Annotated in this window: 217 protein-coding genes, 6 pseudogenes and 1 riboswitch (1 of these 224 only partly in view); of the genes and pseudogenes, 138 read left to right on the plus strand and 85 right to left on the minus strand. The window is 70.8% G+C overall.

Annotated features, from left to right (window positions below; all coding sequences use genetic code 11):
- Positions 1-2,195, plus strand: a 2,195-nt coding sequence (locus PKF00_RS11540; protein WP_271217440.1) for a M28 family peptidase, incomplete at its 5' end; no start/stop codon positions are given.
- 251 nt (positions 2,196-2,446) lie between these two features.
- Here the strand turns inward: PKF00_RS11540 and PKF00_RS11545 are convergent.
- Together PKF00_RS11545 and PKF00_RS11550 are read right to left on the minus strand one after the other, a co-directional pair.
- Positions 2,447-4,294, minus strand: a complete 1,848-nt coding sequence (locus PKF00_RS11545; RefSeq protein WP_271217441.1) for an ABC transporter ATP-binding protein — start codon at positions 4,292-4,294, stop codon at positions 2,447-2,449.
- A complete protein-coding gene (locus PKF00_RS11550) occupies positions 4,291-6,000 on the minus strand; it encodes an ABC transporter ATP-binding protein (protein WP_271217442.1) in 1,710 nt (569 codons plus the stop codon). Before PKF00_RS11550 ends, PKF00_RS11545 begins: the two co-directional genes overlap by 4 nt.
- 633 nt (positions 6,001-6,633) lie before the next feature.
- Between PKF00_RS11550 and PKF00_RS11555 the strand changes: the two genes are divergently transcribed.
- The 6 genes from PKF00_RS11555 to PKF00_RS11580 are packed head-to-tail and all read left to right on the plus strand — an operon-like array spanning position 6,634 to position 14,703.
- Complete coding sequence (locus PKF00_RS11555) at positions 6,634-6,723, plus strand: potassium-transporting ATPase subunit F (RefSeq protein WP_271217443.1); 90 nt, start codon at positions 6,634-6,636, stop codon at positions 6,721-6,723.
- Positions 6,723-8,384: a potassium-transporting ATPase subunit KdpA gene (kdpA, locus tag PKF00_RS11560; RefSeq protein WP_271217444.1), complete on the plus strand. Its 1,662-nt coding sequence runs from the start codon at positions 6,723-6,725 to the stop codon at positions 8,382-8,384. The genes PKF00_RS11555 and kdpA overlap by 1 nt, the downstream gene beginning before the upstream one ends.
- A 2-nt stretch (positions 8,385-8,386) precedes the next feature.
- Complete coding sequence (kdpB, locus tag PKF00_RS11565; protein WP_271217445.1) at positions 8,387-10,585, plus strand: potassium-transporting ATPase subunit KdpB; 2,199 nt, start codon at positions 8,387-8,389, stop codon at positions 10,583-10,585.
- Positions 10,586-11,458, plus strand: a complete 873-nt coding sequence (locus tag PKF00_RS11570) for a potassium-transporting ATPase subunit C (protein ID WP_271217446.1) — start codon at positions 10,586-10,588, stop codon at positions 11,456-11,458.
- Between the two features lie 39 nt (positions 11,459-11,497).
- On the plus strand, positions 11,498-14,038 hold the full coding sequence (locus PKF00_RS11575) for a DUF4118 domain-containing protein (protein WP_271217447.1): 2,541 nt from the start codon (positions 11,498-11,500) through the stop codon (positions 14,036-14,038).
- Positions 14,035-14,703 carry a response regulator gene (locus PKF00_RS11580; protein ID WP_271217448.1) on the plus strand — a complete coding sequence of 223 codons (669 nt, stop codon included), beginning with the start codon at positions 14,035-14,037 and terminating at the stop codon, positions 14,701-14,703. The genes PKF00_RS11575 and PKF00_RS11580 overlap by 4 nt, the downstream gene beginning before the upstream one ends.
- 83 nt (positions 14,704-14,786) lie before the next feature.
- Here PKF00_RS11580 and PKF00_RS11585 read toward each other — a convergent pair whose 3' ends face one another.
- Both PKF00_RS11585 and PKF00_RS11590 read right to left on the minus strand, forming a co-directional pair.
- Positions 14,787-15,734, minus strand: coding sequence for a PaaX family transcriptional regulator C-terminal domain-containing protein (locus tag PKF00_RS11585; protein WP_271217449.1), 948 nt, complete (start codon positions 15,732-15,734; stop codon positions 14,787-14,789).
- Positions 15,731-16,345, minus strand: coding sequence for a GNAT family N-acetyltransferase (locus PKF00_RS11590; RefSeq protein ID WP_271217450.1), 615 nt, complete (start codon positions 16,343-16,345; stop codon positions 15,731-15,733). Before PKF00_RS11590 ends, PKF00_RS11585 begins: the two co-directional genes overlap by 4 nt.
- Positions 16,346-16,458: 113 nt before the next feature.
- On the opposite strand from PKF00_RS11590, the gene PKF00_RS11595 reads away from it, so the two are divergent.
- The gene (locus tag PKF00_RS11595; protein ID WP_271217451.1) at positions 16,459-17,487 is read left to right on the plus strand and encodes an alpha/beta hydrolase family protein; all 1,029 of its coding nucleotides are present in this window, start codon (positions 16,459-16,461) and stop codon (positions 17,485-17,487) included.
- Between the two features lie 101 nt (positions 17,488-17,588).
- On the opposite strand, the gene PKF00_RS11600 is transcribed toward PKF00_RS11595, so the two are convergent.
- The 3 genes from PKF00_RS11600 to PKF00_RS11610 all read right to left on the minus strand — a co-directional run bounded on the left by PKF00_RS11600 (position 17,589) and on the right by PKF00_RS11610 (position 20,816).
- A complete protein-coding gene (locus PKF00_RS11600; RefSeq protein ID WP_271217452.1) occupies positions 17,589-18,245 on the minus strand; it encodes a 4'-phosphopantetheinyl transferase family protein in 657 nt (218 codons plus the stop codon).
- A complete protein-coding gene (locus tag PKF00_RS11605) occupies positions 18,242-19,081 on the minus strand; it encodes a metallophosphoesterase family protein (RefSeq protein ID WP_271217453.1) in 840 nt (279 codons plus the stop codon). The genes PKF00_RS11600 and PKF00_RS11605 overlap by 4 nt, the downstream gene beginning before the upstream one ends.
- A 163-nt stretch (positions 19,082-19,244) precedes the next feature.
- Positions 19,245-20,816, minus strand: coding sequence for a hypothetical protein (locus PKF00_RS11610; protein WP_271217454.1), 1,572 nt, complete (start codon positions 20,814-20,816; stop codon positions 19,245-19,247).
- A gap of 231 nt (positions 20,817-21,047) precedes the next feature.
- On the opposite strand from PKF00_RS11610, the gene PKF00_RS11615 reads away from it, so the two are divergent.
- The 10 genes from PKF00_RS11615 (at position 21,048) to plsX (ending at position 29,831) form a co-directional block, all read left to right on the plus strand.
- A complete protein-coding gene (locus PKF00_RS11615; RefSeq protein WP_271217455.1) occupies positions 21,048-21,668 on the plus strand; it encodes a D-sedoheptulose-7-phosphate isomerase in 621 nt (206 codons plus the stop codon).
- Complete coding sequence (locus PKF00_RS11620; RefSeq protein ID WP_271217456.1) at positions 21,665-22,360, plus strand: D-sedoheptulose-7-phosphate isomerase; 696 nt, start codon at positions 21,665-21,667, stop codon at positions 22,358-22,360. The genes PKF00_RS11615 and PKF00_RS11620 overlap by 4 nt, the downstream gene beginning before the upstream one ends.
- Complete coding sequence (locus tag PKF00_RS11625) at positions 22,347-22,595, plus strand: DUF6893 family small protein (RefSeq protein WP_271217457.1); 249 nt, start codon at positions 22,347-22,349, stop codon at positions 22,593-22,595. Before PKF00_RS11620 ends, PKF00_RS11625 begins: the two co-directional genes overlap by 14 nt.
- Positions 22,596-22,697: 102 nt before the next feature.
- Positions 22,698-23,090 carry a hydrogenase maturation nickel metallochaperone HypA/HybF gene (locus PKF00_RS11630; RefSeq protein WP_271217458.1) on the plus strand — a complete coding sequence of 131 codons (393 nt, stop codon included), beginning with the start codon at positions 22,698-22,700 and terminating at the stop codon, positions 23,088-23,090.
- A gap of 414 nt (positions 23,091-23,504) precedes the next feature.
- A complete protein-coding gene (locus tag PKF00_RS11635; protein ID WP_271217459.1) occupies positions 23,505-23,918 on the plus strand; it encodes a hypothetical protein in 414 nt (137 codons plus the stop codon).
- Positions 23,919-24,263: 345 nt separating this feature from the next.
- Positions 24,264-25,154: an ABC transporter substrate-binding protein gene (locus PKF00_RS11640; protein WP_271217460.1), complete on the plus strand. Its 891-nt coding sequence runs from the start codon at positions 24,264-24,266 to the stop codon at positions 25,152-25,154.
- Between the two features lie 197 nt (positions 25,155-25,351).
- On the plus strand, positions 25,352-26,401 hold the full coding sequence (locus PKF00_RS11645; protein ID WP_271217461.1) for a polyprenyl synthetase family protein: 1,050 nt from the start codon (positions 25,352-25,354) through the stop codon (positions 26,399-26,401).
- Positions 26,398-27,858 (plus strand): phytoene desaturase family protein, encoded by a 1,461-nt coding sequence (crtI, locus tag PKF00_RS11650; RefSeq protein ID WP_271217462.1) that lies wholly within the window; start codon positions 26,398-26,400, stop codon positions 27,856-27,858. The genes PKF00_RS11645 and crtI overlap by 4 nt, the downstream gene beginning before the upstream one ends.
- On the plus strand, positions 27,855-28,781 hold the full coding sequence (locus PKF00_RS11655) for a phytoene/squalene synthase family protein (RefSeq protein ID WP_271217463.1): 927 nt from the start codon (positions 27,855-27,857) through the stop codon (positions 28,779-28,781). Before crtI ends, PKF00_RS11655 begins: the two co-directional genes overlap by 4 nt.
- A gap of 81 nt (positions 28,782-28,862) precedes the next feature.
- Positions 28,863-29,831 (plus strand): phosphate acyltransferase PlsX, encoded by a 969-nt coding sequence (gene plsX / locus PKF00_RS11660; RefSeq protein WP_271217464.1) that lies wholly within the window; start codon positions 28,863-28,865, stop codon positions 29,829-29,831.
- Between the two features lie 32 nt (positions 29,832-29,863).
- Here the strand turns inward: plsX and PKF00_RS11665 are convergent, their stop codons facing one another.
- Positions 29,864-30,757, minus strand: a complete 894-nt coding sequence (locus PKF00_RS11665) for a spheroidene monooxygenase (protein ID WP_271217465.1) — start codon at positions 30,755-30,757, stop codon at positions 29,864-29,866.
- Between PKF00_RS11665 and PKF00_RS11670 the strand changes: the two genes are divergently transcribed.
- Entirely contained in the window at positions 30,720-31,346 is a 627-nt protein-coding gene (locus PKF00_RS11670) for a glycerol-3-phosphate acyltransferase (protein WP_271217466.1), read from the plus strand. The genes PKF00_RS11665 and PKF00_RS11670 overlap by 38 nt on opposite strands.
- 10 nt (positions 31,347-31,356) lie before the next feature.
- Here PKF00_RS11670 and PKF00_RS11675 read toward each other — a convergent pair whose 3' ends face one another.
- The 4 genes from PKF00_RS11675 to PKF00_RS11690 form a co-directional block, all read right to left on the minus strand.
- Positions 31,357-32,478, minus strand: coding sequence for a glycosyltransferase family 2 protein (locus PKF00_RS11675; RefSeq protein ID WP_271217467.1), 1,122 nt, complete (start codon positions 32,476-32,478; stop codon positions 31,357-31,359).
- 28 nt (positions 32,479-32,506) lie between these two features.
- Positions 32,507-33,976, minus strand: a complete 1,470-nt coding sequence (locus PKF00_RS11680) for a phytoene desaturase family protein (RefSeq protein WP_271217468.1) — start codon at positions 33,974-33,976, stop codon at positions 32,507-32,509.
- The gene (locus PKF00_RS11685) at positions 33,964-34,788 is read right to left on the minus strand and encodes a carotenoid biosynthesis protein (protein ID WP_271217469.1); all 825 of its coding nucleotides are present in this window, start codon (positions 34,786-34,788) and stop codon (positions 33,964-33,966) included. Before PKF00_RS11685 ends, PKF00_RS11680 begins: the two co-directional genes overlap by 13 nt.
- Before the next feature lie 251 nt (positions 34,789-35,039).
- A complete protein-coding gene (locus tag PKF00_RS11690; RefSeq protein ID WP_271217470.1) occupies positions 35,040-35,579 on the minus strand; it encodes a TetR/AcrR family transcriptional regulator in 540 nt (179 codons plus the stop codon).
- 88 nt (positions 35,580-35,667) lie between these two features.
- Between PKF00_RS11690 and PKF00_RS11695 the strand changes: the two genes are divergently transcribed.
- The 8 genes from PKF00_RS11695 (at position 35,668) to PKF00_RS11730 (ending at position 41,423) form a co-directional block, all read left to right on the plus strand.
- Positions 35,668-36,186, plus strand: a complete 519-nt coding sequence (locus PKF00_RS11695) for a carboxymuconolactone decarboxylase family protein (protein ID WP_271217471.1) — start codon at positions 35,668-35,670, stop codon at positions 36,184-36,186.
- The gene (locus PKF00_RS11700; RefSeq protein ID WP_271217472.1) at positions 36,183-36,410 is read left to right on the plus strand and encodes a hypothetical protein; all 228 of its coding nucleotides are present in this window, start codon (positions 36,183-36,185) and stop codon (positions 36,408-36,410) included. The genes PKF00_RS11695 and PKF00_RS11700 overlap by 4 nt, the downstream gene beginning before the upstream one ends.
- A gap of 268 nt (positions 36,411-36,678) precedes the next feature.
- Positions 36,679-37,278, plus strand: a complete 600-nt coding sequence (locus PKF00_RS11705) for a 2'-5' RNA ligase family protein (RefSeq protein WP_271217473.1) — start codon at positions 36,679-36,681, stop codon at positions 37,276-37,278.
- A gap of 111 nt (positions 37,279-37,389) precedes the next feature.
- On the plus strand, positions 37,390-38,385 hold the full coding sequence (locus PKF00_RS11710; RefSeq protein WP_271217474.1) for an alpha/beta hydrolase: 996 nt from the start codon (positions 37,390-37,392) through the stop codon (positions 38,383-38,385).
- 194 nt (positions 38,386-38,579) lie between these two features.
- Positions 38,580-39,080: a hypothetical protein gene (locus tag PKF00_RS11715; RefSeq protein WP_271217475.1), complete on the plus strand. Its 501-nt coding sequence runs from the start codon at positions 38,580-38,582 to the stop codon at positions 39,078-39,080.
- A gap of 49 nt (positions 39,081-39,129) precedes the next feature.
- Entirely contained in the window at positions 39,130-39,570 is a 441-nt protein-coding gene (locus tag PKF00_RS11720; RefSeq protein WP_271217476.1) for a hypothetical protein, read from the plus strand.
- A 2-nt stretch (positions 39,571-39,572) separates the two neighbouring features.
- Positions 39,573-40,235, plus strand: coding sequence for a two-component system response regulator CseB (gene cseB / locus PKF00_RS11725; RefSeq protein ID WP_271217477.1), 663 nt, complete (start codon positions 39,573-39,575; stop codon positions 40,233-40,235).
- Between the two features lie 3 nt (positions 40,236-40,238).
- Positions 40,239-41,423 carry an ATP-binding protein gene (locus PKF00_RS11730; RefSeq protein ID WP_271217478.1) on the plus strand — a complete coding sequence of 395 codons (1,185 nt, stop codon included), beginning with the start codon at positions 40,239-40,241 and terminating at the stop codon, positions 41,421-41,423.
- Positions 41,424-41,520: 97 nt separating this feature from the next.
- On the opposite strand, the gene PKF00_RS11735 is transcribed toward PKF00_RS11730, so the two are convergent.
- A complete protein-coding gene (locus tag PKF00_RS11735; protein ID WP_271217479.1) occupies positions 41,521-42,774 on the minus strand; it encodes an FAD-dependent monooxygenase in 1,254 nt (417 codons plus the stop codon).
- A gap of 113 nt (positions 42,775-42,887) precedes the next feature.
- On the opposite strand from PKF00_RS11735, the gene PKF00_RS11740 reads away from it, so the two are divergent.
- The 6 genes from PKF00_RS11740 to PKF00_RS11765 all read left to right on the plus strand — a co-directional run bounded on the left by PKF00_RS11740 (position 42,888) and on the right by PKF00_RS11765 (position 48,348).
- Positions 42,888-43,412, plus strand: coding sequence for a TetR/AcrR family transcriptional regulator (locus tag PKF00_RS11740; protein ID WP_271217480.1), 525 nt, complete (start codon positions 42,888-42,890; stop codon positions 43,410-43,412).
- A gap of 318 nt (positions 43,413-43,730) precedes the next feature.
- Positions 43,731-44,378, plus strand: a complete 648-nt coding sequence (locus PKF00_RS11745) for a biotin transporter BioY (RefSeq protein ID WP_271217481.1) — start codon at positions 43,731-43,733, stop codon at positions 44,376-44,378.
- A gap of 7 nt (positions 44,379-44,385) precedes the next feature.
- A complete protein-coding gene (locus PKF00_RS11750) occupies positions 44,386-45,873 on the plus strand; it encodes a class I adenylate-forming enzyme family protein (protein WP_271217482.1) in 1,488 nt (495 codons plus the stop codon).
- Positions 45,874-45,898: 25 nt separating this feature from the next.
- Positions 45,899-47,074: a thiolase family protein gene (locus PKF00_RS11755; RefSeq protein WP_271217483.1), complete on the plus strand. Its 1,176-nt coding sequence runs from the start codon at positions 45,899-45,901 to the stop codon at positions 47,072-47,074.
- Positions 47,075-47,749, plus strand: coding sequence for an energy-coupling factor ABC transporter ATP-binding protein (locus PKF00_RS11760; protein WP_271217484.1), 675 nt, complete (start codon positions 47,075-47,077; stop codon positions 47,747-47,749). It abuts the gene before it with no gap.
- Positions 47,746-48,348 (plus strand): energy-coupling factor transporter transmembrane component T family protein, encoded by a 603-nt coding sequence (locus PKF00_RS11765; RefSeq protein WP_271217485.1) that lies wholly within the window; start codon positions 47,746-47,748, stop codon positions 48,346-48,348. Before PKF00_RS11760 ends, PKF00_RS11765 begins: the two co-directional genes overlap by 4 nt.
- Positions 48,349-48,495: 147 nt before the next feature.
- Here the strand turns inward: PKF00_RS11765 and PKF00_RS11770 are convergent, their stop codons facing one another.
- From PKF00_RS11770 to PKF00_RS11780, 3 genes are all read right to left on the minus strand, one after another.
- On the minus strand, positions 48,496-50,886 hold the full coding sequence (locus tag PKF00_RS11770) for an ATP-binding cassette domain-containing protein (RefSeq protein ID WP_271217486.1): 2,391 nt from the start codon (positions 50,884-50,886) through the stop codon (positions 48,496-48,498).
- Between the two features lie 445 nt (positions 50,887-51,331).
- The gene (locus PKF00_RS11775; protein ID WP_271217487.1) at positions 51,332-52,699 is read right to left on the minus strand and encodes a M16 family metallopeptidase; all 1,368 of its coding nucleotides are present in this window, start codon (positions 52,697-52,699) and stop codon (positions 51,332-51,334) included.
- On the minus strand, positions 52,696-54,015 hold the full coding sequence (locus PKF00_RS11780) for a M16 family metallopeptidase (protein WP_271217488.1): 1,320 nt from the start codon (positions 54,013-54,015) through the stop codon (positions 52,696-52,698). Before PKF00_RS11780 ends, PKF00_RS11775 begins: the two co-directional genes overlap by 4 nt.
- Before the next feature lie 319 nt (positions 54,016-54,334).
- Here PKF00_RS11780 and PKF00_RS11785 point away from each other — a divergent pair, with 319 nt between their 5' ends.
- Together PKF00_RS11785 and betA are read left to right on the plus strand one after the other, a co-directional pair.
- Complete coding sequence (locus PKF00_RS11785) at positions 54,335-56,623, plus strand: FdhF/YdeP family oxidoreductase (RefSeq protein WP_271217489.1); 2,289 nt, start codon at positions 54,335-54,337, stop codon at positions 56,621-56,623.
- 100 nt (positions 56,624-56,723) lie between these two features.
- Positions 56,724-58,382: a choline dehydrogenase gene (gene betA / locus PKF00_RS11790; RefSeq protein WP_271217490.1), complete on the plus strand. Its 1,659-nt coding sequence runs from the start codon at positions 56,724-56,726 to the stop codon at positions 58,380-58,382.
- Positions 58,383-58,535: 153 nt separating this feature from the next.
- On the opposite strand, the gene PKF00_RS11795 is transcribed toward betA, so the two are convergent.
- Both PKF00_RS11795 and PKF00_RS11800 read right to left on the minus strand, forming a co-directional pair.
- A complete protein-coding gene (locus PKF00_RS11795) occupies positions 58,536-58,976 on the minus strand; it encodes an SgcJ/EcaC family oxidoreductase (RefSeq protein WP_271217491.1) in 441 nt (146 codons plus the stop codon).
- Between the two features lie 355 nt (positions 58,977-59,331).
- Positions 59,332-60,033 (minus strand): winged helix-turn-helix transcriptional regulator, encoded by a 702-nt coding sequence (locus tag PKF00_RS11800; RefSeq protein WP_271217492.1) that lies wholly within the window; start codon positions 60,031-60,033, stop codon positions 59,332-59,334.
- Between the two features lie 167 nt (positions 60,034-60,200).
- Here PKF00_RS11800 and PKF00_RS11805 point away from each other — a divergent pair, with 167 nt between their 5' ends.
- The 3 genes from PKF00_RS11805 to PKF00_RS11815 all read left to right on the plus strand — a co-directional run bounded on the left by PKF00_RS11805 (position 60,201) and on the right by PKF00_RS11815 (position 62,899).
- Positions 60,201-61,607 carry an MFS transporter gene (locus tag PKF00_RS11805; RefSeq protein ID WP_271217493.1) on the plus strand — a complete coding sequence of 469 codons (1,407 nt, stop codon included), beginning with the start codon at positions 60,201-60,203 and terminating at the stop codon, positions 61,605-61,607.
- A gap of 149 nt (positions 61,608-61,756) precedes the next feature.
- The gene (locus tag PKF00_RS11810) at positions 61,757-62,611 is read left to right on the plus strand and encodes an SDR family oxidoreductase (protein ID WP_271217494.1); all 855 of its coding nucleotides are present in this window, start codon (positions 61,757-61,759) and stop codon (positions 62,609-62,611) included.
- A 144-nt stretch (positions 62,612-62,755) separates the two neighbouring features.
- Positions 62,756-62,899 carry a hypothetical protein gene (locus PKF00_RS11815; protein ID WP_271217495.1) on the plus strand — a complete coding sequence of 48 codons (144 nt, stop codon included), beginning with the start codon at positions 62,756-62,758 and terminating at the stop codon, positions 62,897-62,899.
- A gap of 144 nt (positions 62,900-63,043) precedes the next feature.
- Here PKF00_RS11815 and PKF00_RS11820 read toward each other — a convergent pair whose 3' ends face one another.
- The 4 genes from PKF00_RS11820 to PKF00_RS11835 all read right to left on the minus strand — a co-directional run bounded on the left by PKF00_RS11820 (position 63,044) and on the right by PKF00_RS11835 (position 68,764).
- Entirely contained in the window at positions 63,044-65,863 is a 2,820-nt protein-coding gene (locus tag PKF00_RS11820; RefSeq protein ID WP_271217496.1) for an AfsR/SARP family transcriptional regulator, read from the minus strand.
- Positions 65,864-66,032: 169 nt separating this feature from the next.
- Positions 66,033-67,049, minus strand: a complete 1,017-nt coding sequence (locus PKF00_RS11825) for an alpha/beta fold hydrolase (RefSeq protein WP_271217497.1) — start codon at positions 67,047-67,049, stop codon at positions 66,033-66,035.
- 199 nt (positions 67,050-67,248) lie between these two features.
- Positions 67,249-67,566 (minus strand): ubiquitin family protein, encoded by a 318-nt coding sequence (locus PKF00_RS11830; RefSeq protein WP_271217498.1) that lies wholly within the window; start codon positions 67,564-67,566, stop codon positions 67,249-67,251.
- Between the two features lie 103 nt (positions 67,567-67,669).
- Positions 67,670-68,764, minus strand: a complete 1,095-nt coding sequence (locus PKF00_RS11835; RefSeq protein ID WP_271217499.1) for a globin domain-containing protein — start codon at positions 68,762-68,764, stop codon at positions 67,670-67,672.
- Between the two features lie 558 nt (positions 68,765-69,322).
- On the opposite strand from PKF00_RS11835, the gene PKF00_RS11840 reads away from it, so the two are divergent.
- Together PKF00_RS11840 and PKF00_RS11845 are read left to right on the plus strand one after the other, a co-directional pair.
- Positions 69,323-70,012 (plus strand): gamma-glutamyl-gamma-aminobutyrate hydrolase family protein, encoded by a 690-nt coding sequence (locus PKF00_RS11840; protein ID WP_271217500.1) that lies wholly within the window; start codon positions 69,323-69,325, stop codon positions 70,010-70,012.
- A gap of 101 nt (positions 70,013-70,113) precedes the next feature.
- Positions 70,114-71,064 carry an alpha/beta hydrolase gene (locus PKF00_RS11845; RefSeq protein WP_271217501.1) on the plus strand — a complete coding sequence of 317 codons (951 nt, stop codon included), beginning with the start codon at positions 70,114-70,116 and terminating at the stop codon, positions 71,062-71,064.
- 42 nt (positions 71,065-71,106) lie between these two features.
- Here PKF00_RS11845 and PKF00_RS11850 read toward each other — a convergent pair whose 3' ends face one another.
- Both PKF00_RS11850 and PKF00_RS11855 read right to left on the minus strand, forming a co-directional pair.
- The gene (locus PKF00_RS11850) at positions 71,107-72,288 is read right to left on the minus strand and encodes an acyl-CoA dehydrogenase family protein (RefSeq protein WP_271217502.1); all 1,182 of its coding nucleotides are present in this window, start codon (positions 72,286-72,288) and stop codon (positions 71,107-71,109) included.
- A gap of 78 nt (positions 72,289-72,366) precedes the next feature.
- Positions 72,367-72,981 carry a class I SAM-dependent methyltransferase gene (locus PKF00_RS11855; protein ID WP_271217503.1) on the minus strand — a complete coding sequence of 205 codons (615 nt, stop codon included), beginning with the start codon at positions 72,979-72,981 and terminating at the stop codon, positions 72,367-72,369.
- Between the two features lie 243 nt (positions 72,982-73,224).
- Between PKF00_RS11855 and PKF00_RS11860 the strand changes: the two genes are divergently transcribed.
- The 10 genes from PKF00_RS11860 (at position 73,225) to PKF00_RS11905 (ending at position 84,546) form a co-directional block, all read left to right on the plus strand.
- Positions 73,225-73,644 (plus strand): hypothetical protein, encoded by a 420-nt coding sequence (locus tag PKF00_RS11860; protein WP_271217504.1) that lies wholly within the window; start codon positions 73,225-73,227, stop codon positions 73,642-73,644.
- Between the two features lie 413 nt (positions 73,645-74,057).
- Entirely contained in the window at positions 74,058-74,492 is a 435-nt protein-coding gene (locus tag PKF00_RS11865; protein WP_271217505.1) for a DoxX family protein, read from the plus strand.
- A 153-nt stretch (positions 74,493-74,645) separates the two neighbouring features.
- Positions 74,646-75,242, plus strand: a complete 597-nt coding sequence (gene clsA / locus PKF00_RS11870; protein WP_271217506.1) for a cardiolipin synthase ClsA — start codon at positions 74,646-74,648, stop codon at positions 75,240-75,242.
- Between the two features lie 3 nt (positions 75,243-75,245).
- Positions 75,246-77,744, plus strand: coding sequence for a mannose-1-phosphate guanyltransferase (locus PKF00_RS11875; RefSeq protein ID WP_271217507.1), 2,499 nt, complete (start codon positions 75,246-75,248; stop codon positions 77,742-77,744).
- A gap of 301 nt (positions 77,745-78,045) precedes the next feature.
- Positions 78,046-78,558, plus strand: a complete 513-nt coding sequence (locus PKF00_RS11880) for a double zinc ribbon and FHA domain-containing protein (protein WP_271217508.1) — start codon at positions 78,046-78,048, stop codon at positions 78,556-78,558.
- A gap of 26 nt (positions 78,559-78,584) precedes the next feature.
- Positions 78,585-79,235, plus strand: a complete 651-nt coding sequence (gene ftsR / locus PKF00_RS11885) for a transcriptional regulator FtsR (protein WP_271217509.1) — start codon at positions 78,585-78,587, stop codon at positions 79,233-79,235.
- Positions 79,236-79,314: 79 nt separating this feature from the next.
- On the plus strand, positions 79,315-79,785 hold the full coding sequence (locus PKF00_RS11890; RefSeq protein ID WP_086012361.1) for a bifunctional nuclease family protein: 471 nt from the start codon (positions 79,315-79,317) through the stop codon (positions 79,783-79,785).
- 144 nt (positions 79,786-79,929) lie between these two features.
- Positions 79,930-80,550, plus strand: a complete 621-nt coding sequence (locus PKF00_RS11895) for a MerR family transcriptional regulator (RefSeq protein WP_271217510.1) — start codon at positions 79,930-79,932, stop codon at positions 80,548-80,550.
- Between the two features lie 15 nt (positions 80,551-80,565).
- A riboswitch (glycine riboswitch) is annotated at positions 80,566-80,657 on the plus strand.
- 158 nt (positions 80,658-80,815) lie between these two features.
- Positions 80,816-83,671, plus strand: a complete 2,856-nt coding sequence (gcvP, locus tag PKF00_RS11900) for an aminomethyl-transferring glycine dehydrogenase (protein ID WP_271217511.1) — start codon at positions 80,816-80,818, stop codon at positions 83,669-83,671.
- Positions 83,672-83,763: 92 nt separating this feature from the next.
- The gene (locus PKF00_RS11905; RefSeq protein ID WP_271217512.1) at positions 83,764-84,546 is read left to right on the plus strand and encodes a tetratricopeptide repeat protein; all 783 of its coding nucleotides are present in this window, start codon (positions 83,764-83,766) and stop codon (positions 84,544-84,546) included.
- Between the two features lie 95 nt (positions 84,547-84,641).
- Here PKF00_RS11905 and PKF00_RS11910 read toward each other — a convergent pair whose 3' ends face one another.
- Positions 84,642-84,983 carry a hypothetical protein gene (locus tag PKF00_RS11910; RefSeq protein WP_271217513.1) on the minus strand — a complete coding sequence of 114 codons (342 nt, stop codon included), beginning with the start codon at positions 84,981-84,983 and terminating at the stop codon, positions 84,642-84,644.
- A 112-nt stretch (positions 84,984-85,095) separates the two neighbouring features.
- Between PKF00_RS11910 and PKF00_RS11915 the strand changes: the two genes are divergently transcribed.
- Positions 85,096-85,701 carry an alpha/beta hydrolase family protein gene (locus PKF00_RS11915; protein ID WP_271217514.1) on the plus strand — a complete coding sequence of 202 codons (606 nt, stop codon included), beginning with the start codon at positions 85,096-85,098 and terminating at the stop codon, positions 85,699-85,701.
- A 31-nt stretch (positions 85,702-85,732) separates the two neighbouring features.
- Here PKF00_RS11915 and PKF00_RS11920 read toward each other — a convergent pair whose 3' ends face one another.
- Both PKF00_RS11920 and PKF00_RS11925 read right to left on the minus strand, forming a co-directional pair.
- Positions 85,733-85,924, minus strand: coding sequence for a DUF5999 family protein (locus tag PKF00_RS11920; RefSeq protein ID WP_271217515.1), 192 nt, complete (start codon positions 85,922-85,924; stop codon positions 85,733-85,735).
- 361 nt (positions 85,925-86,285) lie between these two features.
- Positions 86,286-86,873 carry a TetR/AcrR family transcriptional regulator C-terminal domain-containing protein gene (locus tag PKF00_RS11925; RefSeq protein ID WP_271217516.1) on the minus strand — a complete coding sequence of 196 codons (588 nt, stop codon included), beginning with the start codon at positions 86,871-86,873 and terminating at the stop codon, positions 86,286-86,288.
- A gap of 153 nt (positions 86,874-87,026) precedes the next feature.
- Between PKF00_RS11925 and PKF00_RS11930 the strand changes: the two genes are divergently transcribed.
- From PKF00_RS11930 to PKF00_RS11940, 3 genes are all read left to right on the plus strand, one after another.
- The gene (locus PKF00_RS11930) at positions 87,027-87,452 is read left to right on the plus strand and encodes a helix-turn-helix domain-containing protein (RefSeq protein WP_271217517.1); all 426 of its coding nucleotides are present in this window, start codon (positions 87,027-87,029) and stop codon (positions 87,450-87,452) included.
- On the plus strand, positions 87,449-88,318 hold the full coding sequence (locus tag PKF00_RS11935; RefSeq protein ID WP_271217518.1) for an alpha/beta fold hydrolase: 870 nt from the start codon (positions 87,449-87,451) through the stop codon (positions 88,316-88,318). Before PKF00_RS11930 ends, PKF00_RS11935 begins: the two co-directional genes overlap by 4 nt.
- Before the next feature lie 138 nt (positions 88,319-88,456).
- Entirely contained in the window at positions 88,457-88,858 is a 402-nt protein-coding gene (locus tag PKF00_RS11940) for a hypothetical protein (protein WP_271217519.1), read from the plus strand.
- A 176-nt stretch (positions 88,859-89,034) separates the two neighbouring features.
- Here PKF00_RS11940 and PKF00_RS11945 read toward each other — a convergent pair whose 3' ends face one another.
- Entirely contained in the window at positions 89,035-89,661 is a 627-nt protein-coding gene (locus PKF00_RS11945) for a GntR family transcriptional regulator (RefSeq protein ID WP_271217520.1), read from the minus strand.
- Positions 89,662-89,853: 192 nt separating this feature from the next.
- Between PKF00_RS11945 and PKF00_RS11950 the strand changes: the two genes are divergently transcribed.
- Positions 89,854-90,498, plus strand: a complete 645-nt coding sequence (locus PKF00_RS11950) for an FMN-dependent NADH-azoreductase (protein WP_271217521.1) — start codon at positions 89,854-89,856, stop codon at positions 90,496-90,498.
- Positions 90,495-90,812 carry a DMT family transporter gene (locus PKF00_RS11955; RefSeq protein ID WP_271217522.1) on the plus strand — a complete coding sequence of 106 codons (318 nt, stop codon included), beginning with the start codon at positions 90,495-90,497 and terminating at the stop codon, positions 90,810-90,812. The genes PKF00_RS11950 and PKF00_RS11955 overlap by 4 nt, the downstream gene beginning before the upstream one ends.
- Before the next feature lie 115 nt (positions 90,813-90,927).
- Here PKF00_RS11955 and PKF00_RS11960 read toward each other — a convergent pair whose 3' ends face one another.
- From PKF00_RS11960 to PKF00_RS11970, 3 genes are all read right to left on the minus strand, one after another.
- Complete coding sequence (locus PKF00_RS11960; protein WP_271217523.1) at positions 90,928-92,289, minus strand: RNA polymerase sigma factor; 1,362 nt, start codon at positions 92,287-92,289, stop codon at positions 90,928-90,930.
- A 185-nt stretch (positions 92,290-92,474) separates the two neighbouring features.
- A complete protein-coding gene (locus PKF00_RS11965) occupies positions 92,475-92,840 on the minus strand; it encodes a hypothetical protein (RefSeq protein ID WP_271217524.1) in 366 nt (121 codons plus the stop codon).
- A gap of 49 nt (positions 92,841-92,889) precedes the next feature.
- Positions 92,890-94,062 carry an AMP-binding protein gene (locus PKF00_RS11970; RefSeq protein ID WP_271217815.1) on the minus strand — a complete coding sequence of 391 codons (1,173 nt, stop codon included), beginning with the start codon at positions 94,060-94,062 and terminating at the stop codon, positions 92,890-92,892.
- 77 nt (positions 94,063-94,139) lie between these two features.
- Between PKF00_RS11970 and PKF00_RS11975 the strand changes: the two genes are divergently transcribed.
- The 11 genes from PKF00_RS11975 (at position 94,140) to PKF00_RS12025 (ending at position 106,160) form a co-directional block, all read left to right on the plus strand.
- Entirely contained in the window at positions 94,140-94,307 is a 168-nt protein-coding gene (locus PKF00_RS11975; protein ID WP_271217525.1) for a hypothetical protein, read from the plus strand.
- 129 nt (positions 94,308-94,436) lie between these two features.
- On the plus strand, positions 94,437-96,092 hold the full coding sequence (gene menD, locus PKF00_RS11980; RefSeq protein WP_271217526.1) for a 2-succinyl-5-enolpyruvyl-6-hydroxy-3-cyclohexene-1-carboxylic-acid synthase: 1,656 nt from the start codon (positions 94,437-94,439) through the stop codon (positions 96,090-96,092).
- Positions 96,093-96,143: 51 nt separating this feature from the next.
- On the plus strand, positions 96,144-96,788 hold the full coding sequence (locus tag PKF00_RS11985; protein WP_271217527.1) for a DedA family protein: 645 nt from the start codon (positions 96,144-96,146) through the stop codon (positions 96,786-96,788).
- A 77-nt stretch (positions 96,789-96,865) separates the two neighbouring features.
- On the plus strand, positions 96,866-97,348 hold the full coding sequence (locus PKF00_RS11990) for a YflT domain-containing protein (protein WP_271217528.1): 483 nt from the start codon (positions 96,866-96,868) through the stop codon (positions 97,346-97,348).
- A gap of 230 nt (positions 97,349-97,578) precedes the next feature.
- Positions 97,579-99,516: a molecular chaperone DnaK gene (gene dnaK / locus PKF00_RS11995; protein ID WP_271217529.1), complete on the plus strand. Its 1,938-nt coding sequence runs from the start codon at positions 97,579-97,581 to the stop codon at positions 99,514-99,516.
- Positions 99,509-100,099: a nucleotide exchange factor GrpE gene (locus PKF00_RS12000; RefSeq protein ID WP_271217530.1), complete on the plus strand. Its 591-nt coding sequence runs from the start codon at positions 99,509-99,511 to the stop codon at positions 100,097-100,099. Before dnaK ends, PKF00_RS12000 begins: the two co-directional genes overlap by 8 nt.
- Positions 100,099-101,067, plus strand: a complete 969-nt coding sequence (locus tag PKF00_RS12005; RefSeq protein ID WP_271217531.1) for a DnaJ C-terminal domain-containing protein — start codon at positions 100,099-100,101, stop codon at positions 101,065-101,067. The genes PKF00_RS12000 and PKF00_RS12005 overlap by 1 nt, the downstream gene beginning before the upstream one ends.
- Complete coding sequence (locus PKF00_RS12010; RefSeq protein WP_271217532.1) at positions 101,067-101,387, plus strand: chaperone modulator CbpM; 321 nt, start codon at positions 101,067-101,069, stop codon at positions 101,385-101,387. Before PKF00_RS12005 ends, PKF00_RS12010 begins: the two co-directional genes overlap by 1 nt.
- Entirely contained in the window at positions 101,369-103,975 is a 2,607-nt protein-coding gene (gene clpB / locus PKF00_RS12015) for an ATP-dependent chaperone ClpB (RefSeq protein WP_271217533.1), read from the plus strand. Before PKF00_RS12010 ends, clpB begins: the two co-directional genes overlap by 19 nt.
- 60 nt (positions 103,976-104,035) lie before the next feature.
- Positions 104,036-104,491: a thioredoxin gene (gene trxA / locus PKF00_RS12020; protein ID WP_271217534.1), complete on the plus strand. Its 456-nt coding sequence runs from the start codon at positions 104,036-104,038 to the stop codon at positions 104,489-104,491.
- 1 nt (position 104,492) lies between these two features.
- Complete coding sequence (locus tag PKF00_RS12025) at positions 104,493-106,160, plus strand: FAD-dependent oxidoreductase (protein WP_271217535.1); 1,668 nt, start codon at positions 104,493-104,495, stop codon at positions 106,158-106,160.
- Between the two features lie 108 nt (positions 106,161-106,268).
- On the opposite strand, the gene PKF00_RS12030 is transcribed toward PKF00_RS12025, so the two are convergent.
- On the minus strand, positions 106,269-108,539 hold the full coding sequence (locus tag PKF00_RS12030; protein ID WP_271217536.1) for a helix-turn-helix transcriptional regulator: 2,271 nt from the start codon (positions 108,537-108,539) through the stop codon (positions 106,269-106,271).
- Positions 108,540-108,890: 351 nt separating this feature from the next.
- Between PKF00_RS12030 and PKF00_RS12035 the strand changes: the two genes are divergently transcribed.
- Both PKF00_RS12035 and PKF00_RS12040 read left to right on the plus strand, forming a co-directional pair.
- On the plus strand, positions 108,891-110,213 hold the full coding sequence (locus PKF00_RS12035; protein WP_271217537.1) for a lanthionine synthetase LanC family protein: 1,323 nt from the start codon (positions 108,891-108,893) through the stop codon (positions 110,211-110,213).
- Positions 110,214-110,560: 347 nt separating this feature from the next.
- Positions 110,561-111,454 (plus strand): glycoside hydrolase family protein, encoded by an 894-nt coding sequence (locus PKF00_RS12040; RefSeq protein ID WP_271217538.1) that lies wholly within the window; start codon positions 110,561-110,563, stop codon positions 111,452-111,454.
- 50 nt (positions 111,455-111,504) lie between these two features.
- Here PKF00_RS12040 and PKF00_RS12045 read toward each other — a convergent pair whose 3' ends face one another.
- Positions 111,505-112,491, minus strand: a complete 987-nt coding sequence (locus tag PKF00_RS12045) for a sulfotransferase family protein (protein WP_271217539.1) — start codon at positions 112,489-112,491, stop codon at positions 111,505-111,507.
- Positions 112,492-112,874: 383 nt separating this feature from the next.
- Here PKF00_RS12045 and PKF00_RS12050 point away from each other — a divergent pair, with 383 nt between their 5' ends.
- From PKF00_RS12050 to PKF00_RS12060, 3 genes are all read left to right on the plus strand, one after another.
- On the plus strand, positions 112,875-114,032 hold the full coding sequence (locus tag PKF00_RS12050; protein WP_271217540.1) for a sensor histidine kinase: 1,158 nt from the start codon (positions 112,875-112,877) through the stop codon (positions 114,030-114,032).
- A complete protein-coding gene (locus PKF00_RS12055) occupies positions 114,029-114,712 on the plus strand; it encodes a response regulator transcription factor (RefSeq protein WP_271217541.1) in 684 nt (227 codons plus the stop codon). Before PKF00_RS12050 ends, PKF00_RS12055 begins: the two co-directional genes overlap by 4 nt.
- A 158-nt stretch (positions 114,713-114,870) precedes the next feature.
- Entirely contained in the window at positions 114,871-115,239 is a 369-nt protein-coding gene (locus PKF00_RS12060; protein ID WP_271217542.1) for a nuclear transport factor 2 family protein, read from the plus strand.
- Between the two features lie 169 nt (positions 115,240-115,408).
- Here PKF00_RS12060 and PKF00_RS12065 read toward each other — a convergent pair whose 3' ends face one another.
- Both PKF00_RS12065 and PKF00_RS12070 read right to left on the minus strand, forming a co-directional pair.
- Complete coding sequence (locus tag PKF00_RS12065; protein WP_271217543.1) at positions 115,409-117,082, minus strand: penicillin-binding transpeptidase domain-containing protein; 1,674 nt, start codon at positions 117,080-117,082, stop codon at positions 115,409-115,411.
- 633 nt (positions 117,083-117,715) lie between these two features.
- On the minus strand, positions 117,716-118,243 hold the full coding sequence (locus PKF00_RS12070) for a GNAT family N-acetyltransferase (protein WP_271217544.1): 528 nt from the start codon (positions 118,241-118,243) through the stop codon (positions 117,716-117,718).
- Positions 118,244-118,315: 72 nt separating this feature from the next.
- Here PKF00_RS12070 and PKF00_RS12075 point away from each other — a divergent pair, with 72 nt between their 5' ends.
- Positions 118,316-118,894, plus strand: a complete 579-nt coding sequence (locus tag PKF00_RS12075; RefSeq protein WP_271217545.1) for a TetR family transcriptional regulator — start codon at positions 118,316-118,318, stop codon at positions 118,892-118,894.
- Between the two features lie 228 nt (positions 118,895-119,122).
- Here PKF00_RS12075 and PKF00_RS12080 read toward each other — a convergent pair whose 3' ends face one another.
- The gene (locus tag PKF00_RS12080; RefSeq protein WP_309298391.1) at positions 119,123-119,803 is read right to left on the minus strand and encodes a GntR family transcriptional regulator; all 681 of its coding nucleotides are present in this window, start codon (positions 119,801-119,803) and stop codon (positions 119,123-119,125) included.
- 197 nt (positions 119,804-120,000) lie between these two features.
- On the opposite strand from PKF00_RS12080, the gene PKF00_RS12085 reads away from it, so the two are divergent.
- Together PKF00_RS12085 and PKF00_RS12090 are read left to right on the plus strand one after the other, a co-directional pair.
- Positions 120,001-120,438: a hypothetical protein gene (locus tag PKF00_RS12085; RefSeq protein WP_271217547.1), complete on the plus strand. Its 438-nt coding sequence runs from the start codon at positions 120,001-120,003 to the stop codon at positions 120,436-120,438.
- On the plus strand, positions 120,435-121,598 hold the full coding sequence (locus tag PKF00_RS12090) for an epoxide hydrolase family protein (protein ID WP_271217548.1): 1,164 nt from the start codon (positions 120,435-120,437) through the stop codon (positions 121,596-121,598). Before PKF00_RS12085 ends, PKF00_RS12090 begins: the two co-directional genes overlap by 4 nt.
- A 21-nt stretch (positions 121,599-121,619) precedes the next feature.
- On the opposite strand, the gene PKF00_RS12095 is transcribed toward PKF00_RS12090, so the two are convergent.
- Positions 121,620-122,147 (minus strand): MarR family winged helix-turn-helix transcriptional regulator, encoded by a 528-nt coding sequence (locus tag PKF00_RS12095; RefSeq protein ID WP_271217549.1) that lies wholly within the window; start codon positions 122,145-122,147, stop codon positions 121,620-121,622.
- A 149-nt stretch (positions 122,148-122,296) separates the two neighbouring features.
- Here PKF00_RS12095 and PKF00_RS12100 point away from each other — a divergent pair, with 149 nt between their 5' ends.
- Both PKF00_RS12100 and PKF00_RS12105 read left to right on the plus strand, forming a co-directional pair.
- The gene (locus tag PKF00_RS12100; protein ID WP_271217550.1) at positions 122,297-122,926 is read left to right on the plus strand and encodes a YigZ family protein; all 630 of its coding nucleotides are present in this window, start codon (positions 122,297-122,299) and stop codon (positions 122,924-122,926) included.
- Positions 122,927-123,329: 403 nt separating this feature from the next.
- Positions 123,330-123,968: a DedA family protein gene (locus tag PKF00_RS12105; protein WP_271217551.1), complete on the plus strand. Its 639-nt coding sequence runs from the start codon at positions 123,330-123,332 to the stop codon at positions 123,966-123,968.
- Positions 123,969-124,028: 60 nt separating this feature from the next.
- On the opposite strand, the gene PKF00_RS12110 is transcribed toward PKF00_RS12105, so the two are convergent.
- The 3 genes from PKF00_RS12110 to PKF00_RS12120 form a co-directional block, all read right to left on the minus strand.
- The gene (locus PKF00_RS12110; protein WP_271217552.1) at positions 124,029-125,273 is read right to left on the minus strand and encodes an RNA polymerase sigma factor; all 1,245 of its coding nucleotides are present in this window, start codon (positions 125,271-125,273) and stop codon (positions 124,029-124,031) included.
- A gap of 74 nt (positions 125,274-125,347) precedes the next feature.
- A complete protein-coding gene (locus tag PKF00_RS12115) occupies positions 125,348-125,761 on the minus strand; it encodes a YciI family protein (RefSeq protein WP_271217816.1) in 414 nt (137 codons plus the stop codon).
- A gap of 125 nt (positions 125,762-125,886) precedes the next feature.
- Positions 125,887-127,116, minus strand: coding sequence for an isochorismate synthase (locus PKF00_RS12120; protein ID WP_425582159.1), 1,230 nt, complete (start codon positions 127,114-127,116; stop codon positions 125,887-125,889).
- A 179-nt stretch (positions 127,117-127,295) separates the two neighbouring features.
- Here PKF00_RS12120 and PKF00_RS12125 point away from each other — a divergent pair, with 179 nt between their 5' ends.
- From PKF00_RS12125 to PKF00_RS44655, 3 genes are all read left to right on the plus strand, one after another.
- Complete coding sequence (locus PKF00_RS12125; protein WP_271217553.1) at positions 127,296-128,147, plus strand: SGNH/GDSL hydrolase family protein; 852 nt, start codon at positions 127,296-127,298, stop codon at positions 128,145-128,147.
- A gap of 211 nt (positions 128,148-128,358) precedes the next feature.
- Complete coding sequence (locus PKF00_RS12130) at positions 128,359-128,658, plus strand: hypothetical protein (protein ID WP_271217554.1); 300 nt, start codon at positions 128,359-128,361, stop codon at positions 128,656-128,658.
- Positions 128,659-128,681: 23 nt separating this feature from the next.
- A complete protein-coding gene (locus PKF00_RS44655) occupies positions 128,682-128,774 on the plus strand; it encodes a hypothetical protein (RefSeq protein ID WP_369011169.1) in 93 nt (30 codons plus the stop codon).
- 270 nt (positions 128,775-129,044) lie between these two features.
- Here PKF00_RS44655 and PKF00_RS12135 read toward each other — a convergent pair whose 3' ends face one another.
- A complete protein-coding gene (locus tag PKF00_RS12135; RefSeq protein WP_271217555.1) occupies positions 129,045-130,154 on the minus strand; it encodes a hypothetical protein in 1,110 nt (369 codons plus the stop codon).
- Positions 130,155-130,338: 184 nt separating this feature from the next.
- On the opposite strand from PKF00_RS12135, the gene PKF00_RS12140 reads away from it, so the two are divergent.
- Entirely contained in the window at positions 130,339-130,953 is a 615-nt protein-coding gene (locus PKF00_RS12140) for a DUF4158 domain-containing protein (RefSeq protein ID WP_271217556.1), read from the plus strand.
- A gap of 1,052 nt (positions 130,954-132,005) precedes the next feature.
- Positions 132,006-132,681: pseudogene (locus PKF00_RS45170) on the plus strand (Tn3 family transposase); the annotation flags it as partial.
- A 546-nt stretch (positions 132,682-133,227) separates the two neighbouring features.
- Here PKF00_RS45170 and PKF00_RS12155 read toward each other — a convergent pair.
- Entirely contained in the window at positions 133,228-133,785 is a 558-nt protein-coding gene (locus PKF00_RS12155; protein ID WP_271217559.1) for a TetR/AcrR family transcriptional regulator, read from the minus strand.
- Between the two features lie 81 nt (positions 133,786-133,866).
- On the opposite strand from PKF00_RS12155, the gene PKF00_RS12160 reads away from it, so the two are divergent.
- Together PKF00_RS12160 and PKF00_RS12165 are read left to right on the plus strand one after the other, a co-directional pair.
- The gene (locus PKF00_RS12160) at positions 133,867-135,408 is read left to right on the plus strand and encodes an MFS transporter (RefSeq protein WP_271217560.1); all 1,542 of its coding nucleotides are present in this window, start codon (positions 133,867-133,869) and stop codon (positions 135,406-135,408) included.
- A gap of 637 nt (positions 135,409-136,045) precedes the next feature.
- Positions 136,046-136,381 carry a hypothetical protein gene (locus tag PKF00_RS12165; protein WP_271217561.1) on the plus strand — a complete coding sequence of 112 codons (336 nt, stop codon included), beginning with the start codon at positions 136,046-136,048 and terminating at the stop codon, positions 136,379-136,381.
- Here the strand turns inward: PKF00_RS12165 and PKF00_RS12170 are convergent.
- Complete coding sequence (locus PKF00_RS12170) at positions 136,353-137,411, minus strand: AraC family transcriptional regulator (RefSeq protein WP_271217562.1); 1,059 nt, start codon at positions 137,409-137,411, stop codon at positions 136,353-136,355. The genes PKF00_RS12165 and PKF00_RS12170 overlap by 29 nt on opposite strands.
- Positions 137,412-137,530: 119 nt before the next feature.
- Between PKF00_RS12170 and PKF00_RS12175 the strand changes: the two genes are divergently transcribed.
- Both PKF00_RS12175 and PKF00_RS12180 read left to right on the plus strand, forming a co-directional pair.
- Positions 137,531-138,433 carry an NmrA family NAD(P)-binding protein gene (locus PKF00_RS12175; RefSeq protein WP_271217563.1) on the plus strand — a complete coding sequence of 301 codons (903 nt, stop codon included), beginning with the start codon at positions 137,531-137,533 and terminating at the stop codon, positions 138,431-138,433.
- On the plus strand, positions 138,430-139,182 hold the full coding sequence (locus tag PKF00_RS12180) for an SDR family oxidoreductase (RefSeq protein WP_271217564.1): 753 nt from the start codon (positions 138,430-138,432) through the stop codon (positions 139,180-139,182). The genes PKF00_RS12175 and PKF00_RS12180 overlap by 4 nt, the downstream gene beginning before the upstream one ends.
- Before the next feature lie 209 nt (positions 139,183-139,391).
- Here the strand turns inward: PKF00_RS12180 and PKF00_RS12185 are convergent, their stop codons facing one another.
- The 5 genes from PKF00_RS12185 to PKF00_RS12205 all read right to left on the minus strand — a co-directional run bounded on the left by PKF00_RS12185 (position 139,392) and on the right by PKF00_RS12205 (position 142,246).
- On the minus strand, positions 139,392-139,814 hold the full coding sequence (locus PKF00_RS12185; protein WP_271217565.1) for a hypothetical protein: 423 nt from the start codon (positions 139,812-139,814) through the stop codon (positions 139,392-139,394).
- A 101-nt stretch (positions 139,815-139,915) separates the two neighbouring features.
- The gene (locus PKF00_RS12190) at positions 139,916-140,356 is read right to left on the minus strand and encodes a DUF4357 domain-containing protein (RefSeq protein ID WP_271217566.1); all 441 of its coding nucleotides are present in this window, start codon (positions 140,354-140,356) and stop codon (positions 139,916-139,918) included.
- 58 nt (positions 140,357-140,414) lie between these two features.
- On the minus strand, positions 140,415-140,837 hold the full coding sequence (locus PKF00_RS12195; protein ID WP_271217567.1) for a hypothetical protein: 423 nt from the start codon (positions 140,835-140,837) through the stop codon (positions 140,415-140,417).
- Complete coding sequence (locus PKF00_RS12200) at positions 140,834-141,193, minus strand: hypothetical protein (RefSeq protein ID WP_271217568.1); 360 nt, start codon at positions 141,191-141,193, stop codon at positions 140,834-140,836. Before PKF00_RS12200 ends, PKF00_RS12195 begins: the two co-directional genes overlap by 4 nt.
- A gap of 111 nt (positions 141,194-141,304) precedes the next feature.
- Positions 141,305-142,246, minus strand: coding sequence for a tyrosine-type recombinase/integrase (locus PKF00_RS12205; protein WP_271217569.1), 942 nt, complete (start codon positions 142,244-142,246; stop codon positions 141,305-141,307).
- Between the two features lie 197 nt (positions 142,247-142,443).
- On the opposite strand from PKF00_RS12205, the gene PKF00_RS12210 reads away from it, so the two are divergent.
- The 9 genes from PKF00_RS12210 (at position 142,444) to PKF00_RS12250 (ending at position 151,229) form a co-directional block, all read left to right on the plus strand.
- A complete protein-coding gene (locus PKF00_RS12210; RefSeq protein ID WP_271217570.1) occupies positions 142,444-142,974 on the plus strand; it encodes a hypothetical protein in 531 nt (176 codons plus the stop codon).
- A 901-nt stretch (positions 142,975-143,875) separates the two neighbouring features.
- A complete protein-coding gene (locus tag PKF00_RS12215) occupies positions 143,876-144,148 on the plus strand; it encodes a YbbN family protein (RefSeq protein WP_271217571.1) in 273 nt (90 codons plus the stop codon).
- A complete protein-coding gene (locus tag PKF00_RS12220) occupies positions 144,132-145,802 on the plus strand; it encodes an FAD-dependent oxidoreductase (RefSeq protein ID WP_271217572.1) in 1,671 nt (556 codons plus the stop codon). The genes PKF00_RS12215 and PKF00_RS12220 overlap by 17 nt, the downstream gene beginning before the upstream one ends.
- Before the next feature lie 25 nt (positions 145,803-145,827).
- Positions 145,828-146,136 carry a DUF1931 family protein gene (locus PKF00_RS12225; protein ID WP_271217573.1) on the plus strand — a complete coding sequence of 103 codons (309 nt, stop codon included), beginning with the start codon at positions 145,828-145,830 and terminating at the stop codon, positions 146,134-146,136.
- A 203-nt stretch (positions 146,137-146,339) separates the two neighbouring features.
- On the plus strand, positions 146,340-147,500 hold the full coding sequence (locus tag PKF00_RS12230) for a glutathione-independent formaldehyde dehydrogenase (RefSeq protein ID WP_271217574.1): 1,161 nt from the start codon (positions 146,340-146,342) through the stop codon (positions 147,498-147,500).
- A 1-nt stretch (position 147,501) separates the two neighbouring features.
- On the plus strand, positions 147,502-148,077 hold the full coding sequence (locus PKF00_RS12235; protein ID WP_271217575.1) for a type 1 glutamine amidotransferase domain-containing protein: 576 nt from the start codon (positions 147,502-147,504) through the stop codon (positions 148,075-148,077).
- Positions 148,078-148,677: 600 nt separating this feature from the next.
- A complete protein-coding gene (locus PKF00_RS12240; protein WP_271217576.1) occupies positions 148,678-149,571 on the plus strand; it encodes an SRPBCC family protein in 894 nt (297 codons plus the stop codon).
- Positions 149,568-150,737, plus strand: a complete 1,170-nt coding sequence (locus PKF00_RS12245; RefSeq protein ID WP_271217577.1) for a zinc-dependent alcohol dehydrogenase — start codon at positions 149,568-149,570, stop codon at positions 150,735-150,737. Before PKF00_RS12240 ends, PKF00_RS12245 begins: the two co-directional genes overlap by 4 nt.
- A 255-nt stretch (positions 150,738-150,992) precedes the next feature.
- Positions 150,993-151,229, plus strand: coding sequence for a hypothetical protein (locus PKF00_RS12250; RefSeq protein WP_271217578.1), 237 nt, complete (start codon positions 150,993-150,995; stop codon positions 151,227-151,229).
- Between the two features lie 224 nt (positions 151,230-151,453).
- Here the strand turns inward: PKF00_RS12250 and PKF00_RS12255 are convergent, their stop codons facing one another.
- Both PKF00_RS12255 and PKF00_RS12260 read right to left on the minus strand, forming a co-directional pair.
- Positions 151,454-151,591: a hypothetical protein gene (locus tag PKF00_RS12255; RefSeq protein WP_271217579.1), complete on the minus strand. Its 138-nt coding sequence runs from the start codon at positions 151,589-151,591 to the stop codon at positions 151,454-151,456.
- 25 nt (positions 151,592-151,616) lie between these two features.
- Positions 151,617-153,224, minus strand: coding sequence for an N-acyl-D-amino-acid deacylase family protein (locus tag PKF00_RS12260; protein WP_271217580.1), 1,608 nt, complete (start codon positions 153,222-153,224; stop codon positions 151,617-151,619).
- 550 nt (positions 153,225-153,774) lie between these two features.
- Between PKF00_RS12260 and PKF00_RS12265 the strand changes: the two genes are divergently transcribed.
- A complete protein-coding gene (locus PKF00_RS12265; protein WP_271217581.1) occupies positions 153,775-154,149 on the plus strand; it encodes a hypothetical protein in 375 nt (124 codons plus the stop codon).
- Between the two features lie 46 nt (positions 154,150-154,195).
- Here PKF00_RS12265 and PKF00_RS12270 read toward each other — a convergent pair whose 3' ends face one another.
- From PKF00_RS12270 to PKF00_RS12280, 3 genes are all read right to left on the minus strand, one after another.
- Complete coding sequence (locus PKF00_RS12270) at positions 154,196-155,059, minus strand: recombinase family protein (RefSeq protein ID WP_271217582.1); 864 nt, start codon at positions 155,057-155,059, stop codon at positions 154,196-154,198.
- Positions 155,060-155,288: 229 nt separating this feature from the next.
- Positions 155,289-155,519, minus strand: a complete 231-nt coding sequence (locus tag PKF00_RS12275) for an alpha/beta fold hydrolase (RefSeq protein ID WP_271217583.1) — start codon at positions 155,517-155,519, stop codon at positions 155,289-155,291.
- Positions 155,506-158,133: a helix-turn-helix transcriptional regulator gene (locus tag PKF00_RS12280; RefSeq protein WP_271217584.1), complete on the minus strand. Its 2,628-nt coding sequence runs from the start codon at positions 158,131-158,133 to the stop codon at positions 155,506-155,508. Before PKF00_RS12280 ends, PKF00_RS12275 begins: the two co-directional genes overlap by 14 nt.
- A 96-nt stretch (positions 158,134-158,229) precedes the next feature.
- On the opposite strand from PKF00_RS12280, the gene PKF00_RS12285 reads away from it, so the two are divergent.
- Entirely contained in the window at positions 158,230-158,979 is a 750-nt protein-coding gene (locus tag PKF00_RS12285; protein ID WP_271217585.1) for an alpha/beta fold hydrolase, read from the plus strand.
- A gap of 42 nt (positions 158,980-159,021) precedes the next feature.
- On the opposite strand, the gene PKF00_RS12290 is transcribed toward PKF00_RS12285, so the two are convergent.
- Positions 159,022-161,838: an ATP-binding protein gene (locus PKF00_RS12290; RefSeq protein ID WP_309298392.1), complete on the minus strand. Its 2,817-nt coding sequence runs from the start codon at positions 161,836-161,838 to the stop codon at positions 159,022-159,024.
- A 29-nt stretch (positions 161,839-161,867) separates the two neighbouring features.
- Here PKF00_RS12290 and PKF00_RS12295 point away from each other — a divergent pair, with 29 nt between their 5' ends.
- From PKF00_RS12295 to PKF00_RS12335, 9 genes are all read left to right on the plus strand, one after another.
- On the plus strand, positions 161,868-162,779 hold the full coding sequence (locus PKF00_RS12295) for an alpha/beta hydrolase (RefSeq protein ID WP_271217587.1): 912 nt from the start codon (positions 161,868-161,870) through the stop codon (positions 162,777-162,779).
- Between the two features lie 41 nt (positions 162,780-162,820).
- Complete coding sequence (locus tag PKF00_RS12300; protein ID WP_271217588.1) at positions 162,821-165,094, plus strand: helix-turn-helix domain-containing protein; 2,274 nt, start codon at positions 162,821-162,823, stop codon at positions 165,092-165,094.
- Between the two features lie 113 nt (positions 165,095-165,207).
- The gene (locus tag PKF00_RS12305) at positions 165,208-165,870 is read left to right on the plus strand and encodes an alpha/beta fold hydrolase (RefSeq protein WP_271217589.1); all 663 of its coding nucleotides are present in this window, start codon (positions 165,208-165,210) and stop codon (positions 165,868-165,870) included.
- Between the two features lie 169 nt (positions 165,871-166,039).
- Positions 166,040-167,338, plus strand: coding sequence for an MFS transporter (locus PKF00_RS12310; RefSeq protein WP_271217590.1), 1,299 nt, complete (start codon positions 166,040-166,042; stop codon positions 167,336-167,338).
- Between the two features lie 69 nt (positions 167,339-167,407).
- Positions 167,408-168,232 carry an alpha/beta fold hydrolase gene (locus PKF00_RS12315; RefSeq protein WP_271217591.1) on the plus strand — a complete coding sequence of 275 codons (825 nt, stop codon included), beginning with the start codon at positions 167,408-167,410 and terminating at the stop codon, positions 168,230-168,232.
- Positions 168,233-168,244: 12 nt separating this feature from the next.
- The gene (locus PKF00_RS12320) at positions 168,245-169,093 is read left to right on the plus strand and encodes an alpha/beta fold hydrolase (RefSeq protein WP_271217592.1); all 849 of its coding nucleotides are present in this window, start codon (positions 168,245-168,247) and stop codon (positions 169,091-169,093) included.
- A gap of 10 nt (positions 169,094-169,103) precedes the next feature.
- The gene (locus tag PKF00_RS12325) at positions 169,104-169,898 is read left to right on the plus strand and encodes an alpha/beta hydrolase (protein ID WP_271217593.1); all 795 of its coding nucleotides are present in this window, start codon (positions 169,104-169,106) and stop codon (positions 169,896-169,898) included.
- A 23-nt stretch (positions 169,899-169,921) separates the two neighbouring features.
- Positions 169,922-170,713, plus strand: coding sequence for an MBL fold metallo-hydrolase (locus tag PKF00_RS12330; RefSeq protein WP_271217594.1), 792 nt, complete (start codon positions 169,922-169,924; stop codon positions 170,711-170,713).
- A 144-nt stretch (positions 170,714-170,857) separates the two neighbouring features.
- Positions 170,858-171,322, plus strand: a complete 465-nt coding sequence (locus tag PKF00_RS12335; RefSeq protein ID WP_271217595.1) for a Dps family protein — start codon at positions 170,858-170,860, stop codon at positions 171,320-171,322.
- A 493-nt stretch (positions 171,323-171,815) separates the two neighbouring features.
- Here PKF00_RS12335 and PKF00_RS12340 read toward each other — a convergent pair whose 3' ends face one another.
- From PKF00_RS12340 to PKF00_RS12355, 4 genes and pseudogenes are all read right to left on the minus strand, one after another.
- On the minus strand, positions 171,816-173,249 hold the full coding sequence (locus PKF00_RS12340) for a Tn3 family transposase (protein ID WP_271217818.1): 1,434 nt from the start codon (positions 173,247-173,249) through the stop codon (positions 171,816-171,818).
- A complete protein-coding gene (locus PKF00_RS12345) occupies positions 173,198-173,890 on the minus strand; it encodes a DUF4158 domain-containing protein (RefSeq protein ID WP_271217819.1) in 693 nt (230 codons plus the stop codon). The genes PKF00_RS12340 and PKF00_RS12345 overlap by 52 nt, the downstream gene beginning before the upstream one ends.
- Positions 173,891-173,948: 58 nt before the next feature.
- Positions 173,949-174,077: pseudogene (locus PKF00_RS12350) on the minus strand (DUF4158 domain-containing protein); the annotation flags it as partial.
- A 230-nt stretch (positions 174,078-174,307) separates the two neighbouring features.
- Entirely contained in the window at positions 174,308-174,880 is a 573-nt protein-coding gene (locus tag PKF00_RS12355; protein ID WP_271217596.1) for a TetR/AcrR family transcriptional regulator, read from the minus strand.
- A 174-nt stretch (positions 174,881-175,054) separates the two neighbouring features.
- Here PKF00_RS12355 and PKF00_RS12360 point away from each other — a divergent pair, with 174 nt between their 5' ends.
- Positions 175,055-175,510 carry a DUF6463 family protein gene (locus tag PKF00_RS12360; RefSeq protein WP_271217597.1) on the plus strand — a complete coding sequence of 152 codons (456 nt, stop codon included), beginning with the start codon at positions 175,055-175,057 and terminating at the stop codon, positions 175,508-175,510.
- A 252-nt stretch (positions 175,511-175,762) separates the two neighbouring features.
- Here PKF00_RS12360 and PKF00_RS12365 read toward each other — a convergent pair whose 3' ends face one another.
- On the minus strand, positions 175,763-176,431 hold the full coding sequence (locus PKF00_RS12365; RefSeq protein ID WP_271217598.1) for a TetR/AcrR family transcriptional regulator: 669 nt from the start codon (positions 176,429-176,431) through the stop codon (positions 175,763-175,765).
- Between the two features lie 91 nt (positions 176,432-176,522).
- Between PKF00_RS12365 and PKF00_RS12370 the strand changes: the two genes are divergently transcribed.
- On the plus strand, positions 176,523-177,323 hold the full coding sequence (locus PKF00_RS12370) for an SDR family NAD(P)-dependent oxidoreductase (RefSeq protein ID WP_271217599.1): 801 nt from the start codon (positions 176,523-176,525) through the stop codon (positions 177,321-177,323).
- 249 nt (positions 177,324-177,572) lie between these two features.
- The gene (locus tag PKF00_RS12375; RefSeq protein WP_271217834.1) at positions 177,573-177,746 is read left to right on the plus strand and encodes a hypothetical protein; all 174 of its coding nucleotides are present in this window, start codon (positions 177,573-177,575) and stop codon (positions 177,744-177,746) included.
- 17 nt (positions 177,747-177,763) lie between these two features.
- On the opposite strand, the gene PKF00_RS12380 is transcribed toward PKF00_RS12375, so the two are convergent.
- Positions 177,764-178,096 carry a YciI family protein gene (locus PKF00_RS12380; protein ID WP_271217600.1) on the minus strand — a complete coding sequence of 111 codons (333 nt, stop codon included), beginning with the start codon at positions 178,094-178,096 and terminating at the stop codon, positions 177,764-177,766.
- Positions 178,097-178,425: 329 nt separating this feature from the next.
- Between PKF00_RS12380 and PKF00_RS12385 the strand changes: the two genes are divergently transcribed.
- From PKF00_RS12385 to PKF00_RS12395, 3 genes and pseudogenes are all read left to right on the plus strand, one after another.
- Entirely contained in the window at positions 178,426-179,265 is an 840-nt protein-coding gene (locus tag PKF00_RS12385; protein WP_271217601.1) for a helix-turn-helix domain-containing protein, read from the plus strand.
- Between the two features lie 66 nt (positions 179,266-179,331).
- Positions 179,332-179,913 carry a dihydrofolate reductase family protein gene (locus PKF00_RS12390; protein WP_271217602.1) on the plus strand — a complete coding sequence of 194 codons (582 nt, stop codon included), beginning with the start codon at positions 179,332-179,334 and terminating at the stop codon, positions 179,911-179,913.
- 525 nt (positions 179,914-180,438) lie between these two features.
- Positions 180,439-180,657 (plus strand): annotated as a pseudogene (locus PKF00_RS12395) (ArsR/SmtB family transcription factor); the annotation flags it as partial.
- 48 nt (positions 180,658-180,705) lie between these two features.
- Here PKF00_RS12395 and PKF00_RS12400 read toward each other — a convergent pair.
- From PKF00_RS12400 to PKF00_RS12425, 6 genes are all read right to left on the minus strand, one after another.
- A complete protein-coding gene (locus PKF00_RS12400) occupies positions 180,706-181,380 on the minus strand; it encodes a DNA-3-methyladenine glycosylase I (RefSeq protein ID WP_309298393.1) in 675 nt (224 codons plus the stop codon).
- Positions 181,381-181,536: 156 nt separating this feature from the next.
- Positions 181,537-181,824, minus strand: coding sequence for a YciI family protein (locus tag PKF00_RS12405; RefSeq protein WP_271217603.1), 288 nt, complete (start codon positions 181,822-181,824; stop codon positions 181,537-181,539).
- 35 nt (positions 181,825-181,859) lie between these two features.
- Positions 181,860-182,480, minus strand: coding sequence for a TetR/AcrR family transcriptional regulator (locus PKF00_RS12410; protein WP_271217604.1), 621 nt, complete (start codon positions 182,478-182,480; stop codon positions 181,860-181,862).
- Positions 182,481-183,281: 801 nt separating this feature from the next.
- A complete protein-coding gene (locus PKF00_RS12415) occupies positions 183,282-183,908 on the minus strand; it encodes a hypothetical protein (protein WP_271217605.1) in 627 nt (208 codons plus the stop codon).
- 49 nt (positions 183,909-183,957) lie between these two features.
- Positions 183,958-184,089 carry a hypothetical protein gene (locus PKF00_RS12420; RefSeq protein WP_271217606.1) on the minus strand — a complete coding sequence of 44 codons (132 nt, stop codon included), beginning with the start codon at positions 184,087-184,089 and terminating at the stop codon, positions 183,958-183,960.
- A gap of 64 nt (positions 184,090-184,153) precedes the next feature.
- Positions 184,154-184,507, minus strand: coding sequence for a hypothetical protein (locus PKF00_RS12425; protein ID WP_271217607.1), 354 nt, complete (start codon positions 184,505-184,507; stop codon positions 184,154-184,156).
- Between the two features lie 78 nt (positions 184,508-184,585).
- On the opposite strand from PKF00_RS12425, the gene PKF00_RS12430 reads away from it, so the two are divergent.
- A complete protein-coding gene (locus PKF00_RS12430) occupies positions 184,586-185,131 on the plus strand; it encodes a TetR/AcrR family transcriptional regulator (RefSeq protein WP_271217608.1) in 546 nt (181 codons plus the stop codon).
- Between the two features lie 67 nt (positions 185,132-185,198).
- A complete protein-coding gene (locus tag PKF00_RS12435; RefSeq protein ID WP_271217609.1) occupies positions 185,199-186,389 on the plus strand; it encodes an MFS transporter in 1,191 nt (396 codons plus the stop codon).
- Between the two features lie 80 nt (positions 186,390-186,469).
- Here PKF00_RS12435 and PKF00_RS12440 read toward each other — a convergent pair.
- Positions 186,470-186,634: pseudogene (locus tag PKF00_RS12440) on the minus strand (helix-turn-helix domain-containing protein); the annotation flags it as partial.
- Positions 186,635-186,660: 26 nt separating this feature from the next.
- Positions 186,661-187,146 (minus strand): DUF2975 domain-containing protein, encoded by a 486-nt coding sequence (locus PKF00_RS12445; protein ID WP_271217610.1) that lies wholly within the window; start codon positions 187,144-187,146, stop codon positions 186,661-186,663.
- A 508-nt stretch (positions 187,147-187,654) separates the two neighbouring features.
- Here PKF00_RS12445 and PKF00_RS12450 point away from each other — a divergent pair.
- The gene (locus PKF00_RS12450; RefSeq protein ID WP_271217821.1) at positions 187,655-188,794 is read left to right on the plus strand and encodes an FAD-dependent oxidoreductase; all 1,140 of its coding nucleotides are present in this window, start codon (positions 187,655-187,657) and stop codon (positions 188,792-188,794) included.
- A 284-nt stretch (positions 188,795-189,078) separates the two neighbouring features.
- Here PKF00_RS12450 and PKF00_RS12455 read toward each other — a convergent pair whose 3' ends face one another.
- Entirely contained in the window at positions 189,079-189,690 is a 612-nt protein-coding gene (locus tag PKF00_RS12455) for a TetR/AcrR family transcriptional regulator C-terminal domain-containing protein (protein WP_271217822.1), read from the minus strand.
- Positions 189,691-189,762: 72 nt separating this feature from the next.
- Between PKF00_RS12455 and PKF00_RS12460 the strand changes: the two genes are divergently transcribed.
- Together PKF00_RS12460 and PKF00_RS12465 are read left to right on the plus strand one after the other, a co-directional pair.
- Positions 189,763-191,010: an FAD-dependent monooxygenase gene (locus PKF00_RS12460; RefSeq protein ID WP_271217611.1), complete on the plus strand. Its 1,248-nt coding sequence runs from the start codon at positions 189,763-189,765 to the stop codon at positions 191,008-191,010.
- Positions 191,011-191,219: 209 nt separating this feature from the next.
- Positions 191,220-191,804, plus strand: a complete 585-nt coding sequence (locus tag PKF00_RS12465) for a recombinase family protein (RefSeq protein ID WP_271217612.1) — start codon at positions 191,220-191,222, stop codon at positions 191,802-191,804.
- A gap of 212 nt (positions 191,805-192,016) precedes the next feature.
- On the opposite strand, the gene PKF00_RS12470 is transcribed toward PKF00_RS12465, so the two are convergent.
- From PKF00_RS12470 to PKF00_RS12490, 5 genes are all read right to left on the minus strand, one after another.
- Positions 192,017-192,925, minus strand: a complete 909-nt coding sequence (locus PKF00_RS12470) for a hypothetical protein (RefSeq protein WP_271217613.1) — start codon at positions 192,923-192,925, stop codon at positions 192,017-192,019.
- Positions 192,926-193,290: 365 nt separating this feature from the next.
- Positions 193,291-194,322, minus strand: a complete 1,032-nt coding sequence (locus PKF00_RS12475) for a carbohydrate ABC transporter permease (protein ID WP_271217614.1) — start codon at positions 194,320-194,322, stop codon at positions 193,291-193,293.
- Between the two features lie 4 nt (positions 194,323-194,326).
- On the minus strand, positions 194,327-195,241 hold the full coding sequence (locus PKF00_RS12480; protein ID WP_271217615.1) for a carbohydrate ABC transporter permease: 915 nt from the start codon (positions 195,239-195,241) through the stop codon (positions 194,327-194,329).
- Positions 195,238-196,611: an ABC transporter substrate-binding protein gene (locus tag PKF00_RS12485; protein ID WP_271217616.1), complete on the minus strand. Its 1,374-nt coding sequence runs from the start codon at positions 196,609-196,611 to the stop codon at positions 195,238-195,240. The genes PKF00_RS12480 and PKF00_RS12485 overlap by 4 nt, the downstream gene beginning before the upstream one ends.
- Before the next feature lie 70 nt (positions 196,612-196,681).
- Positions 196,682-197,452 carry a GntR family transcriptional regulator gene (locus tag PKF00_RS12490; protein WP_271217617.1) on the minus strand — a complete coding sequence of 257 codons (771 nt, stop codon included), beginning with the start codon at positions 197,450-197,452 and terminating at the stop codon, positions 196,682-196,684.
- Between the two features lie 130 nt (positions 197,453-197,582).
- On the opposite strand from PKF00_RS12490, the gene PKF00_RS12495 reads away from it, so the two are divergent.
- Genes PKF00_RS12495 through PKF00_RS12505 form a run of 3 tightly spaced genes read left to right on the plus strand, consistent with a single transcriptional unit; the run spans position 197,583 to position 200,220 of the window.
- Positions 197,583-198,206, plus strand: coding sequence for a polysaccharide deacetylase family protein (locus tag PKF00_RS12495; RefSeq protein ID WP_271217618.1), 624 nt, complete (start codon positions 197,583-197,585; stop codon positions 198,204-198,206).
- Positions 198,203-199,204 (plus strand): Gfo/Idh/MocA family protein, encoded by a 1,002-nt coding sequence (locus tag PKF00_RS12500; RefSeq protein WP_271217619.1) that lies wholly within the window; start codon positions 198,203-198,205, stop codon positions 199,202-199,204. The genes PKF00_RS12495 and PKF00_RS12500 overlap by 4 nt, the downstream gene beginning before the upstream one ends.
- On the plus strand, positions 199,201-200,220 hold the full coding sequence (locus tag PKF00_RS12505) for a zinc-binding dehydrogenase (RefSeq protein WP_271217620.1): 1,020 nt from the start codon (positions 199,201-199,203) through the stop codon (positions 200,218-200,220). The genes PKF00_RS12500 and PKF00_RS12505 overlap by 4 nt, the downstream gene beginning before the upstream one ends.
- Positions 200,221-200,770: 550 nt before the next feature.
- Here the strand turns inward: PKF00_RS12505 and PKF00_RS12510 are convergent.
- The 3 genes from PKF00_RS12510 to PKF00_RS12520 all read right to left on the minus strand — a co-directional run bounded on the left by PKF00_RS12510 (position 200,771) and on the right by PKF00_RS12520 (position 203,718).
- Positions 200,771-201,706: an NADP-dependent oxidoreductase gene (locus PKF00_RS12510; RefSeq protein WP_271217621.1), complete on the minus strand. Its 936-nt coding sequence runs from the start codon at positions 201,704-201,706 to the stop codon at positions 200,771-200,773.
- A gap of 96 nt (positions 201,707-201,802) precedes the next feature.
- Positions 201,803-202,402, minus strand: coding sequence for a TetR/AcrR family transcriptional regulator (locus PKF00_RS12515; protein WP_271217622.1), 600 nt, complete (start codon positions 202,400-202,402; stop codon positions 201,803-201,805).
- The gene (locus PKF00_RS12520; protein ID WP_271217623.1) at positions 202,402-203,718 is read right to left on the minus strand and encodes an aldo/keto reductase; all 1,317 of its coding nucleotides are present in this window, start codon (positions 203,716-203,718) and stop codon (positions 202,402-202,404) included. The genes PKF00_RS12515 and PKF00_RS12520 overlap by 1 nt, the downstream gene beginning before the upstream one ends.
- Before the next feature lie 10 nt (positions 203,719-203,728).
- Here PKF00_RS12520 and PKF00_RS12525 point away from each other — a divergent pair, with 10 nt between their 5' ends.
- Both PKF00_RS12525 and PKF00_RS12530 read left to right on the plus strand, forming a co-directional pair.
- Positions 203,729-204,145, plus strand: a complete 417-nt coding sequence (locus PKF00_RS12525; protein ID WP_271217624.1) for a hypothetical protein — start codon at positions 203,729-203,731, stop codon at positions 204,143-204,145.
- Positions 204,146-204,305: 160 nt separating this feature from the next.
- Positions 204,306-205,388, plus strand: a complete 1,083-nt coding sequence (locus PKF00_RS12530) for a lipocalin-like domain-containing protein (RefSeq protein WP_271217625.1) — start codon at positions 204,306-204,308, stop codon at positions 205,386-205,388.
- A 91-nt stretch (positions 205,389-205,479) separates the two neighbouring features.
- Here the strand turns inward: PKF00_RS12530 and PKF00_RS12535 are convergent, their stop codons facing one another.
- Positions 205,480-205,893 (minus strand): MarR family winged helix-turn-helix transcriptional regulator, encoded by a 414-nt coding sequence (locus PKF00_RS12535; protein WP_271217626.1) that lies wholly within the window; start codon positions 205,891-205,893, stop codon positions 205,480-205,482.
- A gap of 201 nt (positions 205,894-206,094) precedes the next feature.
- Positions 206,095-206,652, minus strand: coding sequence for a TetR/AcrR family transcriptional regulator (locus PKF00_RS12540; protein ID WP_271217627.1), 558 nt, complete (start codon positions 206,650-206,652; stop codon positions 206,095-206,097).
- A 94-nt stretch (positions 206,653-206,746) separates the two neighbouring features.
- Between PKF00_RS12540 and PKF00_RS12545 the strand changes: the two genes are divergently transcribed.
- Entirely contained in the window at positions 206,747-207,679 is a 933-nt protein-coding gene (locus tag PKF00_RS12545) for an NmrA/HSCARG family protein (protein ID WP_271217628.1), read from the plus strand.
- 165 nt (positions 207,680-207,844) lie between these two features.
- Here PKF00_RS12545 and PKF00_RS12550 read toward each other — a convergent pair whose 3' ends face one another.
- The 3 genes from PKF00_RS12550 to PKF00_RS12560 all read right to left on the minus strand — a co-directional run bounded on the left by PKF00_RS12550 (position 207,845) and on the right by PKF00_RS12560 (position 210,534).
- Positions 207,845-208,537, minus strand: coding sequence for a transposase family protein (locus tag PKF00_RS12550; RefSeq protein WP_271217823.1), 693 nt, complete (start codon positions 208,535-208,537; stop codon positions 207,845-207,847).
- Between the two features lie 229 nt (positions 208,538-208,766).
- Positions 208,767-209,918, minus strand: coding sequence for an FAD-dependent oxidoreductase (locus PKF00_RS12555; protein WP_271217629.1), 1,152 nt, complete (start codon positions 209,916-209,918; stop codon positions 208,767-208,769).
- 247 nt (positions 209,919-210,165) lie between these two features.
- The gene (locus PKF00_RS12560) at positions 210,166-210,534 is read right to left on the minus strand and encodes an MFS transporter (protein ID WP_271217630.1); all 369 of its coding nucleotides are present in this window, start codon (positions 210,532-210,534) and stop codon (positions 210,166-210,168) included.
- Positions 210,535-210,685: 151 nt separating this feature from the next.
- On the opposite strand from PKF00_RS12560, the gene PKF00_RS12565 reads away from it, so the two are divergent.
- A complete protein-coding gene (locus tag PKF00_RS12565; RefSeq protein WP_271217631.1) occupies positions 210,686-211,285 on the plus strand; it encodes a TetR/AcrR family transcriptional regulator in 600 nt (199 codons plus the stop codon).
- Positions 211,286-211,565: 280 nt separating this feature from the next.
- Positions 211,566-211,844, plus strand: coding sequence for a hypothetical protein (locus PKF00_RS12570; protein WP_271217632.1), 279 nt, complete (start codon positions 211,566-211,568; stop codon positions 211,842-211,844).
- Positions 211,845-212,004: 160 nt separating this feature from the next.
- Here the strand turns inward: PKF00_RS12570 and PKF00_RS12575 are convergent, their stop codons facing one another.
- Complete coding sequence (locus tag PKF00_RS12575) at positions 212,005-212,496, minus strand: hypothetical protein (protein ID WP_271217633.1); 492 nt, start codon at positions 212,494-212,496, stop codon at positions 212,005-212,007.
- Positions 212,497-212,864: 368 nt separating this feature from the next.
- Between PKF00_RS12575 and PKF00_RS12580 the strand changes: the two genes are divergently transcribed.
- From PKF00_RS12580 to PKF00_RS12600, 5 genes are all read left to right on the plus strand, one after another.
- Entirely contained in the window at positions 212,865-213,047 is a 183-nt protein-coding gene (locus PKF00_RS12580; RefSeq protein WP_271217634.1) for a hypothetical protein, read from the plus strand.
- Positions 213,048-213,165: 118 nt separating this feature from the next.
- Positions 213,166-214,341 carry a sensor histidine kinase gene (locus tag PKF00_RS12585; RefSeq protein WP_271217635.1) on the plus strand — a complete coding sequence of 392 codons (1,176 nt, stop codon included), beginning with the start codon at positions 213,166-213,168 and terminating at the stop codon, positions 214,339-214,341.
- A complete protein-coding gene (locus PKF00_RS12590; RefSeq protein WP_271217636.1) occupies positions 214,338-215,009 on the plus strand; it encodes a response regulator in 672 nt (223 codons plus the stop codon). The genes PKF00_RS12585 and PKF00_RS12590 overlap by 4 nt, the downstream gene beginning before the upstream one ends.
- Before the next feature lie 80 nt (positions 215,010-215,089).
- On the plus strand, positions 215,090-215,461 hold the full coding sequence (locus PKF00_RS12595; RefSeq protein WP_271217637.1) for an integrase core domain-containing protein: 372 nt from the start codon (positions 215,090-215,092) through the stop codon (positions 215,459-215,461).
- A 241-nt stretch (positions 215,462-215,702) separates the two neighbouring features.
- Positions 215,703-215,834, plus strand: a complete 132-nt coding sequence (locus PKF00_RS12600) for a hypothetical protein (RefSeq protein ID WP_271217638.1) — start codon at positions 215,703-215,705, stop codon at positions 215,832-215,834.
- A 174-nt stretch (positions 215,835-216,008) separates the two neighbouring features.
- On the opposite strand, the gene PKF00_RS12610 is transcribed toward PKF00_RS12600, so the two are convergent.
- Positions 216,009-216,956, minus strand: coding sequence for an NAD(P)-dependent alcohol dehydrogenase (locus PKF00_RS12610; RefSeq protein WP_271217824.1), 948 nt, complete (start codon positions 216,954-216,956; stop codon positions 216,009-216,011).
- A gap of 95 nt (positions 216,957-217,051) precedes the next feature.
- Between PKF00_RS12610 and PKF00_RS12615 the strand changes: the two genes are divergently transcribed.
- On the plus strand, positions 217,052-217,684 hold the full coding sequence (locus tag PKF00_RS12615; RefSeq protein WP_271217639.1) for a TetR/AcrR family transcriptional regulator: 633 nt from the start codon (positions 217,052-217,054) through the stop codon (positions 217,682-217,684).
- A 380-nt stretch (positions 217,685-218,064) separates the two neighbouring features.
- Here the strand turns inward: PKF00_RS12615 and PKF00_RS12620 are convergent.
- Positions 218,065-218,454, minus strand: a pseudogene (locus PKF00_RS12620) (helix-turn-helix transcriptional regulator); the annotation flags it as partial.
- Positions 218,455-218,565: 111 nt separating this feature from the next.
- On the opposite strand from PKF00_RS12620, the gene PKF00_RS12625 reads away from it, so the two are divergent.
- From PKF00_RS12625 to PKF00_RS12660, 7 genes and pseudogenes are all read left to right on the plus strand, one after another.
- On the plus strand, positions 218,566-218,988 hold the full coding sequence (locus tag PKF00_RS12625) for a VOC family protein (RefSeq protein WP_271217640.1): 423 nt from the start codon (positions 218,566-218,568) through the stop codon (positions 218,986-218,988).
- A gap of 583 nt (positions 218,989-219,571) precedes the next feature.
- Complete coding sequence (locus PKF00_RS12635) at positions 219,572-220,393, plus strand: CPBP family intramembrane glutamic endopeptidase (RefSeq protein WP_271217641.1); 822 nt, start codon at positions 219,572-219,574, stop codon at positions 220,391-220,393.
- On the plus strand, positions 220,390-221,544 hold the full coding sequence (locus PKF00_RS12640) for a sensor histidine kinase (protein WP_271217642.1): 1,155 nt from the start codon (positions 220,390-220,392) through the stop codon (positions 221,542-221,544). Before PKF00_RS12635 ends, PKF00_RS12640 begins: the two co-directional genes overlap by 4 nt.
- Positions 221,541-222,200 carry a response regulator gene (locus PKF00_RS12645; RefSeq protein WP_271217643.1) on the plus strand — a complete coding sequence of 220 codons (660 nt, stop codon included), beginning with the start codon at positions 221,541-221,543 and terminating at the stop codon, positions 222,198-222,200. The genes PKF00_RS12640 and PKF00_RS12645 overlap by 4 nt, the downstream gene beginning before the upstream one ends.
- Before the next feature lie 134 nt (positions 222,201-222,334).
- The gene (locus tag PKF00_RS12650; RefSeq protein ID WP_271217644.1) at positions 222,335-223,447 is read left to right on the plus strand and encodes an IS30 family transposase; all 1,113 of its coding nucleotides are present in this window, start codon (positions 222,335-222,337) and stop codon (positions 223,445-223,447) included.
- Positions 223,448-223,475: 28 nt separating this feature from the next.
- Positions 223,476-223,631, plus strand: a complete 156-nt coding sequence (locus tag PKF00_RS12655) for a hypothetical protein (RefSeq protein ID WP_271217645.1) — start codon at positions 223,476-223,478, stop codon at positions 223,629-223,631.
- Positions 223,632-223,808: 177 nt separating this feature from the next.
- Positions 223,809-224,745 (plus strand): annotated as a pseudogene (locus tag PKF00_RS12660) (Tn3 family transposase); it runs 2,183 nt beyond the window's last position.

A 224,745-nucleotide genomic window follows, 5' to 3' on the forward strand; every position in this document is an offset into this window, starting at 1 on the left:
ACTGCTACAGCTCCTCGATCCCCAACACCGAGGTGCACGCGGCGGCCGGCCCGCAGAACCACTGGTTCTACCTGCTCGCCGAGGGCACCAACCCCGGCGGCGGCAAGCCGAGCAGCCCGGTCTGCTCCGGCTCGGCGAACCTGACCGGCATCGGCATCCAGAAGGCCGGCAAGATCTTCATGTCCGGCCTCAACAGCAAGACCACTCCCTGGACGCACGCCAAGGCGCGCGCCGCCACGGTGGCGGCGGCCAAGCAGCTGTTCCCCAACAGCTGTGTCGAGGTCAACGCGGTCAAGGCCGCCTGGAGCGCCGTCAGCGTCGCCGCGGGCAGCGGCGAGGGCACCTGCACCGGGCCGAACAACGACTTCTCGGTCTCCCTGAACCCCTCCTCCGGCAGCGTCCAGGCGGGGCAGTCCGCGACCTCGACCGTCGGGACCACGGTGACGGCGGGCAGCGCCCAGTCCATCACGCTGCGGGCCACCGGCCTGCCGACCGGGGCGAGCGCGTCCTTCAGCCCGGCGACCATCACCGCCGGACAGTCCTCGACGCTGACCGTCTCCACCTCGTCGAACACGCCGAACAGCACCTCGTCGGTGACGGTCACGGCTGACGGCGCCGACGTCGACAAGACCGCGACGTACACGCTGACCGTCGGCGGCGGCGGGCCTGGCCCGGTCATCCCGCCGGACATCAGCGTCGCGAACGTCAAGGCGCACCTGCAGCAGTTCCAGACCATCGCCACCAACAACGGCGGCAACCGCAGGTCCACCGGGGCGGGCTACACCCAGTCGGTGTCCTACGTCGAGCAGAAGCTGACCGCGGCGGGCTACACCGTCAGAAGGCAGAGCTGCACCTCCGGCTGCACCGGCGGCGCGGGTCCCAACCTGATCGCCGACTGGCCGGGCGGTGACGAGAACCAGGTCGTCATGTCCGGCGCCCACCTCGACAGCGTCTCGGCGGGCCCCGGCATCAACGACAACGGCTCCGGCTCCGCCGCCCTCCTGGAGGTCGCGCTGACCCTGGCCGCCAAGAACCCCACCATGACCAAGCACGTGCGCTTCGGCTGGTGGACCGACGAGGAGCAGGGCCTGCTCGGCTCCAAGTTCTACGTCAACTCGCTCAGCTCCACCGAGCGTTCCAAGATCAAGGTCTACTACAACTACGACATGGTCGGCTCCACCAACGCCGGCTACTTCATCAACAACATCAACACCGCGGCGGCGGCGGACCTCAAGGCCTTCTACACCAACCTGAACCTGCAGCCTGAGGAGAACGTCGAGGGTGCCAACCGCTCCGACGACGCCTCCTTCCGCAACGCCGGCATCCCCACCTCCGGTGTGGCGGCGGGCGCCAGCGCCACCAAGACCTCGGCGCAGGCCACCAAGTGGGGCGGCCAGTCGGGCAGGGCGTACGACTCCTGCTACCACTCCGCCTGTGACACCACCAGCAACATCAACGACACCGTCCTCGACCGGGCGTCGGACGCGGCGGCGTACGCGGTCTGGAAGGGCGCGGTCGGCGGCGGCGGCCCGATCCCGACCGACGACTTCTCGGTCTCGGTCAACCCGTCCTCGGCCACGGTCCAGCCCGGCGGCTCGACCACGGCGACGCTGAACACCCAGACCACCTCGGGCAACGCCCAGTCGGTCTCGCTCAGCGCCAGCGGCGCCCCGTCGGGCGTCACCGTGAACTTCAGCCCGGCCACCATCACCACGGGCCAGAGCTCCACGGTCACGGTCAACGTCGCCGCGGGCACCACGGCGGGCACCTACAACATCTCCCTCAACGCCGCGGGCACGGGGGCCAGCCACTCGGCCGCCTTCACCCTCAGCGTGGGCGGGACCGGCGGCGGGCGCGTCTTCACCAACGACACGCCCTTCGAGATCAACGACGGCTACCAGGACTCCACCGACATCGAGGTCAGCCTCGACGGAGCCCCCGGCAGCACGTTCACGGTCACGGCCGACATCCAGCACACCTGCTCGCAGGACCTGCGCCTGACCCTGGTCCAGCCGAACGGGGCGTCCCGGGTGCTCAAGTACGAGGCCTACGAGGCCTGCACGGAGTACAACGGGCCGGTCGAGTTCACGGTGAACAACACCTCGCGTCTCGGCAACGGCACCTGGTCGCTGATCGTCGGCGACTACTTCCAGGGAGACACCGGAATGGTCAACTCCTGGAGCATCGCCTTCTGACGGGACACTCGTCGGACGGAGAACGACGAACGAACACAGCGGTGGCCCGGACCTTCGAGGTCCGGGCCACCGCCCGTTTCCGCCCGCCCGTTCTCACCCGCCCGGACGTCCGTACGGTCGCCGGTGCGGCGACCGTACGCCTTCGCCGGGTCCGTGGTGTTTCCGGGCACCGGTACGGCGAGCGCCGGCACGGACGTGTCCGGCGCCTTCGCGCGGCGCGCGACCCGGTGAACGTTCCCGGTCACACAGCGCTAGTCGGGGACGTTCGGCATGTCCGAGATGCTGTCCAGCCACGCGCGGTGCAGACCGGCGAAGCGGCCCGCGCCCTCGATGAGCCGGTCGGGCGGGCCGTCCTCGACGATCCTGCCGGCGTCCATCACGAGCACCCGGTTCGCGATCTCGACCGTCGAGAGACGGTGGGCGATGATCAGAGCGGTCCGGTCCGCGAGGACCGTGCGCATCGCCCGCTGCACCAGCCGCTCGCCGGGGACGTCCAGGCTGGAGGTCGCCTCGTCGAGGATCAGCACCGCGGGATCGGCGAGGAAGGCGCGGGCGAACGCGACCAGCTGCCGCTGCCCGGCCGACAGCCGCCCGCCGTGCTTGCCGACCTGGGTCTCGTAGCCCTCGGGAAGCGCCGTGACGAAGTCGTGGGCGCCGACGGCCCTGGCGGCCTCCACGACCTCGGCCATGGTCGCGTCCGGCCTGCCGAGCCTGATGTTGTCGGCGACGGAGCCGGTGAACAGGAAGTTCTCCTGCGTCACCAGGACCACCGCGGCGCGCAGCGACTCCTCGCCGAGGTCGCGCAGGTCGACTCCGTCCAGCAGCACGCGTCCCGCCACCGGGTCGTAGAACCTGGCGACCAGTTTCGCCAGCGTGGTCTTCCCCGCGCCGGTGGTGCCGACCAGCGCCACGCTCTGTCCCGCCGGAATCGTCAGATCCATCTCGGGCAGCACGGGCGTGCCGTCCAGGTAGGAGAACTCGACCGCCTCGAACCTGATCTGACCGCGAGGCGGCTCCAGCGTCACGGGCTTGTGCGGTTCGGCCACGGCGGGCCTCTCCTCCAGCACGCCGGAGAGTTTCTCCAGCGCCGCCCCCGCCGACTGGAAGGTGTTGTAGAACTGGCTGATCTCCTGCATCGGCTCGTAGAACTGGCGCAGGTAGAGCAGGAACGCGGCGAGCACGCCGACCGTGACGTCGCCGCCGAGGGCCAGCCATCCGCCGTAGAGCAGGACCGCGGCGATCGTGACGTTCCCGATCAGCTTGACACCCGGCATGAAGATCGCGATCAGCCGCATGGCGTGGACGTTGGCGTCCCGGTAGTCGGCGTTGAGCCGGGAGAAGATCTCCTGGTTGCGCGGCTCCCTGCGGAAGGCCTGGACCGCCCGTACGCCCGTCATCGACTCGACGAAGTGGACGATCACCAGCGCCACGGTCTCCCTGGTCCTGCGGTAGGTGATGCTCGACTGCCGCCGGAACCAGCGGGTGAACAGCAGCAGGACCGGCAGCGGCAGCAGGGCGACCAGTCCCAGTTTGACGTCCAGGACGAGCAGGAGGACCGCGGTGCCGGTCAGTGTCAGCACCGCGGTGACGAGCCCGTCGAAGCCCGACTGCAGCATCTCGGAGATGGCCTCGATGTCGGAGGTGAGTCGGGAGACGACCCGGCCGGAGGTGTAGTCGTCGTGGAAGGACAGCGACAGCCGCTGGAAGTGGGCGAAGACCCGCCGCCGCAGCTCCAGCAGGATGTCCTGGCCGACGCGACCGGCCATCCTGAGGAACACCTGCCGGGTCGCGGCCTGGACCGCGGCCGCCGCCAGCACCGCCGCGACCACCGAGACCAGCGTGGCCGGTCCCCGGCCCGAGGCCATCGGCGGGATGCCCTCGTCGATGCCCACCTTGATCAGGAAGGGGATGGCGAGCGAGGCCGCGTTGCAGACGACTATGACCGCGACGAGCAGGACGATCTCCCGGCGGTACGGCCGCAGCAGCTCGCCGAGCAGCCGCCTCGACCGGCTGCGGAGCAGGAACGACACCTGCTCCGACAGTTCCTCCTGGTCCTCGGCGGCGACGCCGCGCCAGTTTCGCGTGTCGGTTCCGCTCATCGCAGCGCCTCCTCGTCCAGGTCGGCCGACAGCAGGGCCCGGTACTCCGGCACGCTCGCCATCAGCTCGTGGTGCGGGCCGACGTGGGTGATCGTGCCGTCCAGCAGCAGGGCGACCCGGTCGGCGAGCAGCACGGTCGAGGCCCGGTGCGCGACGACGATTCCGGTCGCGTCCCGCAGGACGTGCCGGAGCGCCTCCTCCACCAGAGCCTCGGTCTCGACGTCCAGGGCGGAGAGGGTGTCGTCGAGGACCAGGATCCTCGGCCGGGTGAGGACGGCGCGGGCCAGGGCGAGGCGCTGGCGCTGGCCGCCGGACAGCGACATCCCCTGCTCGCCGATCCTGGTCTCCAGCCCCCACGGCAGGTCGTGGACGAATCCGGCCTGTGCGACCTCGATGGCGGCCCGCATCTCCTCCTCGGTGGCGTCGTGCCGCCCCAGCGTGAGGTTCTCCCTGACGCTCATCGAGAACAGCGTCGGCTCCTCGAAGGCCGTGGCGACCATCGAGCGGAGCGTGGGCAGCGACAGCTCCCGCACGTCATGGCCGTCGATGGTGATCCGGCCCGCGGTGACGTCGTGGAGACGGGGGACGAGGGAGGTCAGGGTGGTCTTGCCGGAGCCCGTCGCCCCGACGACCGCGACCGTCTCACCGGGGCGCACCTCCAGCCAGACGTCGCGGAGCACCGGCTCGGCGGCGTCGGGGAAGCGGAACTCCACGCCCTCGAAGCGCAGGTGCCCGCGGGGCCGCTCGACCACGCCTGAGCCGCCGACGATCTCCGGTTCGGTGTCGAGCACCTCCATCACCCGGTCGGCGGCGGTCATCGCCTCCTGGCCCATGACCAGGATGAAGCCGAGCGCGGAGATGGGCCACACCAGCTGCAGCATCAGCGTGGTGAAGGCCACCAGCGTGCCCAGCGTCAGCAGTCCCGAGCCGACCGCGAGCGCGCCGAGCAGCAGCACGACGGCGAGGGTGACGTTGGGGACCACCTCTAGGAAGGTGAAGAACCCGGCCGACAGGCGCACCTTCTCCATCGAGGTCCGGTGGACCTTTCGCGCCCCCTCGTCGAAGACGCCGAAGACGTGGCGGCCACGGCCGAAGGCCTTGATCGTGCGGATGCCGATCGCGGACTCCTCGACCACGGTGGCGAGGTCGCCCTGCTGGTCCTGGACCTGGCGTGAGACGTCGATGTACCTTCGCTCGAAACGCAGCGAGATGACGACGACCGGCAGCGCCGAGACGGCGACCAGCAGGCCGAGCGGCCAGTACATGTTCAGCAGCAGGCCGGTCACCGTCACGATCTGGACGCTGATCAGCACGAGGAAGAGCGCGCCGAAGCCGAGGAAGCGCCGGATCGCGGACAGGTCGGTCGTCGCGCGGGACAGCAGCTGGCCCGACTGCCAGGCGCCGTGAAAGCTCATCGGCAGCCGCTGCAGGTGCTCGTAGAGGTCGTCGCGGATTCTGGTCTCCAGGCCGAGTACGGCCTCCGACAGCATCCAGCGGCGCAGCAGGACCAGCAGTGCCTCGATCACGCCCAGTGCCAGGGCGAGCAGTGAGAGGGGAAGCAGGGCGCCCGCGTCGCCACGGGCGACGGGGCCGTCGATGATCTCCCTGCCGACCAGCGGGATGACGATGCCTATCCCGACTCCGGCGAGCGCGGGCAACCAGATGAGGACCAGGCGGGTGGCGTAGGGGCGCAGGTAGGACTTCATCCGCCACAGCGAGTTCGTCCTGGCGCGTCGTGGGAGGGGGATCGGGGGCCGATGGGTACCGGATTCTCGCTCTGGGGCGGCGGTATCAGGGGGCATCAGCAGGCAGCACGCTCCTCACGGTCTTCAGTTGATGGGGTGATCGCCCGGTGCAAAAAGGGCCGTTCAGGTTAAAACCCCCGTCAAACGGTTTTCTGCGTCGTGGATCCCGGTGAACGCCGTGCCGTCGGCGTCCCCCGTCCGGGATGAGGTGACCATCAGAGTTTCCGTTGCCCTTCAGGTGTGGGCAACTGTCCTGAAAGTGGTCCTCTCCTGACATCCAGGCCATACGAGCGGTAGTCATTCCCCGCCGTCCTCGCCCAAAAGCCTTCCGCCGGCACGATCGGGGGAGGCGCCAGGCGGGGGGCGACGATGCGGTCCGTAGGGATCGCGTCAATAAACGGTGCGGCGGCGTATGGAACCCATCAAGACGCGCAAAAACCCACAAACCTCGCGTTCTCCTTGTTGTGAGGTCACCGTCCGGTGGCCGGAAACGTGTGCTCATCGAGGAGTGAGGATGACCGACGTCATCTTCGTCGCCCTGACGATCGCGGTCTTCGCGATCCTCGGGCTTGTCGCCAAGGCGGTGGAACGGCTGTGAGTCCCGTCAACGCCGCGGGTCTGGTCGTGGTCGCGGTCCTGGTCGTCTTCATGGTCGCGGCCCTGCTGTTCCCGGAGCGGTTCTGATGTCGCCGACCCTGGCGGGGACCGTGTTCGTCGCGTCCCTCGTCGTCGCCGTGGCGGCGGCCTACCGGCCGCTGGGCGACCACATGTACCGCGTCTACACCGGCACACGGCACTCGGCCGTCGAGCGGACGATCTACCAGCTGGTCGGGGTGCGCCCCGACGGCGAGCAGCGGTGGAGCGTCTACGCCCGCAGCGTGCTCGCCTTCTCCGCGGTCTCCGTCCTGTTCCTGTACGGCCTGCAGCGCCTGCAGGACAAGCTGCTGCTGAGCCTGGGCATGCCCGCGGTGCCCGACCACGTCGCGTGGAACACCGCGGTCAGCTTCGTCACCAACACCAACTGGCAGGCCTACTCCGGCGAGTCCACCATGGGCCACCTGGTGCAGATGGCAGGCCTGGCGGTGCAGAACTTCGTCTCCGCCGCGGTCGGCATGGCGGTGGCGGTCGCGCTGGTGCGCGGCCTCGCCCGCAGACAGACCGAGGAACTGGGCAACTTCTGGGTCGACCTGGTCCGCGGCAGCCTCCGCGTGCTGCTGCCGCTCGCCTTCGTCGGCGCGATCGTGCTGGTGGCGGGCGGGCTGGTGCAGAACCTCGCCGCGCCGCACGAGGTGGCGACCCTGACCGGCGGCACCCAGGCGATCACCGGCGGCCCGGTGGCCAGTCAGGAGATCATCAAGGAGCTGGGCACCAACGGCGGCGGCTTCTACAACGCCAACTCCGCCCACCCGTTCGAGAACGCCACGAGCTGGACCAACTGGGTGGAGATCTTCGCGATCCTGCTGATCCCGTTCGCGCTGCCGCGCACCTTCGGCCGGATGGTCGGCGACAACCGGCAGGGCTACGCGATCGCCGCGATCATGGCGACGATCGCCGTCGTCGGCGTCGCGGCGCTGACCGGCCTCGAACTCGCGCACCACGGCACCGTGCCCCAAGCCGTCGGAGCCTCACTCGAGGGCAAGGAGACGCGGTTCGGGGTGGCGAACTCCGCGACCTTCGGCGCGGCCACGACGCTGACCTCGACCGGCGCGGTCGACTCCTTCCACGACTCCTACACCGCGCTCGGCGGCATGGTCACGATGGTCGACATGATGCTGGGAGAGGTCGCGCCCGGCGGGGTGGGATCCGGTCTGTACGGCATGCTGGTGCTCGCGGTGATCACGGTGTTCGTCGCCGGGCTGATGGTCGGCCGCACCCCCGAGTACCTCGGCAAGAGGATCGGCGCCCGGGAGATCAAGCTCGCCTCGATGTACTTCCTGGTCACCCCGGTGCTGGTGCTGGTCGGCACCGCGCTGGCGATGGGCTCGGCCGAGCAGCGGGCGAGCATGCTCAACGGCGGCCCGCACGGCCTGTCGGAGGTGCTGTACGCCTTCACCAGCGCCTCCAACAACAACGGCTCGGCGTTCGGCGGCCTGACCGTCGACACCCCCTGGTACGACGTCGCGCTCGGCCTGTGCATGGCCTTCGGCCGGTTCCTGCCGATCGTGTTCGTGCTGGCGCTGGCCGGATCACTGGCCCGGCAGACGCCGGTCCCGGCGTCGGCGGGCACGCTGCCCACCCACCGGCCGCAGTTCGTCGGCATGGTCGTCGGCGTCACGATCATCCTGGTCGCCCTGACCTTCCTCCCCGCTCTCGCGCTCGGGCCGCTCGCAGAAGGAATCCAGTGAACATGTCCACCCCGACGCTCCAGGCCCCCGGACACGCCCCCGCCCCGCGAAGAGGGGACGGCAGGGTCAGCGGCGGCCTGCTCGACCCCGGGCAGCTGGTCAGATCCCTTCCGGACGCGCTGCGCAAGCTGAACCCGGCCACGCTGTGGCGCAACCCGGTGATGTTCGTCGTGGAGATCGGCGCGGCGTTCACCACCGTGCTCGCGGTGGCCGGACCGTCGTTCTTCGCCTGGGCCACCGTGGTGTGGCTCTGGCTGACCGTGCTCTTCGCCAACCTCGCCGAGGCGGTCGCGGAGGGCCGCGGCAAGGCACAGGCCGCCACGCTGCGCGCCGCCAAGCGCGACACCGTCGCCCGCCGCGTCACCGGCTGGCGGCCGGGAGCCGAGGTGTCCGGCTGGGACACCGTCGGCGCGTCCGAACTCGGGCAGGGCGACGTCGTGGTCGTCGAGGCCGGGGAGATCATCCCCGGGGACGGCGACGTCGTCGAGGGCATCGCCAGCGTGGACGAGTCGGCGATCACCGGGGAGTCCGCGCCGGTGATCCGCGAGTCAGGCGGCGACCGCTCGGCGGTGACCGGCGGCACCAGGGTGCTCAGCGACCGGATCGTCGTGCGGATCACCCAGAGGCCAGGGGAGAGCTTCATCGACCGGATGATCGCCCTGGTGGAGGGCGCGGACCGGCAGAAGACACCCAACGAGATCGCGCTGAACATCCTGCTCGCCGCCCTGACGGTCGTCTTCCTGGTCGCCACCGCGACCATGCAGCCGCTGGCGATCTACTCCAGGTCCGTCAACCCCGGCGTCCCCGACTCGCTCGCGCTGACCGCCGACGGAGTCAGCGGGATCGTGCTCGTGGCGCTGCTGGTCTGCCTGATCCCGACCACCATCGGCGCGCTGCTGTCGGCGATCGGCATCGCAGGCATGGACCGTCTCGTGCAGCGCAACGTGCTGGCCATGAGCGGCCGCGCGGTCGAGGCGGCCGGGGACGTGTCCACGCTGCTGCTGGACAAGACCGGCACCATCACACTGGGCAACCGGCAGGCGGCGGAGTTCGTGCCCGCGCCCGGCGTGTCGGCCGAGGAACTCGCCGCCGCCGCGCAGCTGTCCAGCCTGGCCGACGAGACCCCCGAGGGCCGCTCGATCGTGGTCCACGCCAAGCAGGCCTACGGGCTGCGCGAACGGGAGCCGGGCGAGCTGGCCCACGCGGAGTGGGCGCCCTTCACCGCCCAGACCCGCATGTCCGGGGTCGGCGTGGACGGCCGCCAGGTCCGCAAGGGCGCGGCGACCGCGGTGATGAAGTGGGTGCGCGACCACGGCGGCCACCCGACCGACGAGGTGGGCGCGATCGTCGACGCCATCTCCGGTTCCGGCGGCACCCCGCTGGTCGTCGGCGAGGTCGTCGGCGTGGCCCCCGGCCAGGACGGCGGCCCCGACGGGCCCGTCGGGACCGCGGGCAAGGCACGGGTGCTGGGGGTGATCCACCTGAAGGACGTGGTCAAACAGGGCATGCGGGAGCGCTTCGCCGAGATGCGCCGGATGGGCATCCGCACCGTCATGATCACCGGAGACAACCCGCTGACCGCCAGGGCCATCGCCGACGAGGCGGGCGTGGACGACTTCCTGGCCGAGGCCACCCCCGAGGACAAGCTGGCGCTGATCAGGAAGGAGCAGCAGGGCGGGCGGCTGGTCGCCATGACCGGCGACGGCACCAACGACGCCCCCGCCCTCGCCCAGGCCGACGTCGGGGTGGCGATGAACACCGGCACCTCGGCCGCCAAGGAGGCCGGCAACATGGTCGACCTCGACTCCAACCCCACCAAGCTCATCGAGATCGTGGAGATCGGCAAACAGCTGCTCATCACCCGGGGCGCGCTGACCACCTTCTCCATCGCCAACGACATCGCCAAGTACTTCGCGATCATTCCCGCGATGTTCGCCGTGGTCTACCCGGGCCTGGACGCCCTGAACGTCATGCGCCTGGCCAGCCCGCAGTCGGCGATCCTGTCCGCGGTCGTCTTCAACGCGATCGTCATCGTCGCGCTGATCCCGCTCGCGCTGCGCGGGGTCCGCTACCGGCCCTCCAACGCCTCCAGGCTGCTCAGCCGCAACCTCTGCCTGTACGGCCTCGGCGGCGTCGTCGTGCCGTTCGTCGGCATCAAGCTCATCGACCTGCTCATCCAGTTCCTTCCGGGGATGGTGTGAATGGAACGCCTGCCCAGCTGGGTTCGCCAGCATCTCGCCGCGCTGCGCGCGCTGCTCGTGCTGACCCTGATCCTCGGCGTCGCCTACCCGCTGGTCGTCACCGGCGTCGCCCAGACCGTTCTCGACGACCGGGCCGACGGATCCCTCCTCCAGAAGGGCGGAAAGGACGTGGGCAGTGCCCTGATCGGCCAGAACTTCACCGACTCCGGCGGCGACCCGGTCGGGAAGTACTTCCAGAGCCGCCCCTCGGCCGCCGGAGACGGCTACGACCCGCTCTCGACGGGAGCGAGCAACCTCGGCCCGGAAGACGTCCTGGACGTCCTCGCCGTGCCCGGAGCCAAGGACGCCGACGGCGAACCCGACACGGGAAGACAGTCCCTGCTGACCCGGGTCTGCGCCCGGAGCAGGGCCGTGGGGGAACTGGAGGGGGTCAGCGGGGCCCGGCCGTACTGCACGCCCGACGGGGTCGGCGCGGTGCTGAAGGTCTTCCCCGCCGTCGGCAGGCCCGTCAGGGCGGTCAGCGCCAACCAGGCCTGTCCCGCCGCCCCGTTCCTCGCCGCCTACCAGGGGGTGAGGGTGGAGTGCGCCAGACCGGGTGAGGACCTGTCCGCGGGCCGTACGGTCCCGGTCAGGGGCTCGGCGACGGCGGTCGTGCCCGCGGACGCGGTCACCGCGAGCGGCTCGGGTCTCGACCCGCACATTTCGCCCGCCTACGCCGAGTTGCAGGCCCCCCGCGTCGCCAGGGAGCGCGGCCTCGACGTGGCGAAGGTCAAGGCCCTGGTCCGGCAGCGCACGACCGGCCGGGCGCTCGGCTTCATGGGCGAGCCCGTCGTCAACGTGCTGGAGCTCAACCTGGCCCTGGACAGGGGATGATCGGAGGCAGGGGAACCTGACGGGAAGCGGGGACGGACGATGAACGGGGCACGTGGGCGGCTGCGCGTCTATCTGGGCGCGGCCCCCGGTGTCGGCAAGACCTTCGCGATGCTCGACGAGGGGCACAGACGCCTCGCGCGCGGCACGGACGTGGTCGTGGGGCTCGTGGAGACCCACGACCGGCCCCACACCGCGGAGCTGCTGGAGGGCATGGAGGTCGTGCCGCGCAGGACCTTGGTCCACCGGGGGGCGAGCTTCACCGAACTCGACGTGGACGCGGTCATCGCGCGCGGGCCGAAAGTGGCGCTGATCGACGAGCTGGCGCACACCAACGTGCCCGGCTCGCGCAACGCCAAGCGCTGGCAGGACATCGAGGAGATCCTCGACGCGGGGATCGACGTCATCTCCACCGTCAACATCCAGCACCTGGAGTCGCTCAACGACGTCGTCCAGCGGATCACCGGCGTCCCGCAGCGCGAGACCGTGCCCGACGAGGCGGTACGGCGGGCGGACGCGGTGCAACTGGTCGACATGGCGCCCGACGCGCTGCGCCGCCGGATGGCGCACGGCAACGTCTACCTCCCGGAGAAGGTCGACGCGGCCCTGTCGAACTACTTCAGGGTGGGCAACCTGACGGCCCTGCGGGAGCTGGCGCTGCTGTGGGTGGCGGGCAAGGTCGACGAACAGCTCGACCGCTACCGGGCCGAGCACGGCATCGCCGGAACCTGGGAGGCGCGCGAGCGCGTGGTGGTCGCGCTGACCGGAGGCCCCGAGGGGGACACCCTGGTACGGCGGGCGGCCAGGATCGCGGCCCGGACCAAGGGCGCCGACCTGCTGGCCGTCCACGTGACCCGTTCCGACGGGTTGAGCGGCACCGACCCGGCGAACCTGGCACGCCAGCGCGCCCTGGTGGAGAGTCTGGGCGGCACCTACCACCAGGTGGTCGGCGACAGCGTGCCGCGCGCGCTGCTGGACTTCGCGGGCGGGGTGAACGCGACCCAGCTGGTGCTCGGCGCCTCCCGCAGGGGCCGGTTCGCGCAGCTGTTCTCCCGGGGGGTCGGGGTCACGACCACCGCGCTGTCCGGCTCCATCGACGTTCACATGATCACCCATGCCGAGGCGGGCAGGGGGGCGGGACGCGAACGGTCGAGGGCCGCGCTCACCCGCGGGCGCAGGCTCGCGGGCTGGGCCATGGCGCTGCTGGGCATTCCGGCGATCACCCTCCTGCTGGTCCCGCTCAGGGACGGCCTGAAGCTGTCGAGCGGGATCCTGCTGTTCCTGCTCATGGTGGTCTGCGTCGCGCTGGTGGGAGGCATGTGGCCCGCCGTCACCGCGGCCGTCGCCGGGTTCCTGCTGCTCAACTACTACTTCACCCCGCCGGTCGACCGGTTCACCATCGCCGATCCGGAGAACCTGCTCGCGCTCAGCGTGTACGTGCTGGTGGCCGTCATGGTGAGCGCGGTCGTCGACCTGGCCGCCAGACGCACCAGGGAGGCGGCCCGTGCGAGCGCGGACGCCGAGGTGCTGTCCACGCTGGCAGGTCACGTGCTGCGCGGGGAGGCGGCGCTGCCGTCCCTGCTGGCCCGGCTGCGCGAGACCTTCGGGCTGGCCTCGGTCACGCTGCTGGAACGCGCCGGCGAGCCCGCCCCCGACGACCGCTCGGATCCGGCGGCGTGGCGGATCGTCGCCACCTCCGGGGGGCCGCCCTGCGCCAGCCCCGGGGCCGCGGACACCGACGTGGCGATCGACCGGGACCTGGCGCTCGCCACGCGCGGCAGGCTGCTCGACGCGGCCGACCGCCGTGTCCTGGAGGCCTTCGCCGCCGAGGCGGCGGTGGCGCTGCGCCAGGAGCGGCTGCGGCACGAGGCGGACCTCGCGGGACCGCTGGCCGCGGCCGACAGGATGCGCACCGCCCTGCTCGCCGCGGTGAGCCACGACCTGCGCACGCCCCTGGCCTCCGCCAGGGTCGCCGTCGACAGCCTGCTCAGCACCGAGATCGAGTGGAGCGAGGAGGACAGGCGGGAGCTGCTGGCGACCGCGGACGAGTCGCTGGTCAAGCTCGACCGGCTGGTCGCCAATCTGCTCGACATGAGCCGCCTGCAGGCGGGCGTGCTCGGCCTGGTCCCGCAGCCGGTCGCGATCGGCGAGATACTCCCGCGTGCCATCGACGACCTCGGGCCGCTCCGCGACCGGGTCGAGGGCGACGTCCCCGCCGACCTGCCGGAGGTCGTCGCCGACCCTGCCCTGGTCGAGCGCATCCTGGTCAACGTGATGTCCAACGCCGTGCGCTACAGCCCGCGGGACGACAGGGTCCTCGTGACCGCCAGCTGGTACGGCGACAGCGTCGAGGTCCGCGTCATCGACCGGGGGCCGGGCATCCCGCCCGAGGCGCACGAGAAGGTCTTCATGCCGTTCCAGCGGCTCGGCGACCGCGACAACCACACCGGCGTCGGCCTCGGCCTCGCGCTCTCCAGGGGGCTGGCGGAGGCGATGGGCGGCATGCTGGCTCCTGAGGAAACACCAGGGGGAGGTCTCACCATGATCCTGACGCTGCCCGTCGTCTCCCGGGAACGCGCATGACCCGCGTCCTCGTCGTCGACGACGAACCGCAGATCCTGCGCGCGCTGCGCATCAACCTGGTGGCACGCCACTTCGAGGTGGCGGTCGCGCAGGACGGCGGCGCCGCCCTGCGCGAGGCCGCGGACTGGCATCCCGACCTGGTCGTCCTCGATCTCGGGCTGCCGGACATCGACGGGGTCGACGTGATCCACGGGCTGCGCGGCTGGACCAGTGTGCCGATCATCGTGCTGTCGGGGCGGGCGGGCAACCAGGACAAGGTGGAGGCGCTGGACGCCGGAGCCGACGACTACGTCACCAAGCCGTTCAACATCGACGAGCTGCTCGCCCGGATCAGGGCGGTGACCCGCCGCACCGCCGTCCAGGACTCCGAACCCGCCCGGGTCCAGGTCGGCGGGCACGTCGTCGACCTGGCGGGCAAGACGATCTCCGGTGGAGTCAGGCTGACGCCCACGGAGTGGCACCTGCTGGAGATCCTGCTGCGCAACCCCGGCAAGCTGATCAGCCAGCGTCAGCTGCTGACGGAGGTGTGGGGCGCCAAGTACCTCAAGGAGACCCACTACCTGCGCCAGTACCTGGCCCAGCTCCGCAAGAAACTGGAGCCGGACCCGGCCCGCCCCGTCCACCTGCTCACCGAGCCGGGCATGGGCTACCGCTTCCAGCCGTGAACCTGCGGAGTGGGCTCGCGGTGACGGGATTCCGGGGCGTTTCCGGCGGTGGGCGCGGGACGGCAGGGGGCGTCGGCGACAGGTCAGGGAAGCACGACCTCGCGGACGACGTCGGCGTAGAGGCGGAACAGCAGGGTCGGTGAGGCGTCGTCGTCCCTGCGTAGCAGGTGCGACCAGCACCGGGCGAGGACGTCGCGGGCCTCCGCGCCCGGCCAGGGGCGGGGGAGCAGCTCGGCGGGCAGCAGCGGATCGGGGTCCATGGCCCGCGTGAACTCGGAGGCGAGCTCGATCTCGATGGTGAGCCGCTCCGTCCGGGACAGATCACCGGGGCCCTGGAGACGCGCCAGGCGGGCTCTGGAGACGGCGACGAGGCGCCTGTGACGCTCGGCGATCTCCTCCAGCGGCCACAGCGACGCGGCCAGCGCGTGCGGGTCGCTCTCGCCGCCGACCCGCAGGTGCGGGCTGACGACGTAGGTGACGCCGTCCGCGACGTCCAGCTGCCTGGCCCTGGCCTCGACGAGGTCCTCCCAGGCGTTGGCCGAGACGTACAGGCCGCCCTGCAGCGGTGCCCCGCCGAGCCGCAGGATCGTCTCGCGCAGTGAGTCGCGCGCCGCCCTGGCGGACTCGGGGACGGCGAAGGCGACGAGGTGCCAGGAGCCGTCCCACGGAGCCAGGCCGCGGTCCTGACGGAAGGCGTGCCTGACGAACTCGACGGCGGGGGTGAACGACAGCCACGCGTCCGCGGTGACCCGCAGCAGGGCCTTGCGGCCCCTGCCCTCCTGGGAGAAGCTGCCCTCCCCGACGAGCCGTTTGACGCACAGGCGGACCTGCTGGTCGCTCATTCCCAGGGCGTTCGCGACCGCGTACAGCTCGCCCGCGTCGACGGTGGCGTCCTCCCGGACCATCCCGTGGACGAGCGTCCGCGTGGAGATCTCGACGGCCTCCCCGCCCACCGGCGCACCGTCCTCCCGCTCCGGCACCGCGCTCCGCCTTTCGCCGGTGGTCGAGCCGCCTGCGACCGGAGGGCTCATCGTCCGCCCTCCCCGGCGGTGACGGGCCGGGACATCCTCGTCACCGCGCCGAAGCCCATCAGCTCCCGCAGGAAGGGCGTCCGCTCGGTGCCGGTCGCCCGGAAGCCGCGCCGTTCGTACAGCGCCCTGGCGCGCGGGTTGGTGTCGACGACGTCGAGCCGCACCCGCAGACAGCCGAGGTCGGCCGCGACGGCGGAGACCTCCTCGAGCAGCAGGCCGCCGACGCCCATGCCACGCGACGCCGGATCGACGGCTATCCCGTCCATGACCAGCTCCCGCGCGCTCTCCTCGCGTTCGAGCAGGGCGAGCAGCGCCAGGCGCGGCAGGCCCGCGAGCCATCCGTAGGCGTTCAGCACGTCGGCGGGCGATCCGCCGACGAGCGCCCGCCCACCGTGCCGGTATCCCGCGACCCCGACCAACCGCCCGCCCGCGAGCGCCGTGACCGCCCTGTCATGGTTCAGGTGCGCCGCGACGAACGCGACGCCTCTCTCCCTCGGGCCGAGCGCGGGGCCGAGCTTGCGGCCGAACGCCTCCCAGTACAGCTCCGCCGCCCGCCGCCCGGCTCCGGCGGGCAATCCCCGCCGAATCTCCACAGCCTTACTCGCTCTCATATCTATCGATCATAGTACGATCGTTGGAGAAACGATAGTTTTCACCCTGATCGCAAATCCGGAGCAGACATGACGAATCACGACTTCGGGACCGAATCGCGGGAGCTCGCGTGGTGAGCCGCCCGAAGAGATCCCGCGGCCTGCGGAGGCTCCTGACGGCGCTCTCCGCCCTTCTTCTGGCGGCGGTCGCGGCAACCGGCGCGGTGGTCTGGCAGCACACCTACGACCTCAGGGAGGAACGGGTCACGATCCCCAACGGCAGGCAGCGGCTCGACGGCGTCCTCGCCCTGCCGACTTCGGGACGCGGGCCGTACGGGCTGGTCGTCTTCGTGCACGGCGACAAGCCGATCGACGCGACCCACGACGGTTTCTACCGTCCGATGTGGGAGGCGTTCGCCAGGTCCGGCTACGCCTCCCTGTCATGGAACAAGCCCGGAGTCGCGGGGTCGGGGGGAGACTGGCTCGCCCAGAGCATGGAGGACAGGGCCGACGAGGTCACGGCCGCCCTCGCGTGGGCCAGGACCAGGGCCGACATCGACCCCCGGCGGATGGGGCTGTGGGGGGGCAGCCAGGCGGGCTGGGTGATGCCGAAGGTCGCCGCCCGCACCCCGGACCTGAGGTTCGTCATCGCGGTCTCACCCGCGATCAACTGGCTCAGGCAGGGGCGTTACAACCTCCTCGCCGAGCTCCGCGCAGAGGGGGCCCCGCCGGCCGCCGTCAAGGCGGCGCTGGAGCGCAGAGAGACGACTCTCCGCCTGCTCAGGGCGGGGGCGACCTTCGAGGAGTACCACAAAACGGTGGCGGACACGGGCGACATGACCGCCGCCCGATGGGGTTTCATCGCGCGCAACCACAGGGCGGACGCGACGGAGGACCTGTCCAGGGCGAGGGTTCCCACCCTGCTGATCCTGGCGGGCCACGACCTGAACGTCGACGTCGCGGAGACCGAGGCGGTCTACCGTGCGAGCCCCGCCCCCCTGAAGGTCGTCCGCTACCCGGGCGCCGTCCACTCGATGCTGCGCCGGGAGGTCGCCGAGTCCGAGGTCATGACGACGCTCACCGGCCTTTTCGCGCCCCGGGCGCTGTTCCCCGACGGCTTCCTCGCCGGGCAGGCCGCGTTCCTCCGTGAGCGGACCGGATAGGGACGTTCGTCAGGGAGCCCCGACTCCCGTCGCGTCGGCCGGGAGTCGCGTCGGCCGGGATCGGAGGGCGCGGCGAGGCGCCCTCGTCCCGCCGGGGGAGGTCACCCGGCGGGACGCGACCCTCCCGGCATCGCGATGGCCGTCACCGCCAGGCCGTCGGCCACCAGCCACCGGCCGGTGAAACCCGTCAGCCTCCGTCCCTCGACCAGCGGCCCCTCGACGAGGAGACGGGCGGTGAAGACGCCCGAGGGATCGAAGGTGACGTGGGCCTCGGCGAAGTCGAGCCAGCGCAGGGCGAGCGGGAACCAGGCCTTGTAGACGCTCTCCTTGGCGCTGAACAGCAGCCGGTCCCAGTGGACGCCTTCGCCGAGCCTCTCCAGCTCGGCCCGCTCCTGGGGCAGGGAGACGGCGGGCAGGACCCCGTCGGGGAGCGGCTCGTGGGGCTCGGCGTCGATGCCGACGGTCAGGGCCTCCAGCGAGACGGCGGCGGCGCGGTATCCGGCGCAGTGGGTGATGGCCCCCCTCACCCCGCTCGGCCAGCCGGGCGCGCCGCGCTCGCCGGGCAGGATCGGCGCCGCAGGGAGCCCGAGCCTGGCCAGGGCCTGCCGGGCGCAGTGGCGGGCGGTGGTGAACTCGCGCCGCCGCTTGTCCACCGCGCGGGCGATGACCGCCTCCTCCTCGGGGAAGAGCGCGACGTCCTGCGGGTCGTGGAACGCCTCCGCGCTCGCCACCCAGGAGGGCAGGATCCTGTCGATCACGAGGCGTTCCCGGGGTGGGGAAGGATCCGGCGCGGCCTGCCCGGCGGGGTCGGGCGGGGCCGCCACTCGCGGGGGTAGCCCAGGGAGACCTCCTCGAAGCGCACGCCGTCGTGCCAGGTGGTCCTGGGGATGTGCAGGTGGCCGTAGACGACCGCGGCCGCCTCGAAACGCAGGTGCCAGTCCGCGGTCCGTTCCGTGCCGCACCAGATCGCGAACTCCGGATGCCTGAGGATCAGGGTCGGCTCGCGGACCAGCGGGTAGTGGTTGACGAGCACCGTGGGCACGCCCTCGGGCCGGGCCGCCAGCCTGCGCTCGGTCTCGGCGATCCTGGCCCGGCACCAGGCCGAGCGGGAAGGGTGCGGGTCGGGATGGAGGAACATCTCGTCGGTGCACACCACCCCCTTCTCGTACGCCAGGGCGAGCGCCTCCTCCTCCGTCTCGACGCCCGGCACGCGGAAGGTGTAGTCGTACAGCACGAACAGCGGGGCGACGGTCACCGGGCCGCCGGGGCCGTCCCAGACCGGATAGGGGTCCTCGGGGGTCGCCACTCCGAGGTCCCGGCAGATCTTCACCAGGTGCCGGTAGCGTTCCTCGCCGCGCAGCTGGACCGGGTCGCTGGGATGGGTCCACAGCTCGTGGTTCCCCGGCGCCCACACCACCTTCGCGAAGCGCTCCGACAGCAGGCGCAGCGCCCACTCGACGTCGGCGACCGCCTCGGAGACGTCCCCCGCGACCAGCAGCCAGTCGGAGGCCGACTCGGGTCGCAGCTCCTCGACGATCCGTCGGTTCTCCTGGTAGCCGATGTGCAGGTCGCTGATGGCCAGCAGCGAGGTCATGCGTGCACCGCCCTCGGTGGTTCGGGAGTCGTCCGGGCCGTGACGGCCCGATGGCCGTGATCCGCCGTCGCGAGGACCCGTTCTCCTGGCTCCCCGTCGTGCGGCGTTCCGGCCTCCGTCCCCGCCCACCCGATGGCAGGAAGATAACCGGGAATGTCCGCGATCACCAAGAGCGCGAGCTCACGGGCGTCGTGAGGCGCAGTTCCCCGGCCCGGCGTCCGATGCCGGCCGCCCCCGACTGGCGCGCGACGTCCTGGGTGAGCATGATCAACATATCCGTCTCCTCCACGCGTCCCGCCGTCGCGGCGCAGGACGCCGCCGACAGCAGCGCCCAGGCCTGCCTGTTGCCGAAGCCCGAGTGGCGGAACAGGTCCGCGGCCCGGCGGTAGAGCCCGACCGCCGCCGGGTGGTCGCCGCAGGCTCTGAGCGCGTGCGCCCGCGCGGCCACCGCGTGGGCGTCCTGGAACACCGCCCCCGGCGCGTTCCGGGCCCGCTCGGCCCAGTCGGACGCGCGAGGGTCGCCCGCGTCCGCCGCCGCGCAGGCGAGCAACTCGTACCACAGCGGTCGCAGCGAGGCGGGAACGGCGGGCAGCCCGGCTCCGCCGCCCGCGTCGAGCAGCAGGGCGAGGCAGGGCCCGGGGTCGCCGGACAGGCGCACGGCGGCCTCCAGCGGGGCCAGCCCGCCGACGCTCAGGTAGAGAGCGCCCGCGCGGGACGGGGCGACGGCCCGCTCCGCCTGGCCCGCCCCCCGCGCCGAGGTCCGCTCGCCCGTCAGGGCCTGGCACTGCGACCACAGCGCCCGCGTCAGATCCGCGATGGGGCCCCTCGCCGTCCGCCCGAGGAGCCTACGTGCCTCCGCGGCCAGGCGTCCGGCCTCCGTGACCGTCCCGACCTGCAGGTGGAGGTGGCTCAGCGCGACCAGCAGGACGGGTTCCGCGTAGGAGAACTCGCCCCTGCCTGCGACGGACAACCCCAGTCTCAGGTGCCGTTCCGCCTCGGTGAACCTGCCGGCCAGGGTCTCGCCCCAGCCCAGGACGCCGAGGCACTCCGCGAGGGCGGCGGGTTCCGTCTCCGGCGGCCTGTCCATGATCATGGCGCTCTCCGTCAGGGAGTCCCGAGCCGTCTCGGCCCTGCCCGCCAGGGCGTCGCGCAGGCCGAGCAGCGCCAGAACGCCCGCCTCCGTGATCGCGTCGCCGTTCTCGCGCGCCAGCCGCAGGGCGGTCTCCAGCCTCGGGAGCTCGACGTCCCGCCCGTCGAGCACACTTGCGATCCCGTGTCCGACGACGAGCGCGGCGGCCGGGCCGGACGGGGTCCCGTCCAGTCGCGTCAGCTCCGCGCCGAGGAGCGTCCGGGCCGCGCCGTGGTTTCCCAGGGCGCACTCGATGCGGGCGTGCCGCACGACCGCGGACGTCCGTACGGCGTCCGGCATCCGGAAGGCGTGCCCGGTGATCTCGCGGAGCAGGGCCCGGCTCTCCTCGAGCCGTCCGGCCAGTGCGAGCGCGCGGCTCAGCACGTCCAGCAGTGAGATGTGGCCGGCATCGCCGCGGCGCTCCGGCGGGAACGCGCTCAGCGCGGCCCGCAGCCAGCAGACGGCGGTCTCGGGCGCCGACTTCATGACCGCCTCGGCCGCGCCGGCCAGGATCGCCGGGTCCTCGCCGGGCCCGTCGAGGGACCGGTCCCGCCTCTCGCGCCGGAGGTGGACCCGTTCCTGATGGACTGCCGATTCGTTCCCCATCACACCATTACCCGATCAGGCGAGTTCCCTATTGTCAATAATACCTACCTGATTAGGGGGTATATATGCATTTCTGTCCCGGATTCCCGGGGGCGACCGGCGGTGCGGGCGGCGCGGGGGAGGGGTGCGCCCATGATCAGACCTTTACTGCGGCTTGCGGCCCCGGAGGTGTCGGCTCTTCGAACACGCAACGTAGCCTGACAACTACCGTAGATAACGGAGTGTTCGCATATGCCACTGACATCGACCATGCACCCGACGGTCGGCGAGGCCTTCCTCAAACGTGACCGCGCCGGTCGGGCCCTCGCCGCGAACTCCGAGCGCATCGCGCTCGCGTGCCGCGAGATGGCGGCCCGCTTCCGCCGGGGCGGAAAACTGATCGTCTTCGGCAACGGCGGCGGCGGCGCCGACGCGGCCCACATCGCCGTCGAGTTCATGCATCCGGTCATCGTCGGGAAGGAGGCGCTGCCCGCGCTGGCGCTGAGCAACGACTCGGCGACGGTCACCGGGCTGAGCAGTCGCGAGGGGTTCGCGGAGGCCTTCGCCCACCAGGTGCGCCGGTGGGCGGATCCGGCGGACATGGCGCTGGGGATCTCCCGTGACGGCCGGTGCGAGAACGTCCTGCGTGCCCTGGAGGCCGCGAGGGAACTGGGCCTGTTCACCCTCGCGCTGGTCGGAGGCGGGGGCGGGGCCATCATGCGCGACCGGGCGGCCGACCACATCCTGGTCGCCGACTCCGACGATCCCGCCGTGGTCAAGGAGATCCACGTGACCATGTACCACGTCGTGTGGGAGCTGGTCCACGTGCTCTTCGAGCAGCCAGGCCTGATCGGCGACGGGGGGGCCGGATGAGCATGCTCGAGGAGCCTCGGGGCGGGGGAGCGTGCGGGTTTCCCTCCTTCCTCTACCCGGGGCAGGCGGACCTCGGCTCGGTGCTGGCGGAGGCCCGCCGGTCGACCGAGGAGAAGGCGGCCGAGATCGTGCGGCTGCGCTGGCAGGTGGCCGAGATGGCGGGCGACGAGCTCGCGGAGTGCGCGCAGGAGATGGCCATCCGGTTCGCCTCCGGCGGCAGGCTGTTCGCCTTCGGCAACGGCGGCAGCAGCACCGACGCGCAGGAGGTCGCGACGACCTTCCTGTACCCCGCCTACGGCCTGTCCCTGCCGGCTCTCTCCCTGACCGGCGACGTCGCCGTGGTCACCGCGCTCTCCAACGACGTGGGGTTCGACGTCGTCTTCGCGCGCCAGCTGGCCGCGCTGGGACGTCGCGGAGACATCGCCGTCGGCCTGTCGACGAGCGGGGGCTCCTTCAACGTCCTGCAGGCCTTCGAGGAGGCCTCGCGCAGGGGCATGCTCACCATCGGCCTGGCCGGTGACCAGGGGGGCAAACTGGCGGGCCTCGGCCTGCTCGACTACCTGTTCGTCATCCCCTCGTCGTCGGTGCACCGCATCCAGGAGGCTCAGACGACGCTCTACCACGTGCTGTGGGAGCTGACCCAGCACGCGCTCGGGGCGGTGCCCGCCCCGCAGGTCCATGACGCCGGCTGAGGGCGGCGCCCCGGCCGGGGCCGACCGCGCCCGAGGCCGGGGCCGTGGTCTCCGCGCCGGAGCCGGCCGCCGGAGCGGCGGCGCGACGGATCGCGACGGGACCCGCCGCAGGCCGCGAAGAGGAGCGGGCGCGCTGAGACGGCTGCTCGTGGCGGCGCTGGTGATAGGGGCGGGAGTGGTGGTCTACCAGGTTCTCCCCGACGTCAGGCGCTATCTGAGGATCAGGGAGATGTGACGGCTCCGGCTCCGCGGACGTCTTCTCGCGGGACTCTCCGCACAGGGCGCGGCGCACGGCCTGGAACATCACATCGAGACATCGAACGAGGTGACGTCAGTCATGCATGAACTCGGGATCGCGGAGGCGATTCTCGCCGAGGTGGAGAACCGCGCCGACGGCAGGAGGGTGCGGTGGGCGCGGGTGCACGCGGGCGCCCTGCTCCGCATCACGGAGCCGGCGATCAACCACGCGTTCGCCAAGGTGGCGGACGGCTCGCCCGCCGAGGGGGCGCAGGTGGAGCTGGTCATCGTCCCCGTGCAGCTCATCTGCCTTTCCTGCGGCCAGACGGCCGCGTCGGTCGTCCCCCTTGTCACCTGTCCCGAGTGCGGTGGCACCGACGTCGTGACGGAGGGCGGCGACGATCTCGTCCTCGAGTCCATCCAGCTGGCGGAGGCGGCCCGCGCGGCCGGAGGCGCGCGGCGAGATCGCGGAGGTCCCGCCGGGCCCTCCTGACCCGGCCGCCGCCCGCGTCGGCGGCCGGACCCGGCCGGGCCCGACCGCCTGACGCGGACCGCCGGCGATCGTCGGCGGGATCGCCGAGACGTCGTCGGGGCCGGTCGTGCCCCGAGAAAAGACGATCGCGGTATGTCTTGCCGTACGCGGGGCATGTGAGCTGTTGGGAATTGATTCGCCCCGTGCCGCCCGCGAGGGCCGGACGGTCGCGGTGGCCGCCCGGCGGTCCGTTGAGGCCGCGCGGTCCGTCCGTGACCCGTCTGTCCCCGCGCCGCCGCCGGGCGGATCGGTGAGGATCCTCCGGGCCGGTCTCGCCGAAGACCGCCTTCGGCGGCGCCCGAGCCGCCGGCCCGCCGGTCGGCGTCTTCCCGCGCGGATCCGCCGACGACCCGAGATCCAACGGGGGTGTTGGACATGAAGGAGCAGAGGGAGTCCGAGGACACGGTCCGCTTCGAGGGAGCGGAGCACGGTTACTCTCCCGACGTGGGACGCGCGAGCGAGGAGGTGTCCGAGTCGGGTGACCGGGCCTTCGGCTCGCCGCCGGAGGGCAGGGCGCCGGGGCGTGAGCCGTCCGAGGCGGAGCGTCAGGGGGTCTCCTCGACGGAAACCGAGCCGGAGGGGCCCCTCGGCGTCGGCGTCAGCTCGGCCAGGAGCGCCGAGGAGATCGCGCAGAAGGAGGGTGAGGAGGGCAGGAGAACGGAGGGCGTCGACGACGGGACGGGGCGCCCCTACGGCACCTCCGGTCCCAAGAGCGCCACCGGCGTCGAGCCGCAGGAAACCGTCGAGGAGGAGAGCCCGCACATCCCTCCGGGAGACCAGGCGGGCTGACCGCGGGCGTGCCGCCCCCGAGGGGGCCGGGAAACGCGGAAAGGAAAACCGGCGGGTCTTTCGCTCTTTCCCGGCCGCCCCTCCTCGGAAATGTTCTCCCGCGTTACCATGATTCCGCACAACTGGTTTCACGAAAATATCCTTCGGGATTTTCGGTCGCACGGGTCGGGTTAGACCGGTTTTGCCAGTTAGGCGGATAGTTAAATGCGTCGGTTGCTTTTTGTGTTTATGGCAGCGGTTTTGGCGGTAAGTGCGTGTGGCTCACCTGAATCCGTAGTGTCCGGAAAGGTGGTGGGCGCCGCGTGCGCCAATCACCGGCAACAGCTCGCCTCGCCGAAGAATCGCGTGGAGACGACCGAAATCACCGTCGGCTCCATACCGATCCCCGACACGGCGGCGTTGGAGATAGCCATGGACTGCGGCTTCTTCGAGCGCGAGGGGCTGAGGGTCAGGAAAGAGATCATCCAGGGTTCGGCGGCCGCCATCCCCGACCTCAAGGCGGGGCATCTGCAGTTCTGCCTGCTGAACCACGTCACCGCGCTGGCGGCGCAGCACAGCGGGGTGGTCGACCTCAGATACGTCGCGGACGCCTACCAGGCGGCTCCGGAGACCTTCCTGCTCATGACGAGAAAGGACTCCACGCTGCGCACGCCCGCCGACCTGCGCGGCCAGACCATAGCCGTGACCACCCTCAAGAGCATCGGGACCCTCACCACCGAGGTCACGCTCAAGGCGTACGGTCTGACGGCGGCCGACGTGAAGATGGTCGAGATGCCTCTGCCGAACATGCCCGCGGCGCTGCAGGCGGGCACCGTCGCCGTGGCCTGGATGACCGAGCCCTTCGTCACCGCGGTGCGGCGGCAGGGCGCGAAGCGGATCGCCGACGTGATGGCAGGCCCGACCGACCGTTTCCCCGTCGCCGGATACGGCACGACGGCCACGTTCGCCGAGCGCAACCCCGAGATCGTCGCGGCCTTCCAGCGGGCTATCACCGCCGGTCAGGAGGTCGCGGCGAGCGACCGCGGGGTGATCACGAAGATCCTTCCCGTCTACACGAGGATCAGCCCCCAGGACGCGGCCCAGGTCACGCTGGGCAGCTACCCCACCGCCCTGGACCCCGCCAGGTTGGAACGGGTCGCCGCCGCCCTGCGGGAGTACGGCTACACCGACGGGCCGGTCGACGTCAGTCCCATGCTGCGGCTGCTGGGCCCGATGGCGACGGGCGCCACGGGATGAGGGGGCCGCAGGCTCCGTTCCGCTGAGCGGCCTTTACGTCTCCTTGCGCGATGGATTGATTTACCCGCAGGCAGAGCAGGGGATGGATTGCCCGAAACGTGCTGATCATGGACTGATTCAACGCGTTGCCCGGCAGGCGCATCCGAACGCGGTCTCGTTTGCGAAGGTATCTCCGTCGAGGCAGAGGAGCGATGCCCATGGTCACCGTCACCCGCGAGGCCGACCGTCTCCGCGAGCGGATGAGCCGCTACCTGGACGACTTCCTTGAGAGGGAGGCGTCGGGACTGGCCTTCCTCGGTGACGACCTGGACGTGCTGCGGAGGATCCTGCTCGGGTTCGTCCGCGAGGGCGGCAAACGGCTGCGTCCCTCCTTCGTCCACTGGGGGCACAGGGCGGCGGGCGGATCGCCCGACGACGAGGCCGTGCTCGCCGCGGGCTGCGCCGTCGAACTCGTGCACGCGTGCGCCCTGATCCTCGACGACGTGATGGACGAGTCGGACACCCGGCGGGGAAGACCGACGGTTCACCTCGCGCTCGCCGAGCACCACGGCGGGCAGGGCTGGCGCGGAGACCCCGGACGGTTCGGCGAGTCGACCGCGACCCTGTTCGGCATGCTCGCCTACACCTGGGCCGACGCGGCCCTGCTGCGTGCCGGGCCCCGCCTCGCCGAGGCGCTGGAGGTGCTCACCCTGCTGCGGGCGGAGGTCGTCGGCGGGCAGTACCTCGACCTCGCCCACGCGGCCAGGGGCTCGGCCGACCTCGCGGAGGCCGCGCGCATCTCCACCTACAAGTCCGGCAAGTACACCGTCGAACGCCCCCTCCACCTCGGTCACGCCGTCGCGGGCGGAGACCCGCGGCAGCGCGCCGTGCTCAGTGCCTACGCCCTTCCGCTGGGGGAGGCCTTCCAGCTCCGTGACGACGTGCTCGGCGTCTTCGGCGACCCCTCGACCACCGGCAAACCCGTCGGGGCCGACCTGCGGCAGGGCAAACACACGTGGCTGACCGCGCTGGCGCGCGAGCGAGCCGACGGGTACGGCGCCGCGCTGCTGGACCACGTCAGCGACGAGGCGGACGTCGCCGAGGCCAGGGAGCTGATCATCCGCACCGGGGCGCTCGACACGGTCGAAAGGCGCATCGCGGACCTGGTGTCCCGGGCGACGGAGGCCCTCGAGGGAGGCGGCGTCCCGGCGGAGGCCGTACGGGGGCTGAGCGAACTCGCGGACGCGGCGACGAGGAGGAACGCGTGAGACCGGTCGTGGTGATCGGGGCGGGGCTCGGCGGCCTGGCGGCGGCGGTCAGGCTGGCGGCGGCGGGCCGGGAGGTCACACTCGTCGAGGCCCTGGACGTGCCGGGAGGCTGCTGCGGCACCGCGAGCCTGGGAGAGTACCGCTTCGACACGGGACCCTCCGTGCTGACCATGCCGGACGTGCTGGCCGACGTCTTCGCCGCCGCGGGGCACGAGATGGAGAGCCTGCTCCCGCTGCGGCGCCTCGACCCGTACTACAGGCTGCGCTACCACGACGGCTCCCACCTGGACGTCGTGCCCGGCCACGACGCCATGACCGAGGAGGTGCGGCGGCTGTGCGGAGCGGCGGAGGCCGACAGGTACCGCAGGTTCAGGGCCAGGCTCGGCGAGCTGTTCGCCGCGGAGTGGCCGGCGTTCGTCGACCGCGACATGACGCGGCTGCGGAGCCTGTTCCAGCCCGTGACCCTGGCGCGGCTGGCGGCCCTGGGCGGCTTCCGGCGGCTCGACCGGCTGGTGCGGGCGCACCTCACCGATCCCAGGCTGGTCAAGGCGCACACCTTCCAGGCCCTGTACGTGGGTCTCTCACCCCAGCAGGCCCTCGGAATCTACGCCGTGATCGCCCACATGGACACCATCGGCGGCGTCTTCTTCCCCGAGCACGGCGGCATGCACGCCATTCCCCGGGCACTGGCGGCCGTGGCCGAGAAGGCGGGAGCGCGGATCAGGTACGGCACACGGGCCGTCAAGGTCGAGACCGACTCCTGCGGGGTCTCCGCGGTCAGGCTCGACACGGGCGAACGCCTGGTCGCCGGGCACGTCGTGGTCGCCTGCGACCTGCCCCGCGCCTACGCCGGACTGCTCCCGAGAGGCGCCGGCGACTGGCGCCTCCGCCGTCCCCGCTACTCGCCGTCCTGCCTCGTCCTGCACTTCGGCCTCGACCGCCGGCTTCCCGGCCAGGCCCACCACACCCTGCACTTCGGCCGCCGATGGGCCTCGACCTTCTCCGCCCTGAACGAGGGCAGGCCGCAGCCCGACCCCAGCCTGCTGGTCACCTACCCCGCGTCGGACGCCACCGCCGCCCCCGACGGCCACGCCACCCTCACCGTGCTGGAACCGACCGCCAACCTCACGGGCGGCAACGACTGGAGCCGCCTCACCCCGCAGCTGGAGGACCGTCTGCTCGGCAGGCTGGCCGACCTCGGCTACGGAGACCTGACCGCTGCCCCCCGGCTGACCGTCGACCCGCCCGCCTGGGACAGGCGAGGCCACTCCGCGGGCACCCCCTTCGCCCTGGACCACAGGTTCGCCCAGACGGCCTGGTTCAGACCCGCCGGCATGGCCCGACGCGTCCCCGGCCTGCACTTCGCGGGCATGCACACCGCCCCGGGGGTGGGAGTGCCGCCGGTGCTGATCTCCGGACGGCTGGCGGCCCAACGCATCCTGGAGACCCCCCGATGACCTCGACGATCCGGACCACCCCGGTGACGCTGACCGCCAGCTACGAACTCTGCCGCAGGCTCAACGCCCGCCACGGCCGCTCCTACTACCTGGCGACGCTGCTGCTGCCGGCCTGGAAACGCCCTCACGTGCACGCCCTGTACGGCTTCGCCCGCTACGCCGACGAGATCGTGGACTCCTTCACGATGACCGGGGACAGGGCGGCCGCGCTCGACGCCCTGACATCCCGGCTGGCCTGCGCGCTCGCCGGAGGACAGACCGACGACCCGGTGCTTCCCGCGTTCACGCAGACCGTGCGCTCGTTCGGCATCGACCACGCCGACGTCGAGGCCTTCCTGCGCTCGATGCGCGCCGACCTGACCGTCGACCGCTACGCCACCTACGACGACCTGCTCGGCTACATGGAGGGGTCGGCGGCGGTCATCGGGACGATGATGCTGCCCGTCCTCGAGCCGCTGCCGGGCATGGCGGACAGGGCACGCGAACCCGCCCGGCAGCTCGGCCTGGCCTTCCAGCTGACGAACTTCCTGCGTGACGTGGCCGAGGACCTGGAGCGCGGCCGGGTCTACCTGCCGCTGGAGGACCTGGACAGGTTCGGGGTGCGGACCGAGGACCTGGGCCGCCCCGCTCCCACCCGGGCGCTGCGCGAGCTGCTCGCCTTCGAGATCGAGCGGGCGCGCGTCCATTACCGCCTCGCCCTCGAGGGCGTCGACCTGCTCACCCCCTCCTCGAGACCGTGCATCCGCGCGGCCTACGAGCTGTACGGAGGCATCCTCGGCCGGATCGAGGCCGCCCGTCACGACGTCCTGGGAATCAGGGTCGCCGTGCCCCGGCGCCGCAGGCTGGCCATCTTCGCGCGGCACCTGCTCGCGGCCTCGGCCGCCGACAGGGCGGAGCGACGGGTGAGCGGCAGGGTTTCCTGAGATGCCCCCTGAGGAGAGGCCCCCGTCCCGGGGCGAAGCCGTACCCCGGCCTGGCCGGCCACCGCTCCCGAGGAGGACGCGATGGCGGATCCGGTGATCGTCGACGCCATGGGCGGAGACCACGGGCCCGCGGAGACGGTCGGCGGCGCCGTCACGGCCAGGCGCGAGCACGGCGTCCCGGTCGTGCTCGTCGGCCGCGCCGGAGAGATCCGCGGGGAACTGGCGCGACACGGCGCCCTGGGGGAGATCGACGTGGTGCACGCCGAGCGGATCGTCCCGATGAGCGAGCGGGGCGCCGCGGCCGCCGCCTCGGCGGACTCCAGCATGAGGGTCGGCTGTGAGCTCGTGGGGCAGGGGGCGGCCTCCGCGTTCGTGTCCGCCGGCTCCACCGGGGCGGTCGTCTCGTGCGCGATCCGCGGCATCGGCAGGGCGCCGGGCGTGCTCAGGCCCGCCCTGGCGATCGCCCTGCCCTCGGTGACCGGCGGCGCGAGCGTGTTGATCGACGCCGGGGCGACCTCCGACCCGACACCGGAGATGATCGCCCAGTTCGCCCTGCTTGGCGCGTCCTACGCCCAGCTCGTGCTCGGCGTGACCGACCCCTCGGTCGGCCTGCTGTCGATCGGCGCGGAACCGGGCAAGGGAAACCGGCTGACCCGCAGGGCCGAGGAACTGCTGCCGGGGCTGCCCTTCCGCTTTCACGGCAACGTCGAGGGCCACGACGTGCTGGCGGGGACGGTCGACGTGATCGTCACCGACGGCTTCACCGGCAACGTCGTGCTCAAGAACGTCGAGGGCTCGGTGCGCGCGGCGCTGACCCTGGTGGCGGAGGCGGGGATCGCCGCCCCCGAGGCGCTGCGGGAGGTGGCCCGCCGTTACGACCCGGAGACCCATGGCGGGGCGGCGCTGCTCGGCCTCGGCGGCACCGTCGTCGTCGCCCACGGCTCCTCGAGGGCCCCGACGATCGCGCGGGCCTGCGTGGTCGCCCGCGACCTGGCGGACGGCGGCGTCGTCACCAGGGTCAGGAGTCATCTCGCGGTCGAGTCGGCGTGATGACGAGGGGGCGTCGTTGTGCCGGGCGGGTCTCAGCGGAGGCGGTCGTCGTCCCGGGTGAGAGGGTCGGTTCCGTTCCAGCTTCCCTCGCTGCCGTACGGTGCGAACCGGGCGAACAGCTCCTCGGAGTACCAGTCCTCCGCCCGCGTCCGCTCGATCACCCGGCGGTGCGCCTGACTCCGGTAGGCGAAGTCCCGCACCGCGTCCGCGTCGCGCCACAACGAGAACGTGGCCTGCCTGACCAGCGGCCACTCGCCGACGCCGACGGACGCCAGGCAGCCGTCCCGCTCCCGCAGGAGGCGGTCGACCCGGGGGACCGACCGGTAGAACGGCGCGAGCCTGGACAGCCGGATCGACGCGCGGGTCAGCACGGCCACCGGCTCGCCGGCGGCACGCGTCACACCGCGCCCGGCGTCGCCCTCCCCACCCGGACCGGTGTCCCCCGAGGAGTTCGTCCCGCCCGCCCGGACGCTCCCGGCGCGGTTCGCCTCGCACGCTCCCCGCGCTCCGGCGCCCCCCGGGGCGTTCCCGCCGGTGACCGAGGCCGCCGTGCCCGTCACCGGGCGGAGGCCGAACGGCTCGATCCCGTTCCACCGGCCGCGCGAGGCCAGCGGCGCCAGCCGTACCTGCCAGTGCTCCTGCGCCTCCTCCCGCCAGCGCGCCGCGATCGGCGAGGCCTCCAGGAAGTCGTCCAGGGCGCTCTCCCGCCGCCAGACCGCGAACAGCGCCCAGCGGCGCAGGTCCGCGCCCGGACTCATCGACGTGCCGCGGCCGGAGCCGAGCAGCCGCCAGAACGACAGCCCCGGGGTGCCCGCGAGCACCGGCCGGTCGAAGGCCATGTGACGCGCGGCTCCCAGTCCGGCGTACCTGGTGAGGTGGAATGAGGCGATGAGTTCTTCGTTCGTCCCGCTGCTCGTGGCGGTCATCGGCGGCTACCTTCTCGGATCCGTGCCGGTCGCGGTGTGGGTCGGGCGGGCGCACGGCTTCGATCCCCGCGAGACGGGGGACCGCAACCCCGGCTTCTGGAACGTCAGGGAACGCCTCGGCTGGCGGGCCGCCGTGCCGGTCTTCGCGGGCGACACCCTCAAGGGCACGTTCGCCGGCCTGCTGGCCCTGGCCGTCAGCGGCGCGCACACCGCGGAGTTCGGGGTGGTGGCCTCGGGCAGCGTCGTGCCGGTGTATCTGGCGGTGGCCGCCGCGATGGCCGGACACGCCTGGCCGGTGTTCGCCGGCTTCCAGGGTGGCCGGTCGATTCTCGCCTTCGTGGGCGGGTTCGCCGTCATCTGCCCGCCGGGGTTCCTGCTCGGCGTCGCGGTCCTGACCGTGACCGCCCTGCTGAGCCGCTCCTTCGCGGTCGGGGCCAGGGCGGGGGTGTTCGGCCTCCCGCTGTTGCAGCTGCTCTTCGCGCCGGTCGAGCACGTCGCGGGGACAGGGGCGCTGATGTGCCTCATCGGTCTGCGCTTCGGGCAGGCCGCCAGAGCGGCGCGCGCCGCCAGGGCCGCGCGCCGGTCGTGACCCGGGCCCCTCACCGCGCGCCCGCCCGTCCCGCGCTCCCGGGGCGGGGTCTCCTCCAGGCCGCGGTCGCCGGATAGGTACGGCCCCGCCAGCTGCGGACGGGACGCAGTGTCGCCTGCGTCAGTCGCAGAGCCGTCAGCGGGTCGAGCAGCGGCGACAGCAGCACACCGGGGCCGGGCCTGGTGTAGCTGCCGCGCAGCGCGCCCGCCAGCAGCAGTCGCACGGCCAGCAGCCCCAGGTCGAGCCCGGTCGGCCTGCCCGCCGCCAGCCGCAGGACGGGCAGGGCCGTGGTGAGCCAGACGACCGCCAGGTCGGCGGCCTGCCAGCCGGGTCCGGTGACGTCGCCCAGCGGCAGCGACCGTCCCCACTCCCGCCACACCTCCGCGACCGACTCGTGCATGTCCACCTCCAGCAGCCCGCTCGCGTCGAGGAAGCCGACCGCCCAGCCGTCCGAGGCCAGCAGGCGCGCCAGCGCCACGTCGTCCGTCATGTGCCCGCGGATCCGCGCGAACCCGTCCGCGGCCAGCATCGCCGTACGGCGGAAGGCCATGCACTGGCCGTTGGCCACGACGCGGTGCGGAGGCGGGGGCGCCGAAGGCCCGATCGGGCCGAACCGGTAGACCAGCGTCGCCAGGAACGAGGCGTGCAGCGCCTGCTCGGCGACTCCGTCGCACACGAATGCGGGCCCCACGCTGACCAGGTCGTAGCCGTCCAGGGCCGCCGCGACCGCGCCGACCAGGCCGGGGGCGGGGCGGGCGTCCGCGTCGAGGGTCACCACGACGTCGCCGCCCGCCGCCCTGACCCCCTGCCGCAGCGCCCACTGCTTGCCGACCCAGCCCCGAGGCGGGGGAGCGCCCGCGACGACCTTCGCGCCCAGCTCCGAGGCCAGGCGGGCGGTGCCGTCCCGTGACTCGTCGTCGACGACCAGGACCTCCGTGACCGCCGGATCCGCGAGCACCGCCGCCAGGCAGGGGCCGATGCGGTTCTCCTCGTCGCGGGCCGGGATCACCACGGAGACCCGCGCGTTCACCGCCTTCACGGGACTCAGCGGGGGCAGCCTGCCGCGTCCGCGGGCCAGCCGTGACGCGACGGCGACGGCGGCGGCCGCCTGGAGCACGTGAAGCGGCCTCATCGGTCCGTCCCGGGGGCGGTGGTCTGTCTCATTCCGTGAGGCCCTTCAGCGCGGGGCTCCTGCGCGCGGGGTCAGGGAAGTCCTCCCCCACGAGCGAGGCGACGATGCGCCCGCCCATCGCCACGAGCGGCAGCCCCCCGCCAGGATGCGCCGAGCCGCCGACCAGGTAGAGGCCGCGCCGCGGTCCCCGGTTGCCGGGGCGGCGGAAGGGGGCGAGCGGGCCGTCGTAGGCGCCGCCGTAGATCGCCCCGCCCCATGCGCCGTAACGCTCCCGCAGGTCGGCGGGGGTGAACAGGTCGACGAAACGCAGCCGCCCCGACAGGTCGTGCCCTCGCGCGGCCAGCCGCTCGAGGACCAGGTCCCGATAGGCCTGCGGCGACATCGGCCACCGCTCCGGGTCACGGGCGGGGACGTTGACCAGCATCACCCAGTTCTCCGCGCCGTGCGGCGCCTGCGACGGATCGTCGACCGCGGAGCAGCCGACGTAGACGGTCGGATCCTCCGGAGGCCTGCGCCGCTCGAAGATGTCGGCGAACTCCCGCCGGTAGTCGGCGGAGAAGACGACGCCATGGTGCGCCAGCCCCTCCGTCCTGCCGTCGACACCGGCCAGCAGCAGGAACGCCGAGGAGGACGTGCCGAGCCTGGCGACGCGCCGAAGCCGTCGCCGGTCCGGCAACAGCCGTCCGTACAGCGCCGCCGCGTCGGTGTTCGCCACCACGACGTCGGCGCGCTCACACTCACCTGTGGCCAGCCGTACTCCCAGGACGCGTTCCGGGCCGGCGAGCACGTCCGTCACCTCCGCGCACAGGGCGACCTCGACGCCCGCCTTGTCCAGCAGCGCGGCCAGGGCGTCCGCGAGGCGGGGGAGTCCGCCCCGCACGTACCAGCCGCCCTGTCCGTGCTCGATCGCCGGGACGCAGGCCAGCGCCGCGGGAGCCCGGTACGGGCTCGAGCCCGCGTAGGTCGCGTAACGGCCCGCGTACTGCAGCAGGCGCGGGTCGGTGAAGAAACGGCGGGCCAGGCCGTCGAGCGTGCGGCCGGGAGCCACCGCGAGCAGGTCGGACAGCCGCGCCCCGGAGGGAGGCCGGTTGAGCGGGCCCGCGAAGAACGTGCGACGTGACGCCTCGAAGCAGGCCCGCCCCCACTCGTGGAAGGCCAGCCAGCGGCGGCCCTCTCCCGGCGCGAGCCGTTCCACCTCGGCGGCCATGTCACCCGGGTCGCGCCGGGCGGTCAGGATGGAGCCGTCGGCGAAGCGGTAGCGGCACAGCTCCCCGGGTTCGACGAGGTCGAGGTCGAGGCCGAGGCCGGTGAAGACCTCCGGCAGGGTCAGCAGCGAGGGGCCGAGGGAGAAGACGAAGCCGTCACGCCGGTGCTCGGCGAGCTTGCCGCCCAGGCGGGGCCGCTGTTCGTACAGGCGCACCCGGTGTCCTCGCCGGGCCAGCAGCAGCGCGGAGACCATCCCGCCGACGCCGCCTCCGACCACGATCACTTCCGCCATCCGAGCCTCCGCTCCCTTCTCCATGGCTTCCATGGCCTCCACGGCCTCCGGCTCCGTGCGCTCCACGCGAGCACGGCGAACAGCCCCATGCAGATCCCTCCCGAGGCGGCGACCAGCGGGTCCGGCGGATCGAAGACCGCCGCGAAGCCCAGGGTCTCCATGAGGGCCATCGCGGTGTAGACGGAGACCAGCCCGGCGCTCCCGGCGTCCCGGCGGGCCACGGTCCTGTCGATCAGGGCCATGACCAGCAGCGAGACCAGCAGCCAGCCGACGAAGTTGCTCACGGGCACGCCCCGGTAGGGGCCGGGGACGTCCCAGGTCCACAGGCCGAGCCGAGTCATCTGCGGGTCCAGGAACAGATCCCAGGCGGTGAGCGCGCAGGCTCCCAGCACGATCCGCGTCCCCCTGCCTCCCGGCAGTCGTGTCGCCGCGGCCGAGGCCGTCGCGTGGGCGGCCAGCCCCATTCCTCCCCACGCCAGCGCCACGGCAACGGGAACCCCGCCGAGTTGCGGCCGCAGCAGGCCGGTGTAGCCGTAGCCGCCGAACGGCAGCCCCGTCCTGACCCCCACCCACTCGGCGGCGTATCCGGCCGCGACCGACAGGGCGAACGCGGTCGCCGCCGCCGCGAAGCCGTACGCCCTGGCGGCGAAGGCCAGCGCGCTCGCCGCGAGCAGGAGCACGACCACGCCGGTCAGGCCGACCGGCCTCGCCTGAAGCCCCGACGCGACCTGCGCGGCGACCATGGCGGTGAGCAGGGCCGCGCCGACCGCGCCCAGCGCTCGCGGGCCGCCCGCGGACGCCCCGGCCCGCACCGCGTTTCCCGCCCCGCCCCGCCCTGTGTACCGCCCTGTGCCCGGGTCTGTGTCCGGGTCTGTGTCCGGGCCCGTGCCTCGTCGCGCGTCCCGTCCGGAGTCCTCCGCCGCACCGAGATCGGATCGTCCGCCGCCCACCTCATGGCTCTGCCCCACGAAGAGTCATTCGAGCGGTGGCCCCCGGTCAGATTCACTTTGAGGTCGCGGGTGTGGCGAAACCGCTTCCGTCCCGGCTCAGGAGGGCCGCGGTCCTAGTTCAGGAGGGCGGCGGCGATGACGCGGGCCCGCTGGGCCGGGACGGCGGAGCGTTCGCGGAGCGCCGTGACGATCGCGCCGTCCATGAGCATGACGAGCTGCCAGGCGAGCGCGGTGGCGTCGTCGCGCCCCGCGGCGGTCAGCAGCGACTCGACATAGCCGGCCACCCGGCTCTTGTGGTCGGCGGCGACCCGGTGCGCGGGACTGCCGGGGTCGGCTGCCTCGACCATCGTGTTGATGAACGCGCAGCCACGGAAGTCCGCGCGGACGAACCGTTCCGCGAGTGCGTCGAAGACCGCCAGCGGCCCGCCGCCGAGAGCGGCGACCCGTTCGGCCAGCCACTCGCGCCACCGCAGGTCACGGCGTTCGAGCACGGCGACCACCAGGTCGTCCTTGCTCGCGAAGTGCCGGTAGAACGAGGCGCGGCCGACCTTGGAGGCGGTCAGGATCTGCTCCACGCCGACGGCTCGGACGCCCTGGGCGTAGAAGAGCTCCTCGGCGGTGTCCAGCAGGCGTTCACGGGCTCGGGTCGGCACCCGGTCATTGTATCCGCCGTTGACGAAAATGGGACCGATCGGTACCGTTCGTAAAACGGAACCGATCAGTACCATTTTTGGGGGAACCATGCCTCGGCTGCCACAGCTGACCGAAGACCCGGACGGCCTGCTCGAGGAGACACGGCGGCAACTCGGCAGGGTGCCGAACCTGTACGCCGCGCTGGCCAACGGCCCGGCCGCGTTACGCGGTTACCTGGCGATGCGCGACGCGCTCACCCGCGGTGTGCTCAGGGCGAGGCTGCGCGAGCAGATCGCGCTGCTGGTCGCGCAGGAGAACCGCTGCACCTACTGCGTCAGCGCGCACACGATGCGCGGCGGCATGATGGGCATGAGCCGGGAGGAGCTCGAACGGACGCGCGACGCGCGTGACGCCGACCCGCACGCCGACGCGGTGCTGAGGATCACCAGGGAGGTCGTCCGCACGGGCGGCAGGGTGGGCGATGAGGACCTGGCCCAGGCCAGGAAGGCCGGGGTCACCGACGCCGAGCTCGCCGAGATCGTCGCCCACGTCGCGCTCAACACCCTGTCCAACCACTTCAACCACCTGGCCCGGCCCGACCTGGACTTCCCCGAGGTGACCGCGTGAGCCTCACCTGGCGCGCAGCCTCCGTCGAACTCGTCGACGGCTACCACCTGACCGGAACCGGCGGCGGGCCCGTCGGCCGCGTGGACGAGGCCCTGGTCGCGTTCGAGGGCGGCTTCGTGCACGTCGAGGTGGCGGGCAGCGGCCACGTCGACGTGCTCTCCGCCCCGGCGGTCCGGCTGATCACCTACCGTCCCGGCCGGAGCGAGGGTCCGGGCACCGCCTGACACCCGGTCTCCTTTCCCTCTCGCTTTGTCCTCGTAGGTGGCCGCAGAATGGGCATTCCATGCCTAAGGGGGAAATGGTCACTGTGGAGGAGCCGAAGCGGATCATGACACTCCAATGGCCGGCCGGCCCCGGAAGCCCGGACCCCGTCTGCCGGGTGAGCGGTCCGGTGCTCCCCGAACCACAAGCGTCCGCCGGGCGACCCGAGGACCTCGGCGCCTCCGCCTTCGGCCCGATCGAGATCGTCCACGGATTCGGAGGTGCCGGGTCGTGACGCGCGACGCTTCGCATCCGTCCGAGGAACGTCCCTTCGAAACGCGTCCGTCGTCTGAGGCGGATCCCGCCGAGGGGCGTTCGTCCGGGACGGGGAAGACGGCGCTCGTCGTCATCGTGCCCGAGGCCGAGACGGTGGTCGGCCTCGGGCGCGCGCGCCTCGACTGCTCGGCCGACGGCTTTCCCGCGCACGTGACCGTGCTGTACCCGTTCATCGGCGACGACCGGATCGACGACCGGGTCCTGGAGGAGCTCCGCGACCTGTTCGCAGCACATGTTCCGTTCGATGTGCATTTCACCAGATGCGGACGTTTCGCCGACCTGCTCTATCTCGTGCCGGAGCCGGAAGGCCCGTTCCGGCGGCTCACGGACGAGGTCGTCACGCGCTGGCCGGAGGCTCCGCCGTACGGAGGACAGTTCGAGCCGGTCCCGCACCTGACCGTCGCCGACGGCACCGACATCGGGATGTTCGACGCCATCGAGGCGGACGTCCTCGAGCGGCTTCCCGTCGCCACCCGCGCCGACGCGATATCGCTGGTGGTCTTCGACGGTTCCGGATGGAGGGAGCGGGCCGTCTTCCGGCTGGGAGGCGGGTGAGGCAGGGCCTGCGCGCGGCGCAGGAGGCGAGCCGGACGGCCCTCTCCGGCGACTTCTATGCTGACGGCGACGGGCGACGACGCCCGCGTTCCAGAGCACCGAGGTTTTCGCATGACGGCGGTTCCCCCTGCTTCCCCCTTTCCCTTTGCCCCCTTCGACCCCGAACTCGAGCGGATGCTCACCGCGACGCGCGGCGACGGCCCGGCGCAGCCGCCGGTGACCCTTGAGACCCTGCCCGAGTCGCGCGCGGCCTTCGAGGCCATGTCGCCGTCGCCGGCCGAGGTCATCGGCGACAGGCCCGTGGACTTCGAGGAGCGCACGATCCCCGGCCGGCCCGGGGCCCCCGAGCTGGCCGTCACCGTCCTGCGCCCCAGGGAGCGGGCGCAGGCGGCGCCGGGTCTGTACAGCATGCACGGCGGCGGGCTGGTCATGGGGACCCGGCACATGGACACGCCCCGGCTGGTCGACCTCGTCCTCGAGTTCGGCTTCGTCGTGGTCAACGTGGAGTACCGGCTCGCGCCGGAGAACCCCGGTGCGGGCCCGGCGGAGGACTGCTACGCCGGCCTGGTCTGGATGGCCGGGCACGCCGAGGAACTGGGCTTCGACCCCGACCGGCTGATCGTCATGGGCGGCAGCGCGGGCGGGTGCCTCAGCGCGGCGATGGCGCTGATGACCCGTGACCGAAAGGGTCCCGCGCTGGCCGGTCAGCTGCTGCTGGTGCCCATGCTGGACGACCGCAACGAGACGCTCTCCAGCCACCAGTACGGCACGGCGGGCGTCTGGGACCGGCACATCAACGTCTTCAGCTGGCGGGCCGTCCTGGGCGACCGCGTCGGCGACCCCGACGTCTCCCCGTACATCGTGCCGTCCAGGGCGACCGACCTGTCCGGCCTGGCGCCCGCCTACATCGAGCTCGGCTCCGCCGAACTCCTCCGCGACGAGGCGGTCGAGTACGCCAACCGGATCTGGGCGGCGGGCGGCGAAGCCGAGCTCCACGTGTGGAACGGCGGCTTCCACGGCTTCGAGGTGTTCTGCCCCGACAGCAGGCTCGCGGCCTACGCCCTTGAGACCCGCCGCAGCTGGATCCGCCGGGTGATCGGCCAGTAGCCGCCCGTGACCGCGCGGTGGCGCGGAACGGGACTCGCGGTGCGGGATCGGGGACCCGATGGGGGACCGTTACATGGCCGCAGGAAGACCGAGAAGTTTCCCTCCTAGGGTCACCGGCGTGCCGGACACGGGGGAGGCATGCGAGCGCAGGTCCCTTGTCGACGGCGCTGAAACGCGAGAACAAGGGGGAAAACATGCGAGGGATCATCGTTGCCGTGGCGGTCGCGGTGCTCGGCGCGACGACGGCGGCCTGCGGCCTGGGGGCGGCGCAGGCGGAGCCCCGCCGGGCGTGGGCCGGGGACACGGCCCAGATCACGTCTCAGCCGGAGGAGGGGGTGACCCGGTCCGAGGGCCGGCGGGCGGAGCCGGTCTACGTCATCAATCTGTACGGGGCCGAGGACGGGCGCGCCGACCAGCGTCCGGAGAACCTGGTCGTGTCGGAGTTCAGCACCCTCAAGGGGATCACCTGGCGGAGCTGGGGACCGGGCCGGGCCGTGGGCGCCGGGAAACTGAGCGGGACGTGGTGCCTGCCCGACTGCCTGGACAGTCCGTACGACGCGACGATCACCCTCAGCAAGGTCAAGAAGGCGATGGGCAAGCGCTACTTCACGAAGTTCGCCATCGACGGCGACTTCCCCAAACCCGATCAGATCGATGACACGCTGACCGGGGCACTGCCGCTGCCAGCCTCCTGAACTGCGCAATCAGCAGCGAGGCACCGACAGGTCGCATAGTCTCCACACGATGACGACCGATGTGAGGCAAGCGGCTCTCATGTGCGCGGCCGTCCTGGCGGTGGCCGGGTGCGGGGCGGACGGCGGTGTGCGGGTCGAGGGTTCCGCGCCGCCGTCCACGCCGCCCAAGGGGCCGGTCTACGTGGTCGCCTACCCCGGTGATCCGCTGCGCCGGCCGAGCAGGCTCGCGCTGGACGAGTTCAACAGCGTCACGGGGATCCGCTGGGAGTCCTGGGGAGGAGAGAGCGCCGTGGGAACGGGCGAGCTGAGCGGCATGTGGTGTCTGCCCGGTTGCCAGACGACGCCGTATCGAGGGACGATCACGCTCAGTGGTCTCACCTGGCACGAGCGGGCCGGATACTACGGCCGCTTCACGGTCAGCGCCGACGGCCTGCCCCCGGGCAAGGCCAGGGAGCTGACCGACCGGCGCCTCTCGGTGCCGGAGCCCTGAACGTGACCGACGTGCTCCTCGTCGAGGACGACCCGGTGATCCGTGAGGCCACGGGCATGGCTCTTGAGCTGTACGGCATGCGGGTGCGGACCGCCTCCGACGGGCTCGGCGGCCTGGCGGAGTTCCGCGTCCGCCCTCCGGACGTCGCCCTGCTGGACGTCATGCTCCCGCATCTCGACGGGGTCAGCCTGGCCAGGCGGATCAGGGAGACGGGGGAGATCCCGATCATCATGATCTCCGCCAGGTCCGACGCGATCGACGTGATCAACGCCCTGGAGGCCGGGGCCGACGACTACGTCACCAAGCCGTTCGACGCCGCCGTCCTCCACGCCAGGATCCGCGCCGTGCTCCGCCGCGCCGCCGTGCCGGAGCGGGCGAGCGCGGCCCTTTCCTTCGGCGACCTCGCGATCGACACCGAGTCGATGGAGGTGCGCCTGCGCGGGGAGCGGGTCGCGCTGACGCCGACCGAGCTCAAGCTCCTGCTGGAGTTCGCGGCCGACCCCGGGATCGTGCTGTCACGTGACACGCTGCTCCAGCGTGTCTGGGACTACGCCTGGGAGGGCGACAGCCGGGTCGTCGACGTGCACGTCCAGCGGCTCAGAGCCAAGATCGGCAACGACCGCATCGAGACCGTGCGCGGCTTCGGCTACAAACTGCGGAGGTAGCCGGTGGACCTGCGCGCGAAGCTCAGTCTGGTCATCGCTGGGATGTCGGTGCTGGTCGCCACGGTCCTGAGCCTCCTGGTCCACAACCGCACGGCCGTCGTCACGCTCGACGCCGCGCGGCGCGGCCTGGACGTCGAGCTGACGAGCACCCTGGTCCGTCACCAGGAGGGGCAGGACACCCCATTGACGACGGAGGCCGTCCCCGAGCCGCTGGCGGAGGTGGTCGGCGAGGGAACACGGGTCACCTACCTGCAGGACGGCGTCACGCTCTGGGCGGCGACCAAGGTCGGCGGGCAGACGCTCTCGCTGCGCCGCCCCTACGACGCGGAGAACGCGGAGCTGGCCCAGCTCGACCGGATCCTCCTCTGGTCAGGCCTGGCGGCGACCCTGCTGGCCTCCGGAGTGGGGTTCGCGGTCGCGGGCGGGCTCAGCCGCAGGATCCGCGCGGTGGCGAGGACGGCCGCGCACATCACCGAGGGCGACCTGTCCGCCCGGGTCGGGGCCCGAGGCCGGGACGAGATCGCGGCCGTCGGAGCCGCGCTCGACCAGATGGCCGACGCGTTGCGGGCCAGGCTGGAGGCCGAGCAACGGGTCACCGCCGACATCGCCCACGAGCTGCGCACCCCCGTCGCGGGCCTGGTCACGGCGGCCGGGCTGCTGCCGTCAGGACGCCCCGCCGAGCTGGTCAGGGACAGCGCCGCGACGCTGCGCCGCCTGGTCGAGGACATCCTGGAGGTGGCGCGTCTCGACGCCTCCGCCGAGACGCCGGCCAGGGAGAAGCGCCCGGCCGGAGTGCTGGCCAGGCGGGCGGTCGCGGCGTCCGGGGTGCCGGGGGTCGAGATCGTCGTCTCCGGGGAGGCGGAGGTCGAGACCGACCCGCGCAGGGTCGAGCGCATCCTCGCCAACCTGGTCATCAACGCGGCCAGGCACGGCGCCCCGCCCGTGTTGGTCAGCGTGGACGGCCCGGCCGTGATGGTCAGGGACCACGGCCCCGGCTTCTCCGACGCGATGCTCACCACGCTCCGCGAGCACGGCCCGCAGCGCTTCGTCACCGGATCGGCCGCCCGGGAGGTCGGCGTCGGCCTCGGGCTGACCATCGCCGCAGGGCAGGCCCGAGTCCTGGGAGCCGCCCTCACCTTCGCCAACGCCCCCGACGGCGGCGCGGTCGTACGGCTCGACCTGGGCTGACGGTTCCCCCGGGCCGGGCGCTGCTCGTCGGCGCCGATCCGCCGCCCCGCCTTTCCCCGGTCGGCGGGGGAGCGGGCGCGTCACCGGAGCGCGGGGCTCACGGGTGGGCCGTACGCGTCCCGGCGGGCATGGCCCGGGGCGGCTCGGAGTAGTCCTTCAGCACGATCTCGTCGTGCAGGCGCAGGCCCCTGGCGCCGAAGGCGGTCAGGGCGCGGGCGATCGGCGTGGGGGTGTGGTTGATCAGCCGCACTCCCTGGATCAGGCCCCACAGGCCCAGGCCGCTCGCGGGGATGAGCCGTTTGGCGGCGGCGACGGCGAAGGCGCGGCTGCGCCGTACGTAGTCGCCGATCTCCCGCTCGTAGGCGGGGAACGCCCGCGTGTGGTCGCCCCGGGCCCGGGCCAGCTCGCCCGCCAGGACGTAGGCGCCCACGACGGCCAGGCTGGTGCTGCCGCCGACGGCGGGGCCGGGGCAGTAGCCCGCGTCTCCGACCAGGCTCACCCGCCCCCTGGACCAGGTGTCCATGCGCAGCTGGGTGATCGAGTCGAAGTAGAACGTCGAGGCGTTGTCCAGCTCCTCGCCGAGGAGGCGGGGCACCTCCCAGCCCAGCCCGGCGAACTGTCGGCGCAGCAGTTCCTTCTGCCGGTCGACGTCCCGATGGTGGTAGTCGAGCTGGGCGGCGGGGCGGAACATGAAGATCGCGCGGGCGTCGTCCATGTGCGCCCCGCCGTACACGCCGACCATCCTGTCCACTCCCGTGACGCCGTCCATGCGGTCGCGCAGGCCCAGGTAGTTGGGGATCGACATGACCGCCAGGTAGGCCCCGATCCAGGTGGCGAAGCGCGACTCGGGGCCGAAGGTCAGGCGGCGGACGTTGGAGTGCAGCCCGTCGGCTCCGATCACCAGGTCGAACCTGCGGGCGGGCCCCCGCTCGAAAGTGACGTCGACGCCGCCGGGGTCCTCGGTCATGGAGGCGATGGAGTCGCCGAAGAGGTACTCCACGTCGTGCCGGGTGGCCTCGTGGAAGATCTCGCCCAGGTCGTCCCGCATGATCTCGGCGTGCCGGTCGGACACGACGCGCATCAGCCTGCCGACCTCCAGCGTGTGCGGGCGGTCGCCGCCCTCCTGGCGGAACGAGATCCACTCGGTGCCGGTCCTCTTGGCCTGGACCGCTTCGATCAGCCCCATCCTGTCGACGATGTCCATGGCGGGGCGGAACAGGTCGACCGCGTGGCCGCCGGCCTTGCGCAGGGCCGGGGCCCGCTCGACCACGGTGACGGCGAAGCCGTGCCTGGTGAGCCAGTAGGCCAGGACGGGGCCGGCGACGCTGGCGCCGGAGATGAGGATTCGCATACGCCGTCTCCTTACTTAACGGGAGGTAAGTCTCTTACTTAACGATAGGTAAGCATGCTTCGAGGCTCGACGCAAGGTCTTACTTAGCGATAGGTAAGCGCTACTCTTGGTCCATGGCGAGGCCCTCGGACACCAAGACGCGCATCCAGGCGGTGGCGCGCGAGCTCTTCCTGGAGCAGGGCGTGCAGAACACCAGCCTGAAGCAGATCTCCGACCGGCTCGGCATCACGAAACCGGCCCTCTACTACCACTTCGAGTCGCGGGAGGAGCTGGTCAGGAGCATCATCCAGCCGCTCATGGACGGCCTGGAGGCGTTCGTCGCCGGACGCGAGCCGGGAGGCGGACGACAGCTCCTCGAAGATTACTTCGACCTCATCTGGCAGCACCGCGAGGTGCTCGTGATGGTCCTGCACGCACCTGCCGCGCTCGTCGAGCTGGACCTGATGGACCGCATGTGGGAGTGGCGCAAGCGGCTGACCGTGCTCCTGCTCGGCCCCGCCCCCGCGAACGCCGCGCGGATCCACGCGACCGTGGCGCTCGGCGGCATGTCGGACTGCGTGGTGGAACACGCGGACCTTCCGTTCGACGAGGTCAAGGCCGCCGCCGTGGAGGCCGCGCTGGCCGCCCTCGCCCACTGAGCCCGCCGAGCCCGCCGAGTTCCCGGGGCCCGGGGCTTCGGGGGCCCGTTTTCTCCAGGCCTCTGCGGACTCGCCCTTCGAGCGTGCCCCTGACCCTCGGGGGGCTGGCGCCGTCGCGTGCCCGTCGTGAAGGCGCGCGGTCCGGCGGCGTCACGCAAAGGCGCGTACCGGGCACCGAAAGTGAGCGGATACCCTCCTTCACACGAGTATGAGCAGTACGCGTACGGTGGCCGGTGTCCGTTCTCCCAGGCGGCTGCGCAGAATGTTGTGGGGTTCCTCCATGCGTCGACCGGAACGTTCTGGTGTGGGATCGACCTCATGACAGATGAAGGGAAGGCGTTGTCACAACCAGAAGAGGCGACAGGCCCCTCGTCAGGCCGTGGGTTCTCCACGGGAGACCTGGCCCGGGTCAGCGTGTTCGCCGCCCTGATCGCCGTGCTCGGCCTGCCGGGCGCGTTGAACGTTTTCGGCAACGCGGTGCCGATCACGCTGCAGACGTTCGGCGTCATGCTCGCCGGTGCGATCCTGGGCACCTGGCGGGCCGCTCTGGCCGTCGCGGTGCTCCTCGTGCTCGTCGCCGCCGGTCTGCCCCTGCTGGCCGGTGGCCGCGGTGGCCTGGGCGTCTTCGTGGGGCCCTCGGCGGGATTCCTGATCGGCTGGCTCCCCGGCGCGGCCGTGACGGGCTGGATCGTCGAGCGCGGCGGCAGGAACCCGAGCGTCGCCTGGCTGCTGACCGCCTGCCTGGTCGGCGGCGTCGGGGTGATCTATCTCCTCGGCATCCCCGTGCAGGCGGCGATCACCGGGGCCTCCCTGGGCCATGCCGCGCTGCTCAGCCTCGGGTTCCTGCCCGGTGACGCGATCAAGGCGGTGTTCGCCGCCCTGGTGGTGCGGGGCACGCAGCGGGCCTACCCCGACGCGGTCCCCGCCGTGCACCGTGAGCGGCTCAAGGCCGCCGGGAGGCGTTGACCAGCCCATGCCGGTGGCCGCGCAGGTGATGCGACACGCCTCGGAACGCCCGCGCCGGCTCGCGGTGCGCGGTCCCGAAGGCGATCTGAGCTACGCCGAGTTCGCCAGGAGGATCGGTCTCGCCGCGGGGCGCCTGTCGGGGCGGGGGGTCGGCCGCGGCGCGCTGGCGGCGATCAGCCTGGCCGACCCGGTGGCCCTGCTCACCGCCGTGCTGGCCGCCGACCTGGTGGGGGCGACGCCCCTGGTCTGCGACCACACCTGGGAACCGGAGCGGCGGGAGCGGGTCATGGACGCGGTCCCCGTGGACGCCCGGGTCGAGACGCCGCTGCCCGTCACGGAGGACCCGCCGGTGGAGACCCCGGCGGGGTCCCCACCGGGGCAGCCGGCGGGAGAGCCGGTGGGGCGGCCCGCGGGGCCGTCCACGAGGCGGCGGGAGGAGACGCCCGCGAGGGCGGGCGCCTCGCCGACCGACCGGGCGTGGTCCTGCTTCAGCTCCGGCAGCACCGGCAGGCCCCGCGCCGTGGTGCGCACCCGCGCGTCGTGGACGGAGTCGTTCCCGCACCTGAGCGAACTCGCCGGGATCGGCCCCGACGACGTCGTGCTGGTTCCGGGGCCGCTGTCGTCCTCCCTGTACGGCTTCGCGGCCGTGCACGCCCTGGCGACCGGCGCGACGGCGGTCGTGCCGGGGCGCTGGCCCTCCGCGTCGCTGGCCGCCCACCTCGAGGGCTCCACCGTCGTCCACGTGGTGCCGCACCGCCTGCCCGCCGTGCTGGAGGCTCTGCGCGAGACCGGAGACCCGTCGCGGACGGCTCTGCGGACGGCGGTGGTCGGCGGGGCGGCGCTGGGCGCGGACACGCGCGCCCTGGCGGCGGACGCCGGTGTGAACGTGCTGGCCTACTACGGCGCGACCGAGCTGTCGTTCGTCGCCGTCGACTCCGACGGCTCGGGCCTGCGCCCGTTCCCCGGGGTCGAGATCGAGGTCAGGGTGGCGCGGGGACAGCCGTTCGGCGAGGTGTGGGCGCGATCGCCCTGGCTGGCCGAGGGATACCTGGCCGGCGCGGCCGGTCCGCTGCGGGTAGACGGCGAGGGGTGGATGACGGTCGGCGACGTGGCGGAGCCGTACCGGCCGGGCGAGGTCCTGCGGCTGCGCGGCCGGGGCGACGGCGCGATACAGACCGGCGGCGCGACCGTCGTGCCCGAGGACGTCGAAGAGGTCCTCAGGAAGGCGCCGGGAGTGGGCGACGTCGTGGTGGTCGGCTCACCCCACCCCGAGCTGGGCGCGGTGGTCACGGCGATCCTGGAGGCGGACGGCGCGTCGCCGCCGTCGCGGGCGGCCCTGGAGGAGGCGTCACGCGGCGGGCTGGACGCGGCGCAACGACCGAGGCGCTGGTACAGCGTGCAGAGCCTGCCCCGCACCGGCGCGGGCAAGCCGGCCCGCGGCCTGCTCGCGGCCCGCCTGGCCGGAGGCGACCCCGACATCCGGCGGCTCACCTGACATGTCGCAGAAAGGCTCGTCTGACATGTGGCCGGACACACCTGACGGGCGGTGGGAACCGGTCGTCGTGGCGGCCCGCCGCACCCCCATCGGCACCGCCTCGCACGCGTTCAAGGCGATGACGGTCGACCGGCTCGCCGCCCCCGTCATCGAAGCGGTCGCCCGTGACGTCGCCGGCCTCGGCCTTCCCGTCGAGGACGTGGTGCTCGGCAACTGCACCGGCCCCGGAGGCAACGTCGCGCGGGTCTCCGCGCTGGCCGCGGGGATGGGCCACGGCGTTCCGGGCGTCACGGTGGACAGGCAGTGCGGCAGCGGCCTGGCCGCGATCCTGCTGGCCGGGCAGGCGATCCGAGCCGGGGAGATGGATCTCGTCGTCGCCGGAGGGGCGGAGAGCGCCTCGACCGCGCCGCTGCGGGCCCACCGGGGGCTCGCGGGGCAACGGAGCGTGCCGTACGAGCGCGCGCCGTTCGTCCCCGAGGGACACCCGGACCCGGACATGGGCCCCGCCGCGGAGGCGCTCGCCGCGGCGGGCGGCGTGACCCGCGAACGCCAGGACGCCTACGCCTGCCAGAGCCACGCCAAGGCGCTGGCCGCACGGGAGGCGGGACGGTTCGAGCAGGAGATCGTCACGATCGACGGCAGGCGCGACGACCAGTGGCCGCGCGCCCTGCGCATGAGGTCGTTGTCCCGGCTGCCCGCCGCGTTCGTGCCCGGAGGCACGGTGACCGCGGGCAACTCCTCTCCGGTGAGCGACGGCGCGGCCGCGGTGGCCGTCGTGCCGGAGCGGTTGCGCGCGGCCGAGGGCCTTGCCGGGCTGCGGCTGCGGGCCGGAGCCGTCGTCGGCTGCGATCCCGGGCTTCCCGGGCTCGGCCCCGTGCTCGCCGTACGGCGGGTGCTGCGGCGCGCGGGCGTCGGCCTGGAGCGCGTGGCGGCGGTGGAGATCGTGGAGGCGTTCGCGGCGCAGGTGCTCGCGGTGACCGACGCGCTCGGTCTCGACCCTCTCGGCCCGGACGCGGACCGGGTCTGCGCGGACGGCGGCGCGCTCGCGCTCGGCCATCCGTGGGGCGCCACCGGCGCGGTGGTGGTCACCAGGCTGTTCAGCAGGCTCGTTCGCTCCGGCGCGCCGTCGGGGACGCTGGGGCTGGCGACGGCCGCGGTCGGCGGAGGCCTGGGCGTCGCCGCGTTGTTCGAGGTGGTGTGAATGATCGAGATGACCGACGTCAACGTCAGGTTCGGGCAGCGCGAGGTGTTGCGCGGGGTCACGCTCTCGCTGCCGGAACGCCGGGTGGGCGTGATCGGGGCCAACGGCTCGGGCAAGAGCACGTTCGCGCGTCTGGTCAACGGCCTGGCCCTGCCGTCGTCGGGAGACGTCACGGTCCTCGGGCTCGACACCCGCCGTCACGCCGCCCGGATCAGGCGTCGTGTCGGGTTCCTGTTCAGCGACCCCGACGCGCAGATCGTGATGCCGACGGTGGCCGAGGACGTGGCCTTCTCCCTCAGGCGCAAGAAGCTCTCGCGCGAGGAGGTCGACGGCCGGGTGCGGGGCGTCCTGACCAGGTACGGCCTGGCCGAGCACGCCGACCATCCCGCGCACCACCTGTCCGGCGGCCAGAAGCAGCTGCTCGCCCTCTGCTCGGTCTTGGTGCTCGAACCCGACATCCTGATCATGGACGAGCCGACGACGCTGCTGGACCTGCGCCACTCCCGTCAGGTGGCCGACCTCCTGCGGAGCATGCCGCAGCAGGTGGTGGTGGTCACCCACGACCTCGCGCTGCTGGAGGACTTCGACCGCGTGCTGGTGCTCGACGAGGGGCGGATCGTCGCCGACGCCGAACCGGAGGCGGCGATCGACCACTACCGGAAGATCATGTCGTGAACGGGCTCACCGGAGCCTACGTGCCGGGCGGCTCGTTCCTGCACCGCCTGCCCGCCGGGGTAAAGCTCCTCGGCCTCGCCGTCTCGTGCACGGCGCTGCTGCTGAGCCCGCCCGTGGGGCTGGCGGGGGCCGTGGCCGTCGTGGCACTGCTGTACGCCGTCTCCGGCGTGGGCGTGGCGGCGGCCTGGGCGCAGATCCGGCCCGTCCGCTGGTTCGCCGTGGCTCTGTTCGGCGTGCAGTTCCTGCTCGTCGACCTGCCCGGCGCGGTGTCCTCGACGCTTCGCGTCGTGCTCGCCGTCGCACTGGCCGGGCTGGTCACTCTCACCACGCGCACCGCCGCCATGATGGCCTTCCTGGAACGCTGTCTCGCCCCGGCCAGGTTCCTCGGCGTCGACCCCTTCCGTCTGTCGCTGCTGCTGTCCCTCACCCTGCGCAGCGTGCCGGTCGTCGCCGGACTCGCCACCAGGGTCCGGGAGGCGCAGCGCGCCAGGGGAACCGAACGGAGCCTGCGGGCCTTCGCCGTCCCGCTGGTGGTGAGCGCGCTGCGGCACGCCGACACGCTGGGCGAGGCGCTCAGCGCCCGCGGACTGGACGACTGACCGCCGCCCCGGCGTCGGTCGTCCGAATTCGATGTTCGATGTTCTCCTCGTGCCGGTCCGCCCGAGGGACCCGGCGGATCAACGGGTCCCTCGGGCGTGCCGAAACGGATGAGGGAAGTCGTCTCGCGGTGCCCGCGAGGGCCTCGCTCAGGCGCCGACGTAGGCCGCGAGGTGCTCACCGGTGAGGGTGGAACGGGCGGCGACGAGGTCGGCGGGCGTGCCCTCGAAGACGATCCGGCCGCCGTCGTGGCCGGCGCCGGGGCCGAGGTCGACGATCCAGTCGGCGTGCGCCATGACCGCCTGGTGGTGCTCGACGACGATGACCGACTTACCGGAGTCGACGAGCCGGTCGAGCAGGCCGAGCAGCTGCTCGACGTCGGCGAGGTGCAGGCCGGTGGTCGGCTCGTCGAGGACGTAGACGCCGCCCTTCTCGGCCATGTGGGTGGCCAGCTTGAGGCGCTGCCGCTCGCCGCCGGACAGCGTGGTGAGCGGCTGGCCGAGGCTGAGGTAGCCGAGCCCGACGTCGGCGAGCCGGTCGAGGATGGCGTGCGCGGCCGGCGTGCGCGCCTCGCCTGCGCCGAAGAACTCCTTGGCCTCGGTCACCGACATCGCGAGCACCTCGCTGATGTCGCGGCCGCCGAGGTGGTGGTCCAGCACCGATGCGCGGAACCGCTTCCCCTCGCACTCCTCACAGGTGGTGGCGACGCCCGCCATCATCGCCAGGTCGGTGTAGATCACGCCGGCGCCGTTGCAGGTGGGGCAGGCGCCCTCGGAGTTGGCGCTGAACAGCGCCGGCTTCACGCCGTTGGCCTTCGCGAACGCCTTGCGGATCGGGTCGAGCAGTCCGGTGTACGTCGCCGGGTTGCTCCGTCGCGAGCCGCGGATCGCGCCCTGGTCGATCGACACCACACCCGCGCCGGCGGGGATCGACCCGTGCACGAGCGAACTCTTGCCGGAGCCTGCGACGCCGGTGACGACGACGAGCACCCCGAGCGGGACGTCGACGTCGACGTCGCGCAGGTTGTGCGCCGTCGCGCCGCGGATCTCCAGCGTGCCGGTGGGCCTGCGCACCGTCTCCTTGAGGCGGGCTCGGTCGTCGAGATGACGGCCGGTGAGGGTGTCGCCGGCCCGCAGCCCCTCGACGGTGCCCTCGAAGCAGACGTCGCCGCCCGCCGTACCGGCGCCGGGGCCGAGGTCGACGACGTGGTCGGCGATCGCGATCGTCTCCGGCTTGTGCTCCACGACGAGCACCGTGTTGCCCTTGTCGCGCAGCCGCAGCAGCAGGTTGTTCATCCGCTGGATGTCATGGGGGTGCAGGCCCGTGGTGGGCTCGTCGAAGACGTAGGTGGTGTCGGTGAGTGAGGAGCCGAGGTGGCGGATCATCTTGACGCGCTGCGCCTCGCCGCCTGACAGCGTGCCCGACGCCCGGTCGAGCGAGAGGTAGCCCAGCCCGATCTCCACGAACGAGTCGAGGGTCTGCTGCAGCGTCGCGAGCAGCGGCGCCACCGACGGTTCGTCGAGGCCGCGGATCCATTCGGCCAGGTCGCTGATCTGCATCGCGCACGCGTCGGCGATGCTGGTCTCCTTGATCTTGGAGGACCGGGCCGCCTCGCTGAGCCGGGTGCCGTCGCACTCGGGACAGGACGTGAACGTCACCGCCCGCTCGACGAAGGCCCGGACGTGCGACTGCAGCGCCTCTTTGTCCTTGGACAGCATCGACTTCTGGATCTTCGGGATCAGGCCCTCGTACGTCAGGTTGATGCCGTCGACCTTGATCTTGGTCGGCTCCTTGTGGAGCAGGTCGTGCAGCTCGGTCTTGGTGTACCTGCGGATCGGCTTGTCGGGGTCGAAGAAGCCGCAGCCGCTGAAGATCCGGCCGTACCAGCCGTCCACGCTGTAGCCGGGGATCGTGAGCGCGCCCTCGTTGAGCGACTTGGAGTCGTCGTAGAGCTGGGACAGGTCGATGTCGGTGACCCGGCCCATGCCCTCGCAGCGCGGGCACATGCCGCCGGTGATGTTGAAGTCGCGCCGCTCCTTCACGTTCTTCCCGCCGCGCTCGAACGAGACCGCGCCCGCTCCCTTGATGGAGGCGACGTTGAAGGAGAAGGCCTGGGGCGAGCCGATGTGCGGCAGGCCGAGCCGGCTGAAGAGGATGCGCAGCATCGCGTTGGCGTCGGTGACGGTGCCGACCGTGGAGCGGGGGTTGGCCCCCATCCGCTCCTGGTCGACGATGATCGCGGTCGTCAGCCCCTCGAGCACGTCGACCTCGGGCCGAGCCAGCGTCGGCATGAAGCCCTGCACGAAGGCGCTGTAGGTCTCGTTGATCAGCCGCTGCGACTCCGCGGCGATCGTGCCGAACACCAGAGAGCTCTTGCCCGAGCCGGAGACGCCGGTGAACACCGTCAGCCGGCGCTTCGGGATCTCGATGCTGACGTCCTTGAGGTTGTTCACACGCGCGCCCTGTACGCGGATCAGATCGTGGCTGTCGGCAACATGCGGTGCAGGCGACTGTGTGTTCGTCCTCGCGGCCATACTCATCGTGTCTCCATGTCTGTCGAGCGGGGGTCTGTCGAGCGGGGTCTGTTAAGCGGGGCCGCCTTCGCGGTCTCCGTCGGCGTCGCCTGGCTTGATCTAACCAGCTTCGAGCAGTATGTCTGTTTCTTCTTCGGGGGGAGCGCCGTGCGGGAGGGGGCTCGCGTGAACGGTGACGTCCATGGCGGTCACGCTAGACGCGACTCGGATGCCGGCGCTTCTCGATTCCTGACCGGAGGCGGCTCGGGGGCGGGTTCGACCCGGAGTTTCCTGGCCTGCCGGTCGGCGATCGGGGTCTCGCAGTTCGGGACCGCCGTCAGCATGATGGTCGGTCGACGCCGCCTCGTTCCTGCTCTCCGCGCTGCTGCTCACCCGGGTACGGACGCCGCGCGTGCGCGGCACCGTCGGGGGCGCCCCGCCCCGACGGTCCTCACCCTGCTTCCCCGGCTCGTCAGGTGGTACGCGGCTCGCTGGGAGATCGCCTGACCTCGGTCGCGGTGACCGCGCCGACCCCCCGCTCGACGCGCTCGACGTCGCCGAGCACCACCGCGGCCGCCCGCCCCGGCCCCAGGTAGGTCATGGCGGCGCGGTGCACGTCCTCGACCGTCGCGGCGGCCAGCCGCTCGGCGTGGGCCGTGAGGTAGTCCAGCCGCAGTCCGAACCCGGCCAGCGTCGCGGCGTACCCGGCCAGCCCCGCCTGGGTGGCCGTCGACAGGGACAGGGAGCCGATGGCGTACCGCCGTGCCTGCTCCACCTCCTCGGAGGTCGGCGGCAGCGCGGCGATCCTGCCCAGCTCGTAGAGCGTCTCGACGAGCGCGGGCGCGGTCACCTCGGTGGCCACGTTCACCGACAGCATCACGGCCGATCCGCCGAGCGAGTGGTCGATCACCGAGCTCGGCCCGTACGAGTACCCCTTGTCCTCGCGGATGTTCTCCGTCCAGCGAGAGCAGAAGTAACCGCCGAAGATCAGGTTGGCGAGCTGCAGGGGGGCGGTGTCCCGGTGCCCTCTTCCCGAGGCGGGCAGGGCGAGCCGTATCGACGACTGCACCGCGCCGGGGCGGTCGACCAGCAGCAGCGGTCCCGGTGCGGGCCGCGGGGCGGGCGGCATCAGGATCTTCTCGCCCGGGCCGCCGGGGCCGGCCCAGTGGCCGAGCCTGCGGCTGACGAGGCCGACGGCCTCCTCGGGGTCCAGGTCGCCGACCAGCACCAGCGTGGCGCCGTCCGGGCGCATCCGCTGTCCGTGCAGGGCGCGCACGTCCTCGGCCGTCACCGCGTCCACCCGCTCGGGAGCGGGGGTGTCGACCGCGTACGGATGGTCGCCGTAGACCCGCCTGAGCAGCTCGGCCCTGGCCAGGTTCGGCGGCTGGCTCAGGACCACCCGCATCCGGTGGGCAAGGCGCTCCCGTTCGACGGACACCTCGTAGTCCGGGTGGAGCGCTCCGTCGAGCACGTCCGCGAGGATCTCCAGCAGCCGGTCGAGGCTGGAGGCCAGACAGTTCCCGCTGATCAGCCAGCGGTCGGGGCTGGCGCCGCCGTCGAGGGCGCCTCCGGCGGCCTGCAGCTCGACGGCGATCCCGGTCGCGGAGCGCGCGTCCGTGCCCGACAGCAGCGTCTGCGCCAGCAGGGCGCCCTCGGCGATGTCCACCGCCGCCATCGGGACCCACAGCCGCAGCTCGACCAGGGGAGCGGTGCGCCGGGCGATCGCCACGACGGTCAGCCCGCCGGGCAGCACGGTCTCCGCCTGCGGAGGCAGGACGAGCGGCGCGGCGGGCCCGAGCTCGGGAAGGGGGCGCACGAGCCCTGAGGTGACGGCGCTCATCGGTCCCTCCCCGGCACGACCTCGAGGGAGGCCCGTCGGCCGGGGCGCAGGCGGGAGGCCGCGGCCCTGATCTCGCCGGGGGTCACCGAGGTGAGCAGCGCGGGCAGCTCGTTGAGGAGACCGGGGGCTCCCCGTTGCAGTTCGAGGACGGCCATTCGCACCCCTCTGCCGATCACCGCGTCGCCGTCCCGCAGCAGGAGGGCGACCATCCGCGCCTGGACCCGCGCCAGCTCCTCCTGTGTCAGCCCGTCGGCCGCGAGGCGCTCGACCTCCTCGTCGACGACCTCCAGCGCCCGTTCCGCCGATCCCCCCGAGGGGAGGTTCAGCTGCAGCACCAGCGCCGTGGGGTCGAGGACGTCGAAGGCGTCCCCCATGAAGCCGGTGTGCCCGCTGATCCCGGTGGCCAGACGCTCCTTCAGCACGAGCCGCTCGACCAGGCGGGAGGAGACGCCGTCGGTGAGGACCTCCGCCAGGACCACGTACGGCAGGTAGCCGGCGAGGTCGGCGACCGGGTCGGGCACCCGCCAGGCCGCGGCGACGGCCGGCGTCGGCGCGGCCTCGTCCACGTAGGAGTGACGGCGCGTCTCGGCGAGGTCGGGCTCCGACAGGTCGGGCCTCGGCGGGGCGGGCCTGGCGGGGACGTCGCCGAAGTGCCGCTCGACCATTCGCCGCGCCTCCTCGGGGGCGAAGCCGCCGGTGACGCTCAGCACGGCGTTGCCGCAGGCGTAGTGACGGTCGAAGAACTCCTCCGCGTCGCCGATCACGGCGGCCTCGAGGTCGGCGAAGGAGCCGTAGCCGTCGTGCGCGTTGGGGAAGGTGTCGAACATCACCGGCGGGAGCCGCAGCCAGGGGAAGCCGCCGTATGGCCGGTTGAGGATGTTGACCCGGATCTCCTCCTTGACCACGTCGATCTGGTTGAGCAGGTTCTCCGGGGTGAGGCGGGGCTCGCGCATGCGGTCGGCCTCGAGGAACAGCACGCGTTCGAGCGCGTTGGCGGGCACCGTCTGGAAGTACTCGGTGTAGTCCAGGTGGGTCGAGCCGTTGAAGGTGCCCCCGGCCCCCTGCACGTGCCGGAAGTGCTCGAACTTCTCCAGGTTCGCCGAGCCCTGGAACATGAGGTGCTCGAAGAGGTGGGCGAAGCCGGTGCGGCCCTCGGGCTCGGAGCGGATGCCCACGCCGTACACGACGGCGACCCCGACCACGGGGGAGCCCGGTTCGGGCGCCAGCACCACCCGCAGGCCGTTGCCGAGCGTGAAGCGCTCGATGCGGTAGCCGGTGCGGGGGACGACGACCTCCGGTGACGGGACCCGGGTCATGCCTCGTGCCTGCGCGTCTGGCGGGCCCTCGCCGTACGGCCGTGCGGATCGATCGACGTTCCCGTTGACATGGCGTCCTTTCGCGACGCTGCGGTGGATGGCCTGGGCCCAGTTCTACCAGTCGAACCCTGCCCGAGAAGTGGGAATTTCTGCGGTTTTTGTCACCGATATTCAACCGGCCAGTCAACGTCGCGCGGAAAGCGCGGTCGCCGGGGCCCACGGCCGGCCCTTCCGCCGGGCCGTTCCGCCTGCGGGCATGCGAGACTTCGAAGCATGTGAGAGACACGGCTGGAGAAGCCGTGGGAAAAGAGGCGCCGGGATGGTCAGGAAGGCTCCGCGGGAGGACGTCACCGAGGACGGTCTGGAGGTTCACCCGCCCAAGGAGTGGGCGGCCGGCATGCCGGGAGTGGCCAGGTCGCTGCTGACCTCCTACGCCCAGATGGGCGTGGGACGCACGTTCCTGACCCTGGCCCGCGTCAACCAGAAGGACGGCTTCGACTGCCCCGGCTGCGCGTGGCCCGAGGGCGAGCACCGCAGCCCGGCGGAGTTCTGCGAGAACGGGGCGAAGGCGGTGGCGGAGGAGGCCACGACCCGCAGGGTCACCCGCGACTTCTTCGCCGGGCACTCGGTCGACGAGCTGGCGGGACGCACCGACTACTGGCTGGGGCAGCAGGGACGGCTCACCGAGCCGATGCACAAGCCGGAGGGCGCCGATCACTACGTGCCGGTGACCTGGGAGAAGGCCTTCGACATCGTCGCGCGGGAGCTGCGCGCGCTCGACGGCCCCGACGAGGCGGTGTTCTACACCTCGGGCCGCACCTCGAACGAGGCCGCGTTCGCCTACCAGCTCCTCGTACGGCGCTTCGGGACGAACAACCTCCCCGACTGCTCCAACATGTGCCACGAGTCCAGCGGCTCCGCGCTCACCCAGACCCTGGGGATCGGCAAGGGCACGGTCTCGCTGGAGGACCTGCACCGGGCCGACCTCGTCTTCGTGGTCGGCCAGAATCCCGGGACCAACCATCCGCGCATGCTGTCGGCGCTCGAGCGGGCCAAGCGGAACGGGGCGCGGATCGTCGCCGTCAACCCGCTGCCCGAGGCGGGGCTGCTGCGCTTCAAGAACCCGCAGCGGCCCTCGGGGGTGGCGGGGCGCGGCACGACGCTGGCCGACAGGTTCCTGCAGATCCGGCTCAACGGAGACCTGGCCCTGTTCAAGGCGCTGTCGCGGCTGCTGCTCGAGGCCGAGGACGCGGCCCCGGGCACGGTGGTCGACCGCGAGTTCGTCGAGGCGCACACCCACGGCTTCGAGGACTGGGCGGCGGACGCCCGCTCCCTGGACTGGGCGGACGTCGAGGAGGCGACGGGCCTCGAGCGCCGGGCCGTGGAGGAGACGGCGCGCGACGTGCTCGCGGCGCGCTCGGTGGTCGTGTGCTGGGCGATGGGCCTCACCCAGCACAAGAACTCCGTCGCCACGATCAGGGAGGTCGTCAACTTCCTGCTGCTGCGCGGGAACGTGGGCCGCCCCGGCGCCGGGGTCTGCCCGGTGCGGGGGCACTCCAACGTCCAGGGCGACCGGACGATGGGCATCTACGAGAAACCCTCGGAGGCGTTCCTCGACGCGCTCGGTGCGGAGTTCGGGTTCGAGCCGCCCCGCCGCCACGGCCTGGACACCGTCGAGGCGATCAGGGCCCTGCGGTCGGGCGAGGCGAAGGTGTTCGTCGCGATGGGCGGCAACTTCGTGGCCGCGACACCGGACACGGAGGTGACGGAGGCGGCGATGCGCAGCGCCCGGCTGACGGTGCAGGTCTCGACCAAGCTGAACCGCTCCCACGCCGTCTGCGGCAGGCAGGCGCTCATCCTGCCGACGCTCGGGCGCACCGAGCGCGACGGCGACCGGTTCGTCACGGTCGAGGACTCCATGGGCATGGTCCACGCCTCCCGCGGCAGGCTCAGGCCCGCCTCTCCCGAGCTGCTCCCCGAGGTGGCGATCGTCTGCCGGCTGGCCCGCGAGCTCTTCGGGGACGACCCCCTCGTGCCCTGGGGGGAGTTCGAGGCCGACTACGACGCCCTCAGGGACCGCGTCGCGCGGGTGGTGCCCGGCTTCGCCGACTTCAACGCCCGCGTCCGCGCCCCCGGCGGCTTCGCCCTGCCCAACGCGCCCCGTGACGAGCGGCGCTTCCCGACCGCGACGGGCAGGGCCAACTTCACCGTCAACCCTCTCGAGGTGCTGCGGGTTCCCGAGGGACGGCTGCTGCTGCAGACGGTCCGCAGCCACGACCAGTACAACACCACGATCTACGGCATGGACGACCGCTACCGGGGGGTGAGCGGCGGGCGCAGGGTCGTCTTCGTCAACCCGGACGACCTGGCCGAGCGCGGCCTGGCCGACGGGGACGCGGTCGACCTGGTCAGCGAGTGGCCGGACGGCGAGCGCAGGGCCGAGGCGTTCCGCGTCATCGCCTACCCGACGGCCCGCGGGTGCTGCGCGGCCTACTTCCCCGAGACCAACGTGCTCGTGCCGCTGGACTCGGTCGCGGAGACCTCCAACACCCCCACCTCGAAGAGCGTGGTGGTCCGGCTCGTCAGGCGTCCCGCGGCGGGCGCCTGACACCCCGCCTGCCCAGTCGGATATGGCATTTACCGTAATGGCATAAATGAATACCTGAGCGGATACTATTAAGGCGATTATTCCGTTTTAGGTTGACGAAGTGGATATATATGACTTCGTCATTGTCGGAGGCGGGTCGGCCGGAAGCGTCATCGCGAACCGGCTGTCCGCCGACCCCTCGAACCGGGTGCTGGTGCTGGAGGCGGGACGTCCCGACTCCCGCTGGGACCCCTTCATCCACATGCCCGCCGCGCTGACCTTTCCCATCGGCAGCCGCCGCTACGACTGGAGATACGAGTCCGAGCCCGAACCGCACATGCACGGCCGCCGGATCCGCCACGCCCGGGGCAAGGTGCTGGGCGGTTCCAGCAGCATCAACGGCATGATCTTCCAGCGGGGAAACCCCCTCGACTACGAGCGCTGGGGCGCGGACCCGGGCATGGAGGCCTGGGACTTCGCCCACTGCCTGCCGTACTTCAGGCGGATGGAGAACTGCCTCGCCGCCGCCCCCGACGACCCCCTGCGAGGGCGTGAGGGGCCCCTCGTGCTGGAACGGGGACCCGCGACCAACCCGCTGTTCACCGCCTTCCTCGAGGCGGCCCGGCAGGCCGGGCACGCGCTGACCGACGACGTCAACGGATACCGCCAGGAGGGCTTCGCCCCCTTCGACCGCACCATCAGCGCCGGGCGCAGGCTCTCGGCCGCCCGCGCCTACCTGCACCCCGTGAAGAGGCGCCGCAACCTGGAGATCAGGACCCGGGCGTTCGTCACGAGGATCCTCATCGAGTGCGGACGGGCCGTCGGCGTGGAGTGCGACGGCCGCGTCGTCCGAGCCGGCGAGGTCGTCCTGTGCGGCGGCGCGGTCAACTCCCCGCAGCTGCTCCAGCTCTCCGGCGTCGGCGACGCCGCGCGGCTGCGCGCTCTCGGCGTCGACGTCGCGCACGACCTGCCGGGGGTGGGGGAGAACCTGCAGGACCACCTGGAGGTCTACATCCAGTACGGCTGCAGGCTGCCGGTCTCGCTGCAGCCCGCGCTCAGACGGCGCAGTCGCCCCTCGATCGGCGCGCGGTGGCTGTTCCTGCGCAGCGGCCCCGGGGCGAGCAACCATTTCGAGGCGGGCGGCTTCGTGCGGGGCAACGACGACGTGGACTACCCCAACCTGATGTTCCACTTCCTACCCGTCGCCGTGCGCTACGACGGGTCCGCCCCGGTGGGCGGGCACGGCTACCAGGTGCACGTCGGGCCGATGCGCTCCGACGCGCGCGGCTCGGTGAGGATCAGGAGCACCGACCCCCGGGTTCATCCCGCGCTGCGCTTCAACTACCTGTCGACCGACCAGGACCGGCGGGAATGGGTCGAGGCGGTGCGGATCGCCCGTGACATCCTCAACCAACCGGCGATGGACGACTACAACGCTGGGGAGCTGTCACCCGGCGCCTCGGTGCGGACCGACGCGGAGATCCTCGACTGGGTGGCCAGGGACGCCGAGACCGCGTTGCACCCCTCGTGCACCGCCAAGATGGGCGTCGACCGTCTCGCCGTGGTCGATCCGCGCTCCATGCGGGTCCACGGCGTCGAAGGGCTCAGGGTCGTCGACGCCTCGGTCATGCCGTACGTGACGAACGGCAACATCTACGCGCCGGTCATGATGGTGGCGGAGAAGGCGGCCGACCTGATCCTGGGCAACACCCCTCTCCCCGCGCAGCGCACCGGTTTCCACCGGCACGGGCGGGGGCGGCGGCCCGATCTGGTGACCTGATCCGGCGGCCTCGCCTGTACGGCGGCGCTTTTGCACATCGCAACCGGGTCGGGGGTCACCCGGCTGCGATGTGGTCAGTACGAACCTTTCACCGTGCGAACGCTGTGCCGTTCCAGGATGTGGACGTCACCGACCAGCATCGGAAACGCCACGTCAGGCGCCCGGCAGCTTGCCGTCGACGTTGCGGGTGTTCTGGTAGGCCGCGATGAACCACTCGCCGCCCTGCCTGGCCAGAGTCCACGTCGCCCGGATGGCGCGCTCCTCGGCGGGCACGGTCTCGCCGGGAACGAGAACCCCGCCCTCCGTGATCAGCACGGCGGCGTCGGGGCCGATGAACCTGACGTCGACGATGTCCGCGAGCAGGTGGGTTCCCCGGTGCCTGCTCTGGAACTCCTGGATCAACGCGGCGCGGATGGTTTCGCGACCCGTGAAGTAGCGGTCGCCGGACAGGACCATGGTGGCGTCCTCGGTGTAGGCGTCGGCGAAGGCGTCGGCGTCGTGAGCCGCCCACGCGGCGTTGACGCGGTCGACGACCCCGCGCGCCGCCGCCTCGTCGGACCGAGCGGTCTCGTCCGCGGTGATTTCGGTGGCCATTGTTCTCCCTCTGTTTGCGGGCCCGCAGGCCCGGTGAGTCTTGCCCGCAATGGTGACACCCACCGAAGTCCGAGATTTATTCGAAATTGCGCTGTATTTACCGATATTTGTTCGGGTGACATACGGGTGGATTTCGGGGGTATAAAAACTCGTTTGGGCACACGCCGGCCACGTGGTCCGCCCGGACGCGCGCGGGCCGCGCGGTTCGTCCGGGCAGGTGGGGCCGCGCCGTCGCGTCGGCGCGCCGGGCCGGACGAGGGCGGGCGCGAGGAACCGAGGACGGGCGGAGTGGGGGAGCGCGCCGTGGCCGGACGCGGCTCCCGGACTCCGGCGCGTCACCTGACGGACGCCGCTGTCACGCTCCCGCTGTCACGGCCTGACCGTCATGGCCGACGGGTGTGGAGGCGGCCTGCGGGCTCGGAAGAGCGCCGAGCAGGTGCTCGACGGCCTCCGCGTCGCCGGTCAGCCGCAGCCGGCCCTCCGCCGCCGCCTCCTCCAGGCTCTGTCTGTGCGTCAGGAGGGCCAGGAACGTCCTGGCGTCGGTCTCGATCAAGGCGTCGGGCTCGGCCGTCTCTCCGCGGCTGATCTCCAGCCGGCCGTCCGCGACCCGGACGGAGAAGCGGTCCTCCTCGATGTGCAGGGCGTAGGCGGCCCGAAGGTGCCCGCTCCTGTCGGGGTCGAAGTGCGACCGCAGGGCGAGCACGAGCGAGTCGACGCTGGTCTCCGCGTCGCGGTCGCGCCTCGGCGAGCGCCTGCCCCAGCGGCCCAGATGGACCAGGACCGGCTCGAGGTCCAGACCCCACTCGGTCAGTTCGTAGACCCAGGAACTGGTCGGCGGGCCAAGTTTGCGACGGCGTACGACCCCGGCCTCCTCCAGCTCGCGCAGCCGCTGGGCCAGGACGTTGGGGCTCGCGTTGCGCAGACCCGCCTGCAGGTCGGTGTAGCGCTTCGGGCCCAGCACCAGCTCGCGGACGACCAGCAGGGCCCAGCGTTCGCCGACGAGGTCCAGGGCGTCGGCTATCGCGCAGCCGCCGCCGTATGTGCGCTTGGTGGCCATACCGGGAGTGTACCCCGCCGACGTCCTGACATACTCGCATCTACTTGCTATTCAGGAGTAGCCGCTAGTACTTTACTTGCGAAGACTTCACATTAATCAGCGACGCGGAGGGGATCTTGAGTACGCCTGCCGGCGCAAGTCCAACAACGTCGAAGCAGCGGTGGGTCATGGGCCTGACCTCGCTGGCTTCGTTCATGATCTCGCTCGACAGCCTGGTCGTCTCCACCGCTCTGCCGACCCTTCGCAGCGACCTGAAGGCCTCACTGGAATCGCTGGTGTGGACGGTCAACGCCTACAACCTGACCTTCGCCGTGCTGCTGCTGACGGGTGCCGCCCTCGGCGACAGGTTCGGGCGCAGACGCGTGTTCGTGCTCGGCCTCGCGCTGTTCACCGTCGCGTCGGCGGCGTGCGCGCTGTCGCCGACCGTCGGCGCGCTGATCGCGGCGCGGACGTTGCAGGGAGTCGGCGCCGCGCTGGTCATGCCGCTGGCACTGGCACAGCTGAGCGCGGCCTTCCCTCCCCAGCAGCGGGGGAAGGCGCTCGGGATCTTCATCAGCGCGACGGGACTGGCCACCTTCCTCGGGCCGTTCATCGGCGGCCTCCTGGCTCAGCAGCTGTCATGGCAGTGGATCTTCTGGATCAACGTCCCGATCGGTGTGATCGCGATCGCGCTCGTCCTGGGCCGCATCGAGGAGACCCGGGGCCCGAACACCCGCTTCGACATCGGCGGCGTCGTTCTTGTCACACTCGGCGTTTTCGGGCTGGTGTGGGGTCTGCAGCGGGGCAACGCCATCGGCTGGGGCAGCCCCGAGGTCCTCGTCTCGCTGGTGGTCGGAGCCGTCGCCGTGACGGCCTTCTTCGCCTGGGAGGGGCGCGCTCCCGCGCCGTTGCTGCCCCTGAGGTTCCTGCGCATCAGGGCCTTCTCGGCGGCGAACCTGGTGAGCTTCTTCCTCTTCGCCCAGATCTACGGCACGAACTTCATGCTGGCGCAGTTCCTGCAGAACGCGCAGGGCCACGGTCCGTTCGCCGCGGGGTTGCGGATGATGCCCTTCACCGCCACGGTGCTGATCCTCGCTCCCTTCGCGGGCACCCTCGCCGACCGCCTCGGAGAGCGGGTGCTCGTGGTCGGAGGCCTGATCCTGCAGGCCGTCGGAGTGGCGTTGACCGCGCTGGTCGTCACCCCTGACGTCGGCTACCTCTCGCTGATCGTGCCGCTGACGATCGGCAGCTGCGGCCTCGTGCTGGCGATGCCCGCGACCCAGAAGGCGGTCGTCAGCGCGGTCAAACTCCAGGAGATCGGTCAGGCCTCCGGCGTGGTGAGCATGCTGCGCTACTTCGGCGGCGTGTTCGGGATCGCGATCCTCGGCGCGGTGTTCGCGGGGACCGGCGGCTACACCTCGCCGCAGGAGTTCACCGACGGGTTCGTTCCCACCCTGGGCGTCATCGCCGCCTTCGCGGTCCTGGGAGCGGTCGCCGGTCTCGCCATCCCGGCCCGGAGCAGGGCGGTCCCGGCGGCGCCGCCGCAGCCGGGGCCCGCCGCGGTGCCGCAGGTGGACGGCGGCCCAAGAGCCTGAGCCGGAAGGAGGGGCCCGTCCGCCGGGCGGGCCCTCTCCTCGTCGTCGGTTTCCCGCGTCGCGCGCACCGAGGTCGCCGCGTGCGCCGCACGACGGCGCCCCTCCGGGACAAGTACGGCAGACACCGAAATCACGGCTGAGGAGAACTCATGATCCTGGTGACCGGAGCGACCAGCAACGTCGGGAGAGAGGTCGTCGGACAACTCGCCGCCGCGGGCCGGGAGGTCCGCGCGTTCACCCGTGACCCGGACCGGGTCGCCGACATCGGCCCGAGCGTCAAGACGGTCACCGGCGACCTGGCGCAGCCAGAGACCCTGCGGGCGGCGCTGGCGGGGGTCGAGCGGGTTTTCGCGCTCTCAGGCGGTGGTCCGGAACAGCCGCTCCACGACGCCAACCTCGCCCAGGCCGCGGCCGAGGCCGGAGTGCGGCACGTGGTCAAGATGTCGGTGATCGGCGCAGAATACGGATTCGGCGACCTGATGAGCACCTGGCACCTGGCCGGTGAACGCGCCATCCGGCAGGTGGGGCTGCCCTGGACGTTTCTCCGGCCCGGCGAGTTCATGTCCAACGCCCGTCTCTGGGCGGCGACCGTCAAGTCCCAGGGGGTCGTCTACTGGCCGCACGGCCACGTCAAGGTGGCGGTGATCGACCCACGGGACATCGCCGCACTGGCCGTGGCGGCGCTCACCTCGCCAGGACACGAGGGGAAGGCCTACCGGATCAGCGGCCCCGAGGCTCTGACCGTCGGAGAGAGAGTCGGCACGCTCGGCGCGGCGCTGGGCCGAGCGCTGCGTCACGTCGAGATCCCGGTGTCCGCCGCGCGCGACGCCGCGGCCAGAGCGGGCAGGCAGCCGCTGGTGGTCGAGACCGCGCTGACCAACATGGGCAGTGACGACTACAGGGTCCCCTACGCCCAGGTGCTCCCCGTCTCCCGGGACGTCCTCGGGCGAGAACCCCGCACGTTCGCCGAATGGGCGGCCGACCACATCGGGCTCTTCCGCTGACCCGGCGCCGAGAGTCTGCGGATCGGGCGCCCTCGAGCCGCTGGCAGGGTGATACAAGCATTTTGTGAGGGATGTGTAAGGGCCCCCTCCTAAATTCGTTCTCGCCTCACAGAAACCAGGAACAGAGGACGAATGGAGACGAACATGCGTGCCGTCACATGGGGGCCGGTGAACGCGACAGCGTCGTACACCGGCGGCGCGAACGGGTGCGGGGCGGGGACGTGGACCGGGCGGGCAGGGCGCACCGCGAACGTCCCGGCCGAGAGCGACAGCGTCCGGATCACCTGAGCGCCGTCTGAGTGAGGCCGGGAGGAGGGACGCCGGGGGGCGTCACGCTCCCTCCTCCCGGTCCGGGCGTGCCGCCCGCCCCCGCACACGGGGGGCGGGGACGGGCGGCACGCCCCTCAGCCCGTTCTCATGCGGGCCCGGCCCTCACGCCCGATGAAGGATCGCGGCGCGGGAGCCGGTCTCCGCCAGGCGCCGCCGCACGGCGGTGGCCCGATCGTCGTCCAGCTCGACGAAGATCTCCTCGGCCTCCCGCCAGCGGGCCCACGCCCCCTCGAGGTCGCCGGAGCCGTACAGGGCCTCACCCAGCAGGCTCAGCACGCCGGCCTCGCCCCTGCGGTCGTCGAACTCCCGCACCAGCTCCAGCGCCTCGCCGAAGAGCACGACGGCCTCGTCGAACCGGCCGAGCCCGGCGTTGGCGATGCCGAGGGTGCGCAGCGCCTCGCCCTTGCGATAGCGGTCGCCCAGCTCGGTGTAGAGGTCGAGCGCCGCGCGCGCCGCGGCCAGCGCCTCACCGTGACGGCCCCGCTCGTTGTCGTTGTCCGCGAGTTCGTTGAGCGTCTCGCCCTCCAGACAGCGGTCGCCGCTCTCCCGCGCGATGTTCAGCGCCTGGCCGTAGCAGGCGGCGGAGTCGGCGAAGCGGCCGAGCCTGAAACAGGTGGCGCCGAGGTTGAGCAGCACGTCTCCCTCCAGGTGGCGGTTCCCGACGTGCCGGGCGACCGCCAGCGCCTCGTCGTAGTGCGCGACGGCCTCCCCCAGACGGCCGAGGCCGGTGTTGACCCAGGCCAGGTGGTTCAGGGCGTAGCCCTCCTCGAAGAGCTCGCCGGCGGCCCTGGTCGCCTCGACCGCGACGCGGTAGAGGTCGACCCACGCCTCTCCCGGCACGTGGAAGTCGAGGAAGGCCCCCAGCATCCGGGGAATCCGCCAGGCGGGCTCGTGCCATCCCCGCGCCGCCGCGTGGTGGGCCGCCGCCATGAGATTGGCAAGCTCCTCCTCGTACCAGCCGACGGCGTCCTCGGGACGGTCGAAGCGCGGCAGGTCGAGGTCCTCGGGCGCGGGCCCGGTCGCCAGGCCCCCTCTGGCGGGCGGCAGGTGCTCGGCGGCGTTCCGCGCGGTGTGCAGGTACCAGTCCAGCACCCGGCCGAGCGCGGCGTCCTGGTCCTCTCCCTCCCGCGCCCGCTCCGCGGCGTAGCTGCGCAGCAGGTCGTGGAAGTCGTACCGGCCGGGAAACCGGGAACGGAGCAGGTGGTCGGCGGTGAGCCGGTCGAGCAGCCGGGTGACGTCCGCGGCCTCCTCGCCCATCAGGGCCGCCGCGGCCCCCGTGCTCACCTCGGGGCCCGGATGCAGGCCGAGCAGCCGGAACAGGCGCGCGGCGTCGGGGTCCAGCGCGCCGTAGGTCCAGGAGAACACCGCCCGCAGGTCGGTGTGGTCGCCGTCCCCCGCGTCGAGAGCCGTCAGCCGGGTGCGCTCGTCGCGCAGGTCCGCCACGAGCTTGCCGAGCGGGACGCCGGGGAAGCGCGCCGCGCGCTCGGCGAAGATGCGCAGCGCCAGCGGAAGACGGGCGCACCGCTCCACGATCTCCGCGACCGCGTCCGGGGCCGAGGCCACGCGGTCCGCGCCGAGCACCTTCGCCAGCAGCTCGCTCGCCTCCTGCGGGGGCATCTGGTCGAGGACGACGCGCTGCGCGCCGTACTCGACGACGAGGCCGCGCAGCTGGTTGCGGCTGGTGACGACGACCATGCCGTCCGAGCCCGGGATCAACGGGCGGATCTGCTCGCTGCTGCCCGCGTTGTCGAGCAGGAGAAGGATCCGCTTGTCGGTCAGGAGCGTCCTGAACAGCGCGGAGCGCTCCTCGAGACCGGCGGGGATCCTGTCGGGCGGGGTGCCCAGGGCCCGCAGCAGCGTCTCCAGGGCCTTCGCCGGGTCGACGGGCGGCTCGGGGCCGTATCCGTGCAGGTCGAGGTAGAGCTGCCCGTCGGGGAAGCGCTCGGAGATCCGGCGCGCCCAGTGGACGGCCAGCGCCGTCTTGCCGGATCCCGCGGTGCCCTGCAACGACACGATCCACGGCCCCGTCCGGGTCGCGGACTCGGTGTCGTCGAACAGCCGGTCGAGCGAGGCCAGCTCGGCCCTGCGCCCGGCGAACCCCGGTATGTCGGGACGGAGCTGGCGGGGGACCGGGGGCGGGGTCTCCTCACGCGGCGCGGGACGCGCCTCCTGGAGGGAGGCGGGTGGGGCGTCGGTGAGGATCGCCTGGTAGGTGGCGCGCAGCGAGGGGCCGGGGTCGACGCCGAGCTCCTCGGCCAGCAACGCGCTCAGCGAGTGGTACGCCTGGAGCGCCTCCGCGTGCCGCCCGCTGCGGTGCAGGGAGAGCATCAGCAGCTCCCAGAACGGCTCACGCAGCGGGTGCGAGCGGGTCAGCTCCCGAAGCGTGGCGACCAGCTCCGCGTGCCTGCCGGTCCGCAGGCCGACGTCGAGCCACTGTTCCTGCAGACGCAGCCACTCCTCGGCCAGCGGCTCGACCTCCCGCTCGTGGAGCGTCGGCGAGTCCACGTTGGACAGCGCGGGCCCCCGCCACAGCTCGATCGCCTCCGACAACGCGTGCGAGGCCGACCGCAGGTCGCCGGCGTTCACCGCCCGCCGCCCCGCGCTCGCCAGGTCACGCAGCCGCAGCAGGTCCAGAGAGCCCGCGTCGACCTCGGCGCGGTAGCCGTCGGGCACCGTGCGGATGATCTCCCGCGCCCCGAGCCGCTGCCGCAGCCGGTTGACGTAGCTGTGCACGGTCGCCCTGGCCCTGTCGGGGTCGTCCGCGCCGTCCTCCCACAGCCACGAGACCAGCCGGGAGACGGGAACGGTCTCACCGGGACGCAGCAGCAGGCCGCCCAGCACCACGCGCAGCTTGTTGCCGCCGATCGGCACCTCCTGGCCTTCGGAGAGCACGGTCAGCGGACCGAGTACACGAAACCTCACACCATCCCCTGTGACGCAGAGCCGATGAGCATCGCCGCTCGCGGCGGAAACGGCGGAAACGGCGGGCCACACGCTACCGCCGAAGGGCTCGGGGCGCGTACCTCGAGGGATCGCGGCTCCCGCGCGGGGAAAGGAGACGCGAGGAGACGGAAGAGGCCCGGGCGGGGGCTCAGACGTCCCTGGCGAGAAGCTCCTTCAGCGCGTCGTCGATGAACTTCGTGTCCACCGGGTTGAGGCCCCCTCCGGCGAAGTGCCCCCAGGCACCCGGGATGACCCGCAGCTCCGCCGCCGGCATGTGCGCGACCTCCCACTCGTTGTCCTCGGGAGTGAAGTAGAGGTCCTGCAGCCCGGGCATGACGATCGCGGGCGCCGTGATCGAGGCGAGCGCCTCCTCGACGCCCCCGAACCCGGGAGTCGCGCCGATGTCGGCGTTCTGCCAGGTCCACAGCATCGCGAGCAGGTTGTTCGCGTCGCGCCTGACGAACAGCCCCTCCCAGAAGCCGACGAGGAAGTCCTCCAGGGAGCCGTAGCCGAGCGGGTCGCGCTCGTAGATCCTCTCCCGGTAGAACTGCTGGGAGAAACCCCAGCCCGCGTAGACGCGGGACAGGGCCCGCAGGCCGGTTCCCGGTTGCTCGCCGTACCAGCCGTTGGCCCATCCGGCGTCCGCGGTGAGCGCGGCCTTGACCCCCTCGAGGAAGACGATGTTGTGCAGGCTGGTCTTCGCGGCCCCGCAGAAGGGGAGGATCCGCCGGACCATCCCGGGATGGCTGACCGCCCACTGGTAGGTCTGGCCCGCCCCCATCGACCAGCCGGTGACGAGCTCGAGGCGCTCTATGCCGAACCGCTCGGTGACCAGCCGGTGCTGCGCCTCGACGTTGTCGTACATCGTCACGTGCGGGAACCGCGCGCGGTCGTGCGGCGGCGGGGTGTTGCTCGGCGACGAGGACAGGCCGTTGCCGAACATGTTCGGGATGACGATGAAGTATCTCGAGGGGTCGAGGGCCATGCCCTCGCCGATGAGCCACTCGTTGTCGTAGTGCTGGCCCGAGTACCACGTGGGGTAGACGATCGCGTTGCCCCGGTCCGCGTCGAGCTCGCCGTAGGTCTTGTAGGCGAGCTTGGCGTCGGGCAGCGTCGTGCCGTTCCGCAGCCGGAGGTCTCCCAGGTCGAACACGTCGTAGTCCATCGTGGCCTCCTTGCCGACCACCGGTCTCGACCGCCCGATGTCACCTCCATGGTAGTCCCGGGCAGATCGAGCGCCCCGGTCCGGGGCGCGGCCCGGGAGGGCGCGGCCCGGGAGGGCGCGGCGGGGCCGGGGGCTCCTGGAGGGCGGAGCCCGTCGAAGGCCTGGACGCGGCGCCGGGGAGCGCGGTCCCCGTCCGCGCTCAGCGCGCCCTGGTCAGGGCGGGCATGAGGTGAACCTCGGCGCCCGGCGGCAGGGCGCAGCCAAGGCCGCCGAGTCCTCTGGCGTTCTCGCCGCAGACGAACATGCCGATGTGGCGGCGGACGCGTCCCTGGTCGTCGCGGATCCTCCGCTCGATCGACGGGTGCGTACGGCAGAGCGTGTCGAGGGCGGCGCCCAGCGTGGGGTGACCGCCGTCGTGGTCGGCGACCGCGAAGACGCGGATCTCCACCATGTCGCCCGCCCAGCGCCCCAGGGCGGAGGGAAGTACGAACGTCACAAGTGTGATGGGCTTGGCCATCGCTCTCCCTCCGGATGCGGCCTCATGCTGCCATGTCGCGACCTGTCCCGTCTCGCGCTCGACGAATCACGCGGCGGATCGGGTGGTTGCTCCTGAATGTCGGTCAGTGTTCTCCGTGGACGAGGTCCCGGTGGATGTCGGCGGGCGGCACGCCGTTGCGCTGGAGCCGGTGGACCGTCTCGTCGACCATGGCGGCGGGGCCGCACACGTAGACCTCGTGACCCGCCCAGGAACGGAACCGTTCCATCACCTCCGGCACCTGCCCCCGGGCGCCGCCGTAGCCGGGCTCGCCGGAGACCACGGGGAGCACCTTCAGCCAGGGAAGGCGTGACTGCATCCTGATCAGGTCGGGCAGGTCGTAGAGCTCGCGCGAGGTGCGCGCGCCGCACAGCAGGTGGACGTTGGGCCGCCTGCCCGACTCGGCCACGTGCTCCACGATGGCCTTCAGGGGCGCGAGTCCGGTGCCTCCCGCGACGCACAGGATGTCGCGCCCCGAGGCGGCGGGGGTCATCGTGCCGACCGGGGGGCCGAGCATCAGTGTGTCTCCGGCCTGGGTGTGCTCGACCAGGGCGGTGGAGACCCAGCCGCCGGGGACCGCCCTGACGTGCAGACGGACGGTGTTGTCCCGCCGTGGCGCGTTGGCGATGGAGAACGGGCGCCACACCCGCGGCCAGCGCGCGCTCTGCACGTTGACGTACTGGCCGGGCAGGTACGGCAGGCGCTCGCCCGGCCGCAGCGTGATCACGGCGATGTCCGGAGTGCGGAGTTCGTGGTCGATCACCTCGGCCAGCCACCAGGCGGGGGAGACCCCCGAGTCCGAGTCGGCGGAGCCGATCATGATGTCGGCGGCGGCGGTGTAGGCGGCCAGCCAGGCCGCCTCCACCTCGGTGGTCCACGCCTCGGCGGCGAACCGCCGCACCGTGGCCAGCAGCGCTCTGCCGACGACGGCGTAGTGCTCGGCGAGGACTCCGTACTTGCGGTGGTCGCGGCCGAGCTGGCCGAGGAACGACGACAGGCTGTCCGGACTGTCCAGGCTCCACACGATCCTGGTCAGCGCGCTGAACAGGCGGTCGCGCTGAACGTCCATCGACGGCGGGAACATCGCCCGCAGGTGCGGGCTCTCGGCGAACAGGCGGCCGTAGAAGTACGCGGCGGCCTTGTCCGCGACGGGCTGGATGACGGCGAAGCTTTCCTTCACGAGACGCGGATTCAAGGACATGTGCAGAACCCACCCTAATTGACCGGATCAAAAGTCCGATCACGCAGACCTACCTCCTGACGGCTCCGGGTGATGAGCGTCCGGCGGCCCCGGCGCACCGTGGCGCTCGAATTCGAGTCTTCCATCACCTTGTGGGCGTCACAACGGGTTCTCCGCAATATCCGCAATATGGTGGGAATTCAAACTATCCGTAATGGCAGGGCTATTTTGAGTGACCGCGCCGCGAGGGGAGATGGGGAGTAAGTGAATGAGAATCACATTTACCCGAAGTCTGCGATTTAACCGATTCAGGGATATTTGTCATGTTCCTACGGTGAGTTCCCGGTGTGAGGATCCGTTCGTCCCGCGTTCGGCGGACGAGGCCGGGCTCCGCTCGCCCCGCGGCGGCGGACGGCGCCCGGCGAGACGACACTGAGACCTTCAGATACGTGACATAACCGAAATGGTGTGCGCCATGATAGGGGGGCTGCCGGAGACGGGATGGGGGCTGTCCGAAACACGGACGTCACCCTTCCGAATCGCCCTCTTGGAGACCGCATGCCTCGACCCCTGATCGGTATCACCGCCTACCTCGAGGCCGCCCGCTGGGGCAACTGGGTTCGCGAAGCCGTCCTGTCGCCCCCCGCCTACGCCCGTGCGGTCGAGAAGGCAGGGGGGATCCCGGTGCTGCTCCCGCCCATGAGTCCGGGCGGCGCCGACGACTACGCGCGCGGCCTGTCCGGAGTGATCCTGGCGGGCGGCTGCGAGCTCGACCCCGCCCTGTACGGCGCGGCCCGCGACGAGCGGGTCGACGCCCCCCAGGACCATCGCGACCGCTTCGAGCTCGCCCTGGCCCGCGCCGCCGTCAAAGCGGGCCTGCCGCTGCTGGCGGTCGCCAGGGGCATGCACGTCCTCAACGTCGCCCAGGGCGGCTCCCTGATCCCGTGGCTGCCCGACGAGGTCGGCCATGACCGCCACTCGGAGGCGGGCCGTGCCCACCTCGTCCAGATCAGCGTGTCGAGCAGGCTGGGCAAGGCGCTCGGCGACCACGCCGAGGTGACCGCGCCGCACCACCAGGCCGTCAAGCGGCTCGGCGCCGACCTGCTCGCGGTGGCCTGGGCCGACGACCAGATCGTCGAGGGCGTCGAGCTGCAGGGACACCCCTTCGGCGTCGGCGTCCAGTGGCACCCCGAGCGCGGCGGCGAGAACCGGCTGGTCGAGGCTCTGGTGGAGGCCGCGGGGCGCTGACCGGCACGACCCCGGCGCGCGAGGCGGACAAACGGGTCCGCGCGGGACGGGCGCGTCGAACCAGGCGGTCCCCGACAGATGAGACGAAGTATGGTTCCGTCATGTCGCTGCATCCCCAGGCGCGGGCTTACGTGAAGCTGTTCCCGACCGACCTCGGCGTCCCGGTCTCCTCGCTCACGCCCGAGGTGATCGCCCGGATGCGGGGAACGGACGGCCTCGCCGAGTGGCGGGGGCGGAAGGCGCCGCTGCCCGGCGTGGCGGACGGTGTCGTGGACAGTGTCCTGGACGGTGTCGTGGGCGGTGTCACGGCAGGGGTCCCGGTCCGGGTCTACCGCCCGCAGGAGGGCGGCGGCCCGTTCCCCGTGATCGTCTACTTCCACGGCGGCGGCTGGGTGTTCGGCAGCGTCGAGCGCAACGACGCCCTCGCCCGTGACCTGGCGGCGCGCAACAGAGCGGTCGTGATCTCCGTGGACTACCGCCTCGCTCCCGAGCACCCCTTCCCCGCCGCGGCCGACGACGCGCGGGCGGTCGTCGAGGACGTCTTCGCCCGTCCCGGGGAGTACGGGGCCGATCCCGCGCGGATCGCCGTCTGCGGTGACAGCGCCGGCGGCAATCTCGCGGCGGTCGCGGCCTGGCGGGCCAGGGACGCCGGGCTGCGCCTGGCGCACCAGATGCTGATCTACCCGGTGCTGGACGTGGCCATGGACACGCCGAGCTACCGGGAGTGCGCCGAGGGGTTCGGGCTCGGCGCCGACGAGATGGCCTGGTTCGCCGAGCAGTACGGCGGAGACCCCGCCGACCCCGCGCTGGCGCCGGTCCGCCTCGCGAGCAAGGCGGGGCTGCCCCCGGCCACGGTGATCACCGCGGAGTACGACCCGCTCAGGGACGAGGCGGAGACGTACGCCGCCCAGCTCGCGCGGGCGGGCGTCCCCGTCGAGCTCAGGCGCTTCGACGGCGCCGTTCACGGCTTCTACGGCCTGCCGGGCTTCTTCGACCAGGCGGAGGAGGCGCGCCGCTACACGACGGGACGGTTCGCGGAGGCCTTCGCCTGACCGGCGCCCGATCCGGCCCCGCCGGACGGGCCGCCGCCCGGGTCAGAAGCTCCTGGGCAGCCCGAGCACCTGGGTGGCCAGGTGGTTGAGCAGGAGCTCCTCGGTGACCGGCGCGACTCTGCCGATGCGGGCGTCGGCCAGCAGCCGGGCGACCGGGTACTCCAGCGAGCAGGCCATCCCGCCGTGGGTCTGGAAGGCGTGGTCGGCGGCCTCCCAGGCCGCCTGCGAGGCGGTCAGCTTGGCGATGTTCGCCTCCGTCCCGCACGGCCGCCGGTTGTCGAACAGCCAGGCGGCCTTGTACAGCATCAGCCTGGCCAGCTCGATCTTCGCCTTGACCTGGGCGAGGGGGAAGGCGATGGCCTGGTTGGCGCCGATCGGGCGGCCGAACACCTCGCGCTCCCGCGCGTACCGCACGGCCACTCCCAGGGCGACCTCGGCGCCGCCCAGCGCGGAGGCCGCGAGCAGGACGCGCTCGGGGTTGAGGATGTCCCACAGCACGAGCGCCCCCTGGTCCGCCTCGCCCACCACGTTCGCGGCGGGCACCCGGAGGTCGTCGAGGAAGACCGTGTTCGACGGCGTGGTGTTGGCGCCCATCTTCGGGATCGGGGCGAAGGAGAGCCGCCCCGAGGCGACGGCCTCGGGCACGTTCACCAGCAGGACCGTCAGGCCGTTCGTGCGGGGCCTGGCCTCGGCGGCGGGGACGGTCCTGGTGACCAGCAGCATCCAGGTCGCGCGCTGCACGCCGGTGATCCAGACCTTCTGGCCCCTGACGACGAACTCGTCGCCTTCACGCCTGGCGAAGGTGGAGATGCCCAGGGCGTTCGACCCGGCGTCCGGCTCGGTCAGGGCGAAGCAGGTCTCCAGCTCGCCGGTGGCCAGCCCGGGCAGCAGCTCCTCGCGCTGCCGCGGGCTGCCGTGCCTGGTCAGGGTCAGGGCGCCGAAGCCGGGGGTGAGGACGTAGGTGAACGCCGACCCGCCGGCCGCGCCGGAGGCCGACAGGGTCTCGGTGGCCACGGCCAGCTCGAGCAGTCCCTGGCCGCCTCCGCCGTACTCCTCGGGGACGGCCAGCCCGAGCCAGCCGCCCTCCGCCAGCTCCGTCCAGACCTCCTCGGGCCAGCGCCCGTCGCTCTCGCACCGCTGCCAGTAGTCCAGGTCGTAACGCGAGCAGATGCCGGCGACGCCGCGCCGGACGGCGAGCGCGCTCTCGGGAAGGGTGAAGTCCATTGTGATCAACTCCGTTCCGGACGCGGCCGCAATCGTAGAACGGAGTTCGGTTCGACCTCCAGCCCTCCCGGGCCCCGCTCACGCCCCGGCGGAACCGGCCTCCGTGATCCTGGGCCTGCGCACGTGGTAGACGAAGGCGGGAGGGAGGTTGCCCCAGACCGTCCTGCCGACGACGACCTCCTCGAAGGTGGTGTGCAGGCGGTGACGGAAGCGCTGGGCGGGCCGCATGCGCTTGGCGAAGCTGTAGGCGAAGGTGGTGAAGGCCGTGTGCGGCGTCATGATCGCCACAACGGCGTCGAGCAGGCGCGTCTGCGTCTCCTCGGAGAACGCCGCCCAGGGGAGCCCGCTCACGATCGCGTCGGCCTTGTCGAGGCCCCGCTCCCGCAGCAGCTCCGGCAGCCGCGCGGCGTCGTCGACCACGACGTCGACCTTCGGGTGGCGGTCGGAGAGGAACGAGGCCAGCGCCGGGTTGATCTCGACGGCCAGGTGGTGCCCCCTGCCGTTCAGCCGCCGCTGGATCTCCGCGGTGAACGCCCCCGTGCCGGGACCGAGCTCGACGATCACGGGATCGCCCTGCTGGGGGACCGGGGTGGTCACCGTCTCGGCAAGCCGTCGAGAACTCGGAGCCACCGCCCCAACGGTTCCCGGGGAACGTAACCACTGTCCCAGGAAGAGCGTGGTGTCTTTGGTCATGCTGTGAAGGGTAGAGGCTGAATCGGGTCGAGTGGCCCCGTAATCCGGCTGATTTTCGGTCGAACCGGAGGATGAGGCCGTCGTGGCGGAACCTCCTTGAGGAGGAGGGAGCCGAAGCCTTCGCCGCGAATCCGCCATGGGGCGGATCGGCGGGTCACCCCTCAGGCTGACGACCCGGCGCTTCCGCGCGGCCACGATGTGTCCGAAACCCGGCCGCCGCAGGAAGCAGGAAGGACGCGTCTCATGCAGGAGGTCGTCGCCCAGCCGAGCGGCGCGGGGGAGCGCGCGGTCTCGGCCGGCCCGCTGCACGGCCTGCGCGTCCTGGTCACCGCGCAGACGGTCGGGCTGCTGGTCGCGGCCTCCTTCGCGGGCCAGGCGGCGCGGGGCGGGGCGGATCTCGCCGAGACCCACGTCACGGTCGCGATGGTGGTGCACCTGATCGCCCTGCTGCAGGCCGTCGCGGCCCTGCTGGTCTGGCGTCCCGGCCGGGGCGCCGGGTGGCCCGCGCCGGCCAGCCTCGGCCTGTTCCTGGTCGGCGTGGGGCAGCACCTCAGCCGGGACCTGCCCGGCGCCCACGTGCCCGGCGGGCTCACCCTGATCGGGCTGACCGCGGCCATGCTCGTCTGGGTCTGGTCGCCCCGCGCCGCGCTGCGCCGTTCCTGAGGCGCGACGCCCGCCGCAGGAGCCCCGGCGGCGCGGGGCGACGACGCCCTCTGGCGGGACCCCTCGACGGGTGCGGCCGTACGGTGAACGGGCTCCGCCGTGCGACCGCGGCCCTCGTCGTGCCTCCGGCGCCCATTGCCTCGCGCGGGTAATTGACAACGGCGGTTACGAAGAGTTAGATAGCACTTGGGTCAAGGAACATCCGTGGCCGGGTCCGTCACCCCGCCGTCCTTGCTCACTCGCTCGATGACGAGCGAAGCGTTCGGTGCGCCATGTGCACAGTTCCGGCCCCCTTTTCGATGTTGCGTGCGACGACGCCGCTTCATTGTACCCAAATGGTTCAACTTTCAATCAAACGTCGACCTGTGGGTGCCGGTTCACCAGTAGAACTACATCGCAACAGGAGAGACGTCATGTTGGAGAGAACCGGGCCCTACACCCTTCTGCTGGCGCGCGTCGTCGTCGGAATCGTCTTCATCGCACACGGTCTGCAGAAACTCCTCACCGACGGGATCGGCGCGGTCGCGGCGTCGTTCGACTCCCTCGGCATCCCCGCGGCCTCGCTGGCAGCCCCCCTCGTGGTGGCCAGCGAGATCATCGGAGGAGTCGCCTTCATCGTCGGCGCGGGGCTTCCGGTCTTCGGCGTCATCCTCGCCCTCGACATGGTCGGAGCCATCTTCTTCGTCCACCTGGACAAGGGTTTCTTCTCCCGCCAGGGCGGATACGAGTACGTCCTCGTCCTGACCGCCGTCTGCCTGGCCATCGGGTTCAGCGGCGGAGGGGCCCTGGCCCTGGACCGCCTCTGGCGGCGTGACCGCGCCCTGACGACCGTCAGGACCGCGCCCTGACCGTCGAGGCCACGCGCTGAGCGGTCCCGGAACCGGCCTGGAGGAGGTTCCGGGACCGCGGGGAGCGCGCAGGCTCTTCGCCCCGCCACCTGCCGGATGCCGCGAACGGACGCAGTAGGGTCGGCATCAGGCACGGGGAGGGGAGACATTCGGGTGAATCCGGAAGCATCGGCAGCCGAAGACCGCATCTGGACGGTTCCCAACGCGTTGAGCCTGGCCAGGCTCCTCGGCGTCCCGGTCTTCCTCTGGCTGGTGCTGGGGCCGAAGGCCGACGGCTGGGCCGTCGCGTTGCTGATGCTGGCGGGCTTCTCCGACTGGCTCGACGGCAAGATCGCCCGCGCGTGGAACCAGACCAGCAGGCTCGGCCGTCTGCTCGATCCGCTGGCCGACCGCCTCTACATCCTGGCCACCCTGCTGGGTCTCGCCATGCGCGAGATCATTCCCTGGTGGCTGGCGCTGGCGATCCCGCTGCGGGACGTCATGCTGCTGGGCATCCCGCTCATCCTGCGCCGTCTCGGGTACGGCCCCGCGCTGCCCGTGCACTTCCTCGGCAAGGCCGCGACGGCCAACCTGCTCTACGCCTTCCCTCTTCTCTTCCTCGCCCACCACGACGCCTGGTACGCCGGTCCGGCCGGAATCGTGGGCTGGTCGCTCGCCATCTGGGGCACCGGCCTGTACTGGTGGTCAGGCGTCCTGTATTGGGTACAGGTGCGTCAGCTCATACGAGGAGCCGCACGCCTTAAGAGGTGATTTGTGAAGGCCGTCGTGATGGCGGGCGGGGAAGGGACACGGCTCCGGCCGATGACCGCGAACCAGCCCAAACCACTGCTACCTGTAATCAACCGGCCGATCATGGAGCATGTGCTGCGCCTGCTGAAGCGGCACGGGTTCACCGAGACCGTGGTGACCGTGCAGTTCCTGGCGGCGCTGGTCCGCAATTACTTCGGTGACGGCGACGAGCTCGGCATGAGCCTGTACTACGCCACGGAGGACACCCCTCTCGGCACCGCGGGCAGCGTCAAGAACGCGGCCGACAAGCTCAGGGACGAGCGCTTCCTGGTCATCTCCGGCGACGCGCTCACCGACATCGACCTCACCGACATGGTCCGCTTCCACCGCGAGAACGGCGCGATGGTGACCATCGGGCTCAAGCGCGTCCCCAACCCGCTGGAGTTCGGCATCGTCATCGTCGACGACCACGGCAGGGTCGAGCGCTTCCTGGAGAAGCCCACCTGGGGCCAGGTCTTCTCCGACACCGTCAACACCGGCATCTACGTGATGGAGCCCGAGGTCCTCGACGAGATCGCCGGCGGCGAGCAGGTCGACTGGTCGGCGGACGTCTTCCCCCGCCTGCTGGCGCGCGGGGCCCCGCTGTACGGCTACGTCGCCGACGGCTACTGGGAGGACGTCGGCACCCACGAGAGCTACCTCAGGGCGCAGGCCGACGTCCTGTCGGGCCGGGTCAGGGTCGACACCGACGCCTTCGAGGTCTCGCCGGGCGTCTGGGTCGCCGAGGGGGCCTCCGTCGACGCGGACGCCGTACTCAAGGGCCCCCTGTACGTCGGAGACTACGCCAAGGTCGAGGCGGGGGCCGAGCTGCGGGAGTACACCGTGCTGGGCAGCAACGCGGTGGTCCGCGAGGGCGCGTTCCTGCACCGCGCGGTCGTCCACGACAACGTCTACGTCGGGCCGAGCGCCCATCTGCGCGGCTGCGTGATCGGCAAGAACACCGACCTGATGACCGGGGTCAGGATCGAGGAGAGCGCCGTCGTCGGAGACGAGTGCATCATCGAGGCCGAGGCGTACGTCTCCTCGGGCGTCAAGGTGTATCCGTTCAAGACCATCGAGGCGGGGGCGGTGGTCAACACCAGCGTCATCTGGGAGCCGAGGGGCCAGCGCAGCCTGTTCGGCCCGCGCGGGGTCTCCGGGCTGGTCAACGTGGAGATCACCCCCGAACTGTGCGTACGGCTCGCCAGCGCCTACGCGACCACCCTGAAGAAGGGCGCCTCGGTCATCACCTCCAGGGACTCCTCCCGCGCGGCCAGGGCCCTGAAACGGGCGGTGATCAGCGCGCTGAACGCCAGCGCGATCAACGTGCTCGACCTGGAGGCCGCCCCGCTGCCGGTCTCGCGCTTCCACACCGCCAGGGAGAACGCCGTGGGCGGCATCGCGCTGCGGACCACCCCCGGCGACCCGCAGAGCGTGGACATCGTCTTCATGGACGAGCGCGGCGCGGACCTCTCCCAGGGGGCGCAGCGGAAACTGGAGCGGGTCTTCTCACGCCAGGAGTTCCGCCGCGCCTTCCCCGGGGAGATCGCCGAGCTCAGCTTCCCCGCCAGGGCGGTCGAGGACTACACCCACGAGCTGCTGCGCTGCGTGGACATCGGCGGGGTCCGCGACGCCGACATGAAGGTCGTGGTCGACTGCGCGGGCGGAACCTCCTCACTGGTGCTGCCCAGCCTCCTCGGCAGGGTCGGCGTCGAGGTGCTCACCGTCAACAACCGCCTGGACGACGCCTCGCCGACCGAGACCCTCGCCGAGCGCCGCCGCGCCCTGCAGCGCCTGTCCGAACTCGTCGGCTCCTCCAGGGCGGCCTTCGGGGTGCGGTTCGACCCCGTGGGGGAGCGGGTCACGCTGGTGGACGAGATGGGCCAGCTGATCAGCGACGAGCGAGCCCTGCTGGTGGTGCTGGACCTGGTCGCCGCGGAACGGCGCGGCGGCAGGGTCGCGCTGCCGGTCACCACGACCCGGGTGGCCGAGCAGGTCTCCCGCTTCCACGGGGTGCAGGTCGAGTGGACCTCGACCGCGGTCGACGCGCTGACCGCCTCGGCCAGGGGACACGACATGATCTTCGCCGCGGACGGGCGCGGCGGCTTCGTGGTGCCCGAGTTCGCCCCGACGGTCGACGGCCTCGCGGTGTTCCTGCGCCTGCTCGGCCTGGTCGCCAGGACCCGTCTCTCGCTCAGCCAGATCGACGCCAGGATCCCCGAGGCCAGGCTACTGCGCCGTACCGTGCCGACTCCGTGGGCGGCGAAGGGCGTGGTGATGCGCTCGGTCATCGAGGCCGCCGAGTCCTACGGCATCGACACCACCGACGGGGTGCGCGTCGTGGCGGAGGACGGCAGCTGGGCGCTGGTCCTGCCGGACCCGGCGGAGGCGGTCACCCACCTGTGGGCCGAGGCCGCGGACGTGGACTCGGCGCAGAGTCTGCTGGAGCACTGGGCCAGGGTCGTCGAGGAGGCGGCCACCTGACGCCGGGACGGAAAGAAGGACGGCGGGAACGCGCCGGGCCGTGGTGACAGGGGCGGAGAGGGCCGGTCACAGAGTGCAGCGAGTGTGAAAACCCAGCGCGGCGGCATGGACCGGGGACGCCGCGCGGCGGTAACTTTGTCACCGACCGAACCCGCGGTCGAGCGTCAGCCTTGATCTTTGTGTCTCCTCGGTGTATGTTGCGGCATTCGCAGTCTGAGCAAATACTTGAGAAGCGATGAAGCGAGGCGCGCATCACTGAGTACCGTTGCCGCGTCTTCGCGGTAGGAGGCCGAGCCGATCGATGCCGAGCGTCTACTGCACGCAGTGCGGTCATGCCAACCCTGAGGATGCCCGTTTCTGTTCACGATGCGGGTCGCCGCTGACCAGGTCCGAGCCCCCGGGAGACAGCACTTCGACGATCTCCCTGTCCGGGATCGAGGCCTACGAGGCGGAGACGGGAGAGACGCTCCTCGCCGAGCGGCAGGCCGTCGAGCAGTTGCCCCCGGGCACCGCGCTGCTCGTCGCCATGCGCGGTCCGAACGCGGGCAGCCGTTTCCTGCTGGACAGCGACCTGACCACGGTGGGCCGTCACCCTGAGAGCGACATCTTCCTCGACGACATCACCGTCTCGCGCCGTCACGTGGAGTTCTACCGGCGCGGCGGAGGGGTGTTCACCGTCCGTGACGTCGGCAGCCTCAACGGCACCTACGTCAACCGCGAGCGGATCGAGGAGGTCCCGCTGTACGGCGGCGACGAGGTGCAGATCGGCAAGTTCAGGCTGGTCTTCCTCACCCGTGGCGCCGCTGGAGGATGATGAGCTCCCAGGCGGCTCGTTCGCACATGAGCATCGGGGAGGTGCTCGCCCTCCTGCAGGGTGAGTTCCCCGACGTCAGCATCTCCAAGATCCGTTTTCTGGAGGGCGAGGGGCTGATCGAGCCGGAGCGCAGTCCCTCCGGCTACCGGAAGTTCAGCTATGCCGACGTCGAACGGCTGCGCTACATCCTCAGTGAGCAGCGTGACCGCTACCTTCCGCTGCGCGTGATCAAGGATCGGCTGGAGGCGGCGGACCGCGAGGAGCGTCCCGTCGCCCGTCCGCGTGCGGTCCCGGACGAGGCGACGCCTGAGATCCGCCTCACCCGCGAGGAGCTGCTGGCCGCCGCCGAGCTCGACGAGGCGACCCTCGCCGAGCTCGAGGACTTCGGCCTGCTGGCCGCCGTGGCCCGCTACTACGACGCCGAGGCGCTCGCCGTCGCCCGCAGTGTCGGGGCCCTGGCCGCCTTCGGGCTGCGGGCGCGCCACCTGCGGGTCGTCAAGGCCGCCGCCGAGCGCGAGGCCGGGCTCGTCGAGCAGGCCGTCGCCCCCCTGTTACGCCGTAGAGGCCCTGGCGCCATCGACCGGGCCGACGAGACGGCCAGGGAGATTTCCGGCCTCCTGCTGGAATTGCACGCCTCGCTGCTGCGTTCCGCCGTGCGTGGGGTCTTGGGCCGGTGAGAACCTGACCAGGCACTCGTACCCTCGCGAGTGTTACGTTGAACAAACCGGTCGTAATCCAGCGAAGACGGAGCAGCCCGTGTTGCAGATGGAGGTCGTGGGCGTTCGGGTTGAGATGCCCTCAAACCAGCCTATTGTCCTGCTGAAGGAGGCACATGGGGAGCGTTACCTGCCGATCTGGATCGGCATGACGGAGGCGACGGCGATCGCCATGGCCCAGGCCGAAGAACCGCCGCCCCGGCCACTCACCCATGACCTCTTCCGCGACGTGCTCGACGCGCTCGGCGTCCGGCTGAGCACGGTGAACATCGTCGCACTCCGTGATGGGATCTTCTTTGCCGATCTCGTGTTCTCGAACGGGGTCGAGGTGAGCGCCCGGCCCTCGGACTCGATAGCCCTGGCGTTGCGTACGGGTGCCCGCATCTTCGCCAGCGAGGACGTCGTCCGTGAGGCGGGGGTGATCATTCCCGACGACCAGGAGGACGAGGTGGAGAAGTTCAGGGAGTTCCTTGACACGATCACACCCGAGGACTTCGGTCGCGCGGGGTAGGAATTTCGGTGCATTTACGCTTCACGACGCGCCGGGTAGGGTCGTTGACTGATCTTGGTCCCAGTCCTACGGTGCAAGTGAAACCCGTGGCCGTGCGCAAACCCCCAGATCAGGCCGCGGGATGAGAGAAAGCCGGAGGTCCGCGTGGCGGTCAGCAGCGGCGAGGGTAGAAACGCCGACCAGGATGACCCGGCACGGCGCGGGGAGGCACGCCAGCGCGCGGGTGAAGAGGGTCTGCTGTTCGACGGGCAGCCGGTGAAACTGCCCGCCGACATCGGATACCGCGGCCCCACCGCCTGCGCCGCGGCCGACATCACCTATCGGCAACTGGACTACTGGGCGCGCACCGGTCTGGTCGAGCCCACCGTGAGGGCGGCCCACGGCTCCGGTTCCCAGCGCCTGTACGGCTTCCGCGACATCCTGGTGCTCAAGGTCGTCAAGCGGCTGCTCGACACGGGCGTGTCCCTCCAGCAGATCCGCATCGCCGTCCAGCACCTGCGTGACCGCGGCGTCAACGACCTCGCCCAGATCACCCTCATGAGCGACGGGGTGAGCGTCTACGAGTGCACCTCGCCCGACGAGGTGATCGACCTGCTGCAGGGCGGTCAGGGCGTCTTCGGCATCGCGCTCGGCCGGGTGTGGCAGGAGGTGGAGGGCTCCCTGGCGGACCTTCCCGGAGAGCGTGCGGAGTCCGGCCAGGGCCCTTTAGGCGATCACCACGCGGATGAGCTGGCCCGTCGTCGCAGGGCTCGCCGCACCGGGTAAGGTTGGTCTCGCTGCTGACTCTGCGCGGGAGAGACCCCGACATGATCGGGGCGCCGAAGGAGCAACCTCCCCGGAATCTCTCAGGCACCCGGTACCGCGCGGGCGAGGCGACTCTGGAAAGCAGGTGCGTCCGCCAGGCGCGTCTCACCGACGGTGAAAGCCTCCCACCCGAGGGGGGTGAAACTCTCAGGTCGAGATGACAGAGGGGGAGATCCGGCATACGCCCGCGCCCAGCGCCGGTCTCCACCGCCTCGGGAGGCTTTCCATGACCGACCTGTCACCGCTCAGCGAGCTCACCCCTCCGCCGTTCGCCACACGCCACATCGGGCCCGCGGACGCCGATCAGGCCCGCATGCTCGAGGCGGTGGGATTCGCCTCGATCGCAGACCTGGTCGCGGTGACCGTGCCGGAGGCCATCCTGGCCGAGGACCGGCTGAAGCTCCCTCCCGCCGCGAGCGAGACCGAGGCCATCGCCGAGCTGCGCGCCCTGGCGGGGCGCAACACCGTGCTCGCCTCGATGATCGGCCTGGGATACCACGACACGATCACCCCGGCCGTCATCCGCCGCAACCTCCTGGAGAACCCCGGCTGGTACACCGCCTACACCCCCTACCAGCCCGAGATCTCCCAGGGCCGCCTCGAGGCCCTGATCAACTTCCAGACGGTCGTCTCCGACCTGACCGCCCTCGACGTCGCGGGCGCCTCCCTGCTGGACGAGGCCACGGCCGCGGCCGAGGCGATGACCCTGGCCCGCAGGGCGGGCCGCAGCGCGTCGAACGTTTTCGTGGTCGACGAGGACGCGCTGCCGCAGACCTGGGCCGTGCTGCGCACCAGGGCCGAGCCGCTCGGCGTCGAGCTGGTCGCCAGCGACTTCACCGGCGAGCTTCCCGAGTGCTTCGGCGTGCTCGTGCAGTACCCGGGCGGCAGCGGCGCCGTCAGGGACTTCCGCGCCGTCGCCGAGGCCGCCCACGCGCGCGGCGCCCAGGTGGTCGCCGCCGCGGACCTGCTCGCCCTGACCCTGCTCGCCGCCCCCGGCGAGCTCGGCGCGGACATCGCGATCGGCTCCTCGCAGCGCTTCGGCGTCCCGCTGGGCTTCGGCGGCCCGCACGCCGCCTACATGGCCGTCCGCGACGGCCTGCAGCGGCAGATGCCGGGCCGCCTGGTCGGAGTCTCCCAGGACGCGGACGGACGTCCCGCCTACCGGCTCGCCCTGCAGACCCGTGAGCAGCACATCCGCAGGGAGAAGGCGACCAGCAACATCTGCACCGCGCAGGTGCTGCTCGCGGTGATCGCGGGCATGTACGCCGTCTACCACGGCCCCGAGGGCCTGCGCAGGATCGCCCAGCGCGTCCACCGGCACGCCGTCGTGCTCGCCGAGGGCCTGCGCCACGGCGGCGTCGAGATCGTCCACGACGCCTTCTTCGACACCGTGCTCGCCCGCGTCCCCGGCCGCGCGGCCCAGATCGTCGCCGTGGCCCGCGACAACGGCGTCAACCTGCGCCTGGTCGACGCCGACCACGTGGGCGTCACCTGCGACGAGAAGACCGAGCTCATCCACCTGGAGCAGGTCCTGGCCGCCTTCGAGGTCAGCGGCGCCGTCCTGGCCGACCTGGACGCCGCCGCGCACGACGCGCTGCCCGCGAGCCTGGCGCGCGTCAGCGACTACCTCACCCACCCGGTCTTCCACAGCCACCGGTCGGAGACGGCCATGCTGCGCTACCTGCGCAGGCTCCAGGACAGGGACATCGCGCTCGACCGGTCGATGATCCCGCTGGGCTCCTGCACCATGAAGCTCAACGCGACCACCGAGATGGAGCCGATCACCTGGCCGGAGTTCGCCGGCCTGCACCCCTACGCCCCGGAGGAGCAGACGACGGGCTTCATCGAGCTGATCAAGGAGCTGGAGGGCTGGCTGGCCGAGGTCACCGGCTACGACGCCGTCTCCATCCAGCCGAACGCCGGCTCCCAGGGCGAGTTCGCCGGCCTGCTGGCGATCCGCGCCTACCACAGGGCGCGAGGCCAGTCGGACCGCGACGTCTGCCTGATCCCCTCCTCCGCGCACGGGACGAACGCCGCCAGCGCGGTCATGGCCGGCATGCGCGTCGCCGTGGTCGCCTGCGACGACAACGGCAACGTGGACCTCGACGACCTCAACGTCAAGATCGACAAGCACCGCGACCGGCTCGCCGCGATCATGGTGACCTACCCGTCGACGCACGGCGTCTACGAGGAGACCATCACCCAGATCTGCGAGCGGGTGCACGAGGCGGGCGGTCAGGTCTACGTCGACGGCGCCAACCTCAACGCGCTGGTCGGCCTGGCCAAGCTGGGCGAGTTCGGGGCGGACGTCTCCCACCTGAACCTGCACAAGACCTTCTGCATCCCGCACGGCGGCGGCGGCCCCGGCGTCGGCCCCGTCGCGGTCCGCGCCCACCTCGCCGACTACCTCCCCGGCCACCCGCTGCGCGACGACTCGCCGGTCGGTCCCGTCTCGGCCGCGCCGTACGGCTCGGCGGGCATCCTGCCCATCTCCTGGGCCTACATCAGGATGATGGGCGCCGACGGCCTCAAGGCGGCCACGGAGCAGGCCATCCTGTCGGCCAACTACCTCGCCCGCAGGCTCGCCCCGCACTACCCCGTCCTCTACACGGGCCGCGGCGGCCTGGTCGCCCACGAGTGCATCGTCGACCTGCGCCAGATCACCAAGGAGACCGGCGTGACCGTGGACGACGTGGCCAAGCGCCTGGTCGACTACGGCTTCCACGCGCCGACCATGTCCTTCCCCGTCGCGGGCACCCTGATGATCGAGCCGACCGAGAGTGAGGACCTGGCCGAGCTCGACCGGTTCTGCGAGGCGATGATCGCGATCAGGGGAGAGATCGAGAAGGTCGCCTCAGGGGCCTACGACAAGGTGGACAACCCGCTGCGCAACGCCCCGCACACGGCCGCCTGCCTGGTCGCCGACGACTGGAGGCACGCCTACTCCCGCACCGAGGCGGCCTACCCGCTGCCTTCGGTGCGCGAGGGCAAGTACTGGTCGCCGGTCCGCCGCATCGACCAGGCCTACGGCGACCGCAACCTCGTGTGCTCCTGCCCGCCCCTTGAGGCCTACGAGGACTGATCCGCCCCGTAAGATCCACTTCGTATGTCGGGAGACGAGCACGGCCCCGGGTCGTTAGGCTCGGGGCGATTCCTTACCCGGAAGGACCCTGCATGCCAGAGGTGGACACGCGTCCCTTGGACACCGCGCGGAAGCTGGCCGAGGACGGTGACCTGGAGGGCGCTGCGACGATCTTCGCGGAGCTGGCCGCGGACACCGCCGGGCCCGACCGGGCGCAGGCGGCCGTCGGACTCGCGGTCGTGTTGCAGGAGGGCGGCGACGTGACGGGCGCGAGGGCCGCCGCCCGCGCCGCGCTTGCGACGGGGCATCCCGAGTTCGCCGCGCAGGCGGCCTGCCTGCTCGCCAGAAGCTTCGAGCGGGAGGACCTGGTCGACCAGGCCAGGGCGGCCTGGCAGGCCGCCCTGGGCGCGGGAAACCCCGCCTACGTCCCGCTGGCGCACATGGGGCTGGCGAGGCTCGCGACGGGGAGCCAGGAGGCCCAGGAGGCCCTGAGGGCCGCGCTGGCGACCGGGGAGCCCGAGATCTCCTCGAGGGCGGCCCAGTGGCTGGCCGAGCTTCTGATCGAGGAGGGAGAGACGGCCGAGGCGGCGGGGGTGCTCGTGGACGCCCTGTCCGTGCCGGACGTCGCGGACGTGGCGAGGCTGCGGGTGCTGCTCGGCATCGCCCACCTGGAGCTGGCGTGCGTCGAGCTCACCAGGGCGGTCGAGGAGGGCGGCGACGTCGAGACCGGCGCGCTGGCCATCGAGCTCCTGGCCCGCACCCTCCCGCTGAGAGGCCGTGACGAGGACGCCGAGCAGGTGTGGCGCTACGGCCTGGACAGCGCGGACGAGCACCTCGCGGAGGAGGTCCGGCTCAGGCGTGGCCGCGACGGCTGACCGTCGCGGTCAGCCGTCGCTCTCGTGGCTCGCCTCCCCGCCGGGCCCGCCGCCCGGGCCCCTTCCCCGAAACCTCGTTCCCCGTGGGGCGTCTGTCAGTCGCGGGCGCGCCAGCGGCCGATGGCGTGGGCGAAGTTGATCGCCACGATGCCCCCCCACGCCAGCAGGAGCCCCGCGGTGCCCGCGCTGCCCGCCCCGATGGCGGTCAGCGGGACGCCGATGCCCATCGAGCCCAGGGCGATCGCGATGCTGGGGTTGGCGCCCTTGCGCTGCGGGGGATGCTGGGCGTGCGGCTGCTGAGGGTGGAAGCCGTTGCCCTGTATCTCGGCTCGCACGCGGGCGGCGATGGTCGCGTCGAGGCGTTCGACGAACGACTCGACGAGAGCGGCCTCGTAGTCGGGGCCGAGGTCGCGCCTGGCCTCGATGGTGGCGCGCATGTCCTGTCGGATATCGTGATGCTCCTGCACCTTGCGATTGTCCGCCCGTTCCCGGGCCGTGGCATCGGCCGTTAGGACTAGATCTGTGTCCATCCGAAGTACGGCGTCGTCCATGGAGATCACGACCGCCCACGGCCCGGCCAGGGTGGAGATCGACGAGGCCGCCGATCCGCGTTTCCTCCTGGTGCTCACCCATGGCTCGGCCGGGGGAGTCGAGGCGCCGGACCTGTTGGCCGTGCGGGAGGCGGTGACGCCGATCGGCGGGGTGGTCGCGCGGGTGCTCCAGCCGTTCCGGCTGCGGGGGGCGCGGGCGCCCGGCTCCCCGGTCAAGCAGGACGAGGCCTGGACCGAGCTGGTGGCCGAGATCCGCCGCCACAGGCCGGGGCTGCCGCTGGTGCAGGGCGGGCGGAGCAACGGGGCCCGGGTCGCCTGCCGTACCGCCGTGGGCGTGGGAGCCGAGGCGGTCGTCGCGCTGGCCTTCCCCCTGCACCCGCCGGGCAAGCCCGACAGGTCCCGCGTGGGCGAGCTGCGCGCGGCGGGCGTGGAGGTGCTGGCGGTCAGCGGGGAGCGCGACCCGTTCGGCGTTCCGGAGGCGACGGACGCCTCGCGCCTGGTGGTGCTGCCCGGTGAGGGGCACGATCTCAACAGGGATCCCGCCAGGGTGGGCGAGGCGGTCGCGCGGTGGCTCGGCGAGAGGACGCCGGGCCCGGGGAGATGATCAGGTGATCACCGGTACGACGACCAGATGATCAGGAGACGCCGGCCAGTGGCCGGTGCGGCTCGATGACGGCGCCGTCGGGCAGGAGCTCGCCGGTGTCCTCGAACAGCACCACACCGTTGCAGAGCAGGCTCCATCCCTGCTCGGGGTGTGCTGCCATCGTGCGGGCGGCTTCACGGTCCAGCGCCTCGGCGGACGGACAGGACGGCTGATGCGGGCACATCGGCGTGCCTCCGGATCTTTCTCGTCGGCTCGCTTGGATCGGCGTCGGAGAGCCGGTGGGCACCGCGTCTCCGACGGGATCGTTCCCATCGTTCGACGGGTGACGAGCATCTGGTGTGGACATGTGGCTGTACGCGCCTCGAACGGGGTGAGGCTCGCACATCAAGCAGATCAAGTGTGCGATCTGGATCGCATCCCGGGACATAGCCCGTTAGGACTGTTTACGAACCCTGCTGGGTGGTCCTGTAGGAGCCCTTCGGGGTGTGACCTTTAGCACAGGATGCCTCATAAGCGGACAACTGGCCAAGGGGGACGCGCGGTCTGTCAGGTAAAAAAGGATCGGCCACGAGTTTCTTTACCGTTCAGCCTGCGTTTAGGCCCGCGAGAAGCGCGGTCAGGCCGCGTTCGAAGTCGGCGTCGGCCGCTGCGGAGCCGCCGCCCCTCGACGGAGGCAGCCACGGCTCGTCGTCCTCTCCCGACGGTTCGGCCCAGCCGGACTGCTGCACCTCGACCGCGACGGCGCCGAAGACGTAGGCGCGCAGCGCCCGCACCGCCTGGGCCGCCTCGGCGAGTCCCGCGTCGGCGAGCTGCTCGGTCTGCTCCCTGACGGCGATCGCGGCGCGGCCCTTCGGCGGCTTGGTGAGCGCCAGGGCAAGCACTCCCGGATGCTCCCTGAGCGCGGCGCGGCTCGCCCGGCACCAGGCCCTCGCGCTGTCCTGCCAGCTTTCCCCGGGTTCGGCGTGGACGGCCGTGACGTGCTCGGCGAGGGCGTCCATGAGGGCGTCCTTGCCCCGGGGGAGGTGGTGGTAGATGGCCATGGCCTCCACCTGGAGCGCGTCGCCGAGACGCCGCATCGTCAGCCGGCGCAGCCCCTGGCTGTCGGCGATGTGCAGGGCGGCCTCGATGATGCGCTCCCTGGAGAGCGGGACGGGCGGTCGCTTGGCGGGCATGGGGCGATCCTGCCACCGGCGACCTTACTAGGTAAAGGGCGCCGCGCCGAGAAGATCGAGCACCCGGGCGGTCCGAGACGGCCGCTCGATCGATCCCCGAAACTCCCTAACATTACCTATCCTTCTCTTGGATAGGTGCATTAAGGTGCTTTTATGGAATCCAGGCTCTACTCCGTGGACCAGGTCGCCGATCTGCTCGGCCTGCACGTGCGAACGGTCCGCGGCTACGTGCGCGACGGCAAGCTCAAAGCCACCCGCATCGGCAAGCAGTACCGGATCGCGCAGGAGGATCTTGAGGCGTTCACCGGGCGACCGGCGCCGGCGGGCGAGACGGTGCGGCGGCGTCGGCACGTCGAGGTGTCGAGCATCGTCGAGATCGACGCGATCAGCGCCGAGGCGGCCGGCCGCGTGACCGCCCTTCTCATGGGGGCCTCCGCGAGCCGCCGCTCCGGTGAGGCGCCGCTGCGGGTGGAGACGGCCTACGACGAGGACAGGGGCCGTATGAAGGTCATCGTCCTGGGCGGCCTGGGCGACAGCGCGCGGCTGCTGGAGTACATCGGCACGGTGGTGGAGCCATGACCGCCGTCTACAGGACCGAGGCCGGCGCACAGGCGGTCCGCGAGCGATACGTCCGGACCTTGCGCGGATGGCCCGTCCCCTGCGAGCACCGGCGCGTGCCGACGCGCGAGGGGGAGACCTTCGTCGTGGTCTCCGGCCGCGAGCACGCGCCACCCCTGCTGCTGTTCCACGGCTCGGGCACCAACACGGCGATGTGGATCGGAGACGTCGCCTCCTGGGCGGAGCACTTCCGCGTCTACGCCGTCGACATGATCGGTGAATCCGGACTGAGCGCCCCCTCCCGCCCGCCGCTGGACTCCGAGGCGTACGCCTGCTGGCTGGACGACGTCCTGCGAGGGCTCGGGGTGACCCGGGCGTCCATGGTCGGCGCCTCACTCGGCGCCTGGCTGGCGCTGGACTACGTCATCCGCCGCCCGGGCCGTGTGGACTGCCTGGCACTGCTGTGCCCCGGCGGCGTCGGCAGACAGAGACGGGGCTGGATGTTCAAGGCTCTGCTGCTGAAGCCGTTCGGGCGTTGGGGGCTGCGCAGAACGCTCAGGACGGTCGCGGGCCTCGACATGCCGGGTTCGGGGGAGTTCCTCGAGGGCATGGCGCTCACCTTCCGGCAGTTCCGGCCGCGAAAGGAGCGGTTGCCGGTGTTCTCCGACGCCGCGCTGCGACGTCTGACCATGCCCGTGCTGGTCATCGCCGGAGAACGTGACGCCATGCTCGACTCGCGGGACACCGCCCGACGCCTGGCCGGTGCCGTCCCGCACGCGGAGGTGCGGCTGCTGCCGGGAGTGGGGCACTCCGTGGTGGGCCAGAGCGAGGCCGTCCTCACCCACCTGAGGAAGGCGACGGCGTCAGGCGGCGCTGAGCGTCGATGACGGGGGTCCGGTGACCGCCTCCATGCCCGGTGTCCCCGGGCGCGCTGCTCCCTGAGTGGGTGGTCCGGGGGCGGACGGCGTAGGCTACAGCCGTGATCTGCCGGGGCGTGCCCGGCGAAGGGCGAGAGAGGGCAGACGATGGCGTTTTTCCGACCGAGCGTGAGCCGGGAGGCGGAGGTTCGTCACCACGCTGACCAGGAGGTCGGGAAGAGCTTCCCCGAGCTCCTTGAGAAGGCGCGCGTCGCCGAGGCCGCGCTGCGCGGCGCGCAGGCCGCCGGGGGCTCCCCCGAGCACCTCAGGGCCGCGGGGCTGGCCTTCGACGCGGCGCTGACCGAGGCGCTGCGCGCAGCCGAGGCGGGCCAGCGGGCGACGTTCGGCGTCAAGGCCTACGACGACCGGATCCGTCGCCGCAAGGGCAAGGCCACCCCCAAGGGCGCCGAGTGGACCGCGGAGGTCGACCGCCTGCGCACCCTCCGCGAGCAGAACCGCCTGACCGGCATCGCCCGCGTCCCGCGTCCGGTCACCGCCTCCGCGCGCTGACGACCGCCGCGTCGACGCGGCGGTCCCGGGCCTTGCACGGTGCCGGCACGGCGAGCGGTGCGGCGGACTCGACCTGCGGCGGGAGACGTCAGAGGCGGTCCCGGCGCACCGCCGTCGTCGTCTCCTCCGGCGCCGCGGCCCGCCGCGCCGGTGTCCTTGGGAGGCCTCCGGCGGGGTCAGGCGGGCGGCAGGGGGGCGGCGTGACCGAGGACGTGGTCGCGGAGCATCCGCGGCGTCGCCGGGTCGCGTCGCCGGAACGCCTCGACGATCGGCTCGTGGTCCGCGGCGTTCTCGTGGAGCTCGACACGGAACAGGCGGACGGACAGGTGGGTCCACACCTCGACGCCGAGGGACTCCCACACCTCCCGCAGCACGCGGTTGCCCGAGGAGCGGACGATCTCGCGGTGGAAGGCCACGCCGTGCTCGACCTGCCCGGCCGTGTCGCCGCCCCGCGCCGCCTCGTGCAGCCGTGTCACATGGCCGGCCAGCGCCTCCGGGTCGACCGACGGCAGCGCCAGGGCGGCCGCGGTCTCCTCAAGGCCCGCCCTGACCTGGTAGACCTCGCGAAGGTCCGCCTCGGTGAAGGCCCGCACCCTGGCGCCCTTGTTGGGAGTCGACTCGATCAGGCGGAGTGACTCCAGCTCCCTGAGCGCTTCGCGGACCGGTGCTTGACTGACCTCCAGCTCGGCCGCGATCCGTCGCTCGACGATGCGTTCGCCGGGCTGCCAGCGCCCGCTGACCAGGCCGTCCAGCAGAACCCTGCGGATCTGGTCGCGCAGCGGGGCACGCACGAGAGAGGTCATCGCGCCACTCTATCGAAGCGGCTCCGTTTTTACGCGATGATCGATCATTGCGCATCCTGAACGGAGGCGGCGGCTCGGGGTCGGGAAGGGGGGCGGCCCCTGAGTCGCCTATGTGGACATCATGTCCGCTTGTCGCTATGGTGATTAAGCGGACACGATGTCCATATGTTTGGCCTCGATGATCGGAGACCCATGAGCCGCCTGCTGCACCTGGACGCCAGCGCCCGCAAGGAGTCCTTCTCCCGCACCCTGTCGGGGATCTACGCCACGTCGTGGCGTGCCGCCAACCCCGGCGGCGAGTACTCCTACCGGGACCTGGCGGCCGACCCCGTCCCGCACATCGGCCAGGCGTGGACCGAGCTGTGCGACCATGTCCTGGCCAACGGGATCACCGACGTCGGCCGCTACCGCGAGGCGGTGAGCACTCCGGAGCAGGCCGAGGCCTGGGCGGTCGTGGAGCCGCTGCTCGAGGAACTGGTGGCCGCCGACGTCGTGCTGATCGGCACGCCGATGTACAACTACTCCGTCCCGTCGGCGCTGAAGGCCTGGATCGACCAGGTGACCTTCCCCAGGATGAGGCTGACCGGACGGAGGTTCGTCGTCGCGGGAGCCAGGGGCGGGGCGTACGGTCCCGGCACGCCCAGGGAGCCCTTCGACCACGAGGAACGCTACCTGCGCGACTTCTTCCTCGGGCACTTCGCCGTCGAGGACGTCACGTTCGTCCACGCCGAGCTGACCAACGCGCTGGTCGACCCCGCGCTCGCCGGCCTGCGGACCGAGCACGAGGAGTCGCACGCGGCCGCGCGGGAGCTCGCGGGGAAGCTGGCCGTCCGATGAGCTGGCTCCTGCTCGTCGCGGCGGGGCTGGTGGAGATCGCCTGGTCGCAGAGCATCAAGCCGACCGAGGGGTTCACCCGGCCCGTGCCCACGCTGATCTGCTTCGCCCTGGGGGCCCTCGCGGTGTGGCTGCTGTCGAAGGCCATGCAGCAGGGACTTCCCGTCGGCACCGCCTACGCCGTCTTCACGGGCATCGGCGCGGTCGGAGCCGTCATTCTCGGAGTGGTGCTGCACGGAGACCCGATCGGGGCCGGTCGCGTCGCGGCGCTCGCGCTGATCGTCGGCGGGGTCGTACTGGCCCGGGCCCTCGTGTGACCGGCGGGACCGGACGCGCGGCGGCGCCCGCCGTACGGGCCCGGGGAGCGGGGGCGCCCGGGAGAGCGGAAAGGCGCCGCGGACGGGGAACGTCCGCGGCGCCTCGCGCGTGCGATCAGCTGGCCCAGTCGAGCAGCGGCCGTGTGTTGCTGGGGTGGCGCAGCTTGGACAGGGACTCCTTCTCGAGCTGGCGGATGCGCTCGCGGGTCAGGCCCAGGTGCTTACCGATCTCGTCGAGAGTGTGGGGCTTGCCGTCGACGAGGCCGAAGCGCAGAGCCATGATCTTGGCCTCCCTGGGGGAGAGGTTGCCCAGCACCCCGCGCAGCTGCTCGCCGAGCAGCTGACGGTCCACCACCTCGGAGGCCTCGGGCGAGTCGACGTCCTCGATCAGGTCGCCGATGGTGGTCTCGCCGTCGTCGCCGATGGTGGCGTTGAGGCTGATCGGCTGACGGCTGGTGCGCAGCAGCTCCTCGATCTGGTCGGGAGTCCTGTCCAGCTCGACCGCCAGCTCCTCGGGGGTGGGCTCGCGGCCCAGGCGCTGGTGCATGTCACGCTCGACGCGCGAGAGCTTGGAGAGCATCTCCAGCACGTGGACCGGCAGGCGGATGGTGCGCGCGGAGTCGGCGAAACCGCGCTGGATGGCCTGGCGGATCCACCACATGGCGTAGGTGGAGAACTTGTAGCCCTTGGTGTAGTCGAACTTCTCCACGGCGCGGATCAGGCCGAGGTTGCCCTCCTGGACCACGTCCAGCAGCGCCATGCCGCGGTCGGTGTACTTCTTCGCGACGGAGACGACCAGGCGGAGGTTGGCCTCCAGCATGTGGTCCTTGGCGCGGCGGCCGTCCTCGGCTATCCACTCCAGATCGTCGCGCATGGCGGCCGACAGGCCCGGCTCGGCCTCGAGCTTGGACTCGGCGTACAGGCCCGCCTCGATCCGCTTGGCGAGCTCGACCTCCTGGGCCGCGGTGAGCAGGGTGCGGCGGCCGATCGACTTGAGATAGGTGTGGACGGAGTCGCCCATGACCGAGGACTGGTCGTCCAGGTCCATCGTGGGCTCGGCCTCGAGCTCCGCCTCGTCGGCGGCGCTCCACTCCTCCTCGTCGGCGTCGTGGGCGAGGTCGGTCAGGTCCCGCCTGGGCTCCGCGGGCGCCTGGGCGGCGGGCTCCGCCTTCGCGGCCGAGGTCCTCTTCGCGGGGGCGGCCTTGGCCTTGCGGGTCGTGCTCTTGCGCGCCGTCGGCTTGGCCGCGGCCTTCTTGGTCGCGGCGGCGAGCGTGGGCTCGTCCTCGGCGGCCAGGCTGACGCCCGCCTCGGTGAGCTCCCGCAGGATCGATCGGCCCTCGGTGGGGCTGACCCCCGCCTCGGCGAAGGCGTGACGCAGCTCCGCGAGGGAAAGGTGACCCTGGACTCGCCCTCGGTCAAGGAGCTGCTCGAGGGTCGTCGGGGCCTCCGATGAGGTCGCCACGGCGGTTTGGGGCATGAGGACACCTCCTCCATCACGGAGTCGTCTGCTTACAGGTTGTTGGGTGGGGCGGCCTGGGAGCCGCTCAACGCACCAGTACCAATAACCCCAGCCAAGAACTTTATGTTCCCGACTTGACGGGGAAAATATGATGGGTGGATCGCTCCGACGCGATCCACCCTGTCATCGGTGCAGGTCAGAGGTTATTCGGACCCGTCCACCCGGCCCTCGTCGATGCTGCCGACTTCGGGCATGGGGAACGGGTTGGCCTCCCGCAGGCGTTGCTCGGTCCAGTAGGTCGTGACCTGCCCTGGATCGGGGTTCACATCCCTGGAGACCACGGAGTCGTCCGGCGGCACGGACGTCGGCTGCGAGGCGGGCGGGGCGTCCGTGGCGGGCGGGTCCGTCCTCGGCGAGGCCGCGGGCACGGGGGTCGCGCTCCTGTCGGCGTCTCTGCCCGCGCTCCTGTCGGCGTGACCGGCCGAGGCCGCCGCCGTCACGGAGACGCCGCCCGCGAGGATCGCGCTGACGATTCCGGCGGAGACCCATGTCTTGCGGGTGATGTGCATCGGGCTCGTCCTTCCTGCGTCGGCTGTCTGTTTGACGCGCCGGGGTCCCTCACGGTTCCCGGGCAAGACCATAACGGAGGGCGGCGAGGTCCGGCTTACCGTTGGACAGAAGTGGTATTTCGGTCATGACAACCAGCTCGGCGGGGGCCGCGTAGGCGGGCAGCCGCTCCTTGACGAAGGCGCGCAGGTCGTCCAGGGGCGGGGGAGCGGGCGAGACGACGACGGCGACCACCCGCTCGCCCCATTCGGGATCGGGACGGCCGACCACGACGGCGTCGGTGATCGCGGGATGCTCGGCGACGGCGGCCGCGACGGCGGCCGCGACGACCTTCTCGCCTCCGGTGTTGATGACGTCGTCCGAGCGGCCGAACACGCGCAGCCGCCCGTCGCTCAGCGCGCCGAGGTCCGAGGTGAGGAACCAGTCGCCGTCACGGGCGGCCGAGGTCAGGTCGGGGCGCAGCCGGTAGCCGGAGAACAGCACGGGGCCCGCGACGCGGATCCGTCCGTCGTCGCCGATTTTCAGATCTACATCGTAAAGGGGCTCGCTGTCGTAAACACACCCCCCGCAGGTCTCGCTCATGCCGTAGGAGGTCACGACCCTGGCGCCCGCGTCCCCGGCGGCCTCGAGAAGGCCGGGGGGAGCGGCGGCCCCGCCGAGCAGGATCGTCTTGAAAACCGACAGGTCGGCCGGGAGCAGGCGGCGCAGCTGCGTCGGCACCAGCGAGACGTGCCGGGCCCCGCTGGACAGCACCGCCTCGGGGGAGAAGCCGTCGTGCACGATCGGCTCCGTCCCTCCCAGCAGCGACCTGACGAGCACCTGCAGTCCCGAGACGTGCGAGGGAGGCAGGCAGCACAGCCAGCGCTCCCCGGGGCGGGCGTCCAGACGGCGCAGCGAGGCCGAGGCGGACGCGCGCAGGGCGGCGGCCGACAGCTGGACCCCCTTGGGGGCGCCGGTGCTTCCGCTGGTGGCGATGACGACGGCCACCTCCTCCGGCACGCCGACGCCGCGCTCGTTCCGCACCCCGTTGACACGGGTCGGACGCAGCGCGTCGAGCGCGGCCCGCAGCGCGGGGGCGGGAAGGGAGGGCGACAGGGGCAGCACCGCGGGGCCTCCGTCGAGCGCCGCGCCGACGGCCCTGAACAGCTCGGGTCCCGCGGGCAGCACGAGGGCGTGCAGCTCCCGCTGCGGGGAAGGCGACTCCGCGTGCACGGGACCGGTCATCACAGTCGTAAGGTTAGTGCCGGGAAATCGGATAACGGCCGGGGAGTCCTCGGCGCGGCGGAAGGGGCGCGGTCATCGTGAGCACGGAACGAGTCGAGCCGGGCACTGGTGAGCGGGTGGCGGGCGAGGCCGGACCCGTGCCGCAGAGCGTCCGTGCGCGCGCCGCCGTCATGAGCGGGGAGGGGCGTGCCGCGTTCAGGGAGAAGCGGGTCCCCGGCTTCGGCGCGTTCCCGCGCAGGCCGTAACGGGCCTGTCGTCATGAACCGAACCCGGGCCGGTCTCGGAGCGTGCCGTCCCGGGACGAAAGGGGCGGCGCGGGACCGCCGCCAGAGGCGTCCGAACATCAGGACGCGACGACTTCAGGAGGCAGTGCGGTGAACCCCGCCACCGCGCTCGCGACCGTGCTGGTCGACGAACTCGTGCGCTGCGGCCTTACCGACGTGGTGCTCGCGCCGGGCTCCCGCTCGGCTCCGCTCGCCCTCGCCGCGCACGCCGACAGCCGGGTCCGGCTGCACGTGCGCATCGACGAGCGTTCCGCGTCCTTCCTCGCCCTGGGGCTGGCCAGGCGCGGCGAGCGGCCGGTCGCGCTGATGTGCACCTCGGGCACCGCGGCGGCGAACTTCCACCCCGCGGTCGTCGAGGCGCACGAGTCGGGCGTGCCGCTGCTGCTGCTCACCGCCGACCGGCCGCCGGAGCTGCGCGACACCGGCGCCAGCCAGACCATCGACCAGGTCAAGCTGTACGGCACGGCGGTCCGCTGGTTCAGCGAGGTCGGCGTGCCCGAGGACCGCCCCGGCCAGGTCGCCTACTGGCGTTCCCTGGCCTGCCGCGCCTACCAGCGGTCGCTGGGGCCGTCCGACCCGGGTCCCGTCCACCTGAACCTCGCCTTCCGCGAGCCGCTCATCCCGGACGGCGACGCCTCCTGGTGCGAGTCCCTCGAGGGCGACGCGAACGGGCCGTGGATCAGGGCCAGGGTCGCGCCTCCCGCGGTGGCGCTGCACCTGCCGCCGACCCGCAGGGGAGTGCTCGTCGTCGGGGACGGCGCCGCCAACGTGCGCAGGTACGTCGCGGCGGCGGGCATGGCCGGGTGGCCGGTCCTGTCCGAGCCGAACGGCGGCGCCCGCTACGGCGACCACGCGATGTCTGCCTACCACTTCCTGCTCGGCACCCCTGAGTTCGCCGACCGGCACCGCCCCGAGGTGGTGGTCACGCTGGGCCGTCCCGGCCTTTCGCGGCCCCTGCTGAACTGGCTCAGGCACGCCGAGGAGCACATCGTCGTCGCCCCCGACCTGACCCGCTGGCCCGACCCGACCCGTTCCGCCACCCAGGTGGCGCAGGCGGTGGAGATCCCGGTGGCCGCTGGGGACGACGCCTGGCTGCGGTCGTGGCGCCGCGCCGACGCCGCGGCCAGGGCCGCGGTGGACGAGGTGCTGGACGGCGCAGGGCTCAGCGAGCCGCGCGTCGCCCGCGACCTGGTGGAGCTGCTGCCCAACGGCTCGCTGCTGTTCTGCGGCTCCTCGATGCCGATCCGCGACCTCGACCAGGCGATGCGTCCCCGCCGGGGGCTGCGGGTCCTGTCCAACCGGGGCGCAGCGGGGATCGACGGGGTCGTCTCCTCCGCCATGGGCGCGGCGCTGGCGCACAACGGCCCCACCTACGCGCTGATGGGCGACCTGACGTTCCTGCACGACCAGAACGGGCTGATCCTCGGCCCCCGCGAGCCCCGCCCCGACCTGTGCCTGGTCGTGGTGAACAACGACGGCGGCGGGATCTTCTCGCTGCTGCCCCAGGCGGCGCTGCGCGACCCGTTCGAGCGGGTCTTCGGCACCTCTCACGGGGTGGACCTGGCCCACGTCGCCGCGGCGACCGGCACGCCGTACACCTTCGTCGGCGAGCCCGACCAACTCCCCAAGGCGCTGCGCGGGGAGGGGGTGCGGATCGTCGAGGTCCGCACCGACAGGGAGCCGAACGCCGTGCTGCACGCCATGATGCGGGACGCGGCCCACGCCGCGATCCGCCGCGTCATCTGACGCGACGGGACGCGGACCACGGGCGCGGCGTGACGCAATAAGGTGACTGGCATGCATGTCGACGAGTGGCTCCAGGCGATCCCCGCCGTGTGGATCTGCGTCCTGGTCGGGCTGGTGATCGGGATCGAGAGCCTGGGCATCCCGCTGCCCGGTGAGATCGTCCTGGTCAGCTCCGCGCTGCTGGCGGCCAAGGGCGTGGTCGACCCGCTCTGGGTCGGGATCTGCGCCAGCGTCGGCGCGATCGTCGGCGACTCGATCGGCTACGCCATCGGGCGCAGGGGCGGCAAGCCCATGTTCGACCGCCTCGGCCGGAGGTTCCCCAAGCACTTCGGCCCCTCCCACATCGGCAAGGCGGAACGTTACTTCCACCGTTACGGCATGTGGACGGTGTTCTTCGGCAGGTTCGTCGCGCTGTTGCGCATCCTGGCGGGCCCGCTCGCGGGGGCGCTGCGCATGCCGTACTGGAGGTTCCTGGTCGCCAACGTGCTCGGCGGGATCGTCTGGGCGGGCGGGACCACCGCGGTGATCTACTACCTGGGCATGGCGGCGGAGAAGTGGCTTCGAGGCTTCTCCTGGGTGGCGCTGGTGGTCGCGCTGCTGTTCGGTGTCCTGACCACGCTGCTCCTGCGGCGCAGGGCCGCCAGGATGGCCGCGGAGGAGACGCAGGAGCCGGGAGAGCCGGTCGGCGCGGCCTGATTACCAGACCTGGGGATGTGCGGGCGTCGCGGCCTGGTCACGCTGGGTGGTACGAACCCACCGTGAAGGGGAGCGGCATGCTATCTGACCAGACTCTGACCGGCTATGAGTCGATAGCCACGTACGGCACTTACCCGGAAGCCCAGCGAGCCGTCGACTACCTGTCGGACCAGCGGTTCCCCGTCGAGCACGCGATGATCGTCGGGATGGACCTCCGGATGGTGGAGAAGGTGCTCGGCCGGCTGACCTACCTGCGCGCCGCCGGGATGGGGGCGGCGACCGGTGCCTGGCTCGGACTGCTGATCGGCCTGTTCTTCGCGATCTTCACCCCTGGCAGGTTCCCGTGGACCCTGGTCCTGTGGAGCCTGCTCTGGGGCGCGGTGGCGGGAGCCATCTTCGGGCTCATCGCCCACGCGTTCACCGGGGGCAAGCGGGACTACCTCTCCTCAAGCGCCATCGTCGCCAACCGCTACGAACTCCGCGTCACGACACCCCAGGCCGCCGAGGCGCGCCGGCTGCTCGAGACCGGCATACCTCAACACCACGTAGCCGGGACATGACACCAGGGGGCCTCGGGGCGTCGTCCGCCCCCGGGCCCGTCGTCCGGCACAGCGCCTTCTCACAGGCCTCTCACAGGCTTCGTCACGGGCATGTGACGTGCTCCGCCGTGGTGCTTTCGTCCTCCCGGCCCGCCGAGGCGCACAACCGTCAGGTCTGAGGATGTGACGAGACCGCGAGAGAGCCAGTGTCGGCGGTACAGCCCCGCAACAGGCCACAACGGGAGGCCAGCATGGCTAAAGCAGTCGGGATCGACCTGGGCACCACCAACTCGGTGATCGCCACGATGGAGGGCGACAAGCCCACCGTGATCCCCAACGCCGAAGGATCGCGGACGACGCCCTCGGTCGTGGCCTTCACCGACGACGGCGAGCGCCTGGTGGGACAGCTGGCCCGGCGCCAGGCGATCCTCAACCCCAAGGGCACGATCTACTCGGCCAAGCGCTTCATCGGACGCCGTTACGACGAGGTCACCAGCGAGATGAACGCCGTGTCGTTCGACGTGGTGCCGGGGCCCGACGGAGCGGTCCGCTTCCAGGTGCGCGGCAAGCAGTACGCGCCGGAGGAGGTCGCCGCCCTGGTGCTGCGCAAGCTGGTCGACGACGCCTCCAAGTTCCTCGGGGAGAAGGTCACCGAGGCGGTCATCACCGTGCCCGCCTACTTCAACGACTCCCAGCGGCAGGCGACCAAGGACGCGGGGAAGATCGCGGGTCTCGAGGTGCTGCGGATCATCAACGAGCCGACCGCCGCGGCCCTCGCCTACGGTCTGGACCGCAAGGAGAACGAGACCGTGCTCGTCTTCGACCTGGGCGGCGGGACGTTCGACGTGAGCATCCTGAGCATCGGCGACGGCGTCGTCGAGGTGCGCTCGACCGCGGGCGACACCCATCTCGGCGGCGACGACTTCGACCGCCGCATCGTCGACTACCTCGCCGACGAGTTCCAGCGCGACAACGGCGTCGACCTGCGCGCCGACCCGCAGGCCCTGCAACGCCTCTTCGAGGCGGCGGAGAAGGCCAAGGTCGAGCTGTCCTCGGTCAGCCAGACGCAGGTCAACCTGCCCTTCATCACGGCCGACGCCTCGGGGCCCAAGCACCTGAACACCACGCTGCGGCGGGCGACGTTCGAGGAGATCACCGCCGACCTGCTGGAACGGTGCAGAGGACCGGTCGAGCAGGCGATGTCCGACGCGCGGCTCACCGCCGACGACATCGACGAGGTGATCCTGGTCGGCGGCTCGACCAGGATGCCCGCCGTGCAGAACCTGGTGCGCCGGATGACCGGCGGCAAGGACCCGAACATGACGGTCAACCCCGACGAGGTCGTGGCGCTGGGCGCGGCGGTGCAGGCGGCCGTCATCAAGGGTGAGCTGAAGGACGTCGTGCTGCTCGACGTGACGCCGCTGTCGCTGGGCATCGAGACGCTCGGCGGGATCATGACGAAGGTCATCGACCGCAACACGACGATTCCGGCCCGTCGCGGCGAGGTGTTCAGCACCGCGGAGGACAACCAGAGCGCCGTCGACGTCGTGGTGCTCCAGGGGGAGCGCGAGCGCGCCGCGGACAACCGGGCGCTCGGCCGGTTCCGGCTGGAGAACATCAGGCCCGCGCCGCGTGGCGTGCCGCAGATCGACGTCACCTTCGACGTCGACGCCAACGGCATCCTGAACGTCTCGGCCAAGGACAAGGACACCGGGGCCGAGCAGCGCATCACCATCAGCGAGAGCTCGAACCTCGACCAGGGCGAGGTCGAGCGGATGGTCGCCGACGCCGAGCGGCACCGGGAGGAGGACCTGCGGCTGCGGCAGGTGGTGGACGCGAGGAACGAGCTCGACAGCATCGCCTACCGGGTGGAACGGCGCCTGGCCGAGCTGGGGGAGGCGGTGCCCGTCCACGAGAAGGCCCGGGCCGAGATGCTCGTGTCCGACGCCCGGGAGGCGATCAAACAGCAGGACGCGCCGATCGACCGGCTGCGGTCCCTGACCGCCGAGTTGGAGCAGGTCTACCAGAGCATCGGCGCGTCTTCGGGCGGCGCAGGAGGGGCAGGAGGCGCCGCCGGCGGTCCCGGCGGTCCCGGCGGCCCTGGCGGTCCCGGCGGCGCGGGTGGCGCGGGTGGCGCCGGCGGGCAGGACGACGACGTCATCGACGCGGAGTTCACGACCGATGAGTGAGTCGTCCAGGCGGCACGACGCCGAGGCGCGGCAGGCCGCAGGGGAGGCCGCGGGGGAGGCCTCGGTGCGGGAGACGGACGCCGGGAGCACGGTCGACCCGCGGACGGGCACGCCGGAAGGCGCCGCCGGTTCCCAGGAGCGGATCGCCGAACTCCAGGAGCGGGCCGCCGAGCTGGAGGACCGGTGGCGGCGCGCCCTGGCTGATCTCGACAACCTACGCAAACGAGTCAGCCGCGACGCCGCGCGGGTGCGGGCGGAGGAACGGGCGAGGGCCGCCGCCGAGTGGCTGCCCGTCCTGGACAACCTGGAACGCGCCCTCGACCACGCGGACACCGACCCGGCCTCCGTCGTCGAGGGGTTGCGGGCGATCCGCGACCAGGCGCTGGACGTGCTGGCCCGTCTCGGCTTCCCGCGCCGCGACGACACCGGCACGAGGTTCGACCCCGCCAGGCACGAGGCGGTCGGCGTGCTCGCCCAGGAGGGCACGCCGGACGGAACGGTCCTGCACGTGGTACAGCCCGCGTACGGGGAGGGCGAACAGCAGCTGCGGCCCGCCCTGGTCGTCGTCTCCAAGGCGGAATGATGCCACCGAAACGGAACTTCTACGAGATCCTCGGCCTGCCCAGGAACGCGAGCCAGGAGGACATCCAGCGCGCCTACCGCAAGCTCGCGCGGGCCAACCACCCCGACGTCAACAAGGACCCGGCGGCCGAGGACCGCTTCAAGGACATCTCCGAGGCCTACAGCGTCCTGTCCGACCCCAAGACCCGCCGCCGCTACGACGCCTTCGGGCCCGACTTCCGTCAGGTGCCGGAGGACGTGGACCCCGAGACCTGGGCGCGTGCCGGGGCCGGGCGCGCGGGGGCCGGACGGGCCGGGGCGGGCAGGGGCCAGGGCGGGTGGACCGGCCAGGCGGGACCGTCGGGCTTCGAGGGCGTCGACATCGACGACCTCCTGGAAGGGCTCTTCTCCGGCAGAGCGGGCCGGACCGGCGCGGGAGGCAGGGCGGGCCCGGGCTGGGGACCGATCCCCGGCGCCGACCAGGAGGCCGAGATCGAGCTGGGCGTCGAGGACGCCTACCGGGGAGGACGCAAGGCGATCACCGTGGGCGGCCGCAGGATCGAGGTCGACATCCCCGCCGGGGTGACGGACGGCCAGCGGATCCGGCTGGCCGGACAGGGCGGCAGGGGCGGCGACGGGGCTCCCGCGGGAGACCTCTACCTGATCGTCAGGATCGCGCGCCATCCCCGCTACCGGGTCGAAGGACGCGACATCCACCTCCGGCTCCCCGTCACACCCTGGGAGGGGGCGCTCGGCGCGACCGTCGCCGTCGAGACGCCGGGTGGCGAGGCCAAGGTCAAGGTGCCGCCCGGCACCTCGAGCGGGCGGAGGCTGCGGCTGCGAGGCCGGGGGATGCCGAACCCGAGGGGCCAGCCGGGCGACCTGTTCGCCGAAATAAGGATCATGGTCCCGCCCCGGCTCGGCGACGAGGAGCGGCGACTGTTCGAGCAGCTCGCGGCGGTCTCGACGTTCGATCCAAGGAGGCAGTGATGACCTACTCCCTGGCCAGGCCGGAACGCCTGGACATCGAGTCGTTCGCCAGGGCGACCGGGACGCATCCCGAGCTGGTGCGGCGCCTGGTCGTCCTCGGCGTGCTCGACGCGCAGCGCGACGCGGCGGGACGCATGTGGTTCTCCGCCTCCCAACTGCTCGCCATGGCCAGGATCCAGCGCCTGCGCGCGGGGTTCGCCCTCAACTACGCCGCACTCGGCCTCGTGGTCGACCTGCTCGACCGCATCGCCGAGCTGGAGACGGCCGTGCGCGACCTTTCCCCGATCACAGGAGGACCGAAGTGGACGTCAACCAGCTGACCCAGAAGTCGCAGGAGGCGCTGCACGACGCGCAGACCAAGGCTCTTCGCTTCGGCCACACCGAGGTCGACGGGGAGCACCTGTTGCTGGCACTGCTCGACCAGCCGGAGGGGCTCATACCGCGGCTGCTCCTGCGCGCCTCCGTCGACACCGACCGGCTCAGGACCGACCTGGAGGCCGTGCTGAACCGGATGCCCAGGGTCAGCGGCCCCGGCGTCGACCCGGGCCAGGTACGGGTGACCCGGCGCCTGTCGCGGCTGCTGGAGACCGCCAAGAGGGAGGCCGACCGGCTCAAGGACGAGTATGTCTCGGTCGAGCACCTGCTCGTCGCCCTTCTGGAGGAGGGCAGCGGGACCGCCGCGGGACGGCTGCTGCACCAGCAGGGGCTGACCAAGGACGGTTTCCTGCAGGCGCTCACCGCCATCCGGGGCAACCAGCGGGTCACCTCGGCGATGCCCGAGGTCGCCTACGAGGCGCTGGCCAAGTACGGGCGGGACCTGGTGGCGGCCGCCGCCTCCGGCAAGCTCGACCCGGTCATCGGACGCGACGCCGACATCCGTCGCGTCATCCAGATCCTGTCCCGCAAGACCAAGAACAACCCGGTGCTGGTCGGCGACCCCGGAGTCGGCAAGACCGCCATCGTGGAGGGTCTCGCCCAGCGGATCAGCAACGGCGACGTCCCCGAGGGGCTCAAGGACAAGGTGATCTTCAGTCTCGACATGGGCGCGCTCGTCGCGGGGGCGAAGTACCGGGGCGAGTTCGAGGAACGCCTCAAGGCGGTGCTCACCGAGGTCGTGGCCGCGGAGGGGCGGATCCTGCTGTTCGTCGACGAGCTGCACACGGTCGTCGGGGCGGGCGCGGCCGAGGGCGCCATGGACGCGGGAAACATGCTCAAGCCCATGCTGGCCCGCGGCGAGCTGCACATGATCGGGGCGACGACCCTGGAGGAGTACCGCAAGCACATCGAGAAGGACGCCGCCCTGGAACGTCGTTTCCAGCCCGTCATGATCGACGAGCCTTCCGTCGAGGACGCCGTCTCGATCCTGCGCGGCCTGCGCGAGCGGCTGGAGGTCTTCCACGGTGTGACGATCCAGGACGCGGCGCTGGTCGCCGCCGTGGTGCTGAGCCACCGCTACATCTCCGACCGCTTCCTGCCGGACAAGGCGATCGACCTGGTCGACGAGGCCTGCGCGATGCTCAGGACCGAGATCGACTCGATGCCCGCCGAGCTCGACGAGCTCACCCGCAGGGTGATGCGCCTGGAGATCGAGGAGGCCGCGCTGGCCAAGGAGGAGGACCAGGCGAGCCGGGCCCGCCTTGAGGAACTGCGCAAGGAGCTCGTCGACCTGCGTGCCGAGGCCGACGCCATGCGCGCCCAGTGGGAGGCGGAACGGCAGGCCCTTCGCGGAGTCCAGACGCTGCGCGAGGAGATGGAGCGCGTGCGTGCGGAAGCCGAGCGGGCCGAGCGCGACTACGACCTCAACCGGGCCGCCGAGCTGCGGCACGGCAGGCTGCCCGAGCTGGAACGGCGGCTGCGCTCCGAGGAGGAGCGCCTGCGCAGCAAGCAGGGAATCGGGCGGCTGCTGCGCGAGGTCGTGACCGAGGACGAGATCGCGATGATCGTCTCCAGGTGGACGGGCATCCCGGTGAGCCGTCTGCAGGAGGGGGAGCGCGAGAAGCTCCTGCACCTGGACGAGGTCCTGCACGAGCGGGTGATCGGCCAGGACGAGGCCGTGCAGTCGGTGTCCGACGCGATCATCCGGGCCCGCTCGGGAATCAAGGACCCGCGTCGTCCGATCGGGTCGTTCATCTTCCTCGGGCCGACGGGCGTCGGCAAGACCGAGCTGGCCAAGGCCCTGGCGGCGGCGTTGTTCGACACCGAGGACAACATGGTTCGCATCGACATGAGCGAGTACCAGGAGCGCCACAGCGTCAGCCGTCTGGTCGGGGCCCCTCCCGGCTACGTGGGATACGACGAGGGCGGCCAGCTCACCGAGGCCGTGCGGCGCAAGCCGTACTCGGTCGTGCTCTTCGACGAGATCGAGAAGGCGCACCCCGACGTGTTCAACACGCTGCTGCAGGTCCTCGACGACGGGCGGCTGACCGACGCGCAGGGCAGGACCGTCGACTTCCGCAACACCATTCTGATCATGACCTCCAACATCGGCTCGGTCTACCTGCTGGAGGGCGTCACCTCGAGCGGGGAGATCAAGCAGGACACCCAGGAGCGGGTCCTGGCCGAGCTGCGCTCGCACTTCCGGCCCGAGTTCCTCAACCGCGTCGACGACATCGTGATCTTCAAGCCGCTCACCGAGGAGGAGATCGAACGCATCGTCGAGCTGATGTTCGGCGAACTGCGGGTCCGTCTCGAGGAGCGGGGGATAGGGCTGGAGGTCTCGCCGCAGGCGCGCAGGCACATCGCCGAGCGCGGGTACGACCCGGTGTACGGCGCGCGCCCGCTGCGCCGGTTCATCGCCAGGGAGGTCGAGACCCGCATCGGACGCGCGCTGCTCACCGGTGACGCGCGCGAGGGCGCCGTGGTCCGGGTCGACCTGGTGGAAGGAGAGCTCGTCGTCACCTACGAGTAGCTTCTCGACGCCGACCTGTGAGACGCCGACCCGTGAGACAGGGGGAAGGAGACAACGGCCATGTCGACGAACATCGTGCGGTGCGGTGACTGCGGGAAGAGGAACCGGGTGCCCGCCGCCGCGGCGGGCGTGCCGCGCTGCGGGGAGTGCGGCGGCCCGCTGCCGTGGATCGTCGAGGCCGGTGACGGCGACTTCGCCGACGTGGTCGAGGCCTCGGCCGTTCCCGCGATCGTGGACTTCTGGGCGTCGTGGTGCGGGCCGTGCCGGATGGTCGGCCCGGCGCTCGACCGGATCGCCGAGGACCTCGCGGGACAGGTGAAGCTCGTCAAGGTCGACGTGGACAGGGCGCCCGGGCTCTCCGAGCGTTTCGCGATCAGGAACATCCCCTACCTGATGGTGGTGCGCGGCGGGGACGTCGTGGCCGAGCGGGCGGGCGCCGCCCCCGCCCCCGAGTTGCGCGCCTGGGTCGACCAGGCGCGCAACTCGGGGGCGACGGCGGGACGGGAGAGTGGCTGACATGGACGCGTTCGCGGAGACGCCCGACCACCAAGGGGCGTTTCCCCGGCTGGAGGAGGCGCAGACCGCCAGGCTCGCCCTCCACGGAACCCGGCGCCCGGCCAGGCCCGGCGACGTGTTGATCAGGGAGGGAAAGGAGGTTCCCGACTTCTTCGTCGTCCTGGCGGGCAAGGTCGCCGTCATCGAGGGCGAGCGGGTGGCGCGGGTTCACGGCCCCGGACGCCTCCTCGGCGAGATCGGGATGCTCACCGGCCAGAAGGCCTCCGTGACCTCGGTCGTCTGCGAGGCGGGCGAGGTCCTCGCGATCCCCGTCGACGCCCTGCGGCACGTCGTCGCCCGTGATCCCGACCTCGGCGACCTGATCCTGCGGGCCCTGGTGATCCGCCGTTCGCCGCTGATCGGCGGCGGGGCAGGCCTGAGGATCATCGGTTCCCGCTATTCGCCGGAGACCCGGCGGCTGCGCGAGTTCGCCGCCCGCAACCGGCTGCCGCACCGGTGGGTCGACCTGGAGGAGGACGAGGAGGCCGAGGCGCTGGTCCGCACCCTCGGCATCACGCCGCAGGAGACGCCGATCGTGATCCTGGGCGGCACCCGGGTCCTGCGCCATCCCACCGACGTCGAGCTGGCCCGCGCCGTCGGGCTGTCGGCGCCGTCCGCGCGCGGAGACCTGTTCGACCTCGTCGTCGTGGGAGCGGGGCCCGCGGGTCTCGCCGCCGCGGTGTACGGGGCGTCCGAGGGGCTGCGCACGCTGGTGCTCGACGCGGTCGCGACCGGCGGTCAGGCGGGTGCCTCCTCCCGCGTCGAGAACCACCTCGGCTTTCCCGCGGGGATCTCCGGCGGGCAGCTCGCCGAGCGGGCCGTCATCCAGGCCAGGAGGTTCGGGGCCCGCATCGGCGTGCCCGCGGAGGCGACCTCGCTCGAACGGCAGGACGGGTGCTACTCCGTCGGGCTTGGCGACGAGCCGCCGGTCCAGGGCCGCACGGTCGTCATCGCCACCGGAGCGCGCTACCGCAGGCTCGACGTGCCCCGTCTCGAGGACTTCGAGGGCGACGGCGTCCACTACGCCGCGACCCTGACGGAAGCCGGCCTCTGCGCCGGCGAGCAGGTCGTGGTCGTGGGCGGGGGGAACTCGGCGGGGCAGGCGGCGATCTTCCTTTCCGGGCACGCCTCGTCGGTGCGCCTGCTGGTCCGCGGCGACGACCTCGAGGAGAACATGTCGCGCTACCTCGTCGACCGGATCGCGCGCGCCCCCAGGGTCGAGGTGGCGCTCCGCACGGAGGTCCGCGAGCTGGTGGGAAACGGCGGGCTGGAGGCCGTCGTGGCCGTGGACACGCGCACCGGGCTGCGGCAGCGCGTGGACACCCGGGCCATGTTCGTCCTCATCGGGGCGCAACCGTGCACGGCCTGGCTCGCCTCCGCGCTCACCGTCGACGACAGGGGGTTCGTCGTGACCGGGTTCGACGGCGGCCTGCCGCTGGAGACCAGCCTGCCGGGCGTCTTCGCGGTGGGCGACGTCAGGAGCCAGTCGGTCAAACGGGTCGCCTCCGCGGTGGGCGAGGGGGCGATGGCCGTCCGGCTGGTGTACGAGCACTTCGCCCGTGAGACGCCCCGGAGCCCCCAGTCCCCCGATCTCGTGGGGGCGGCCGGGGCCGCCCGCCCGTACCGCTAGTCCGCGGCCGTGGTCTCCGGCAGGCCCGGACGGCCGCTTCGCGGGGCCGGGCCTGCCCGCCGTCACGGTCGCCGCGCGCCGCTCCTCGCGTCCGGGGCCTCGCGGCCGTCAGCGGCCCGGCTGCCCCTCCCGCTCCACGGAGAGCCTGGCCAGCTCGACACGCGAGTGGATGCCCAGCTTGCGGAAGACCTGGCGCAGGTGGAAGGCGACGGTGTGCTCGCTGATGAACATCTGCTCGGCGGCCTGACGGTTGGTCAGCCCCCCGGCGACCAGGTCGCAGACGGTGTGCTCGGTTCCGGTCAGGCTGTCCCAGCCGGACACCGGGTGGTCGGTCCTGACCCAGTGGCGGCGGCGCTTGCCGAGTCCCCGCAGCCTGCCGCGCACCCGCGCCGCGTCACGGGCCGCCTTCATCGCCTCGTAGCGGGACAGCGCGTCGTAGAGGGTCTCGACGGCCAGTTCGCGGCAGTCGTCGTCGGCGCTGAGCAGCACACCCAGGTCCTCGGCGGCCGAGGCCCTGGCCCAGGGGTCGGTGTGCTCGGCCACGGCGCGGCCCAGCGCCTGCCTGTCGCGCTCGCGCAGCCCCCGGGCGTGCGCGGCGGACACCGCGGGGTTGGGCAGGCCGGGGTTGCGCCAGGCGATGCCCTCCGCGGCGTCGACCACGGCGTCGGCCCTGCGCTCGTCGTCCACCGCCATGGCCACCCGCACCAGCCACGCCGCGGCGGTCGGCTCGCTGGTGAGCGCCCCGGTGTGCCGGGGGAGCGCGTCGTAGACCCGGCCCAGCGAGCTCATCCCGCCCGCGGCCCCGTCGCGGGCCTCGCTGATCCGGCCCGCCGCCAGCTCCGAACGCAGCCGCGCGTACGGCGGCGCGTCGCGAGCCCCCCGGGCCAGCTCGCTCTCCAGGCATCTGATCGCCCGGGGGAGGTCTCCGGCCCGCAGCGAGGCGGTGCCCAGCACCGACAGCGCGGAGGACGCCAGGGCGGGGACCCCCAGGGTCTCGGCGGCGGTCAGGCCGCTCTCCGCCTGCTCGATCGCGCTGCCGAACCGGCCCGCGGCCAGTTCGAGGCGGGCGCGCAGGACGGGGATCTCCGCGGCCCACGCCGGGTGGCCGACCGCCTCCGCCGTGGCGCTCGCCGTCACCGCCTCCGCCTCGTCGAGGAGCCAGAGGTCGGCGAGCATGGTCGCCAGTACGGCCCGCGGCTGCGGATAGTGCCCGTTGCCCGGCCGTTCCGCGGCCTCACGGGCGAGCTCGAGCCCGCGGGTGAGCCTGCCCTCGTCCCAGGCGAGCAGGGCGAGCAGCACGAGCGTCTCGGCCGTCGCGCTCTGCGCCACCTGACGCCCGCGTGCGAGCCTGGGCGGCGCGGCCTGCTCGACCTGGTCGCGCAACGCCCGCCGTACTGGGGCGGGGACCGTCTCGACGACGGAGCGCCACAGCAGCTCGTGCCGGAACGACAGCTCGTCCGGAGTGGCGACGAGCACGCCCGCCGCCAGCGCCTCCTCGAGGGCGGGCAGCAGGGCGGCGGGGGTCTCGCCCAGCATCTCCGCGGCGTACGCGGGGGAGAAGGAGCGGCCGAGCACGGCGGTGGCCTCGAGCAGGTACCTGGTCCTGGTGCTCACCTCGTCCAGGCGGCGCCGTACCGCGGTGTGCACGCGGCGGGGCAGCGCGGAGCCGGTGAGCCGGGCGACGCCCGCCTCGACGCTGACGGCGTTTTCCTCGCGCAGCCCGGTGAGCAGTTCGAGGAGCAGGAACGGGTTGCCTCCGGCCTGCGCCGCCAGCATCGTCAGCTCCTCGTCGGGGACGGCTCCCAGCGTGTCCGCGGCCACTTCGGCCACGGCCGCCTCGCTGAGGGGGCGCAGGTCGATCCTCGTGGCCCCCTCGCGGTGCAGCAGGTCGAACAGCCGGGCGTCGTCGGTGCCGTCGGCGGTGCGGCGGGCCAGCAGCCACGCCAGGGGACGGTCCGCCAGCTGGGACGGCAGTGTCCGCAGCGCCATGAGCGTGGCGGGATCGGCCCACTGGAGATCGTCCAGGGTCACCAGCAGCGGTCCCCTGTCGGCGCGCCGCTCCAGCGCGCTCCGCACCTGCCCGGCCAGCCATATCAGCAGGCCCGGCCCGTCGGGCACGGCGCTTCTGGTGACGGCCATGGCGGACGGAGACTCCTCGAGCGCCGACAGCAGCGGCCCCAGCGGCATCAGCCGCCCGAGCACGTCGGCCCGGCCCGCCGCGACCGCCGTTCCCCTGGCGGACGCGACGGTCGCGGCCTCGGCGAGCATGAGGCTCTTGCCCGCCCCGGGGTCGCCCTCGACGAGGGTCACGTTTCCTGTCGTGCCCGCGGCCCGCAGCTGTCGCAGAACCGTCGTCCACTCATCGGCGCGGCCGCGCATCGTCTTGCCTCGAATCCGAGATCATATGGAGATTTTTCTACCCCATGTCCTTTTTGGGGATGTCCTTGCGGGGCAAAACATCGCGTCAAGTCGGATTCGCGGGATCGAGTCCCTCGGTGGTCCGGCGGGGCGGAAAGGCGGGGCGTTCGTCCAGGGGGATCGCCGCCCGGCATGGGGGCGCGCACACGGAATCGCCCGGTCCGCGAATACGGCCTCCGGGGCGGCGGCGGGCGTAGTAGCCTGCCGTTTGTATCCGGGGAGACGTCGCCGACCTCGTGAATCTCAGTATTACCTATTGATCCTGTAGGAAATGGGGGTAAACTGGTGGTCTCGCCGTACGAAGGAGCCTCCATGAGCCCGGAACCCGGAACCGAGAGCCCGTTGCTCGCGGCGACCAGGGCCGCGCGATGGATCCGCTCCGCGGCCGTCGACGACGAGCGGGGCAGGCACTGGCGGGCGAACCCGGATCCGCGGGGCAAGGCCGCCCTGCCGGGCCAGCCGCTGTCGCTGTACTCGGGGGCGGCGGGGATCGTCCTGTTCTTCCTCGAGCTCGCCGCCGCGACCGGAGACGACGGCTACCTCGACGACGCGAGGGCGGGGGCCCGTTATCTCGCCGCCACCTGGCGGGACCAGGCAGACCTCTCCCTCCATCACGGCCTGTCCGGAGTGATGTTCGCGCTCGCCGAGGCCGGATGGGCCACCGGCGAGGAGTCCTTCGAGATCGAGGCGGGCGCGGTCGCCGACCACGTCGTGCGCAGCGCCCGCTCGATCGACGGCGGTCTCGGCTGGACCGGCGACCCCGCCCAGCGCGGTGACGGCGGCATCATCCTCGCCCTGCTGCACGCCGCGGGCATCCTGGGCGTCCCCGCCTACCAGGAGATCGCGGTCGAGGCGGGCGCGCGCATCGCCGTCCTCGCCGTGCCCGGCCACCGCTTCGGCGGCGGAGCCTGCGCGGACCTGCCCCTCGACGCCGTCACGCCGGGCTTCCTGTCCGGCACCGCGGGCACCGCCTTCCTGCTCGCCCGGCTCTACGGCGTGACCGGGGAGACCCGCTTCCTGAACGCCGCGAGGAGGGGAGCCGACTTCGTCCGCGCGATCAGCGCCGTGACCGACCGGTGCGCGCTGGTCCCGCACCACATCCCGCAGGGCCGTGACCTGCACTATCTCGGATTCTGCTCGGGCTCTGCGGGGGTCGCGCGGATGTTCTACGAGCTGTACCGGGTGGCGGGCGACGCGGGGGACCTCGACTGGGTCGAGCGGCTGGCCAGGGGGATAGTCCGCAGCGGGGTTCCGGGGCGTCAGACCGAGGGCTACTGGAACGTCGCCTGCCAGTGCTGCGGCACGGCGGGCCTGGTCGAGCTGTTCGTCGGGCTCTGGGCGGCGACAGGCCGCCCCGCCCATCTGGAGTTCGCCCACGAACTGGGGGAGAACCTCATCGGCAGGGCGACCCGGCACGACGAGCGAGGCTCGCGGTGGTATCAGGCCTACCGCAGGCTGCGGCCCTGGGAGGTCACCGCGGACACCGGTTACATGATCGGCGCCGCGGGGATCGCGACCGCGCTGCTCCACCTGGACGCCACCATGCGGCCCGAGGAGGCGCGCAGGCTCGTCCTGCCGCCGGACAACCCGTTCCCCGCCATCCCGCTCCCCACGGCGACGCTTCGCCAGTCCTGAGCACCGGGGCGCCTCCCGGGGAAGAGCAGAGGTGACCATCACGTGAAACCCGCTGCGAACACCCTCCGCCTCCCCGGGCGCGCGACCGCTTCACGCCCCTCCCGGTGCCACTGCCTGCGCCGATGCCGGTACAGAGCTCGGCGCGGGTCACTTACCCTTCGACACATGCCAAAGGCACGCCGGATCGTGCCGCCCCGGCGAAGGTCAGGCAGCGACCGCTGGCGATCCTCGCACGGGAGGTCCTGAAGGCGGTCTTATCCCATGATCGTCAAAGGGCGACCAAAGTTCGTGACCATGATTGGTGATTCTTCGTGAGCACTGCGCAAGCTCTGCCTACCGTCGATGTCGTGCTGACAATCGAGGATCTTCTGCCCGACCCTGACCGTTCCGTGGTGGCCGTCGAACCAGCCGAGTCGCTTGCCGGGCACTGGGCCGGCGCCCCCAGCGCGGTGGCGAGCGACGGGTTCGTCTACCTCGCCTACCGGTTGCGCAGGCCAGTCGGCGAAGGGCGCGGCTACGCGGTCGCCGTCGCCCGCTCCGAGGACGGCGAGCGCTTCGAGACGCTGCTCACGATCCACCAGCGGGAGATGGACACCGAGTCGCTGGAGCGCCCCACCCTGGTGCGCACCCCGCAGGGCCGCTGGCGTCTCTACCTCAGCTGCGCCACCCACGGCACCAAGCACTGGCGCGTCGAGGTGCTCGAGGCCGACGACCCGGCGGGCTTCGACCCCGCACGCCGTCAGGTCGTGCTTCCCGGAGACCCGAAGACCGGCGTCAAGGACCCCGTGATCGTACGGCATGGCGACGTGTGGCACCTGTGGGCCTCCTGCCACCCGCTGGCCGAGCCGGAGGAGGCCGACCAGATGGTGAGCGACTACGCCACCAGCGCCGACGGGCTCGAGTGGACCTGGCAGGGCACGGCGCTTAGCGGCAGGCCCGGCAGCTGGGACGCCAGAGGGACCAGGATCGCCGCCGTCCGCTTCCTCGGCGACAGGGTGGTGGCGCTGTACGACGGCCGGGCCACCGCGGCGGAGAACTACGAGGAGAAGACGGGCGTCGCGATCGGAGACGATCCCGCCGAGCTGACCCCGGTCGGCACGGAGCCCGCCGCCGCGTCCCCGCACGCGGGCGGCGGCCTGCGCTACATGGACATCGTGGACCTGCCGGACGGCGGGCGACGTCTCTACTACGAGTACACCCGTGCGGACGGGGCTCACGAACTGCGCACCGAACTGCGCTGACACGAGGGCCTGCGGCGTGGCCGGCGCCCGTGACGAGGGCGCCGGCCCGCTCATGCCTTCGGCCGCCCGTTGCGGGCCTGGCGCTGGCCGTCGGGACGGGTGCCGACCAGGCCGCCGGAGCGCTCGCGGGGGAGCAGCCAGTCGCTGAAGTCCTCGCCGGTCACCTCCTGCAGCAGCGCCACGTCGTCGGCGAAATAGCCGATCAGCTGCTCGCGCTGCTCCCAGGTCAGGGGCTGCCTCGAGCGGGCGCGCTGCTGCAGCCGCCGCTCCAGCGGATCGGTCAGGGCGCCGCTCACCTGCGGAGGCAGGAAGCGGCCGATCGTCGCCCCGGCGCGCAGCACCCGTGACAGCAGCTGGTGGCCGCGCGTCGACTCGGGATGGGCGGTCACGTTCTCGCGCGGCACCTCGGCGACGACTCCTGGTTCGACGCCGAGGAAACGGCAGATCCGGTCAAGGGTGTCGACCGGCCGGTCGACCAGATCCCGGTAGCGGAAGATCAGCACCTGCTCGCGGGGGAAGAGGGTGAACAGGTGCTCCAGCTGCTCGCCGTAGCGGCCGAGCGCGCGGTAGTGCCAGAAAGGCGCCCAGCCCGCCGCGACGCGGCGTTCCTCCTCCTCGCAGGCCCGCACCACGTCGCCGATCGGCTCGAGCCCCGCCGACCACAGGTGCGTCCAGTTGGAGTGCGCCCGTTCGATCGGGTCACGCAGCGCGGCGATCAGCCTGGCCTCGGGGAGCGCGGCCCGGATGCGCCGCTGGGCGTCCAGGTCGTAGAGGTAGAACGGCGTGGACTCGCCCTTCAGCGTCCCCGGCGGAGCGCCGGAGAACAGCGCCTCGTACTCCTCACGCCTCCAGACGTGCTCGCGGTAGGTCTGGGCGTCGCCGGGGCCGCCCCTGGTCGGGGGTGGCCCGTCGCTGAGGAAGAACTTCGGCTCCTTCACCGGTGAGAGGAAGAGCCCCGGGTGGCGGGACAGCGCGGCGTGCAGCGCCGTCGTCCCGGCCTTCGGGGCGCCGATCGTGAGGAAGTCTGGCAGGGGCATCTCTATTACCCTTAATCCCTACTGCTTTTATGGTAAATATAACCTCTTCCCAGGCAAAGACAAGCGCTGTGCGCCGGGTGAGCGCAGCGCTTGGAGGGATCTTCGATCAAGAGGGTTCTGGCCACCGTCACGGGTGTGCTGGGCGTGGTGGACGGCGACGCCGTCTCCTTCCACGCGTTCGGGGTCGGCGCCTTTCCCTGGTCGCGGAGCGCCGAGCCGGTCGTGAACCCTCAGGATACCCGCTCCCGCCGGTGGGGTGCGGGCGCGGGCCCGAGTCGTCCCCCGTGCCGCGGCCGACCAAAGTACCGTCTCTCGCGACTTCGGTATCGTTCGCCGCTCACGGCGAGGCCGCCCTCCCCGCGCGACCGTAGGCTCCGGGGAGGATGAACAGAACTGCGACCGTGCCCGCGCCCCGGCGACCCCTCCGTGACAGGCTCGTGGACACCGGCCTGTTCCTGCTCGCCTCCGCCTTCGGGCTCCTGCTGTCCGCCATGCGTCTGGACTCGGCCGCCCTGCCGGAACCGAGATGGCTGTTCGACCTCGACCAGGTCACCGGCGCGCTGGGCTGCGCCGCGCTGTGGCTGCGCCGCCGCAGGCCGGTCGAGCTGGCCCTGGCGCTGGTCGCCGCGTCGGCGTTCTCCGAGCTCGTCGCCGGCGCGATGCTGGTGGCGCTGTTCACGGTCGCGGTGCACCGGTCTCCGCGGACCACGACGGCCGTCTTCGCGCTGAGCCTGCCGTCCGCGCTCGTCTACGTCGTGTTGCGCCCCGAGCCGGACGTCCCCCCTCTGCCGCTGCTGGCGTTCGGCGTCGTGATCCAGGGCGCCGCGGTCGGCTGGGGCCTGTTCGTCCACCACAGGCGCAGGCTCACGCTGTCGCTGCGCGAGCGCGCGGTCCGTGTCGAGACCGAGGCCCGCCTGCGCGCGGAGCAGGCTCAGCACCGCGCCCGCGAAGTGATCGCGAGGGAGATCCACGACGTGCTCGGCCACCGCCTCTCGTTGCTGAGCGTGCACGCGGGCGCGCTGGAGTACCACCCCGACGCCCCGCCGGAGGACGTCGCCCGCGCGGCCAGGGTGATCAGGGAGAGCGCCCACCAGGCGTTGCAGGACCTGCGCGAGGTCATCGGCGTGCTCCGCGCGCCGGTCGGCGAGTTGCCCCAGCCCACCCTCGCCGACCTCGGCCAGCTCGCCGCCGAGTCGGAGACGGCCGGGACGCGGATCGACCTGCGTGAGGAGGTCGACGGCCCGGTCCCGGAGGGGACGGGCCGCACCGCCTACCGGATCGTGCAGGAAGGCCTGACCAACGCCCGCAAGCACGCCCCGGGCGCCGAGGTGCGCGTGAGCGTGGCGGGGGCGTGTGGCCGGGGGCTGACCGTCGAGGTGCGCAACGCCGCCCCCGCCGCCGTGCCCTCGGCGGGCGCGGGCTCGGGCCAGGGCCTGGTGGGCCTGGCCGAACGCGTCGCCCTGGCGGGGGGAAGCCTGGAGCACGGACCGGCCGCAGGAGGTGGCTGGCGGCTCTCCGCCTGGCTACCCTGGCCGCCATGACCGCATCGGACTCCTGGACGATCGGCGTGCTCGTCGCCGACGACGACCCGCTGGTGCGCGCCGGCCTGGCGATGATGCTGCGCGGAGCCCCCGACGTCCGCGTGGTCGCGGAGGCGGGCGACGGCGCCCAGGCGTTGCTCATGGCCGATCGGCACACCCCCGACGTGGTCCTGATGGACATCCGGATGCCCGTGATGGACGGCCTGGCCGCGACCGAGGCCCTGCGCGCACGCGGGCGCCCGCCCGAGGTCATCGTCCTGACCACCTTCGACGCCGACGAGCACGTCCTGCGCGCCCTCCGCGCGGGAGCGGCCGGCTTCCTCCTCAAGGACACCCCGCCCGACGAGATCGTGGCCGCGGTACGCCAGGTGGTCCAGGGCCACCCGGTGCTGTCCCCGGCGGTGACCAGACGCCTCATCTCCCGGGTCGCGGACGCGGGCCAGGACCGGCGCCGCCTGTGGGCCAGGGAACGCCTGGCGCTGCTGAACGACCGCGAACGCGAGGTCGCCGCCGCCCTCGGCGAGGGCAGGTCCAACGCCGAGGTCGGGGCACTGCTCCATCTCAGCGTCCCCACGGTCAAGACCCATGTCTCCAGCGTCCTGACCAAGCTCGACCTGAACAACCGCGTCCAGATCGCGCTGCTGGTCCACGACGCCGGACTGCTGGACGAGCGGCGGTGACGGGCCGTGAGACCCGCCGCCCCCGGCGCGGGCGCGCCGGAGCTGGGCTGGCGGCGTGTCCCGTCCCGGCAGAGACGTGATCTACTTTGTACAGGGCGGCGGCCGGTACGGCCTGCCCGTACCGTGAAGAGACAACCGATCTGCGAAAGAGAGACGAAGTGGCGCGCGAAGCCGTCTGGGCGGTCATCACCGAGATGTACGACGCCTACCGGCGCGGCGACCGGGCGGGGATCGACCGGTTGCTACACCCGGACGCGACGATCTGGGACTCGGCGGACCCGGTGCTGATCACCAGCAGGGAGCAGCTCGAGAAGGTCCGTGACGCCCGGCCGGCGGACGGTCCCGAGGAGACCGGCGTACACGCCTACGACGAGGTCGTCGACGTCTGGCAGGACGCCGCGCTCGCCCGCTACCTGCTTCGCGTCGACTTCGCCGAAGGGGAGCCCGAGATCGTGCGGACCACCACCGTGCTCCGGCTGGTCGACGGCGAATGGCTCATCGTGCACGTCCATGAGAACACGCTCTGAACTGCGGATTTCCTGAACGGCAGGCCCTCGGCCCGGGCTGACGCGGTGGGCGGGTACGTTCACGGGGCCGTCGCCTTCGTCGCCGAGCCGCCCGCGGCCTTCCCGCGCCTCGGGTTCGTCGCGGCAGGCGACCTCGCCGAGCCACTCGCAGGCCATGGCGCGTCTGACCTCAGAGGGCCTTCAGGAACCTCGCGGCGATCGGCGCGGCCACCGCGCCGCCGCTGCCTCCGTTCTGGACGAACACCGCGAAGGCCAGGGAGCCCCGGTAGCCGATGAACCAGGCGTGGGGCCGTCCGCCGACCACCTCGGCCGTGCCGGTCTTGCCCATGGTGTCCGGTGGCAGCCCCGCCCTGGCGGCGGTGCCCTGGGTGACCACGGCGCTCATCATCGTCCGCAGCCCCTCGGCCACGCCGTCGTCCAGCGGCACGGGAGGCGGCGAGTCGGCGGAGGGCTCGGCGGTCATGACGGCCGGTTTCCAGACGCCCCCGGCGACCGCGGCCGCGACCTCGGCCATGCACAGCGGACTCGCCTGCACGGAGTTCTGCCCGATGGAGTCCGAGCCGAGCTCGTTCAGATCGTTGTGCGGCTTGATCCGGCAGTAGCTCAGACCGGGCTTCTCCCTGAACCCGAACCGGTCGGCGGCCTCGGCGCGCAGCCCGCCCTCGCGCAGCCGTTCGTAGGTCTGCTGGACGAAGGTGGTGTTGCAGGACAGCGCGAAAGCCGTGACGAGGGGCACGGCGCCGTGGTCGGTGCGGTCGTCGTCGGTGAAGGTCCTGGCGTTCGGGATGGTGTAGGAGGCGGGGCACGGGACCGGTGACTGCGCGGTCAGGCCGCTGCGGAGCAGCGCGGCGGCGGTGACCACCTTGAACGTCGAGCCGGGCGGATAGAGGCCGATGAACGCCTGTTTGCCTCCCAGGGTGTCCGCGACCGCGCGCACCTGGCGGGTGCGGACGTCCACCACCACGACCGCCGCCGGCTGTGACAGGCCGTCGAGGGCGCGGGCGGCCGCCGCCTGCACGGGCTGGGAGATCGTGGTCCTGGTTCCGGCCGTCCGCCGGGACGGGGAGGCGAGCAGCACGCGCCCCGAGGGCACCTCCTGCACCGCCAGTTCGACCGTCGTGCCGTCGAGCCCGCCGAAGTATTCGTCCGCCCTGCTGTCGCGGGGGAACGGCAGGCCCTCGAGGGTGAGGGTGGCGGGCCGTCTGACCCGGCTCTCCCTGAGCCGCAGGCTGACACCGTCCCTGAGCGAGGGGTGCAGCGTCTGCGGAGTCCAGAGCACCTTCCACCTGCCGCCTCGCAGCGCCAGGCGCAGGGCCGAGGAGAAGCTCCACCTGCCCAGTCCTGCCACCTCCCGCGTCCCCTGGAAGGGCACCTGGGCCTCCAGGGCGTTCTGGCGGCGCAGCGGGCCCGGGACGAGGGACGGCGACGAGGTCCGCAGCTCGGTGTCGAAGCGCCGGTGCCGTTCGGCGAAGTCGGCGGGGGGAGCGGAGACCAGGCCGGCCATGGAGGTCAGGTCGCCGATCTGCCACGCGGCGAAATAGCGCGCCGCGACCGCCTCGGGGCCGTCCTGCGCGGTGGGTGAGGGCGAGGCCTGCGCAGGGGGCTGTGAGGGGACGGGGGACAGCAGGAGGGTCGGCGCGGCGGACGCCGTCGGCGCGACCTGGGCGAGAGCGGTCGTGGACTCGGGCTCGGGGTCCGAGGAGCGTCCGGCTGTCTCTCCGGAGACGTCCCGCCGTGGCGGGGAGGTCGTTGTTTCTCCGGTGACGGACAGCACGCCGTACACGCCGAAGGCGGTGACCGCCAGCGCCAGGGCGATCAACATGAGGAGCCGTCGACTGCGCATGCCGTTCACTCCTCGAGGTCCGACTGGGGCACCGGAGAGAAGATCGTAGAGCCGGTCACAGAGACGAGTCAGGCTTTTCACCCAACACCCGCGTGATTGTGCACTAAAAGCAATGAAAACGCACAATCCAAGTGCGCGAGAATAACGCCGCTCGAACGAAAGCGCTACCGGAGGTAATCGATTCGGCGTGACGTTCTCCGGGGAATCCCGTCGGCTGCCCGAAAAGCGGCCTGCCCTGAGGATGTTTTCACGGTGAATCCGGGGACTCGCGCCGGTCTTCTTCGCGGGAAGGCCGAAAGCCCGCCCGCCACGTCGCCGCGCGGACCGCCGATTTCGACGCGGCGGCGCCGGACGGCCCCGGCCACCGGTCATCCGGCGTTCGCGGCCACCGGCGGTGAAAGGGGCGGTTCGGCTCCGAACCGTGAACCCGTGCGGTCGCGACGTCGGCGGAAAAACGGCGGATCACCATGAAAGTCTGGCGTTGCGGGAATGTCCCAGAGGATGCCGAGGGCTGGAGCCGGTCCGCGGACTCCTGTGACCGCGTCGAGCCGTAAAGCAACGGTGAGCCGTTTTTCGAACCCGCCATGTGATGGGGGGTGCGCGCTGTCAGGCCAGGATGGGGCTTTGCCGCGTTCAGGGCTCCGCCGAGGTGTCGTGCAGGTCGAGGGTCCAGTTCTGGCCGATCAGGTCGTGGCCGAAGCTGTGGTGGGGCTCCTGGTCGGTGAGGGTGAAGCCGAAGCTCTCGTAGATCCTGCGGGCGGAGACCAGGACGTCGTTGGTCCACAACGTCACCTGCCGGTAGCCGGCCTGGCGGGCGAAGGCCAGGCATTCGCCGACGAGACGGGCGCCGAGGCCGAGGCCCCTGGAGGCCGGGGTGACGAGCAGGATGCGCAGCCTGGCCACCCCCGGTTCGTCGCCGGAGACCAGGAAGACGCAGCCTGCGCGCCGGCCGTCCACTTCGGCGATCCAGGCCGCTTCGGCGGCCGGGTCGTGCTTGGCGGCGTACTCGGCGACGATCTTGGCGACCAGGGCCTCGAAGTCGGTGTTCCAGCCGAACTGCTGGTCGTAGATCTCGCCGTGGGCCATCACCGTCCAGCCCAGATCTCCGGGACGGTCGGCGCGGCGCACGATGACGTGCGGCTGGTGATCCCGCTCCGGCATACGTAACCCCTCGTGATCGTTGACTTCGCACTGCTACTGACACGAGTGTGTCAGTAGCTTTAGGCTAGGGCCATGTCCAGGAGAACGCCAACCCCGTCCGCGCGGCAGGTCGAACTGCTGGAGGCCGCCTACCGGTACGTGCTCGCCCACGGTCTGGCCGATCTGTCGCTGCGCCCGCTGGCCGAGGCCGTCGGCTCCAGCACCCGGGTGCTGATGTTCCTGTTCGGCAGCAAGGACGGCCTGGTGCGGGCACTGCTGGCCCGCGCTCGCGACGATGAGCTGGCGATCCTGGACCGCCTCAGACAGGCCGACCAGCCCATCGGCCTGGTTCTGGCGAGCGGCCGCGTGTGGGCGTGGCTCGCCGCCGAGGAGCACCGCCCCCTGCTGCGGCTGTGGGCCGAGGCCTACGCCCGCTCCCTGGTCGAGCCCGACGGCGCCTGGGCCGGGTTCGCCCGCGCCACCGTCGACGACTGGCTCGACGTCCTCGCCGCCTGCCAGCCACGACCGGAGCGGGACGGTCAGGACGGCGCCGTTCGCCGCACCCTGGCGCTGGCGGTGCTCCGGGGAGCCCTGCTCGACCTCCTCGCGACGGACGATGAGCCCCGGGTCACCGCCGCCGTCCACCGGCACCTCGCCCTGCTGCGCGGCTGAGACGTCCCGGCCCGGACCGTCCGGCCGTGCCGGCCGCGAACCGCGGCCGGGTTCTCTCATGCGCCTCGCGGCGCCGGACGACGCCCGCGAGGCGCCGCGCGGCCTGCCCGGGTGCCGGTTGCCGGGCCGTGAGGCCGGCCGCCCATGCCGTGAGCCGTCACCACGCCGGAATTCCGGCGTCCGCGCGCGTCGTCGTGCTCTGGTGGCGTTCGAGGCGTGCTTTCGCCGTCAGAAGGCGTTCTCCGGCGACCAGTTCGCCACCGAGGGCGTGCGCAACACCGCCAGCGTGCCGTTCAGGTGCGCCGCCAGCGCCGAGGCCGCCCGTGCGGCGTCTCCGGAGCGGATGCCCTCGACGATCGCGGCGTGTTCGGCCAGCACCGTCCTGGCCCGGTCCTCGGCCGCGGCGACGGCCCGCAGGCCCATCCGGACCTGGCGGTCGCGCAACGTCTCGTAGAACTCGGCCAGGACCGGGTTGCCCGCCGCGCGCACGATCGCGCGGTGAAAGGCCCGGTCGCACTCGATGAAGGCCAGGTGGTCCTCCAGCAGCGTCTCCTGCCGGTCCACCAGCCTCTCCAGTTCGGGCGCGAGGCTGTCGGCCAGCGGGACCGCCCTGCGCACGCACCAGTCCTCCACCAGCTCGCGCGCCTGCATCACCGCCTCTATCTCGGCGTCGGATACCGGCGGCACGAACGCGCCCTTCTTGGGCATGATCTGCAGGAAGCCCTCGGTCTCCAGCCGCAGCAGAGCCTCCCGCACGGGCGTTCGCGACATCCCCGTCGCCTCGCACACCTCCGCCTCGGTCAGAAACGTGCCCTCGTGCCGGGGCAGCGACCCGATGTGGTGTTTCAACCAGCGATATGTGCTGTCCTGAGCGCTTTCGCGTCCAGCGTGCGACCTTCTCATGGACATAATGTATACAACACGTCTACCAGGAGCAACGTGCAGTCCGCGCCCTGGGGACGGGTCCGCTCGCCGGTCGGCCTCGGGGCGGACTCGGAGGGCGGGTTCGAGGTCGTGGCGTGCGGTCAGGTCGCCGTTGGGTCGGTCTCGGCCTATCGGCGTCAGGCTGCCTTGACGTCAAGGTAGCTTGACGGCATGCTCGGATCATGTCTACTCCGGACGAGCTCGAAGGCCGGTTCACGCTGCTGACCGCGGCCGCGCGCTATGACGCGCTACGCGTCCGTGACGCCCTGGCGTTACCGATCGACGAGGACGACTCGGCGCTCACCCCGCCCGACCCCGACGCGGAGCCCCTGACCCGGAGCGAGGCGCTGGAACTTCTCGCCCTGGGCGAGGTGATCGCGCGAAAGGCGGGCTACGGACGCCAGCTCTCCGTGCGTTCCGCCCGCAGGTCCGGTGCCTCGTGGTCGCAGATCGGCGCAGCCCTGGGAACCAGCAAGCAGGCGGCGTGGGAGGCCCACAACCGATGGATCGACGAACAGGCGGGGGAGCACCGGGGCGACGGCCACTGGGGCTGGGACGAGAAGGAGGCGGCGGCCGCGCGCGCACTCGCCGGTGATCCCGAGGGCGAGGACGCGGGATGAACGGACACGCCGAGACCGTCGTCCGCCCCTTCGTCCTCGACGTCCCGCAGGCCGAACTGGACGACCTGGCCCGCCGCCTGGCCGCGACCAGGTGGCCCGACGAGCCGGCCGGTGCGGGCTGGTCCCAGGGCGTGCCGATGACCTACCTCAAGGAACTGGCCGCGTACTGGCGCACCGTCTACGACTGGCGGGAACACGAGGCGCATCTCAACCGGTTCCCGCAGTTCACGACCACCATCGACAACGCCAACGTTCACTTCCTGCACATCCGTTCCGCCAGGACCGACGCGCTGCCACTGCTGATCACCCATGGCTGGCCCGGGTCCGTCGTGGAGTTCCTCGACGTCATCGGGCCCCTGACCGACCCCCGGGCCCACGGTGGGGACCCGGCCGACGCCTTCCACCTGGTGATCCCCTCGATCCCGGGATACGGGCTGTCGGGGCCGACCCGCGAGGGCGGCTGGGACGTGCACCGGGTCGCCAGGGCCTGGGCCGAGCTGATGCGGCGACTGGGGTACCGCCGCTACGGCGCGCAGGGCGGCGACTGGGGCCACGCGATCACCCGGGAGCTGGCCGTCCTCGACGGCGCCCATGTCGTCGGAGTGCACCTCAACACCCTGCTGACGCCGCCTCCCGGCGACCCCGCGGAGGCCGCCGCGCTCACCGTCGACGACAGGGCCCGTCTTGACCGGCTGGCCGCCGCGGAACCGGAGATGTCGGGCTACGCGAAGATCCAGGGGACCCGGCCCCAGACGCTGGCCTACGCGCTCACCGACTCCCCGGTCGGGCAGCTCGCCTGGATCGTCGAGAAGTTCAAGGAGTGGACGGACTGCGCAGACCTGCCCGAGGAGGCGGTCTCCCGCGACCGGCTCCTGACCAACGTGATGCTCTACTGGCTCACCGCGACCGCTGGATCGTCGGCTCGCCACTACTGGGAGGCGTTCCACCCCTCCCGGCCGCCGCGCACCGAGCCGCTGGCGACGCCCACCGCGGTGGCGGTCTTCGCCGCGGACCCGGCCCGCCCCGTCCGGCGGCTCGCCGGGCGCGACAACAACGTCGTCCACTGGTCGGAGTTCGACCGGGGCGGTCATTTCGCCGCGATGGAGGAACCTGACCTGTTCGCCGACGACGTCCGGACGTTCTTCCGCCGGTTTCGCTGACGCCCCCCGGGACAACCCCGGTCACGGCGGTCTCGCCCCTGCCGTGCCCGCGGAGGGGGAGTCGTCGCCGAACGCCAGCGCCGCATCGGCGATCCGCAGGCGGAACGGGCGGCGCTCCAGTGCCTCGGACAGCGCCGAGAGCACCTCGCCCAGCGGGCACGGCAGCTCGTCGTCGAGCGCGGCCGCCGCGGCGCTCGTCGCCGCCCATTCGGCCTGGATCGCGGGGAGCATCGACCGCGCCCTCGCGGTCAGGTGCACGATGTGCTGCCGGGCGTCCTCGCCCGGCTCGAGCAGGACGAGACCGCTCCTGCTCATCTGCGCCACCGTCTGGCTCGCCGCGGAGTGGGTGACCGACGTCGCGCGCGCCAGGTCACGGATGGAGCACGGGCCCAGCTCGACGAGCGCCCGCACGATCGGAGAGAACCGGGGCCGGTAGTCCTGCAGCCCGAGGTCGGCGCAGGCCCTGGCGACATCGCCGTCCATCAGCTCCAGGAGATGTCGCAGCTGAGTGCCCAAACCCTTGAAACCGCCCTGCGAAGACACGTCCACGGCGTGACTATAACGACCGTCGCTGCGTCCCTTGGCGTCCCTCGCCATGCCGGGCGCACGGCCCGGTGTGTCCGCCAGGGCGGTCCGCACCCGTCGCCCAGCGGACGGGCCATGAGAATCTACTTTGTAAAGGCGAGTAGCCTGAAGGGATGGCCGAGCCCTACCTGACACCGGAGAGCCTCACCGAACACGAGATCGAGATCAAACGGTCGCGGTTCGTCTGCGCCCTCGCCCCGGTGTCCTCAGAGGAGGCCGCCCGCGCGTTCGTCGCGGGCCGCAGGGAGCTTCACGCCGACGCCACCCACAACTGCTCGGCCTACGTGATCGGCGGGGACCGGCGTCTGCAGAAGGCCGACGACGACGGCGAGCCCGGCGGCACCGCGGGGACCCCGATGCTGGAGACCCTGCTGCGACGGGGCCTCGGCGACGTGGTCGCGGTGGTCACACGTTACTTCGGCGGGGTGAAGCTGGGGGCGGGCGGCCTGGTCCGCGCGTACGGCTCGGCGGTCGGCAAGACGCTGGACCTCGCACCCCTGACCGAGATGGTTCCGGCGAAGGTGATGACGGTGACGGTCGACCACGTCCGGGCGGGCCGGCTGGAGAACGACCTGCGCGCCTCGCCGTACGAGGTCAGGGAGGTCGGCTACGGCGCCGAGGTCGCCTTCGTGGTCGCGGTCCGCGAGCCGGACCTGGTCGTCTTCCCCGGCTGGGTCGCCACGCTGACCGCGGGACAGGCGGCGGTCGAGCCGGGGGAGACGGTCTACCTCAGAAGGGCGTGACCGGGGCGGGGGGTCGCGCAGGACGGGCGCGGGGCGGTCACCTCCGGAGGCGGCCCCGTGCCTGATGGCCGCCGCTTCTCGAAGAGGGGCGGGCCGGTCGGTCGAGGGGGGCGTCGGCGGTGTGCGGTGCCGGAAGGATGTGGGATGAATCACGCGAGGAACGGGAACTTCCCCGGGGAAACGGTCGCCCGTGCGCGGGCAGCCCGCCGGCGATCGGCGGGCCCGGGGGCGCGAGCGGCAGGAGCAGGGCTCTGACGTGCGGAAATCGCCGGGAACCCGCGAGGCGTGCGATGGCGTGTCGTAGGACTGGGTTTTCCGTACCTCCGGTGCCGGGGTACGGGGGAGGTGAACGCCGTGTTCTTCCTCATACCTGGCGTATCCCGCCGTGCCTAGCCTTTGGGACATGAGTTCAACGACTGCCGATGGAATCGCCGGATGGGCGATCAACCTCATGGAGACCCTTGGGGCACCCGGAGCGGGGGTGGCGATCGCGCTGGAGAACCTTTTCCCGCCTCTGCCGAGCGAGGTGATCCTGCCGCTGGCGGGGTTCACGGCGAGCAAGGGCAACATGACCTTGTTCGACGCGGTGCTCTGGACCACGCTCGGCTCGGTGGTCGGCGCGTTGGCGCTCTACGGGGTCGGGGCGCTGCTGGGGCGTGAGCGGGTGGTGGCGATCGCGGCGAAGCTGCCGCTGGTCAGCGTCTCGGACATCGAGAAGACCGAGGCCTGGTTCGCCAGGCACGGCAGGAAGACGGTGTTCTTCGGGCGGATGATCCCCATCTTCCGAAGCCTCATCTCGATCCCGGCGGGGGTCGAGCGCATGCCGATCACGGTCTTCACCCTGCTCACCACGCTGGGCAGCCTCATCTGGAACACGGCCTTCGTGATGGCCGGATACCTGCTGGGGGAGAACTGGTCGCTGGTCGAGGACTACGTGGGCATCCTCTCCAAGGTCGTGCTGGGCGTCGTCGTGCTCGCGATGGTGATCTTCGTGGCGATCCGGCTCGCCGACAGGCGCAAGGGCAGCCACCGCGCCCGGTGAGGGGCGGCGTCCGGCCCGTGGCCGCCTCGTCGTGAGCGGGGCGGCCACGGGCCGGCCGGTTCATCGGTCGTCCGCCAGGCGGGCGGCCCTGGCGTGCAGGTAGCGCCGCTGTGGCGAGGCGGCCGTCCGCAGGGCCGCCGCCCGATAGGAGTCGCGCGCGGCCACGCGGTCACCGGCCATCTCCAGCAGGTGCGCGCGGACCGCGTGCAGCCGGTGGTCCTCGGCGATCCGCTCGTCGGCCCCGAGCCCCTCGAGCAGGTCGAGCCCGGCGCGCGCGCCCCGGACCATGGCCACCGCGACGGCGTGGCTCAGCGCCACCACGGGGTTGTCGGAGATCCGCATCAGCAACTCGTACAGCGCCGCGATCTGCGGCCAGTCGGTCTCCTCCGCGCTCGGCGCCTCGTCGTGGAGCGCGGCGATCGCCGCCTGGAGCTGGTAGGGGCCAGGCGCTCCCAGGGTGAGCGCGCCGGTGACGAGCGCCACGCCCTCGGCCACGAGGTCCGCGTTCCATAGGCTTCGATCCTGCTCGGCCATCGGCACCAGGCCGCCGTCGGGGCCGGTGCGCGCGGGACGGCGCGCGTCCGTGAGCAGCATGAGCGCGAGCAGCCCCGTCACCTCGCCGTCGCCGGGCAGCAGCCGGTGGACCATGCGTGCCAGCCGGATCGCCTCCGCCGACAGCTCGGCGCGGTGCAGGCTCGGCCCCGACGTGCTGACGTAGCCCTCGTTGAAGATCAGGTAGAGCGTGTGGAGAACCGCGCCGAGCCGTTCGGCGCGGTCGGCGGCGGGGGGCATGCCGAAGGGGATGCCGCTGTCCCTGACGCGCCGCTTGGCCCGGCTGACGCGCCGGGTCATGGTCGCCTCGGGGACGAGGAAGGCGCGGGCGATCTCCGCGGTGGTCAGGCCGCCGACCGCCCGCAGCGTGAGCGCGATCTGTGAGGCGGGTGTCAGCGACGGGTGACAGCACATGAACAGCAGGACGAGCGTGTCGTCCGAGTCCTGCGGCCGGCTGTCGGCCGCGGGCGCCGGCCACCGGCCGGGCAGCTCCCACCGGGCGGCGGCGTCCTCGCGATGCCGCCGGGCCTGCTCGCCGCGCAGCAGGTCGGTCAGCCTGCGCGAGGCGACGGTGATCAGCCAGCCTCGGGGGTTGTCCGGGACGCCCTCCTGGGGCCACCGTGTGGCGGCCGCCAGGAGCGCCTCCTGCGTCGCGTCCTCCGCGGTGTCGAAATGCCCGTATCGCCGTACCAGCGCGCCGAGGACCTGCGGCGCCAGGTGGCGCAGCAGGTCCTCCAGCCCGGTGCCGGTCACGTCGGCACGGTGTCGGCCACGGTGTCGGCCACGGTGTCAGGCACGGGGTCGGGCACGGGGTCGGGCACAGGACGTCAGACGTCCAGGTCGGCGTGGCCGTCGACGATCGGCCGGACGTCCACGTACCAGTCGTGGTCCAGGACAGCACCCTCGGGGCGAGGGGTGTCCGCCAGGCGCGCGGCGATCTCGGTCGCCCGGTCGAAGCTCTCGCACTCGACGATCGTGTAGCCGGCGAGGACCTCCTGCGTCTCGGGGTAGGGGCCGTCGGTCACGACGGGGACCCCGTCGCGCAGCTCGACCCTTCTGGCGTGCACGGGGGCGCTCAGCCCCTGGGCGTCGACGAACTCCCCTGACTCGACCAGGTCGTTGTTCCACTTCTCCATGAAGGCGTGCATCGTCGCGACGTCCTCGGGTGACCAGGCGCTCGCGCCGCTGGACTGACCGGCCAGCATGTCGTGGTCCCGCTGCGAGCCGTAGATCAGGATCATGTACTTCACGGTCTCTCCTGTTTCTCTGCCGGCACCTATGGGGTGCCTGTCACCGGAGACGTCGAAGCCGCGGGCCCGTTTCGGACATCCCGGCCGCGACCTGAGCGTGAATTCTTCGCGCGGGTTCAGCCCTCCAGGGCGTACTGCATCACGCGCAGCTTGGCCTGGGCCTCGGCGAGCTCGGCGGCGGGGACGGAGTCGCCCATGATGCCGCAGCCCGCGAACAGGCGGGCCCTCGCGCCCTCGATCTGGGCGCACCGCAGCGCGATGCCCCACTCGCCGTCGCCCCGGGCGTCGATCCAGCCGACCGGGCCCGCGTAACCGGCGCGGTCCATGCCCTCCAGCTCGCGGATGACCTCCAGTGCCGTCGGTGTGGGGGTGCCGCCGACGGCGGCCGTCGGATGCATGGCGGCGACCACGTCCAGGACCGAGGACCCCGCCGCCAGACGCCCGGTCACCGGGCTGGCCAGGTGCTGGACGTTCGGCAGCACCAGCAGCTCGGGCTCCCGCGGCACCTTCAGCTCCGAGCAGAGGGGGGTCAGCGCCTCGCGGACCGACTCCACCGCGCAGGCGTGCTCGTGGCGGTCCTTCTCCGAGGTGAACAGGGCCGTGCCGCGCCTGGCGTCGTCGGCAGGGTCCGTGCCCCGCGCGGTCGTGCCCGCGAGCACCAGCGACTCGATCGTCTCCCCGGTGTGCCTGACCAGCAGCTCGGGGGTGGCGCCGACCAGGCCGGCGCAGGAGAAGGTGTAGCACTCGGGGTAGCGCAGGGCCAGGCGTGACAGCAGTACGCGGACGTCGATCTCCCGTTCGGCGGTGGCGGTCAGGTCCCGGGCGAGCACGACCTTCTCCAGGCGGCCGGACCTGATCTGCTCCACGGCTCGGGCCACCGCGTGCTCCCATTCGGGAGCGGTCAGGCTGCCGTCGCCGTACCGGATCCTGCCGAGGTCGCGCGGGGCCCTGACCAGGTCGAGCCGCTCCTCGCCGATGGTGGTCAGCCAGGCGCGGCCTTCACGGCGGGCCAGGACGACCTGGGGGACGACGAGGACCGAGCCGTGGGCGTCCTGGTCGAAGGTGAAGGAGCCGAAGGCCACGGGGCCGGAGCCCGGAGCGCCGACGTCGTCGTCGACGTGGGCCTCGCCGAAGGTGGCCGCCAGCCAGTCGCGGGCCCAGCCGAAACGCCCCGGACCTGGCGGCACGGTGACCCGGGCGGCCTCTCCCCAGGCGACCAGCCCCTCTCCGCGTCTGATCCAGGCGTGCGGGGTGGTCCGGGGGAGCCGCGAGATCAGATCGCCGGGGTCGTCGACGAGAGCGGTTCTCACCATGAGGGGACGGGTCAGTCCGAGCGCGACACTCACCCGGAACACTCTATGCCGCAAACTGAACGCGTTCGGCGTCGGTCCCCGGTCAGCACAGCCGCCACGCTCTGTCAAGAAAACCAAGGCACTCGGTCAACGGAAAGCGCCGCGCTGTCCTGCGGTGATACATCCGAAGTACTGGTGATCTCTCAGGCGGAGGTGTCATGCTCGGCAGGACTGTGACCGTATTCACAGCGGTGACCGTGTCCACGGCCCTGTGGGCCACCCCTTCCGCGGCGGGCTCCGGCGAGTCGTGGCGCCCGGCGGTGCTGGCCGCGCTCGGGGATTCGATCAGCGCGGGGTTCAACGCCTGCGGCTGGTACGTCACCTGCCCCTCCCGCTCGTGGTCGGCGGGCGAGGACCCGGCCGTCCAGAGCCACTACATGAGGTTGCTCGACCTGGACAGGGGAGCGCTCGGGCACAACGTGAACCTCGCCGTTCCCGGGGCGACCAGCGCCGACCTGGCCGGGCAGGTGGCGGGGGCGGTCGAGCGCCGGGCCGACTACGTGACGGTGCTGGTCGGCGCGCAGGACGCGTGCGTGTCCGAGGAGCGGCGGATGACGCCGGTGGCCGTCTACGAGAAGCGGGTGGCCGAGGCTCTGGCGCTGTTCCGGGCGGGACGTCCCGGCGGCAGGGTGTTCGTGGCCAGCATCCCCGACCTCAAGCGGCTGTGGCGGGTCGGCAAGGACAATCTGGCGGCGCGTGGGTTCTGGGCGGTCGGCCGGATCTGTCCCACCATGCTGGCCAGGCCGACCTCGACCTCCCCGGCCGACCAGGCCCGCCGCGACCGGGTGCGCGACCGGGTGGCCGGTTACAACGCCGCCCTGGCCAGGGTGTGCGCCGCGTACGGCCCTGCCTGCAGGTTCGACGGCAACGCCCTGTTCGACTGCCCGTTCACCCTGAACCACGTCAGCAGGTGGGACTTCTTCCACCCCAACGCGGCGGGGCAGCGGCTGATCGCGCAGAGGACCTTCCCCGCGGTCCGCGACTGGCTCGACGAGCCCGTGCTGGAACCCGAGCTGCAGCCCTAAGAGCCCCGGCCGACTCTGACCTCGCCACTATCTTGATCTACATTGTAAAGGTGGAGGGTTTTGAGAACCCACTACCCACAAAAACCCAAAATCAGGCCTCGAAGCCGGTACCGCGGCTGACGGGCTCCCAGACGAGCAGTTCCTCACGGAGACTGAGGCCGCGGCCAGGAGCGGCAACACCAGCGCCTACCGGCACTATTGGGAGCTGTGCGTGCTGCTGGCGTTGCGAGACGCCCTGCGGGCGGGGGATGGGTGGGTGCCCGGTTCGCGCCGCTATGCCGACCCGGCCGCCTACCTGCTGACTCCGGCCAGGTGGGCGAACCATCGAGCGGGGGTTTGCCGCCTGGTCGGCAAACCTGCTGACGCCGCCTTGGGCCTGGCCCAGGTCGCCGATGAGTTGCACACGGCGCTGGGGGAGCTGGAGCAGACACTGGCTGAGGGCGATGGCCCGGTCCGCCTGGACGAGGCGGGCGATCTGGTGATCTCTCCGCGCGGCTGGCCGGGTCGCTGAAGTTCGGTCATGCCACCACCTCCGTGCTGGTCGGCAGGCTTTCGGCGTCGAGCCGGCAGAACGCTCTGGCGGCGGCGCTGAAGGAGTACGGGGCAATGCCACGTAGCGCTACATGAGGCCGCTGCTGCAGCGCATCGAGCGCGGGGAGCTCGATGCGACCTGGATCATCACCCACACGCTGCCGTTCGACGAGGCGGAACGCGGCTTCGGGCTCTTCAAGAGCAAGTAGGACAACTGCGAGAAGGTCGTTCTCAAACCCTGACGGCCACCCGTATTGGGCCGCTGCGGCGAGTGTGGTGGCCGGATGCGGGTCTGTCCGGCGGCGCTGGTCTGCGGTGCCCGCCCAGCAGTGCGGACGGACCCTGTCCGGGGGCGGGGACTACGCGTTACGCGTCTTTCTCGTCCCGCCAGCCGCCGGGTTCGGGATGGTAGCCGTAGGCGGCGGCCCGTACCGTGTCCTCGTCCTCCAGTCCGGAGCCGATCGCGCCGCCGACGGTGGCCAGCGAGCTGATGATCCAGGCCAGCATCAGGTAGTCGGTGAAAGCGACCGGCCGCTGCAGGGTCTGTTTCAGCACGGATGTGTCGATCAGCAGCGCCGCGGCGAGTATCGTTCCGGCGAACAGCACCAGATAAGACACCGCGGCGGCCAGGGTGAGGGTGAGGATCGTGCCCAGGTTGAACAGCCGGGCCAGCTCAGTCGGCGTCTCCCGGTCCGGTTTCTCCCACAGGTCGTGCGCGACGATCAGCCAGGCCACCAGCGCGGTCAGCCCGAGAAGCATGATCACGGTGAGGCGGAGTCCGCCGAGCGCGTCGCCCATCTCCCAGATGGCGGTGGTGGTGAGTGCGAACGCGGCCGTGCCAAAGGCGCCGACCAGCAGTTTGGACAGGCCCAGCAGGGCGCGCCCCGGGCGGTTGGCCCGGACCATTCCGGTCAGCAGCCGCACCCGGCCGATCAGCCGTGAGGCGACGTAGCCCAGTTCCCCGGCATTCGCCTCGCCGACCACTCGGTGAATGGCGGCAACCTGGCCGGTCAGCTCGGCCGGTGCCCCGCCGACTGGCAGCACCTGCTCCTCGGAAGTGTCAGTGAGTAGCCGGTTCACGAGACCCGGAACGGCTACGCGGAGCGCTCGCAGCTGGCGCAGTCCCAGCGCGGGCAGGGACACCATCGCGACGCGGCGCCGGGCGGACATCTGCGCGACCAGCGGCACCCGCTCGGTGTGCAGCGGCAGGTCGGTCAGGCAGATCGCGACGTCCCACCGGGCGTCGACGCGTCGGTGGACGAGATCGTCGAGTAGCGCCTCAACGCCGCCGTCGCGGCGGGGAGCCACGTCACCCCAGCTTTCCCGGACGGTCCACCGCACGTCCGCGTCCACCCGCTCGGCGAGCTGGTCGGCCAGCTCGGCGGTGAGCCGCGCAACCACTTGGGCCGGATAGTCGGGCGGGGTCGCCACGAGTCCGACGACGATCTCCGGCCGATGATGATCACTGGTGGTCATGGGCGCTCCTCGCCGGTAGCCGGGAGAAATCCCAGGATTGACTACCCGCTGTCGTGCGACATATGCGTCACGTATCGGCCTTCGAGGAGGATCGGACCGGATTTTGGCGCTAGAGAGGCGATCTTGAAGACGATTCAGTGACGAGGGCTGTTTGCCCTGGTTGAGCGCTCTAGCGTGCCTGCTCATGCCTGTGGATTTCCTCTCAGATGAGCAAGTAGCCCGCTATCGCCGGTTCCAGCCCGAGGTGTCGGTGGCCGAACTCGAGCAGTTCTTCCGGCTGGATGCCAGGGCGCTGGCGGGTAAGCGCCGCCCGGCGACCAAACTGGGCTGGGCGGTGCAGTGGGGCACCGTGCGGATGCTCGGCACCTTCCTGGCCGAAGACCCTCTGGATGTGCCGGGGGTGGTGCTGGCGTTCGCCGCCGAGCAGCTCGACATCGACCCGGCGTGCGCGATCGAGTATCTGACCAGGCCGAAGACCGCCTACGAACACGCCTGGGAGATCCGGGACCTGCTGGAGCTGTCGGAGTTCTCCAAACGCGAGCAGGAGGTCCGCGACTACCTGTCCGCCCGGGTGTGGTTGACGATCGAGGGACCGCGCGCGCTTTTCGACCGCGCCGTGGTGCACATGCTGCGCGAGGGCATTCTGCTGCCCACGGGGATCACGACGCTGACCCGGCTGATCAGCGAGGTGCGCCGGATCGAGCACGCGCGGTTGTATCGCACGCTGGCCGAGCGCGCCGGTCCGGAGCTGCGGGCGCGGCTGGCCGATCTGACGCGCTGGACGTGCTGGATCTGCTGATCACCTCGAATCTGCTGGCCCGGGCCGAGCGGGCGGGCAAGGCCGAGCAACTGCGCACGTTTCCCAAGCTGCGCAAGGCGGCGCGCACGATGGCCTCCGCGGTGGAGGTGCTGATGTCGGCGCCGGAGGCGACCGAGGATCGGCTGGTGTCGCTGGTGGAGGTGTGGAAGGCGATCGAGGAGGTGGTGCCGCGCGAGAAGCTGGCCTCGGCGGTGGAGACGGTCTCGGCGTTCGTGCCTACTACCGACGATGACGCGGCCGCCGAATGGCGGGCCGAGCTCGTCAAGCGCTACCGCACGGTGCGGGGCTTCATCGAGCTGCTGCTGGAGGTGATCCGGTTCCGCGCGGTCGAAGCCGGCACCGCCGTGCTGGCGATGGTGCGCATGGCCGCGGCGATGGCCAAGGGGCGCCGCCGCTACGGCCCCGGCGACATCACCGCGCATGATGAGCTGATCACCGGGTCGTGGCGGCCGCTGGTCTACCGCAACCCCGACGTCCCGGAGGGGCAGATCGACAAGGCCGCATTCGTCCTGTGCGCGGTCATGCACCTGCACCACGCGCTGCGCCGACGCGATGTGTTCGCCGAAGGATCCGAGCGCTGGAGCGACCCGCGCGCCCGGCTCCTGGACGGGGATGCCTGGCGGCAGGCACGGCCGCGCATCCTCACCTCGCTGGAGCTGGAGGTCGAACCGGCCGGGCACCTGGCCGAGCTCGCCAGCGCGCTGGAGGGCGCCTACACGCGGGTGCTGGACGGGCTCGGCGCCAACACCGCGGTGCAGTTCGTCGGCGGCCGGCTACAGCTGGAAAAGCTCGGCGCGGCCGAGGAGCCGCCGCTGATGAAGGAGCTGCGCGCGCTGCTGGATGGCATGCTGCCCCGACTGGATTTCCCCGAGCTGCTATTGGAGGTCTTCGACCGCACCGGCCTGCCGGCCGACTTCCCCCACATCTCCGGCGCCGATCCGTCGATGGAGGACTTCGGGGTCAGCCTGGCCGCGCTGATCGTGGCCGAGGCGTGCAACGTCGGCCTGGTCCCCATCGAGAAACCGAACGTGCCCGCCCTGACCAGGCCCGGCTGCTCCAGGTGGATCAGGGCTACCTGCGCGGTGAGACGATCACAGCGGCCAACGCCCGCCTGATTGCCGCCCAGGCCGAACTCGACATCGTCAAGTGCTGGGGCGGCGGGCACATCGCCTCCGCCGACGGGCTGCGCTTCGTGGTGCCCGGTGCAGAATCTGCACACCGGGCACAACCCGATCTACTTTGGCCGCCAGCGCGGCGCGACCTGGCTGGACGATGGGCACGGTGCGCGCCTACGACCTGATCCGGATGCTGTCAGCCGACGGCCGCACCACCGGCCTGGGCGAGGCGTTCGCCCACTACGGCCGCATCTCCAAGATGCTGCACCTGCTGCAGTTCATCGCCGACGAAGGCTACCGGCGGATGATCGGCACCCAGCTGAACGTGCAGGAGGCCCGCCACCGGCTGGCCCAGAAGATCGCCTTCGGCAACCGGGGCCAGCTGCCCCAGCGCTACCGCGAAGGCCTGGAGGATCAGCTGGGCAGTCTGGGTCTGGCGTTGAACGCGGTCATCTGGTGGAACAGCCTGTATCTGGATGCTGCCGTTAAGCACCTGCGCGAGCAGGGATTCCCGGTCACCGATGAGATGTGCGCGCGGTTGTCGCCGATCCAGTACGACCACATCAACTTCCTGGGCCGCTACGCCTTCTCTCGCGCTGATGTGGCCGGGGTTTGCGGCCCTTCCACGACGGCGTCCACGAGAGCACCTGAGCGTCGGTTCAGGGCACTGGTCAGGCGGCCGCGCGGACATGAGCTGGGTGAGGTGAGGGTCAGGCGGGCGTCGGCGCGGACGCTCAGGGCGTAGATGGGACGGTCGTTGCCGGGCGCGGCGCCGAGCTCGCCAACCCTGGCCAGCCCGGCGACTACCGGCTCTACAGCGCTTTCTACGGCCTGCACTCGCTCGATGTGACCTGGTGACGGCACCGGGGGTCTCGCAGACTGACGTCGCCCTCGTGACTCGTCATCTGCGTTGAGCAGCCGCCAGTCTTGCGGGCGCGCGCCTGTAAACGGGTGATCCTCTCGACCACATGGCCCTGCTGAGACGTAGCGAGTGGCCCTGGCCGGGCGGATGACCTGCTCAGCGGCGCGGGCTTGGCGGACGGTTCTCGCCGGTGGTGCGCGGGTGGTCGGCGAAGAGACCGGGGCAGATCGAGTTGCCCTGCCCCTCGTAGGGCAAGCCAGGCGGCGGGCGGACCGCTCAGGATGCCGGCGGCCAAGGGATGAGGGCGAGGATCTCGTCGACCAGTCGCTCTCTGGCCCCAGCGGGCAAGGCGGCGCCCAGGGCGTTCTCGTATCCCCAGAACCCGTCGGCGGCCATCCGCGCCATGAGGCACCGCATCGCCTCATCATCGTGCTCGTCGATCGGCGCCGCGTCACCTGGGAACCAGCGGTCGTAGACCCGCTGCCAGGGGGCCAGCCAGTCGGGCTCGTTGCCCGCCTCGGCGATCAGACGCGTCTCCAGTCGCGTGGAGGCCCCGGTGGATGCCAGCACGTATCCCCTCGTGCGTTCGGCGAGCGTCGCCTCCTCCGGTTCTTTGCCGGTCGCCTCGAGCAGTCCCCGCTCGACGCGGTCGGCGAGGAACTCGTGGATCCCAGTGAGCAGCGCGTGCTTGGTCGGGAAGTGGTAGATCAGCCCGCGCTTGGTCACCCCGGCTTCGGCCGCGACCGCGTCGAGGGTGAGCGCGGTGATGCCGCGTTCCTCGACGACGCGCAGGGCCGCCTCGATCATCGCCGATCGCGCATTCGGTCGTGCCATGTCCCCTCCTCGTCTCCGATAGTTAGTATACCGCCTGGTGTAGTATACCGTTTGGTGAAGTAACTGGCCCAGGAGGGAAAGATGACCGAGAACACACCACGAGCGACCACCCGCACCTGGATCGGACTGGCCGTGCTCGTCCTGCCGATGCTGCTCATCGCGATCGATGGCATGGTGCTGGTCTTCGCGCTGGCCGACATCACCCAGGACCTGAAGCCGACGGGCACGCAGCAGCTCTGGATGCTCGACATCTACTCGCTGCTGCTCGCTGGCCTGCTCATCACCATGTCGACGCTGAGCGACCGTTTCGGGCGGCGCAAGGTGCTGCTCATCGGTGCGGTTGTCTTCGCGATCGCCTCCATCCTGGGCGCTCTGTCGACCGAACCGTGGATGCTGATCGGATCGCGCGCCCTCCTCGGGATCGCGGGCGCGACGATCATGCCCGGGACACTGTCCCTCATCCGCAACATGTTCCTCGACCGAAACCAGCGACGGACCGCGATGGCGGTCTGGTCGGCGATGGGCGCGCTGGGCGCCGCCGCGGGCCCGATCGTAGGCGGCTGGATCATCGAGACGTTCAGCTGGCACGCCGCCTTCCTCATGAACATCCCGGTCATGGTGCTGCTGCTCGTCCTCGCGCCGTTCCTCGTCCCGGAGAGCAAGAACCCGAACCCGGGAAACATCGACGTCGCCAGCATCCTGCTCTCGCTCGCGGGCATGATCTCGTTCGTCTACGGCGTGAAGACCTTCGCCGAAGGCAAGGAGCCCGGCATCGGGTTCGTCACCTTCTTCGCCGGGCTCGTCCTGCTCGCGCTGTTCGTGATCCGCCAGCTGCGCATGCCGGTGCCGATGATCAACGTGCGCCTCTTCAAGGTGCGAGCGTTCACCGGGGCGGTGCTCACCGACCTGCTGTCGATCTTCTCGCTGGTCGGAGCACTGTTCGCCCTCACCCAGTTCCTGCAGCTCGTCGTCGGCCTCAGCGTCATCCAGTCAGCGCTGTGGATGCTGCCCCAAGCCGCCGTCTCCGCCTTCGCCGGGTTCATCGCCGCCGCGCTCGTCAAGCGGGTCCCCACCTCGATCATCGTCTCCGTGGGCGTGCTCATCACCGCGGGCGGATTCGCGACCCTCCTGACGCTCACTCCCGACACCGAACCGTGGAGGATCGCGATCGCTCTGTGCCTCGTCGGCCTTGGCGCCGGCGTGGGCATGACGCTCACCAACGACCTCATCATGAGCTCGGTGCGTCCCGAGCAGTCGGGCCAGGCCGCCGCGATCAGCGAGAGCGCATACGAGCTCGGCACCGCCTTCGGCACCGCGATCCTCGGCTCCGTCCTCCTCGGCTTCTACCACACCGGCCTTGCCGACGCCGCCCCCGCAGGACTGCCCGCAGGCGTGCTCGCGGCCGCGAAGGAGACCATCGCCGCCGCGCTGCTCTACGCCAAGGAACTGCCGGACGCGATCGGAGCGGCGCTGACCACGGCCGCGACCGACGCGTTCACGGCCGCGCTCGCATGGACCGGCGGGATCGCCGCACTGATCCTGCTCGCCGTCGCGGTCTTCGCGGGCATCATGCTCCGCGGGGTGTCCGCACAGGCAGATCTCGCCGAAGCCGATGCCGAGTAGCACGGGAGCCTTGAGCGAGGAGGATGGCGTGCGGAGCCCGCTCAGAACAGTCAGCGTTCCTGCGGTCATGGCGCGGATCGGGGCTGTGGCGCCCGGTCGGCGTCGTCCAGGAAGGCATCTCAGTAGGAGTGGAACGGTGAACCGGGGTTGGTGTCACATCTTGTGACGGCTGCCGAATCGTTCCAGGTCACACGGATGGCTGAACGTAGGGCTTCCAGCAAACGACCCATTGTCGGAGCAAGATCGTCCAGGCTTGTCAGGGATCGCCTGAGACGCCGAATGCCTCTCACAACCCGTTCTCACTCAGGTGGGAGTAAGAGCACGTTCTGGGAGACGTTTGTGAGAACGCCCTCCATGGGCCGAGTGTCAACGGATGTGACGCCAACCCCGGCTCACCGTTCCGCTCCTACTCGGAGCCCAAGTCGCTGGCCGTAACGGAGTTATGCCCGGCCGGCGGGTTGGCGGGCTGGTGGGGTACTTCTGGACAGCGGGAGCGACGATGGCGACGAGGCCCGGGGGGCGGTCATCACGTGCCGGAACGCCTGGTGAGGCGGGACTTACCGCCGGGGCTCTTGTGCCATAGAGAGCTGCGAAGGAGTTTCAGGTTCAAGGAGCGGCACCTGAAGAAGGGGCATTCATGACTGGAAGATGGCGGACCTGGCGAGCGGCAGTGGCGGCGGCTCTGATGGCCACGGCCATGGTCGGCCTCGCGCAGAGCGCGCATGCCGACATCCTGGCCGGCCAGAGCGAGCACATGCGGTGGGAGGTGTCGGCGGCCTCAGCGGCGCCCGGCGACGCGGTCACCTTCACCGCCACCATCACCAACCCCGAAGGTGAGGACATGGGCGCGTTCACCTACCTGTCCCCGGCAAGCCCGATCTTCGCCCCCGTCGGTTCGTCGGCCTGCACCATCACCGACGGCCCCGCAGGTGTAAGCCGGGCAGTTACTGCTGGCCTGTGCTGGCGCCGCTAGCGTGGATCGGCGAGGGCGCCGGCTGGTGGCCGGTTTCGGGGCGGACCTGGTTCGCCTTGGCTGATGTCCGGTACTGGCCTGGGGAGTGGCCGACGGTCCGCTTGAATGCTCGCGCGAAAGCGAATTCGGAGTCGTAGCCGACTCGCCGCGCGACCTCCCGCAGTGGCGCCTGTTCCTCACGCAGCAGGCGGGATGCGACTGTCATCCGCCAGGAGGTGACGTAGGCCATGGGTGCCTGGCCGGTGAGCGTGGTGAAGCGACGGCTGAATGTGGCGCGCGGCACCCTGACGGCACGGGCGAGTGACGGCACGGTCCAGGGATTGGCCGGGTCACGGTGGATCAGTGCCAGCGCGCCTCCGACGGCGGGATCGTAGAGCGCTGCGACCCAGCCTGGGCATTCCTTGTGCTGCTCGGCGATCCAGGCGCGCAGGATGTAGACGAACAGCAGGTCAAGCAGGGATGCGACGACCGCCGCGGCGCCGGGGCCGGAACGCTCCACTTCGGCCGAGAGCAGGTCGAGGGCGGCGGGCAGGCCGGTGCCCCGGGCGTGCCCGGCGGCGATGTGGACGATGGGTGGCAGCACGGCGGTGATCGGGTGTCTGGGGCTGGAGTCCAGCAGGAACGCGCCGCACAGCAGCCCGGTCAGCGGGCCGTCCCCGTCGATGACCAGATCTGTCGGTGTCGCCTGCCCGAGTGGGCCTCCGATCAGTTCCTCCACCGGCCGTACCGGCCGGCCGGGTCTGTCGACGAGCGCGTGCGCCAGCCCGGAGGGCACCAGGACCACGTCGGCGCGGGTGAGGTGGATGGGTTCGCCGCCGTCCGGGATCAGCCAGCACGCTCCAGCGGTGACGACGTGGACACTGGCCATCGCGCCCGCCGGGAAGCCGATACCCCACGGAGCGTGGAAGCGGTTGCGGCCGTAGACGATGCTGCCGCGCCGGGTGATGGCCACGACGTCCGCCACGATGTCAGCGACAACGTCTCCCGGCCAGGCGGGAGCGGGTGGCGGGGCAGGTGCGCGTGCGGTCATGCCATTCACCGTAGCGGTTGAGCTAACTGGATATGGTTTCGTTCGGGACTGTCATTGATGCGCTCAGTAGTGGGTCATACGGTCGAGTCGTCCACCAGCACCACTCACCGGAGGATCGGATGAACTCGACCGTCCTGGTCACCGGCGCCACCGGCAAGACCGGCCGCCGCCTCGTACCCCAACTCGCCGCACGAGGCGTCACCGTGCGTACGGCCAGCCGCAACCCCGCACCGGCGGATGCCCACGTCGAACCAGTGCACTTCGACTGGTCCGACGAAAGTACCTATGCAGCCGCGCTGAAGGAGGTGGACGCGGTCTACGTCGTCACCGCGAACCTCTCCGGTATCACCACCCACCAATCCCAGCAGGTCGCGTCCCTCCTCGACGCCGCGGCGGTGGCCGGAGCACGGCGAGTCGTGCTGCTGTCAGCCTTCGGCGTGGATCAGGCGCCCGCAGAGGACCCCTTGCGTCGCATCGAGCGTGTCGTCGAGGAGGCCGGGATGCCGAGCACCATCCTGCGGCCGGGCACGTTCATGCAGAACTTCTCCGAAAAGCACTGGTCCAACCTCGACGCGACCATCCGGGAACGTGACGAGATCGCCATGCCGGGTGGGGATGCATTGGTGAGCTACGTGTCGACCCACGACATCGCGGCGGTGGCTGCCGTGGCGCTGACTGAGGACGGCCACGACGGCAAGGCGTACTCGCTGACAGGACGCGAGGCACTCACGCTCGCGGAGGTGGCCCACCACATCTCGGTCGCTGCCGGTCGGCAGGTGCGCTACGTGGAGTCCGGCCCTCAGACGATCCGCGACGCTCTCCTCGCCACCGGTATGCCGACCGACCAGGCCGAGTACGTGACCCAGTTGTTTGTCGCAGCCATGACCACCGGCGCGTTCGGCGTGGTCACCGACGACATAGCCGCCGTCACCGGCCGACCCGCGACCACCTTCGCCGAGTACGCGGCGGGCGCCGCCGACGCATGGCGCCGCCCCACCACCAACCACGTGAGCGCGACGTGATCGCGCCCGACTCCCCTCGTGCCGCGCTCATCACGGGCGGCACGACCGGTATCGGCCTTGCCACGGCCCGCGTGCTGCACGAACAGGGATTCGCGGTACTCGTCACCGGCCGGAATCCGGACACCCTGGCTGCCGCCCGACGCACGCTGCCCGACGACATCGTTGTGTTCCGCGCCGATGCACGCTCGATCGCCGACGCTGAGCAGGTCGCAGCCGAACTCCGGCAGCGGTTCGGCAAGGTCGACGTCGCCTTCCTCAACGCCGGTGTCGTGCGGTTCACGCCCCTGGACGCCCTCGATGAGCAAACCTACGACGAGCACTTCGACATCAACGTCAAGGGCCAACTCTTCACGTTGCAGAAGATCCTGCCATTGCTCCGGAACAGTAGCTCGGTGATCTTCACCAGCTCGGTCATGGCCGACAAGGGCAGCCCCAATCTGTCGGTTTACAGCGCGACCAAAGGCGCGCAGTTGTCCCTGGTCCGTTCGCTCGCCGTCGACCTCGCGCCCCGCGGGATCCGCGTCAACGCGGTAAGCCCAGGCCCGATCGAAACCCCCGCCCACAACAAGCTCGACCTATCTGCCGACACGCTCAGCACCTTCAAGAACACCCTCGCCGCCACACTGCCCCTCGGGCGGTTCGGCTCCGATGACGAGGTCGCACATCTGGTCGCCTTCCTCGCCTCCCCAGCAGCCAGCTACATCACCGGAACCAACATGGTCGTCGACGGAGGCCTGGCCGTGACCTGAACCGATTGCGCGGTGAGACCCTCCAATGGCAGCTCAGGTATGAGGACACGCAGTTGCACATGGTGCTGGGACTCGTGGTGCTCATGGCTGCCGATGGTCACGCAGCCACGGAAACGAAAATTCGATGAGAAATCCAGACGCAAAGTCGATAAGAATAGCGCACAAAACACCTGGACGCGGCAGAGTTCGACGATATTTTGCATGAGAACCTACAGTCGCGGCGTAAACGGTTCGGGTTCGCCCATGCCCGCGCCGACCTTGGCGGCGAAGGGTTGGCCGTAGGGATCGACCAGCACGATCCGCTGGGTGAACAATGGCGGCGACACGGTGTCGAGGGTGATGATGTTGTGGTCGCTGGCCAGCTCGAAGAGCGTGTTCATCACCTCGCGGCTGGTGGTGCGGTCCGGATCGGTCTCGACCGACAGGCCCTCGACCCGGATCTCCAGCAGCCGGTGCTGGGGCAGCACGGTGATACGGGTGCGGACGTGGTCGGGAAGACCGCCGTCCTCGCGTAGCTCGGCGATGTCGGCGGACAGTGCCACAGCGATCGCCTCCAACCGGTAGCCACGTTCGATCTCGACCCGCGCACCCCACACAACCTGCAGGTCCGCCGGGACGTCAGGCTCAACCATGACGAGTCCTTCGTGAGTGAACGCCGTCGGACCGCCCACCCACGGTCGGGCGGTCCGACAAGGCGTTTGTGACTCGGGAGTGATGTCGGGTGGTGGGTGGACTACCGGTCCCGCCGGGTGTGGAGGTCGGCGCGCAGGTCGGCCAGCGAGCGACCGTCGGCGGTGCGTCGCCACGCACTCCAGCCGTGATGGTGCTTGCCGCTCAGCGCGGTCGCGGCGGCCGACGGCGTGGCGAAGACCCGCTCACCGTCAGCGAGCAGGAAGGTGCCGTCGATCCGCAGTCGGGCGGTGTGGCGTACCTCGCCCGCGCAGCGCTCCCACACGAGTTCCTCGCCGTAGGTCACCAGGTCGGCCGCCATCAGGTCGCTCAGGACCGTGCCCGCCCAGCGCAACGGCGAGGATCCGGGGCGCTCGGAGGTCAGCACCGCCTCCCGGCTGAGCGTCTCGGCGGTGTCGATGTAGAGGTGCATCGCGGCGGCGACCGTGGGGGCGAGGGTCCACGGCCAGCGCTCGTCCAACCCCGTCCAGCGCCCGACGGGCATCCATCGGCCTCGGTAGGCCAGCTGCACCTCTAGGTCGGCGACGTGACGGTCGTCCGGCCTACCGAGGTCCTGCTCGGCCGGGAGTAGGCGGATGACAAGGTCGCCGTCGTGGAGATCGGGGGGGCTGGTCGGCGAGCCAGGTCCCGGCGAACAAGGCGACCTGTCCGGCGGTGGCGGGATCGACCTCGCCCAGGACGTCCACGGCGAGCACGAGCATCGCCCAGGCGTTGTCCGGGAGGCGCATCGGTGTGGGGCCCAGCGACGGCACGAGCACGGTCGCGTCGGCAGGCAGCCCTTCCCACCGCAACAACGCCGTCTCTTCGTCGGGTTGTGGCGGCGCGGGATGCGTTCCGGGGTCGTCGGGTAGCGGGGCGGTGTTCGGCGCGGCAGCGGCGGGCTGGTGGGGCGGAACGGCATCTGATTCGGTGGTCATGGCGGTGCCCTTCGGGTCGGGGTGGTCGCGCGGTGGGAGTGGTGTCATCGGCGCAGGACGTTCACGCGCTCGCCGCCGAGCAACGGCTTGTCCTCCGGACCGGCGAAGTGTGGGTCGATCCAGATCGGACGGTGGTCGTTTCGGCTGGGGTAGTACTGGTTGCGCCAGTGCCCCCGCACGATCCAGCGGTGCCGGTACTCGCGCGTGCCCTTGCTGAAGTCGTCGTCGGGGCGGTCGGAGGGCTCGGTGCGGGCACGCCGCAGGTCGATGTAGCGCACGGTGGGATCGAGCACCGGGTCGAGGCGTTCGATGCGACGTCGGGCAGCGCGCGGTGCGGTCATCTGTTCCGAGCGCACCAAGGTCTGGCCCATCAGCAGCCACGTCGCGAGGATGGTGCGCTGCAAGGTGATCCTGGCTTCGGTGTCGCGAGAGGACTTGTAAGTTCCGGCGATAAATGGCCGGGAAGACCCAGAGCCATCTGGCCGAGGATGGTCGGCTGACTCCTCTAGCGAAGGTCAGTGGGTACGGCGGCGGGGCGCGAGGACCTCGGTGACCTTGGCGATGGCTTCGGCGCCGGGTTTGACGTAGCGCATGGCGGTGCGGGGATTCTTGTGCCGGGTCTTGCCCATGATGAGCTGCAGCGGGACTTCGGCGTCGCCGAGGTGGGTGGCAGCGGAGTGGCGCAGCTGGTGCAGGTCGAGCCCGGCGTAGGTGTCCAGCAGAACGCGGGCGCGGTCGTAGCCGAGGCGGGCGCGGCCGGTGTGCGGGCAGATGTCGCCGGCGGCCGGGCGGCGGGTCGGGACGGGGCGGCGTTCGGATAGGAACAGCGGTCCGTGCGTGCGGGCATTGCCGTCCGGGAGGCGGAGCAGGCGGGGCAGCAGGTGGGCGGTGCCGGACTCCCAGTACACCCACTCGATCGCGCCGCCCTTTGAGCGGACGGGGGCACGCCGGTGCTCCAGGTCCAGGTCCTCGACATTCAGCGCCAGGATCTCCGCGGCCCGGGCCGCCGTTTCGTAGAGCATCCTCCAGAGCGCTCGCTCGCGCAGCGGGATATCCCGGCGGGACAGCAGCCGGTGGATGGTGGTCTTGGCGACCGCGCGGGTCTCGTCGACGTTCTCCTTGCGGCGTTCGGCGTCGGCCGGGACCGAGGGGGCGGCCCAGTGCTTTTTGGTCTGGCACCAGAGCAGCCAGGAGGTGACGGCGGCGCGGTTGCGGTTCCAGGTCGCCGGCGCGCATCGGCCCCATAGCTCGGTGAGCGCGGCGCCGATCTCGGCGTCGGCCACGTCGGCGAGCGGCCGGTCGCGGCCGAGCAGCGCGGTGACGCGGTCGATGGCCGAGGCGTAGGCGCGGTGGGTGTTGGAGTTGGCGATGCGCGGGGTGGCCAGGAAGGCGTCGGCGGCCGCGGCGAGCGTGACGTGTCCGCCACGCAGGGCGGTGATCTTCGGGGCGGTGCTCATGCCGCCCGCCAGGCTGCGCCTGCGGCAATGTACCGGATAACGTGCCGGAGTCGCGCTCCGCCCCGGCAAGACGTTCGCCTGGTCGCCGTGCCACCGTGATCGCTCATGTACGTGATAATAGGCCGTTATCACGTACATGAGCGTCGCCTGTTGTGTGGCTACCTGATGGGCCGCTGATCGGTCGTAGGGTGAGTGAGGTGAGACTTGGTGAGCTTGCGGAGCTGGCGGTCTCGTGCCGCGAGCGCCCGAGGTTGGGGTTCCAGGGTTTTCGTACCGACGACAAGGTGTTGGCCTTGAGGTGGCCCGCTGATGTTGTCGAGCAGTTCTTGTACGACCACGCCGATTACGACGGCTTCCTACGTGACTATGGGGATGTGGACCTGTCTGCGGTGGCCTGGGATGTCGAGATCATTGCCGTGGAGGATTTCCTTGAGATGCCTACCGGCCCCTCGGACAAGGGCTGTATCGAGGAATACGCCGAGGTCCCCGACCGGTGGGTGAAGGCGCGGAACGCCGGTGTACATATCGGTGTGGAGCAGTGTTGGCAGGCGCACGGGACGTGGAAGCGCTGGCCGATCCTGATCGACCGCGCATTGCTCACTCCAGCTGGGAGCGGTTTGCAGGTCATCGAGGGCAGAACCCGGGTCGGCGTCTTGAGGGGTCTTCATCGTCAAGGAGTCTTCGTGGCGGGACGGCACCTGGCCTGGGTCGGGCGTTCCGCGGCGTGAACCGGTACTGCGAGCAGTCTGAAGCCGCGCTGATCCGCCCTTGAAGTGATCAATCTCAGGTGCCGCCGACATCTGCTGCACACCGGCCGGACCCGCCTCGGTTACGACCGCGCCCGCGTCCTGCTGGAGAAGTACGCCGGGCTCGACCTGCACCAGCTGCGCCACTCTGCAGTCACCCATCTCGGCGAGGCCGAGGTGCCGCTGCAGCTCATCATGGGCAAGAACCGGCGCAAAACGCCATGCGCTACGTCAAACCCGGGCCTGAGGCCATCGTCAAGGTCACCGAGGTCCTGGCACCCCGCCGCCGTACCCACTGATCAACTGACTGGCGGCTTGCTGGAGCTGGAGAGTCCGGGCCATCACGGATCACTAACAGGCCAAGAAGCCCCAGGTCGCTACCGCTAATTTCTGCACTCAGCCTCCTCGAAGGCCGGTACCGAATGCAAACCCCTCTGGGGTAGCGCCAAAATCCGGTCCGATCCTCCCCGAAGGCCTATCGGGTAATGCGCTAAATGGGGGTTCTGTCCTGTTTGGTTGTGGGTCGGCGTAGCGTAGATGATCGTTCCGATGCCTCAGGACCACGATCTTCATCGTCCGAGCAGCGTCGCCTCAGATCATTCGCCCACATCGAACTCTCTCTCCTTCGCCTTCAGGGCACATGAATACGGCAGAAGGGATCACACGCGGGGATAGTCGCTGGTCAGCGTTGGGGGGTGCTGCAAAGTGCCTTTGGCGGCGGAGATAGCTTTGGGGTGTGGAGAAGGCTGAGCGGCGGCTCGTCACCGGGCGGCCGCCGAGACCGGCGAACTGGTCGTCGGCGACGCCCTCGGCGGGGCGGTCGTCCATGTCGCACTGACCGGCGGCACACTCTCGGTACGTAGAGGAATCCGGAGGTCTGGCCATGCGGTCACAGGCCAAGGACGCGAGCGCCGTCCAATGCTCGACACGCGGTCGGAAGAACCGGCTGCCCAGGGCCGCCTCGGGGATCCCGCAGCGCGGCGACCGCCACCAGCCGCTTCCCTGGGTCACCAAGGTGGGGGACTCGGAACGCTTCACCGTACAGGCCATCTCGACCCTTGTCGTGATCGATCAGGGCCGGGTCGTCACCCGGCGATCGGGCGCGGCGCCGGTTCCCGCCCTAGGCGAATGGGGGGACGATGCGCTGGCCGCCTGAGCTTTGCGAGACGCCGGACCCGCAGGGGGCCTACCCGCGGCTGAGCGACGCGCAGCTCCAGGCGCTGGCCCCGCACGGCGAGCGGCGCCGCATCCGCCAGGACGACATCCTGTACGCGGAGGGTCTTCCGTGCACCGAATTCTTCGCGATCCTGGCCGGCGAGGTGGCGACGGTCGAGGGATTCGGAACGGACGACCAGGTGATCGGCGTCCATGGGGCAGGTCGGTTCCTGGGAGAGCTCAACGTGCTCACCGGCCAGGTGAGCTTCGTCACCGGCGTGGTGGCCGAGGACGGCGAGGTTCTCGCCGTGCCGGCGGACGCGCTCCGCCGCCTGGTAGCCGGGGATCTGGCACTCGGCGACCTCATCCTGCGGGCCTACCTCATCCGCCGCACGATGCTCATCGGACTGGGGGCGGGCTTCCGCATCATCGGCTCCCGCTTCTCGGTCGACTCCCGGCGGCTGCGGGAGTTCGCGGCACGCAACCGGCTGCCGCACCGGTGGATCGACCTGGAGCAGGACGAGGAGGCGGAGCGGTTCCTGCGGAGCATGAGCGTCACCCCGCAGGAGACCCCGGTCGTGATCTGGCGTGGCGAGACGGTGCTCCGCAACCCGAGCAACGCTGAGCTGGCCCGGGCGATCGGGCTCTCCGCACCACAGGTACAGCAGACCCGATGCGACCTGCTCGTCATCGGGGCCGGGCCGGCGGGGCTGGCGGCGGCGGTTTACGGGGCGTCGGAGGGCCTCACGACGATGGTCCTGGACGATGTCGCGACAGGTGGCCAGGCGGGCACCTCCTCGCGGATCGAGAACTACCTCGGCTTCCCGTCCGGGATCTCCGGCGGCGAACTGGCGGAGCGGGCGGCGATCCAGGCCGGCAAGTTCGGCGCGCGTTTCCGCGTTCCCGCTCAGGCATGCGGACTGCACCTGAACGCGGGCGGTCACATCGTCACCGTAGGGGAGGGCGGCACGATCCACACGCGCGCCCTGATCATCGCGACCGGCGTCCGCTACCGGAGGCTCGACGTCGGGAACCTGGAAAGGTTCGAGCCCACGAGTGTCTACTACGCGGCGACCATGTTCGAAGCCCAGATGTGCGAGCGGGATCCGATCGTCGTTGTGGGCGGAGGCAACTCGGCCGGCCAGGCCGCCCTCTTCCTGGCCCGGTACGCCGCCCGCGTCCGGCTGCTCGTGCGGGAGGACACGCTGTCCAGGAACATGTCCCGCTACCTGGCCGTCGAGATCGAACGGCACTCCCGGATCCAGATCATGCTGAACACCGAGGTCCGGGAGCTGATGGGGGAAGAGAGGCTCGCCGCGGTCGTCGCCCAGAACAACGTCACCGGCGAGCGTTCCACGATCGAGGCCCGCGCGATGTTCATCTTCATCGGCGCGGAGCCGTACACCGCCTGGCTGGCCGACGAGATCGCACTCGACCCGCGGGGCTACATACTGACGGGCGCGGACGCCACCCGGTCCGGTAAGGAAGGCACGCCCGACTTCGTCGGCCGGCCGTTTCCGCTGGAGACGAGCAGGGCGGGCGTGTTCGCGGCCGGGGACGTGCGGAGCGGGTCGGTCAAGCGGGTGGCCGCGGCGGTCGGTGAAGGCGCCATGGCCGTACGGCTGGTCCACGACTACCTACAGGCCGGAGAGTGACTCCGGGCCGGAAGGAAGGACCTCCATGGCTGTCATGGCGGTGTCGAGAATCGAACCCTGGGATTCACCCGTCACCAAGGGGCTCCAGGAGAGCATCCACCGGTTCCGCCTCCTCGATGAGGACATCGAGCTGAAACCCATCCTGGAGCAGCTCGCCACGCTGCCTCCGCTCGACGTGCCGACCGGCAAGGAGACCGTCGGACGCCTGCCCGAGATCGTCGACGGCCGGTCAGCGGCACCGGCTCAGACTTTCAAGATCGTGGATCCGGAGGTGAAGAACCCCGCGACTGAGCAGTGGGAGCGCACGATAGGTGTCTTCGACCTGCTGCTCTGAGGCGATCGGGACTGCCTCGGCGATCAGCTCCGAACGGTCCGCCCCGAACGCCCGGTGAAGTCGGCGCCGAGCCCTCCCAGGGGCGCGGTCGCGGCGAGCAGGAAAGGAGGAATGAACCGTTGACCTGCTGTACGGCGTAGGACCTCTCGCCCCGTCGTCGACGGGAAGGCGATCCTGCGCAATCAACCGCATGCGAGGAAAACATGAGAGCAGTGGTGTACAAGGGACCTCGACAGGTCAACGTCGAGGAAGTCCCGGAGGCGCGCATAGAGCGGCCGACCGACGTCCTGGTGCGGATCACGTCGGCGAATATCTGCGGGTCGGACCTGCACATGTACGAGGGCCGGACCGACTTCGAGCCCGGCCGCTGGTTCGGACACGAGAACCTGGGGCAGGTGATCGAGGTCGGCACCGGGGTTGACAAGGTCCAGGTGGGCGACTGGGTCGTCCTGCCGTTCAACATCTCGTGCGGGCATTGCAAGAACTGCGAGCGTCAGCTGACGAACTACTGCCTGACCGCCCAGCCTGAGCCGAAAATGGCCGGCGCCGCGTACGGCTTCGCCGACATGGGCCCGTACGGCGGCGGACAGGCCGACCTGTTGCGCGTGCCCTGGGGTGACTTCAACTGCCTGCGGCTGGGCGAGGACGCCGAGCAGCGCCAGACCGACTACGTGATGCTCGCCGACATCTTCCCGACCGGCTACCACGCCACCGAGATGGCCGGCGTGCAGCCCGGCGACCAGACGGTCATCTACGGCGCGGGTCCGGTCGGGCTGATGGCCGCCCTCTCGGCGACCATCCGAGGGGCGAGCAAGGTGATGGTCGTCGACCGGCACCCCGACCGGCTGCGACTGGCCGAATCGATCGGCGCGATCGCCATCGACGACTCGAAGGTCGACCCGGTGCAGGCCGTTCTGGAGGAGACGATGGGGCTGGGCGCGGACAACGGCTGCGAGTGCGTCGGCTATCAGGCGCACGAGCCCGACGGCCAGGAGCACCCCAACCTGACGATGAACCGGCTGGTCGCCTCGGTACGCTTCACCGGGAAGATCGGCAATGTCGGCGTCTTCGTGCCTCAGGACCCCGGGGCGGGCGACGAGCTGGCCAAGCAAGGCAAACTCGCCTTCGACTACGGCATGTTCTGGTTCAAGGGCCAGCACATCGGCAGCGGCCAGGCCCCGGTCAAGAAGTACAACCGGCAGCTGCGCGACCTGATCACCGCGGGCAAGGCCGAACCGTCCTTCATCGTCAGCCACGAGCTGCCCCTCGACCGTGCGCCGGAGGCCTACGAGCACTTCGACAAGCGAGACGAGGGCTGGACGAAGGTCGTCCTGCACCCGGAGATGGCGGGGGCGGGTGCCTGACATGGCTGGAGAGCTGAACGGACGCCGGATTGCCATCCTCGCGGCCGACGGGGTGGAGCGAGTCGAGCTGGAGCGGCCGCGGCAAGCGCTGGACGACGCCGGTGCCCGCACCGTCGTGGTCTCCATCACCAGCGGCGAAATCCAGGCGCGCGACCACGACCTCGAAGCCGCCGGCACCTTCACGGTAGACCAGCTGGTCGGCGAGGTGTCGGTCGACGACTACGAGGCGCTGCTCCTGCCGGGCGGGACGGTGAACCCGGACAAGTTGCGGATGGAACCCGCCGCGGTGCGGTTCGTCCGGGACTTCGTCCGGTCGGGCAAGCCGGTCGCTTCGATCTGCCACGGCCCGTGGAACTTCGTCGAGGCCGACGTCGCGCGGGGGCGTCGGCTGACCTCGTGGCCGAGCGTGCGCACCGACCTGCGCAACGCCGGGGCCGACGTGGTCGACGAGCCGGTCGTCACCGACGGCAACATCACCACGAGCCGGTCGCCCGACGACCTGTCGGCCTTTTGCGAGCGCATCGTGCAGGAGTTCGCCAAAGGCCCGCAGGTCGCCGCCGCTGCACATCGGGCGTGACCTCGTCGATCACGAACGTTCGTCCGTCGCTGTCCGTGCCGGCAAAACCGGTCTCCGTCGACGCACCGCGGTGACAGCGCCGCTGGTGAGCTGCTCGTCGAACAGGCCGGACAGGCTGCTCCTGTGTTTGGGGACGTCTGCTGACGGCGGATCGGGCATCCGGTCGGCCCGGACTGCTCTGGTACCGGCTATGCCGAGGTACCGGTACGGACATTGCGACGTTGCCGGTGACCTCCTCTACGTGCCGGATGACCGCCAGGCGCCACCTGGCCTCACGATCGGACGGGGGCTGGGCTGAGATGTGTGGATCTCCGTAGTGGGTCGGATACCCAGGTGTCAACGATGATCGTCAGTTTTAGAACCACCGGTGCCTGCTCGGGCACCGTCGCACACCGCCTGGCGTTGTTCGGCCGTCAGCAGGTCCGGCGCGGGATGCGAAACCCGTCGCGGACGGCCACCCAGGCGATACGCACCTTTCGTGCCTGAATCCGCTGGTGTCATCGGTTTTGTCAAGGGCAAGGGACGGTAGACGCGGGGGCGTCGGCAGACCGGGGCCGCCTGCGGCGTACGAACATACCACCGCAACCTGTGTTAGGAGGCATGATGACCGACAAATTCGCCCGTGCGCTCGGGTGGACCAGCCTCGCGCTGGGCGCGGCGCAACTGGCGGCGCCACGGGCCGTGACCCGCCTGTGCGGCGTCGACGACGCGCCCGGGGCCACGACCGTCGCCAGGCTCGTCGGCGGGCGCGAGCTCCTGCACGCCGCGCTGCTGCTCGGTGCCAAGAACCCCGCCCGGTGGGCGTGGACGAGGGTCGCCGGCGACACGATGGATCTCGGCGTCCTCGGCAAGGCCGCCGCCAACCGCACGGGCAGCCGCCGCATCCGCGTGCTGGCCGCGCTCGGCGCGGTCGCCGGGATCACCGCCCTCGACGTCGCCTGCGCCCGGGGCGGCACCGCCAAGGCCAAGGGCCCGCTGCAGGTGCGCGCCTCCATCACCATCAACAAGCCGCGCGAGGAGGTCTACCGCTTCTGGCGGGACCTGGAAAACCTGCCCTCCTTCATGGTGCACCTGGACTCGGTGCGCGCCATCGACCAGCGCCGCTCCCGCTGGAAGGCCAAGGGCCCGATCGCCGACCTGGAGTGGGAGGCCGAAATCATCGACGAGCGGGCCGGCGACCTGATCGCCTGGCGGTCGGTGCCCGGCACCGGCGTCTCCACCGCCGGCCTGGTCGGCTTCACCGACGGCCCCGGCGGGCGCGGCACCGTCGTGGACGTCTCACTGGAGTACGGCGCGCCCGGCCGCAAGCTCGCCGCCGCCGTCGCCCGGATGTTCGGCGAGCACCCCGAGCAGCAGGTCCGCGACGACCTGCGCCGCTTCAAGCAGGTCATGGAGACCGGCGAGGTGGTCCGCTCCGAGGGCAGCCCCGAGGGCCACCGCGCCCTGCGCCAGCTCCACCAGCGTCCCGCACAACCGATCGGAGGACGGGCGTGAAAGCCAACGTGTGGATGGGCCGCAACCACCTGGAGATCCAGGACGTTCCCGACCCGCAGATCCTCAACGCGCGTGACGCGATCGTCCGCGTCACCTCCACCGCGATCTGCGGCTCCGACCTGCACCTCGTGGACGGCTACATCCCGACCGTCAAGAAGGGCGACGTGCTCGGCCACGAGTTCATGGGCGAGGTCGTCGAGGTCGGTTCCGGCGTGCGCGACCTGCACGTCGGCGACCGCGTCGTGGTGCCGTTCCCGATCGCCTGCGGCGCCTGCTTCGCCTGCGAAGAGGGCCTCTACTCCGTGTGCGAGAACTCCAACCCCAACGCCGGGATCGCCGAGAAGCTGATGGGCCACGCGCCCGCCGGCATCTTCGGCTACTCCCACATGCTGGGCGGCTTCCCCGGCGGGCAGGCCGAGTACGTGCGCGTCCCGTTCGCCGACGTCGGTCCCATCAAGGTCGAGGACGACCTGCCGGACGAGAAGGTGCTGTTCCTGTCGGACATCTTCCCCACCGGCTTCATGGGAGCGGAGATGTGCGACATCAAGCCGGGCCAGACGATCGCGATCTGGGGTGCGGGACCGGTCGGGCAGTTCGCCGCAGCCAGCGCGTTCCTGCTCGGCGCCGACCGGGTCATCGTCATCGACCGCTTCCCGTACCGGCTCAGGCGGGTCCAGCGGACCGGCGCCGAGGTCCTCAACTACGAGGAGGTGAACGTGCTGGACGCGCTGCGCGACATGACCGGCGGGCGCGGCCCGGACGCCTGCATCGACGCCGTCGGCATGGAGGCCCACCATCCGACTCCGGCCATGTACGCCTACGACCGCGCCAAGCAGGCCGCCCGGCTGGAGACCGAGCGCCCGTACGTGCTGCGCGAGGCCATCATGGCCTGCCGCAACGGCGGCGTGGTGTCCGTCATCGGCGTCTACGGCGGATTCGTGGACAAGTTCCCGATGGGCACCGTCATGAACCGGTCGCTGACCATCCGCACCGGCCAGTGCCACGTGCAGCGCTACACGGAGCCGCTGCTGCAGCGGATCCGCAGAGGCGAGATCGATCCGAGCTTCGTCATCTCGCACCGGATGCCGCTCAGCAAGGCGCCGCACGGGTTCGAGCTGTTCAAGAACAAGCAGGACGAATGCAACAAGGTGGTCCTCACTCCATAACGCCGGCCTGCGAGGAGTCTGGATGCAGAAATCAGCGGTAGAACCAATCATGGTCAGCTGCCGCAGATAATGGATGATTATCTGCGATAACGTCGGTCTCGTCCTGGGAGAACACCCCGCGGCGGCGGTGACTCCATGTGCTCATCTGCGATAGAGCCGTGAGGGGCCGTCACGGCGAACGCGCACCGCCTCCGCCCGCCCGCCGACGCACCCGCGCTCGGCTCCGCCGCGGCGGCGTTCCTGGAGACGATCGCCGTGGCCAACACCGTCAAGGCGTACTCGATCGCGCTGCGCGCCCTGACCGCCGAGCTCGGCGAGCAGGCACCGCTGGCCGAACTCGAGGGCGAAGCCGGCGCCGACCGGGTCGCCCGCTGGTTCACCGGCCGCCGGGGCGGCGCGGCCGCCGGGGCGGCGCGGCCGCCGCGACCTTCAACGCCCGCCTGGACGCGCTCGGGTCGGCGTGCGCGTGGTGGCGCGACCAGCACTGGCTGACCGGCGACCCGCTGCACCGGCTCCGCCACTCCGCGCTGACTCACACCGCCGAGGACGGTGATCAGCCATACGCGGCCGGCAGGCCCGCCGCCGGGGAGCGTGTCGTCGGTGCTCATATGGAGCTGCGTCAGCTGCGGTATCTCGTTGTGATCGCCGCGAAGAGGGGAACCTCAGGCGTGCCGCGACGCGGCTGTACGTCAGCCAGCCCGCGTTGTCCTACGCGCTCAGGACGCTGTCGTGGGGCTGCCGGCGGCGCATCGGCTCGCCGGCCGGGAGGGCATGTCGGCCGGTCCCACGGCGTCGAGCTTGTTGCCGAGGTCGGCGTCGTGGGACCTGGCGTGGTCGCCGAGTGAATTCGTCATGGAGAGGCGGCGGCGTCTCTCGTTTTCACTCCTGGCCGCGGCGCAGCGCGCGTCCCGGCAGGGCGCCGGTGGGGACGCCGTCCCGCAGTGCGGTGGTTCCGTTGATCACCACGTGGCGGACGCCGGTCGCGTACTGGTGGGGGCGCTCGTAGGTCGCGTGGTCGCGGACCGTCTCCGGGTCGAAGACCACGAGGTCGGCGTAGGAGCCGGGGGTGATCCGGCCGCGCCTCGCCAGCCGGAGGGTGTCGGCGGGCAGCGAGGTCATCCGCCGTACGGCCTCCTCCAGGCTGAGCAGCCCCTCCTCACGGACGTGCCGTGACAGGATTCTGGCGAAGCTGCCGTAGGCCCGGGGGTGGACCGGCAGGTCGGTGAAGGGCGGTTCGGCCGGCACCGACTCGGAGTCGGAGCAGACCGACACCCAGGGCCGGCGCAGCGCCATCCGGATGTTGTCCTGATGGCCGATGAAGTAGGCCGCCATCGTCTCGGGGTCGCCTTCCACCAGGTCCAGCAGCAGGTCGAGCGGGTCGTTCGCTCCGGCGCGGGCGGCGGCCTGGGCCAGGGTGAGTCCTGCGGTGGGCGAGCCGTCCGCGGCGTTGGACAGCAGCAGTACCTGCTCGGGTCCGCCCGCGGCGAGGTAGAGGTTCTCCCACTCGGCTGAGGGACGTCGGATGGCGGCCTTCATCTCCTCCCTGGCTCTGTGATCGCGCAGCCGCTCCAGCAGCCGGTCCTGGCCGCCCGCGTGGAAGGGTGGGGGGATGACCGCCCCCAGTGACGTGCTGCCTGCCTCGTAGGGGTAGATGTCTGCGGTCACCGGCTGGCCTGAGGCACGGGCCGCGTCGATGAGGTCGATCGCGAGCGCCATCTTGTGCCAGTTGTCCCGTCCGGCGGCCTTGAGGTGGTAGACCTCCACGCGTGTCTCGGCTTCGCGGCCGATGCGCAGAATCTCCTCGATGCCCTCGACCAGGCGAGCGCCCTCGCTTCTGATGTGGGAGATGTAGAGGGCGTCGTGCCGGCTCAGCACGCGTGTCAGGGCGATGAGCTCCTCGGTGGAGGAGTAGCTGTCCGGTGGGTAGATCAGCGCCGAGCCCACGCCCAGTGCCCCGTCGGACAGTTCCTCGTCCAGCAGCGCCGCGGCCTCGTCCAGTTCGGCCCGGGTGAGCGGCCGGTTGTCGTTGCCCGCGCCGAGCATGCGCAGGTTGTGCGACCCGACGAAGCTGGCGATGTTCGGGGCGACGCCCGCCGACGACAGGTCGCCGAGGAAGTCCGCCAGCCGTGGCCAGCCCAGCCGCGTGCCGTCGGCCTCTGTCTTGTCGACGGAGACCGACTCCAGCATGCGCCCGGCGACCGGCCCCAGGGAGAGGCCTTCGCCGAAGACCTCTGTCGTCACTCCCTGATGAAGGTCGGACAGTCCGCGGGGATCTTGCTGAAGTGTCAGATAGGCGTGGCTCAGTACGTTGATGAATCCGGGAGCGACGGCGCAGCCGGTCGCGTCGAGCACCACCGCCTCCTGCGACTCGGGGATGGACCCGATGCCGAGGATCCGATCTCCTTTCACCGCGACATCGGCCGGACGTCCCGGAGCTCCGGTCCCGTCATAGACGGTCCCGCCCCGGATGATCAGCGTGCTGGGCATGCGAGCCTCCCTTTCCACTGCGCCACCTGGGATTGTCGTGGCCTGCCCGCCGCGAGGCCTCGTCGCGACAGCCAAAGAACGCCTCGCCCGTTGGGCAGCCCGCTCAACGCGGCCGTCTCGGAGTCTCAGTAGCAATGAAGAAACTTCCAACGAAGCACGGCCTGACCTTCGGTAATGATGGTCCGGTTGACCAAGGTCTCGTTTCGCTTACGGTGTGCGCACCATGACGACAAGCCGGAGTCGGGGTACGGCTGGGAAGGTCGCCCGCTGAGAGTGGCGCGGGCTCGGGACGCCAAGGTGGCCTGGGCCGAGTGCGCGCATGGTGCGGCACCAGCATATGGATCAGCCTCCGGGCAATGTCGCTGCCCGCGCTTCCGGCATGGATCAATACGGCCACCTCGGACCGGGTGGCCATACGCCCGTCCGGCCCAGGGGAGGGCACGGGCAGAGCCGGTTCCGGCGGCGCGTACGGCCCCGCGCGGGGGCCGGTCACCACGTCCGCGCAGTGCGTGCCGAAGGGGAGCAGGCAGCGATGACGCCAGGGATATCCGTGGACCCGCCAGACGGGAACGATGACGAGGAGACCGAGAACCGGGCGGCGAACCCGGTCAAGCCGTGGCGGGACGATGAAGAGACGCGCATCGAGGCCATGCTGGCGCTCAAGAAACGCACGCCGCTGCAGCGCCGGATCGTGTGGGTGCTCAGCAGCTCGCCCGGCCGGGCTTTCTCGCTGGAGGAGCTGGTCGGCGATCCGGCTGCCGCACCGGCCCAGGTGCAGGAGGCGATCTCCTACCTGAACCGGATCGCGGAGGCTTTGGGGTTTGTGCCGCTGATCAAGGACACGTCCGCAGGGGTCTCGGTCGATCCGGAGACCGCCGTAGTCATCCGTCACGCCCTGGACGAGCTGGAGCGTATGGGGAGCTGACATCTCACGTCCGGCCGCCCCAAGGCCTTGGCGGGGCCCGGGGCGGTCAGTTCGCGGCGGTCTGCTGGTCGTGGTCGCGCAGCATGCGCAGGACGGTCGCGGCCGAGGGGGGGCGGCCCTTCTTCTTGCCGCGGGTGATGACGAGCCGGGCGGCGATGTCGCGCAGGCTGAGGTCCTGACCGCGCAGATGCAGGGCCATGGACAGCATGTTCTCGTCGGTGACGACGGCGCCGCCGATGGCCTTGCCGCGGGCTCTGGCCGATTCGTGGCCTTCCAGGGTGCGGTCGCGGATGTACTCGCGTTCCATCCCCGACAGGGCGGCCAGCACGGTGAACACCACGCCAGACGGGTCGTGGGAGCCCTGCAGCTCGCCGGTGAGGAACTCCAGGCCGATGCCGGCCGCCTTCAGTTGCTCGGCCAGGGCGGCCAGATCGAGGCCGCGGCCGAGCCGCTTGTGCTCGTGCACCACGAGGGTGACCGCCACCCCCGCCGCGCGCAGTTCCCGGGCCAGGGTGACAGCCTGGTCGAGTTCGGGCCGGACGGTGGCGCGGGTGGAGATCTTCTCGGCGAAGACGCGGGTGACGCCGGCGGCCTTGAGCGCGTCGAGTTGGGTGTCCAGGGACTGGCGGACGGTGGAGGCGCGGGCGTAGCCGATCCGCGCGTGCCCGGCCGGTTCGGCGTCGGCCGCGACCGGGCGGGGCAGTTCGATCCAGAGTGTGCCCGGCTTGCGGACGGCCGGGGTGGGGACGTTGAGCGCCTTGGCGAACGCGGGCACGAGCCGGAAGCGGGCGGTGTGGTACTGGACGGCGACCTTCCCCTTGCCGGCCCGGCAGGGAGAGCCGGCCGGGGCGGCGCAGGAGGTCATCGGGCAGTCGTGGGCCTCCACGCGGAGGAAGTCGTCATCGCGCACCCGGAAATCGTTTCATAGGAGCGTTTCAGACTGCCACCTGTTTGCACCGACCTATGAAACAGTGTTCGCCCTGGACGCGCCCGGCCGGAGCCGCTGTTTCATAGGTGTCCGCTGTGAAACGCCGGCCCCCCACAGATCGAGGAAGAGGGACGAGCCAGAAGCTGCCGCCAGGGACAGTAGCCAATCGGGAAAGCCCAGCCCGGCACGGGCTGGGCCTTCGAGCGCGACTTCAGCGAGTGGCGGCGTAGGCGGACAGGATGTGCCGGACGACCGTGTCGGGGCGGGACATCATCACCACGTGCGAGGCGCCGGGGACCTCCTTGACCTTGCCGCCGACCCGCTTGGCCATGAAGCGCTGGACAGCGGGCGGGATGACGTTGTCGGCGGTCGGGATGACGAACCAGGACGGCACGAGCTTCCAGCGTCCGCCTGGGCGGGCGAATCGGTCAGTTGACTGCACTGTCCTCCAGCGCGTCGCGTAAGGCGGCGCGGGAGGTGATGCCGAGCTTGGGGAAGATCCGGTACAGGTGGGCGCTGACGGTCCGCGACGACAGGAACAGCCGCTCGCCGATCTCCTTGTTGCTCAGCCCCGAGGCGGCCAGGCGCGCCACCTCCAGTTGCTGGGCCGTTAGGCCGTGGGCGGCGTTGGGCCGCGCCGACACCGCCACGCCGGTGGCCCGCAGCTCCTGCTCGGCCCGCTGCTGCCAGGCGGTCGCGCCGATCCCGGCGAACAGGTCGGCCGCCCTGCGCAGTTCGGGCCGCGCCTCGCCCGGCTGCAGGCGGCGGCGCTGCAGCTCGCCGAGCGCGAGCCGGACCCGGGCGTGGTCGAACGGCCAGCGCTCGGTCCTGGGCAGCGCGAGCGCGGCCTTGAACAGCGGCACCGCCTCCTCCTCCGGCGCCACCAGCGCCCGGGCGGCCATGATGTGCAGGCGCAGCCGGGGAGCCCGGTCGGCCAGGTGGGCCGCGGCGGCGGCGTGCACCTCGGCCTCGGCGGTCCTGCCTGTGCGTACCGCCGACTCCACCAGTTCGAAGACCGTCCACGGCGCGAACGCCACATACGGGGAGATGACGCCCGGCGGGCTGATGCTGCTCCAGTACGTGTACGCCGTCTCGTAGTCGCCGTGCGCCATCGCGGCCAGCGCGAGGTTGCGGGCCGCCAGTGACAGGTGCAAACCGCTGCCGCGCGGGGCGGCCCACTGCTCGACGGTCCTGCTGTACTCGCGGGCGCTGTCGGCGTCGCCCCGCGCGGCGGCGATCCAGCCCAGGCTGCAGCGCAGGTCGTGGGCCAGCAATTCCAGGTCATGCCGGATGCACAGGTCCAGCCCGGCGTTGGCCGCGCTTTCTGCGGCCTCCCACTGACCGGCCAGGAAATGGTCGTGCGCGGCCAGCCAGTAGCCTCCGGCGGCGTGGGTCACCGCGCCCTGCCCGCTCTCGCCCTCGGTCAGCGCGCGGATGCGATCGCGGTAGTCCGGCAGCAGGTCCATCCAGGTCGCCGCCCGGCACAGCGCGGCCACCCGTCCGGGCGGGGCGTCCGTAGGCAGGTCGTCCAGCGCCGTGCGTACCCGCGCCGCGGTGCTGGCGCCCAGGAAGACGTCGTGCAGCAGCCGTACGTCCTCGTCGCCGCAGCCGGCGACCAGCTCCGTGACCTCCGCCCACTCCTCGGGGTCCTGGGCGTAGGAGGCGGCCATCACCCTGACCAGGGGACCGGCTCCGGGGACGCCGCGCAGCAGGCGGCGGGCGGCGTCGAGGTCGCCGTCGCGCAGCAGGAGGATCTGGGCTCTGACGGCCACGGCCCTGGCCGGATCGTCCAGGTGGCGCCGTGCCTCGTCCAGCAGCCGCTGGGCCAGGTCGAGCTGCCCGGACTCGCCGGCCAGCTCGGCCGCGAGCTCCAGCCGGACCGCGCGGGCCGCCGGGTCCGGGGTGAGGTCGGCCGCCCGCTGCAACGCCTTGACCGCCAGCCCGCTGCCGCCCCGCAGGCTCACCGCGCGGGCGGCCTTCTCGATCTCGGCGGCCACCCGCTCGTCCGGCTCGACCGTGGCCGCCGCCAGGTGCCACATGCGCAGCTCCGGGTCGGCCTGGTGCTGCTCGGCCAGTACGGAGTGCGCCTGGCGCGTCTCCTCCGGCGAGGCCGTCTTGATGATCGCCGACCTGACCAGCGGGTGCCGGAAACGCAGCCCCGACGGCGTCGAGTCGCGCGTGACCAGGCCTGCTTGCTCGGCCTCCAGCAGTTCGTACGGCGACAGCTCGGCCCGATGCTGCAACCGGTCGCCGTCGAGGGCGGCCACCAACAACGTCGTACGGATGCGCGGTGCCAGCTCCAGCAGCCGGCCCGCGAACCCGGTCTCCAGCCTGGTCCGCAAGGACGCGCCGCTGGGCAGCAGCTCCACGCCGACGGACGTCTGCGGCAGCTCGGTGATCGCCAGTGGGTTGCCCGCGGCCTCGGCGAGCACGCGTTCGCGCACCGACGGCGGCAGATCCGGGTGGAGCAGGTCCAGTAGCTGTCCGGCCGCCTCGTCGTCGAGCGGCCCGACCTCCACCATGTGAACGCCGGGCGTGACCCGCTCGGTGGCCGTCAGCGGCCGGCGGGCGAAGATCGCCCGCAGGTCGTAGGGCTGCAGCCGCAGCAGGATGAACATCATCACCTCACGCGTGGGATGGTCCACCCAGTGCGCGTCCTCGACGGCGATCAGCACCGGACCGTCCTCGGCCACGGCGGCCAGCACCGCCAGAGAGGCCACCGAGATCGCCAGCCGGTCCGGCACCGGTCCGTCCTGCATCCCCAGCACCCGCAGCAGGGTGTCGCGGTGGAAGGACTCCACCCGCTCCAGGTACTCCATCACCGGCGCGAACAACTGGTGCAGCCCGGCGAAGGCCAGCTGAGCCTCACTCTCGAAGCCGCTGCCGCCCAGCACCCGCATCCCCCGTTCCCGGGCGTGGGCGACCCCGGCCTGCAGCAGCACGGACTTGCCCACGCCCGGGTCGCCGTGCAGCACGACGTTGGGCAGGACACCGGGGGCACGGTCGATCGTCTGCCGCAGTATGGCCAGTTCCCCGGCCCGTCCGATGAGGTCCACGCGGTGCGTCTCCTTGGGTGCAGTCATTTGACCGATTGCTGCGCCTTGCTCCGGCGGCATGCTGGGCGGGTGCCGCGACTACAGGTGGGAACAGACGTGAGCCTCTTCTACGAGGACGTCGGCGACGGGCCGCCCGTCGTGCTGGTGCACGGCTGGCCTGTGTCGCACCGGTTCTGGGAGCCGCAGATCGGCCCGCTCACCGAGGCCGGGCACCGGGTGGTCTGCTACGACCGGCGCGGCTTCGGACACTCCAGCCGGCCCTGGCACGGCTACGACCACGCGACCTTCACCGCCGACCTGGCGGTCCTGGTCGAGGCGCTCGACCTGACCGGGCTGGCGCTGGTCGGCTTCTCCACCGGCTGCGCCGAGGCCGTCGGCTACGCCGCCGCGTCGGACCGGGTGGCCAGGCTGATCCTGGGCAGCCCGGTGCTGTACCCGGATCCGCTCGCGTACGAGCTCAGAATCGCCGCGCGGCGGCACCGCATCCCCATGCTCGACGATCTGCTGCTCAGGTTCTTCGCCGTCGACGGGCACAGCGCGCTGGACGAGCCGACCCGCCAGTACCTGCTGCGGGATGCCGCGGACGCCTCCCCGAAGGCGACGGCGGACTCGCTGGCGGCCTGGGACGCCGCGGATCCCGGCCCCGAGCTGGCCCGCGTCACCGTGCCCACGCTGATCATCCAGGGCGAGGGGGACGCGTTCGTACCCCTGAAGGACAGCGGAACCCGCGTGGCGCGAGCGCTCGACGGCAGCTCGCTGACGACGATCCCCGACGCGCCGCACGGCGCTCCGCTCACCCACGCCGAGCAGTGGAACGCGCTCATGCTGGAGTTCCTGACGAGATGACGGCATGCGGCGACGGTACGGTCCGGGTGGCCGGCTCCGGTATCAGTCGCGTGACGTATCTCCCAGGGCGTCGCGCAGTTGCGCGCGCGAGGTGATGCCGAGCTTGGGGAAGGCCCGGTACAGGTGGGTGCTGACGGTCCGGTGCGACAGGTAGAGCTGCTGGGCGATCTCACGGTTGGACAGCCCGGAGGCGGCCAGCCGGGCGATGTGCAGCTCCTGCGAGGTGAGAAGTTCGGCGGCCGGGGGGACGCGCAGGTCGCTGACCTCGCCCGCCGCCCGCAGCTCCTGGCGCGCCTTCTCTCCCCAGGCGAGCAGCCCGAGCACGTCGAAGGCGTCGCGGGCCGCCCGCAGCGGCACGCGTGCTTCCTGGATCCGCCGCCGGCGGCGCAGCCACATGCCGTGGGCGAGCTGCAGGCGCGCCCGCGCGGTGGGCCAGGACGACAGGTCAGCGCTCAAGGCGGCCTGGTAGAGCGCCTCGGCGTCGGCGTCGTCGGCCAGCAGCGCCCGCGCGTGCCGAAGACCCAGGTGCAGCAGGGGAGAGGTGCTCTGTGTGGCCACCTGCTCCAGCTCGGCCACCGCCCGCCTGGCCGGTTCAGGGCGGCCGGCCGCGACCGCGGCCTCGGTCAGCTCGCTGATCACCCACTGCTGCCAGATCCGGTGATGGGCGGCGTCGCCCGGCTCGAACAGCCGCCACAGGTGCCCGAACGCCTCGTCGTGCCGCCCCGCGCACAACGCGATCACACCCCTGGCATGCTGGAGTATCGCCAAGGCCGAGCTGATGGCGACGGTGCCGAGCGCGCGCTCGCCCTCGACGGCCAGCGCCAGGCCGCGTGCCTCCTCGCCGCGGAGCCCGGCCAGCAGCGCCAGCATCCCTAGGGCTGCGGACTGCCAGCGCGGCTGCGCGGTCTCACGGGCCAGGCGCTCGGCCTCCTCGGCGACCAGCAGCGCCCCGGCCCAGTCGCCGCAGAAGACCTGGCGCCACATCTGCGTGCTGAGCGCCTGTGTGAGCAGGCCCAGCCTGCCGTGGGTCCGAAGGTCGGCGATTGAGGCGTCCATGAAGTCGCCGACCAGGTCGAAGGCGCCGACCGTGCTCGCCGCGACGCCCAGAAGCCGGGTCAGGGCCCCGTCCAGCCGGGCGCCGCGCACCTTGGTCAGGCCCTCGATGACGTCCGCCCCGCGTTCCACCGGCCCCGCCGTGGCCAGGGTCATCAGCAGTTCGGGGTCGTCCTCGCCGACGGTGAGCCGCTCGGCCAGGGCGATGACGCGCTGACGCTGCTCCCAGCCGGGATCGGTCCACCAGCAGCGGATGGCCGCCGCTCGTACGAAGTTGAGCGCGAGCTCGCGATCACCGGCCGCCTCCACCGCTTCGGCGGTCGTGACCAGCCGGAGAATCCGTGCGGGGCCCTCGTTGCGCCCCTCTTCCAGCACCTCTCCCAGCCAGGCGGCCCTGGCCCGCCGAAGCCCGCCGAGGATGGACGGCTCGGCCAGCGCGAGCAGTTCGGCGGCCTGGTCGCCGCGGCCGAGCTCGAAGGCCAGTTCGGCTGCGGTCAGCAGGCGTTGGGCGCCGACGGCGGGCTCCTCGCTGACCTCCGCCGCACGGCGCAGGGCGGTCACCGCCACCGGGATCGCGCCGCGTTGCCGGGCCCGCGCGGCCACCCCTTCCAGCTCGGCGGCGACGGACTCGTCCCGATGGGCGATCGCGGCGGCGCGGTGCCAGGCCCGGCGGTCCGGGTCGCGGCCGTGCACCTGGGCCAGCGCGGCATGGGCGGCCAGGCGATCGGTGTGACCGGCCCTCTGGTAGATCGCCGAGCGCACCAGCGGGTGCCGGAAACGCAGGGCCTGCTCGTGGAGCTCCACCAGCCCCGCGTCCACGGCCGGGGCCAGCGTCTCGGCGGTCATCTCGGCGCCCGTCACCATCGTGCCGCCGGCCAGGGCGTCGGCCAGATCGATGCCGTCGTTGGCGGCGGCCACCAGGAGCAGCCCGCTGGTGTGGGGCGGAAGCTCGGCCAGCCGCACGGCGAAGGCCCGCTCCAGGCGCGCCGTGAGCGGCAGTAACCCGGCCTCGGCCGTGACGGTCTCGGCCTCCAGCGCGAGCGGCAGCTCGACCAGGGCGAGTGGGTTGCCGGCGGCCTCGCTGAGCATGCGCCAGCGCATGCCGACACTGAGGTCGGCGCTCTGAGCGTCCAGGAGCGCCTCGGACGCGGCGGGATCCAGACCGCCCAGCCGCAGCTCGGGCACGTCGCTGTCGTCCAGGCTGGTGGGGTGGCCGTCGCGCAGGGCCATCAGCAGCACGATCGGATCTGAGCGTACGCGCCGGGCCACGAACCCCAGTACCTCGATGGTGGGCCGGTCCAGCCATTGGAGATCGTCCACCACGATCAGCAGCGGACGCCGGGCAGCCGCCTCACCCAGCAGGTTGAGCACGGCCAGCGCGACCAGGAAGGGCGCGGGGTCGCCGGCCTCGGCCATCCCGAAGGCGCCCAGCAGGGCCTCCCGCTGGCGGGCGGGCAGCTGATCGGCGGCGTCGAGCATCGGCCGCAGCAACTGGTGGAGCCCGGCGAAGGGCAGGTGCGTCTCGCTTTGAACCCCGGAGACGCCGCACACCGTCACCTCGCGTGCCTGCGCCCGCGCCGTGGCCACGGCCAGCAGGGCAGATTTGCCGATGCCCGGCACGCCGCGTATGACCAGGGCGTCACCGCACTCGTGAATGCGGTCCACGAGGCCTTCCAGCTTCGCCGCCTCGCGGTCGCGCCCGAAGAGTGTGATTACGCGCCACCTCTCTCCGGAGCCCCCATGATCGAAGTGTCGCATAAAGTACGTCATGAGACGTATGACTGGCGCCTTGACTTCTCCTAGCATCGGCGTTGCGTCTGTCCTTGGAGTCGCTCGTGATCAAACCCGTTCTGGAGCCGGCTGCCCAGGCCTTCGCCGATGCCACCGCCAACCCGCCCTACCTGCACCGTCTGCCCCTCGCAACGGGGCGCCGGGCCATGGCCGAGGTGCAACGCCCGGACATCCGAGTGCCGGGCGTCACCCGGCGGCCGATCGCCGGGACGAGGCTCACCCTCTTCCGCCCCGACAACGTCGAGGGTCCGCTGCCCGCGGTGCTCTACCTCCACGACGACTGGGTGTTCGGCGGCGAGCACGCCCATGGGCGGCTGGCCCGGGAACTGGCGCGCGAGTCGGGGGCGGCGACGGTGTTCGTCGACTACAGCCTCTCGCCCGAGGCCCGCTTCCCCGTCGCGCTCGGCGAGGGACTGGCGGCGCTCGACTGGGTACGCGTGCGCGGCGCCGCCTTCGGCCTGGACGCCTCGAAGATCGCGGTGGCGGGCGGCAACCTGGCGGCCGCGCTGGCCCTGCTCGCCCGGGAGCGCCTGGCCGGGCAGGTGCTGCTGTGCCCGGCCACCGACGCGTCGTCCGACACCGGCTCCTACCGGGAGTTCGCCGAGGGCTACTTCCTTCGCGCGGACGGCATGCGCTGGTGCTGGGACCAGTACACCGCCGACCAGGCGCAGCGCGCCGACATCACCGCCTCGCCGCTGCGGGCCACGCGCGGGGAACTCGCCGGGCTGCCTCCGGCCCTGGTGATCACCGCGGAGGCCGACGTGCTGCGCGACGAAGGCGAGGCATATGCCGTACGGCTGCGCAGCGCGGGTGTGCCGGTGACGGCGGTCCGCTATCAGGGCGTGATCCACGGTTTTCTCACGCTCAACGCCCTGCGCGGCACCCACTCCGCCCAGGAGGCGATCGATCAGGCCGGGCACTTTCTCGCCAGGGCGCTCGGCACCGGTCGAACCTGAGCCACCCGCGACGCGACCGACGGCGAGGCTCCACATAAGCTTTGCGTGATCTCCACCGGATCGCGCACAGGGAGCCCCCCATCGCCACTCCACTCAGCTTCGCGGAGGTGCTGCGCCGCCATCGGCGCGCCGCACGCCTGACGCTGGAGCAGCTCGCGGAGGCCTCGGGAGTCAGCGCCAGGACGCTGTCGGACATGGAACGCGGGCGCAGCAAGGGCCCCCAGCACCGGACCGTCACCGCGCTGGCCGACGCCCTCCGCCTGGCCGGCGCCGAGCGCGAGCAGTTCGTCGGGCTGGCGCGCGAGGGCCGGCTGCGCGACCACTGGACCCGGCCGACCGGGTTGTGCGAGCTGCCCCGCTCCGTCGCCGACTTCACGGGCCGCACCGCTGAACTGGCCTGGGTCGCCGAGCTGATACGTGCCGGGGACACGGGCGTGGGGCTCATCACCGGATCCGCCGGGCTGGGCAAGTCCACGCTGACCGTCCGCGCCGCCCACGCGCTGCGGCCGGACTTCCCCGACGGGGTGTTCTTCCTCGACCTGTTCGGCATGTCCTCGGAGCCACTGCCCGTCGATGAGGCGCTGGGCAGGTTGCTTCGCGCGCTCGGCATGGCTGATCAGCAGATCCCCGCCGACGTCGCCGCGCGGGCGTCGATGTACCGTTCCGTGCTGCGCGAGCGGCGCGTGCTGGTCGTGCTCGACAACGCCGCCTCCGAGGAGCAGGTCCGGCCGCTGCTGCCGGATGGCGCGGGCAGGGCTCTGGTGACCAGTCGCCGCCTGCTGGCCGGGCTGGAAGGAGTACGCAGGCTCAGCCTTGGGCCCCTGCCCCTGATGGAGGCCGCGGAGCTGCTGGCGGGAATCCTGAAGGACCGCGGCGCCGCGGACGAGGGATCGGCGTTCTGGGAGCTGGCGCAGCTGTGCGGCGGGCTGCCGCTCGCGCTGCGCATCGCGGGAAACCGGCTGGCCAGCAGGCCCGGCTGGAGCGCCGCCGACTTCGCCGCCCGGCTGACGGACGAGGAGCGCCGCCTGGACCAGCTCAGCGCCGGCGATCTGAAGATCGCCACGGCGTTCGGGCTGTCCTACGATCAGCTCGCGGACTCGACGCGGCGGGTCTTCCGCCGCCTGGCCCTGGTGCCGGGCCGCGAGTTCGACGCCGCGCTCTCCTCCGTCGCCGGCGGCACGTCGATCGCGGGGGCGTGGGACGCCCTCGATGAGCTCGTCGACCTCGGCCTGCTGCAGGACGGCACGTCGGGACGCTACCGCTTCCACGACCTGGTCCTGCTGTTCGCCCGTGACCGGCTCCGGGCCGAGGAGTCCGAGGCCGAGCGCGACGCGGTCACCGGCACGGTGACGTCGTGGCTGCTACGGATGGCCGCCAACGCCGGATGGTGGTTCGGGCCCAGGCACGGCCATCGTGACGATGAGCTCGACGGTCTGTCGACTCCGGAGGAGGCCGACCACTGGCTGCGGGTGAACGTGGACAACTGGCTGGGCGCCTTGCGCCAGGTGGCAGGCCTCGGCGGGCACGCCGCCGTCCTCGACTTCGCCATGTCGATGATCCACTTCTCCAACCGATGGATGCACGCGGTGCACTGGGCCGACGTCTTCGCCCTCGGGGTGCGGGCGGCCGCCGCCCTGGGCGATCTGTCCCGGCAGGCCGCCCAGCTCAACGCGCTGGCCGGGGTCCAGCTGGTCTCCGGAGGCGACCTGGAGGCCGCGCTGCGCTTCACAGCGCAGGCGATGGAACTGGGCGTCCGCAGTGGCAGCACCGAGGAGATCGCCTCGGCACACCACTACGCGGCAGGCGCGCTGCGCAGGCTCGGCCGCCTCGATGAGGCCATCGAGGCGCAGAGCCGGGCGGCGGAGCTCTTCAAGGCCGACGGTGACGTGGATGCCTACAGCCACTGTCTCGGCTCCCTGGGCTCCTGCTTCCGCGACGCCGGCCAGTACGCGCGGGCCCTGGAGCACTACCTCCAGCTGTGGGACCTGGTGAACGACGACACCTCGGGGATGACGCCGAGCGAGGCGGAGTTCAGCCGGCCGATCGCGCTCGCCCGCATCGGTGAATGTCTGGGGCTTCTCGGCCGCCGACCGGAGGCGATCAGCAAGCTCACCGAGGCGGTCAGCCTCCTGGAGCAGGCTCGGTTGCCCATCGTGCAGGCCGGTTCCCTGGAGACGCTGGCGGGCTTGCTGGCACAGGAGAACCGGATCGGCGAGAGCCGCCAGACCTACGCGCGGGCGGCCGAGGTCTACGAGGGCGTCGGCGACGCCGAGGCGAGCGGCCGCTGCCGCGAGCTGGCCGACGCCGCGCTCTGACGGTTCCGCGCCACTTCTGCGTGCTGTTCTGCGTGGTCCGGCCGTGGACGGGCGACTTTGATGGAGTGCACCGGGACAGGCACCGGGCCTGTCCATCCAGTTCGGGAGCGACCATGCCCACGATCAGGAACATCGTGCTCGTGCACGGTGCCTTCGTGGACGGATCCGGCTGGCGGGGTGTCCACGAGGAGCTGACCTGGGACGGGCTGCGCGTCCACGTCGCGCAGAACCGGGCGCTGTCGCTGGAGGGCGACGCCGTGGCGACCCGCCGGGTCCTGGACGGCCTCGACGGCCCCGCCGTCCTGGTCGGCCACTCCTACGGCGGCGCCGTCATCACCGAGGCCGGCACCCATCCCAACGTCGCGTCGCTGGTGTACGTCGCCGCGTTCGCCCCGGACCGGGGCGAATCGGTCGACACCCTCCTCGCCACCCCGTTGCCCATCCTTCCTCCGGCGGAGGGCTCCCTGCTGCTCGACCGCGAGAAGTTCGCCGGCTGGTTCGCCGCCGACCTGCCCGACCGGCTGGCCGCGTTCATGGCCGACTCTCAGGTCCGGTGGAGCGTGGACGCCCTTCGTGGGCCGGTCACCGAACCGGCGTGGAGGCACCGGCCCAGCTGGTACCTGCTCACGACCCAGGACCGGATGATCCCGCCGCCGACCCAGCGCATGATGGCCGAACGCGCCGGGTCGACCCTCGTCGAGGTCATCAGCAGCCACGCCGCCCACATCTCCCAGCCCGTAGCGGTGGCCGACCTCATCCGCCAGGCCGCCGCCTGACCTCTCCGCTCCAGCGACGAAGCCACCGCTGAGCGGCGTCCACGCCACCCGCCCGCGGATCGCGAGTTCCTGACTCGCGGCCCGCTGATTCGGCACGCCCGACGCCCTGCACGACCTACCACACCGGACGCCGTTCCCGGGTGCTCGGCTCCCACGACAGGAGGCAGTCATGACAAGCAGATCAGTGACCAGGGCCGCCGTCATCGGCACCGCGATCGAGTTCTACGACCTTGCGCTCTTCGGCCTGGCCGCGGCGATCGTCTTCAACGACCAGTTCTTCCCCGCCGACGCCCCCTTGGCCGGCACCCTCGGCTCCTTCACCGCGTTCGCCGTCGGCTTCCTCGCCCGGCCCATCGGAGGAGTCGTGTTCGGGCACATCGGCGACCGCGTCGGCCGCAAGCCCGCCCTGGTCCTGACGCTGCTGCTGATGGGGCTGGCCACGACCGGCATCGGGCTGCTGCCCGCCTACGACCAGGTGGGCCTGACCGCGCCGATCCTGCTCGTGCTCCTGCGGCTGGTCCAGGGCTTCGGCGCCGGAGCCGAATACGCCGGCGCCCTCGTCCTGGTGGCCGAGACCAGCGCCCCCCGCCGACGAGGCCTGCGTGCCGCATTTCCCGGCATGGGCGTCCAGATCGGCATCCTGATCGCCACACTCGTCTTCACCGCGGTCGCGCCGCTGCCGTCGTTCACGTCGTGGGGCTGGCGGGTGCCGTTCCTGCTCAGCCTGGTGGGCGTGGGCGTCGGGCTCGTCTGCCGGATCCGGGTGCCGGAGTCGGAGCTGTTCGAGCGCGAGCGGGCGCACGGCGTGAGCCGCTTCCCTGCGCTGGAGGTCTTCAGAAGGCAGCCGCGCAGCCTGCTGATCGCCGCCGGGATCAACGCTCCCTACGGCGCGATCGGCTACATCATGAACGTCTTCGTGCTGTCCTACGTCACCGGGACGCTCGGTCTGCCCGCCACGGTGGGCCTGATCGCCAACGTGTGCTCAGCCGCCATCGGGATCGTGCTCATGCCGCTGTTCGGGCTCCTGGCCGACCGCGTCGGCCGCCGGCCCGTCTTCCTCGGTGCCACGCTCGCCCTGTCCGTCTTCGCCTTCCCGATGTTCTGGCTGGTCGACACCGGCCGCCCCGAGCTGGTGATCTTCGCTGTCACGCTGGGGTACGGCGTCTTCGTCACGGCCATGTTCGCCGTCCTCGCCTCGATCCTGACCGAGCTGTTCGGTACCCGCTACCGCTACAGCGGCATCGCCATCTCCCGCGAGTGGACGGCCGCGCTGACCAGCGGGCCCGCCCCGCTCGTGGCGGCCTCTCTGGTGGCGGGCGCGGGCGGTGCGTCGTGGCCCATCGCGCTCCTGCTCGTGGGCCTGGCGACGATCGCCTTCCTGACGGTTCTGCTCGCTCCCGAGACCCGCGCCAAAAACCTGGACGAGCGCGTAAGTCAGGAGCCCGTCGGCTCAGGTGCAGTCATCTGACCGATTACCGGCCGGGGGCCGCAAGCCTAGCTTCGAAGCACATCGAGACCGCATCAGTAAGGAAGTCACATGCCCTACGTGACCACCGCCGACGGAGCGCAGATCTTCTACAAGGACTGGGGCACCGACGGTTCGCCGGTGCTGCTCAGCCACGGCTGGCCGCTCAACTCCGACGCCTGGGAAGCGGCCGCCCTCTTCCTGGCCGGGCACGGGCACCGCGCCGTCGCCCACGACCGGCGCGGCCACGGCCGTTCGGCGCAGACCTGGCACGGCAACGAGATGGACACCTACGCCGACGACCTGGCCTGCCTGATCGAGCAGCTCGACCTGCGCGACCTCACCCTGGTCGGGCACTCGACCGGGGGCGGGGAGGTCGCCCACTACCTCGGCCGCCACGGCAGCGACCGCGTCTCGAAGCTGGTCCTGGTCTCCGCCGTGCCGCCGCTGATGCTGCGCGGCGAGGACAACCCCCAGGGCCTGCCGATCGAGGTCTTCGACGCGATCCGGGCCGGCGAGGCCGCCAACCGCTCCCAGCTCTACCGCGACCTGGCCGACGGCCCGTTCTTCGGGCACAACCGCAGGCAGGACGTCCCCCAGGGGTTCCGCGACGCGTTCTGGCTGCAGAGCATGGCGAGCGGGCACCGCGGCGCCTACGAGTGCATCGCCGCCTTCTCCGCCACCGACTTCCGGCCGGACCTGGCCAAGATCGACGTCCCCACCCTGGTCATTCACGGCGACGACGACCAGATCGTGCCGTTCGAGGTCGGAGGCAGGCGATCGGCCGAAATGATCAACGGCGCCGTCCTGAAGGTCTACGAGGGCAGCGGGCACGCCCTGCCCGACACCGACCGCGACCGCCTGCACACCGACCTGCTCGCCTTCATCGAGTCCTGAGGAGCACCGCGCATGACCCCCCTACGCCGTTTCGGCAACCTGCTGGGCACCCTCGTCGCGAGCTGCGCCCTGATCCTCGGCCTGAGCGGAGCGACCGTCCCGGCCTCCGCCGACTCCACCACCTCCGCCGACTCCGCCTCCTCCGGCGCCAAGCCGACCGTGGTCCTGGTGCACGGCGCGTTCGCCGACGCCTCCGGCTTCAACGACATGATCACCATGCTCGGGGCCGCCGGGTTCCCGGTGATCGCGCCGGCCAACCCACTGCGCGAGGTCGCCGGTGACGCGGCGTACATCTCCAGCGTCCTGGACACCATCCCCGGCCCCATCATCTTGGTCGGCCACTCCTACGGCGGCATCGTCATCACCAACGCCGCCCGCGGCCACGACAACGTCAAGGCCCTGGTCTACCTCGGCGCGTTCGCACCCGACCAAGGGGAAAGCGCCCTGCAGCTCGCCGGGCAGTTCCCCGGCAGCAAGCTGGGCGAAGCCTTGCTGGCCCGGCACTACCCACTGCCCGACGGCACCAAGAACGGCGTCGACGGCTACATCACCGCGGAGAAGTTCCGCGAGGTGTTCGCCGCCGACCTGCCCGCGTACAAGACCCGGCAGATGGCCGCCACCCAGCGGCCCGGCAGCGTCACCGGCCTGTCCGGCGGCAGCGGTGAGCCCGCCTGGAAGACCATCCCGTCCTGGTACCTGATCCCCGCCCAGGACAACGTCATCCCGCCCGCCGCCCAGCGCTTCATGGCCGAGCGTGCCGGCAGCAAGGTCCGCGAGATCAACTCCTCTCACGTCGTGATGATGTCCCACCCCGCCGCCGCGACCGCGGTGGTCCTGTCCGCCTACGCCGCCACCCGCTAGGAGAGACCGGATGAAACCCGACACGATCGTCTTGATCCATGGCTTCTGGGTCACCCCGCGCAGCTGGGAGAACTGGATCGCCCACTACGAGGCCAAGGGGTTCCGGGTGCTCGCCCCCGCCTACCCCGGCTTCGAGGTGGAGGTCGAGGCGCTCAACGCCGACACCACACCCATCGAGCGGGTCACCGTCCCGCAGATCATCGACTCGCTGGAGAAGCTGATCGGCGGCCTGGACAAGCCTCCCATCCTCATCGGCCACTCCGCCGGCGGCGTGTTCACCCAGATCCTGCTGGATCACGGCTACGGCGCGGCCGGTGTGGCGATCAACTCCGCTCCCACCGAAGGCGTCAAGATCATCCCGCTGTCGCAGCTCAAAGCCACCTTCCCCGTGCTCAAGAACCCCGCCAACCGGCACAAGGCCGTCGGCCTCGACTACGAGCACTGGCGCTACGCCTTCACCAACACCTTCCCCGAGAGCGAGGCGCGGGCCGCCTACGAGCGCTACCACATCCCCGCCTCCGGCTCGATCTTCTGGGGCAGCGCGCTGGCCAACATCCACCCCGGCAAGGACGACAACTACGTCGACTACCACAACGACGACCGCAAGCCGCTGCTGTTCATCTCCGGAGAGCACGACAACCTGATGCCGCCGAAGATCCAGCGCTCGAACGCCAAGCACTACAAGGCGCCGAACACGATCACCGAGGTCATCGAGTATCCCGGCCGTTCGCACCTGATGCCCGCTCAGCAGGGCTGGGAAGAGATCGCCGACCGCGCCCTGGCCTGGGCCCTGCAGCACAGCTAACCACCTCGAGGGGAGCGCGTTCCATGTCGGATGTCAGGTTCACCCACATCGGCGGTCCCACCGTCCTCATCGAGTTCGACGGCTGGCGACTGCTGACGGACCCGACCTTCGACCCTCCCGGCCGGACCTACGGGTTCGGCTGGGGGACCTCCTCCCGCAAGCTCACCGGCCCCGCCCTCCCCGCGGCGGGGCTCGGGCCGGTGGACGCAGTCCTGCTCACCCACGACCATCATGGCGACAACCTCGACGTGGCCGGGCGCCTCCTGCTGACCGCCGCCACGACCACGATCACCACCTCCTCGGGCGCCCGCCGCCTCGGCGGCACCGCGCGCGGGCTCAAGGCCGGGCAGAGCACGCGGCTGGAGGCGCCCGGCCGGCCGGCGATCGAGATCACCGCCACCCCCTGCCGGCACGGCCCGCCGCTGAGCCGGCCGATCACCGGCGACGTCATCGGCTTCGCGCTCACCTGGCCGGGGCAGATGCACGGCCCGCTCTGGATCACCGGCGACACCGTCTACCACCGCGCGCTTCACCGGGCCGCCGCCGCGATCCGGCCGGGAACGGTCCTGCTCCACCTGGGCGGCGTCGGGTTCCCCCTCACCGGACCACTGCACTACACCATGACCGCCCGGCAGGCCGTACGGCTGTGCGGGGCCATCAGCCCGCACACGATCCTGCCGGTCCACTACGAGGGCTGGCAGCACTTCCGGCAGGGCCGCGACGGCATCGAACGCGACCTGCGGCGGGCGCCGCAGCAGGTGCGCGCCCGCTTCCACTGGCTGCCTACCGGATCGGCGGAACACCTGCAGCTCTAGACACGGCCCTTCCTTATGGCAGGCAGGCCTTCGTGACATCGCTTTCCGGCCTGGGGCTCGGGGGCCCTCAGGTCGGCCGCCCGTCACCCACCCGAAGCGCGGACGGTTCCTACACTGCCGTCCACCCTGACACGATCGAGAGGAATGACGACAACCATGACCAGCACCCAGCTCGACCACCTGGCGGCCGCCGCGTTACAGGATGCGCTCATCGACGTCGCTGAGCTGGCCTCCCAGGCCAGGCAGGCGCACTGGAACGTGCGCGGCGCGACGTTCCTGCCCATGCACCGATGGCTGGACGAACTCGCCGAAACCCTGCGGGCCCACGCCGACACGCTGGCCGAGCGCATCACCACCCTGGGCGGCTGGCCGGACGCCTGCAGCGAGACGCTCAGCGCACGCAACACCCTGGAGTCGCTGCCCTCCGGCCGGCTCACCACCAGCCAGGCGCTCACCGCCATGGAGACCGGCCTGGAGCGTATCGCCACCGTCGTCACGTCATGGCTGCGGAGCCCGGCCATGGGAGATGACCCGGTGACCGCTGATCTGCTCACCAGCCTCTGCCGGGACCTCCAGGCCCAGCAGTGGCTCGCCCGCGCCCAGCAGTGAGCGGCGATCATGGCCGACTTGCGCTGGACGGACCGCGCTGCCTGCCGAGACACCGACCCCGACCTGTTCTTCCCACTCGCCTGGGAAGGCCAGCACCAGGCAGCCAGGCGCACAGCCGGCGAACTCCCGCGGAGCCGTCCACTCTCAGCGGCCCGGCCGGTGCCGACGACCGCGCACGCGCGTAACCGCCGCTCGCCTGCCGACCGGCAACCCTTCAGGAGACACCATGACCATCTTTTCCCGCGGGTTCCGCGGCAAGCACCGCGCTGATGACCAGTTGCCGCCAGGCCAGCACCACACCAAGGACTTCCCCGTGCTGTCGGCCGGGCCCACCCCGCGCACACTCCGCGGGAACAGTGGGGGTTCACCATCGACACCGAGACCGAACACGCGCACCGGTGGATCTGGCCCGTCCTGATGGCCCTGCCGCACGAGACGCCCACCGTGGACATCCACTTCGAGCTGCGGCGCACCTTCCTCAGCGGCGACCGCCTCACCCGCTCAGGTCAGCCCCGGAAGCAACGCAGCTCGATCCGGCTGCAGGGGACCGTGTGTGTTTGGCATTCAAGGGCGTCAGACCCAGCTCACGCAGCTGCGCGGGCCGCAACGGCCGCCAGCCGCTGGTGTCGAGCTTGGCCAGCTCCGCCTCCACGTCCACGTTGATGACACCGAAGAAGTTGATGTTGTCGCTGTGGCCGGGCGAGATGTGCGACAGGATCTCGTCCGGCACGTTCCGGCCCTGGGAGCGCAGCTCCAGCACCGCTCTGGAATAATATTCGGTCATCCAGGCGACCACCGCGTTGGTCAGCAGGGTCAGGCACCACGCCTGCTCGGTCTGCTGCTCCAGGTGCGGCCGGGTGATGGTGCCCTGCTGGGCGTAGTGCAGGTCGCGGCGCAGCGCGTGCAGGCTCTCTCCTTTGTTGAGCTGGCGGGAGATCTTCCTTCTGAAGACCGGGTCCGACAGGTATTTGGCCAGGTGGACGGTCCTACGCAGCATGCCCCACTCCTTCAGCGCGGCGGCCAGGGTGTTCTGGCGGGAGGCGGCCGACCACTTGCCGACGATCAGCGAGGCGGTGGCCTGGCCGTATTTCAGCGACCCGGCCATCCGTAGCAGGTCAGGCCAGCAGCCGGCCACCAGGTCCTCGGTCCAGCGCGCGCCCAGCAGCGGCCCGGCGTGCGGGTAGCGTTTGGCGATCTCGGTCGGGGTGTCGTCACGGACCAGGGTGACCCGGGTCAGATCCCGCATCCGCGGGGTGAGGGCCTTGCCCACCAGGTCGAACAGCGCAAAATTGATCAACGTGGCGCCGTGCGCATCCGTTGCGTGCTCGGTGACCGGAAGGTCGGTGGCGTTGCCGAGAAAGTCATCCAGGACGTAGTGCGCCTCCCGCGCCGTCGGCACAATGATCTTCGTGCCGTACGTGGACCACTGGTCGGAGACATGGGTGCAGGTGGACAGCACCTGCCCCCGTGAACGACCATGGTGCGGGCGGTGGTGCTCTTTGCCGCGGACGGGGAAACGTTGCCCGTCGGAGGAGCTCATGGTGCCGCCGCCGAACACCTTGGCCAGCTCCAGGCCGTAGTGGTGGTTGACGATGACCGTGTTGGCCTCGCGCAGCGTCTCCTCCCGTACGTACCACTCCATGGTCCAGGCCAGCACGTCGTAGGACACCCCGCAGGCCTCCGACATGCGGGCCAGGCCAAGGTTCGTGGACATCGCGATGAGCACGGCCAGGATGTTGCGCTTGGTCTCGGTCGAGGTGCTCAGCTTGCGGCCGCCGGTGTGAGTGAAGCAGTCCAGGAAGTGCGTGCGCGCGTCCAGCTCGATCAGTAGCGAGGCGATCGGCGCGAACGGCAGCATCGCGGCCAGCTCGTCCTTCAGCGCCTTGGCCTCGGCCGGTACGTCCTCGGCCGACAGCGGCGGCACCACCAGGTGCTCGTCCTCATTGAGCTGGTCGACCGCGGCCTGGGCGACGAACGCCAGCAGGATCGGGAAATTACGCTCCTTACGCCGCTCCAGCCCCTGGTTGGTCGAGCGGCGCGACCTGCGCCAGGAACCGGCGCCGTTCGTTCGGCAGCACCGACACATCCATCTGGTGGGCGTCGATCGCGCAGCCAGGTCAGCTTGTCGATCGCGGTCCTGAACGAGGTTGCCGACGCGTCCCGGGCCGGGCTGACCAGCCACTCCAGCCGGGTCATCCCCAGCCCCGCATCCATGGCCAGCATGCGCTCCAGGTCGGCGCGGACCTCCGCGGTCAGCAGGTGCCCCACCAGCTGAGAGGTCAAATCGGCGGCCGCTTTGCGGGCCGTGCCGACCATCTTGGCCAGAATGAGCACGCCGGGCCGGATCACCTTGGCCGCCATCAGATACTCGCGCGCCAGGTTGAACAGCAGCGTCGGCGAGTCGTGCTCCATCGCCCCGTCCAGGAGGAACTGCTCCAGCTCCTTCATCGCCTGGCTGCCAGCCGGGGCCGTCTGCCGCTCCAGGTACTTGGCGACCAGGCCCAGATGATCGGAGCGGGTCTGATCGCGCTTGCCGTACAGCCGCAACGCCGCCGGGGTCACCCCCATCGGGCACGAACCCCAACCAGGGCAGGCTGCACAGCTGAACGAGCATGCCCAGCCGATCGACCGGGCCCCGCCTCCCGGGGCTCACGAACGCCAGATCAGCCGCCGTCGGTGTGAAATACCGGATCAGCTCATCGCCAGTGATCTCCGGGTACGAGCGCAGCTGCTCCAGCTGCTCCTCGGAGAACATCTTCTCGGACAACGCACCACCTCTACCTTCCGTACCGGACAAAACCGGAACGAACGTAGCGGCAGTGATCACCAATCAGTCAAATGCAGCTGTTTGCGCAGTTCATAGGCTACTTCATTGGAAATTTCTTCATTGCTACTGGGACCCCGTCTCGGTGTGGGCGGTCCGCTGTCATCGGGTGTCTTGTGCGGGCTTCGTGACCGTGGTGGACGCGGGCGAGATGTTCGGCGTCAGGCCTGTTCCAGGCTCGCCGGCAGCAGGGTGCGGATCGTGGCCTGGACGGCTTCGAGGTTCACCGCCTCGGGGGCGATTCGCCATTGGGCGTGGACGCCGATGACGGTTCCCACCAGCAGGACCGTGAATGCCTCCGGGGTGGTTTCCGCGGGTAGTGCCTCTGCTGGTATCCGGGCCTGTACTGCCTGCCGGAGGGCCGCGTGGAGCCGCGCGTAGTGCTCGCGGATCGGCGAGTCGACCTCCACCGCCTCGGCGAGCAGGGTGATGAACAGGCGTGTGACAGGTTGGCGGATGAAGTCTGTTATCTGGTCCAGCGGACTGCTGGGGCGTTCCCCTGCGGGCGGGGCGAGGGCGGTCAGCACGGCGTGGAGCCGGTCGTCGAGCACCGCTTCCAGAAGGCCCAGTTTGTTGCCGAAGTGCCAGGGGATGGAGCCGCGGCTGATGCCGGCCTTCTCGGCGATGTCGATGAAGCTCGTCTGCCGGTATCCCTTCTCGGCGAAGAGCTCGGCGGCGGCCGTCACCAGCAGTCGGCGGCTCTCCTCGGTCCTCTGGATGCGTCGCGTGGCCATGTGGACCATCAAACCAGGCATGCCGCATGACAGAGCAAGTGTTGATCGACATATTCTATGTCAGCTAACATAGAGACAGGGAGGTCCCCAGTGTCGGGCGACCCGTGCGACGGACGCCGGAGACCGCGTCGAGCGCGCTCACGCGGGGGCGGAGAGCGAAGAGAGGACGTCACGATGAGCTCCAGGAAGCGGCTGCTCCGCTGGGCGAGCGGGATCATGGTCGTGCTGGGAACGGGGCACCTGTCCTTGTCGGCGATCGTCGCCTGGGAGGTCGTCACCGGCTGGGCGGGGCGGGGGATGTGGGCGGCCGTGCCGCTCGTGCTCGGGGGCGGGGGCGCCGCTCAGGCGGTGGAGTCCTTTCAGGACAGGGTCACCTTCTGGGCCGGTCCGGGAAGCTTCGCCGTGCCCCTGATCCTCTTGGGGGGCCTGACGTGGCATCTCGCCGGGCGCGGGGTGGCCGTGCCCGCCGGGGTCGGCTGGGGTCTCGTGGCGTGGTGCGCGCTGGGCGGCGTCCTTCTTGTGCCGTCCCCGTTCTTCGCCGGGGTCGTCTCCGGGGCGCTTGTCATCCTGGCGGCGCGGAAGGAGGAACGGCTGGAAACGGTGCGAGAACGGGAGGCGGACCCGGTGTGACCCGCGCCCGCCGGCGGCGCGTCGGATCTCGAGCTCATCGGCTGGCCGCGCACGACACTCGGCCGCTCGCGGCCAAGCAGGGCTGGAACTTCTCCGAAGTGTCGACGGACAACGAGGGTGAAGGCGCCGACGGGTGCTGGACGCCTGGGGGGTCATGTGGCGGGCGCCGTCGGTGTGGTGTCTCAGCTCGTCGTGGCAGGCGTCCAGCCCATTGGAGTCTCGGGGCCGGCCCGGGGGCGGCCTGCCGATCCATCATGGCCCCGATCCTGCTCCTGGTTCCGGCCGCGGTGATGCGGCGGTAGGGGGCGTCACCAGCACCTGAAAGAGCGATTCGATCCACTGGGCAAGCTCCTCCGGCTGTTCCTGGGTCAGTGCCGTCGTGCCCAGAACGCTGCGCATGAGCCACACTCCCGCCTGCAGGGAGAGCATCAGTTCCGCCCGGACGCCTGCTGCGGTACCGGACAGTTCCTCGTTGAGGTGCCGCCCGGCATGCCGCCCGATCGCCTCGCGCATGATCTGCGCGGCTCTGGGACTGGCCGCCGACCTCAGCATGAGCAGGAACGGCCCGAGTTCCTCCGCCTCCGGTGCCGTTCGCGCCACCAGCGCCCGCGCGGTCTTGTCGGCCAGTTGCGCGCCGCTGCCCGCGATCACCGTGCGCGGGGCGAAGGCCACGTCGACGGCCTCGGCGAACAGCTGTTCCTTCGATCCGAAGTAGCGGTTGATGAGCATCGCGGTCACGCCTGCACTCTGCGCGATGTCGCGGACTCCCACTCCGTCGTAGCCGTACCGGGTGAAGGCGGCGACCGCCGCGTCCAGGATGGCCTGCCGGGTGGCGGCGGCGTCGCGCCGACGTCTGCCTGGGGTGGGGCCCTGTGGCCCTGATCGGCTGACGGGGGAGCTGGGCTCGGCGGTGTCACTCATATCTACAAGTGTATACTTTCATGTAAGTATACGAGTGTAGACATCGGGCGTTCGATGCGTCTCGCCGCCCGAACCACGATGCGAGGATGAAATGGATCTTCAACTGAGGGGCAAGCGCGCCCTGGTCACCGGCTCCAGTTCCGGCCTCGGCGAAGCCATCGCCAAGGCCCTGGCCGCCGAAGGCGCCGACGTCGTCGTGCACGGCCGCGACCGCCTGCGTACCGAAACCGTCGCCGCCGCCATCCGGACAGCCGGCGGCCGGGCTCATGCCGCGATCGGAGACCTGGCCACCGACGACGGCGCCGACGCCGTGGCCGAGGCCGCGCTGGCCGACGGCCCGATCGACATTTTGGTCAACAACGCCGGCGCCTACCCCCACCGCTCATGGAAGAAGGCCAGCGCCGGCGACTGGAGCCACACCTACGAGGTCAACGTCGTCTCCGGGGTCCGTATGATCCTGCGCCTGGTTCCCCGCATGCACGAGCGCGGCTGGGGTCGCGTCATCCAGATCGGCGGCGGGCTCGGTCTGCAGCCGAGCGCGGACCTGCCCCACTACACCGCCACGCTGGCCGCCCGCCACAACCTCACGGTCTCGCTGGCCCGCGAGCTGAAGGGGACCGGAATCACGGCCAACACCGTCGCCCCCGGCGCCATCCTGGTCGACAGCGTCCAGCGGTTCCTCACCGACCTCGCTCCGGCCCGCGGCTGGGGCGAGACGTGGGAGGACATCGAACGCAACGCGATCGAGGAACTGGTGCCCAACGACGTCGGCCGGATGGGCCGTCCCGAGGAAATCGCCGCCGCGGTCCTCTATCTCAGCGGCCCGCTCGCCGACTACGTCACGGGCACCACCCTACGGGTGGACGGCGGCACCATCCGCGGCGTCCACTGATCGCCCGTCGCTTTCACGACTGCCGGGGCCGCCCGCTCGCATGGGCGGCCCTGCCGCGGCCCTGCCGCGCCCGAGCGGCCTCCGCCACCCGGCCCCGTACGGCGAAAGGCGCGCCGGCACGCGACTCCTCGGCTTCACCGCCGCTACAAAAACCTCAGCGACGAGAGAGTCGGCCTGTGTTTCTGGCTCCTGACAAGCGACCTCTTGCGAGCGGGTGGGCCGACTCCGCCCCCCGACGCCGTCGAGCTGTTGATCACTGCGGACTGCGGCGGGTCCAACGGCAACCGGGCCCGGCTGTGGAAGGAACTGGAGGTGACCCGGATCAGCGGGCACAGCTTCCGGCCCGACTGGAACTACGCCATCCGCCCCTTCGCCACCCCGAAGACCGATTCCGAGCCAACCAGCGGCGTTAAATCAACCTGAACCCCAACCGTCGCCGCTCATCCGGCGAACAGCGGTCGAACCTCGACGCCGCCGTCCTGGACGGCCGGGTTGAGCTTGGCGATGCGCAGGGCCATGTCCAGGTCGGGCGCCTCCAGGACGTAGAACCCGGCGACGACCTCCTTGGCCTCGGCGAACGGGCCGTCGGTGACCACGTCGCCGCGGATCGAGGTGGCTGTGGTGCTGGGCTGCAGCGCGAACCCCGCGACGATCCGGCCGCCCAGCTCCTCGACCTGGGCGGGGTAGCGCTCCAGCAGCCTCATGTAGTCGGGCGTGCAGTCCATCGGGTCGGCCGGGGACGGCGAGTAGACCAGGATTCCGTACCGGGCCATCGGTTTCTCCTCGAATCGGTGTTCATCCTCTGTTCCCCGGCAGACGGGGACGGCCGGACTTTACACCTCCGGCGGGAAATCAACGGTCATCCTTCGGAGCGGGAAGGCCTGCGTCGGCTCGTGTCGGCGGGGGCCGCCCCTCACCCTATGGGTCTCACAGAATCAGGAACTCATGACTCCCTACGGTGAGATCCAGCTGCGCACCGACCGGCGCCTGGACCTCACCGACCTGCCGACTGCGTAACGCCGGACGCTCGCTCGTTCCGGCGGCAGCGCGGCTGGACCGTCCCGGCGCTCGATGTCGGCGGGGCGTCGGCGATACTGTGGGCGTGGAGTACGTGTCCAGAGTGCCGCGACCGCCGCTGGACAGGCTGATCGACGACCTTTACTACCTGGAGGGTGCGCCGCCGTACGCCCGGCTGACGCTGCCGCCGATGCCGTCGGCGTTGCTCATCGTCAACCTCGGGGCGCCGTTCCGCATCCGCGCCGGCACCGACATCGAGACGGCCGAGTACGCCGACGGCTGCGTGGTCACCATGCCCACCCGCGCGTTGGAGTTCGGCTACCCACTCCGGACCCGGTCCGTCGGCGTGCACTTCAAGCCGTGGGGGCTGGCGCCGTTCCTGCCGATGCCCGCTGCCGAGCTGTGTGACCGGCCGGTGACGGTAGAGCAGGTTTGGGGTCGGCCCGCCATCGCTGAGCTGCAAGACCGGCTGGCCACGGCGGACGGACCGCACGAGATGCTGACGCTGCTCGAGGAGGAGCTGATGCGACGGCTGTGCGAGACCGCCGGCCTGGGGCTGGTCCGCCATACGAGCAGCGTCATCGCGGCGACCAGCGGGGCGGTGGCGATCGGCGACCTGAGCGTGGCAGCCGGTGTCAGCAGCACTCATCTGGCACAGCGGTTCAAGGAGCTCATCGGCGTCACGCCGAAGCGGCTGGCCCGCACCTACCGCTTCGCCGCCACCGTGTTCGCGATCAACCCCGCCGGACCGATCGACTGGGGCGACCTCGCCGGTGGCGCAGGCTACTTCGACCAGGCCCACTTCGGCCACGAGTTCCGGGCGTTCACCGGGCTCACGCCGACCCGGTACGTCGAAGTCCGGCGGCGGTTCCTGCGCGAACATCCCGGCCACGCGCTGGACGGCTGGCCGCTGCCGGCCGATTGATTTCTTACAAGAGCGACAGCTCACGACACGCTAATTTGGGGGCACCCCAAAGCAGAGGAGAGCCCCGTGGGCAAGGTGGTCATGTACAGCTCGGTGTCGGTGGACGGCTTCGTCGCGGACGAGAATGACCAGCCCGGACCGCTGTTCGACTGGTTGTCCAGCGGTGACGTCCCGTTGGACGAGAGCGGCGAGCTGAAGGTGTCGCAGACGTCCTACGACTACACCCGGGCGTACTGGGACCAGATCGGAGTCACGATCGTCGGCCGCCACGTCTTCGACCTGACGGACGGCTGGGGCGGCAAGCCGCCGAGCGGCATCGACCACGTGGTCGTCGTGTCGCACCGGCCGATGCCCGAGGGCTGGGACCCCGAGGCGCCGTTTCACTTCGTCGACGGCGTCGAGGCGGCCGTGGCCAAGGCGCAGGAGCTTGCGGGTGACCGCATGGTCGAGGTCGCCGCTGGCGACGTCGGTGGCCAGGTGCTTGCCGCGGGCCTGATCGACGAGGTGCGCATGGACGTCGTACCCGTCGTGTTCGGGTCCGGCAAGCGCTACTTCGGGTCGGTCCACGCGCAGCACCTGTTGGAGGATCCTGACGTGGTGATTCAGGGCAACCGGGTGCTTCACCTGCGCTATCGGGTGCGCCGTTGACCGATCTGAGCGGGTACGCGAAGAAGTCCGCTGCGAACGGTGACACAAGATCGGGTCTCCGGCTGCGTTTGCGCATCGCTGTCCCTGGTCGGGCAGCCGACGCCGATCCGCCCCAGCACCTCACCTGCGGCAAGTTCAACTCAAGATCACTGGTTGCCGGTTTCCGTCGTATCTTGGCCGACCCCCGAACGGACTTGGCCTGAGCGTGGCCTCGGGACTTTGGGCCCGATCAACGCGCCGACGCCGCCCTCCCATCAGAGCTTCTGATATCGCGGTCCTGGACTAGGGGTTCCCGTAGTAATCGCGGAAAATCGGGCGGATATGGCCCCGAGCTGGTGTTTCGCTAATCCTGGTGGAGCAGGTCGGCAGGAGCCGAACGCTGCGGCGTCGTAGGTCTTACCGGCGTCGCGTCGCCGTATTCCGGCTGTCCTGCCAACGGGCCGGCGCCTCAAGGCCCTCCACCTGGGTTCGCGCGATCAGCCCCAAAGTAGGCCAGCAAGGTGGAGGTGTTCGCGTCGTTCGCAGGCGCCGGTGGCCAAGTCCACCCTCAGCCATCACCTGCGGGTGCTGCGTGATGCCGGGCTGACCCGCACCCGCCAGGAGGGCACCCGCTGCTTTGTGATCTTGCGGCGGCAGGAGTTGCAGACCCGCTTCCCCGGGCTGCTGCAGGCGGTGCTGGCCGCGGCCGAGGAGGAGGACATCGGCCACCAGGTGAGCGTGAAAGACGCCGCGCAACCCGCCTGAACCGGCAAGTGATCGCCAACGTCGCCGGTGACCTCTTCACCCACTACATCACAAGGCTTTCGGAGCCGGCGCCGGCGCCGAGTGGTCGCCGGTCACGCCGTTTCCTGAGCGTCCGGAGCGGGTGAACGCCGTACGCTGCCGCTCGGCCTCTAGGCGGATGGCGCACTTTACAGCGTGGTCGTTGATCAGGCCCATGGCCTGCATGAACGCGAACGTCGTCGTGGGCCCGACGAATGCCCAGCCCTTGCGTTTCAGGTCTTTTGACAGGGCGACCGATGCGGCGGAAGTAGAGACGGTCTGGGGTTCACTCAGCTCCGTCGGGGCGGGTTCGTGGCGCCGGACGAAGGCGGCCAGTGATCCTTCCCGCTCCAGCAGTTCCTCGGCGCGGCGGGCGTTGTCGATCGTCGCCTCGATCTTGCCGCGGTGCCGTACGATGCCGGCGTCCTGGAGCAGGCGTTCGACGTCGCGGGCGGTGAAGCGGGCGAGGCTGGGGATGTCGAAGCCGGCGAAGGCGGCGCGGAAGTTCTCCCGCTTGGTCAAGATGGTGCGCCAGCTGAGCCCGGACTGAAAACCCTCCAGGCACAGCTTCTCGAACAGGCGGCGGTCATCACCGACGGGAAAGCCCCGTTCGGTGTCGTGGTAGGCCAGGAACTCCGGTGCGGCACCGCTCCACGAGCAGCGCGACAGCTCCGGGCCGGGCGTCGGCACGGTCATCTCATCCATGGTCCTTACGTCGTAGCGGGCGGGCACCGGCTCCGGGTCCGCAGGCGTCGAGGTCCGGTTCGCCCAGGGCGGGCCCCGCCGCAACCGGCTGCTTTCCCGGGGCGGCGTCAGACCGGTCCGGGCAGGGACGCCTGCGGGGCCCGGTGGGAGGCGCGCTCAGGCGAGCAGGAATTTCAGGCGGTCGTCGGCCTGCCACGGCGCGATCTCGATGATCTCCGCGCTGACGATGTCCTCGGCGACGAACGGGTCGGCCGCCACGCGGCCCTCCAGGTCCTCCCGCGAGGTGCCGTGGGCCACGATCGCGCCGCCTAGCCCCGGCTGGATGCTGCCGGCCAGCAGGAACACGCCGTCGTCGACGCCGCGCTTGATCCATTCCTGGTGGCCGGGCATGTGCTGTCCGGCGGCACCCTTGTTGGCGGAGAACCGCAGCAACACCACGAACATGTAAGACCTCTCAGAATCGTTGAACTCAGGTCGCGTCAGGCGTCGGCCTGCGCGCAGTCCTCAGGGACGACGGGGGCGGCGCCTTCGGTGCCGGCGGAGTATGCGCCCAGCCAGTCGTGCATCCGCTGGACCTCGCGGTGAATGAAGTCCTCGTCGTAGAAGGCGTGCGCCAACGTGGCGACACCCTGACTGAAGGTCAGCACGTGCATCGCCAGCGCGTCGGCCTGCTCCCGGTGCCCCAACTGCGTGAACTGCTCACGTAGCCATGATCGGAAGAGCGTGAACAGGCCGCCGGCCGCACCCAGCGCGGGGTGGCCGAGCTTGGCCAGCTCCGTGGTCAAGGTGCCCACCGGGCAGCCGTAGTTCTGGATGTCGACGCGGTTGGTCACCACGATCTCGACGAACCTGCGAATGCGGCCGGCGGGGTCGGCCTCCTCGGCCTCCCACTGCTTGAGCATCCGTTGCCGGCTCTCCAGCCGCGCGGCGATCACCGCGCCCAGAATGTCGTCCTTGGACTTGAAGTGGTAGTAGAAGTTCCCCCGGGAGATGTGAACGGCCTCCGCGATCGCCGCGAAGGACGTGTGCTCATAGCCCTGCCGATAGAACAGTTGGTCAGCCGCCTCGACGATATGGGCCCGGGTCGTTGCTGCGCCCATGGTCTCGTCCCTCCCATTGCCTGCCGCCTCATGAAACCGCCCTAGGACGACTGTCCTAGGACGAGATATTAGGACAGTCGTCCTATGTGGTGTCAACCGGCTCCGGCGCTCTGCCGCTCCTCCACTGGCGGGTCGAACACGGCCTGTCGGTAAGGTTGGCTCCACCAGCCGCCATCTGTGACATTTCCGCAGGTGAACAGGAACACCAGCCCACCGGATACAGGCTGGCCGAGGTCGAGCCGTACCCGGCGCACAGAACGCTTCCACAAGCACCTACTACAGCGACGAGTGCCGGCATCGCCTATCTGCCCTACGGCGCCGGCATCCTGGCGGGCATCTCGGCTCGGCCCTGTTCACCTCCGTTCAGCAGGTCGGCGGTGCCGTCGGGGTGGCCGCGCCGGCCATCATGGGCTACTCGGGCGGGCTCACGGCGGGCGCGGTCTGCATGGCGCTCGGCGCTGTGATCATCGTCGTGCTGCTGCCGTCGCGGGCCAGCGGCCCGCGGCAGACCGCTGGACATGGAGCCGATGGCCGAAGCAAACCGGCAACCGCTCCCCGGCTCTGAGCAGTCACAGCTCCGCCTGAACCCGAAGGGACACGCCCGCTTGGAGAGAGACCGACTCGGGCGCGACCTCATCCCACTGCGGCCGAAGTGCCGACTTGCCACGTGGCATCGGCACTTCGCGGATTTCTGGACACCGTAGGGCGTGTACGTCCAGGATGGGAGCCGTTTCGTCCGGCAGGCCGCCCCGCCGCCGCGCTCGGGCGGCCTGCCCGGCCTCGCCGCCGGTCCCCGCTGGATCATCGGGTTCGGCGGATTCGGGTTCGGCGGATGAGGTAGCAGACGTGGGGCGTATCCAGCCACTCCTCGTCGAGTTCCCTGCCGGTGAGGCGGCCGATGGCCGTGAGGGCCGTCGCGATCATCTCATCGATGGGCGATCCCACGACGTCCCAGTCGGTGGGCATCCGCAGACCCTCGGCGTGCTCGTGCAGCGGCTCCAGCATCTCCTCCAACGGCGCGGAGAAGGTGAGCCGGCCGTCGATCGCGTACTCCACGCGGTGCCCGCCGCCACCGTGCCAGCCGATCGCGATGGCCCTGCCGCCGTCGCGCGAGAGCTCCGACAGTCGAGGTTTCTCTGTGACGTCCATCCACTGGATCTGCATCGCCAGGGTCCAGGCGTTCCAGGGGCCGACGAGGATGATCCCGTCTTTGTCACCGGGCATCTTGTCGCCCTCGAAGCCGAGTCCGATGTTCGCCAGCGTGACCGCTATCGCGCTGCCCAGGTCGGCGCCGAGCCGCCGGGCGGTCTCCTCGACCGTCAGTCCTTCGACCCAGACGGCGGCGAAGCCGTCCGTGACGTTCTCCCAGCGGGATTCGAGCAGGTCGTACAGGTGGGTGGGGTTCGGCATGTCCATCCGATCGAACATGGGGGTGCCGCTCCCCGGTCGCGGGGAGCGGCACACCGGGCTGGCTGTCTCAGATCACGCTCACCCAGAAGGCGTCCTTGTGGAGGATGCGGTTCTGGACTTCGAAGAGCTGTTCATGGTTTCCGGCGTTCCCGTTGTGCTCGGTCAGCACGGGCCTGATGGAGAAGTTCCAGCTCTGCAAGTGGGGATCGTGGTCGCTCGCACGATATCCCGCCCCCTCCTTGGTGTTGTGGAACGGATACTCGTCAGAGGTTGTCGCGCAGCGGGATGTCGCAGCGCGACAGCAGCCGTTCCAGCTTGGTCTTGGGGACGGCCTTGGTGTGGTCGACGTTCTCGCGGCGCCGTTCGGCATCGGCCGGGACTGCCGGAGCCGCCCACCTCTTCTTCGCGGCGCACCAGGTGAGCCAGGAGAAGGCGGCGGCGCGGTTGCGGTTCCAGGTGGCCGGCGCGCAGCCGCCCCACAGGGTGGTGAGGGCGTCGCTGATCTCGGTGCCGGCGACGTCGGCCAGGTGGCGTGTTTCCGCCGCCGAGTTCGGCGTTGGTGTGTTTCTGGCGCACTCCGGCCGCCTTCTCGCTCGCTGAGCGATCTCGTATTGCACCGAGCGATGCAAAACAGGTAGCGTGCTCGTATGGCGAGGCCGAGATCATTCGATGAGGACCGGGTCCTGGACACTGCGATGCGCACATTCTGGGCGAACGGCTATGAGTCGACCTCGACCAGGGACCTGTGTGAGGCGCTCGGCCTGGACCGCAGCAGCGTGTACAACGCCTTCACCAACAAGCGCGAGCTGTTCAAGCGCGCGTTGACCCGCTACATGGACGCCACCACTGCCGACCAGCTGCGCATCCTCGACAATCACGAGCTGCCGGCGAGCGAGCGGATCCGCGCGCTGTTCGCCAAGATCCTCCAGACGGAAGCGGCGAACAGGCGTGACGGCCACGGCCTCGGCTGCCTGACCGTCAACACCACAATGGAGCTCGCCGGCCGCGACCCGGAGATCGCCCTGATGCTCGCTCGCGACACCGAGCGCCGAGTCGTCAGCCTGAGTGCGGCCATCAGGGGCGGGCAGCGCGATGGCGACATCGGCTCCACCCGCGATCCCGCCGAACTCGCCAGGTTCGTCAACGCCGTGATCGCCGGGATACGGGTGGCCGCTCAGGGGGGTGCCGACGACGCCGCCATCGCGGCCGTCGCGGCCACGGCCATGGACGCCCTGGCTTGACCTCCGCTTTTTTCGTACTGCTTTTTCGCGCCTGAATTCTACACTGACTGATGCAAAAAGGAGTCCCTTGCCCAGAGCCGTCTACGTCCTGGCCATCGGCATCTTCGCCATGGTCACCAGCGAGTTCGCCGTCGGAGGCCTGATGCCCGAGATGGCAGACGGACTCGGCGTGACCATCTCCCAAATCGGCTATCTGATCACCGCCTTCGCCGTGGCCATGTCGGCGGGCGGGCCGCTGATGACCGTCGCGCTGGTCCGGATACGCCCGAAACCCGCACTCATGCTGCTGTTCGCGATCTTCCTGGCGGGCAACGTGCTCGCGGCGGTTGCGCTCTCCTACCCGATCATGATGCTCGCACGCGTCATCACCGGAGTCGCCTCCCAGGCGTTCTTCGGAGTCGCGATCTCGATGGCGGTCCAGCTGAGCCGCCCAGAGGTACGCGGCCGCGCTCTCGCCATCGTCTTGAACGGATTGATGCTCGGCACTCTGCTCGGACTGCCACTGTCCACACTGATCGGCGGGCAGCTCGGCTGGCGCGCCGCCTTCTGGGCCGTCGGTGCCCTGACCGTCATCGCCGCACTCACCACGATGATGGGCGTTCCCAGGCTCGGGCGTGCTGACGGCGCCAACGGCAACTTCCGGCAGGAGACGGCGGTCTTCAGGAACGGCAGGCTGTGGCTGGCGCTGTCGACCAGCACCCTCATCATCGGCGCGACCTTTGCCGCCTTCAGCTATCTCAGCCCGATCCTTACCCAGGTCACCGGGTTCACCTCGGAGTCCGTTCCCCTCCTGCTCGTCGCGTACGGCGCAGCCACCGTGATCGGGAACCACATCGTCGGATGTCTGGCCGACAGACACACCACCAGCGTCCTGCTGTCCGGGCTGATCCTCAACACGATCTTCCTGGCCGGATTCGCGATATTCGCCCACCTCAGCGTCCCCGCGGTGATCGCCATGCTGGGCGTCGGGCTGGTTGGAGTGACCATGAACCCGGCGATGGCCGTACGCATCCAGCGCGTCGGCAACCCGGGGCCGCTGGTCAACACCGTCCACGCCTCCTTCATCACCCTCGGGGTGATCATCGGTTCCTCGGTCGGCGGGCTGGTCATCGACGGAGAGCTTCGCTCAGGAGCGCGGCGAAGCCGCCGCCATCCACTGACGCGCCGCACAAAGGCCCTCCGCTCGGGTCCGTGCCACCAGCCGCAAGTAGTTCTCGGTGACGAAAGCAGCGATCGACATCCGGTGCATAAGCGCTGAGCCATGACGGTCTGGCTCGAGGTCGTGCTGTGCCGGTCGATGACGGCCAGGCGCACGCCCGCGGCGTCCTCGGCCTCCCAGCGCAGCAGGTCTCCCGGCTGGCACTTGAGTACCTCGCAGAGCGCGGCGAGCGTCGCGAAGCGCACCGCCTTGGCGCGGCCGTTCTTGAGTACCGCCAGGTTGGCGGGCGTGATTCCCACGCGGTCCGCGAGGTCGCTCACGGCCGTCTTCCGCCTGGCCGGCATCACGTCGATGTCGACGACGATCGGCGTCAGATCACATCGTCCAGCTCGGCCTGCATCTGCGCCGCCTCGACGTCGCGCGCGACGGCCTGGGCGAGCAGCATCCGCAGCACGAGCACGATGAGCGCGACCCCCAGGATGGCCAGGCCAAGCCCGCCCATGATGACGGTGACACCCGGGTCGTCCCGCTGGCCCGGCGCATTGAGGGCCGTGACCGCGAACCACAGGAGGGCAGCCGCCACGATCGCGCCGATCACGGTGTCCACGTACCGGAAGGCGGCGTGGGAGAACACGGTTCCGCGTCGCACCATCGTCACCAGCCGCCATACGCTGACCAGGGTGACCTGGCCCGACACCATGCCCAGGACCGTGATCACGCGCAGCGGGGTCAGCGGGAGCGACCCGTCCTCCGGGTCGGTGGCCAACGCCCACACCATCGATGCCTGTACGAACACGGTGCCGGCGAGCACCACCACGAGCACGGCGCGAAGCGCATGCACTGCCAGCTTTCCCATGACCCATCCTTCCATCGATTTGCGATGAGAATCTATCGAGTTTCGATAGGTGAAGCAAGGGCTGGAACGGAGGGCGGGTGGCGGTTTCGCGCCGTTACGGAGGCCTTCGGGAGGATCGTTTCCGAGGTCCTGTGGCCGCTGGGCGGGCTGATCGCGGCTCGTGTGGTGGTCGCGGCGGAAGGCGTTGGTGGTGTTGGCTCACCGTGAGCGCGTGCGAGGCGTCCTGCCGGATGCCTTCGGCACAGGACGCCGCCCCGTGCCGGCACCCCATCTTCCTGGGCGTGGACGACGTGATGAACGGCGATGTGCTGTCCACGTCGACGTGTGCCCCCAGGTGAGCACCCGAAGTTCCTCGGTGCAGGCTCCGAGGAGCATGACGCCGGTTCTACAACCACCTCTCGGCAGAGGAGCAATCCACGGTCTCGAGTATGGCGACGGTGTGGAGGTATGGGGCAGGTAGCGTGCAAACCAGCGTATGGATGAGGCATCGCCCCTACCGTCGCAAGGTATGCAGACAGTGGATGTACTGGTCGTGGGTGCGGGCCTGGCCGGCCTGCGCACAGCCCGCCTGCTCGCGCAACGGGAACTGAACGTGATGGTGGTCGACCGTCGCAGGTCGCTGTCGACGGGCATCCGCACGACAGGGATCTTCGTGCGCCGCACCCTCGACGACTTCGACGTGCCGGATCATCTGCTCGGGCCAGGTGTCCGGGACGTGCTGCTGTATCCGCCGTCGCGGCGGGCACCGATCCGGCTCACCAGCGACCGGGACGAGTACCGCGTGGCCGACATGGCGGCCGTCTACGAGCACGCGCACCGCGCGGCGGAGTCGGCCGGGGCACGGGTCCTCTTGGGCGTACGGTATGTCGGCGCGTCGATGGGTTTTGTGCGGTTCGCGGGTGCGGAACCGGTGACAGCCCGGTTCATCGTCGGCGCGGACGGCGCCCGCTCCCGGGTGGCCCGTGATCTCGGTCTTGATGTCAACCGGCGCTTCCTCGTCGGCGCCGAGATCGTCCACCCGATCACGTCGGGCACGACCACCCCGGCCTTCCACTGCGTGCTGGACCCCCGGATCGCCCCGGGGTACCTGGGATGGGTCATCGACGACGGCCGGCATGCGCATGTCGGCGTCGCGGGATATCCGAACGCGATGCGCACCGGCATCCGCCATCTGCTGGACGCCTTCGCCGCAGATGCGCCCGGCAGCACACCGCCGGCCGGGCCGGTCGAGCGCCGAGGTGGTCCGATCCCGGTCGGCGGTGTGCTGCGACGGTTGGCGTGTCCCGCCGGGCTGCTCGTCGGAGACGCGGCGGGCGCGGTGTCGCCGCTGACGGCCGGTGGGCTGGACCCCTGCCTCCGCATGTCCGAACTGGCCACGGCGGTCACCGCCGGGTACCTGCGTACTGGCGACCAACGTGTGCTGAGTCGCTACGACGGGGACGTGTTGCGGACCCGGTTCCGAGGCCGACTGTTGCTGCGCCGCGTGTTCGCCGGCATCCGATCCCCTGCCGCGGCAGAGGCGGCGGTGACCGTGCTACGCGGTCGTGCCGGCCGTGCCCTGGCGGCACGGATCCTGTTCGGCGACGGCTCGTTTCCCGAAGTCGACCCACGGCTCGCGGACCTGGCGATCGGCCGCCCTTACCGGTGACGCCGACCGGCTCGCCTGTGACAGAGCGGGCGCGGCGGCGCAGGGCGTGCAGGCTCTCGCCCTTGTTCGGCTGCCGGGAGGCGGCCGACCACTTGCCGACGATGAGGGAGGCGGTGGCCTGGCCGTACTTGAGGAAACCGGCCATGCGCAGCAGGGCCGGCCAGCAGTCGACCACCAGGTCCTCATTCCACCGGGCGCCCAGCAGCGGCCCGGCGAGCGGGCAGGCCTTGTTGGCTCTCCGCTCCCGAACGTGTCCCCAGCCCCAAAGTGTGTGCCAGAGTCTGTCAGTTGATCCGGTCGGGATCGGGAAGGGGCCTGGTCGGTTCCTGAGCGTGCTCGGCGCGATGGGCCAGGCCATCGAGGATGAGGGCCAGTCCGGCTTCGAAAGCCGCTTGGTGGTCGATCGTCGGGACGTTGGCCGCGCGGGCCGTACTGGAGTCGGTGTCGGCTTGTTCTTCCAGGACACTGCCGACGGTGAAGCGGCTGGCGGCCATCATTGCCATCTGGGCGTCCTTCTCGGGCAGACCGGAGGCGGTGAGGAAGGCCATCTTGTGGGCGATCCGGTCGAGGTCGGCCGGGCCGGGACTGGATCCGGAGTGCAGGCGTGCGCCGTCACGGCGCATCAGCAGGGTGCGCCGGAAGCTGCGCGTGTTGTCCAGGAACCATTCCCGCCAGTCCTGACCGGGGGCCGGTAGCGGTGCTGTGGCGTGCGGCGCCATGGCGGCCTCGGCCATGGCGCTGAGGAGTTCCTTCTTATTCCGGAAGTGCCAGTAAAGCGACGGCTGTTCAACGCCCAGGCGTCTGGCCAACTGCCTGGTGCTGATGGCGTCCAGGCCGACCTCGTCGAGGAGGTCCAGCGCCTGGGCGATGACGGTCTCTCGATTCACTTTCACCACCTTTGACAAACTATCACCGATAGAGTTCCCTGATGGATGTACCTATCAGTGATAGATAAGGAGATCGATGACATGGCTCTCGCATCGGGAACCCGCCTCTTGAAGATCCTCATCTGCGGCGGCGGGATCGCCGGGCAGGCGCTGGCCTACTGGCTTGCCCACGGCGGTCACCGGGTGAAGGTCATCGAGCGCTTCCCGGCGCTGCGGGCCACAGGCGCCCAGGTCGACCTGCGCGGCCAGGGCATCGAGGCGATCGAGCGCATGGGGCTCATGGGCGCCGTCCGGAACAAGCTCGTGGACGAGGCGGGCGTCGCGTTCGTGAACGCCTGCGGCAAGGTCAAGGCGACGATCATGGCCAACACCTCCGGGCAGGGCCGCCAGACCCTGACGTCGGAGTACGAGATCATGCGCGGTGACCTGGTGCGCATTCTCAACGACGCGACGAAGGACAACGTGGAATACGTCTTCGGCAAGAGCGTGGACGGCTTCGATCAGGATGAACATCAGGTTGTCGCACACTTTTCCGACGGATCATCGGAGGAATTCGATCTCCTGGTCGGCGCGGACGGGCAGGGATCGCGACTGCGGCGGGCGATCCTCTCTGAGGGATTCGACCCGTATTGGCGGGTCGGCATCCACATGGCCTACTGGTTCGTCTCGCGCATCGCTTCCGACAGCAACATCCGCGACACCTACATGGTCCCGGGCGGGCGCCAGATCATGCGCCGCAGCCACAATCCGAGCGAGACGCAGGTCTACTTCGTGATGAGGGAAGACTCCGAGGAGGCTTCAGCGATTCACCGCGAGCCCATCGAGCGCCAGCAGGAGTTCTGGGCCGGCAGGTTCGCCGGCGCCGGATGGCAGACCGAGCGCTTCATCGACGGCATGAAGACCAGCCCGTTCTTCTACTCTCAAGAGATCGTCCAGGTCCGCATCGACACCTGGTCCAAGGGTCGCGTGGTCCTGGTCGGTGACGCCGCCCACTGCGCCTCCCCCTTTAGCGGCATGGGCGTCTCCGGCGGCCTGGTGGGCGCCTACGTCCTGGCCGGAGAGATCAACCGGCACCCCGATGACCTGTCGGCGGCGCTGGCGAACTATGACGCGATGCTGAGACCCTTCGCCGAGGAGATCCAAGGCCAAGTCAACCCGCGCCTCCTGCGGTTGGGCATGCCCATGACCCAGCGCGCGATCGACGCCTTCCTCACCATCACCGGGCTGGCCACCGCGCTACACATCCCCGACCTTGTGGCACGTTTCTCCAAGGAGGACCGCGGTGGAGACTGGCGACTCCCGGACTACCCACAACTCCAAGCCGCCTAGCCGCCCGCGTCAGGTCGGTGCCTGGCGCACCCGCGAGGTGTCGGGTTTAGGAGATTTACCGACACTCTCTGATCAGGCCCCGCACGCCTTCTCGAAAACGGGACATCGAGCGACGAACCATGACGTCAGACGGCCGGTTCCGCCCAGGAGTTGACGACAGGGTTTCCCGACAGGGAGATCGGGCTCCCCCCCTTCCCAAGGAGAGCCCGGTGCAGATCGTCTACTCCCGCGTCTCCACCGCGCCCCAGTCCCTGCTGCGGCAGCGCCACATCCTCACCGAGGCCGGCCTTCTTGTGCGCGTCGAGGGCGTCGCCGAGGGATTCCGGCCAGCCGACGGCGTCCTCCTCTTCGAGGACTCCGCCACCACCTCCAAGATCCCCGCGCTCGACCGGCCTGCGTTCGGCAAGATCGCGGCCAAGGCGCACCCCGGCGACACCCTGACGGTCTCGGAGCTGTTCCGGCTCTGCCGCGATCTGCTCGACATCCACGCCGTCCGTAACTGGTGCCAGGCCCGTGGCGTCGCCCTGCGCGTTCTGTCCGGACCGCTGTCGAACTTCCATGATCTGGCCGCAGGCGACGCCACCACCGCCGTCATCATCAACGTGATCACTGCCGTCGGCCAGTTCCAACGTGACATCCAGAACGAGCTCACCGTCGAGGGGGTCGCCGCCGCCGAGGCCGAAGGCCGCTACCGCGGCCGGCCGCCCGCGCTGGACGGAGACCAGCGCGAGGACGTGCGGGCGGCCTTCGGCGAGGGCGCCTCGATCGCGGCCTGGCACGGGCTCATAGGGTAAGCCGGGCGGCTGTGCGAACCGCCCTGGCCGACCTGCTACCCGGCCAGGGCGTCCCGGCGTGATCGAGAGGAAGGGGCAGGCGACCAGGTCGAGGTCAAGACGGCGGCCCATGTCGATGTCGATCATGCCGTACAGGTTGGCGTTGGACCAGAACAGCGGCGACAGGCCTCGCTTGTCGGCGTCAGTCATCTTCTTCTGCCAGGCGGGGTCCTTCAGGAGTGGACGTCGCGGTTGTCCTCGAAGTCGGCCGGCAGGTCCTCCTCGGGGTTGCGCCAGCGGCGGGCGCCGGCGACGTAGATCTCGCGGCGGCGCAGCGCGTCCTTCAACGACACGATCACGCACAACTCGTAAGAGGCCCGCTCGATGACCCCATTGTCGTCGACGACCGCCTCCAGCCAGCCGTCCGGCACCACCCCCTGGATGGGGACGTTCTCGCTGGCGTCGTAGTGGCGAGTGGTGTTCGGGATGTCGGCGTAGCGCTGCAGCAGGTCCACGGCGTCCATCACCGGCCGGTAGGCGGTGTTGTTGCACTTGAACTCGATCGCGGCCAGCAGCTTGGGCAGCATCCGCCGGTAGTAGGAGGTGTAGGAGCTGGTCAGCACCGTCCGTACGCGGGCCTTGTAGGCGCGGGCGTCCGCCTTCGCCTCGGCCACCAGCGCCTGCAGCGTCGCTTCCCCGCCCGGCACCGCCGGGAACACCACCTGCCGGACCGTGCCCTCCGGAGCCCGCAGCGATGCCTCGGCGATCGAGAACAGCTTCTCGGTCTTGCGATGCACCTTCTCGGCCTCGGCCTCGATCGCCTTCTCGACCTTCCGCTCCGCCCGAGTGTTGATCTTCGATACCAGGCCGATGAACAGATCGACCAGCGCGTCGGTGATCTCCGTCGTCCGCGACCACGCCAATGCGGCCACCAACGTCAACCGGACCGGCGGCCGGTTCGCCGCGAAGTCCGACGGATGCGAGGCCATCGCCCGCGCCCGCCAGGAGGCCACCAGCCGGTCGGAGTACCCGCCGAACAGATCCGCCGACAGCCCCAGCGCCTTGGCCCGCCGCAGCCTGATGATCTCCTCCAGCAGCGTCCACGCCGCGATCAGCTCCTCCGGATCCCACTCCCGACGCACCCGAAACCGCTTTCCACCTGACCGTCTCCGACACGAACACGATCAAGCAGAAACCCCAACCAACCAGCCTCATTCACCCACCCGTGACGACCACGAACCGCAATCGCGATCACTCACACAGCTACTTTGGGGCTGGGGTCAGCTTCGGGAGCGGAGGGCCTGTTGGTAGGGCTGGCCTCACCAGCCGCCATCTGCGGCATTCCTGCAGGTAGGCGAAGGTGGGTCTCTGCAAAGATGGGCTGGTTGTCGGCTAGCCGAGTCCCGAGGAAGGCAAAGGCTCGAGGACAGCACGCTGCCGTCGGCTCCGACGAGCGCCACGTCGGTCTTGGAGTCGCCGCCGTCCACGGCGAGCACGGCCGTTCGGGTCATTTCTCCACCCCGGTACTCATGACGCCGCGCACGAACGTGCGCTGGAAACAAATGAAAAGGATCACTGGCACGGCGATCGTCATCATGGCGCCGGCCTGGATGTAGGCGGGTTTCGTCGAGTACAGGCCATTGAAGGTGGCCAGGCCCACCTGAAGCGGCTGGAGCTCGGGCCGGCCGGAAAGGTAGACAAGCGGGGTGAAGTAGTCGTTCCAGGTGTAGACGAAGTTGAACAGGGTGACGGCGGTGATCGCCGGCCACGCCTGCGGCACGATCACCGAACGCAACGTGCGCAGCGGTCCGGCACCGTCGATCGAGGCCGCTTCGTCCATCTCGCGCGGGATGGTCAGGAAGTACTGCCGTAGCAGGAAGACGCTGTAGGCGTTGGCGAAAAAGGTCGGCACGAGCAGCGGCAGCCAGGTGCCGACCCATCCGATCTGCGCGAAGATCGTATATGTCGGGATCAGCGTCACCGCGGTGGGCAGGAAGATCGTGGCGATGAGCAGGGTGAACAGCGGTCCGCGGCCGGGGAAGCGGAAGCGGGCGAAGCCGTAGGCGACCAGCGTGCATGACAGAACGGTCCCGATCGTGCTGATCACCGCCAGTGCGATGGTGTTGAGCAGCAGCCGGGGGAAGTCGATCAGTTTCCAGACCGCGGCGTAGTTCGACCACTGCGGCGCCAGGGTCCAGCTGGGCTCGAGGGTGCGCCAGGAGCCGCGCCAGGTGACGGTTCCCTTCTCCGGCGCCGCCGGGTCGACGAACTCGCTCTCGGCGCGCCCCTTCTTCACCAGGGCAAGTTCGCGGACCGCGCCGTCGACCGGCACCCGGTACACGTCGTACTGACGGCCCTCATGGGTGAAGGTGCGCGGGTCGGACGGCAGCAGCGGCGCGTGCGCCTGGCTGACCTGCCGCTCGCTCTTCAGCGACGACAGCGTCATCTGGACGAGGGGCGACAGGAACGCCGCGACGATGCCGAACATCACGATCGTCATCAGCGCTGTCCGGATGCGGCGGGCTGAGTACGGGGTCACCGGGTCACCTTTCACTCGTGTAGTGGACCCAGCGCCTGGACAGCCGGAACAGCACCAGGGTCACGATGAGGGTGATGACGAACAGCAGCCACGCCAGCGTCGAGCCGTAGGACATCTCCTGATAGGTGAAGAAGGTCTGGTACAGGTAGAGGTTGAAGAAGCGGGTCGCGCCGCCGGGGTTGCCGGAGCCGTCGAAGAGCACCAGCGGGATGAGGAAGTACTGCATGACCTCGACGACCGCGAGGATCATCGTGTAGAAGATCACCGGCGACATCATCGGGATCGTCACGTGCCACAGCTGGCGCCACCATCCGGCGCCGTCGAGCCGGGCGGCGTCGTACAACTCGGTGGGGATGCCGCGCAGCCCCGCCAGGTTGATGATGATGCCCGAGCCGAGCCCCCACAGGCCGATCATGACGAGCCCGGGGAGCACCCAGGCGGGGTCGCTCAGCCAGCTCGGCGCGCCGCCCACGCCGAGCAGGCGCAGCGCGGTATTGATCCATCCGTCGTTGACCAGCATGTTCTGCCAGATCAGTGCGCTGGCCACGAACGGCACCACGTACGGCATGAACAGCAGCACCCGCAACAGCCCGGCGCCGCGCACGTACTTGCTGTTGACCGCGACCGCGAGCAGGAACGGCAGGGCGATGACCAGCGGTAGCCAGAGCAGGGCGAAGCGGGCGGTCACCCACAGCGAGGCCCATGCCTGCTGGTCGGCGAAGAGCCGCTGGTAGTTCGCCAGGCCGACGAACATGAGCGGCTCCTGCTCGGCCAGCGAGATGTTGAGGAAGGTGAAGACGAACGTGGCCGCCATCGGAAGCGCCGTGAACGCGAGGAACCCGATGATCCACGGAAGGACGAACAGCAATCCGTACCGGGCCTCCCGGCGGGCCGCCCGGGACATCGTCTCGCCTTTCATGAGCGGTTCCACACGCCCTGGATCTCCTCGCGCATCTTCTTGAGCTGGGCGTCCATGTCGAGCCCGCCCTCGGTCATCCAGCGGCTCCGGTAGGTGCCGAGGACGGTGAGCGTCTGGTTGTACTTGGGCGTGTGCGACTCCGAGTGCGGGTTATCGGCGAACGCCACGCTGTCCTTGGCGACCTGCCAGTCGACCTTGTTGGTGAACTGCTCGGCCAGCTTGGCGAAGAAGGCGTCCTGGTCGGCGGTGCGGGCGGGCATCGCGCCGTACGCAGAGAGCAGTTCCTGGGAGGCCGGGCCGACCAGGTAGGTCAGGAACTCGAAGGCCTCGGCGGGGTGCTTGCTGCCGGCCAGGATCCGGAAGGTGTCCGCGCTGGTGGGTGAGGTGGTCCTGCCGTCGTGCGAGGGCATCGCGGCCAGGTCCCAGTCGTCGCCGGCGCCGGCCACGCCGTAGGTGGACCACAGGAAGTTGACGCTCATCGCGACGTGCCCGGAGAAGAAGGCGGCGCCGTCCCCGTTGAACTGCTCGGTCTCGAAGACGGGGCCGGTCATGATGAACCGGTCCTTCCACATGCCGTCGTAGAAGAAGCGCCAGGAGTCGGCCCAGGCGTCGGGGATCTTCACGGTCTTGCCGTCGCCCGCGTCCAGTGATCCGGCGGCGAAGGCGGCGCCCTGGTAGCGTAGGTCGTCGCGGGCCGGCTCGAAGCCGTACTGCACGATCTCGCCGGGGTTGAATCCCGCCTGGGTGGCGTCTTTCCCGTTCTTGTCGACGGTGAGCCTGAGGGCCAGTTCCCTGAGCGTGTCGTAGTTCCACTCGCTCTGGCGGCCGTCGGGCCAGGTGTACTTCTCGCCGTACTTGTGCGGTGGCTCGGCCAGACCGGCCTCCTCGAACATGTCGGCCTTGTAGTACAGGGTCGAGGGGTAGATCGCGAACGGGATGCCCTCCTGCACGGAGCCGATCCGGTAGAGGTCGGCGCTGCCCTTGGCATACGAGCTGAGGTCGAAGCCGCTGGACTTGATGAGCGGAGCCAGATCGAGCCATTGGCCGTGGAAGGCGGCGGCGCCGCCGACACCGACAGGACCGGCGAGGTCGGGCCCGTTGCCGGAGGCGATCTGGGTGGCGAGCGTGTCGCGGGCGGAGTCGTAGGTGACGATCTCGAGCTTCACCCTGATCCTGCGCTGGGCGGCGTGGAACCTCTCGATCACCTTCTGCTGCGCCTTGACCTGCTCGGCCTGCTCACCGGTGCCGAGGCAGCAGTACCAGCGCAGCTCCACCGCCGCGACGTCACCGCCCGGAGGGGGGCTGGATCCGCAGGCGGCCAGTGCCATGGCCAATGCGATCGCGACCAGGGCGTGCCATAACCGATTCACGTGTCTCTCCCGAGGCTGGGGGGTCCGGGGGGTGGGCGATGGAGAGTTCAGGGGAGAGACGGGCTCTGTTTCACATGTCTCTTCCGAGGCTGGAGCCCGGGGGGCGGGCGATGGAGAGCTCGAAGGAGAGGCGGGCTCTGTCGCCTCTCACGTAGCTGCGGGTGAACTCGATGGGCTCGTCGCCGGGGCCGAAGGCGGTCCCCTCGACGAGCATGGCGGGGCGTTCCACCGGCTGGTCGAGCAGGCGGGCCTCGTGGGCGCGCAGCCGTACCGGCTCGATGACCTCGTGGGCGCGCACGATCCTGGCCCCGTAGTGCTCGCCCAGCAGGCTGTAGAGGGAGTTGCGCTCAAGATCATGGTCGAGCAGCCCGGCGAAGGGGTCGGCCGGCAGGTAGACCTGCTCCAGGATCAGCGGCTCGCCGTTGGCGATGCGCAGGCGCTCAAGGTAGACGACCTGCGCGCCGGCGGCCAGAGCCAGTGCGGCGGCGACCATCTCTCCCGGCGTCTCGATCCCGGACTTGACCAGCCTGGTAGCCGGGTCCATGCCGTGCATGTGCATGAGGTCGGCGAAGCTCTGACTGGTGCCCAGGTCGACCTCCAGCCGGGAGTGCAGGACGAACGTGCCGCGTCCGCGGATGCGCTCCACGCGGCCCTCGCGGGCCAGCTCGTCCAGGGCCCGCCGTACCGGGATGAGGCTGCATCCGTAGCGGCGGGCCAGCTCTCTTTCCGGTGGCAAGCGGTCTCCCACCTGCCATTCCCCCTCGTTGAGCGCGGCGCTCAGGTCCAGGTAGACCTGGTGGTGGAGGGGGGTCGGACCGGCCTCGAGCCGATAGCGGGCCATCGAGTGTTCGCTTCCTTCTATCCTGCCAAGCAGTTGATTGCTAATAATGTTGTCAGCAATACTGATCACAGCCGCTACCTCTGTCAAGCTCTGTCAAGGCGGCCCCCCCGAATCAGAGGCAGGTAAAGGCGTGACGCGGTCACCCCGGATCCAACCGGCGCCCTGGCGAGTGGCGCTGACCTTCGACGTCGAGCACGGCGACCAGCCCGCCCACCCGGACGGCACCCGGCACGTGCTCGAAACGCTCACCGATCGCAAGGTCGTGGCGACCATGTTCATCCAGGGGCGCTGGGCGCAGGCGAACCCCTCGCTGGCCAGAGACCTGGCCGACCACGGGCACCTGATCGGCAACCACTCCCACCACCACGCGCCGATGAGCTGGCTGTCGCCCAAGGCCTTCGACCAGGACGTACGGCTCGCCGAACGCGCCATCCGCCGCGCCACCGGCCACGACCCGCGCCCCTGGTTCCGCTGCCCGTTCGGCGACGGCAGCGAGGACCCGGCGATCCGGTCCGCGCTGGACCGGATCGGTTACCGGGAGACGAGCTGGCACGTGGACCCGTTCGACTGGCGCGGCAAGGCCACCGGGCCGGGCGTCGCCCGCCTGGTCATCGAGGAGGCCACCGCGCACGGCGACGGCGCCGTGGTGCTGTTCCATCCATGGAGCAGGGCCACCGGCCGTGCCCTGCCGCTGGTCATCGACGGTCTGCGCGCGGCCGGCGCCCGCTTCGTTCGCATGGACGAACTTTCGTGAACCACCCACCGCGCCTGGCCATCGCCGGGACCGGCTACATCGCCGACTATCACGCACGCGCCGCCGCGAGTGCCGGGGCCGCACTGGTCGCCGCGGTCAACCACCGGCGGGAGTCCCTCGACGCCCTGTCGCAGCGGTACGGCATCGCCCGCCGCTACCTCGATCTCGACCGCCTCCTGACGGACGGTGACGTGGACGGCCTCATCGTGGCCACGCCCAACTCCCTGCACGTCGAGCAGACGGTCAAGGCGCTGCGGGCCGGGGTCTCCGTGCTGCTGGAGAAGCCGATGGCGCTGAGCGTCGCCGAATCCCTGGCCATCACCGCCGCGGAAAGCCCGCGTGCCCGAGTGATGCTCGCCCACTGCCTGCGTTTCGACGAGCAGGTCGGCTGGCTGCGCGACCTGGTGCACGACGGGACGCTCGGCAGGCCCGTCCACACCACCGCGTACGCCGTCCACGCCGGGTTCGGCCCCGAGGGCTGGTTCACCGACCCGGCGCTGGCGGGCGGCGGCGCGCTCATGGACCTCGGCGTCCACGCCATCGACGTCACCCGCCACGTCCTCGGCGACCCCCGGCCCGTCAGCGTGAGCGCGCACTGCGGGACGCACTACCGCGACCTGCCGGTCGACGACACCGCGATCCTCACGATCGTCTGGGAGAACGGGGTCACCTCCGGAGTGGAGGCGGGCTGGTGGCATCCGCACGCGCCGGGCCCGACGGGGAGCGTGCGCGTGTCCGGCACCGAGGCGTACGCGCAGACCTTCCCCGGCACGCTGGTACGGGCCGGACAGCGGAGTGCGGAGACGTTTCCCGGCGAGCTCACCGAAGCGGCGCTCCAGCGCAGGTACGACACCCAGATGCGTGCGTTCCTGGACACCCTGGCCGGGGCCGACCCCTCGCCCGGCGCAGCGCACGGCGTCACCTCGATGCGGATCATCGAGGCGGCATACCAGAGCGCGGCCCGCGGGCAGGTCGTACACCTTGGGAGGGACCGATGAGGTCGTTGTTCGTGGAGTTCCCGAAACCGGGCGAGGTGCGAGTGGCGCGTGAGGACGTCGCTCCTCCGGGCCTTGGCGAAGTGCTGTGCCGCACCACGCTGTCGCTGATCAGTCCCGGCACCGAGCTGGCCTGCCTGCGCGGCGAGTTCGACCCGGACACCAACTGGGAGGAGTGGGTGCGTTACCCGTTTCGGCCCGGGTACAGCATGGCCGGGGTCGTGGAGGCGGTCGGCGAAGGCGTCACGACGTTGCGGCCTGGTGACCGGGTGCAAAGCTACGCACCCCACCAGGAGCTGGTCACACTCACCGAACGCGAGGCCCGGCTGCTGCCCGGCAGCGTGACGGACGAGGAGGCGGTGTGGGTCCCCCTCGTCGTCACCGCGGCGGCGGGTGCCGCCAGAGCCGCGATCACCCTGGGCGAGACCGTCGTGGTCCTGGGACTTGGCCCGGTGGGTCAGCTGGTCGTCCAGTACGCGGTCGCGCACGGAGCCTCCCGCGTCGTCGCCGTCGACACCGATGCCAGGCGGCTCGACCTGGCGCGAACGAGCGGCGCGAGCGACCTGCTCGCGGCCACCGCGGCCGACGCCCGCGCCGCCGTCGCCGATTTGACCGGCGGCCGGCTCGCCGACGTGGTCTTCGACGTCACCGGCAACCCCGCCGTGCTCTCCCAGGCGGTACGGCTGGCCCGCACGCTGGGCCGTGTCGTCCTGCTCGGCGACACGCCCACGCCGTCCCGGCAGATGCTCGGCCCCGGCGTGGTCAGCGACTCGCTGACCATCCTCGGGGCGCACGCCGACCTCGTCTCCGACGACCCGTCAGCCGGCCCGCTCAACCGCGACGCGGTGACCGGGTTGTACTTCCGCCGCCTCGCCTCCGGAACGTTCCGAACCGCCGGAATGATCTCCGAGCGGGTGTCCCCCATGGATGCGGAATCCACCTACGCACGCCTGCGAGACGGCGGCGCACCGGCTGGAGCGCTCTGCTTCGACTGGGCCGACACGAAGGAGGGACAGTGACCGTCAAGATCGTGGTTGTCGGCGGCGGCACGTAACTTCACCAGCGACGAGACTGCGAACCTCGGACAGCGCGCGCAGCGCATCCGCAGGTGAGGCAGTGCCGAACCAGCGGTTCAGCCAGAAGCCACGGACTGCTTTGGTCTCGTAGATAACCGAGCGTGCCGGCAGCGGGATCGTCAGCGCTGCCGGGTCGGTCTGCCAATGGGGGAGAGCGCGCCGTAGACCACGACCTCTCCTCCCGGCGCCAGTGCCTGTGACACCTGGGCACCCACGCGGCCCGCGACACAGTCAATGGCCTTGCGCACGCCGGCCGGTCCTGCAATCTCGGCCACACGCTAGCCCGCACGGCCCGCGACGGAATTGAGGCTGATGCATCCATGGACGTCTTCAACGCCATGGACGAGATCCGCATGGCCGCCCCACGGGCGCTGTCACCGCTGCACAAGCAGCAGGTTCGTCTCGGTCGCCCTTCGTGGTTCGACGGCGGCGACGGCTTCTCCGGTGGTGACGGCGCTTTCAGGAGTCATGTGCAGCCCTCCGCGAGGATCGATCAGCCGAACCGCAGGACGAACCGCCCGCGAACGCCGCGCCGTTCGAGCGAGCGATGCGCGTCACCGGCTCGGGAAGCCGGCAGTTGACCGGCCACGCGGACGGTGAGCCGTCCTTCACCGGCGAGCTCGGCGAGCCGGTCGAGCTCGGCCGCGGCCTCGACGTAGTCGCGGACGAAGATCGGGGTGACGCGGACCCGGTCGGTCCCGTCACCCTGGTAACCGCGGAGGGTGACAACGGCGCCGCCGTCCTTGACGGCAGGGAGCACGGCGGCCTCCAGCACGGCGGCGTCGACGAGCCCGTCGACGCCGCCCGGGTGGTGGCGGCGGACCATTGCGGCGAAGTCGTCTCCCCGCGGCACAACCTCGTCGGCTCCGCACTCGCGGACGAAGGTCTCGTCCTGCCGGGCGGCGTCGGCGACGACGACCAGCCCGGCCTGCTTGGCGAGCTGGACGAAGTACCCGCCGACGGTGCCGGCGGCGCCGGTGACGGCGACCGTCGCGCCGGACGGGAGCGCCAGCGTGTCGAGTGCGAGCCGGGCGGTGAGCCCGTTCATCGGGATGGTGGCGGCCTGAACGTCCGAGAGCCCGGCCGGGATCTTCGCGACCGAGCGTGCCGACACGACGAGGTCTGCCCGGTAGCCGCCGTGCGCACCTGAGGGCACCACGATGGCCATGACGGCGTCCCCGATCGCGAACGGGCGGTCGACGGCGGGGCCGATCTCGGTGATCACGCCGGCGACCTCCATGCCCGGCACCCGCACCGCGTCCGCCTCATCCTGCCGCGGACGAGAACGGATCATCGTGTCGGTCGGGTTCACCGTGGCGCTGCTCACCCGGATCCTGACCTGACCGGGACCGATCGGTTCGGCTACCAGGTCGAACTCGCCGAGAGCGTCCGGTCCGCCTGGCTGCGTCACTCCGATTGCTTGAACCATGGTCGTTCGTACTCCTTATGCGTTGCCGTCTGGGTGGCGATGGGCAGGGCCGACCGTGCCGCTGACGAGTCGCGGCGTGTGATCGGCCCGGTTCGGCTACGGCGATGTGGGGGCGCGAAGACCCTCGAGCAGCAGGTTGCACACCTCGTCGAGCTCGGCGCCGACGCCGGGGTTCTGCCATTCGGCCGCGTGGGCGAGGTGGTTGAACTTGGCAGTGGCGTTGAAGACCACGCGGGCGGTGGCCTCCGCGTCGTCGGTGCGGAGGCTGCCGTCGGCGGCGCCGTCAGCGATGATGGCCGTCAGCTGGCCCAAGAGGTCGGCGACGTGGTCGGTGGCGACGCTGCTGTGTGCGGCCGCGAGGATTCCATAGGCGGCGAACAGCTCCGGGTCCTGGCGAATCTTGGCCTGCTTCACGGCCAGGACGGCGTGCAGCCAGGTACGCAGTCGCTGCGCTGGCGGAGCCGCGCTGTCTGCGGCGATGACGGCGAGGGCGTCGCGGTTGCGGTCGAGCCAGCGCCGGGTCACGGCCTCGCGCAGCGCCTGCTTGGAGGGGAAGTGCTTGTAGACGGCGGCGTGGCTGACCCCGAGTGCCCGGGCGACGTCGACGACCGTTGCCTTGTCCGGTCCGTGGCGCCGCAGGATCTCCTCGGTGGCTGCCAGGACGGCGTTTGCATCCAGCGGGGTTCGGGCAGGCATCAGCGCCTGCCGCCCGTTCGCTCGCTGTCCAGTAGCGCGAGCAGGGCGGGGGCGTAGCGTTCTCCTGCGACCGCCCCTCGGGGAACGGCCTGCTCAATCGCGTCCAGGTCGTCCTCGGTCAGCCGCAGGCCTGCGGCGTCCACCGCCTCGGCGATGCTGCGCGGTCGGCTGGCCCCGACCAACGCGACGATGTCCCGGTGCACGCGACCCTGCGCGAGCACCCACGCGATCGCGAGCTGTGCGACCGTGGCGCTGCGGGAGGTGGCGATCTCCCGCAGCCGCTCGACCAACGCGAGGTTGGTCTCGATGTTGCCGGCGGCGAAGCGGGGCAGGTGCCCGCGATGCCGCGCGTCGCCGGCCGACGGTCGCCACGTCCCGGTCAGCATTCCTTGAGCGAGCACCCCGTAGGCGGTGACGCCGATGCCTAGCTCGCGGCAGGTGGGCAGGATCTCGTCTTCGACATCGCGGCTGAACAGTGAGTACTCGATCTGGACGTCGGTGATCGGGTGCACGGCGTGGGCGCGGCGGATCGTCTCGGCGCCGACCTCGGACAGTCCGATGCCGCGCACGTAGCCCTTCTGCACCATCTCGGCGACGGCGCCGACGGTCTCCTCGATCGGGACAACGGGATCCAGCCTGGCCGGGCGATAGATGTCCACGTAATCGGTGCCCAGCCGCTGCAGTGAGTAGCCCAGGAAGTTCGGGATCGCGTCCGGTCGGCCGTTGATGCCGCGCACGCTGCCGTCCACACCGAACAACGCGCCGAACTTCACGCTCACCACGGCGCGGTCGCGATCGGCGGGTCGCAGCGCCTGCCCGATGAGCGTCTCGTTGTGCCCCATCCCGTAGTGGTCGGCCGTGTCGATGAACGTGATCCCGGCGTCGAGCGCGTTGCGAAACGTCGCGATGCTCTGCTCGTCGGCGCTGCGTCCGTACGCGCCGGACATGCCTGCGCAACCGAGCCCGACCGCCCCCACACAGACGTCGGCGCCGAGTGTTCTCTGCTCCATACGAGAAACACTAAGCAGGCTGGTAACAGATGTCAAAATTTGTAACCTGACACCTTGGTCGTTACGGGTCCAGAGTGTGGCAGCCTCTTCGAGCTCCTGGCGCAACAGCCGGTCGGCGCGGTCGTTCCCGGGCACCGGGCTGGAGGAGGGCCGTTGCGGCGACAGGACGGTGCGATGGCCGGTGCTCGCCCTCGGCTCGAAGTGGCGCCGGAGCCGACCACCGACAAGCAACTGAAGTACCTCACCACCCTGGTCGGCAAGGTCGGGCGCGAGCGATTCGATTCCGCGTTCAACACGGTGGCCCACGGGACCGACGATGATCCTCGAGTCCGCCGAGGGCCCGGTGGCCGAGGTGCGCGCCCAGAACCTTGCGATCTTCCAGGGCCAGAACCCAGAGAGGCTTGTCATCGCCGACGGCGAGGTGTGTTCCTCCGGAGACATCCCGATGGAGGTGGTCCAGCACGGAAAGCCGTACCTGGAGGCTGTTCCCGAGTACGGGCCACGCCTGGAGCAGGCGTGGGCCGCGGGCCGGCGCAAGCGGCCGGCCCTGTCCAGCGGCAGCAGGCTGAGCACGGCCTCGAACAGTGGCCACTGCGTTTACCTCGACCGGCCCGGCGTCGCCGCCCAGCCGTCGAACGCGTCACCGCACAGGCCGCCCGTCAAACACAAGGTGCCCGACGGCGGAGGGACGAGCCGCCAGGCGAGAGAACCGCACCGCGCCGGGCACGCTTGACATTGTTTGTATTACCAACCATTATGAAGTCATTGGTAATACAAACCAATGTCCCGGCCAGGGGCGACTCCGCGGCGGCGGTGATCGTCTGCGGCTTCGCCGGTCGGCGCCGACGGGTGAGCGACGATCCCGTCCACCCTTGATGCAAGGAGGAATCCTCATGCCCGCAATCCGGACCAAGGGCCGGGCGGCAGCTCTGGTCACCACGGCAGCGGCTCTGGCGTTGTGCACGTTCGCCAGCTCTTCGGCCCAGGCGGCCGACCCGTCCGCAAAACCGGCCGCCCCCTCCACCACGTCAGGGATCCCCGCCGTGGTCGACCCCGTGGCCGACCTGGGACGGCACGCGCCCGGGCCCGAGCTGACCTGGTTCGACTCGATCTACTTCACCAGTTCGGTGCAGGCGAACGGCCAGGACTTCGGTCTTCAGGTTCACACACGCATCCTGCCGAACAGGGACCAGGCCGCGTACCGCTGGACGTTCTCGGTGATCAACAAGACCACCGGGTGGTACAAGGACTACGCCGCGATGGTCGAGCCGAAGGACTACCGGTGGAGCCAGGGCAAGCTCGACATCAAGGCGCCGGGGCTGAGCTGGACGGGTGACTCCGTCCGCCAGTCGGTGCAGGTCGAGACGCCCTGGGGCTCTCTCGACGTCCAGCTGGCGCCCACCGGCCCCGCCATGAACTACGCCTCGACCGGTGTTTTCCACCTGGCCGACGGCGTGCCGAACTACGAGTTCGCGCTCCCGGAGATGCGGACGTCCGGAACGCTCGTCGTCGAAGGCAAGAAGCACGAGGTCAGGGGAACCTCATGGCTGGACAGGCAATGGGGTGAGATGCCGAGGTCGCTGACCCGGTGGACGTGGATGAACCTCAGCATGCCCAATGGTGACAAGGTCGCCCTCTGGGACACGGTCGGCGCCAAGTCCAAGAACAGCTGGGCGACGGTCCTCCACCCGGACGGCTCCTACGACGTGGTCGACGTCGAGCCGCTCGCGCAGGGCGCCTCCCGGCAGTGGACCAGTCCGGCCACCGGCCAGAGGTATCCCACTCGCTGGCGCATCCGCATTCCCGCACTGCGCACCGAGCTCGACGTGCGGGTCACCGGAAATCCGGACCAGGAGATCGAGACTCCTGACGGGAGCGGCTACCTGGAGGCCACGGTGGCGTTCACCGGTGTGCACAACGGCAAGAAGGTCCGGGGCGAGAACTACGTCGAGATGACCGGCGAGTGGAACTCCTGATCACCGGCGAAGCCATTCTCGCCTGACACGATCCGGCATCACCCCGGGATCGAATATCGATCCCGGGGTGAGCCATTGGGAGAGGACCGCTTCAGCCGGGGAGATTCAGGGCAGCGTGCAGCAGCTGGACGAGTCGGCCGCGGTCCTGCGGGTCGAGCTGGTCTGTCATGGGTGCCAGGGCGCGCCAGACCTCGTCGTACACCTGCTCTGCCAGTTCCAGGCCGGCAGGGGTGAGAAACACATCAACCACGCGGCGGTCGTGGGGGTTCTTACCCCTGGCCACCAGCCCTCGGCGCTCGGCACGGTCGACGAGGCCGGACAGGGTTGATTTGTCCAGGCCGAGGAACGCGGCGAGCTCGGTCATGCGCGAGCGGCGGTCGCGGAGGATGCCCAGCACCCGCAGCTGGGTGAGGGAGAGGTCGCGTTCGGCTCCGATGCGGGTGAGCACGCCCACCACCTGGAAGGAGCTGCGGACGAGGGCATCCACGAGGGCGTCGGAAGTCATGTGCCCACGCTACCCGTCATGCTTTGTATTACAAACTAATGGAGGGGGGTCCGGCTTGCCCTTTTCGCGCCGGGCAACGCCGCACCTGTTCCAAGGAGCGTCCTTTCCCTCGCCGGACAACCCTGAACCACCGGTGCGCGGACGCTCGCCGGGCTGTGCAGGGCGGCGGCAAGGTGGAGAAGCCGGGCCTCGCCGGGATGCTTAGGGACATATGCCATCGAGGGCGAGGCGAAGCAAGCGGCGTGCCGTCAGCGGATCACCCTCGGTGGCCCGAGAAACCGCCTCTACCAGGGTGAGCAGATCATCCGGGGAGACTTCGGGACGGACGGCGGCCACCGCGAAGGCACGATTCACCAGGACCACGGTTGCCTCCCGCACGATGCCATGGCAGGTGTCGCCGTCGGGGGAGTCGACGTCCGCCCCGGCGGCCAGCGAAGCAGGCAGGCCGCGGGTGTTCGCAGCGGAGGTCGTCAGTTCTTCCAGCCAGGTCACGAGTCCCGTCCGGGGGTCACCGCCGGCCAGTTCGCCGGCTCGCCGGCGAAGACGCTCGACCTCATCGCGAAAGACCTCCTCGAGCAACACCTGGCGGGAGGCGAAGTGTCGGTGCAAGGTGGCGGAGCCCACGCCGGCCTCACGGGCGATCTCCTCGAGGGAGACCTGGGCCCCGTCGCGGGCGACGAGGGCCGCGGCCGTCGCGACGAGCCGCTCATGGTTGCGTTGCCAGTCCGACCGCTGCGGTCCGGCCTTGGGGTTCGCCATTGGTACAACCTCTCATTGACAAACGGAGGGGGCCCCCATATCGTAGCGGACACCAAACGGGGTGGGGCCCCATTTTGAGTTGCGGAGGATTGCCGTGCCTGAATCGTCATCGTTCGTGCTGGTCGTTGGAGCGACCGGCAAGCAGGGAGGCGCCGTGGCCCGCGCGCTGCTCCGCTCCGATGTCCCGGTTCACGCGCTGGTGCGAGACCCCGACACCGAGAGCGCCGCTGCCCTCGGCGCTCTGGGGGCCGTCCTTGTGCGCGGCGACCTCGACGACGTGGCGTCGCTGAAGGCGGCGCTCGACGGTGCCCGTGCGGTGTTCTCGGTGCAGACACCTGATGCCACTGACCTGGTGGGCGATTCCGAGGTCCGACGCGGGCGAAACCTCGTCGAGACCGCCCGGGCGGCGGGCGCCGAGCACTTCGTGCACACCTCAGTGTCGGGCGCGGGCACCGTCGACGTCGAACGCTTCGACGAGCAGCGCTGGGGTACGCACATGCTGCACTACTGGCGCAGCAAAGCCGCGATCGAGGACCTCGTGCGCGCCGTCGGTTTCCCCCAGTGGACGATCCTGCGACCGGCCACGTTCATGGAGAACTTCATCCGTCCGTCGTTCTATTTCGCGGGCATGACTTCGGATCGGCTCCTCGTCGCGGTCGATCCCGATGTTCGGCTTCCCTTCGTCGCAGTCGACGACATTGGAGCGGCCGCTGCTGCGGCATTTGCGGAACCTCGGCGTTTTCACGGCGTCGAACTCGAACTGGCCGGTGACGTTCTGAGCTTTCGCACCGCCGCACGGGTCCTGTCCGAGGTTCTCGGGGCGACGATCGAGCTTCCGGCCAGCCCGGAACACGCTCGCGCAAACGGCCTTGTGACCGAGCTCTTCCTGGCGCAGCGGTATATGAGTGCACATCCCGCACCGGCGCGTCCCGAATTCGCGGCAAACTTGGGGATACCGCTGACCGCCTTCCACCAGTGGGCGCAGACCGCCCTGCGTGGTCGGCCCTCCGGCTCGAACGGGAGTTGACCTCGGAGCCGTGGTCTGGACGAGGGCCTGCCCGGCGTCGGTGGCCTCGCCGTCGCCGCGCATCGGATCACGCGCGGCGCGCGCGGCCGTGACCATCTTGGACATCGCGGCCGCCGGACGCCCTCATCCGGATGACCACAACGGACCGTGATCATTGACCGCTTTTCATCCTGAGCAGCGGCCCTCTTCGATGAGCTGCAGGACGAGAATGGCCTGCACGATCGGGGTGGTGTGGTGCGCACAGCAGCGCAGCCGGGCCAGAACCTTCCAGGTCTTCAAGGTGGCAACGGCGCGTTCGCCGCGGACGCGGACGCGGGCGTGAGCACGGCTGGCCGATCGCTGGTGACGCGACAGCGGCGGGCAGAGCCGGTGGCGCTTGAACGGCGTGCGGATCGTGCCGCCTGCGCCCTGGTACCCCTTGTCGGCGAAGGTGTTCACCTTCGCGGTGGTCAGGGCGTCGATCAGGCCAGTGGTGCGTGCCGCGGTCAGGTCGTGGGTCGCGCCCGGCAGGGCGGGCGAGGCCCACGCCGGCCTGCCCGCCGGGTCGGCCAAGACCTGGGCGTTCATACCGTGGCGTTTGTGTTTTCCGGAGTAGTACGGCCGCTCGTCGGCCAGCCGGCAGGCGCGTAGGACGGCGGCGGTGACATCATCGGCAAGTGTGGCGAGCAGGTCAACCGCCTCGCGGACGTAGCGCCAGGCGGTGCTGGTGCCGAGGGCGAACCCCGCGGCCAGACGCGCGTAGGTGTCGCCATTGCGCAGGCGGGCCAGCACCAGCAGGGCTTGCCGGGCCGCATCCAGGCGCCGCCACCGGCAGCGCCGTTCGGCCCGCCGGACGCGGATCAGGCTGTGATTGGACAGCTGATATGAGGTGTTGACGCAAGCCGGAGGGGCTGGGCCGTTTCGCTTCGCCCACGCACGATTCGGGCGCGGGGTTGCGGCCGGACGTGATCCGCAGGGGCGCTGAGCAGGCCCAGGTGGCCGTTCGGCGAGAGTCGCGCGGACCGTCGTCCCTCTGGGGGAGGGACGCGGCGCGGCTTGTTCAGGGGCGTGGCGGCGACATCGGGCTGGCCGATGGCGTCGCTGGCGGTCAGGGTTGGTTGTTCTGTGCGTTGAGGTGGCCTTGCAGGTCCTCGGCGTTGAAGGGGTTGTCGGCCATGAGGTCGGCGGCGCGTCCGTCGAGTTCGCTCTGCATCTGGTGGGAGCGGGGGATCATAGTCTTCTCGTACGCGCGCAGGGCGTCGTCGATGGCGGGGTTGTGGGCGAGGGCGAGGGCGAGTTCGAGGGCGTCGAGCATGGCGAGGTTGACGCCGAGCCCGAGCGGGGGCATGAGGTGGGCGGCGTCGCCCAGCAGGGTGATGGTGGGGTTGGGCTCCCAGGTGTGCGGGACGGGCAGGGCGTTGATGGGGCGCTGGAGGTAGAGGCCGTCGTTGTCGGTGATGATGCGGCGCAGGCCGGGCGCCCAGTCGCGGTAGGCGTCCAGCAGGAAGGCGCGGATGCCTTCGGTGTCGTCGTGGGTGAGGCCGGCCTGGGCGAGCCAGTCGAGGGCGAGGCGCTGGATGAGGTAGACGCGGATGTGGCCGCCGCCGTTGTGCTGGGCGAACATGCCGCGCTCGCCGTCGCCGGCGACGGCGCTGCCGTTGCCGACGAACTCGGCGATGTCGGGGTGCTGGGTGTCGGCGTCGTGGAACCAGGCCTCGACGAAGGTGATGCCGGTGTACTGCGGGAGGGCGGCCGAGATCGCGGCGCGGACCGGGGACCAGGCGCCGTCGGCGCCGATGACGAGGTCGGCTTCGATGGTGGTGCCGTCGGTGAAGCGCAGCAGGCGCGGGCCGTCGGAGGGGCCTTCGACGACCCGCAGGGCGTGGCCCCACTGGACGGTGCCGGGGGTGAGGGAGTCCAGCAGCATGTTGCGCAGCACGCCGCGCTCGATCTCGGGGTGGTGGGCCTCGTCTTCGTCGGGGACGTGGTGGAAGCCGAGCTCTCCCGAGGCCGCGTTGTACTGGCGCATTTCCTGGCCTTCGGGGCGGCTGAGGGCGAAGAAACTCTCCAGCAGGCCGGCCTCCTTGAGGGCGAGCTGGCCGCTGTCGGTGTGCAGGTCCAGGCTGCCGCCCTGGTTGCGGACGCCCGCGGCGGCATCGGCTTCGTAGACGGTCACGGCGATGCCGTGCTTTTGCAGGATGGTCGCGCAGGTCAGGCCGCCGGGGCCGGCACCGATGATGGCGATGCGGGGTGCGTGCATGGTGGTGCTCCGTTTCGTGGCCCGGCCTGGCAGCCGGTGGTGATGGGAGAAGAGGGGTTCAGGTCCGTGCGGTGGCGGGGGCGTCGTCGGAGGCCGACGGCGGGGCGGCCTTGCCGAGCGGCGCTTCGACGATGAACAGCGCGGCCACCACGGCGACGGCGCACAGGACGGCGCCGGCGAAGAAGATGTGGCTGGTGCCGGTGGAGACCGCCTGGAAGTAGGCGTCCCTGGCGGTCGCGGGCAGCTGTTACAGGGCCGTGGTGTCGAGGTCGGTGCCGCCTGCGGGCAGGTGCCCCTGGACGGCGCGGGTGAACAGGGAGCCAAAGACGGCGACGCCGAGAGAGCCGCCCAGGCTGCGGAAGAGGTTGACCGAGCTCATGGCGGCGCCCATGTCGCGCAGCGAGACGCTGTTTTGGGCGATGGTGCCGGCCATTTGCATGGCGAAGCCGAGTCCGGCACCCACCAGCGCCATGTTGGCCGCCGAGGTGCCCTGCACCGTCTGCTGAAACAGTGGCAGGTACAGGCCGGTGCCGAGCATGACGCCGAGCATCACCCACCGCACGTTCTTCGGCACCGCGGCGGGCCCCGAGGCGGGCTCGGGGACGGTTCCGGGCATGGCGGATCACTCCCTATTCTCAGGGGCTTTGGTAGAGGGGCAAGGGCCGCAGGTGCTCCTGCCGACCGCCGCACCGAGATAACCACACCAGATTCAAAAGTGCAACACGACAACTTTTAGATCTGAACAACAAGTGGTGTAGGTTGCTTTCATGCTTGATGACAACCCTGCTCCCATCGGGCGCCGTGAGCGCAAGAAGGCCGCCACCCGCCAGGCCATCGCCGACGCCGCCCTGCGGCTGTTCCTGGAGCGCGGCTACGACGACGTGGGCATCCGCGAGATCGCCGACGCCGCCGATGTGTCCACCACCACGCTGTTCAAGCACTTCCCCGTCAAAGAGGCCCTTGTCTTCGACGAGGCCGAGGACGTCGAGACGAGCCTGCTGGCGGCCGTACGCGACCGCCCTTCCGGCCAGTCGATCCCGGCCGCGCTACGCGAGCACGCTCTGCGCTTCCGGCGGGCCGGCGCCAACAGCACCCCCGAGTTTCGGGCCTTCCTCGACCTGATCAACAGCACCCCGGCACTGAGCGACTACCAGCGGGCCATCTGGCTGCGCTACACCACCTCCCTCGCCCAAGCCATCGCCGAGGACAGCGGCCTGCCCGCCGACGACCCGGCCTGCACCGCCCTGGCCCACTTCGCCCTCGAAGCGCCCAGCTCTGTGCGTGGCCATCACGACGCCAGCGAAGCCATCACCCGCGCCTTCGACCTCCTCGACCGCGGCTGGCAGGACATCGCCCCCCAGCCGTAGCCGACGAGCTCGCCCCTCCACCCCGGGACGGCCCTTCGCTCCCGAACATGTCCCAGCCGTCAGGTAGATCTTCATCCTTCCCGCCGGGCTTGTTCGATGGAGTGTCGGGGTCAGTGAGGGGAGAAGCGCGTGGGAAAGCACGGCGACGGCAAGGGCCCCAGGACAAGGAGTTCGACCTGCCGGAGGTCGTCTGCGATCCCGACCAGAACCGTAAGGCCACCGGTGACCATGCCAGTGAGGGCGAGGCAAGGACGGCGGAAAACAGTGTCCGGCCTCTCCGGTGACATCGCTGGCAGGCTCGAGCGCCTGGTCGCCTCCCTGGGCCGTCTGGAGGTGCCGGTCGAGCAGGCGCTGCGGGCGGTGCCCCGCCACGACGGCTCAAGGCAGACGCGGCATCGAGGTCCGCCGGTACGGCGACCGGCCCGTCTGGGACGAGGTCGTCGACGCCTACTTCCAGTGGGTGAACTGGGGCCAGCCAGGCCGCAGCCGGTTCGGCATGACCGTCACCCCCGACGGGCAGCAGGTGTGGCTGGACGAGCCGAGCCGGACCATCGGCTGACCCGCTCGGTCTTCGCGGCCAGCGGACCGGAAGGCCAAAAAGCTGGCTTTTCCGCCAGCGAGAACGGCAGCGGAGAAGCCAGCCTCTGTACCCGCCATCTGGCCTGCGGTCTCTGGAGGGCACGGCCCGTTTCGGCGGTATTGCGGAAGTGGCATCCCCGCTAGTTGAAACAGTCCTGCTTGTTGAGCGCGATGCCGTACTCGGTGACCTTGCCGCGCGTGATGTCGAAGAAGTAGTAGGCCCTCTTGTTGCCGGGGACCTTGATCACGTAGAAGCCCTGGAAGTCTTTCTTGATGCGCGGGTAGGCCGCCTTCACCTGCTTGGCGGTGGAGCCGATCTCGATGCCTTCCGGGGTTCTCATGCCCTTCGCGGCGAAGATGGCGGCCAGTCCCACCTTCGGCGAGATGTAAATGCCAACCGAGTCCTTGGGGGTCGGGAACTTCTTCAGGTCCCAGCCGGAGCAGCCGCCGCTGCCGCCCGGCGTCTTCTGGACGACGTCTCCCGTCGTCTTGGCCTGCTTGACGGTCATGCCGAGCTTGACTGCGCCATAACCGTGGGTACCCAGCGTCGGCTTCGTCTGGGCGTTCGCCGCGGTGGCGCCGGAGACCAGCAGTGAGCCGGCGAGGAGCGAGGCCCCGATCATCGTCTTCATCACGTTCTGTCTGACCGCGAAACGCCGGTAAAGGTTCTGGGTAGAGCTACTTTTCCTCTGGTGACGCCGATCCGAGCGAGGGACCGACAAAGTTGATGTCATGAGGATTCCTCCTTGCATCCGGGATGGACGAGGCCGTCGCCCACCCACCGGCGCCGGCCGGTAAAGCCGCGGATGACTACCATCGCTGCGGAGTTTCCTCTGACCAGGCCGCTGATTCGTAATACAAACAACTTCATCTGGTGGGCAATGCAAACAATGTCAGGCACTCTGAGAGGCGCCTCCGAGGAGGATCGATACGGATTCTGGTGGCAGCGCAGGAAGCAGTGCCGTTTCAGCAGCTCAGGTGCGATGAGTATCGGCCGGGCATGAACAACACATTGGAGGCGCCGACCGGCCGCCCGCCGATCGCTGCCCCCGCTGCCGCGACCGCGGTCAGGGCGCAGGCGACGACGACGCGTACGCGGACGCTGTTTCCCATGGCGCTGTCCTCCGAATTACCGAAGTGCCGCGATCCGGCTTCGTGGTTGACCGTGGTTGTCAGCCGCTGATGAGAAAGGTAGGAGTGCAGGGCTCTGTCCCGAATCACCGCGTTGCGGACATTCCGTGTAGCTCATATGAGGGACAAGCGCGGCGACATCGGGATCAGAGATCGCTAGGCTCTGAGCCATGTCGGGGACCTGGGCCGGCGACCGCTTACGGAGGTTGCGGGAGGTGTGGCGCGTCTACGACGCCACGGTGTGGGACCGGTGGCTGGCCGTCGTGTCCACTGTGCTGGCGTTCGTGCCGACGCTGTCGATCATGAGCGTCCAGTTCGGCAACCTGCCAGGACGCCCGGCCGACGCGTTCCAGATCGTCCTGATCCTGGCCCAGACGGTGCCTCTGGCCGTGCGTACCCGATGGCCCGCCGCGTGTCTGGCGATCAACGGCACGGCTTTCGTGGTCCACGAGGCGCTCGGCTATCCGATGCATTTCGGCACCGTGACGGTGTACATCGCGCTGTACTCGGTGGGCGCGCACCAGGAGCGGTTCCGGCGCGTCATCGCCGTCGTGGCGTCGGCCGCGTACGTCGTGCTGTGCGTGGCCATGGTCCTGCTCGGCGAACCGGCTCTGCAGAGCGAGTTCCTGGTGTTCTACCTGCTTTTCGCCGTGTGCTGGCTGGGCGGCACCTTCGTACGCGGGCAGCGGCTCCAGGAGGCCGAGCGACGGCGGCTCGCCACCGAGGCCGCGGCCGCCGCGGAGCGGGCGCGCATCGCGCGGGAGCTGCACGACGTGGTGACCCACCACGTCACCGCCATCGTCGTGCAGGCCGACGCCACGCAGTTCGTGGCCACGTCGCCGGAGCGCGTGGTCACGGCACTGTCCACGATCGGCGGCGCCGGCCGCCGAGCCCTGGCCGAACTGCGGTATCTGCTGGACGTGCTGGAGGCGACCGGAGAGTCGGCCACGCCCGTCGTGGGCAGCGTGCGAGACCTGGTCGAACAGACCCGAAGCGGCGGCCAGCCGATCGAACTGGTGGAGGACGGCGACCAGCCCTCACTCCCGGTCGGCGTGGGACTGGCCGTGTACCGGGTGGTGCAGGAGGGCCTGACGAACGCCGTCAAGTACGCCGAAGGCCGCCCCACCGCCGTTCGCATCGGCTACCGGGACGACCGCGTCGAGGTCGAGGTGACGAACGCCGCCGCCGCGGTCCCCGTCGGCGCGAGAAGCAGCCTCTCCGGCGGCCGCGGCCTGGCCGGACTGCGCGACCGGATAGGCGCGCTGGGCGGCGAGCTGGCCGCGGGCGAGCAACCGGACGGCGGTTTCCGAGTCTCCGCGTCGATCCCCGTAGGCGGTACCGAATGACCATCCGTGTGATGATCTGCGAGGACCAGGAGGTCGTCCGTACCGGCTACGTGACGGCGTTCGACGCGCAGCCGGACATGGCGGTGGTCGGCGTGGCCGCCGACGGCCCGGCCGCAGTCGAGGCGGTCACCAGCCTGAAGCCCGACGTGGTGGTCATGGACATCCACATGCCGCTGATGGACGGCATCGAGGTGACGAGGCGCATCGCTGGCCCCGGTGTCGTGGTGCCGCCGAAGGTACTGGTGGTGACCACGTTCAACGTGGACAAGTACGTCTACGAAGCCCTGCGTGCCGGAGCCAGCGGCTTCCTTCTGAAGGACGCCCCTCTACTGGAGCTGGTGAACGGCGTCCGCACCGTCGCCCGCGGAGAGTCCCTGCTGTCCCCCACCGTGACCCGTACCCTGATAGGTCGCTTCGCCGACCGCCTCCGCCCGGCCGTCCCCACCTCCGACGAGGGTCCGCTGGCCGTCCTGGCTCCCCGTGAACGCGAGGTACTGCGGCTGATCGCCCGTGGCCTCTCCAACGCCGAGATAGCCGCGGAACTGGTAATCAGCTTCGAGACCGTCCGAACCTACGTCTCCCGGATCCTCACCAAACTGGACCTACGCGACCGCGTCCAAGCCGTGGTCTTCGCCTACCGCACAGGCGTCGCCGACGACGACCGCTGAAACCGGCAAGCGCCTTGCACCCTGACGCCGCGCTGACCTGCGCCTCGCTGCAGGTGGCGGCGGCCACTCGGGGCGGTGACGTGGACGAGGTGATCTTCCATTCGGACCGCGGCTCGGAACACACGGTTGCCCGCTACCAGGAGCCATGCCGGCGCCTGGGCGTGGTCCAGTCCATGGGCTGCGCGCTCGACAACGCAGCCGCCGAGGCGTTCAACAGCACGCTCAAAGTCGAGTACGTGCACCGCCACCAGTTCCGTACTCGGGCCGAGGCCCGTCTGAAGATCGCCACCTGGATCGCCGACTTCTACAACACCACCCGGTGGCACAGCGCCAACGACGGCCTGCCGCCCATCACATTCGAACGTCACATGATCGAGAGAAGGACAGCCTCAGTCGCGAACTTCGCCTGTCTTTCCGCACCGTCCGCAAGTTCGCCAACGCCGCGAGCGTGAACGAACTCCTGGCTCCGACTCTCGATCGCTCCAGCAAGCTGGATGCGTCCAAGCCCTGTCTCACCCGCAGGTGAAACGAAGGCTGCACCAACGCCATTCAGCTCCACGCCAAGATCAAGGCCCAGGGCTTCACCGGCAGTCCCCCACTGTCCAGGGCTGGCTCAAACCGCTGCGTGGACACCGTGACGTGCGACAAGAGCCTAGCCCGCCGCCCAGACCCCGCCGCGCCACCGGCTGGATCATGAAGCGCCCCGACCGTCTGGACGCCGAAGGAAAGGCCGGGCTGGAGCAGATTCTTGCCGACTGTCCCGAACTCGCCACCACCGCAGGACTGGTTCGCGACGCGATCACCCTGCGGTCCAGGCCGGGCTGACACTGCCCTACAGCAGCGGCGCCGTCGAAGGAACCGTCAACAAGATCAAATTCTTGAAGAGGCAGATGTTTGGCCGCGCCAACTTCGACCTCCTCCGGGTCCGCGTTCTCCGTTACACGTGACAGAGCGTCCCCTGTTGAGCCGCGACCGAGAATGTCAGTGGTGGGCGCGGATCTATCCGAGCTGGATGACATGCTTGCCGCGCACGCCTCCGGCCTCCAGGGCACGGTGCGCGTTGGCGATGTCCGCCAGGGAGTGGACGGTGTCCACGACCGGGCGGACGTCACCGTTTTCCGCGTGACGGGCCAGCTCGGCGAACAGTTCGTGGCGGGGGTTGCCGCTGAAAAAGCGCACCCTTCGGCTTCCGTGAACGGCTGAGCCCATGATGTATCCGAGGCTGGCCAGCAGGCGGTCGAGGTCGAAGGAGACCGCCACCATGCGCCCGCCCGGAGCCAGCAGTCGCCGGAAGGCGGAGTGCTGAGTGCCGACCGTGTCCAGGACGACGTCGTAGCCGCCCAACGCGGACGGATGAGTCGTCCGGTAGTCGAAGACCTCGTCGGCGCCAAGGTCGCGGACGAAGTCAAGGTTGGTCGCGCCCGCGAGTGCGGTGACATGCGCGCCGTACAGCTTGCCGATCTGGACCGCGACGCTGCCGACGCCGCCGCTCGCGCCCCGCACCAGCAGGCGCTCACCGGGCGAGAGCCGGGCCTTGTCACGCAGACCGGTGATCGAGGTCGTCCCACCCGCCAGCAGCGAGACCGCCTCCACCGGCGTGAGGTTGCGGGGAGCAAGCGAGAACTGGCGGGGGCGGACCGCGACGTACTCCGCGGCGCTGCCGAACGAGCGCCCCATGAACCCCCACACCCGGTCCCCTTCGCGCCACCCCTCCACCCCGGGTCCGACCGCGGCGATCTCGCCCGCATAGTCGATGCCCACTCGCTGGGGAAAGCGGAATCCTGTCACCAGGCGCACCTTTCCGGCCCTGCCGGACAGCTCGCCGCCGTTGACGGTGGTGGCGTGCACACGGACCAGCACCTGGCCGGGGCCGACCTCTGGCACCGGCACCTCGCCCTCGTAGAGCACCTCCGGCGGGCCGTAGCTGTCGTAGAGGGCGGCGCGCATCTGGTTCACGGATCTCCTTCGGGTGGCGAGCTGGTGTTCAGCCACGTTAACGCCGTAACCGGACGACTCCTTCCACTTACGCTAAAGTGAGAGACATGCCTACTCAGCCCTATCGGAAGCCGGGGCTACGCGCCGACGCGGCGCACAACCGCGACCGCATCCTCGAGGCCGCCCGCGAGGCGTTCACGGCCGGAGGGATCGATGTCCCGCTCACGGCAATCGCCCGTCGCGCAGGCGTGGGCGTGGCCACGCTCTACCGCCGCTTTCCCACCCGCGCCGCGCTCGTCACCGAGGCCTTCTCCGAGCAGCTCGCCGCCTGTGTCGCCGCGCTGGACGAGGCGCTCGCCGATCCCGACGCCTGGCACGGGTTCTGCGCCTTCATCGAGAAGGTCTGCTCCATGCAGGCCGCCGACCGGGGCTTCACCGCAGCGTTTCTGTCGCGCTTCCCGGATGCGATCGACTACGACCACATGCGAGTCCATGCCGAGAGCCAGCTTGCCGAGCTGGTACGGCGGGCCAAGACGGCAGGGCGGCTCCGCGCAGACTTCGACGAGTCCGATGTCACGCTGCTGCTCCTGGCCAACGGTGGCATGGTCGCAGAATCACCGGAGGAGTCGCTGGTCGCGTCCCGGCGCTTGGTCGGCTACCTCCTCCAGTCCTTCCGCGCCGACCGGACTGAGCCCCTGCCTCCACCGGCTCCCCTCGGCTTGCACAGGCTCCATCAATGATCCGAACCACCACCTCAACAACGGCGAGGGTCCTTCTACATCACCCTGAGTCACCGATCATCAAAAGTGAACCAGAGCCCGTATAGTTCATCGGCGACGTCTCGACGGTCACCGCAGCGGTGCCTGCGATGGCGGGTCAACCATCGTATGTTGGCCGTCAGCGTTGGATTGGGGACGCCGACCCGCCTGAACTCCCAGCTCGCCACCCGGCAAGTTCGCTCGCTGACCTTGAACGCCTACAGCGCCGTTTGGCCGATCTGGTCATCGACACGCACGTTGACGGTTCGGGCTGCGACCGGCCACCAGCCGAACGAAGCAGCCGGGGCGTGACGGCGCTGGCGCGGGCCGTCGTGTCAGTGCGGTCGGTCTGACTCCCTGGCCGGCCGCTCGACGGCGGTGATCTGGAGGGTGTCGATCCGGTGGCGCAGCCGGGCGGGCATGACCCGCCGTACGGTGTTCAGCGCCCGTGCCGCGGCCTCCTCGATGCCGGCTCCGGACACGGCGGCGGTCTGGAGCGCGACGGCCAGGGCGACGGCCTGCTCGTCGTCGAACAACAACGGGGGCAGGTCCGCGTCCGCTTCGAGTCGGTAACCGCCGTCGGGACCCTTGGTCGCCACGATGGGGTAACCGAGTTCGCGCAGGCGGTCGACGTCCCGGCGCACAGTACGCGCACTGATGTCCAGCCGTTCGGCCAGCAGCGCCCCCGGCCAGTCCCTGCGCGCCTGAAGCAGCGAGAGCAACGCCAGCAGTCGCGCGGAGGTCTTCGGCATGACCTGATACTGCCCTGAGAAGCGGCCACAACCTGACCTCTTCCTCTGTGACTGTTGTCTCGCGCCGGACAACGGCGTCCAGAAACGACAATCAATGGTCAGGAGCCGAATATGGCCGTCAAGTCCGTGACTCATCTGAACTTCCGTGGCGACGCCCGCGCGGCGCTCGAGTTCTACCAGTCCGTTTTCGGCGGTGACCTCGCCGCCGTCACCTACAAGGACGCCGGGAGCGTGCAGGACCCCGCCGAGGCGGACCAGGTGATGTGGGGCCAGGTGCTCGCCGGCAACGGCTTCCACGTGATGGCCTACGACGTGCCCTCGCGGATGCCGTGGAACCAGGGCGAGAACTCCTTCTTCGTCTCCCTGCGCGGCGAGAGCGCGCAGGAGGTCACCGCGTACTGGGACAAGCTGTCCGAGGGCGCTACCGTCGTGCAGCCGCTGGGGCCCGCGCAGTGGGCGCCGCTCTACGGCATGCTCAAGGACCGCTTCGGCGTCGTCTGGGTCGTGGACGTCGTGAGCGAGTACAACGGCTGAACAACACACGTGGTGCGGGAGCGCGCTTCCCGCACCACCCCCAGGGCCACCGAAGAGACCGAAGGAGACAGCCTTTTTCAACCTGACAGTGCAGGGCAGCATGCAGGGAGGTGGGTTGAGATGAGTCCCCCGGCAAGACAGCAGTCGACCCAGATCCGATATCCCAACCGGGAGCCTCGTCGCTGTCTTACCCTGCCGCGATTGCGCTGTCCGACCGCACTCTTGTCCGCCTGGCCGACCTGATCCGCGCCCACCGCGCCGAACGGTGCTCCCGATGGCGCCGCGGGGGTGTCCCCGCATGGTGGACAGTCGCCGGTAGGTCGCGCGGGGGACGAGTGCGGTGCGCCGGGGGGCCGCCGCTCCCTGTCGTGTGGTGCGGGCGCCGCTGGGGATGTGCGCCGTCTGCGGCGGCGTCGGAAGCGGCCGAGGGGCGTGCGGCCGATCTCATGTGCTGTTGTTGTCCCCCATGCGAGCTACCGGTGATTGTCCACCTGGTGGGGACGATCCCGGCGCGCCGGATGCCTAGCGTTTCCCGGTGTAGCGGCGGAGTCCCGCCGTGTGACCCGCACCTGAGGGAGTCGTCATGCGGTTGCTGAAACAGTTCGTGCCGGTCGCGGTGGTCGCCTTCGGCGGTAATGCGATCATGGGCGTGGTGCAGGGCAGTCCACTTCTCACCCTGCTCTTCGGCGTTGCGGTGGCCGTACTCGCCGTGTTCGTCTACGCGCGGGTGATGCGGTGGTCCGAGCGCCGCGCACCGGTCGAGGTGGCGACGCAGGGAGCCGCCGGCGCCGGCGCGCAGGGGACGCTGATCGGTGTCGCGCTGTTCGCGGCGGTCATCGTGAGCATCGCTGTCGTGGGTGGCTACCGGATCGGCGGTCTGGGTTCGCCGGCGGCTGCGGTCGGGCTGCTGGGCGTCATGGCCGTCGCCGCGGTGACCGAGGAGCTGCTGTTTCGCGGCATCCTGTTCAGGATCGTCGAGGAACGCGCCGGTACGTGGCTGGCGCTGGTGCTGACCGGCCTGCTGTTCGGCCTGTCGCACCTGTTGAACCCGCATGCCAGCCTGTGGGGTGCGATCGCTATCGCGATCGAGGCGGGCGGCATGCTCGCCGCGGTCTACGCCGCCACGCGCACTCTGTGGGTGCCGATCGGTGTGCACTTCGGTTGGAACTTCGCGGCGGCCGGCATCTTCGGCACCGAGGTGTCGGGCAACGGCGTGGCGCAGGGGTTGCTGCGCGGTGTGACGTCGGGCCCCGCTGTGCTGACGGGTGGTGAGTTCGGTCCGGAGGCGAGCGTGTTCGCGGTGGTGGCTGGCCTGCTGCTGACGGTCGTGTTCATGCGGCTGGCCCGTCGGCGCGGAAACGTGGTCCCGTTCCGGCGCGGCGCGGACGCTACGCTCGCACGGTGATCGATCTGCGGCGGGTCATGGAGCTGTGGCGGCAGTGCGGCGTCGTGATCCGGGATTCGGTGTTCGGGCTGCTGTTCGCCGTCGCATCGCTACTACCAGCCCTGCACGGCAAGGGGACGCAGGTCGGTGATCTGCCGATGGGCCCTTTCGACGCACTGGCCTTGGTGGCGGTCGCCCTGCAGTGCCTTGCGCTCGCCGTGCGTCGGCGGTGGCCGGCGATGTGCCTGGTTCTGGTGTCGCTCGGCTTCGTCCTCGACCAGGTGCGCGCCTACCACGTGTTCGCGAGCAACGCGATGCCCATCGCGCTCATCAGTGCGGGCGCGCACATGGAGCGGCACCGGCGCGTCACGGTAGTCGTGCTGTCCATGGCGTATGTGGCGCTGGCGCTGGTGCTGGACCGGTTGGGCGGGACTGAGAGGGTGGAGGGTTATGTGGCGTTCTACCTGGCGCTGGCGCTGGCGTGGGGTACGGGGGCGTGGTTGCGCTCGACTCGCGCGGCCGAGGCCGAACGCCGTCGCCATGCCGCCGAGGCCACCCGTGCCGCCGAGCGCACGCGGATCGCTCGCGAGCTCCATGACGTGGTGACGCACCATGTGACGGCGATGGTCGTGCAGGCCGAGGCCGCGCGTTATCTGACCGCGGCTCCCGACCGCCTTGACGCGGCGCTGGGTACCGTCACCGACACCGGTCGGCGGGCTATCTCCGATCTGCGCCACATGCTCGACCTGCTCAAGGCCGATCATGACAGTGAGGTCGGGGTGCCTTCCGCGGGTGAGCTGGGCGCGCTCGTGGAGCAGACCCGTCAGGCCGGGCAGCCGGTGGAGTTCACCGAGGAGGGCAGTGCGGCGGAATCGGCGGGCAGTGCCGAGTTCGTGGCCTATAGGGTCGTGCAGGAGGCCCTGACGAACGCGCTCAAATACGCCTACGGCAGCCGTACCGTGGTTGTAGTGCGCTACGGGGAGAAGGAGATCGGCGTGGAGGTGAGCACCGACGGTTCGGGTTCGCGGGCCGGTTCTCCCGGTGGCAGCGGGCGGGGTCTGGCCGGGCTCCGCGAGCGGGTCAACGCCTTGGGCGGTGAGTTCAGTGCGGGCCGGCGGGCGGGTGGCGGCTTCGTGGTGCGGGCCCGCATCCCGGCGGGGTGCCCGTCGTGACGGCGCCGCTTCGGGTGCTGGTCTGCGACGACCAGGCGCTGATCCGCACCGGTTTCGCGACGATCATCGATGCTCAACCCGACCTTGAGGTGGTGGGCGAGTGCGGCGACGGCCGTACCGGGGTCGATCTGGCCCGGCGGCTGAGTCCGGACATCGTGGTGATGGACGTGCGGATGCCGGTGCTGGATGGTATCGAGGCGACTCGCAGATTGGCCGGCGCCGGGGTGGCCGATCCCGTCAAGGTGCTCGTGGTGACGACGTTCAACCTGGACGAGTACGTCTATGAGGCGTTGCGGGCAGGGGCGAGCGGGTTCCTGCTGAAGGACGCTCCGCCGGCGCAGTTACTGCACGGTATCCGCACCGTCGCGACGGGTGCGGCTCTGTTGGCGCCGGAGGTGACGCGGCAGCTCGTCGGCAGGTATGCGGCGCGCATCCGTCCCGTCAGAGGCACGGAGAACGATGTCCCGTTGACTCCGCGTGAGCTGGAGGTACTGCGTTTGATCGCCGATGGCCTGTCCAACGGTGAGATCGCCGCCGCGCTGGTGATCAGCCAGGAGACCGTCAAGACGTACGTGTCGCGCATTCTCACCAAACTCGATCTGCGCGATCGCGTGCAGGCGGTGGTCTACGCCTACCGCCGGGGCCTGGTGACCTGAGAGGCGCTGCGCGGCCCGGTTCGAGGTGCGTGCACCGGTCGCCGGGCCGCTCTTGGATTCAGACGATCAACGCAACGCTGCGAGTGGACGGGTGGATCGTGGCTCGGGTGGGTCGGCCGGGAATGTCGGACGCGATGAAAGAGGACTTGTGGCGGCGGTGGCGTGCCGGTGACTCCATCAGCGTGATCTCCCGGGCGCTGGGCAAACCCTCGGGGTCGGTTTTCACGGTGCTGAAGCACCATGGCGGCATCGCGCCGGCCGAGCGGGTGCGCCGGGCCGACCGTTTGAGCGCTGAGGACCGGAAAGCGATCTCTCGCGGCCTCGAGGCTGGAGCCTCACTACGTTCGATCGCCGTGTCGATCGGCCGGTCGGCATCCACGGTGAGCCGGGAGGCCGCCCGCAACGGCGGCCGGGTGAAGTACCGTGCGGTCGCCGCCGAGCAACGCGCTCAAGAGCAGGCACGTCGCCCAAAACCGTCCGCCCTGCAGGACAACCCGGTGCTGCGCCAGCCGGTGATTGAACTGCTCGACAACGAGTGGTCCCCAGAGCAGATCGTGGGACATCTGCGACTGATGCACGCCGGTAACCCGCTCATGCGGATCAGCCACGAAAGCATCTACCGCGCGATCTACACGACCCGGTGGAAAGTGATCCCGCGTGAGCTGTGCACCAAGCCGCGCACGCGCCGTCCCATCCGCAAAAACAAGAAGAACACGGTCAAGGGCCAGTGGCGTTCCCAGATCGCTGGGGCACGGCCGATCGAGGAACGGCCTGACGCAGCCAACGCCCGAATCGAGCTCGGCCACCTCGAAGGCGATCTCATCGCCGGAGCCAAGAACAGCCAGGTCGCGACGCTGGTCGACCGCAAGTCCCGCTACCTGACCATGGGCGCGCTACCCAGCCGTCACACCACGACGGTCATCCCCGCCCTGCAGCAGGCGTTCTCACGGCTGAATGCTCGCCTGCTCAGCACTCTGACCTGGGACCGCGGCATGGAGCTCGCGGGCCACCGGCTGCTGACCGAAGCGACCGGCGTCGACGTCTTCTTCGCAGCACCGCGCAGCCCATGGCAGCGGGGCACGAACGAGAACACGAACAAACTGATCCAGCAATACCTACCAAAGGGCACCGATCTGAGCTTGTACAGCCAAGCCGACCTCGACGCCCTGGCTGCCCGACTCAACAACCGCCCCCGCAAGTGCCTCGGCTACCGAACCCCGGCCCACTGCGTTGCCTTGACTCTTTGAATCTAAAAAGGCCCCCGGAGGCTGCCACGTGACGGATAACGGACATCACGCGGAGCCGCTCGCCGGGCAGATCGTCCGCGCGGGGGAGCGGGGCGCGACGGGTGCAATCACGACCGTCGAGGCGAGGCGGCACACCGCGGCGGACTACGCGCTCAGCGATGCGGGCCCGGGCCCGCATCGCTGATGGCGTACCCCCAACACCCGGCGCGCGTATGAACGCCAATGGGCCGATTTCGGGGCTGAGGAACAGCGGTACAGCCATTAGCGGTGAGAATGATCTTGGCGTTTTCGCTGGTCGTGAGCACTACAGTTCGATCACGATGCGGACGAACCAGCCGATCAGGTAGCTATCGTCCGCTTCATGCCGGTTGAGTTTCTGACGGATGAGCAGGCTGCGGCGTATGGGACGTTCGCCGAGGTGCCGATGCGGTCGGAGCTGGAGCGGTTCTTCTATCTGGACGATGTCGACCGGGACTTGATCGCGTTGCGCCGCACGCGCTCGCACCAGCTCGGGTTCGCTCTCCAACTGACGACGGTTCGCTACGTCGGACTGTTCTTGGAGGATCCGCTGGAGGTGCCGTGGCCGGTGGTGGAGTACCTGGCCGAGCAACTCGACATCGCCGATCCCTCGTGGGTGAAAGCGTATACCCGCCGCAAGCAGACGGCCTACGAGCATGGGTGGGAGATTCGCGACGCCTACGGCTACAAGGTGTACGAGGATCACGAGATGGGCCGGAAATTCCGGACCTTCCTCCACGGCCGGGCGTGGATCCACGCCGAGGGACCGGTCGCTCTGTTCGACCACGCGGTGGGCTGGCTGCGCCGGCATCGGGTGCTCTTACCCGGCGTCCATCTGCTGGCCCGGCAGGTCTCCGAGGTCCGCAAGGCAGCGGAGAGCCGGCTGCACGCGACGGTCGCCAAGGCCACCCGCCAGGTGGATCCGGCGCTGCCCGGCCAGCTACTCGCACTGCTGGAGATCCCGGAAGGCAAGCGATGGTCGGATCTGGAGCGGCTGCGGAAACCACCGACTCGCAACTCCGGCAGCAGCCTGGCCAAGGCGCTGCATCGGGTAGAGGAGATCTCCGCCTTCGACCTGGGACGGCTCAAGCTCGCGCATGTGCCGCCGAACAGACTGTCGGCACTGGCTCGGCAGGCGATGAACAGCAAGACCTCCAACCTGGGACGGCCCAGCGAGCCCAAGCGCACCGCGCTGGTGTGCACCCTGGTGCGTCACCTGGAAGCGATGGCCATCGACGACGCGCTGGATCTGTTCGCGCTGCTGATGTCCACCAAGCTGA

Source organism: Streptosporangium carneum, from assembly GCF_027922005.1.
GTDB classification, from domain to species: domain Bacteria; phylum Actinomycetota; class Actinomycetes; order Streptosporangiales; family Streptosporangiaceae; genus Streptosporangium; species Streptosporangium carneum.

Bases quoted from the DNA above. Each gene is read 5' to 3' on its own strand.
- PKF00_RS11545 (WP_271217441.1), bottom strand. From the start codon at position 4,294: ATGAGCGGAACCGACACGCGAAACTGGCGCGGCGTCGCCGCCGAGGAC.
- PKF00_RS11550 (WP_271217442.1), bottom strand. From the start codon at position 6,000: ATGAAGTCCTACCTGCGCCCCTACGCCACCCGCCTGGTCCTCATCTGG.
- kdpA (WP_271217444.1), top strand. From the start codon at position 6,723: ATGTCGCCGACCCTGGCGGGGACCGTGTTCGTCGCGTCCCTCGTCGTC.
- kdpB (WP_271217445.1), top strand. From the start codon at position 8,387: ATGTCCACCCCGACGCTCCAGGCCCCCGGACACGCCCCCGCCCCGCGA.
- PKF00_RS11570 (WP_271217446.1), top strand. From the start codon at position 10,586: ATGGAACGCCTGCCCAGCTGGGTTCGCCAGCATCTCGCCGCGCTGCGC.
- PKF00_RS11575 (WP_271217447.1), top strand. From the start codon at position 11,498: ATGAACGGGGCACGTGGGCGGCTGCGCGTCTATCTGGGCGCGGCCCCC.
- PKF00_RS11580 (WP_271217448.1), top strand. From the start codon at position 14,035: ATGACCCGCGTCCTCGTCGTCGACGACGAACCGCAGATCCTGCGCGCG.
- PKF00_RS11585 (WP_271217449.1), bottom strand. From the start codon at position 15,734: ATGAGCCCTCCGGTCGCAGGCGGCTCGACCACCGGCGAAAGGCGGAGC.
- PKF00_RS11590 (WP_271217450.1), bottom strand. From the start codon at position 16,345: ATGAGAGCGAGTAAGGCTGTGGAGATTCGGCGGGGATTGCCCGCCGGA.
- PKF00_RS11605 (WP_271217453.1), bottom strand. From the start codon at position 19,081: ATGACCTCGCTGCTGGCCATCAGCGACCTGCACATCGGCTACCAGGAG.
- PKF00_RS11610 (WP_271217454.1), bottom strand. From the start codon at position 20,816: ATGGGGAACGAATCGGCAGTCCATCAGGAACGGGTCCACCTCCGGCGC.
- PKF00_RS11615 (WP_271217455.1), top strand. From the start codon at position 21,048: ATGCCACTGACATCGACCATGCACCCGACGGTCGGCGAGGCCTTCCTC.
- PKF00_RS11620 (WP_271217456.1), top strand. From the start codon at position 21,665: ATGAGCATGCTCGAGGAGCCTCGGGGCGGGGGAGCGTGCGGGTTTCCC.
- PKF00_RS11625 (WP_271217457.1), top strand. From the start codon at position 22,347: ATGACGCCGGCTGAGGGCGGCGCCCCGGCCGGGGCCGACCGCGCCCGA.
- PKF00_RS11630 (WP_271217458.1), top strand. From the start codon at position 22,698: ATGCATGAACTCGGGATCGCGGAGGCGATTCTCGCCGAGGTGGAGAAC.
- PKF00_RS11635 (WP_271217459.1), top strand. From the start codon at position 23,505: ATGAAGGAGCAGAGGGAGTCCGAGGACACGGTCCGCTTCGAGGGAGCG.
- PKF00_RS11645 (WP_271217461.1), top strand. From the start codon at position 25,352: ATGGTCACCGTCACCCGCGAGGCCGACCGTCTCCGCGAGCGGATGAGC.
- PKF00_RS11655 (WP_271217463.1), top strand. From the start codon at position 27,855: ATGACCTCGACGATCCGGACCACCCCGGTGACGCTGACCGCCAGCTAC.
- plsX (WP_271217464.1), top strand. From the start codon at position 28,863: ATGGCGGATCCGGTGATCGTCGACGCCATGGGCGGAGACCACGGGCCC.
- PKF00_RS11670 (WP_271217466.1), top strand. From the start codon at position 30,720: ATGAGTTCTTCGTTCGTCCCGCTGCTCGTGGCGGTCATCGGCGGCTAC.
- PKF00_RS11665 (WP_271217465.1), bottom strand. From the start codon at position 30,757: ATGACCGCCACGAGCAGCGGGACGAACGAAGAACTCATCGCCTCATTC.
- PKF00_RS11675 (WP_271217467.1), bottom strand. From the start codon at position 32,478: ATGAGGCCGCTTCACGTGCTCCAGGCGGCCGCCGCCGTCGCCGTCGCG.
- PKF00_RS11680 (WP_271217468.1), bottom strand. From the start codon at position 33,976: ATGGCGGAAGTGATCGTGGTCGGAGGCGGCGTCGGCGGGATGGTCTCC.
- PKF00_RS11695 (WP_271217471.1), top strand. From the start codon at position 35,668: ATGCCTCGGCTGCCACAGCTGACCGAAGACCCGGACGGCCTGCTCGAG.
- PKF00_RS11710 (WP_271217474.1), top strand. From the start codon at position 37,390: ATGACGGCGGTTCCCCCTGCTTCCCCCTTTCCCTTTGCCCCCTTCGAC.
- PKF00_RS11715 (WP_271217475.1), top strand. From the start codon at position 38,580: ATGCGAGGGATCATCGTTGCCGTGGCGGTCGCGGTGCTCGGCGCGACG.
- PKF00_RS11720 (WP_271217476.1), top strand. From the start codon at position 39,130: ATGACGACCGATGTGAGGCAAGCGGCTCTCATGTGCGCGGCCGTCCTG.
- PKF00_RS11735 (WP_271217479.1), bottom strand. From the start codon at position 42,774: ATGCGAATCCTCATCTCCGGCGCCAGCGTCGCCGGCCCCGTCCTGGCC.
- PKF00_RS11740 (WP_271217480.1), top strand. From the start codon at position 42,888: ATGGCGAGGCCCTCGGACACCAAGACGCGCATCCAGGCGGTGGCGCGC.
- PKF00_RS11745 (WP_271217481.1), top strand. From the start codon at position 43,731: ATGACAGATGAAGGGAAGGCGTTGTCACAACCAGAAGAGGCGACAGGC.
- PKF00_RS11750 (WP_271217482.1), top strand. From the start codon at position 44,386: ATGCCGGTGGCCGCGCAGGTGATGCGACACGCCTCGGAACGCCCGCGC.
- PKF00_RS11755 (WP_271217483.1), top strand. From the start codon at position 45,899: ATGTGGCCGGACACACCTGACGGGCGGTGGGAACCGGTCGTCGTGGCG.
- PKF00_RS11760 (WP_271217484.1), top strand. From the start codon at position 47,075: ATGATCGAGATGACCGACGTCAACGTCAGGTTCGGGCAGCGCGAGGTG.
- PKF00_RS11770 (WP_271217486.1), bottom strand. From the start codon at position 50,886: ATGAGTATGGCCGCGAGGACGAACACACAGTCGCCTGCACCGCATGTT.
- PKF00_RS11775 (WP_271217487.1), bottom strand. From the start codon at position 52,699: ATGAGCGCCGTCACCTCAGGGCTCGTGCGCCCCCTTCCCGAGCTCGGG.
- PKF00_RS11780 (WP_271217488.1), bottom strand. From the start codon at position 54,015: ATGACCCGGGTCCCGTCACCGGAGGTCGTCGTCCCCCGCACCGGCTAC.
- PKF00_RS11785 (WP_271217489.1), top strand. From the start codon at position 54,335: ATGGTCAGGAAGGCTCCGCGGGAGGACGTCACCGAGGACGGTCTGGAG.
- PKF00_RS11795 (WP_271217491.1), bottom strand. From the start codon at position 58,976: ATGGCCACCGAAATCACCGCGGACGAGACCGCTCGGTCCGACGAGGCG.
- PKF00_RS11800 (WP_271217492.1), bottom strand. From the start codon at position 60,033: ATGGCCACCAAGCGCACATACGGCGGCGGCTGCGCGATAGCCGACGCC.
- PKF00_RS11805 (WP_271217493.1), top strand. From the start codon at position 60,201: ATGGGCCTGACCTCGCTGGCTTCGTTCATGATCTCGCTCGACAGCCTG.
- PKF00_RS11810 (WP_271217494.1), top strand. From the start codon at position 61,757: ATGATCCTGGTGACCGGAGCGACCAGCAACGTCGGGAGAGAGGTCGTC.
- PKF00_RS11815 (WP_271217495.1), top strand. From the start codon at position 62,756: ATGCGTGCCGTCACATGGGGGCCGGTGAACGCGACAGCGTCGTACACC.
- PKF00_RS11825 (WP_271217497.1), bottom strand. From the start codon at position 67,049: ATGGACTACGACGTGTTCGACCTGGGAGACCTCCGGCTGCGGAACGGC.
- PKF00_RS11830 (WP_271217498.1), bottom strand. From the start codon at position 67,566: ATGGCCAAGCCCATCACACTTGTGACGTTCGTACTTCCCTCCGCCCTG.
- PKF00_RS11840 (WP_271217500.1), top strand. From the start codon at position 69,323: ATGCCTCGACCCCTGATCGGTATCACCGCCTACCTCGAGGCCGCCCGC.
- PKF00_RS11845 (WP_271217501.1), top strand. From the start codon at position 70,114: ATGTCGCTGCATCCCCAGGCGCGGGCTTACGTGAAGCTGTTCCCGACC.
- PKF00_RS11850 (WP_271217502.1), bottom strand. From the start codon at position 72,288: ATGGACTTCACCCTTCCCGAGAGCGCGCTCGCCGTCCGGCGCGGCGTC.
- PKF00_RS11855 (WP_271217503.1), bottom strand. From the start codon at position 72,981: ATGACCAAAGACACCACGCTCTTCCTGGGACAGTGGTTACGTTCCCCG.
- PKF00_RS11860 (WP_271217504.1), top strand. From the start codon at position 73,225: ATGCAGGAGGTCGTCGCCCAGCCGAGCGGCGCGGGGGAGCGCGCGGTC.
- PKF00_RS11865 (WP_271217505.1), top strand. From the start codon at position 74,058: ATGTTGGAGAGAACCGGGCCCTACACCCTTCTGCTGGCGCGCGTCGTC.
- PKF00_RS11880 (WP_271217508.1), top strand. From the start codon at position 78,046: ATGCCGAGCGTCTACTGCACGCAGTGCGGTCATGCCAACCCTGAGGAT.
- ftsR (WP_271217509.1), top strand. From the start codon at position 78,585: ATGAGCATCGGGGAGGTGCTCGCCCTCCTGCAGGGTGAGTTCCCCGAC.
- gcvP (WP_271217511.1), top strand. From the start codon at position 80,816: ATGACCGACCTGTCACCGCTCAGCGAGCTCACCCCTCCGCCGTTCGCC.
- PKF00_RS11905 (WP_271217512.1), top strand. From the start codon at position 83,764: ATGCCAGAGGTGGACACGCGTCCCTTGGACACCGCGCGGAAGCTGGCC.
- PKF00_RS11910 (WP_271217513.1), bottom strand. From the start codon at position 84,983: ATGCGCGCCACCATCGAGGCCAGGCGCGACCTCGGCCCCGACTACGAG.
- PKF00_RS11915 (WP_271217514.1), top strand. From the start codon at position 85,096: ATGGAGATCACGACCGCCCACGGCCCGGCCAGGGTGGAGATCGACGAG.
- PKF00_RS11920 (WP_271217515.1), bottom strand. From the start codon at position 85,924: ATGTGCCCGCATCAGCCGTCCTGTCCGTCCGCCGAGGCGCTGGACCGT.
- PKF00_RS11925 (WP_271217516.1), bottom strand. From the start codon at position 86,873: ATGCCCGCCAAGCGACCGCCCGTCCCGCTCTCCAGGGAGCGCATCATC.
- PKF00_RS11930 (WP_271217517.1), top strand. From the start codon at position 87,027: ATGGAATCCAGGCTCTACTCCGTGGACCAGGTCGCCGATCTGCTCGGC.
- PKF00_RS11935 (WP_271217518.1), top strand. From the start codon at position 87,449: ATGACCGCCGTCTACAGGACCGAGGCCGGCGCACAGGCGGTCCGCGAG.
- PKF00_RS11940 (WP_271217519.1), top strand. From the start codon at position 88,457: ATGGCGTTTTTCCGACCGAGCGTGAGCCGGGAGGCGGAGGTTCGTCAC.
- PKF00_RS11945 (WP_271217520.1), bottom strand. From the start codon at position 89,661: ATGACCTCTCTCGTGCGTGCCCCGCTGCGCGACCAGATCCGCAGGGTT.
- PKF00_RS11950 (WP_271217521.1), top strand. From the start codon at position 89,854: ATGAGCCGCCTGCTGCACCTGGACGCCAGCGCCCGCAAGGAGTCCTTC.
- PKF00_RS11955 (WP_271217522.1), top strand. From the start codon at position 90,495: ATGAGCTGGCTCCTGCTCGTCGCGGCGGGGCTGGTGGAGATCGCCTGG.
- PKF00_RS11960 (WP_271217523.1), bottom strand. From the start codon at position 92,289: ATGCCCCAAACCGCCGTGGCGACCTCATCGGAGGCCCCGACGACCCTC.
- PKF00_RS11965 (WP_271217524.1), bottom strand. From the start codon at position 92,840: ATGCACATCACCCGCAAGACATGGGTCTCCGCCGGAATCGTCAGCGCG.
- PKF00_RS11970 (WP_271217815.1), bottom strand. From the start codon at position 94,062: ATGACCGGTCCCGTGCACGCGGAGTCGCCTTCCCCGCAGCGGGAGCTG.
- PKF00_RS11985 (WP_271217527.1), top strand. From the start codon at position 96,144: ATGCATGTCGACGAGTGGCTCCAGGCGATCCCCGCCGTGTGGATCTGC.
- PKF00_RS11990 (WP_271217528.1), top strand. From the start codon at position 96,866: ATGCTATCTGACCAGACTCTGACCGGCTATGAGTCGATAGCCACGTAC.
- dnaK (WP_271217529.1), top strand. From the start codon at position 97,579: ATGGCTAAAGCAGTCGGGATCGACCTGGGCACCACCAACTCGGTGATC.
- PKF00_RS12000 (WP_271217530.1), top strand. From the start codon at position 99,509: ATGAGTGAGTCGTCCAGGCGGCACGACGCCGAGGCGCGGCAGGCCGCA.
- PKF00_RS12005 (WP_271217531.1), top strand. From the start codon at position 100,099: ATGCCACCGAAACGGAACTTCTACGAGATCCTCGGCCTGCCCAGGAAC.
- PKF00_RS12010 (WP_271217532.1), top strand. From the start codon at position 101,067: ATGACCTACTCCCTGGCCAGGCCGGAACGCCTGGACATCGAGTCGTTC.
- trxA (WP_271217534.1), top strand. From the start codon at position 104,036: ATGTCGACGAACATCGTGCGGTGCGGTGACTGCGGGAAGAGGAACCGG.
- PKF00_RS12025 (WP_271217535.1), top strand. From the start codon at position 104,493: ATGGACGCGTTCGCGGAGACGCCCGACCACCAAGGGGCGTTTCCCCGG.
- PKF00_RS12030 (WP_271217536.1), bottom strand. From the start codon at position 108,539: ATGCGCGGCCGCGCCGATGAGTGGACGACGGTTCTGCGACAGCTGCGG.
- PKF00_RS12035 (WP_271217537.1), top strand. From the start codon at position 108,891: ATGAGCCCGGAACCCGGAACCGAGAGCCCGTTGCTCGCGGCGACCAGG.
- PKF00_RS12045 (WP_271217539.1), bottom strand. From the start codon at position 112,491: ATGCCCCTGCCAGACTTCCTCACGATCGGCGCCCCGAAGGCCGGGACG.
- PKF00_RS12050 (WP_271217540.1), top strand. From the start codon at position 112,875: ATGAACAGAACTGCGACCGTGCCCGCGCCCCGGCGACCCCTCCGTGAC.
- PKF00_RS12055 (WP_271217541.1), top strand. From the start codon at position 114,029: ATGACCGCATCGGACTCCTGGACGATCGGCGTGCTCGTCGCCGACGAC.
- PKF00_RS12065 (WP_271217543.1), bottom strand. From the start codon at position 117,082: ATGCGCAGTCGACGGCTCCTCATGTTGATCGCCCTGGCGCTGGCGGTC.
- PKF00_RS12070 (WP_271217544.1), bottom strand. From the start codon at position 118,243: ATGCCGGAGCGGGATCACCAGCCGCACGTCATCGTGCGCCGCGCCGAC.
- PKF00_RS12075 (WP_271217545.1), top strand. From the start codon at position 118,316: ATGTCCAGGAGAACGCCAACCCCGTCCGCGCGGCAGGTCGAACTGCTG.
- PKF00_RS12080 (WP_309298391.1), bottom strand. From the start codon at position 119,803: ATGTCCATGAGAAGGTCGCACGCTGGACGCGAAAGCGCTCAGGACAGC.
- PKF00_RS12085 (WP_271217547.1), top strand. From the start codon at position 120,001: ATGTCTACTCCGGACGAGCTCGAAGGCCGGTTCACGCTGCTGACCGCG.
- PKF00_RS12090 (WP_271217548.1), top strand. From the start codon at position 120,435: ATGAACGGACACGCCGAGACCGTCGTCCGCCCCTTCGTCCTCGACGTC.
- PKF00_RS12100 (WP_271217550.1), top strand. From the start codon at position 122,297: ATGGCCGAGCCCTACCTGACACCGGAGAGCCTCACCGAACACGAGATC.
- PKF00_RS12105 (WP_271217551.1), top strand. From the start codon at position 123,330: ATGAGTTCAACGACTGCCGATGGAATCGCCGGATGGGCGATCAACCTC.
- PKF00_RS12115 (WP_271217816.1), bottom strand. From the start codon at position 125,761: ATGATCCTGATCTACGGCTCGCAGCGGGACCACGACATGCTGGCCGGT.
- PKF00_RS12135 (WP_271217555.1), bottom strand. From the start codon at position 130,154: ATGACCACCAGTGATCATCATCGGCCGGAGATCGTCGTCGGACTCGTG.
- PKF00_RS12140 (WP_271217556.1), top strand. From the start codon at position 130,339: ATGCCTGTGGATTTCCTCTCAGATGAGCAAGTAGCCCGCTATCGCCGG.
- PKF00_RS12155 (WP_271217559.1), bottom strand. From the start codon at position 133,785: ATGGCACGACCGAATGCGCGATCGGCGATGATCGAGGCGGCCCTGCGC.
- PKF00_RS12160 (WP_271217560.1), top strand. From the start codon at position 133,867: ATGACCGAGAACACACCACGAGCGACCACCCGCACCTGGATCGGACTG.
- PKF00_RS12165 (WP_271217561.1), top strand. From the start codon at position 136,046: ATGACTGGAAGATGGCGGACCTGGCGAGCGGCAGTGGCGGCGGCTCTG.
- PKF00_RS12170 (WP_271217562.1), bottom strand. From the start codon at position 137,411: ATGACCGCACGCGCACCTGCCCCGCCACCCGCTCCCGCCTGGCCGGGA.
- PKF00_RS12175 (WP_271217563.1), top strand. From the start codon at position 137,531: ATGAACTCGACCGTCCTGGTCACCGGCGCCACCGGCAAGACCGGCCGC.
- PKF00_RS12185 (WP_271217565.1), bottom strand. From the start codon at position 139,814: ATGGTTGAGCCTGACGTCCCGGCGGACCTGCAGGTTGTGTGGGGTGCG.
- PKF00_RS12190 (WP_271217566.1), bottom strand. From the start codon at position 140,356: ATGCCCGTCGGGCGCTGGACGGGGTTGGACGAGCGCTGGCCGTGGACC.
- PKF00_RS12195 (WP_271217567.1), bottom strand. From the start codon at position 140,837: ATGACACCACTCCCACCGCGCGACCACCCCGACCCGAAGGGCACCGCC.
- PKF00_RS12205 (WP_271217569.1), bottom strand. From the start codon at position 142,246: ATGAGCACCGCCCCGAAGATCACCGCCCTGCGTGGCGGACACGTCACG.
- PKF00_RS12215 (WP_271217571.1), top strand. From the start codon at position 143,876: ATGCGGTCACAGGCCAAGGACGCGAGCGCCGTCCAATGCTCGACACGC.
- PKF00_RS12220 (WP_271217572.1), top strand. From the start codon at position 144,132: ATGCGCTGGCCGCCTGAGCTTTGCGAGACGCCGGACCCGCAGGGGGCC.
- PKF00_RS12225 (WP_271217573.1), top strand. From the start codon at position 145,828: ATGGCTGTCATGGCGGTGTCGAGAATCGAACCCTGGGATTCACCCGTC.
- PKF00_RS12230 (WP_271217574.1), top strand. From the start codon at position 146,340: ATGAGAGCAGTGGTGTACAAGGGACCTCGACAGGTCAACGTCGAGGAA.
- PKF00_RS12235 (WP_271217575.1), top strand. From the start codon at position 147,502: ATGGCTGGAGAGCTGAACGGACGCCGGATTGCCATCCTCGCGGCCGAC.
- PKF00_RS12240 (WP_271217576.1), top strand. From the start codon at position 148,678: ATGATGACCGACAAATTCGCCCGTGCGCTCGGGTGGACCAGCCTCGCG.
- PKF00_RS12255 (WP_271217579.1), bottom strand. From the start codon at position 151,591: ATGACGAATTCACTCGGCGACCACGCCAGGTCCCACGACGCCGACCTC.
- PKF00_RS12260 (WP_271217580.1), bottom strand. From the start codon at position 153,224: ATGCCCAGCACGCTGATCATCCGGGGCGGGACCGTCTATGACGGGACC.
- PKF00_RS12290 (WP_309298392.1), bottom strand. From the start codon at position 161,838: ATGCTAGGAGAAGTCAAGGCGCCAGTCATACGTCTCATGACGTACTTT.
- PKF00_RS12305 (WP_271217589.1), top strand. From the start codon at position 165,208: ATGCCCACGATCAGGAACATCGTGCTCGTGCACGGTGCCTTCGTGGAC.
- PKF00_RS12310 (WP_271217590.1), top strand. From the start codon at position 166,040: ATGACAAGCAGATCAGTGACCAGGGCCGCCGTCATCGGCACCGCGATC.
- PKF00_RS12315 (WP_271217591.1), top strand. From the start codon at position 167,408: ATGCCCTACGTGACCACCGCCGACGGAGCGCAGATCTTCTACAAGGAC.
- PKF00_RS12320 (WP_271217592.1), top strand. From the start codon at position 168,245: ATGACCCCCCTACGCCGTTTCGGCAACCTGCTGGGCACCCTCGTCGCG.
- PKF00_RS12325 (WP_271217593.1), top strand. From the start codon at position 169,104: ATGAAACCCGACACGATCGTCTTGATCCATGGCTTCTGGGTCACCCCG.
- PKF00_RS12330 (WP_271217594.1), top strand. From the start codon at position 169,922: ATGTCGGATGTCAGGTTCACCCACATCGGCGGTCCCACCGTCCTCATC.
- PKF00_RS12335 (WP_271217595.1), top strand. From the start codon at position 170,858: ATGACGACAACCATGACCAGCACCCAGCTCGACCACCTGGCGGCCGCC.
- PKF00_RS12345 (WP_271217819.1), bottom strand. From the start codon at position 173,890: ATGGGGGTGACCCCGGCGGCGTTGCGGCTGTACGGCAAGCGCGATCAG.
- PKF00_RS12355 (WP_271217596.1), bottom strand. From the start codon at position 174,880: ATGGCCACGCGACGCATCCAGAGGACCGAGGAGAGCCGCCGACTGCTG.
- PKF00_RS12360 (WP_271217597.1), top strand. From the start codon at position 175,055: ATGAGCTCCAGGAAGCGGCTGCTCCGCTGGGCGAGCGGGATCATGGTC.
- PKF00_RS12365 (WP_271217598.1), bottom strand. From the start codon at position 176,431: ATGAGTGACACCGCCGAGCCCAGCTCCCCCGTCAGCCGATCAGGGCCA.
- PKF00_RS12370 (WP_271217599.1), top strand. From the start codon at position 176,523: ATGGATCTTCAACTGAGGGGCAAGCGCGCCCTGGTCACCGGCTCCAGT.
- PKF00_RS12380 (WP_271217600.1), bottom strand. From the start codon at position 178,096: ATGGCCCGGTACGGAATCCTGGTCTACTCGCCGTCCCCGGCCGACCCG.
- PKF00_RS12400 (WP_309298393.1), bottom strand. From the start codon at position 181,380: ATGGATGAGATGACCGTGCCGACGCCCGGCCCGGAGCTGTCGCGCTGC.
- PKF00_RS12405 (WP_271217603.1), bottom strand. From the start codon at position 181,824: ATGTTCGTGGTGTTGCTGCGGTTCTCCGCCAACAAGGGTGCCGCCGGA.
- PKF00_RS12410 (WP_271217604.1), bottom strand. From the start codon at position 182,480: ATGGGCGCAGCAACGACCCGGGCCCATATCGTCGAGGCGGCTGACCAA.
- PKF00_RS12415 (WP_271217605.1), bottom strand. From the start codon at position 183,908: ATGTTCGATCGGATGGACATGCCGAACCCCACCCACCTGTACGACCTG.
- PKF00_RS12430 (WP_271217608.1), top strand. From the start codon at position 184,586: ATGCGCACATTCTGGGCGAACGGCTATGAGTCGACCTCGACCAGGGAC.
- PKF00_RS12445 (WP_271217610.1), bottom strand. From the start codon at position 187,146: ATGGGAAAGCTGGCAGTGCATGCGCTTCGCGCCGTGCTCGTGGTGGTG.
- PKF00_RS12450 (WP_271217821.1), top strand. From the start codon at position 187,655: ATGCAGACAGTGGATGTACTGGTCGTGGGTGCGGGCCTGGCCGGCCTG.
- PKF00_RS12460 (WP_271217611.1), top strand. From the start codon at position 189,763: ATGGCTCTCGCATCGGGAACCCGCCTCTTGAAGATCCTCATCTGCGGC.
- PKF00_RS12480 (WP_271217615.1), bottom strand. From the start codon at position 195,241: ATGAAAGGCGAGACGATGTCCCGGGCGGCCCGCCGGGAGGCCCGGTAC.
- PKF00_RS12490 (WP_271217617.1), bottom strand. From the start codon at position 197,452: ATGGCCCGCTATCGGCTCGAGGCCGGTCCGACCCCCCTCCACCACCAG.
- PKF00_RS12505 (WP_271217620.1), top strand. From the start codon at position 199,201: ATGAGGTCGTTGTTCGTGGAGTTCCCGAAACCGGGCGAGGTGCGAGTG.
- PKF00_RS12510 (WP_271217621.1), bottom strand. From the start codon at position 201,706: ATGGTTCAAGCAATCGGAGTGACGCAGCCAGGCGGACCGGACGCTCTC.
- PKF00_RS12515 (WP_271217622.1), bottom strand. From the start codon at position 202,402: ATGCCTGCCCGAACCCCGCTGGATGCAAACGCCGTCCTGGCAGCCACC.
- PKF00_RS12525 (WP_271217624.1), top strand. From the start codon at position 203,729: ATGATCCTCGAGTCCGCCGAGGGCCCGGTGGCCGAGGTGCGCGCCCAG.
- PKF00_RS12530 (WP_271217625.1), top strand. From the start codon at position 204,306: ATGCCCGCAATCCGGACCAAGGGCCGGGCGGCAGCTCTGGTCACCACG.
- PKF00_RS12535 (WP_271217626.1), bottom strand. From the start codon at position 205,893: ATGACTTCCGACGCCCTCGTGGATGCCCTCGTCCGCAGCTCCTTCCAG.
- PKF00_RS12540 (WP_271217627.1), bottom strand. From the start codon at position 206,652: ATGGCGAACCCCAAGGCCGGACCGCAGCGGTCGGACTGGCAACGCAAC.
- PKF00_RS12555 (WP_271217629.1), bottom strand. From the start codon at position 209,918: ATGCACGCACCCCGCATCGCCATCATCGGTGCCGGCCCCGGCGGCCTG.
- PKF00_RS12560 (WP_271217630.1), bottom strand. From the start codon at position 210,534: ATGCCCGGAACCGTCCCCGAGCCCGCCTCGGGGCCCGCCGCGGTGCCG.
- PKF00_RS12565 (WP_271217631.1), top strand. From the start codon at position 210,686: ATGCTTGATGACAACCCTGCTCCCATCGGGCGCCGTGAGCGCAAGAAG.
- PKF00_RS12575 (WP_271217633.1), bottom strand. From the start codon at position 212,496: ATGAAGACGATGATCGGGGCCTCGCTCCTCGCCGGCTCACTGCTGGTC.
- PKF00_RS12580 (WP_271217634.1), top strand. From the start codon at position 212,865: ATGAACAACACATTGGAGGCGCCGACCGGCCGCCCGCCGATCGCTGCC.
- PKF00_RS12585 (WP_271217635.1), top strand. From the start codon at position 213,166: ATGTCGGGGACCTGGGCCGGCGACCGCTTACGGAGGTTGCGGGAGGTG.
- PKF00_RS12590 (WP_271217636.1), top strand. From the start codon at position 214,338: ATGACCATCCGTGTGATGATCTGCGAGGACCAGGAGGTCGTCCGTACC.
- PKF00_RS12600 (WP_271217638.1), top strand. From the start codon at position 215,703: ATGAAGCGCCCCGACCGTCTGGACGCCGAAGGAAAGGCCGGGCTGGAG.
- PKF00_RS12610 (WP_271217824.1), bottom strand. From the start codon at position 216,956: ATGCGCGCCGCCCTCTACGACAGCTACGGCCCGCCGGAGGTGCTCTAC.
- PKF00_RS12615 (WP_271217639.1), top strand. From the start codon at position 217,052: ATGCCTACTCAGCCCTATCGGAAGCCGGGGCTACGCGCCGACGCGGCG.
- PKF00_RS12625 (WP_271217640.1), top strand. From the start codon at position 218,566: ATGGCCGTCAAGTCCGTGACTCATCTGAACTTCCGTGGCGACGCCCGC.
- PKF00_RS12635 (WP_271217641.1), top strand. From the start codon at position 219,572: ATGCGGTTGCTGAAACAGTTCGTGCCGGTCGCGGTGGTCGCCTTCGGC.
- PKF00_RS12650 (WP_271217644.1), top strand. From the start codon at position 222,335: ATGAAAGAGGACTTGTGGCGGCGGTGGCGTGCCGGTGACTCCATCAGC.